Genomic DNA, 224,067 nt, shown 5'->3' on the forward strand with positions numbered 1-224,067 from the left:
TGGATGCTGCACAACCTCTCGGCGCAGAGCATCGGCCCCGACAAGCTCAACCAGCTCCGCCACGCGCAGTTCCTCCGCGACGCGGACGGCCTCTCCGCCCACATGGAGAAGCACCGCGCCATCCTGGAGCCGAAGTTCGACGCGGTCTCCCGCATCTTCGAGAAGCGCCTGGCACCATACGGCGCCGGCGCCTGGACGGCTCCGAAGGGCGGGTACTTCGTCAGCCTGGACGTGCTCGACGGCTGCGCGAAGCGTGCGGTGCAGCTCGCGGCGGAGGCCGGCATCGCCGTGACCCCGGCCGGTGCCACCTTCCCGTACGGCGACGACCCTCGGGATGCGAACATCCGCATCGCGCCGACCTTCCCGCCGCTCGCCGAGCTCGAGACAGCGCTCGACGGCCTGTGCACGGCGATCCTGCTGGCCGAGGCAGAGCTGCTGCTGGCGAACGGCCTCGCCGACGAGGCATGACCAGCTGGAGGGTGCGCGAGAGCGTCGAGGACGACTGGCAGGCATACCGCGCCATCCGCCTCGAAATGCTCGAGGACACGCCCATCGCGTTCCTGGACACGCTGGAGCACGCCAGAGCGCTCCCGGACGAGCACTGGCGCAACCGGGCAGCCAATGCGTCGTCGTCGAGCCGCCTGTTCGCGGCGGTCGACGACGACGGACGCTGGCTCGGCACGATGGGCGGTTTCCAGGCCATCGGAGCGCCGAACCCGCACCTCGTCGGTGTCTACATCACGCCCGGTTTCCGCGGTCGGGCGCACGGTATGGCCGATGCCCTTCTGGATGCGGTGATCGCCTGGTCACGCCCGCGCGGCACCCGACTGCTCCTGCAGGTGCATGAGCACAACCCTGCGGCGATCCGCTTCTACACCCGCCGCGGCTTCGCCCTCACCGGCGCCACAGAGCCGTACCCCCTGAACCCCGCCGCCCGCGAGCTGGAGATGGCTCTCCCCCTCTCCCGCCCCTGACCGTCGAGTCCGACGTCGTTCAGGCGACACGCGGAGGCGGGACGTGAACGACGTCGGGCTCGATCGCTGTGGACGGGGCGGCGTCACGCCTCCCCGAAGCCGGTCTCGACCAGGGCGGCCAGGGCATCCACTGCGGGCACGCCTCCGTCATCGGACGACGCGATCTCGGCTGTGGTCCCCGCGGTCAGTCCGAGCGACATGATGCCGAGGAGGCTCTTGGCGTCCTTGCCGTTGACGGTGACGGACGCGCCGAACGTGTTGGCGAGCTTGACGAACTCGGCGGCAGGCCTGGCGTGAAGACCGTCCTTGTTGCGCAGGACGACCTCACGGACGTACCGGCCGGTCGGCGCCGCTGGTGCCGCGGCTGCCGCCGTGGCGGCGGGAGCGGATGCAGCTGCGTCGGCCCACGCAGTCCGCGCACCCTCCGCAGCTGCGACGACCTCGGCGAGACCGGCGCCGCTCTCCGCGGCCACCGCCGCGGCGACACCGCCTTCCACGAACGGCACGTCGATGACGGCCACCGCCGCCCGCTGCTCGTCCGACAGGAATTCGAGCACGGTCTCGGCCGTCAGAAGCGCTGAGCCGAGGTCGCTGATGACAACGACCCCCGCCCCGCCGTCCGCCTCGCCGACAGCGGCGTTGACCTTGGCGAAGCTCGTCCCGATCCCGTCGTCGTCCGTTCCACCGGCGGCGAGCAGCCGCACGGACGGCGCCATCTGCCCCGCAAGGGCGACAGCACCGTCCGCCAGCTGCACGCTGTGCGACACGAAGACGATCCCGACCCGCCGCTCAGTCATCGGCCGCCGCCTCTGCCGCTGCACGGAGCAAGAGCGCGGTCGACTGCGCACCGGGGTCCCTGTGACCGGCCGACCGTTCGCCCAGGTAGCTCGCGCGCCCCTTGCGGGCCACGAGCGGCTCCGTTGCGACGGCCCCCGCCTCTGCGGCGTCGGCTGCTTCGCGCAGCACGTCGGCCGGCGTCCCGCCGTCCTCCGCTGCGGTCGATGCCGCCGTCACGGCAGGGGTCCAGGCGTCGATCATGGTCTTGTCCCCGACCTCCGCCTTGCCGCGGGAGACGATCCCGTCGCGGGCGGCGGCGAGGACGGCGACCAGCGTGTCCGCGTCGATCTGCGTGGCGTCGCCGATCGGGTCGCCCGCCTTCAGGAACGCTGTCCCGTAGAGCGGGCCCGACGCGCCGCCGACCGTGGAGATGAGGGTCATGGCGATCGACCGGAACGCGGCGTTCGGCGTCGCGTCCTCCGGCAGCTTTCCGAGCGCATCCACCACGGCGCGCATCCCGCGGTCCATGTTCTCGCCGTGGTCGCCGTCGCCGATCTCGCGGTCGAGCGTGTTCAGCTCGTGCTTGTGCTCGGCGATGACGGCAGCGGCGGCCGTCATCCAGGACTTCACCCAGTTCGTGTCGAGCGCCATGAGCGCCTCCTCTCGCACGGTTCTCAGAGTCCCCAGCGGAGTGCGGCGGTGTGCACCGGCGCATCCCAGAGGGCGGTCAGTTCGTCGTCCAGCTTCAGCACCGAGATGGATGCTCCCTGCATCTCGAGGGAGGTCACCAGGCTGCCGACCAGGGAACGGCCGAGGGTGATGCCGCGCTCGTCCAGGATCTGAGCCGCGCGCCGGAACACGATGTACAGCTCGGACAGCGGAGTGCCTCCCATCCCGTTGACGAACAGCAGCACCGAGTCCCCGGATGCGAACGGGAGGTCGTCGAGGATCGCGGCCATCATGCGGTCCACCAGCGCGTCGGCCGGCTGCACCTTGACCCGCTCCCTGCCGGGCTCGCCGTGGATGCCGACACCGAACTCGATCTCGTCGTCCGCCAGGTCGAAGCCGGGCTCCCCCGCGTGCGGGACCGTTCCGGCCGACAACGCGAGGCCGATCGACCTGACGTTGGCGTTGACCCTCTCCGCGATGGCGGTGACCCCGTCGAGGTCGTCTCCACGATCGGCTGCCGCCCCGGCGATCTTCTCGACGAGCACCGTGCCCGCGACGCCGCGACGCCCAGCGGTGTACAGCGAGTCCTGCACAGCCACGTCGTCGTTGGTGACGACCGCCCTGACCGTGATGCCCTCCGCCGCGACCAGATCGGCGGCCGTCTCGAAGTTCAGCACGTCTCCGGTGTAGTTCTTCACGATGTGCAGTACGCCGGCGCCGCCGTCCGCCGCTTTCGTCGCTTCGACGATCGGCATGGGCGTCGGAGAGGTGAACACCTCGCCTGGGACGGCGGCATCGAGCATCCCTTTGCCGACGAAACCGGCGTGCAGGGGTTCGTGACCGCTTCCGCCGCCGCTGATCAGGCCGACCTTGCCCTGCACAGGACCGTCGGTCCTGGACACGAAGCGCGGGTCGTGGGACACCTTCACGATGTCCGAGTGAGCTCGGGCGAATCCGTCGAGGGATTCGTCCACGACGTCGGGTACGCCGTTGATGAGCTTCTTCATCGAAACCCTTTCCACTGCTGTCAGTGCGTCGCCGCTATCCATTCCTCGAGCTTCGCGGCCGCAGCCCCGGAGTCGATCGCTTCGGCGGCGATCGCCATTTGCGAACGGAACCGATCCAGGATGGCTTCCTGAACCCTCGACGGGTCGGACGCGAGCTCGTATGCCACGAGCCCTGCCGCCGCGTTGAGCAACACGATGTCGCGCACGGGGCCTGTTTCGCCCGCGAGCACGGCACGTACGACGCCGGCGTTGTACGCGGCGTCCTTTCCGAGCAGATCGTCCATCTTCGCGCGGGGGACGCCCAGGTCGCGCGGGTCGATGTCGTGCTCGGTGACGAGGCCTCTGGAGACCTCCCAGACGTGGCTGTGGCCGGTGGTCGACAGCTCGTCGAGACCGTCGTCTCCGCGGAAGACCAGCGCGGTCGCGCCGCGGGTCTGGAAGACGCCGACGAACAGGGGCACGCGGTCGAGCGATGCGACGCCGACGGCGGAGGCCTCCGGCCTGGCCGGGTTGCACAGCGGGCCGAGGTAGTTGAACACGGTCGGGACGCCGAGCTGGGCGCGGACGGGGCCCGCGTTCGCGAATCCGGGGTGGAAGGCGCTCGCGAACGCGAAGGTGATCCCGGCCTTCTCCAACACCTCCGCCACCTTCTCGGCGGGAAGCGTGAGGTCGATCCCGAGCGCCGCGAGCACGTCAGATGAGCCGGACGAGGAGCTCGCCGCCCTGTTGCCGTGCTTGATCACGGGCACTCCGGCCGCCGCGGCGACGATGGATGCGGTGGTCGACACGTTAACGGTGCCGAACCTGTCGCCTCCCGTGCCCACGATGTCGAGCGCCATCGGGTTCACAGGGAGCGGAACGGCGTGGTCGAGGATCGCGTCGCGGAAGCCGACGATCTCGTCGACCGTCTCCCCCTTCGCACGCAGCGCGATGAGGAATCCTGCGACCTGCGCCTCCGTTGCTTCGCCGGTCATCACCTGGTCCATCGCCCACGCCGCGTCCGCCACGCTGAGGTCTTCGCCCCCGAGAAGGGTGGTGAGCACGGACGACCAGGACTGCATTTCCGACATGTACCGATCCTACTGAGCGCGCGCCCCGGTGCGGCAACCCGCGTGGAACAGGCGAATTTAGGGCATCCTAACCAGATTTAACCGCGATTCCGGCCTGTCGGATGAGAAAACCACGGCTTCTTTTCAGCCATAATGGTTACCGTGACGAGCACCTCAATATCTCCTACGGCGAGTGCGCCTACGATCAACCGGCCCAATGTCGTGGCCGTCGGCACCATTGTCTGGCTGGGCAGTGAGGTCATGTTCTTCGCGGGCCTGTTCGCGATCTACTTCACCCTCAAGTCCACGTCCCCCGACCTGTGGGCGGCCGAGACGGCGCACTTGAACATCCCGTACTCGCTGACGAACACGATCATCCTGGTCGCCAGTTCGTTCACCTGCCAGTTCGGTGTGTTCGCCGCGGAGCGCCTGCAGCCGCGCGCAACGGGCTGGAGCCCGCTCAAGTGGGGCATGGTCGAGTGGTTCACGGTCTCGTACGCACTCGGCGCCATCTTCGTCTCCGGGCAGATCCTCGAGTACGCAACGCTCGTCTCCGAGGGCATCTCCCTCAGCTCCAACGCATACGGCTCGGCGTTCTACCTGACCACCGGCTTCCACGGCCTCCACGTCACGGGCGGCCTCATCGCGTTCCTCCTCGTCATCGGCCGCGCGTTCGCGGTCAAGACCTTCGGCCACAAGGAGGCGACGAGCGCCATCGTCGTCTCGTACTACTGGCACTTCGTCGACGTCGTGTGGATCGGACTGTTCGCGGTCATCTACATCATCAGATAGAACAACAGGAGCTGACCTACCCACCATGCGTCCGAAAAACCGCACCAAGACGAAGACCGTCCGCAAGGGCGGCCGCCGTCATCCCCTCGCCACCGTCGCGCTGATCGCGATCGGCCTCGGCCTCACCGGAGGCGCGTACGCGGCGTTCAACACGACCACCGCGTCCGCTGAGACCCAGCAGGTCCAGGCCGCGTCGCAAGACACGGTCGACCAGGGCAAGAAGCTGTTCCAGTCGAACTGCGCCACCTGCCACGGCCTCGACGCCCAGGGAACCGTCAACGCACCGAGCCTCATCGGCGTCGGCGCCGCCTCCGTCGACTTCCAGGTCGGCACGGGCCGCATGCCGATGCAGATGCAGGGCCCGCAGGCCCCGGAGAAGCCGGTCCAGTTCACCGACGAGCAGGTCAAGCAGCTCGCAGCGTACGTCGCATCGCTGGCTCCTGGCCCCTCGATCCCCGAGCAGAAGTACCTCGACGGCAAGGGCGACGCCGCCAACGGTGCAGAGCTCTTCCGCATCAACTGCGCGATGTGCCACAACGTCGCTGGCGCCGGTGGCGCACTGACGGAGGGCAAGTACGCTCCCCCGCTCACTGGCGTGAGCGCCCAGCACATCTACGAGGCCATGGTCACGGGCCCGCAGAACATGCCCGTGTTCAACGACCTGAACATCACGCCGCAGGGCAAGGCAGACATCATCACGTACCTCAAGTACATCCAGAACAACCCGTCCCCCGGCGGCTTCGAGCTCGGTTCGCTCGGCCCGGTCGCGGAGGGTCTCTTCCTCTGGATCTTCGGACTCGGCGCCATCGTCGCGCTGACCGTCTGGATCACGGCGAAGTCGAACTAGCCGGTACTCGGGACATGTCACAGCTTAAGAAGGAGAACAATGGCACACGACGATAACAGCGGTCACGAGCTGACCTCTGCCAGTTCGTCAGCCGTCGACGTGCACAGGACGGGCGACCCGGGAACGGCGCTGATCATCCGCGACGAGCTGGAGAACCCCGGCTTCCCGCCGCACCGCCCCCGCGTCACCGACCTCGACCCCAAGAAGGAACGTCGGGCGGAGCGCACCGTATACACGCTCTTCTACCTGTCGATCGTCGGCAGCGTCTGGGCCGTCGCGGCGTACATGGCGTTCCCGATCAACGACAGCGACCCAGGCTCCGTCCGCCTGAACAACCTGTTCATCGGCATCGGCATCGCCCTCGCACTCCTCGCCATCGGCATCGGCGCTGTGCACTGGGGCAAGGCCCTCATGCACGAGAAGGAGGGCGTCGACCTCCGTCACCCCGTCCGCGGGGCCGAGTCGACCACCGAGCGTGCAGCTGAGATCTTCAAGCAGGCAGACGAGGAGTCCGGTTTCAGCCGTCGCGTGCTCGTGCGCAACAGCTTGATCGGCGCCCTCATCGCCTTCCCGCTGCCCGCTGTCGTCCTCTTCCGCGGGCTCGCTCCGCAGAACGAGGACCCGGTGGAGCTGCTCTCGCAGACCATGTGGGCCAAGGGCATCCGCCTCACCCGCGACCCGTCCGGCACGCCGATCAAGGCGTCCGACGTCACACTCGGCAGCGCCTTCCACGTCATCCCGGAAGGGTTGAACGAGAAGGAGAACCGTCTCGAGGAGAAGGCCAAGGCGGCCGTCCTCCTCATGCGCCTCAAGCCCGAAGACCTCCACGTCTCCAAGGGCCGTGAGAACTGGAACTACGACGGAATCGTCGCATACTCCAAAATCTGCACGCACGTCGGATGCCCCGTCGCACTCTACGAGCAGCAGACCCACCACCTTCTGTGCCCGTGCCACCAGTCGCAGTTCGACATCACGCACGAGGCAGAGGTGATCTTCGGCCCGGCCAAGCGTCCGCTTCCGCAGCTGCCGATCACCGTGGACGCCGACGGCTACTTGGTCGCGCGCAGCGACTTCACCGAGCCTGTCGGCCCGAGCTTCTGGGAGCGTCATTGAGCACCACGACCGCCGCACCTGCCGCGGCACAAGCACCGGCCAAGAAGGGTGGGTTCACGGCAGCAGCCGCGAACTACCTGGAAGACCGCACCAGCATCTCGGGCGCCGTCAAGGAGTTCGGCCGGAAGATCTTCCCCGACCACTGGTCCTTCCTCCTCGGTGAGGTCGCCCTCTACTCGTTCATCGTCATCCTGCTGTCCGGAACGTTCCTCACGTTCTTCTTCCAGGCATCGATGGCCGAGGTGGTCTACCACGGCTCGTACGTCCCGCTGAAGGGCGTCGAGATGTCGGCCGCGATGTCGAGCACGCTCAACATCTCGTTCGAGATCCGCGGTGGGCTGCTCATGCGTCAGATCCACCACTGGGCGGCTCTGCTGTTCGTGGCGGCCATCGGCCTGCACATGCTCCGCATCTTCTTCACGGGCGCGTTCCGCAAGCCGCGCGAGCTCAACTGGGTGATCGGCTTCGTGCTCTTCATCCTCGCGATGGCAGAAGGCTTCACCGGCTACTCGCTCCCCGACGACCTGCTGTCCGGCAACGGCCTCCGCATCATCGACGGTCTGATCAAGGGTCTCCCCGTCGTCGGCACCTGGATCTCGTTCCTGCTCTTCGGCGGCGAGTTCCCCGGCACCGCGATCGTCGGACGACTGTATACGCTGCACATCCTGCTGCTCCCGGCACTCGTGCTCGCGTTCATCGCACTGCACCTGATGTTCGTGGTCATCCACAAGCACACCCAGTACGCGGCCCCCGGCCGCACGCAGGGCAACGTGGTCGGCTACCCGGTGCTCCCGGTTTACGCGGCGAAGGCCGGCGGCTTCTTCTTCATCGTGTTCGGTGTCGTCGCGCTCATGGCGTCCTTCTTCACCATCAACCCGATCTGGAACTACGGCCCGTACGACCCGTCGCCGGTGTCCGCCGGTACCCAGCCCGACTGGTACATCGGCTTCGCCGACGGCGCCCTGCGTCTGGTTCCGCCGGGCTGGGAGTTCGTCTGGCTGGACCGCACCTGGTCGTTCAACATCATCGTGCCTGTCGTGATCCTCGGTGTGTTCATCGTCACCGTGCTGATCTACCCCTTCATCGAGGCGTGGATCACCGGAGACAAGCGTGAGCACCACATCCTGGACCGCCCGCGCAACGCGGCTACCCGCACCGCCATCGGCGCGGCCGGTGTCACGTTCTACGCGGTCTTCTGGGCGGCGGCGAGCTCTGACATCATCGCGACGCACTTCAAGCTCACGATGGAGGGCGTCATCCACGCCCTGCAGGCTCTGCTCATCCTCGGCCCGATCATCGCCTACTTCGTCACCAAGCGCGTCTGCATCGCGCTGCAGAAGAAGGACCGCTCGATCGCGCTGCACGGCTATGAGTCCGGCCGTATCGTCAAGCTCCCTGGTGGCGAGTTCATCGAGGTGCACGAGCAGCTCGACGAGTACGAGCGCTGGCGCCTTGTCAGCTTCGAGAGCTACGAGCCGCTGATGATCCGTCCGAACAGCAAGGGCAAGATCACGGTCGGCAACAGGATGCGCGCGAGCATGTCCCGCTGGTTCTTCGAGGACCGCATCGTGCCACCCACCAAGGGCGAGCTCGAGTCGGGCCACGGCCACCACTGAGCCGCACCTGCTCCACCGACGTGAAAGCGCCGGCCGCGATCTTCGCGCCGGCGCTTTCGCGCATCCAGCTGCCGATTCCTTCCCCGTTGAGAGGCGACCCATGAGTCCGTCCGATGCCGACCGGCTGTCCGGTCTGGCGGAGTGGCTGCGCTGCCCCGTCTGCGGAGAGCCCCTGGAGCCCGCTGGACGCCTCAGGCTCGCCTGCGCTCGTGCACATAGCTTCGACGTGAACAAACGCGGCTACGTGACGCTCCTGGCCGCTGGGACGAAGTTCCAGGGGGACAGCGCAGCTATGCTCGACGCCCGCGATGCGGTGCTCGAGAGCGGCGCATACGCGCCCATCGCCGCCGCGGTCGCCCGCGCGGCGACCGGCACGCGCATACTCGACGCCGGAGCCGGCACCGGCTACTACCTGCGCGCTGCCCTGGCCGAGCATCCGGATGCGCACGGTCTGGCCATGGACCTCTCCCCCGCCGCCGTCGGCCGCGCAGCCCGCAGCTCCGACCGCATCCACGGGCTCGTAGCGGACACCTGGCAGCCTCTGCCGGTGCGCACGGCTGCAGCAGACAGCGTCATCGACGTGTTCGCCCCGCGCAACCTGCCGGAGTTCCACCGGGTGCTCCGTCCGGGCGGAACGCTCGTCGTGGTGGTCCCCCGCGCCGACCACCTGGCCGAGCTGCGCGCCACCGGAGCCATGCTCGACGTTCCCGCAGACAAGGCGGATGAGCTGATCACCACCGCAGAGCCGCTGTTCGCCCTCCAGACGCGCGAACACATCACGAAGGCTCTCGCACTCGACCCCGAACTCCTGGCCGCGCTGGTGGGCATGGGGCCGTCCGCACACCACGCACGGTCCACCCCGCCCGACGATGTCCTCACCGCGACCGTCTCCGTGGACGTCCTCCGGTTCACCCGCTAGCAAGCGAGCCTGCTCAGTTCGAGATGCGCACCCGGTAGCGCAGGTGCAGCACTCCGCTGCCCTGAACCACGGCCTCTGGACCGTCCAACAGGTGCTGTACATCGAGCGCGCCGAAGTAGCGCTTGCCCGACCCGAACACGACGGGCACCACGTCCATCCGCACCTCGTCGACCAGCCCGGCCGCGAACACCTGGCCACCCACATCGCCTGCGGCGACCTCGACGATGCGGTCACCGGCGAGCTCCTGCGCCGCGGTCACGGCCGCCTCGACGCCGTCGACGAAGACGAACGGCGCTGCCGGATCCCAGCCCTCCGGCTCCGGCCGGTGCGTCACGACCACCACGTGGTCCACACCGCTCGGAGGCTGTCCGTCCCAGCCGTCCGTGAGGTCGAAGACATGACGGCCCACGATCGTCACCGCGATCGCGTCCCAGTATGGCCGCGTGTAGTCGAATGACGTCTGCGACACCGTCAGAGCGCCGCTCTCGTCCAGGGGGACATCGCCACTGACCAACCAGTCGAACAGCGGTCCCGGCTGGTCGTCCTCGCCCGCGATGAAGCCGTCGACCGACACCGAGCTGTACATCACTACCGTTCCCACGGGATTCTCCTTTGCGTGTGGCTGCCCATCGTAGCGAGCGGCCGTCGCCGGAGGGGAACGCAGAAGCGCCGCACCCCGGAGGGATGCGGCGCTTCGAGCGAGTGCGATCAGCGGGCGAAGTAGCCGCGGTAGTACTCGTAGGTCCAGCCGATGATGCAGACGAGCGCGAACGCCACGCCGATGAAGCAGATCCAGAAGCCGACCGCGAGGCCGAGCATCACCAGACCGGCGCCGAAGGCGAGAGCCACCGGCCACCAGCTCCACGGGCTGAAGTGGCCCAGCTCCGGGTCGCCGTCGTCGATGTTGGCGTCAAGGCGGTCCTCCGGAAGCTCGCCGCCCTGGGAGGCGTGCGAGCGTCCGACGTAGAACGCGATGAAGGCGGCGAGGATCGCGCTCAGCGTGAGCGCGACCGTTCCGACCCACTCGACCTTCAGGTGCATCGGGTCGAGCAGGCTCCACACCGTGTAGACGATCGCCGAGAGGAAGAAGAAGATCGCGAGGATCCAGAAGAGGATGGCATTGGCTCTCATGGGTTACTTCACCTCGTTGTTCGCGACGTCGAGCACGGGGGCGTCCGGGGCGTCCTTGGCTCCGCCGACACCGATCGGGATGCCCGCCTCCGGGTGGTTCAGGTCGAACGCGGGAGACTCCGAACGGATGCGCGGGATCGACGTGAAGTTGTGGCGAGGCGGCGGGCAGCTGGTCGCCCATTCGAGCGAACGGCCGTAGCCCCACGGGTCGTTGACGGTGACCTTCGGGGCATTGCGCGCCGTGAGGTACACGTTCACGAAGAACGGGATCATCGAGATGGCGAGGATGCCTGCACCGATCGACGAGAGCTGGTTCATCCAGGTGAAGCCGTCGGACGGAAGGTAGGTCGCGTACCGACGCGGCATACCGACGACACCCAGCCAGTGCTGCACGAGGAAGGTGGTGTGGAAGCCGATGAACAGCAGCCAGAAGTGCCACTTGCCGAGCCGGTCGTTGAGCATCTTGCCCGTCCACTTCGGCCACCAGAAGTAGAAGCCGGCGAACATCGCGAAGACGACGGTTCCGAAGACGACGTAGTGGAAGTGGGCGACGACGAAGTACGTGTCGGACACGTGGAAGTCGAGCGGGGGCGACGCCAGGATGACACCCGTCAGACCACCGAAAGTGAACGTGATCAGGAAGCCGATCGACCACAGCATCGGCGACTCGAACGTCAGCGAGCCACGCCACATCGTGCCGATCCAGTTGAAGATCTTCACACCGGTCGGCACCGCGATGAGCATCGTCATCAGCGAGAACCACGGCAGCAGCACAGAGCCGGTCACGTACATGTGGTGAGCCCACACGGTGACGGACAGGGCAGCGATCGCGATCGTCGCGTAGATCAGGGTCTTGTAGCCGAAGATCGGCTTGCGGCTGAACACCGGGAAGATCTCCGACACGATGCCGAAGAACGGCAGCGCGATGATGTAGACCTCCGGGTGCCCGAAGAACCAGAACAAGTGCTGCCAGAGCAGGGCTCCGCCGTTGGCGGCGTCGTAGATGTGGGCGTCGAAGACACGGTCGGCCGCGAGGGCGAACATGGCGGCGGCGAGCACCGGGAAGGCCATCAGAACGAGGATCGAGGTGACGAGCGTGTTCCAGGTGAAGATCGGCATGCGGAACATCGTCATGCCAGGAGCGCGCATCGTGATGATCGTGGTGATGAAGTTCACCGCACCGAGGATGGTTCCGAATCCGGACAGACCGAGGCCGACCACCCAGAGATTGCCTCCCACCCCTGGTGAGAACGTCGTACTCGATAGTGGCGCGTACGCGAACCAGCCGAACGACGCTGCACCCTGCGGGGTGAGGAATCCGGCGACCGCGATCAGCGAGCCGAACGAGTAGAACCAGTACGCCAGAGCGTTCAGTCGCGGGAACGCGACGTCAGGCGCACCGATCTGCAGCGGCATGAGCACATTGGCGAAGCCGGCGAACAGCGGCGTCGCGAACATCAGCAGCATGATCGTGCCGTGCATGGTGAAGAGCTGGTTGTACTGCTCCTTGGTCTGCACGACCTCCAGTCCGGGCTCGAACAGCTGAGCACGGATGATGAGCGCCATCACTCCACCGATGAGGAAGTAGATGAACGACGAGATCAGGTACATGTACCCGATCGTCTTGTGGTCGGTCGACGTGATGTAGTTCACGAGGATGTTGCCCTTGCGCTCCACCTGGTTCGCGCCGAGGGCCGGATTGGCTTTCGGTGCGGGCGCCGTGGTCGCCGCTGGGGCCGGTGCTGTCGTCGTCATTCGTGGATGCCCTACTCGTTACCCTTGGGAGCGCCCGTTCCGGGCAGGTTCTGATTACGGTCGTACTCGGAGCCCAGCTGGCCCTCGAAGCCCTTGTCGCGCAGGCTCTGGATGTGGGCGTCGTACACATCCTGCGGAACGATCTTCACGTTGAAGAGCATCGCAGAGTGGTACTCGCCGCAGAGCTCGGCGCACTTTCCGACGAACGTGCCTGTGCGGCCCGTGGTCTCGAAGTACATGTAGTTGGTCTTGCCGGGGATGATGTCCTTCTTGTAGAGCATCGCCGGCACCCAGAAGGAGTGGATCACGTCGCGCGAGTCGAGCTGGATCGTGATCTTCTTACCCTCCGGCAGGTACAGGGTGGGGATCTCGCCCTCCTGCACGGAACCGGGGGTGGCGCTCGCGTCGTCCGGCTGCACCTGGATGCCCGGGTCGTACACGTTGTCCGTCACGTAGTTGAAGTCCCACGCCCACTGCTTCGCGTACACCTGGATCTTGAGGTCCGGCTTCGCGTACGGCTGCTCGATGGCGTTCTGGTCGCGCGCCGTGAAAGCGAAGAAGCCGAGCACGAGGATGAGCGGAACGATCGTGTAGAAGATCTCGATCGGCATGTTGTACCGCATCTGGACCGGCAGGCCGGTCTGTCCCTTGCGGCGGCGGTACACGATGACCGCCCAGACGATGAGACCCCAGACGATCACACCCACGATGAGGAGGACGATCCAGCTCGTCACCCACAGGCCGCTGATGCGCTCCGTGTGGTTGGTGACGGGCTCTTCACCCTCGACGAATCCGGGGAGGAATCCGTTCAGCTGTGCCTGCGTGCATCCCGCGAGAACGACGGCGAGCGTCGCTGCGATCGGGATGGCAGCCCATCGGAGACGGCGATTGTGACGCACCGGTGACCTTTCGAGTGACTCATGGACAGTTCACACGTAACTGTATTTGGCTGTATCCACCCTACTCCGCCGCACGCGCCGATTTGAACAGAAAGGGCCGCCCCGATGGGGCGGCCCTCAACCTTTTCGTGTGCTATAGGAACTCAGTGGAACGAGTCTCCGCAGGCGCAGGAACCGGATGCGTTGGGGTTGTCGATGGTGAAACCCTGCTTCTGAATGGTGTCCTCGAAGTCGATGGACGCGCCATCGAGGTACGGGACGCTCATCTTGTCGACGATGACCTCGACGCCGTCGAAGTCGACCGTGGCGTCTCCGTCGAGCATCCGCTCGTCGAAGTAGAGCTGGTAGATCAGGCCGGAGCATCCACCAGGCTGCACGGCGACGCGCAGGCGCAGGTCGTCGCGGCCTTCCTGCTCGAGCAGGCTCCTGACCTTGCTCGCCGCGGCGTCGGACAGCCCGACGCCGTGCGCCTTCGTCTCTGTCAGCATTGTGTCTGTCATGGGACTCCTTTTACGGGTCTTGTTCGGACTTCTGGAAAATCTGGGACGATTCTACGTCGGAAAACCGGGAAATCACCCCGGGCATTCCGTGACGCCGGTGTCAGCCCTCCGTGCGCGCGTCCAGGCGGGCGAGCAACAGGGCCTCCGCGAGGATCGCCCGCTTGAAGACCCCGAGGTGCAGCGACTCGTTCGGGCTGTGCGCGCGCGAGTCGGGGTCCTCCACACCGGTGACCAGGATCTGCGCCTCCGGGAACTCGCGCACCAGGTCGGCGATGAACGGGATGGAGCCTCCGACGCCGGTCTCGACGGCCTCCTTGCCCCACGCATCCGTCATCGCCCGCTTCGCCTCCGTGGCCGCCCAGCCGTTCGTGTCGACCAGGAACGCCTCGCCTGTGTCGACGTCGTCGATGGCGATGTGCGCCCCGAACGGCGCGTTGGCGCGCAGGTGGCGCTCCAGCGCCGCGTACGCGTCCGCCGCAGGCTGCCCTGGCGCGACGCGCGCGCTGATCCGCACGGCGACGCTCGGCAGCAGCGTGTTGGATGCGTTGGCGACGCTCGGCGCGTCGATGCCGGTGACCGTGACGGTCGGCTGCGACCACATCCTGGACAGGATGGGACCGGTGCCGATGGGCGTCACGCCGTCGAGTAGCGCCGCCTCCTCGCGGAACTGCTCCTCGGTGACGACGGGCGGTTCGGCGGCGTCCGTGCGACCGGTGAAGCCGTCGACGGCGACAGAGCCGTTCTCGTCGTGCAGGGTGGCGAGCAGCTTGACCATGGCGAGCATCGCGTCCGGCGCCGCACCGCCGAACATCCCAGAGTGCGACGCGTGCTCCAGGGTCGACACGGTGAGGCGGAAGGTCACGTTGCCACGCAGCGACACCGTGAGCGCCGGCGTATCGATGTCCACGTTGTCGGAGTCGGCGACCACGATCACGTCCGCTTCGAGCGCGTCCTTGTTCTGCTGCAGGAAGTTGGCGAAGGAACGGGAGCCGAACTCCTCCTCCCCTTCGATGAACACGGCGAGGCCGAGGTCGAAGTCGTCGCCGAGCGCATCCACGATGGCCCGGACGCTGGCGACGTGCGCCATCACCCCTGCCTTGTCGTCCGCGGCTCCGCGGCCGTACATCCGGTCTCCGCGGACGGTCGGCTCGAACGGCGGGGTGTTCCAGTCCTCGTCCTTGCCCTGGGGCTGCACGTCGTGGTGGGCGTAGAGCAGCACGGTCGGACGGCCGTTCTTCGCGGCGCGCGTGGCGAGCACGGCCGGCTGGCCGTCCTCAGCCCCCTCGCCGATCGGAGCGCGCTTGATCTGGACGCTCTCGAACGCGCCGGTGTCCTCCAGGAGCTTCGCGACGGCGGCGGCGCTTGCGGCGACGTTCGCAGGGTCGAACGCCGACCAGGACACCGACGGGATGCGCACGAGCGACGCGAGATCGGCGACGGTCGACGGCATCGCCGCCTCCACGCTGGCGCGCACGGCCTGCTCTGCTGCTGTGGGTTCGGTGGGCGGGGTCTGCTGTCCGTTCGTCATGACGGTAATCTTAAGCGGACCCCACGAACCGAAGGCTTGACGTTGGCAAAACGAGAGAACCCGCAGGCGACCAAGGCGGAGACGCCGGTCACCGAGACCGCAGAAGAGACGGCTGAGCGTCTGAGGCAGGGCAAGGGCGCCCCGACCCCGACCCGCCGTGAGCAGGAGGCCGCCCGCAAGCGCCCCCTGGTGCCGGAGGACCGCAAGGAGGCGGCACGTCAGGCACGCGCCAAGACGTCGGAGGCCCGCGAGAAGGCGCGCCTCGGCATGGCAGCCGGGGACGACCGCTACCTCACGGCCCGCGACCGCGGTCCGCAGCGCCGCTATGTCCGCGACTACGTGGATGCGCGCTTCAGCATCGGCGAGTACCTCATCCCCGTCATGCTGCTGGTGATCGTGCTCTCCTTCCTGCCCGGATACTTCCAGGTGTATGGACTGCTCGCCCTGTGGGCGTTCTTCGCCATCGCCGTCATCGACTGCTTCGTCCTCGGCCTCTTGGTGCGCAAACGCCTGCGCGAGAAGTTCGGCGAGAGCAAGGTCGAGCGCGGCGTCCGCTGGTACGCGGCCATGCGTGCTCTGCAGCTGCGCGTGATGCGCCTGCCGAAGCCGCAGGTCAAGCGCGGCCAGTTCCCCAGCTGACCGTGACGATCGTCGCAGCAGCGGACGGCTCCGCACTGGGCAATCCTGGTCCTGCCGGGTGGGCGTGGTACGTCGACGACACCACCTGGGCAGCCGGCGGGTGGCCGCACGGCACCAACAACCAGGGCGAGCTGATGGCCGTGATCGACCTGCTCGACTCCACGGCTCACCTCGACGACGACCTGCGCATTCTGTGCGACAGCCAGTACGTCATCAACGCCGTCACCAAGTGGATGCCGGGCTGGAAGCGCAAGGGCTGGCGGAAGGCAGACGGCTCCCCCGTGCTCAACCGCGAGCTGCTGGAGCGGCTGGACCGCGCCGTACAGGGCCGCACGTACACCTTCGAGTGGGTCAAGGGCCACGCCGGTCACGAACTCAACGAGGCGGCCGACGTGCGCGCCCGAGCCGTGGCGACGGCGTATCAGAAGGGTGAGCCCATCCCGATCGGACCGGGCTGGCCCGGCCGTGCCCGTGCCGATGAGGCGACGGGCGAGGTGATCGAGGGGACGGCCCCTGCCGCTGCCGGTGTCGGCGCCGCGCAGGAGAGCGTCGAGCTCGACCTGTTCGGCGACCTCGAAGCAGAAGAACTGAGCGCAGCAGAGACCGACGCGGAGGCCGTCGTGCGCCTGGAGCGCGAACTGCTCGACCCAGCGGTGCGCGCGGACGCCTCCAGGGTCGCGGCACTGCTGCACCCCGATTTCGAGGAGATCGGGCGCTCAGGGCGACTCTGGGGACGCGACGCCATCGTGCAGGAGATCGCCGCGGACGACGGTGCTGCCGCCGCCGGTCTGGACGTGCTCGGCACCGAAGCGCTCTCCCCCGGGATCATCCTGCTCACCTCCCGCACTGTGGATGCGCGTGGCAGCTCCCTGCGCAGCTCGCTCTGGCTGCGGGTCGACGGCCGCTGGCGGCTACGCTTCCACCAGGGGACGCCGGAGGCGGAGTAGTCCGCGGTTGATCTGCCTGGCCCACAGCGGGCCGAGGTAGAGGAACGCGGTGTATCCCTGCACCAGGGTGGCCCCCGCATCCAATCGCGCCCGCACATCGGCGGCCGTCTCGACACCGCCGACCGAGATGACGCAGAGGTCGGCCGGGACGTTCGCGCGGATCAATTTCAGCACGGCGAGCGACCTGTCGGCCAGCGGAGCGCCGGACAGGCCGCCGGCTCCCGCCGCCTCGACCACGGCGGAGTCTGTGCGCAGGCCGTCGCGGCTGATGGTCGTATTCGTGGCGATGATGCCGGCGAGACCGAGGTCGACCACGAGCTCGGCGATCTTCGCGACCTGATCGTCGGTGAGGTCGGGCGCGATCTTGACCAGGAGCGGCTTCTCCCCCGCGACCTCTTTCACGGCGCTGAGCAGCGGGGCGAGGAGGTCGAGCTCCTGCAGGCCGCGCAGGCCGGGAGTGTTCGGCGAGCTGACGTTCACGACGAGATAGTCGGCGACCGGCGCGAGGGCGCGGGCGCTGGTGAGGTAGTCGGCCGTCGCGTCCTCGACGGCGACGACGCGGCTCTTGCCGATGTTGACGCCGAGCACAGGGCGGCTCCGCCTGCGCACGACGCCGAGCAGCCGGTTGGCCGCGGCCCCAGCGCCCTGGTTGTTGAACCCCATCCTGTTGATGACCGCGCGGTCGGGGATGAGACGGAACAGGCGCGGCTTGTCGTTGCCCGGCTGCGCTATGGCGGTGATGGTGCCCACCTCGACGTGACCGAAACCGAGTGCGCCGAGACCGAGCACGGCCTCGCCGTTCTTGTCGAACCCGGCCGCGACGCCGAACGGCGAGTCGAACCGCAGGCCGAGGGCCTCGACGGCGAGGGACGCATCCGGGGCGGTGAACCGGCGTACGAGACGGCCGAGCCCCAGCATGGGGAGGGCGCGGATCACCAGGAACGCCAGGTGGTGCGCGCGCTCAGGATCGAGCTTCGACAGGACGAGGGAGAAGAGTGTGCGATACATGCCTGTACGAGGATACCGGGCGCGCGGCGCGGCGGCGTGTCAGGCGGCGATCCCGCCGGAGGTCGAGCGACCGTCAGACGGTGCCAGTCTGCGCATCCACCGGGTCGCCGTGGTGCTCGATGCGGAGCTGCTGGATGGCGTCGTCGAAGTCGTCGAGGGAGTCGAAGCCCTGGTAGACGCTCGCGAATCGCAGATAGGCGACCTCGTCGAGTTCGCGCAGCGGCGGCAGGATGGCGAGGCCGATGTCGTTGGCCTCGATCTGCGATGCGCCGGTGGAGCGGATGGTCTCCTCCACCTTCTGCGCCAGCACGGCGAGGTCCGAGTCCGTCACAGGACGACCCTGGCAGGCCTTGCGGACGCCGAGCACGATCTTCTCGCGGCTGAACGGTTCGGCCACTCCGCTGCGCTTGATGACGCTCAGGCTCGCCGTCTCCGTGGTGGAGAACCGGCGACCGCACTCCGGGCACTGCCGACGGCGACGGATCGACAGCCCGTCGTCGCTCGTGCGGGAGTCGATGACACGGGAATCCGGGTGGCGGCAGAAAGGGCAGAACATGGTGAGACGATTCTACCGTTCGACAGACCCCATCCTGGGGACGTGCGGCGCTCTACGGGAAACGCGCGGTCACGGCCTCGCCGTGCGCCGGCAGATCCTCAGCACTGGAGAGCGCGACGATGCGATCCGCCACCTGCTGCAGCGCAGGACGGTCGTACCGGATGACCTGTTGTGGGCGCAGGAACGAGTACGCGCCGAGTCCGGAAGAGAACCGCGCCTGACCGCCGGTGGGCAGCACGTGGTTGGAGCCGGCGAGGTAGTCGCCGAGGCTCACCGGCGAGTGGGCGCCGAGGAAGATGGCGCCGGCGCTGTCGATGGTGGCGAGGACCGCATCCGGGTCGGCGGTCTGGATCTCCAGGTGCTCGGGACCGTATGCGTTGCTGAACGCGGCGGCCGCGGCCACGTCGTCGACGAGCACGATGGCAGACTGCTGACCGGAGAGCGCGGTCCGAACGCGCTCCGCGTGCTTGGTGGCAGAAGCGATGGACTCCAGCTCCGCCACGACGCGCTCGGCGAAGGCCGGACTGTCGGTGACGAGCAGGGAGGCGGCCGCCTCGTCGTGTTCCGCCTGGCTGACCAGGTCGGCGGCGACGAACCGCGCATCCGCAGTGTCGTCGGCGATCACCAGGATCTCCGTGGTGCCCGCCTCCGCATCGATGCCGGTCTGCCCGCGCACGACACGCTTCGCTGCGGCGACGTAGATGTTGCCTGGGCCGGTGATGACCTGCACAGGCTCGAGCCCGATCTCTTCGACGCCCCAGGCGAGCGCGCCGATCGCACCGGCGCCGCCCATCGCGTACACCTCGTCGATGCCGAGCAGTCCGGCAGCGCCGAGGATGGCGGGGTGCACCGCTCCCCCGAACTCGCGCTGCGGCGGGCTGACGAGAGCGATGGATGCGACGCCTGCGACCTGCGCAGGCACCGCGTTCATGACGACGCTCGACGGGTAGGCGGCCTTGCCGCCAGGAACGTAGAGTCCTGCTCGCTCGACCGGCTGCCAGCGCTGCACGACGGTCGCGCCTGGACCGATGCGGGTCTCCGCCGGCGGAGGCACCTGGGCTGCTGTCGCCTCGCGCACGCGGGCGATGGCCTCCTCGAGTGCCGAGCGGACCTCCGCCGGCAGGTTCTCGACCGCGCGGTCGATGTCCTCCTGCGGCACCCGCACCGAGGCGGGGGCGCCACCGTCGAACCTCTCCGCCTGCGCGGCAAGAGCCGCTGCGCCATGCGTCTTCACATCCTCGATCAGCTCGGACGCCACCGTGAGCGCGACCGACACGTCCACGACGGGACGGGGGACGACGCGCTGGAAGGCGGCGCGGGTAGGCTGGATTCCGCGGAGATCAATGGTCTGCATCATGACCAGACAAGACTATCCGCAACTCGGAATACCCAGGAGCCCGACCGCGCTGATGCATACGTATGAATAGTTCGCCCGCACCCCAGAACCCGCAGAGCTCGGACAACGCCCAGGGCCGGCCACAGCTGCCCGCCGACCGCGTCGAGCCGGACGTGACACCGGACCTGACCGCCTTCCGCCAGTCGTTCCGGCGTCATGCGGCAGGGGTCGCCATCATCACGGCGCTCTCCCCCGACGGCACGCCGGTCGGCTTCACCGCGACCTCGCTCGCCTCGCTGGCCGCCGTGCCCCCGCTGGCGACGTTCAACATCGCCCGCTCCGCGTCGAGCTGGCCGGCCATCTCCGAGACCGACCGCGTGGTCATCCACATGCTCGGCGTTCGCAATCGCGCCGTCGCGGAGAAGCTGGCGGGCGACAACGCGCTGCGCTTCGACGGAGACCACTGGTATCCAGGGCCGCACGGCCTCCCCGTCATCAAGGACGTGACCAGCTGGATGGTCGGCCGCATCGTGGAGCGGGTCTCCGTGCACAACAACGCGGTCGTGGTCGTCCAGATCGAGGACGGCGAGGTCGGCGACGACGACGCCGCACTCTTGTACCACGAGCGCCGCTACCTCACCCCAGGCGACCCCGCCTGACCCACACCATCGAGCCGGGACTCGTGCACGCCTGACCACGGCGTGTCGCGTGCAGAAGTCCCGGCTGGATGATGTGGCTAGACGAGGCAGTTGGGGCCGAGGAGGCCCTTGAGCTCGCCGTAGAGGTCGGCGCTGATCGCGACAGGCTTGGGAACCTCGAAGACGCGGGCGACCTGGCCCTTCACGAGGCGCAGGCGCACCTCGTTGTCTCCTGGATGGCGGGCGAGCACCTCCGCCAGCGTGGTGACTGTGTCCGTGGTCGCGCGCTGGTCCGGCATCGTGATCATCAGCGGGCCGGTGCCGACGCTCTGGCCGAGGTCGGGCGTCATCAGGCTGAACGCGTGCAGGTTCATCCCGTCGTCGCGCAGGCTGACCCTGCCGCGGACGACCACGATCGCATCGCCCTGCAGCATCGGCGAGAACTCCTGGTACGCCTTGCCCATGAACATCACGGTCATCTCGCCGCCGAAGTCCTCGACCTGGATCATCCCGTACTGATTGCCCGACGCCTTCGCCACGCGATGCTGCACGCTGGTGACGAGACCGGCGATCGTGACCGTCTCGCCGTCCTGGATGTTGTCGGAGCCGACAAGGTCGGCGATCGACGTGCTCGCGAGCTTGGCCAGCTGCAGCTCCAGCCCGGCCAGAGGATGGTCGGAGACGTACAGCCCGAGCATGTCACGCTCGAACGCCAGCTTGTCGCGCTTGCCCCACTCCGGCCGGTCCGGGATGTGGTGCTGCGACGCCGTCTGCTCGTCCTCGCCCCAGAGGCTGTCGAAGTCGAATCCGACGTCGCCGTTGGCCTCGTTGCGCTTGATCTTGACCGCAGACTCGACGGCGTCCTCGTGCACCTCGACCAGGGCGCGCCTGGTGTGTCCGAGCGAGTCGAACGCGCCCGCCTTGATGAGGGACTCCACCGTGCGCTTGTTCGCGGCGTGGATCGGCACTTTGGTGAGGAAGTCGTGGAACGAGTCGAACCGGCCTTTGGCCTCGCGCGCCTCTCGCACCCCCTCGACGACGTTCGCTCCGACGTTGCGCACGGCGCCCATCCCGAAGCGGATGTCGGTGCCGACTGCCGCGAAGTAGAGGTTGGACTCGTTGACGTCCGGTGGAAGCACCTTGATGCCCATGCGGCGGCACTCGTTGAGGTAGAGCGCCATCTTGTCTTTGGAGTCGCCGACGCTCGTCAGCAGCGCCGCCATGTACTCGGCCGGATAGTGCGCCTTGAGGTAGGCGGTCCAGTACGAGATGACGCCGTACGCGGCGGAGTGCGCTTTGTTGAACGCGTAGTCGGAGAACGGGAGCAGGATCTCCCAGAGCTTGTTGACCGCCTCCATCGAGAACCCGTTGGCCTGCATGCCGCCTGCGAAGCCCTCGAACTGCTTGTCCAGCTCCGACTTCTTCTTCTTGCCCATCGCGCGGCGCAGGATGTCCGCCTGGCCGAGTGAGAAGCCCGCGACCTTCTGCGCGATCGCCATCACCTGCTCCTGGTAGATGATGAGGCCGTAGCTGGTGGACAGGATCTCCGCCAGCGGCTCGGCCAGCTCGGGGTGGATCGGGGTGATCTCCTGCAGGCCGTTCTTGCGCAGCGCGTAGTTGGTGTGCGAGTTGGCGCCCATCGGGCCGGGCCGGTACAGCGCGATGAGCGCCGAGATGTCCTCGAAGTTGTCCGGCTTCATCAGGCGCAGCAGGGAGCGCATCGGGCCGCCGTCGAGCTGGAACACGCCGAGCGTGTCTCCGCGGGACAGCAGGTCGTACGCGCCGCGGTCGTCGAGCTCGAGGTCTTCGAGGACGAGCTTCTCGCCGCGGTTGGCCTCGATGTTGTCGAGCGCGTCGTTGATGATCGTGAGGTTGCGCAGCCCCAGGAAGTCCATCTTGATCAGGCCGAGCGACTCGCAGGCCGGGTAGTCGAACTGCGTGACGATCTGGCCGTCCTGCTCGCGCTTCATGATCGGGATGATGTCGATCAGCGGGTCGGAGGACATGATGACGCCTGCGGCGTGCACGCCCCACTGGCGCTTCAGGTTCTCCAGGCCGAGCGCGGTGTCGAACACCGTCTTGGCCTCCGGGTCGCTCTCGACGACCGCCCGGATGTCCACCGCCTCTTTGTAGCGCGGGTGGTTCTTGTCGAAGATCCCGGTGAGCGGGATGTCCTTGCCCATCACGGGCGGCGGCATCGCCTTGGTGAGCTTGTCGCCCATCCCGAACGGGAAGCCGAGGACGCGCGAGGAGTCCTTGAGCGCCTGCTTGGCCTTGATCGTGCCGTACGTGACGATCTGCGCCACGCGCTCCTCGCCGTACTTCTCGGTCACGTACTTGATGACTTCGCCACGGCGACGGTCGTCGAAGTCGACGTCGAAGTCGGGCATGGAGACGCGGTCAGGGTTGAGGAAGCGCTCGAAGATGAGGCCGTGGCGAAGGGGGTCGAGGTCGGTGATGCGCATGGCGTACGCGGCCATCGAACCCGCACCGGAGCCGCGGCCGGGGCCGACGCGGATGCCGTTGCGCTTGGACCAGTTGATGAAGTCGGCGACCACGAGGAAGTAGCCGGGGAAGCCCATCTGGGAGATCACGCCGATCTCGTAGTCCGCCTGCTTGCGCACCTCTTCCGTGATGCCGTCCGGGTAGCGCTCGTTCAGGCCCTTCTCGACCTCTTTCACGAACCAGCTCTGCTCCGTCTCCTCCTCAGGGACGGGGAAGCGCGGCATGTAGTTGGCCGAGGTGTCGAACTTCACGTCGCACCGCTCCGCGATGGCGAGCGTGTTGTCGCAGGCCTCCGGGTGGTCGCGGAAGAGCTGCCGCATCTCCTCGGCCGACTTGAGGTAGAACTCGTCGGCGTCGAACTTGAACCGGTTGGGGTCGTCGAGCGTCGAACCGGACTGCACGCAGAGCAGAGCTGCGTGGCTCTTGGCGTCGGCGGCGTGCGTGTAGTGCAGATCGTTGGTGGCGACGAGCGGGATGTCCAGCTCCTTCGCCAGCCGGATGAGGTCGGCCATGATGCGGCGCTCGATGCCGAGCCCGTGGTCCATGATCTCGGCGAAGAAGTTCTCCTTGCCGAAGATGTCGCGGAACTCGGCCGCTGCCTTCTTAGCCTCGTCGTACTGGCCGAGCCTGAGCCTGGTCTGCACCTCGCCGGACGGGCAGCCCGTGGTGGCGATGATGCCCTTCGAGTACCGGTTGAGCAGCTCCCTGTCCATGCGCGGCTTGAAGTAGTAGCCCTCTGTGGAGGCGAGCGACGACATCCGGAAGAGGTTGTGCATCCCCTCGGTGGTGGCGGCGAACATCGTCATGTGCGTGTACGCGCCGGAGCCGGAGACGTCGTCTCCCCCTCCGTCGCCCCAGCGGATCCTGGTGCGGTCGGTGCGGTGCGTGCCAGGCGTGAGGTAGGCCTCGGTGCCGATGATCGGCTTGATGCCGGCATCCGTCGCCGTTCGCCAGAAGTCGAACGCGCCGAACATGTTGCCGTGGTCGGTGACCGCGACGGCCGGCATGCCCTGCTCGACCGCGGCGTCGACCAGGGGTTTGATGCGCGCGGCACCGTCGAGCATCGAGTACTCGCTGTGGACGTGGAGATGTACGAAGGAGTCTGTCGGCACTATTGCTCCGGGTCGAGGTGAGGGCTTAAGACTACGTCGTGCCTACGACGCACGGAGCACGTCGAGAGCGTGTTGCAGATCCTCCGGGTATGTCGTGGTGAAGGTCACCCACTCGCCCGATCCGGGATGCTCGAACGCGAGCTGCACGGCGTGCAGCCACTGCCTGGTGAGGCCGAGCCTGGCCGACAGCGTGGGGTCCGCTCCGTACATCGCGTCTCCCACGCACGGGTGCCGCTGCGCAGCCATGTGCACGCGGATCTGGTGGGTGCGCCCGGTCTCCAGGTGAACCTCGAGCAGGCTGGCGGCCGGGAACGCCTCGATGGTCTCGTAGTGCGTCACGGAGGGCTTGCCGCCTGCGACGACCGCGAACTTCCAGTCGGACTTCGGGTGGCGGCCGATCGGCGCGTCCACCGTGCCGACGAGGGGGTCTGGGTGACCCTGGACGACCGCGTGGTAGATCTTCTCGACCGTGCGGTCGTGGAACGCCCGCTTGAGGTGGGTGTACGCGCGCTCCGATTTCGCGACCACCATCAGGCCGCTGGTGCCTGCGTCGAGCCGGTGGACGATGCCCGCGCGCTCCGCGGCACCGGAGGTGGAGATGCGGAAGCCGGCCGCGGCGAGGGCGCCGAGGACAGTCGGACCCTCCCAGCCGGCTGCGGGATGCGCGGCAACGCCCACCGGCTTGTCGATCACGACGATGTCGTCGTCGTCGTGCACGATCGTCAGCTCCGGCACGGCGATCGGCACGATCTGCACCTCGGTCTTCGGCTGCCAGCTCACCTCGAGCCAGCTTCCCGCCGAGAGCCTGTCGGACTTGCCGACGTCACGCCCGTCGACGGTCACCCCACCCGCCTCGGCGATCTCAGCGGCGAAGCTGCGCGAGAAGCCGAGGAGTTTGGCGAGGCCCGCATCCACCCTGCTGCCTTCGAGGCCGTCAGGGATGGGGAAGCTCCGGGATTCCATGACTAGGTGCTTGGCTTGTCGTGCTGCTCGGCGCGCGCCTGCGCGTCGTCCTGCTGCTCGCCATGCTCGTGCGGCAGGTTGTGCGGGTCTGGCTCAGCCTCGGCGGCGACCGCCTCGGCCTCCGCCTCATCCTCGTCGTCCGTGCGCTTGCCGTCGAGGCCGATGCCGCGGATCGTGAGGATGAGGAACAGCACCATGCTCGACACGATGGCCACATCGGCCAGGTTGAAGATGGCGGGAAGGAGCGGTATCTGCAGGAAGTCGACCACGTGGCCGACGCCGAAGCCCGGCTCCCGGAACAGCCTGTCGGTCAGATTGCCGAGCAGGCCGCCGAGCAGCAGCCCGAAGAGGACGGCCCAGGCAGCAGACCGGATGCGCGGGGCGTACCAGATCACGAAGCCGAGGACGCCGACCCCCACGATCGAGAAGATCCAGGTGGAGCCGCTCCCGATCGAGAACGCGGCGCCCGCGTTCTTGACGAAGTTGAACTGCAGGAGCTGGCCGAGGACCTCGACCCGCTGTCCCTCGTACAGGTTCTGCACCACCAGGACCTTGGCGATCTGGTCGATGAGGTACACGACGAGCGCGACCGCACCGAGGATCACCAAGGCCCGGGTGCTGACCTTGGCGCGGGAGGTACTAGCCTCCAAAGCCGGGGAAGACCGGGGGCTGCTGGCCCTGGTCCTGGCCGTTGGCGGCGTTGTCGCCTGCGCTGGCGGACACCGGGGTGGGGACCGCCCCGGAGTTGACGTTGCCCGTCGCGTCCTGCGTGGAGCGCTGCGCGGCGTAGCTGCCGGTGCCGGAGCCGGAGACCGACGAGCTCTCGAGGTCGCGGAGCTGGCCCTCGATGTAGCCCTTCAGCTTCTCGCGGTACTCGCGCTCGAACGAGCGGAGGCCGTCGATGCGGCTCTCCAGCGACGTGCGCTCCTGGTCGAGGGCGCTGATCTGAGCGCGCTGCTTCGACTCGGCCTCTGCGACGATGCGTGCCGCGGTGGCGTGTCCTTCGGCGATGAGAGCGTCGCGCTTCTCGATGCCCTCTCGCACGTGCTCCTCGTGCAGGCGGCGGGCCAGCTGCAGGAGGTTGTTCGTGCTGTTGGGGTCGGATGCGCTCGCGTCAGGAGCCGTGTACGCGGCCGTGGCTGCGCCGGCTGCCGCTGCCGCGACAGGAGCCGCTGCCTGGGCAGGGGCGGCCTGCGCTGCCTGCTGAGCGGCGGCGAGGCGCTGCTTGAGCTCCTCGTTCTCCTGCTGCAGGCGGGTGACCTCGCCGTTGTCGGCCGCTGGGGCCGCAGCGACGGGGGCGGGGGCTGCGCCGCCCTGGCCTCCACTGCGCTGCAGTTCGGCGATGCGGGAGTCGCTCGCCACGAGGCGCTGCTTGAGCTCCTCGTTCTCCTGGTTCAGACGACGCAGCTCGACGACGACCTCGTCGAGGAAGTCATCGACCTCGTCCTGGTCATAGCCCTCACGGAACTTCGTCGGTTGGAACCGCTTGTTGACTACATCTTCCGGAGTCAGCGCCATGGCAAGCCACCTTAGATCTTGGGGTACGAACAAAAAATGCGTTCAGCCAACGCTAGCAAAGTGCGCTGGGGGTGCGCACTCCGCCCGCACTCATCCGGCGTCGGCTCGTCAACACTACATCCCGAGCCGCGCCTGGCCGCGGATCGACTCTCAGGTAAGACCGAGTGTCACGTACAGGCCGATGATGACGACCAGCATCGTGAGGCTCCAGCCGAAATCGATGGCGATCGGGCCCATCGACAGCGGAGGGATGATCCTGCGGAAGAACTTGATCGGCGGATCGGTCACCACGTACGCGGATTCCGCGAGCACCAGGCCGAAGCCGCGAGGCCGCCATCCCCTGCTGAAGGTGCGGACCAGGTCGAGCACGAAGCGCGCCCAGAGCACGAAGAAATAGATCAGGAGGAGGTAGTACGCCACAGTGGCGACGATGGAGAGGACGAACACGAGTCTCAGTATGGTCGAAAGCGCGCCGCCCAAGCTGGGAACGGCGCGCTCTCGGAGTGTCGGTGATTTCGCCCGTGGCGAAGTGGGGTCAGCCCTGGGCGAAGAAGGACGCGTCGACCTCTGCGTCCTGGCCGCCGTGCTCGCCGGAGACGACGACGTGCGACGGGGAGAGCAGGAAGACCTTCGGCGTGACGCGCTCGATCTTGCCGTACAGCCCCTGCGAGAGGCCGCTGGCGAAGTCGATCAGGCGACGGGCGTCCCCTTCGCTCATCTGTGACAGGTTGATGATCACCGGAATGCCTTCGCGGAAGGACTCGGCGATCGCCTGGGCGTCGCGGTACTGGCGGGGGTGGACCGTGAGGATCTCGTTCATTTCCTGTACCGAAACATTCCGTGCGGTGGACGATTTGCGCAGCGGGGTCACCGGGGCGCGACCGGCCACGGGGGCGACCGGTGCTGGATGGGGGACGGGTGCGACGGGCGCCTGGTGCTGCTGCGGCGCCTGCTGACGCTGCGGCTGCTCCTGAGCCTGCTCGTCGTACTCGAGCTCTTCGTCGGCGAGGCCGAGGTAGACCATCGTCTTCTTCAGCGGGTTGGACATGCGATCCTCCGTGTACCTGTGCGCCGTCGCTTTCCACGCACGACGAACCTTCTCTTCGAGATTAACCGGGCTGCGGTCGATTCCCGGTAATGGCCGTGCCAATGCGAAGGTGTGTCGCTCCCTCGGCGATGGCGTCTGCGTAGTCCTGGGACATGCCGGCGGAGATGCGCGTGGCGTCCGGGGCGATGCGGCGGACGCGCTCGCTCGCGAGCCTGACGCGCTCGAAGGCGCGGCGGGGCTCCTCGCCGATCGGCGCGACCGCCATCACGCCGAGCAGTCGAAGGCCTGGCGTGTCGACGATGTGATCGACGAGCGGTTCGAGGTCGCGGTCGGCGACGCCGCCACGGGCAGGGTCGTCTGTGAGGTTGAGCTGCACGAAGCAGTCGATGTCCCACTCGTCCGAGCGGAGCGCATCCACCAGTGACACGCGGTCGACGGAGTGGATGACGGACGCATACGCGCGCGCCTGCCTCGCCTTCTTGCTCTGGAGCTGCCCGACGAAGTGCCAGCGCAGGTCGAGATCGGAGAGTTCCGCCGCCTTGGCCTGCGCCTCCTGGTGGCGGTTCTCCCCCACGTCGGCGACGCCGAGCGACGCCAGCTCGCGCACGAGCGACGCAGGATGGAACTTGGTGACGACGATGGTCGTCAGCTCCTCCGGCGAACGCCCGGCGGCGCGGGCGGCATCGGCGATGCCGGCCCGCACGGCGCCGAGCCGCTCCGCGAGCGGACTACTTGAGGAAGTCTGGGATGTCGAGGTCGTCATTCTCATCGTCGAAGGCAGGGTCCTTGGGCGCGGCTTCTGACACGGGGCTCTCCCCCGCCGACCAGGCGTCCGTGGATGGCGACGGGATGTCTTCGGCGTCGAGCGCTGCGGTGCTCGCCAGCCCGTCGTCGTCACCGGCCTCGACGAAGGTGGTGCGGCGCGCCTCGGCGAGCTGTGCCTTGACGGCGTTGGGCTCTCCGCCGTCGAACCCGGCAGCGATGACCGTCACGCGCACCTCGTCGCCCAGGGTGTCGTCGATGACGGCGCCGAAGATGATGTTGGCCTCCGGGTGCACGGCCTCCTGGACCAGGCGCGCGGCGTCGTTGATCTCGAAGATGCCGAGGTTCGACCCGCCCTGGATGGACAGCAGCACGCCGTGCGCTCCGTCGATGCTCGCCTCGAGCAGCGGGGACGCGACGGCGAGCTCTGCCGCCTTGATGGCACGGTCCGCTCCGCGGGAGGAGCCGATTCCCATCAGGGCGGACCCTGCACCCTGCATGACCGACTTGACGTCGGCGAAGTCGAGGTTGATGAGGCCGGGGGTGGTGATGAGGTCGGTGATGCCCTGGACACCCGCGAGGAGCACCTGGTCGGCGGTGGAGAACGCCTCCAGCATGCTGATGCCGCGGTCGCTGATCTCCAGCAGCCTGTCGTTCGGCACCACGATGAGGGTGTCGACCTCTTCCTTCAGGCGCTGCACACCTGCTTCCGCCTGCTCGGAGCGGCGCTTGCCCTCGAAGCCGAACGGCTTGGTGACGACACCGATGGTGAGCGCGCCGATCGACTTGGCGATGCGCGCGACGACCGGAGCGCCTCCCGTGCCCGTTCCACCGCCCTCGCCGGCGGTGACGAAGACCATGTCTGCGCCCGCGAGCGCTTCCTCGATCTCCTCCGCGTGGTCCTCCGCTGCGCGGCGACCGACCTCGGGGTCTGCTCCCGCTCCGAGGCCGCGAGTGATCTCACGGCCGACGTCGAGCTTGACGTCGGCGTCGCTCATCAGGAGCGCTTGCGCATCCGTGTTGATGGCGATGAACTCGACGCCGCGAAGCCCGAGTTCGATCATCCGGTTGACGGCGTTGACGCCGCCACCGCCGATGCCGACGACTTTGATCACGGCGAGGTAGTTCTGGTTTGATGTCACGTCCGGCCTCCACTGGGAACCTTCAACCTCAAGTCGAGGCTTAAAGTTATGCTCAGTATGCAATTCTTGATTCGACGTTAGGTGCGCACGGCCTCTGCCGGCGTAGCGCGCGGGGCGTGTCGGAAAAGTCGGCGCCCAACCCGGCCATTCTGCCTCGTCAACCCGTCGTCACGCTGTGTGGCGACGAGACGTCGAAGACGCTGGCGGTGGATGCGCTCTTCAGCAGAGCGGACAGGTCGGCGACCTTCAGCGACGAGTCGTCCGCGCTCCCCCAGACCACCTTCGCCCCGCTGTCGCGGAGCGTGAAGCTCACGTCGTCCGCTGTCGTCGCCGAGATCGTGTCGACGCGGGCGAGCAGGTCGGCCGGCAGGGCGCCGAGCACCTCCGCCGCAGCGGCGAATCCCGACTTGGCGTCCGTCTCCGCCGCTGCACCGGATGCAGTGATCAGCGGGTAGCCGTCCTGCCGCTTGTCGGCCGTCGCGATCGAGACCTTCGCCGCATCCACCAGGGTGAAGCTGGAGCCGCTCTGCAGCACGCCGATCGGCTGGCGTTCCACGATCCGCACCACGATGGTGTTCGGCGGGTGGCTCTCGACGCTGTAGCTCCTGATCAGCGGGAAGGCGGCGAGGTCGCCCCTGATCGCGCCCTGGTCGACCAGGGGAAGCGGCCGGCCGAGCTGATCGGAGAGCGCCTTCTTCACCGCGGCGACGTCGAGGCGGGAGGTGCCGGTGACGTCGATGGTGCGCAGTGCCATCAGCGGGGAGAACGCCGTCAGGGTCACGCCGAGGACCAGCGCGACCACGACGCCGAGCGCGGAGAACCAGGCGATCTTCCTGCGCCGGGAGCGCTTGGTGAAGCGACGCACCTCGCCGCGCTCGACCTTGGCGCGCTCCTTCTTGGCCCTGCGCAGGTCGCGGCTGATCTCCCGGTTGGACGGAAGGTGGTCGTACGGCTCGGCCGGCTTGCGCTCGGCCGTAGCGGACGTGGACGCCGAGGTCGGCGCCGACGCCCCGCCGGAAGCGCTGACGGAACCGTGCGCAGCAGCCGGGGGCGCCGCATCCACCCGGCTCGCCCTGACGATCGGGATGGGCTCCGTCGTCGCCTCCCTGCGGCTCGGCGGTGCGACGGTCGGCTGCTGCTGCTGCTGCGGCGGCTGCTGCGGCTGAGCGCTGCCGGCCGACCGGTCGAAACCCTGGGGACGCTTCACGACGGGACGGCTATCCTCGCGCGCGGCGGAGCGAGTCGAGCAGCTGCGGCACGATGCGGTAGACGTCACCGCAGCCGAGCGTGATCACGAAGTCGCCGTCGCGGGCGATCTCGGCCGTGTGATCGGCGGCGGCCTGCCAGTCGGCGATGAACGCGACGTGCTCCGGATGCGCGAACCGGTCCGCGACCAGTGCTCCGGTCACCCCTGGCTCCGGGTCTTCGCGGGCGCCGTACACGTCGAGCACGACGGTCTCGTCCGCGTATGTCTCCAGCGTCTCGGCGAACTCCTTCGCGAACAGGCGCGTGCGACTGTAGAGGTGGGGCTGGTGAACGGCGATGATCCTGCCGTTGCCGACGACCGTGCGCGCTGCGGAGAGCGCGGCGGCCACCTCGGTCGGGTGGTGCGCGTAGTCGTCGTAGACGCTGACGCCGCCGACCGTGCCGTGCAGTTCGAAGCGGCGCTCCGTTCCACCGAACTCGGCGATGGCGGCCAGGGATGCGGCAGGGTCGAAGCCGAGGCCGGTGAGCACGGCGAAAGCGCCGGCGGCGTTGATCGCATTGTGGCGGCCAGGCACACGGAGCTGGGCTGAGTACTCTGCGCCGTCGTATGACAGCGTGAAGGCCACAGGACCGTCGGTCACGATGGAGTGCACGCGCACCTGCGCGTCCTCCGCCTCTCCGAAGGTCACGATGCGCTTGTCCGGCGCCTCCGCGCGGAGCTTGCCTGTGACGTGCACCGCGCCGGCGTCGTCGGAGGAGACGACGACGAACTCGCTGGCCTCGCGAGCGAAGGTGACGAACGCGTCCTCGAACGCTTCGAGCGAGCCGTAGTGGTCGAGGTGGTCAGGGTCGACGTTGGTGATGAGGGCGACAGCGGTGTCGTAGAGCAGGAACGAGCCGTCCGACTCGTCGGCCTCGACGACGAACAGCTCCCCCGTGCCGGTCTGCGAGCTCTTGCCGAGCGACTCGATGACGCCGCCGTTGACGAAGCTCGGGTCCTCCCCGATTCCGAGGAGGCCGGTGACGACCATCCCTGTCGACGTCGTCTTGCCGTGCGCACCGGCGACGGAGACGAGACGCTTCCTGCTGATCAGCCAGGCGAGCGCCTGCGACCTGTGCAACACGGGAAGGCCCTTCGCCAGCGCGAGCTGGTACTCCGGGTTGTCCTGCCAGAGCGCACCGGTGACGACGAGCGTGTCCGCATCCCCCACGTTCTCGGCGGCGTGGCCGACGGCGATGGTCGCGCCGAGCTCGCGCAGGGCGAGCACGTTGGCGGACTCGCGCACGTCGGAACCGGTCACCGTGTACCCGGCCTCGAGGAACAGGCGGGCGATGCCGCTCATGCCCGAGCCGCCGATGCCCACGAAGTGGAGGGCGCCGAGCTCCTCGGGGAGCGTCATGGTGAGGTCGGGTTTGATCACGAGCACTGCTTTCGGTCGGGACGGAATCGCACCATCAAGTATGACGGTACGCGCTCTGGAGCGAGCTTCGGATGAGCGACACCATGCGGTCGGAACCGTCGCGGACCCCCGCCGTCGCCGCGCGGGCGCCCATCTCGGCCACGGCGCGGCCGTCGCCGTCCGCGAGCAACGGCAGCAGCGTCGCATCCACCCACGGCGGAAGGAACGCAGCGTCGTCGACGAGGATTCCCCCTCCGGCCTGCACGACGCCGGCCGCGTTGAAGCGCTGCTCGCCGTTGCCGACGGGGAACGGCACGTAGACGGCCGGGATGCCGAGGGCGGCGAACTCGGAGACGGTGGCCGCTCCGGCGCGCGCGACGGCGACGTCGGTGATCGCGAAGGCGAGATCCATCCTGTCGCAGTAGTCGAGCAGCCGGTAGTGCTCGATGCCTGGGTCGGCCAGTTCGCCGCGGCCACCCTGGATGTGCAGGATCTGGTACCCGGCGGCGATGATGGCCCGCGCGCGGTCGGCGATGGTCTGGTTGATCCGCCGTGCGCCGAGCGAGCCCCCGGTGACGAGCAGCGTCGGTCGCGCAGCGTCGAGGCCGAACTCGGCGGCGGCGAGCGGCCGGGATGCTGTGCGGTCCAGTTCCTCGATCTCGACGCGCAGGGGCATCCCGACGAAGGTCGCGTGCGGGAGCTTCGTGCCGTCGAAGGCGACGCCCACGTACGGTGTGTACCTGGCGCCCAGCCGGTTCGCGAGGCCGGGCCTGGCGTTGGCTTCGTGCAGCACAAGCGGGACTCCGGCCTTGCGCGCCGCGGAGTACGCTGGCGCGGAGGCGTAGCCGCCGAAACCGACGACGGCGTCGATGCCACGATCCCGGATGAGGGAGGTCACCGTGCGGATCGTGCGCCGGTACTCTCCGGGGAAGCGCAGGGCCGCGGCGTTCGGCCGGCGAGGGAATGGCAGCTTCGGGATGGTCGCCAGCTCGTAGCCGCGGGCGGGGACGAGTCTGGCTTCCAGCCCCTCCGCCGTGCCGAGCACCAGCACATCGGCCGCAGGATCGTCGCGGCGGAGCCGGTCGGCGACGGCGAGCAACGGGTTCACGTGACCGGCGGTTCCCCCGCCGGCCAGAAGGTAGCGGGTCACTCCGCCGAGCCGTTCGCGACGCGCTCGCGGCGCGCTTCACGGCCGGTCTCCCGGGCGAAGGACAGGACGATGCCGATTGCGATCATGGAACTAATCATCGCAGTGCCTCCCGCAGAGATCAGTGGGAGCGGCACGCCGAGCACGGGTATCACGCCGAGCACCACGGCGATGTTGACGAAGGCCTGGCCGATCAGCCACACCATGATCGCCGCCGTCGTGACGCGCGCGAACGAGTCGGTGGATGCGTGGATGATGCGCAGGAAAACGATCGCCAGCAGCACGAACAGGATGAGCACCACCACGGCGCCGATCAGGCCGAGTTCCTCGCCGATGATCGCGAAGATGAAGTCGGTGTCCGCGGCGGGCAGCCAGGACCATTTGGAGTGTGAGTTGCCGAGTCCGACACCGAACACGCCGCCGGAGGCGAGCGCGTAGAAGCCGTTGTCGATCTGCCAGTTCACATCCGGGTTGGCGGCGGACGAACCGCCGAAGAGCGCGGCGATGCGCCCGAGCCTCGACTCGCTGGAGATGGCGACGAGGAAGGCGAGGATGCCGATGGCCAGCGTGCCGACGGCCAGGTGCCGCAGTCGCACCCCCGCGAAGAACAGCGCGCCGAGCAGGATGGCCGCCATGATCATCGTGGTTCCGAGGTCACCGCCGAGCGTCACGAGCAGGATCGCGCCCCCGCCGATCGGCACGATGGGCACGGCGACGTGCTTCCACTGCCAGAGCATGTCCTTCTTGCGGGCGAGCACGACCCCGAGCCAGACGACGAGCGCGACCTTGATCGCCTCCGACGGTTGCAGCGTCTGCGAGCCGACCTTGAGCCAGTTGCGGTTGCCGCCGATCTCCATCCCGAGCGGGGTGAAGAGCACGAGTAGCTGCAGGAAGCACGCGAACGCGAGGAAGAACCAGATGGTCTTCTTCCAGAACCGGGAGGGCAGACGCGAGACGAGGAACATCAGCGGCAGGCCGATCAGCGCGTATGCACCTTGCGACCAGAAGCGGGCGAAGAAGTTGTCGGTGTCATTGTGCGACTCGACCGACGACGACGACAGCACCATCACGAGTCCGAAGACGACCATGAACAGCGTGATGCCGAGCAGCAGGAAGTAGTTCGCGGACTCTGCCTGCACCGCCTTGCCGAGCGAGATCCGCGCGGTCAGACCGGCGAGCTTCGACGAGGTGGCGCCGGATTTCTCCAGGTCAGACCTGTCCAGGGTGCGAGGCGGACTGGTCATCCGCCTCACCTCCAAAGAACTCGTTGACAGCCGCCTGGAAGAGGCGGCCACGCTCTGCGTAGTCGGAGAACTGGTCCATCGACGCCGCTGCAGGAGCGAGGAGCACGGTGTCTCCCGACTGCGCGACGCCACCGGCCAGCCTGACCGCCAACGGCATCACATTCTCAGTCTCGTCGGCGTCCACCTCGTAGACCGGAAGCTCGGGGGCGTGTCGCGCGAATGCGGAGCGCAGCGCCTCCCTGTCGACGCCGATCAGTACGACGGCCCGCAGCCTGCCGATGTGCGTGCGCACCAGCTCGTCGATGTCGACGCCCTTGAGCAGACCGCCGGCGATCCACACGACGGACTCGTATGCGCGCAGCGACGCGGATGCGGCGTGCGGGTTGGTGGCCTTGGAGTCGTCCACCCAGTTCACGCCGGCCTCGATCCGCACCAGCTCGATGCGGTGTGCGTCCAGCCGGAACGCAGCAAGCACATCCCTTATCGCGATGGGCTCGACCCCGTACGACCTGGCGAGCGCGCTGGCGGCGAGGATGTTGGCGACGACGTGCGGTGCGGCCAGACCGGCCTCGCGCAGCTCGTCGAGCGTCGTCAGCTCGATCGCCGTGGTGAACCGGTCTTCGAGGAACGCGCGGTCGCAGAGGATGCCGTCGACGATGCCGAAGTCGCTCGGGCCTGGCACGTCGAGGCCGAAGCCGATGGCGCGGGCGCCGTCGACGACCTCCGCCTCCTCGACCATCTCGCGGGTCGCGCTGTCCGCCTTGTTGTAGACGCATGCGACCTGCGCGTTCTGGTAGACCTTGGCCTTGGCGGCCTTGTACGCGTCGAGCGAGCCGTGCCAGTCGAGGTGGTCGTCCGCGATGTTCAGGCAGGCGGCGGAGTACGGGGAGAGCTCGCCTCCCGCGTTCCTGTTCACCCAGTGCAGCTGGTAGCTCGACAGCTCCACCACGAGCACGTCGAAGCCCTGCGGGTCGCGGATGGCGTCCAGCACGGGGATGCCGATGTTGCCGCACGGCGCTGCACGGTATCCGCCTGCGACGAGCATCGTCGCTGTGAGCTGCACGGTGGTGGTCTTGCCGTTGGTGCCGGTGACGGCGATCCAGTCGGCCGGTGCGCCGACCTTGTCCCTCAGCCGCCAGGCGAGCTCGATGTCTCCCCAGATCTGCGTGCCGCGGCCAGCGGCCCAGTTCAGCAGCGGATGGTCGTGGTGGAAGCCGGGGGATGCGATCACCAGCTCAGGGTCGAACTCGACCAGCCGCGTGGGAGGCGCGCTCAGGTCGGCCTCTTCCAGCAGCTCGGCGCCGATGACCTCGAGCAGCATCGCGCGCTCGTCGTCGGCCTTGGCCGTGACGACGAGCACCTCGGCGCCCAGCTCGGCGAGGGTGTCCGCCACGGAGAACCCGGTGACGCCGAGGCCGTAGACGGCCACGCGCAGGCCACGCCAGTCGGCGTGCCAGCTGGTCAGCGCTGCCAGGCGATCGTCGAGCTCTGTCACGTTGCGAGCCATTCGAGGTAGAAGCTGCCGACGCCGGCGGCGACCAGCAGTCCGCCGATGATCCAGAACCGCACGACGACCGTGACCTCCGCCCAGCCCTTCAATTCGAAGTGGTGGTGGATCGGGCTCATCAGGAAGATGCGTTTGCCTCTGGTGAGTTTGAAGTACGCGCGCTGCACGATCACCGAGCCGGCCTCGATCACGAACAGGCCGCCGATGAGGACGAGCAGCAGCTCGGTGCGGCTGAGGATCGCGAGGGCGGCGACCGCGCCGCCGAGGGCGAGCGAGCCGGTGTCGCCGAGGAAGATCTGCGCAGGCGACGTGTTCCACCAGAGGAAGCCGACGACGGCGCCGACGATGGCCGTCGCCACGATCGCCAGGTCGAACGGGTCGCGCACGTCGTAGCACTTGGCCACGTTCGCCGGGTCGAGCTTGATGTTCGAGCAGGACTGGATGGACTGCCAGAAGCCGATGATGATGTATGCGCCGATGGCGAGGATGGATGCGCCGGAAGCCAGGCCGTCGAGGCCGTCCGTGACGTTCACGCCGTTCGACGTGGCGGCCACGATGAAGTTGATCCAGATCAGGTACAGCCCGTAGCCGACGATCACGCCGATGGCGCCGAACTTGGTGATCGACATGAAGTCGATCGGCAGGTCGCGGATGAGCGAGACGCTCATGGTCGCTGGCGTGTCGCCGTTGCCGTTCGGGAACATGATCGCCAGGAACGCCCAGACCGTCGCGACGACGACCTGCCCGGCCACCTTCGCCCAGCCGGTGAGGCCGAGGCTGCGCTCCCTCCTGGTCTTGAGGAAGTCGTCGATGAAGCCCACGACGCCGAGGCCGACCATGAGGAACAGCACCAGCAGCGCGGAGACGCTGGTCTCGTCACCGGTCAGCAGCAGGGCGACGAAGTAGCCGAAGAGCGTGCCGAGGATGACGACGATCCCGCCCATCGTGGCCGTGCCGCGCTTGGCGTGGTGGCTCTGCGGGCCGTCGTCGCGGATGAACTGTCCCCACTGCAGACGACGGAACAACCGGATGAACACGGGGGTGAGGAACAGGGTGAACGCCATCGACAGCGCACCGGACGTCAGCAGAGCTCTCACGAGAACAATTCTCCCAGTCGATCGCCCAGAAACCGGAGACCGGCGGAGTTGGAGGACTTCACCAGGACGGTGTCCCCCTCGTTCAGGGACTCCTGCAGGTGCGCGAACGCGTCGTCCGGCGTGTCGAAGTACTTCGACTCGCCGTCCCACGACCCCTCGTTGATGGTCGAGATGTGCATCCGTCGTGCCGCAGGGCCGACGACGATGAGCTGGTCGATGTTGAGGCGCACGGCTAGCAGGCCGATGCGGTCGTGCTCCTCGCCGGAGAACTCGCCGAGCTCGCTCATCTCGCCGAGGACGGCGACGGTGCGCCCTCCCGGCTCCGCGATCTGCGCGAGCGTCTTGAGCGCCGCCGCCATCGAGTCTGGGCTGGCGTTGTACGCGTCGTTGATCACGGTGACGCCACGGGCGCCGCCCATGACCTCCATCCGCCAGCGCTCCGCCCTGGTGACGCTCTGCAGGCCGTCGACGATCCGGTCGATGCCGACGTCCAGCGTGTGTGCTGCGGCAGCGGCGGCCAGCGCGTTCATCACGTGGTGCTCGCCGAGCACCCGGAACTGCACGGCGCGGGACTCCCCGTTCGGCAGGTGCAGCACGAACGACGTGCCGCGGGCGCTGGAGACGATGTCCGTCGCCCGCACCTCCGCACGGTCGTCGAGCCCGAACCACAGGATGCGCGCGACGGTCTTGTCCGCCATCGACGCGACCCGCGGGTCGTCCAGGTTGAGGATCGCGACGTCGGAGTCGAGCAGGTCGCTGACCATCTCGGTCTTCGCGGCCAGCGTCGCCTCGATGCCGCCGAACTCGCCGGCGTGGGCGAGGCCGACCTTGAGGACGATGCCGATGTCCGGCCGCGCCATCCGCACGAGGCGCGCGATCTCGCCGATGCCGCTCGCGCCCATCTCGGCCACGAGGAACTCGGTGTCCTCCGTGACTTCGAGCATGGTGACCGGAGCGCCGACCTCGTTGTTGAACGACGCCCGGGGGGCGATGGTCGGCCCGACCTGCTCGAGGATCTCGCGCAGAAGGTTCTTGGTGGTGGTCTTTCCGTTCGAGCCTGTGACGCCGACGATCTTCAGCAGACCGGCAGAGCGCACACGGGCGATGACCTCGGTGGCGAGGTCGCCGAGCGCGACGACGGTGTCCTCGACCACGAGCTGCGGGACGGGACGGGACCAGCCGGACGTGTCGAGGGCGTGGTCGACCACGACGAGGGAGGCACCCGCATCCACTGCCTGCGGCACGAACAGGTGGCCGTCGGTGAACTCGCCGTGCTTGGCGAAGAACAGCGTGCCGTCCACGACCTCACGGGAGTCGGTGGTGGAGAGGCCGTCCACGACCGTCTGCTCTGTCGCTCCCGTGCCGTCGAGCACGAGGGAGCCACGGGTGGCGGATGCGATCTCCGCCAGCGTCAGGCCGATCATCAGAGCCACCCGGCCTCTCGCAGCGCCAGCTTGGCGTCGTCGCGGGCGGAATATGGGATGCGCTCCCCCGCGACTTCCTGGTAGTCCTCGTGCCCTGGGCCGGCGTAGAGCACCACGTCGCCCTCGCCCGCAAGCGAGAGCGCCGTGCGGAACGCCGCCCGCGGGTCGGCCACCTCGTACAGCTCCAGGTCGGGAACGGCGCCGCGCGCTCCGTCGAGGAGCGTGGCACGGATGGCGGCCGGGTCCTCCCAGCGCGGGTGGAAGTCGGTGATGACCACCGCATCCGACCCGCGGGCCGCGATGGCGCCCATGTCGGTGCGCTTGGTGGTGTCGCGGTCGCCGTCGGCGCCGAAGACCATGACGATCTTGCCGTCGCTGACCTTGCGAAGTGCGCTCAGAGTGGAGAGGAACGCGTCTGGGCTGTGGCCGTAGTCGATGAAGACCACAGGGCCGCGGTCGCCGGAGATGCGCTCGGCGCGACCGGGGATGTACGCGTCGATGCCGCCGTCGCGGTCGAGTGCAGCTCCGATGGCGTGCAGGTCGTAACCGGACTCGACGAGCATGATGATCGCGAGCGCGGCGTTGGCGGCCATGTACGAGCCGAGCAGCGGAACGCGCGTCTCGATCCGGCTGCCCTCCGGGCCCTCCAGCACGAACGCGGTGTGCTCCAGCGTCTCGTCGGTGACCGTCATGGTCCACTCCGCTTCCCCGCCGGGAGACGTCGACAGCGTGGTGACCGGGATGCGGGACTGCTCGACCAGGGCGCGGCCCCAGTCGGAGTCGACCGTGATGACGCCGCGGCGGGCGCGGTCGGGCTGGAACAGCTCCAGCTTCGCCGCGAAGTAGTCGTCCATCGCGTCGTAGTCGTCGAGGTGGTCGTGGCTGAGGTTCGTGAAGCCGACGACGTCGAACACGATGCCGTCGACGCGGTGGCGGCTGAGCGCCTGAGCGGAGACCTCGATGGCGACGGCACGGACGGCCTCCTCGCGCATCCTGGCCAGCAGGGCGTGCAGCTCGCTCGCCTCCGGCGTGGTCAGCTTGCTCGTGATCGCGGTGCTGCCGATGCGGCGCTCAGCGGTGGAGCTGAGGCCGGAGACGACGCCGAGCTGCCCGAGGATCGCGTTCAGCAGGTACACGACGCTGGTCTTGCCGTTCGTGCCGGTGACGCCGAAGAGCGTCGCCGCGTTCTCGTCCGTGCGGTAGATCCACGCGGCGACCGCGCCGAGGGCCGCACGCGCATCCTGGGTGACGATGACGGGGAGGCCGCTGTCGGCGGCGAGCTCCGCGCCATCCTCATCGGTCAGGATCGCGACGGCGCCGGCCTCTGCGGCCTTCGCCGCATAGCTCGCACCGTGGGCGTTCCTGCCGGGGACGCCGACGTAGAGGTCGCCGGGCTCGACAGCGGTGGTCGCGAGTGCGACACCGGTGACCTCGACTGCATCGAGATCGCCGCGCCATTCCAGCCCGAACTCCCTGGCCAGCTGTGCGAGCGGTCGGGCGACGGGATGTTCGGGGCGCAGGGACGTAGGCGCCGGTCCTGTCACGGGGCTCACTTTCAGTAGACGATATTCATCAGTAGTAGGGCGGGTAGTCGGCCGGGGTGGACGTAGACGGCTTCACCCGGTAGGTCTTCAGCACCTGGCTCATGATCGTGTGGAACAGCGGAGCGGCGGCTGCCGACGAAGTAATGGTAGTCGGGTATCCGAGGTTGACCGAAACGACGTACTGCGGATCGTCGACAGGGGCGACGCCCATGACCGATACGTAGTACGACGGCAGGTAGCCTCCGTTACCGTCCGGCTGCTGCGCCGTTCCGGTCTTCGCGGCGACCCGGTAGCCGGGGATCTGGAGCTGTTTGGCGAGCTCGCCCTGGGTGACGACGCTCTCCATCATCCCGAGGGTGGTGTTGGCGGCACCGGCGGAGACGACCTGGGTGGCCTTGGGCTTCGGGACGTCGACGACGGTGCCGTCCGACTTCGTGCATCCCTCGACCAGCGACAGCGGGATGCGCGTGCCGCCGTTAGCGAGCGCCTGGTACGCGCTGACCATCTGGATTTGGGTGGCGGAGACGCCCTGGCCGAACATGGTGGCGTACTTGGTCTGGTCGTCCCAGTCGGCGACCGGGTTCAGAATGCCGTCCGACTGGCCGGGGTACGGCAGCCCGGAGGCGTCTCCGATCCCGAACTTCTTGAGGTAGTCGTAGCGCGTCTGGTCGGTGAGCGCCTTGCCGAGGATCGACATCCCGACGTTGGACGAGTTCATGAGCACGCCGGTGAGGGTCAGCCGCTCGGGGTCGTGATAGCCCGAGTCGTGCAGATCCGCGCCCTGACCGGAGACGAAGCGGTACGGTGCGAGCACCTCGCTGGTCGGGCTCGCCTTGCCCTGGTCGATGAGCATCGCGGCGGTGAGCGCCTTGAAGGTCGAGCCGGGCTCGTACGGCGTCGTGAACGGCAGGAGGCCCCAGTACTGCGGGTCCGTGGCGTCGATGTTGTTCGGGTCGAGGGCCGGCCACTGGGCGATCGCCTTGATCTTGCCGGTCTTGGCGTCGGCGACGGTCACGAAGCCGAACTTGGACCCTGTCGCTGCGACCTGCTGTGCGAGGGTCTGCTCACTGAACCACTGCAGATCGCGGTCGATCGTGAGTTTGAGGGTGCCGCCGTCCTTCGCGTCCTTCTGCGTGACCGTGCTGCCGGGGATGGCGACGCCATCCGCTCCGCGCTGGTACGTCTGCGATCCGTTCTCACCGGCGAGGCATGCGTTCTCGCTGTCCTCCAGGCCGCCGAGGCCGCCGGCGGAGACATACCCGAGCAGATTTCCCGCGACGGCACCGTTCGGATACGTGCGCGCCGGCACCTTGGTGAACGTGAGCCACGGGTACGGAAGCTTGTCGAGCTTGGTGAACGCGCCGACGTCGAGCCCCGTCTTCACGAGCGCGTACTGCGACTTCGGGTTGGCTGCGAGGGCGTCCTCGATGATCTTCTGAACCGCTGGGCCGCCCTGACCGGTGATGGCGCCGATCTTGGCTGCAGCCTCGATCATGTTGGCTTTGCCGTCCTTGCCCGCCACCGCATCCTTCGGGGAGACGGCGGCGGTGTACTTGTATACGGTGTCGGCGAGGACGGTGCCGCTGTCGTCGACGATGCTGCCGCGAGCGCCGAGCAGGGTCGTCTCGACCTCCTTGGCGTTGACCGACTTCTTCTGCAGCTCTGCGGCGTTGACCACCTGGATGTCGACCAGCTTCGCGCCCAGAATGCCGACGGTCGCCGCGACAGCGACGACCGTGATGGCGGTCCTGCGCCGCATCATCTTTCTCGTAAGCACGTTCGGAACTCGTCCCCGCGTCAGTGCGTCACCGGGGTCGGCAACGCTCCGTCCAACGGTACGGTCGGCGGTGTCGCCTGCGTGTCCGGCGCGCTCGTGCTGCCGGAATTCTCAGCTTGCGCGCCCGTCGCGGTCGACCCGGCAGCAGCGCCTGTCGTCGCGCCCGCCTTCGAGCCTGCGGTCGATCCCGCTGGCGTACCGGTGAGCGGGGTCGCCGTCGCGTTCGCCGCCGGGGTCTTCGCCGCTGCGAGCGGGACGCCGGCGAGCAGGGAGTTCGGGACCAGGTTGCCCTGTCCACCCGTGACGGTGCCCGCCGCGCCGTTCGCAGGGAGGGGAGCGCCGAGCACCGCGCCGTCCGACAGGCGCAGGTAGACAGGGTTGCTGTTGGTGACCATCCCGAGCGCGTTGGCGTTCGCAGCCAGGTTCTGCGGAGAGGAGAGCCGGTTCAGGTCCTCCGACGCCGCCTGGTACGAGCGCTGCAGCTCGGTCTGCTTGTCCTGCAGCGAGTTGAGCTGGTACGCGCCCTGCGAGACGGCGATGCTCATCAGCAACTGGGCGACGACCACGCCGAACAGCACACCGACGGCGATGATCGCGTAGACGGTGCGCGGGCGCGCCCTGCGCTGCGAGCGAGTGGTGACGACCTCGAGGTGACTGGGGCGCTCCTCGACCTCCGGCCGCGGTGCTGTGCGTCCGATCCACCCGATGGATGGGCGCTTCTCGGCCAGATTGGTGCTCACGAGCCCCTCCTCACGCGTTCGGCCGCACGCAGGCGAACAGGCGTCGCTCGCGGGTTGGCCGCCTTCTCTTCGTCATTCGCCAGCTCGGCACCACGGATCAGCAGCTTCAGCTCCGGCCGGTGTTCCGGCAGTTCCACCGGAAGTCCGGCCGGTGCGCTGGAGGTGGACCGTGTCTGCAGTTCGCGCTTCACGATCCGGTCTTCGAGCGACTGGTACGCCTCGACGACGATGCGTCCGCCGATCGCGAGAGCGTCGATGGCCGCGGGAATGGCCCGCTCCAGCACCGACAGCTCCTGGTTCACCTCGATCCGCAGCGCCTGGAACACGCGCTTGGCCGGGTGTCCCTGTCGCTGCACGGCCACCGGGGTGGCCTTGGTGATCACGTCCACCAACTGCGCGGAGCGAACGAACGGCTCGACCTCGCGGGCGGCGACGATCTTCTGCGCGTAGCGGGCGGCGAGCTTCTCCTCGCCGTACTCGCGGAAGATGCGGCGCAGGTCCGCCTCGCTGTACTCGGCGAGGATCGTGGCGGCGGTCAGCTCGCTGGTGCCGTCCATCCGCATGTCGAGCGGTGCGTCCTTCGAGTACGAGAATCCGCGCTCCACCCTGTCGAGCTGCAGCGACGAGACGCCGAGGTCGAACAGGATGCCGTGCACCTCGTCGATGCCGAGGCCGTCGAGCGCATCCAGGATGCCGTCGTAGACGGTGTGCACCAGGTGCACGCGGTCGCCGAACCTGGCCAGACGCTCCCCCGCGATGGCGAGCGCGTCCGGGTCGCGGTCGAGACCGACCAGGGTGACGTCGGGGAAGCGCTCGAGGATGCCGGCCGAGTGCCCTCCCATGCCGAGGGTCGCGTCGACGAAGACGGCTCCCGGGGTGTCGAGGGCGGGGGCCAGCAGCTCGATGCAGCGCTCGAGGAGTACCGGGGTGTGAATCTGATCGTCGGTCATGATGCGAGAGGACCGGCTCCTGAATCCTGATCCCCATCCATTCGGTACCTGGCGCCGGGGAAGTGCGTCAGGGCGATGAATGGCTGGGAGTCAGGCGTCAGGGGCTAGAAGAGTCCCGGAATCACCTCCTCTGTGGTGTTGGCGAATGTTGCTTCCTGCTCGGCCAGGTAGGTCTCCCATGCCTGTGCGTCCCAGATCTCCGCGCGGCTTCCCGCGCCGATCACGACCAGGTCGCGATCGAGTCCCGCGTACGAGCGGAGGGTCTGCGGCACCGTCACGCGGTGCTGCTTGTCCGGAACCTCCGAGCTCGCTCCGGAGAGGAAGACGCGGAGGTAGTCGCGGGCCTGCTTGCTCGTCACCGGCGCCTGGCGGATCTTCTCGTGCAGCGCTTCGAACTCGCGCTGACTGAAGACGTAGACGCAGTGCTCCTGGCCGCGAGTGAGGACGATTCCGGACGCGAGCTCATCCCGGAATTTGGCCGGCAGGATGATGCGTCCTTTTTCGTCGAGCTTGGGGGCGTACGTACCGAGAAACATCGGTGACTCCCCCCACTCTTCCGGCCAAGGTTGCGGTGTGGCTCCACTTTACTCCACATCCATCCACAATTTCAGCAGTTTCGGGAATATTGCCCCGATAAGGGGCCAGTAGGCCGCAGAAAATCAACGAATTCTTTGGTGGAGGGAAGTGGATGGGTTTGGATCAGCCGGGTGCCAAAAGGGCATGAAAAAAGGGCCGATCCGAAGATCGGCCCGAAGGAGGGGTGGGGGTGGAGCCCGGTGGAGGGAGGCGGTCAGCCCTGCCCGTCCTGACGCTTGTCCCAGCGGTCGTTGAGCTTGTTCATGAAGCCGGCCTGGGCTGCCTTGCCCTGCTTGGCGCCACGAGTGGAGGACGACGGCGTCGCATCCGGGTCTGGCGCGATGCGCTTGCCGGGGGCGATGGCCACGAGGACACCGGCAAACATCACGACGAAGCCGAGGATGCCGACCAGCGGCTGCTGAACGAACACCCCGGTGACGAGGACGGCGATACCGACCACGGCGATGAGGATGCCGAGCACGATGGAGCGGTACGCGGGTCGAGCGCGCGTGCCTCCGACCTTCGCGACGAAATCTGCGTCGTTCTGATAGAGACTGCGCTCCATCTCTTCGAGGAGGCGCTGCTCATGTTCCGAAAGCGGCATCCGTTTCCCCCTCTTTCCCGGGTTCGTGGCGTTGTGAGCCTGATTCTAGTCCCGCCGTGATGGCTAGGCTAGGCGTGTGTCAGAAAGCATTCGGTTCGTCGACCTCATCCAGTCCAGAATCGATGGATTCCTCGATGCACGCGCGTCCATTCTCGTCTCCATAGCGGACGAACTCTCCCCGATAGCGGCGTACTCCCGGGATTTTCTCAGCGGCGGCAAGCGATTCCGCGCACTGTTCTGTTTCTGGGGGTGGCAGGCCGTCCGTTCGGCGGGGAACGAGGACCTCGAGACCATCACCCCTGGCGGTCCGCTCGACGCCGTGGTGTCCGCCGCGAGCGCCCTCGAAGTGTTCCACGCGGCAGCGCTGGTGCACGACGACATCATCGACAACTCGGACACCAGACGTGGTGCTCCGGCGGCGCATCGGCGGTTCGAGTCCCTGCACGCGGAGAACCGCTGGCAGGGCTCTGGCGCGACGTTCGGAACGGGGGCGGCGACCCTGCTCGGCGATCTGCTCCTGATTCTCAGCGACGAGCTGTTCGACGAGGGGCTCACCGAGGTGGTCAGCCCGTCCGCCAGGCGAGCGGCACGCGCGGAGTTCAACCGGATGCGCATCGACGTGATGGCCGGGCAGTACCTCGACATCTTCGAGGAGATCGGCTGGAGCAGCCAGCCGGACGCCGACCAGCTCGAACGCGCGGAGCGGGTGATCGTCTACAAATCGGCCAAGTACAGCATCGAGGCGCCGCTCCTGATCGGCGCGAGCCTGGCGGGGGCCACGCTGGGCCAGCTCGATGCACTGCGCGGCTTCGGACTCCCGCTCGGCATCGCCTACCAGCTGCGCGACGACCTGCTCGGGGTCTTCGGAGACGCCTCCGTCACGGGCAAGCCGAGCGGCGACGACCTCCGAGAGGGCAAGCGCACGGTGCTGATCGCTCTGACCAGGGAGGCGATCCCGAGCGGCGCGCGCTCCACGCTCGACGAACTGCTCGGCGACCCGGCGCTCACCGCGCAGCAGATCGAGACGATGCAGATGACGATCCGCGCCTCAGGAGCCGTCGACAGGGTCGAGAAGCTGATCGCCGCCAACGTGGCGCGAGCGATCGAGGCGCTCGACGCCGCCCCGCTCGGCCCCCAGGCCAAGGCGCAGCTGCGCGAGCTTGCCGTGACGGTCACCCGCAGGAACTACTGAGCCACGGCGCGGAGTCCGCGTCCGAGCCGTGCCGCGGAGGCGGTCAGGCGAGCGCCTGGGCCACCCTGCGAACCTCGGCCTTGCGTCCGGCGCGCAGCGCGTCGATGGGCGCGGTGCCGAGCACCTCGTCCTCCTGGATGAGCCAGTCGACGGCCTCCTCATCGTCGAACCCCGCGTCGCCGAGGACGATCAGCGTGCCGCGGAGCTCGCCGAGCGGCTGGCCGTCTTTGAGGAAGTCGGACGGGACTTTGAGGACGCCGTCGATGCGCTTGGCCGCCAGGTGGCGGTCGTCGATCAGGCGGCGGACCCGGCTGACACCGAGTCCGAGAGAGTCGACGAGGTCGGGGATGGTCAGCCACTCGCGGGCTGGGGCTTGCTCAGTCACCCCTCAAGAGTGCCACGGCCTTGGCCTCGGCGTGAGCGCATCCAATTGTTACGATCATGTAAACTCAAATCACATCAGTCACACTAATTGACTCCTTATTCATTGTGTGTCAGCGTGGAGACTCGCAACACGGCACGAAGGTGGGAGTTCTATGTCGATGATCGACAGTGAGACCAACTCAGCAACGGACACTCCGACGCGCGCGCAGCGCAGGACGACGCGCGGGCTCTTCGGAACCGTGCCGATCGCCATCGCCAGTTCCGTCGCCGTCACCCTCGGACTCGTTACACCCGCCCACGCAGCCGCTCCCAGCGGTGAGACGGAGCGCTCCAAGGAGAAGGCACCGCAGAAGCAGGGCGACACGGGCTCCACCGTGAGCACCATCGGCGGCGCCCAGACCGCGTCCACCGGCGCCACCGCGATCGCTGCCGCCCCGGCGAGCTACCGCGTGCAGAACGGCGACACGGTGTCCGGCATCGCCGGACGCTTCGGCCTGTCCACGGCGAGCGTGCTCGCCCTCAACGGACTCAGCTGGAAGAGCCTCATCTTCCCCGGCCAGGTGCTGGCCCTCGGCGGAGGCACCGTCGCCACACCCGTCACCGCCCCGTCCCCCGTTCCGGCGGCGAGCAAGTACAAGGTGGCCTCCGGCGACACGATCAGCGGCATCGCCGCGCGGTTCGGCGTCGCGACCAGCGCCGTCCTGAGCGCCAACGGGCTCAGCAGCTCCAGCCTGATCTTCCCCGGCCAACTCGTGACCATTCCTGGGATGGCGACGGCCGCTGTGAACACCCCGCACGCCGCCGCACCGGCACCGGCGCCAGCACCGGCTCCCGCCCCCGTTGCGCCGGCCCCCATCCCCGCGCCCGCCACCGGGGCCGTCGTCGCGCTCACAGACGAGATGCGCGCGAACGCCGCCGTCATCGTGCAGGTCGGACGCCAGGAGGGCGTCAGCGACCAGGGCATCGTGATCGCCCTCGCCGCGGCAGCCCAGGAATCCGGGATGCGCAACGTGCGCTACGGCGACCGCGACTCGCTCGGCCTGTTCCAGCAGCGCCAGAGCACCGGATGGGGAACCCCGGCCCAGATCCTCGACCCGCACTTCGCGGCGATGGCGTTCTACGGCGGGAAGAACAATCCGAACCCCGGTCGCACCCGCGGACTGCTCGACATCCCCGGCTGGACCTCGATGAGCGTCACCCAGGCAGCACAGGCCGTGCAGATCTCCGCGTACCCGGACGCGTACGCGAAATGGGAGGCGTCGGCGCGGGCCTGGCTCGCCCAACTCGGGTGATCGGGCCCCGGATGGTCACAACGCGATCACGGCCCGGCCGTTCACGGTGTTTTGCAGGCTTCGCGCAGACCCCTTTCCCTAAACTCGACTCGTGACCACGAGCCAGACCGATCCCATGATCGGCCGTCTTATCGACGGCCGCTATCAGGTGCGCTCGCGGATCGCCAGAGGTGGCATGGCCACCGTGTACCTCGCCACCGATCTGCGCCTCGAGCGCAGGGTCGCGATCAAGATCATGCACGGCCACCTCGCCGACGACAGCACGTTCAAGAGCCGCTTCGTGCAGGAGGCGCGCTCCGCCGCCAGGCTCGCGCATCCGAACGTCGTCAACGTCTTCGACCAGGGCCAGGACTCCGACATGGCGTACCTGGTGATGGAGTATCTGCCCGGCATCACCCTGCGCGATCTGCTCAAGGACTACGGCAAGCTCACCCCGGAGCAGACCATCGACATCATGGAGGCGGTGCTCTCCGGGCTGGCCGCCGCGCACAAGGCCGGGATCGTGCACCGCGACCTCAAGCCGGAGAACGTGCTGCTGGCCGACGACGGCCGCATCAAGATCGGCGACTTCGGTCTTGCACGTGCTGCAAGCGCCAACACGGCGACCGGCCAGGCGCTCCTCGGCACCATCGCATACCTCTCCCCCGAACTCGTCACCCGAGGGGTGGCGGATGCGCGCAGCGACATCTACGCGCTCGGCATCATGATGTTCGAGATGCTCACCGGCGAGCAGCCGTTCAAGGGCGAGCAGCCGATGCAGATCGCGTACCAGCACGCCAACGATTCCGTGCCGTCGCCGAGCAGCAAGAATCCCTCCGTGCCGGCCGAGCTCGACGACCTCGTGCTCTGGGCGACGGCCAAAGACCCCGACCAGCGCCCGAAGGACGCGAGGGAGATGCTCGACCGCCTGGTCGAGGCCGAGAAAGCGATCAGGGGCGAGACCTCCGCCTTCCAGCCGACGATGGTGATGCCTCCGGCCTTCGGCCCCGGCATCGACGACGGCGACACGCAGATCATCAATCCGGCCATCCGGCAGCAGGTCGCCTCCACCACGCCGAGCACCATCGACACCCTCACCGCCACGGCCAAGCGCAGGCGCGGCAAGGGCTGGTGGCTGTTCGCGCTCGTCATCCTGCTCGCCGGCGTCGCCGGTGGCACCGGCTGGTACTTCGGCTCCGGTCCTGGCTCGCTGGTGCAGATCCCGAACGTGGCGAGCAAGACTCCGGATGCGGCAGCCGCCCAGCTGAAGGCGCTCGGCTTCGAGACCAAGCTCGGCCAGGAGTACAGCACCACGATCGGCACCGGACTCGTCTCCAACACGGATCCAGAGCCCGGCGCGTCCGCGAACCGAGGCAGCGTCGTCACCATCAAGGTGTCGCAGGGGCCGAAGCCGGTCGACATCCCGGCGCTCGCGGGGCAGACGCTCGAGAAGGCCACGTCCCTGATCACCGGGGTCGGCGCACAGCTCGGACCGGTCGCCCAGCAGTTCGACGCCAAGATCCCCAAGGACACCGTGATCTCGGCAGCGACGGCCGATGGCACGGACCTCTCCGGCGGCGGCAAGTACTTCGAGGGCGCGAAGGTGAGCCTGGTGGTGTCGGTCGGCGCCATCCCGAGCGTCGCAGGCAAGTCCGTCGCCGACGCGACCGCAACCCTCAAAGACGTCGGTCTGTTCGCCGAGCAAGGTCCGCAGAGCTACAGCGACACGGTGCCGGAGGGCGACGTGATCCAGGCGCAGGCACAGAGCGACGGGCCGGTGAAGCCCAACGACACCCTGCTGCTGGAGACCTCGAAGGGCCCGGAGCCCGTCCCCGTGCCCGACGTCGCGGGCAAGACCTGGATCGACGCCAAGAAGGCCCTCCAGGATGCGGGTTTCCAGCTCGACTACGACAAGACGGCGGACATCCTGCCCGGCGTCGCCATCGTCGCGAGCACCAACCCAGCCGCCGGCACGGACGCTAAAAAAGGCTCGACCGTCAAGGTCACCTTCAAGCCCATCTTCGGCTGACCCCCTCACTCCCCCCGCAAAACAATCGAGTCCGGACTTGTTCATGCGACACGCCGTGTCGTGGTGTGAACAAGTCCGGACTCGATTGTTTGGGAGCCGGGGCCGGGGAGGCGGGCTAGCGGGCGGCGAGCTCCTCGGCGACGAGGAACGCGAGCTCCAGCGACTGCATGTGGTTGAGGCGCGGGTCGCACAGTGACTCGTAGCGGGTCGCCAGCGTCTCCTCGTCGATGTGCTCCGAGCCACCGAGGCACTCGGTGACGTCGTCGCCCGTCAGTTCCACGTGGATGCCGCCCGGGTGCGTTCCCGCGGCGCGGTGCGCCTCGAAGAAGCCCTTGACCTCGTCCACCACGTCGTCGAAGCGGCGTGTCTTGTAGCCGTTCGGCGTCGTGAGGCCGTTCCCGTGCATCGGATCGGTGACCCAGAGCGGCTTCGCGTCCGACGCCTTGATGGCCTCGAGCAGCGGGGGAAGCGCATCCCGGATCTTGCCTGCGCCCATGCGCGTGATGAACGTCAGGCGCCCGGGCTCGCGGTTCGGGTCGAGCTTCTCGATCAGCTCCAGCATCGTCTCCGGCGTGGTCGACGGGCCGAGCTTGACGCCGATCGGGTTGCGCACCCTGGACAGGAAGTCGACGTGCGCCCCATCGAGGTCGCGCGTGCGCTCCCCGATCCAGATGAAGTGCGCCGACGTGTTGTACGGGGTACCCGTGCGCGAGTCGATGCGCGTCATCGGACGCTCGTAGTCCATCAGCAGGCCCTCGTGGCTGGAGTAGAACTCGACGCGCTTGAGCTCGTCGAAGTCTGCTCCCGCCGCCTCCATGAACTTGATCGCGCGGTCGATCTCCTTGGCCAGGCCTTCGTAGCGCTGGTTGGCCGGGTTGGCGGCGAAGCCTCTGTTCCAGCTGTGCACCTGGCGCAGGTCGGCGAATCCACCCTGCGTGAACGCCCGGATCAGGTTCAGCGTGGATGCGGCGGTGTGGTAGCCCTTGACCAGCCTGCGCGGGTCGGCCTGGCGCGACTCCGGCGTGAAATCGTAGCCGTTCACGATGTCGCCGCGGTATGCCGGCAGCGTGACGCCGCCCCGCGTCTCCGTGTCGCTGGAGCGCGGCTTGGCGAACTGCCCGGCCATGCGCCCCATCTTGATGACAGGCATGGATGCGCCGTAGGTGAGCACGACGGCCATCTGCAGCACGGTCTTCACCCTGTTGCGGATCTGGTCGGCGGTCGCCCCGGCGAACGTCTCGGCACAGTCGCCTCCCTGCAGCAGGAACGCCTTGCCGTCAGCGGCGCGGCCCAGACGGTCGCGGAGCTGGTCCACCTCACCGGCGAAGACCAGCGGCGGCAGCGTAGCGATCTCCGCGGAGGCGGCTGCGGCCGCATCCTGATCGGGCCAGGTGGGCTGCTGCTTGATCTCGAGCGTGCGCCAATAGTCCAGGCCCTCGATCACAGACTCGTCAGCCAAAACGACGGGATCGGAGGTGTCTAGCACTGGTCTTCCGCTCAGTTCAGGGCGTGCCACGAAATCGGCACGCCGATGGGTGTTTTCGGCGCACGGGTCGGCGCCGGGTACTTGAGCCTACCGTGAAAGGGACGCGCGCTTTTCCTTCACGCTACTGGCGTAGACGTCCACGTACTCCTGCTCGCTGAGCGCGTGCAGCCGGTACATGATCTCGTCCGTGACGGAGCGGAGGATGAAGCGGTCGCCCTCCATGCCCTCGAAGCGGGAGAAGTCGATCGGCTCGCCGATCACGATCCCGATGCGGCCGATCTTCGGCAGGCGCGTTCCGATCGGCATGATCTTCTCCGTGTCGACCATCGCGACGGGGACGACGGGCACTTCGCCCTCCAGGATCATCCTGGCGACGCCGGTGCGGCCGCGGTACAGCTTGCCGTCCGGGCTGCGTGTCCCCTCCGGGTAGATGCCGAGGATCTCACCGCGAGAGAGAACAGCGAGACCGGTGTTGAGGGAGTCCTCCGACGCCTTGCCGCCCGAGCGGTCGATCGGGATCTGGCCGGTCGCCATCATGAACGACTTGGTCGCCCAGCCTTTGAAGCCTGTGCGGGTGAAATAGTCGCTCTTGGCGAGGAAGGACACGTGCCTGTCGACGACGAGCGGCAGGAAGATCGAATCGATGAACGACAGGTGGTTGCTGGCGAGGATCACGGCGCCGTTCGCCGGGACGTTCTCGAGCCCCACGACCCACGGACGGAAGATCCCCTTCAGCAGGGGGCCCGCGATCAGGTGCTTCATCAGCCAGTAGAACACCGGCTCAGCCTAACGCGCGGTGGCGTGCAACCGCGCGAGGTCGGCGGCGCCGACGACGCCGGCGTCGTTCACCAACTCCGCGATGCGGAACTCCGGCTCCGGGTGGAAGCCGCGGGCAGGCAGGTTCTCCAGGTAGGCGAGCCTGATCGGCTCGAGCAGCAGCTCGCCGGCCTGGGCGACGCCGCCGCCGAACACGAACAACTGGGGGTCGAGCACGGCGCCGAGGCTCGCGCAGGCCTGACCGAGCCAGTCGCCGAGCTGCCGTAGCGCCGCTAGTGCGCCAGGGTCGCCGGCCATGATGAGTTCGCTGATGTCCGTACCGCTCAGAGAGCCATTGCGCGAACGGACGTCGGCGAGCGTCTGCCCGATGCCGCCCGCATCCGCCAGCTCGTTCGCCATGCGCTGCAGCGCGCGACCGGAGCCGTACTGCTCGATGCAGCCGTGGGCGCCGCAGCCGCACGGCAGGCCGCCTGGCACGACGCGCATGTGGCCGACCTCGGCGCCTGCGCCGAAGCCGCCGCGGAACAGGCGGTCGCCGCTGACGATCGCGCCTCCGACGCCCGTGCCGATGGTGAGGATGACCATGTCACTGACCAGGCGGCCAGCGCCGTAGCGGAACTCCGCCCAGCCCGCGGCGTTCGCGTCGTTCTCGATCAGGATCGGCAGGTCGAGGCGCTTCTCGAGCTTCTCCCTGAACGGCTCGTTGCGCCAGTTGATGTTGGGGGCGTAGTAGACCGTCGACTGCGCGGCGTCGATGAATCCGGCGGCGGCGACACCGGCGCCGGCGATCTCCTCGTCTCCGTCGGAGAGCCGCTCGATCATCTCGACGACGGCGTTCTCGATCTCGTGCGGCTGGGCTGCGTCGGTGGGCACCCTGTCCTCGCGGACGATGGTGCCGAGCTCGTCGACCACTGCGCCTGCGATCTTCGTTCCGCCGATGTCGATCCCGATCGCGTGCACAGACACAGCCTTTCCTTGAGTTGCGGGTATGGCGCGGGAGTCGGCGAGCGCCAGAAGACTCACATCCGCACCATCTAGAGTGTAGTTACCCAGTGTGGCTGAAGCCATCTGGCCCGTCTGACGCCCGCCCCGGTACCGAGGGAGTTACCGTGAAACAGTTCGATTCACCCGCCATCGTTCCCGCCGACCCTGAGGCGAACGCGACCGACCTGCTGGTCGACCGCGTCGCCGCCACTCCGGATGCGCCCCTGTTCAGCATCCCGGACGGCGACGCCTGGAAGGACGTGACCGCCGCGGAGTTCCTGCGCCAGGTCGTCGCCCTCTCCAAGGGATTCGTGCAGGCCGGCATCCAGCCGGGCGACAAGATCGGCCTGATGTGCAAGACCCGCTACGAGTGGTCGCTGATCGACTTCGCCGCCTGGTTCGCCGGCGCCGTGCTGGTGCCGATCTACGAGACGTCCTCCCCCGCCCAGGTGCAGTGGAACATGAGCGACTCCGGCGCGATCGCCGTCATCCTGGAGAACGCGGAGATGTTTTCCCGGTTCGACGAGGTGCACCCCGACCTCCCGCTCATCCAGAACGTCTGGCAGCTCCACCTCGGCGACCTCGACAAGCTCGCCGCGTCCGGCACGGGCATCCCGGACGGTGAGATCGAGCGCCGAAGGAACCTGGCGCGCGGCGAGGACATCGGCACGCTGATCTACACCTCCGGCTCCACAGGGAAGCCCAAGGGATGCGTTCTCACGCACGCGAATTTCGTCGAGCTCTCGCGCAACTCGGCGGAGGCGCTGAAAGAGGTCGTGATGCAGCCGGGTGGCGCATCCACTCTGCTGTTCATCACCACAGCCCACGTCTTCGCGCGCTTCATCGCCGTGCTCTGCGTGACGGCGGGCGTGAAGGTGGGCCACCAGGCAGACACCAAGCAGCTCCTGCCGGCGCTCGCCAGCTTCAAGCCGACGTTCCTCCTCGCGGTTCCCCGCGTGTTCGAGAAGGTCTACAACTCGGCGGAGCAGAAGGCAGAGTCCGGCGGCCGAGGCAAGATCTTCCGCAAGGCGGCCGCCGTGGCCGTCGAGCACTCGAAGGCCGTCGAGGCGGGGAGCGTGCCGTTCGGCCTGCGCGTCCGCTTCGCGATCTTCGACCGCCTGGTCTACAGCAAGCTGCGCGCAGCGATGGGCGGACGCGTGAAGTACGCGGTCTCCGGCTCCGCGCCGCTCGGCTCGCACCTGGGGCACTTCTTCCACAGCCTCGGCATCAAGATCCTGGAGGGCTACGGCCTCACCGAGACCACCGCTCCCGCGACCGTGAACCGTCCTGACACGTTCCGGATCGGCACGGTCGGCCCCGCGCTCCCCGGTGTCTCGCTGCGTCTCGCCGACGACAACGAGATCGAGGTCAAGGGCATCAACGTCTTCAAGGAGTACTGGAAGAACCCGGAAGCGACGGAGGCCGCGTTCGACGATGGCTGGTTCCGCACGGGCGATCTCGGCTCCTTCGACGACGACGGCTTCCTGACCATCACCGGGCGCAAGAAGGAGATCATCGTGACCGCGGGCGGCAAGAACGTCTCCCCCGCCGCCCTCGAAGACCCTGTGCGGGCGAACCCGCTGGTGAGCCAGGTGATCGTCGTCGGCGACCAGAAGCCGTTCATCGCAGCGCTCGTCACCCTCGACACCGAGATGCTGCCGACCTGGCTCGCCAACAACGGCGAGGACAAGGACATGACACTCGCGGAGGCGTCGGTCAACCCGGCCGTCTACGCCGAGATCGAGCGCGCCATCGAGACGGCCAACGCCGGGGTGTCGCGGGCGGAGTCCATCCGCAAGTTCGTGATCCTCTCCACCGACCTCACCGAGGCCAGCGGCCACCTGACGCCGAAGCTCAGCATCAAGCGCAACGTGATCCTGACGGACTTCGCCGACGTGATCGAGGGCATCTACAGCGGCGCTCCCGCCACGCAGGGCATCTCACTGGCGCACTAGCGCCCTCGTGACCGTCGCTCAGACCTCGTCCCGCCAGGAGTGCTTCGGCTCGTAGCCGAGCACCTGGCGGGCCTTGGCTATCGACAGCAGGGTGTCGTTGACGCCCAGCTCGCCCTTCAGCGGAACCCCGGGGAACACCTCGGCGACCAGTTCGTCGTTCGGGCGGGACATCACGGTGTCGGCGGCGGCGATGATGAAGCGGTCGAACCCCGTGGTGTCCCACTCGAGGGCGCGCAGGATGGCCTGGGCTCCGTCGCGGCCGTCGATGTAGCCCCAGAGGTTCCACTTGCGTGCCAGCGCGTCCGCGTCGAATCCTGGGAACGCGGCGTAGTCCTCCGGGTTCATCACGTTCGAGAACCGCAGGGCGACGATCTTGAGCGCCGGGTCCCAGCGCACCAGCTCGATCGCGAGCTGCTCTTCGAGGTGCTTGACGAGGGAGTACGTGCTCTCGGGACGGGCAGGGTAGTCCTCATCCACCGGGATGTACGGCGGAGGCACGTCGAACGGCAGGCCGAGCACGGTCTCGCTCGACGCGTAGACGATGTTCCGGATGCCCGCCCTGCGCGCCGCCTGGAACACGTTGTACGTGACCCTGATGTTGTTGTGGAAGGTGGCGACGTCGCTCAGGATGCCTGGGGCAGGGATCGCGGCCAGGTGCACGATCGCGTCGAAGCCGTCGTGCTGGTCATTGACGCCGAGGATGGCGTCGATCGTCTGCCCGTAGTCGGTGAGGTCGACCCGGACGAACCCTGGACCACGCTCCCCCGTCGCATCCAGATTGACGACGGTGTTGCCCGCAGCCCTCAGCTCGCGGACGACGGTGCGCCCGAGTTTTCCTGATCCACCGGTGACCGCGATACGCATGACGCCAGTCTAGGTGCCCGACGACCGGCGGCGAGAGCCAGGAACCGGTCGAGAGCCCCGCGACCTGTCGAGAGTCCTAGAACCAGTCGGACTCGCGGACCTGCTTCATCGCCTCGCGCCTGCTGTCCTTGTCGAGCCGGTCGAGGTAGAGCTTGCCGTCGAGATGGTCGGTCTCGTGCTGCAGCGCCTGCGCCATCACTCCGGTGCCTGACACCTCGATCTCATTGCCGTCGAGGTCGATGCCGCGCACGGTGGCGAACGGGTAGCGAGCGGTCTTGAACCAGAGCCCCGGTACGGACAGACAGCCCTCATCCACCAGCTCCGGCTCGCCGGAGACCTCGACGAGCACCGGGTTGATGATGTAGCCGACCTCGCCGTCGACGTTGTAGCTGAACGCGCGCAGGTTGACGCCGATCTGCGGTGCGGCGACGCCTGCGCGGCCGGGCGGCAGCACGCTGTCCACCAGGTCCTCCACCAGTCCGCGCACGCCGTCGTCGATGTCGCCGATCGGCTCGGACACGGTCTTGAGGACGGGGTCGCCGAACAGGCGGATCTGACGTTCGGTCACAGCTGTCTCCTAGGCACGAGGGAACGGGATGCGCGGCTCAGCCGCGTGAGGTGGGCAGGCCCTCGACCACCAGGGCGGCGAGAGTGCGCGCCGACTGCTTGGTCAGGGGCTTCAGGTCTTTGTACGACACGACGGAGCCTGCGGCGAGCTGCGGGTCGTACGGGATGCGCACGACGTCGCGCACGCGCGACAGGAAGTGCGATTCGATCTCCTCGAGCTTCACCAGGTTGGTGCCCTGGGTGGCCGTGTTGAGGGCGACGACCGCGTTCCGCACCAGGTCGCCATAGCCGTTGGCCTCCAGCCAGGTCAGCGTCTCGGACGCCAGGCGCGCCTCGTCGACGCTTCCGCCGGAGACGATGACGACCGAGTCTGCACGCTGCAGCGTGGCGCGCATGACCGAGTGGACGATGCCGGTGCCGCAGTCGGTGAGCACGATCGAGTAGAACCGCGCGGACAGGTCGGCGACGACGTTGTAGTCGTTCTCGTCGAACGCCTCGGAGAGCAGAGGGTCGGTGTCGGAGGCGAGGATGTCGAGCCGGGTCTCGTCGCGCGAGACGAGGGCCGAGAAGTCGGTGAAGCCGCCGATGGTCGCGGCCTTGTGGACCACATCCCGCACGGTCGCACGGGTCTGCTTCGGCACGCGCTCCGACAGGGTGCCGCGGTCGGGATTCGCGTCGATCGCGATGATGCGGTCCTCGCGGGCATCGGCCAGCGCCATCCCGAGCAGGGTGGTGACGGTGGTCTTTCCCACGCCGCCCTTGCGGGTGAGCACGGGAACGAAGCGCGTTCCGCCCTCGAACTGCTTCTGGATGCGGTGGTCGAGCTCCTTGCGGGCGCGCGCCTTGGCGGAGTCGCCGAGGTTCACCATGCGGAAGGTGACGTTGTAGACGAAGCGCTGCCAGCCGCCCTCCGGACCAGGCCGGGTGTTGCGGTTGACCTCGAGCAGACGATCGGCGGTGAGCATCGCCGCCGGCTCCGGCTGCTGCGAGTGCTCGCCGCGCAGGCGTCCGCGACGGGACTGCGAGAACGGGTCGCCCGCTGGGAGTTCGTGGGCCTCGCGCGCGGCGTCGCCCTGCCCGTCGGCGGCTGGAATCGTACCGGTCGGACCGGTGGCGAGCCGCGAAGCGACGATGGCGACGGACATGGTCGTCGGCTCGGCGGGAGAAGCGACGAACCCGGGATTGACGGGGACCTCGTCGATCGCGACGGCCGCTTCGTCCTCCGGCACCTCGGGTGCAGGGGCGGGCGGCAGGTCGACGGCGATGCTGAGGTTCTCTGGAACCGCGATGGTCAGATCGTCGTCAGGCGACACGAGCGAACCCGGTTCCGGGCGCTCGGGCTTGAGGTTGTCTGGCACGGATCACATCTCTTTCTGTCGCAGCGAGCGACGGACACAGTTTAGCTGGCCGTCGCACGCAGCAAACGAGTCCGAACCTATTCACGCGCCACGCCGGGCGCGGACGTGAATAAGTTCGGACTCGATTATGAGGGGGGGTGGGTCAGGCGGGGGCGACCACGACGAGGAGGTCGCCGGCGTCGACCTGCTGGGTCTTCGGGATGGCGAGCCGCTCGATCGTGCCGGCGATGGGGGCGGTGATGGCCGCCTCCATCTTCATGGCCTCGATGGACGCGACCGACTGGCCGGCCGCCACCGTGTCGCCGACGGCGACCTGCAGCGTGACGACACCGGAGAACGGAGCCGCGACCTGGCCGGGCTTCGCCGTGTCCGCCTTCTCGGCCGCCTTCGCCTCCACGACGATGCCGCGGTCGCGCACGAACACCGGCCGGAGCTGGCCGTTGAGCGTGGTCATGACCGTGCGCATCCCCTTGTCGTCCGCTTCGCCGATGGCTTCGAGGCCGATGTAGAGGCGAACGCCCTTGTCGATCTCGATGACGTGCTCGTTGCCCTGCTTGAGGCCGTAGAGGTAGTCGAGCGAGTCGACGACGGACAGGTCGCCGAACAGCTCACGCATCTGCTCGTAGATACGCGTCGGAGCGGGGAACAGCAGGCGGTTGAGCGTGGAGCGGCGCTCCTGGCTGGAGCCTTCGAGGGCCTTCGCGTCTGCCGGGGAGAGATCCTCGACCCCGATCTTGACGGTCTTGCCCGCGAGCACCTTGGTGCGGAACGGCTCCGGCCAGCCGCCAGGCAGCTCGCCGAGCTCCCCGGCCATGAAGCCGACCACTGAGTCGGGGATGTCGTAGTTCTGCGGGTTCTCTGCGAAGTCGGCCGGGTCGGCGTGCACGGCCGCGAGGTGCAGCGCGAGGTCGCCGACGACCTTCGACGACGGCGTCACCTTGGGGATGCGCCCGAGGATCTGGTTGGCGGCCGCGTACATGTCCTCGACGAGCTCGAAGTCCTCCGCGAGGCCGAGCGCCTTCGCCTGCTGACGCAGGTTGGAGAGCTGGCCGCCGGGGATCTCGTGCTTGTAGACGCGACCTGTCGGGCCCGGCAGGCCGGACTCGAACGGACGGTAGACCTGGCGGACGGCCTCCCAGTACGGCTCGAGCGCGTTCACGGACGCGAGCGAGATGCCCGTGTCGCGTTCGGTGTGCGCGAGCGCGGCGACGAGAGCGGATGCGCTCGGCTGGCTGGTGGTGCCGGACATCGGCGCGCTGGCGACGTCGACCGCGTCCGCTCCCGCGCGGCTGGCCGCGAGCAGGGTGGCGAGCTGGCCGCCTGGCGTGTCGTGCGTGTGCACGTGCACCGGCAGGTCGAAGCGCTCCCGGAAGGCCGAGACGAGCTTCTCAGCCGCGGACGGACGCAGCAGGCCGGCCATGTCCTTGATGGCGAGGATGTGCGCGCCGGACTCCACGATCTGCTCGGCGAGACGCAGGTAGTAGTCGAGCGTGTACAGGTCTTCCGCAGGGTCGAGCAGGTCGCCGGTGTAGCAGACCGCGACCTCGGCCACGGCGGTTCCCGTCGCCAGCACCGACTCGATGGCCGGGCGCATCTGAGACACGTCGTTGAGGGCGTCGAAGATGCGGAAGATGTCGACACCGGTGGCAGCGGCCTCCCGGACGAACGCATCCGTCACCTGGGTGGGATACGGGGTGTACCCGACCGTGTTGCGACCGCGCAGCAGCATCTGGATGTTGACGTTCGGCAGCGCATCGCGGAGTGCGGCCAGGCGCTCCCACGGGTCCTCGCCGAGGAAGCGCAGCGCGACGTCGTATGTCGCTCCACCCCAGGCCTCCACGGAGAGCAGCTCCGGCGTCATTCTGGCGACGTACGGGGCGACCGCGAGCAGGTCGCGGGTGCGGACGCGGGTCGCGAGCAGCGACTGGTGCGCATCCCGGAACGTCGTCTCCGTCACCGCGAGGGCGGTCTGCGCACGCAGCGCCTTCGCGAACCCGGCGGGGCCGAGCTCGAGCAGCTTCTGCCGCGAGCCGGAGGGCGCCGGAGCGGACAGGTCGATCTTCGGCAGCTTGTCGACGGGCGCGTGCGTCTCCGGACGGGCGCCGTTCGGCTGGTTGACCGTGACGTCGGCGAGCCAGTTGAGCACCTTGGTGCCGCGGTCCTTGGACGCGCGGCCCTTGAACAGCTCAGGGCGCTCCTCGATGAACGAGGTGCTGACGTTGCCAGCGATGAAGTCCGGGTCGTCCAGGACGGCCTGCAGGAACGGGATGTTCGTGGAGACGCCGCGGATGCGGAACTCTGCCAGACCGCGGCGTGCGCGGCTCACCGCTGCGGCGAAGTCGCGGCCGCGGCAGGTCATCTTGGCGAGCATCGAGTCGAAGTGCGGGCTGATCTGCGCGCCGGGGTTGATCGTTCCGCCGTCGAGGCGGATGCCGCCGCCGCCCGGCGAGCGGTACGTGGTGATCTTGCCGGTGTCCGGCCGGAAGCCGGCCGTCGGGTCCTCCGTGGTGATGCGGCACTGGAGGGCCGCCCCGCGGATGTGCACGGTCTCCTGGCTGAGGCCGAGGTCGGCGAGCGACTCCCCCGCAGCGATGCGCATCTGCGACTGCACCAGGTCGACGTCGGTGATCTCCTCGGTGACCGTGTGCTCAACCTGGATGCGCGGGTTCATCTCGATGAAGACGTGCTCGCCCGCGCGCTCCCCCGCCGTGTCGAGCAGGAACTCGACGGTTCCCGCGTTCTCGTAGCCGATCGACTTGGCGAACGCGATCGCGTCGGCGTAGAGCGCCTGGCGGGTCTCCTCGTCGAGGTTCGGGGCCGGAGCGATCTCGATGACTTTCTGGTGGCGGCGCTGCACGGAGCAGTCGCGCTCGAACAGGTGCATGGTGGCGCCGTGCGAGTCTGCGAGGATCTGCACCTCGATGTGGCGCGGGCGCAGAACGGCCTGCTCCAAGAACATGGTCGGGTCGCCGAAGGCGCTGTCCGCCTCGCGCATCGCCTCTTCGAGGGCCCCGCGGAGTTCGTCCTTGGTGTTGACGCGGCGCATCCCTCGGCCGCCGCCGCCCGCGACGGCCTTGGCGAAGATCGGGAAGCCGATCTCGTCGGCCTGCGAGATGAGGAGGTCGATGTCCTTCGACGGAGGGGTCGACTTGAGCACGGGCACGCCTGCAGCGATGGCGTGCTCCTTGGCGGTGACCTTGTTGCCCGCCATCTCCAGCACGCGCGACGGCGGGCCGATGAACGTGATGCCGGCCTCGCGGGCGGCCTCTGCCAGCTCCGGGTTCTCGGAGAGGAAGCCGTAGCCGGGGTAGATGGCGTCTGCGCCGCACTCCTTGGCGACGCGGATGATCTCCGCGACGTCGAGGTACGCGCGCACCGGGTGGCCGGGCTCGCCGATCTGGTACGCCTCATCCGCCTTGAGGCGGTGCATGGAATTGCGGTCCTCATACGGGAACACCGCCACGGTTTGAGCGCCGAGCTCGTAAGCGGCCCGGAAGGCCCGGATGGCGATTTCACCGCGATTGGCAACGAGGATCTTACGGAACATGGGGACCTTTCGAGCAGGGGGCGACGCCACACAGCAAACGGTTAGGTTCTCTAAGACTAGTGAAGGTAACGTGGCTTCTTGTGCACGTACTCAGCGTTAGTTCCCTCAAGGGCGGTGTCGGCAAGACCACAGTGACGCTTGGACTGGCCTCCGCGGCGTTCGCCAAGGGGCTCCGAACGCTCGTGGTCGATCTCGACCCGCAATCGGACGTGTCCACGGGCATGGACATTCAGGTGGCAGGCCACCTCAACGTGGCCGACGTGCTCGCCTCGCCGAAGGAGAAGATCGTCCGCGCGGCCATCGCCCCCTCCGGCTGGACAAAGGGCCGCACAGGCAAGATCGACGTGATGATCGGCAGCCCGTCCGCCATCAACTTCGACGGACCGCACCCGAGCATCCGCGACATCTGGAAGCTCGAAGAGGCGCTGGCGAACGTCGAGCACGACTACGAGCTGGTGCTGATCGACTGCGCCCCATCGCTCAACGCTCTGACCCGCACAGCGTGGGCCGCGAGCGACCGCGTTGCCGTCGTCACGGAGCCCGGCCTGTTCTCCGTCGCTGCGGCCGACCGCGCGCTGCGCGCGATCGAGGAGATCCGGCGCGGGCTCTCCCCCCGCCTCCAGCCGCTCGGCATCATCGTGAACCGCGCCCGCGTGCAGTCGCTGGAGCACCAGTTCCGCATCAAGGAGCTGCGCGACATGTTCGGGCCGCTCGTGCTCTCCCCTCAGCTTCCGGAGCGCACATCGCTGCAGCAGGCGCAGGGCGCGGCGAAGCCGCTGCACGTCTGGCCCGGCGAGAGCGCGCAGGAGATGGCGCACAACTTCGACATGCTGCTGGAGCGCGTGCTGCGCACCGCCCGCATCGGCGAGTACGCGGTCGCACCGTAACAGCCGTTCCGCTGCGCCAGCTCAGCAGGAACGTTCGGGCGACGCGCAGCCGAGAACTCCGTTCGGACGGAGAGCGCAGCGGATCTGAGAGCGGCTCAGGAGGCCTTGGTGGCGCGACGAGCGGCGAGCTCGTCCATGGCGTCGGTCTGGGTGTCGAGCTCGACGAGGCTCGACTCGACCTCGCGGAGGACCTTGCCGACGGCGATGCCGAAGACGCCCTGGCCGCGGCTGACGAGGTCGATGACCTCGTCGTTGGAGGTGCAGAGGTAGACGCTCGCGCCGTCGCTCATCAGCGTGGTCTGGGCGAGGTCGTTGACCCCGGACTCGCGGAGCTGGTTGACCGCCGTGCGGATCTGCTGCAGCGAGATGCCGGTGTCGAGAAGGCGCTTGACGAGCTTGAGGACGAGGATGTCGCGGAAGCCGTAGAGGCGCTGCGATCCCGATCCTGCGGCACCGCGGACGGTCGGCTCGACCAGTCCCGTGCGCGCCCAGTAGTCGAGCTGACGGTACGAGATGCCGGCAGCGCGGGCTGCGACAGCACCGCGATAGCCGTTGGCGTCGTCCATCTCTGGGAGGCCGTCGGTGAACAGCAGCCCCAGATCGTACCGGGCCGCGTCGTTGTCACGACTCAGTTCACTCATGGGTTCGCCTCTCGCCCGATCTTGGGATGCGCATGTTCGACAGGCGCATCATCCACGGTACCCATGGTCAGGGTCGCGGGCAACGACATTCGCAGTTTGACTATCGGCGTGTCGAGGCGATCCGTCAGTGCCGTGCGCGCTGTCATGGCTGGATGCGCGAGAGAGCCGACCGGATGATGCTCCCGCGCACCACGTCCAGCTGTCCGGCGATCTCGCGCGCGAGCTCTGCGGTCTGCGCCCTGCTCGACACGTCGTTGCGCCTGGCGATCGGCACCAGGGCCGTCTCGATGAGGCCGAGTTCGCGCTGCGCCGCCGCGCGGAAACCGCGCAGGTGGCGCGGTTCGATGCCGTGCCGCTGGAGTTCGACCAGTGCACGCAGCACCGCCAGCGTCTCCTCGCCGTAGACCTCGGCCGGCGCGATGACGGATGCGCTGATCGCGTCCTGCAGGAGCTCCTGGCTCGCCTGCGCCTCGCGCAGCAGCTCGCCGCGCTTGAACCGGCGGCCGGTGGGCAGCATGGACGGACCGGCCGTGGGAGCCGCGCCAGGCAGTTGCGGGTCGAGACCCGCATCCAGTTCGGCGAGGTAGGCCTTGATGACCTTGAGCGGCAGGTAGTGGTCGCGCTGCATCCCCAGCACGATGCGCAGTCGCTCCACGTCGTCCGGGGAGAACTTGCGGTAGCCGGACGCGGTGCGCGCCGGGGACACCAGCCCGCGTTCCTCGAGGAAGCGCAGCTTCGACGACGAGAGGTCTGGGAACTCCGGCGTGAGGCGCGCGAGCACCTGGCCGATGCTGAGCAGCGCAGGCGAGCCGGCGCGAGCGCTCGCTGCTTGCCGTGCCACTAGCTGTGCGCCACTAGCTCTGGGCCGACGCTGCGAGGTCGAGACGCGAGGCGTAGAACGTGAGCCGGAACTTGCCGATCTGCACTTCGGCGGAGTCGGAGAGCAGGGCGCTCTCGATGCGGACCCCGTCGTAGTACGTGCCGTTCAGCGATCCGAGGTCGCGGACCTCGAACGCCGTTCCGCGGCGGGTGAACTCCGCGTGACGACGCGACACGGTCACGTCGTCGAGAAAGATGTCGGCGTTGGGGTGGCGTCCGGCGCTCGTCACATCGGCGTCGAGCAGGAAGCGCGCACCGGTGTTCGGACCACGGCGGACGATCAGCAGAGCCGACCCGGACGGCAGAGCGGCGATGGCCTCCTGCTCCTCCGGGGAGATCTCCCCATCCATCGGGTACATCTTCGACACGAACTCCTCGCCGAAGCGTGCGGTCGTGTCTTCGTTCCCCGCGGCTGAATTACGCAGGGGGTTGTTCTCGGCGTCGTCCGCCGGCCCATTCGGGTATGTCTCGTCAGGCACGTCAACCTCCTCTTATTCCAGCGTATCGGATCGGTCGGCCCCGTCGTCGGCCGGAAGGCGGATTACCCGAGCCGTTTCTCCGATATACACGAATCCGGCCCACCAGTAGAGGAAGGCTCCCCAGAGCGCGAACGCCCAGCCGAGCGGCAGAGAGAACGGCGCGAGAGCGTCGAATGCCTCGCCGAGCATGAGCAGCGGGAGCGCCCAGAACAGACAGAACGTGGCGACTTTGCCCAGGTGATGCACGGGAAGCGGGCCGTAGCCGTGGTTCGCGAGGATGACGCCGAGCACCGCGAGCATGACGTCCCTGGCCACGATGATCGCCACCAGCCACCACGGGATGACCTCGCGCCAGGCCAGCCCGATCAGGGCGGCGAAGATGTACAGCCGGTCGGCGGCCGGATCGAGCAGCTGTCCGAGTCGCGACACCTGGTTGAGGCGCCTGGCGAGGAAACCGTCGAGGAAGTCCGTGATGCTCGACACGACGAGCACGAGCAGCGCCAGCGCATCCTGACCGACGATCACGAACGCCAGGAACACCGGCACGAGGGCGAGCCGGAAGAAGCTCAGGATGTTCGGGATCGTCAGAACCCGCGAACTCACCTCGCGCGCACCGACACCATCCACGAGGTACGAGTCTAGTGATCCAGCCGCCCGCGCCGGGAAGCTCCGCGGCGCGGGACGAATGCGTGCATAAGATGTGGGCGTGGAGCCTTTCATCGTCAGTCTGTGGGTCCTGGTCGGCGTCTGCGTCGTCACCTGGGTGCTTTCGCTCGTCACGGGCGAGCACTCCTGGGTCGATCGCATCTGGTCGGTGGTGCCCGTCGCGTACGTCTGGATCTACGCGGGCTTCGCCGGGCTGCAGGATGCGCGGCTGAACCTGATGGCGGTCCTCGTCACCCTCTGGGGCATCAGGCTCACCTTCAACTTCGCGCGCAAGGGCGGATACGCGCCGGGCGGAGAGGACTACCGCTGGGCCGTGCTGCGCGGCAGGATGCCCGCCTGGCAGTTCTGGCTGTTCAACCTGTTCTTCATCGTGATCTACCAGAACGTGCTGCTCTTCCTCATCACGCTTCCCGCCTGGACCGCCTACCTGCACCAGACCCCGCTCGGCGTGCTCGACGTCGTCTGCGCCGTCGGCTTCCTCGCGTTCCTCGTCGGCGAGACCGTGGCCGACCAGCAGCAGTGGAACTTCCACCGGTGGAAGAACGCGGAGAAGGCGGCAGGGCGAGAGCCGCAGCCGCGCTTCCTGCAGTCCGGCCTGTTCCGCGTCTCGCGGCACCCCAACTTCTTCTTCGAGCAGGCGCAGTGGTGGGTCGTCTTCCTGTTCGGCTGCGTCGCCGCCGGGTCGATCCTGCAGTGGACGGTCATCGGCCCCCTGCTGCTGACCGGGCTGTTCATCGGCTCGACGGTGTTCACCGAGAGCATCTCGCTGTCGCGCTACCCGGAGTACGCGCAGTACCAGCGGCGCACGTCGCCGATCGTGCCGTGGCCGCCGCGGAGCCGCGGCGAGGAGCCCGTCACGCCGTAGCCGGCTCCTGCCCGCCTGCCTTGCCAGGCTTGGGGAATGCGGCGCGCATGTGGTCGGAGTCGAGATAGTCCGCCACGCCGATCAGGATGAGGCTGAACAGGATCTGCTCCGTCACCATCCAGAGCGGGTACAGCCCGGGGATCGCGGCGATCACGAGGGTGACGACCGGGAAGATCTTCGAGAACAGCCTCAGCCGCGAGTACGCCCAGTAGTAGCCCTTCTGCGCGCGCCAGGCGAAGTAGAACAGCGTCACCGTCATGCCGAGCACCACGACGCTGCGCATCCACACGGCCCACGGGATGCTCTCGCCGCCGACGGCCAGGACCACCGCGATCACGACGGCGGCGACACCCACCACGAACTCGGCGACCAGCAGCCAGGTGATCACCACGAACGCACGGCGGGTCCTCGGATCGCGCAGGTTCTCATCCGGAATCGTGTAGTCGGCGTGCCGCCCTCCCGCGATGCGGTCGAGCGTCCTCAGCAGAGATTCCATGCTTTTACGGTAACCCTGCGCGACGCGCGCCCGCTTCCACATTTCGATGGATCGAGCGCGTACCGTTGGAGGATGTCGTGCATTCGGTTCAACACCCCGGCCCAGCGTCAGGCGATGCGTGAGCAGCGGCCTGCGATGCTCACCGCGGAGGAGGCGGCGGCCCTGCACCCGGCTCCCCCTGTCACCGAGAGCAAGATCCGTCGCCTGCGTCTGCTGGCCACCGACCCGAATCCCAAGATCAGGGAGAGCGTCGCGAGCAGCTACAACACGCCGGAGGACCTCTTCCTCACTCTCGCGAAAGACAAGGACGCCGGTGTGCGCGGGTGCGTCGCCAAGAACGAGGCGACGCCGTGCGACATCCTCCGGATGCTCGCCGACGACCGCTCGGAGGTCGTGCGCGGCTGGGTGGCCGTCAACTACTTCGTGCCCGCGGACGTGATGGACAAGCTCGCAAACGACAAGAGCAAGACCGTCCGCAGCCTCGTGAAGTGGAAGAGCCAGCTGGCCGAAGCGGTCTGATCGTGGCTGAACCTGCGAGCGTCCGCGTCGACTCCTGGGCGTGGGCGGTGCGGCTGTACAAGACCCGCTCCGCCGCATCCACGGCGTGCAAGGCCGGTCACCTGCGGGTGAACGGAGAGAAGGCCAAGCCGGCGACTCCGGTGAAGATCGGCGACGAGGTGCGGGCGCGGGTCGGCGAGACGGAGCGCATCCTGATCGCTAAGCGGCTGATCGTGAAGCGGGTGGGCGCTGCCGTCGCCGCCGAGTGCGTCGACGAACTGACTCCCCCTCCGCCGCCGAAGGCCGAGGCGCCGTCCGCGATCGTGCGCGAGCGCGGGGCTGGGCGTCCGACGAAACGCGACAGGCGCATCCTGGACCAATTGCGGGGGCGCTGATGGCCGTCGCCCGCATCGGCATCTCCGGATGGACGTATGCTCCGTGGCGCGGAGTCTTCTACCCGAAGGGTCTCCCCCACCGCGCGGAGCTCGCATACGCGGCGGAGCGACTGGACTCGATCGAGATCAACGGAAGCTTCTACGCGCTGCAGAAACCGGCGAGCTACCGCCGCTGGGCAGAGGAGACGGACGACGACTTCGTCTTCTCGGTCAAAGGCGGCAGGTACATCACGCACATCCTGCGCTTGAAGAACGCGCGGGAGGCGGTGGCGAACTTCTGCGCATCCGGAGTGCTCGCGCTCGGCCAGAAGCTCGGGCCGATGCTGTGGCAGCTGCCGCCGAACCTGCCGTTCGATCCGGAGGCGGTCGCCGCGTTCCTGGCCACGCTGCCGCGAACGACCACGGCGGCCGCGGCCCTCGGCGCCGAGTCGACCCTGGACGAGGACCGCACCTTCCTCTCGCCAGGCCTCGAGCTCCCGCTTCGGCACGCGGTGGAGGTGCGCAATGCGACCTTCGACGTGCCGGAGTTCACAGCAATGGCACGGGATGCGGCAGTCGCCATCGTCGTTGCGGACACGGCAGGCCGCTACCCCGTCATCCGGGAAACCACAGCGGACTTCCAGTACCTGCGGCTGCACGGCGACGAGGAGTTGTACGCGAGCGGATACACCCCGGAGGCGCTCGACCGCTGGGCGGAGGACATCCGGCGCTGGCTGGACGCCGGTCAGGATGTGTACGCGTACTTCGACAACGACCTGAAGGTGCGTTCGCCGGTGGATGCGATGGCCCTGCGGGAGCGGCTGGGGCTGCCGGCCGAGGCGACCGACGCATGAGCGCGACCACGCCGGATGCCGTCGCACGCCGGCGGGCCGTCCCGTTCCGCTTCGTGGGCGTGACGGCCCTGATCTCGTCGATCATCGCCGCGGCGTGCGGCCCTGGCGTACTCGGCCTCGCGGCCCTCCTCTACGCGCCGATCGCGCGGGCGACCACGATCTCGGCGTGCGAGGGGCCGTCGCTCACCCCTGCACAGGAGCACGTGTCGCAGCTCGTGCTCGACCTCAAAGGGTGGGCCGTCGTCGGCGCGCTGGCATTCGGCGCCCTCGCCGTTCTCGTCGGCTACGTCGCCGTCGTGCTGAACCTCGGGCGCGCACTCGGCGTCGTCGCGTTGGCGATCGTGCTGCTCTCCGCCGTGACCGTGTGGCTGGTGTGGGCGTTCGGCTTCCCGATGGACCCTGCCGTCTGGCACCTGCCCTGCGGCGGGGGCTAGTCCTCCGACGACACGCAGCCCCGCTAGTTCTCCAGCACGGAGACGACGTTGCCCGCCGGGTCGAGGAACCAGGCGATGTTCGGCCCGCGATCGACGTCCTTGCCGCGCAGGACGCCTTTGGCGTCCGTCGGGAGGTTCGGGTCGTCGTAGATGTCGGTCTTGACGCCCTTGGCGTTGAGCTCGTCGACCGCGTCGTCGATGTTCTCGACGACCAGGTTGAGGATGGTGAAAGTCGCCGGGGTGTGGTCGTCCTTCGGGTAGATGAAGACGTGACTCCCGGACGGCAGCGCGAGATCGAGGTTGCCCATCGGGCCGTCGGTCACCTGCAGTCCGAGCGTGTCGGCGTAGAACGCCTTGGCCGCCGGGATGTCGTTGACGCTGAAGCCGCTGAAGATGTCGAGTGCTTTGACCATGTGCCCACTCTGCTCCTCCGGCAGGCTTCGCGTCTACACGAACCGGATGCTCTCCTGCAGCCTGGTGCGCAGTTCGAACGCCCTGTCAACACTCTCCCTGCCAGCGGCGTTGGCGCCGTTGCGGAGGACGAGCGGGAGCAGCGAGCGGCGCACGAGGAGCGACCCGGCCAGCTTCCCGCGCTCGATGCGGTCGTACGGCACGGCGAGCGCGTCGTCGGGGACCACGATGATCAGGCCGGTGAAGCGCACCCCCACCTGGCGCGAGAACGTCTTGGCGTCGCGCAGCAGATCGTGGAAGGGCTGCTCGTCGCGGTCGACGGTCTGGCCGACGACGTCGCCCTTGGAGAGCTTGACCTCTCCTCCCCAGTCGGCCGACCGGATGGCGAAGAGCCCGGCAGGGCCGAGCACCACGTGATCGAGCTTCGCGTCGGAACGGGGATGCACCGAGACGTCGTTCCAGATGGTGAAGCCGATCCCGAGGCCGGTGACGGCGCGCGCCGTCGCCTCCTCTGCGAGCGCGGCGGCGAGGAGCTGGCGGATCTCGCGCGGGGCGGAGCGGACGAGCCCTGGATCGTACGGGTCGTCGAGTTCCGTTCCCCTGCCCATCCACTCGCGCATCAGGTGGAGGTAGCGTTCGCGCGCCTGTCCGCCTGGATGCCCGTAGCTGCGAGCTCGCACCGTCGCGCCCTGCGACTGGGAACGGGTGGCGTGGAAGGTGGCGCTGAACCCGCCTCCGGTGGAGCCCTCCGCGGTGACGTCGGACGGGTATGCGGCCTCGCCGCGATCGTAACGGGCGCGGTCGTCCGGCTCGCCGATGAGCTCCCAGGCTTCCTGGACCGCTTGGAAGCGCGCCGCCGTGCCGCCCGTGTCCGGGTGGGTCTCCCTGAGCAGCCGCCGATACGCGCGGCGGAGGTCGTCGTGGCTGACCGTGGAGGCGACGCCGAGCACCTCGTATGGGGTGGGCGAAGCCGGGCTGTCGCTCATCGCTCGTTCGTCTTTCTCGGCCGTCCTGATGCGGAGGGTGTCCGCGTTGCCTTCCGACGATACCGTTCCTGCGCTGTGAGCTTCCTCCCCACTGGCAGGGAGTGAGATGTTTTCCACAGATTTTCATTGCGGCCGGAAGATGACCGCAATCGTCTTTACGCTGGAATCAACGAACGGACAACGAAGAGAAAAGGCTCAGCTCATGGCCATCACCGACTGGCGCATCGAACTCATCATCATCCCCGTCACCGACGTGGATCGCGCGAAGGCGTTCTACGTGGACCAGGTCGGCTTCATCGCCGACCACGACCAGCGCGTCTCGGAGACGCTGCGCTTCGTGCAGCTCACTCCTCCCGGCTCCGCGTGCTCGATCGCGTTCGGCGAAGGCCTGACGGACATGGAGCCCGGCTCGCAGCGCGGCCTGCAGATCGTGGTGCAGAACGCGGACGACGCGCTCGCTCACCTGCAGGAGAACGGTGTGGCGGCCGAGGGCGTGGCCGACCTGGCCTGGGGCCGCTTCGTGACCTTCTCCGACCCGGACGGCAACGCCTGGTCGCTGCAGGAGCTGCCGAAGCGCGACTGAGCGCATCCGAGCGCGACCGCCCGGCCGGGATGCGCGGACCCTCTTGACAGGGGCCGCGCATCCACTATTGTTACCTCATCGGTTATAGAACCGTTTGGTTATGGATGGGGTGACGTCGATGGATGCGCAGGGCACAGACCAGCTCAGTGCGGTGTTCGCCGCCCTGGCCGATCCCACCCGGCGGGAGATCCTGCTGCGTCTCCAGAACGGCGACGCCTCGGTGAGCGAGCTCGCCGAACCGTTCGCCATGAGCCAGCCGGCGATCTCCAAGCACCTCAAAGTGCTCGAGAGCGCCGGGCTGGTCTCCCGCAGCCGTGTCGCCACGACTCGGCTCAGCCATCTCGAGGCCGAGCCGCTCAGGGAGGCAACCGAGTGGATGCAGCGGTACAAGCGGTTCTGGAACGCGAGCTTCGACCGCCTCGATGCGGCCATCGCCGCCTTCCAGGAGAACGAACGCCGGCACGAACCAGGTTCGGAGACCGGACGCGAGCCAGAAGAGGAAGAAGAGACAGCATGAGTGACAGCAGCCGACCGACAGGGATCGCCGACACCGACGTCTACATCACCAGGGCGTTCGACGCTCCGCGCGCGCTGGTGTGGAAGTTCTTCATGCAGCCCGACCTGCTCGCGTCCTGGTTCGCACCGACAGCGCATTCGGCGCCGGAGGACTCGATCGTGGTCGAGCCGCGGGTCGGCGGGAGATGGGAGCTCGCGATGGTGAGCGACGCCACAGGCGACAGCTTCCCGATGCGCGGCACCATCGTCGAACTGGTCGAGCCGGAACTGCTCGTCCTCGACGTCTCCGCCGTGGCCGAGCTGGGCACGTTCGACAACCTCTTCCTGCGCATCCAGTTCCACGATCACGGAGACCGCACCAGGATCACTCTGCACCAAGGCCCGTTCGACCGGGACGCCCAGCACGACACCGAGATCGGCTGGGGCGAGTCGTTCGTCAAGCTCGACGCGCAGCTTGCGACAGCGAAGGGATAGCAGCATGACCGATGAGACCGCATCCACCGTCGCCCCGGCCGTCGGCGCGGTGAGTTCCGCCGACGGCACGAGCATCGCGTACGAGCGATCCGGCACGGGGCCGGCGCTCGTCCTGGTCGACGGCGCGCTCTGCACCAGGGCGTTCGGGCCGGCGAGGCCGCTCGCCGCGCTGCTCGCCGACCGCTTCACCGTGTATGCATACGACAGGCGCGGCCGCGGGGAAAGCGGCGACCGCCAGCCGTACGCGGTGCAGCACGAGGTCGACGACCTGCGCGCCGTGATCGCCAAGGCGGCGGTGGACACCGGCGGGGAGGTGAACGTGTACGGCAGCTCGTCCGGCGCCGGCGTCGCCCTCGAGGCCGCCGCCGCTGGCATCCCGATGCGCCGGCTCGTCACCTACGAGGCGCCGTACATCGCCGACGGCTGGAAGGACACGAGCGTCGATCACCTCGCCGCCGTGCAGGCGCTGCTCGCCCAGGGCAAGAACGGTGCAGCCGTCGGCTACTTCCTCACGAAGATGGTCGGCGCTCCCGCGTTCATGCCCGCCATGATGCGGCTGATGCCGAAGGTCTGGAAACAACTCACGACTGTCGCCCCAACACTGCCGAACGACATCCGGGTGATGGACGGGTTCCGCCTGCCCACCGAGCGGCTGGCGACCATCGCCGTGCCGACCCTGGTGCTGGTCGGATCGAAGGCCGCCGCCCCGATGCGCGAGGCCCAGGAGGCGCTGGCCGCGACCATCCCCGGGGCGCGATCCGACGTGCTCGCCGGGCAGACCCACCAGGTCTCGGAGAAGGCGGTCGGGCCGGAGATCGCTGCGTTCAGCGCGTGATCGCCGCGTACAGGATGAGCAGCATGGTCACGAGGAAACCACAGGCGTAGTTGATCCAGAGGAACCGCCTCCAGCCGCGGTTGGCGGAGGCGGAGTCCTCGTCGGTCACCCTCCAGAACGGCGCGGCCGCCACGATGTACGGCACAGCGAGCACCGCGGCGAGCGGTCCTGGCCACGCGGTGAACAGCATCGCGACTCCGGCGAGCGCCCAGGCGGCGATCGCGAACCTGGTCGTCGCCCTCGCGCCGAGCGCTGTCGCGATCGAGGCGATGCCACCCTCCCTGTCCGGCACCACATCCTGCACGGCGCCGAAGGCGTGACTGCCGATCCCCCACAGGAAGAAGGCCACGAGCACTGCGGCGAGCTGCGGTGTCAACACCGCCCCGGCGAGCACCAGCCCGTACAGGCCAGGACTCACGAAGTGGGTGCTGGAGGTCACGGAGTCGAGGAACGGGATCTCCTTGAACCGCAGCCCCTTCACCGAGTACGCGAGCACGGCGAACACGCTCACCGCGAGCACGAGCCAGGACAGCGGAGAGCCGACCGCGACGAGGTAGATCAGGAACGGGATGTTCGTGACGGCCGCCGCGATCAGGGTGCGCCGGTGCATCCCGCGGTCGAGCATCGCGCCCTCCGCCCCGCCCTTGCGCGGATTGCGGAGGTCGGACTCGTAGTCGAACACGTCGTTGATGCCGTACATGGCGAGGTTGTACGGGACGAGGAAGTAGATCGTGCCGACGACGAGGGTGAGGTCGACCTGCCGCGTGGTCAGCAGGTACGCGGCGGCGAAGGGGAACGCGGTGTTGATCCAGCTCAGCGGGCGGGAAGCGAGCACGAGCTGGCGGAACGGGGAGGTGGAGCGCGTCATCGTCATTCCCGGCGTCGCCTCCGCAGCAGCAGCCACAGTGCCGGCAGGAGCAGGAGGCCGGCGAGCGGGTATGCGAAGTCCTCGACGGGGACCAGGCCGATCCGTGCTCCGCTGATGTGCGATTCTCCGTAGGTCATCAGGCCGGAGGCGATCATCGCGTTGTCGAACACGGCGGTGAGCACGGCGAGCATGACCCCGGCGATCAGGACGGGGAGCCACCAGCGGCGGACGATGGCTGCGCGGTCCCGCGCACCGACGAGTGCGACGACGAGCACCACGACCGCGACGGCCAGGAACCCGAGGCTGAGGAGCAGGTAGGTCATGCGTCGTCCCGCATCCGCGCGCCGTCGCGGACCCCATCGTCCCGCGCCCTGCCAGCGGCGCGGCGTCCGAGCAGCAGCCAGGCGCCCGTCACCAGCACCATCGTGAGGTAACAGAGGAAGGTGAGGAAGAAGACCTCCTCCAGCGGGAGTTCCGGCGCGATCACGATGCCGGTCATGAACCGGGACCCGCCGCGGGCGAAGACGTGCAGCCCGATGCCGGCGAGGTCCCAGGCGAGGAAGAACGCCACACCGACGACCAGCACGATCGTGGCGCGGCGCGCATCCCGCCAGAAGAACAGGCGGAAGCGGCGGTCGAGCAGCACCATCGAGCCGATGGCGACCAGCACGGTCAGCAGATAGAGGACGCTCACCCGACCGGCTCCTGCCTGGACTCTGCCGCGGTCTCCGCGGCGCGGGGCTCCGGCAGGGGTCCGGTGCTCGTGTCGCCGCGGAGACGCTTGAGGACGAGTTCGGCGCTGATCAGGCACATCGGCAGCCCGATGCCCGGGATGGTCGAGCCCCCGGCGTAGAGGAGGCCGTCAACCTTCGCCGAGGCGTTGCGGCCGCGGAAGAACGCGCTCTGCCGCAGGGTGTGCGCGGGTCCGAGGGCTCCCCCGCGCCAGGCGTTCAGGTCGGTGGCGAAGTCGTCGGGGCCGACCGTTCGCCGCACGACCACGCGCTCAGCGAGGTCGGGGATGCCCGCCCAGGCAGCGACCTGCGCGATCGCGGCGTCCGCGGTGCGCTCCACCACCCTGTCCCCAGCGCCGTCGACACCGCCGGAGCCGATGGACACGTCGGCGGGCACAGGCACGAGGACGAACAGGTTCTCGCAGCCATCGGGCGCGACGCCGGGGTCGGTGGCGCTCGGCTTGCAGACGTAGAGCGACGCCGGGTCGGGGATGGACGGGTCGGCGCCGTAGATGCGCTCGAAGTTGTCGTCCCAGTCGGTGGTGAAGAACAGATTGTGATGGGTCAGCTCGGGGAGTTCGCCGCGCACGCCGAGCATCACGAGCACCGCGCCGGGGCCAGGGTCGCGGCGGTCCCAGTACGGCTCAGGGTATGTGCGAAGCTGCTCCGGCAGCAGGCGCGTCTCCGTGAAGTGCAGGTCGGCGGCCGACACCACGATGTCGGCGGGGACGAAGTGCAGGCCGCCCACCGCATCCCGATACTCGACGCCGGTGACTCTGGCGCGTGCTGCGCCTGGCTCGGTGCGGATGGCGGTGACCCTGGCGCCGGTGCGGAGGTCGGCGCCGTCCGAGCGGGCGATCGCCGCGATGCTGTCGACGATCGTGCCGAAGCCGCCTTGCGGGTAGCGGACGCCGTCCTCCAGGTCGAGGTGACTCATCAGGTGGTACATGCTCGGCGCCCGGCCGGGAGACGTGCCGAGGAACACCGCCGGATAGCCGAGGATCTGCCGCAGCCTGGTGTCGTTCACCGTTCGCGCGGCGAGCCTGCCGAGCGATTCGAGCAGGAGGCGGGCCAGACGGCCGATGCTGGTCACCAGGTCGCGCGCGAACAGCGGCCGGAAGGACGCGAACGTTCCGTAGAGGAAGCGGTCGACCGCCATCCGGTAGGTCTCCCGCGCACTGTCCAGATAGCGGTCCAGTTTCGCGCCGGAGCCAGGCTCGACCGCCTCGAAGAGCGCGCGGTTGGCTGCGTAGTCCGCCCTGACGTCGAGCGGCGCCTCCCCCGACTCGGCGAACACCCGGTAGCCGGGGTCGAGCGTGACGAGGTCGAGCTGCTCCGCCGATGTGGTGCCGAGCAGCCGGAAGAAGTGGTCGAAGACCTCCGGCATCAGGTACCAGGACGGTCCGGTGTCGAACCGGAACCCGTCCGCCGACCAGGTGCCGGCCCGGCCGCCCAGGGTCTCGTGCTGTTCGAGCAGCGTCACCCGGTAGCCGTCGTCGGCCAGCAGGGCCGCGGTCGCCACTCCGGCGATCCCGCCGCCGATCACCACCACGGAGGCCGGCCGCGTCATCGGGAGGACCCCGCCCCCCAGCCGGCGGTCGCACGCACCAGGATCGCCAGCTTCGTGCGGGTCGGCACGCTCACGCGCGTGGACAGCAGCCGCGACGCCGGGGTCGACCGGATGCGGTCCGTCAGTTCCGCGAACAGTGCGTGCGCCGCCACGATGGCGCGGCGGCAATTGTCCGGCAGCTCGGGGATGGCGTCCTGCGCCGCCCCCAGGTCGCGCTCGATGTCCACCACGAGTTCCAGCTTCTGCCGTTCGGTCAGCCTGCCGGGGTCGATGCCTGGGAAATAGCTGCGGCCGAGCTCTGTCCAGTCCACGGCCAGGTCGCGGAGGAAGTTGATCTTCTGGAAGGCGGAGCCGAGCCGTCTGGCACCGCGCTCCAATCGCATCCTGCGCTCTGTGGCGACCTGCTCGTGCGAGAGGAATGCCCGCAGACACATCAGGCCGATCACCTCGGCGGAACCGTAGATGTATGCGCCGAGCTCGTCGGAACTGAAATCCACTGGGCTGAGGTCGCGCCGCATCGACGAGAAGAACGGCGCGGTCAGCGTCGCGTCGATGCCGACGGATCGCGCCGTGCAGGCGAACGAGTGCACCACGACGTTGGCGCTGTATCCCGTGCGCATCGCCCGCTCGGTGTCCGCTTCGAGCGCGTCGAGGAGCGCGCGCTGGTCGTCCACGGCGAGACCGGCCTCTGCGGCCGCCCCGTCGACGATCTCGTCGGCGATCCTGACCAGGGCGTAGATGTCTTCTACCTGCGGCCGCACCTCGGGCGACAGGAGCCTGGTCGCCCTCCCGAACGACGTCGAGTACTCGTGGATGATCGTGGCCGAGCTGGTGTGCGCCGCCCTGGTGTAGAGCGACAGGTCGGTGGGGTTCGCCGGGTGCGCGCTGCCCGGCGTGGTCAGCTCGGCTTCGCGGGTCATGCGATCCTCCCCACACAGGAGCGCGCCACGGCCTGGAGCTCGTCGCTCAGCGCGGCGGGCAGGCCGGGAGCGGCCAGTGCCGCGACCGCGGCGTCGGCGTACTCGGTCACCAGGCCCTCGACGAACGCGCGTGCGCCGCACGCTTCGAGCTCCGCCGCGAGGCGCCGCCCCGCTTCGTGGTCGAGGTCTGAGCGGCCGAAGTGCTGCTGGATGCGCGGCCAGGCCGACGTCGCGCGCGCGTACGCGATCAGTGAGGTCTCTTTGCCCTCCCGGAGATCGCTCACGATGCTCTTGCCCGTCGCGTCCTCTCGCCCGAATACGCCGAGGAGGTCGTCGCCGAGCTGGAAGGCGATGCCGAGCAGCCTTCCGTATTCACCGAGCGCTGCCAGCACGTCTCCGCTCGCTCCGGCCAGGATGGCTCCGGCGGCGAGCGGCCCAGCGAAGGAGTATGCCGCCGTCTTGCGCTCTGTCATGGCGAGGACGTCCGGCAGGCGCGCCTCGTCGAGCCGCACGCTGAACGATACGTCGGAGAGCTCGCCGGCCGCGGTGACGAAGATGCTGTGGTCGAGCAGGTCGAGCAGTGCCGTGCGGGCCGCCGACGGGATGTCGAGGCGCGCGACCAGCGATGCAGCCGCGTGCAGCAGGAGGTCGCCGGCCAGGATGGCCGCCGTCTCTCCCCACAGCGCAGCGCGCTCCGGCTGCACGCCGCGGGAGACCGCATCCCTGGCGAACTCGCCGGACACGTTGGGTCTGCCGCGCCGCACCGTGTCGCCGTCGATCACGTCGTCGTGCAGCAGGAAGGCGGTGTGCAGCAGTTCGAAGGCCACAGCGGTGTCGATCGCGTCCGCGGTCGTCGCGATGCCAGGCCCTGGGCCACCGATGGCGTCGAATGCGCTCAGCACGAAGCCGGGGCGGATGCGCTTGCCTCCGTCGCTCGCGCTCTTCGCGCTCGTCCAGAGTCGCTGGTACTCGCTGCCGTAGCGCGTGGCCTGCTCTGTGCGCTCGGCGAAGAACAAGGCGAGCCTGGCATCGACCTCTGGCAGACCGATACGCGGTGGTGTTCCCTGATGGACCTGGGTCATCTCCGCTCCCCTTTGTCTAGCCAAGTAAGTAAATAACCTAGCACGATTCTTACACCCTGGCCTAGGATGTGGGAATGGGTTCCAAGGAGGACGCGCGCCGCGTATCAGGGTCGCTGCTCGACCCCCGCGTCATAGATCCCCGGCAGGAACTCGTCCGCCACGACGACCTCAGCGACGATGACCTCGCGCAGGTCGTCCAGGTGCTCACGGCCATCAGAGACTGGCGGGAAGCCGAGCAGAGACTGAGCTTCGAGTCGCGCAGCACGATGAAGCTGAACGACACCGACATGAAGGCGCTGCGGTACATCATCGCGTCGGTCAACGCCGGCGTCGCCGTGACGGCGGGAGCCCTCTCCGAGCACCTCCACATCTCCACCGCATCCACCACCAAGCTCTTGGACAGGCTGGAGCGCGCCGGGCACATCGAGCGCAGACCGCATCCGACCGACCGCCGAGCGGTGACCGTCGCCATCACGGAAGAGACGCACCAGCAGGTGCGCCGCCTGATGGGCAAGCAGCACGCGCAGCGCTTCGAGGTCGCCAGGGCGATGTCACCCGCGGAGCGCGAGGTGATCATCCGGTTCCTCACCGAGCTCACCGCGGTGGCGACACCGGTGCAGGTGACGGAGTAGCGGAGCCGTCGTCCGCGGCAGCCGCCGCGACGATCCTGTTGGCCATCCCGTTGAAGATCACGCCGTGGAACGGCAGGATCGCGAACCAGTAGAGCCGGCCGGCCAACCCTTTCGGGAAGAAGATCGCGCGCTGACGATAGTGCGAGCCCTCCCCCTCCTGGTCGACGCGCATCTCGAGCCACGCCCGCCCTGGCACCAGCATCTCCGCCCGCAGTCGCAGCTCCCGGCCCCTGTCGATACGCTCGACCCTCCACCAGTCGAGGGCATCCCCGGTCTGCAGGCGGTCGGCGTCGCGGCGGCCTCTGCGCAGCCCGACCCCTCCGACGATCTTGTCCATCCACCCGCGCAGCGCCCAGGCCAGCGGAAACGAGTACCAGCCGCGTTCGCCGCCGATCCCCTCGACCACCCGCCAGAGCCGGTCGGGGGATGCGCTGCTCTCCCGCTCCCGCACGTCCGTGTACACGGTGTGCCCTGCCCAGTCGGGGTCGCTCGGCAGTGGGTCGCTCGGGGCGTTCCCGATCGACGAGTTGCGCCAGCTCGTCTCCACGTCGCCGTCGCGCACCCTGGCGAGGGCGAGCCGCACGGCAGTGCGGTACCCGGTGAGGCCGCCCTCCGGCGGAGGGATGACCCCGTCGATGTCGTGCTCGCGCACCACGCAGTCGTACTGCAGCGATTCGATGATCGGCACGGCGAGGCTGCGCGGGATGGGCGTGACGAGGTTCACCCACTGCGAGGCGAGCCACGGCGTGAACACCGGCAGCGATGCGATCGGGCGCTGCCGCAGCCCGGCCTCCAGCGCGAACCCGTTCATCATCTGGCCGTAACGCAGGATGTCGGGACCACCGATGTCGTACGCCCGGTTGATCTCGGGCGGCAGATCGGCGGCGGCGACCAGATAGCGGAGCACATCCCGGATCGCGATCGGCTGGATGCGGTTGCGCACCCAGCGCGGAGCCGGCATGTACGGCAGCACCTCGGTCAGGTGACGGATCATCTCGAACGACGCCGAACCGGAGCCGATGACGACCCCGGCCTGCAGCACGACGGTCGGCACGCCGGAATCGAGCAGGATGCGTCCGACCGCGACCCGCGACCGCAGGTGCCGCGACAGCTCCCCCTCCGGATGCAGCGCGCCGAGGTAGACGATGCGGCCGACCCCGGCAGCAGCCGCCTCCTCCGCCACCGCGCGGGCGGCGTCCGCCTCCTCGTCGTCGAAGTCGCCGGAGGCGCGCATCGAGTGCACGAGGTAATACACGACGTCGGCGTCGCGCATGGCGGAGGCCACCGCATCCCGGTCGTGCAGGTCGCCCTCCGCGATCTCGACCTGCGGCGCCCACGGCACGTCGGTGAGTTTCTGCGGCGAGCGCGCCAGCACCCGCACCGTGAAGCCCTCGGCGAGGAGCCGGGGCACCAGGCGTCCGCCGATGTAGCCGGTCGCCCCGGTGACCAGGGCTCGGCGACCGCCCGTTCCCGCTGGTGTCTCGTGGTCGGGTCGCACTGCTGAATCGGTCATGCCGTGACCATACGCTCGGCGCTTCGCGCGCGAAGCCCCTCCTCGTCCTGTAACTTCAAGCCATGGGCAAGCTTGTATACGCGGGGACCACCGAGATCGGCTTCGAGGACAGAGTCCTCGCACACCTGCAGATCGTGGTGGGTCTGAAACTGCGCCGCAAGGAGGGGTTCTTCATGTCCTGGCGCGATGAGCAGGGCGTCGGCGACGGCAGGAGCGCGATCTGGGTCGACCCGTCCATCCCGCTGCTGTTCCGCTACAGCGGCGGACGGCAGCCGTCGATCAACAAGGCCTGGCTGGAAGCCCTCACACTGTCGTCCAACAGCGCGCAGGGCCTCCAGCTCACGGAGGAGATCGGCGCGATCGGCGCCGACGAGGTGAACGCCGACTCCGCTCCTGGCCGCTGATTCTGCAACCGGCGCCGGCCCGCTGATCAGCGCAGGTACTCGAGCAGTTCCGGGGAGCGGAGGCGCTTCAGGCTGCGGGTCTCCAGCTGGCGCACGCGCTCACGGGTGATGCCGTATACCTCGCCGACCTCGTCCAGCGTCATCGGCTTCTGTCCATCGAGGCCGAAGCGCATCCGGACCACCTTCGCGTCGCGCGGCGGCAGGTCCTTGAGGCGCTCCTCCAGGTCGCGGTGGCGGAAGCCGACCTCCACAGCCTCTGCGGGGGTCGGGAAGTCGTCGTCCTCGATCAGGTCGCCGAGCTCCGCTCCCTCGTTCTCGCCGACGGGGACCGCGAGCGAGACCGTCTCCGAGTCGCTCATCTGCAGCTTGTGCACCTCGGCAGGGGTCAGGTTCGACGCCTCAGCCATCTCTTCGAGCGTCGGGGTTCGTCCGAGTTCGCCGCCGAGGTCGCGGCGGATTCGGTCCAGCTTGTCGATCTTCTCGACGGTGTGCACCGGGATGCGGATGAGCCTGGCCGTGTCCGCGATGCCGCGGAGGATCGACTGGCGGATCCACCAGGTGGCGTAGGTGGAGAACTTGTTGCCTGTTCCGTAGTCGAACTTCTCGACGGCGCGGACGAGGCCGAGGTTGCCCTCCTGGATGAGGTCCATCACCGGCAGGCCGCGGCCGGCGTAGCGCTTGGCGATGCTGACGACGAGGCGCAGGTTCGCCTCGATGAAGCGCTCGAACGCGCGCTTGCCGTCGTCGGCCAGCCACTGGAGTTCACGGCGCTCCATGCCGGTGAGGCCCTGACGTTTGCTGAGGCGTTCGCCGGCCAGCACGCCGATCTCGATGCGCTTGGCCAGAGCGACTTCCTCTTCTGCCGTGAGGAGGCGCGTACGCCCGATTGAGTTCAGGTAGTCGCGCACCGGATCGTTGGTCACTTCGAGGACTGTCATGTCTTCTTTCCCATCACTCGTGTTCAATTGGTGCGCTCTGCATCCCTGCTGTGCGCGATCCCGCGGTCGGGCGGGGAATCTGTCCTCAGGCTCTCAGCGCGGCTTGTCCCCCAACAAGGGGTTGACAGCGGGGGTATGAGGACGCTAGGCGCGTCGAACTTCTCCACCGGCATCCTGTTCTGTCAAGCCCCTGCTGGGATCGGGGTCTGCGACGTACCGTGCGCTCCGTGAGTGCGCACACATCGAATTCCCAGGCACCGTCGCTGAAGACGATCGAAACGACCATTCCCGCCAGGATGGACAGACTCCCTTGGTCGAAATTCCACTGGCTCGTTGTCATCGGCCTCGGCACGGTGTGGATCCTCGACGGGCTCGAAGTCACCATCGTCGGTGCGATCGGCAGCAGGCTCACCGAGCCGTCCAGCGGCCTCGGGCTGTCCACCGCCGACGTCGGTCTCGCCGCCGCGATCTACGTGACCGGCGCGTGCGTAGGCTCCCTCGTCTTCGGATATCTCACCGACCGCTTCGGTCGCAAGAAGCTGTTCATCGTCACGCTCGGCCTCTACCTGGTGGCGACCGTCCTCACCGCGTTCTCGTTCGCCCCCTGGATGTTCTTCCTCTTCCGGTTCTTCACCGGAGCTGGCATCGGCGGGGAGTACGCCGCCATCAACTCGGCCATCGACGAGCTGATCCCCGCCCGCCGCCGCGGTCTGGTCGACCTGGCGATCAACGGCTCGTACTGGCTCGGGACCGCCTTCGGCGCCGTGCTCACGGTCTTCCTGCTCAACACGGACATCTTCGCCGCCGACATCGGCTGGCGCATCGCGTTCGGCCTCGGCGCCGTGCTCGGTCTCGTCATCCTGCTCGTCCGGCGCAACGTGCCTGAGTCCCCGCGCTGGATGTTCATCCACGGCAGGGACGAGGCGGCGGAGAAGCTCGTCGGCGAGATCGAGGAGGACGTCGAGAAGGACACGGGGAAGCAGCTCGACGCTGTCCCGGCCGACAAGGCGATCCGCATCAAGCAGCGGCGCTCGACCGGCTTCGGCGAGATCGCCCGCGTCGCCGTGACCCGCTATCCGAAGCGTTTCGTCCTCGGCCTGTCGCTGTTCACCGGCCAGGCGTTCCTCTACAACGCGGTGTTCTTCACGTACTCGCTGGTGCTGACCAAGCTCCTCGGCGTTCCGGACGATCTCGCTCCGTGGGCGCTCGTTCCGATCGCGATCGGCAACTTCCTCGGCCCTGCTCTGCTCGGCCACCTGTTCGACTCGGTCGGACGGCGCTTCATGATCACCCTCTCCTACGTCGGCAGCGGTGTGCTGCTGGTCGGCACAGCGGTGATGTTCGACGCCAAGATCCTGGATGCGTTCTGGCTCACCGCGTGCTGGATGATCGTGTTCTTCTTCGCCTCCGCCGGCGCGAGCAGCGCATACCTGACGGTCTCCGAGATCTTCCCGATGGAGACGCGCGCCATGGCGATCGCGTTCTTCTACGCGATCGGCACCGGCCTGGGCGGCATCATCGGGCCGATCCTGTTCGGAAACCTGATCGAGAGCGGCATCCACGCGGTCGCCATCGGCTATTACATCGGCGCCGGGCTGATGATCGCCGCCGGCCTGGTCGAGCTCTTCCTCGGCGTGGATGCGGAGGGCAAGTCCCTCGAGGAGATCGCGGCACCGCTGTCGAGCGAGGGCCTTTCTGCGGAGGATGCGCCGGCAGGGAAGTGAGGACCGGAGTCGCGACTACCCCAGCAGTTCCAGCAGCGCGGGCTCTGGCGCTCGACCGCCGTGCAGGTCGATGACCTCGCCCTGCCGGTAGCGGTCGAAGATGCGCGGGTCGATGTAGCTGTTGCGGGCGATGGCCGGGGTGTTCCCGAGCGCGTCCGCTGCGGCGGCGACCGCGGCGGTGACCCGTTTCGTGCGCTCGCGCTCCGTGCCTCCCGTGCCAAGGTCGGCGAGCGCCGCTGCCGCGGTGATCGTGCCGTGCAGGGTGCGGAAGTCCTTCGCGGTGAACTCACCACGGGTCTGGCGGCGGATGTACTCGTTGAGCGACGCCGGCCGGATCGTGTGCCAGGTGCCGTCCTTCCAGGACAGCAGCCGGGAGCGCTGCCCGCGCGCCGCGACGATCTCGGACAGCAGGGACGCCACATCCGGATCGGTGACGGTGCTCGTCCACTTCTGCGCGCTCTTCGCAGGGAAGGTCAGGGTGACATCGTCGCCGTCGATGGCCACGTGACGGCAGAGCAGCGTGGTGAGGCCTCTGCTGCCGTTGGCGTGCAGGTATTCCTCGCTGCCGATCCTGAGTGAGCCGAGGTCGATGATCCGGAGTGCTGCTGCCAGGATGCGGTCGCGGCCGAAGCCCTCCTCCCGCAGGTCCATCGTGACGCGCCTGCGGGCCGCCGGCAGCGTCTCGGCCAGCTGCGCCGCCCTCTCGAATTTGAGGCGGTCCTGATGCAGCCGCCACGACTCGTGGTACAGGTACTGCTTGCGTCCGGCCTGGTCGATGCCGACCGCCTGGATGTGCCCTCGGGCGTCCGGCGAGATCCACACGTCCTGCCAGGCCGGAGGGATCACCAGCGACCGGATGCGCTCCAGCTCCCGTTCGTCGACGATCGGGTTGCCTGCCTCATCCTGATAGCTCGGCGCCTTCTTCGTGCTGATCCTGCGGTAGCCGGGTCCGGACGGGTCGCTGCGGCGAAGCCGGGTCACGCCGGCTTCTTCGCCGCGGTCTTCGCCGCGGGCTTCTTGGCGGCCGACTTCGCGGTGCCGGACTTCGCGGTGCCGGACTTCGAAGTGCCGGACTTCGCCGACTTCGCGCCCGACTTCCTCGCTGCGGGCTTCTCGTCGTCTGCGTCCTCCTTCGCACTGCTCCTGCCTCCCGAGCCGCGGCTGCGCTCGACGCTGCGCTGCAGCGCCTCCATCAGGTCGATCACCTCTCCGCCGCCCTTCGCCTTCTCCTCCTGCTCTCCGAAGGTCTCCGCCGTGTCGATGGTGTCGCCCTGTTCGAGTTTCGCGTCGATCAGCTTGCGCAGCTCGTCCTGGTACTCGTCGCTGAACTTCTCCGGCTGGAAGTCGCCGGCGAAGCTCTCCATCAGCGCGGAGGAGAGGTCGAGCTCTCGCTGGGTGATCCGCGGGGTGTCCGCCAGGGACGGGAAGCTCGCCTCCCGCACCTCATCGTTCCAGAGCAGTGTCTGCAGCACGAGCACGTCGCCGCGCACCCGGAGGGCGCCGAGCCTGGTCTTCTGGCGAAGGGCGAAGTTGACGATGGCCGTGCGCTCGGAGTCCTCCAGGGTGCGCCGCAGCAGCGCGTACGCCTTCAACGACTTCGAGTCGGGCTCCAGGTAGTAGCTGCGGTCGAACATCAGCGGGTCGAGCTGGTCGTTCGGCACGAACTCGACCACGTCGATCTCCCTGCTGCGCTCGGCAGGCAGGGAAGCCAGGTCCTCCGGGGTGAGCACCACCGTGCGCTCCCCGTCGTCGTACGCCTTGGCGATGTGCTCGTACGGGATGATCTTGCCGTCGATCTCGCACCGCCGCTGGTACCGGATGCGCCCACCGTCAGCGTCGTGCACCTGGTGCAGCGCCACGTCGTGATCCTCCGTCGCGCTGTATACCTTCACTGGTACGTTGACCAGCCCGAAAGTGATCGCACCCGTCCATATGGCCCTCATGAGCCCATCGTGACCGTGGATGCGCGGATTTTCAACCAGTGATCGAGGTTTACTCGCCGTTTCGGAAGTCGGCGGGGATGCTCGTGCTGTAGCCGATCGCGTCGAATTCGGCCACGCAGGTGTCGCCGAGCGGCGCCTGCGCCATGAAGCCGACGTTCACCTGCCCGGCCCAGTCGAGCCGGAAGACCCGGACGAAGTCCCAGGCGCGGCCGTCCGCGGAGGAATGGAACGCCCATCCCCTGCCGGACCGTGTCACGCGGAGGAACACGTGGTCGTCGGTCACGACGGTGGAGTTGCAGTCGTCGGAGTACTGGTTCGTCACGACGGAGACGACCATCGCCTGTCCATGCGGAGAGAACTCGAAGCAGAGCTTGGCCCAGTGGTCCCTGTCGCCCCAGATCGCGAGCACGCCGGCGTCGAACGTGCTGCGCTCGCCGACCACGCGCACGCGGGCGCTGAGGCTGAAATCCTCGGTGGGCACGAAGCCGAGCGAGGTCGCCGCGTGCTGCTGCTCGCCGCCGAACGCATCGTTGGTCCAGTCGGTTCCCGCCGCTGCGGTCAGGACCAGGCGCCCTGGCGCCGGCTGCTCCGCCGCTCCGGTCCCGTTGCTCCAGGCGAGGGGAGGAAGATTTTCGATCACAATGGTCATCTGTTCAGGCTAGGGGTTCGGCGTACGATCTGGCCATGGCCTCCACGGACACCGAAGTCGTCGAGCTCGACGGCCACCGGCTGAAGCTGACGAACCTGGACAAGGTGCTATACCCGGAAACCGGCACGACCAAGGCCGACGTGATCGGCTACTACAACGCCATCGCAGAGGTCATGCTCCCCCACATCCGGGATCGCATCGCGACGCGCAAACGGTGGGTGCACGGCGTCGGCACGCCGGACGAACCGGGCGAAGTGTTCTTCCAGAAGAACCTCGACGCCTCGTCGACGCCGAGCTGGGTGAAGCGGCGCACGATCAAGCACAAGAGCCACAGCAACGACTACCCGCTGGTCAACGACAGGGCCACCCTGATCTGGCTGGCGCAGATCGCCGCACTGGAGATCCACGTTCCGCAGTGGCGGGTGTCGAGGAACGGGACGCAGAAGAACCCGGACAGACTGGTGCTCGACCTCGACCCCGGCGATGGCGTGACGCTCGCCGACTGCGCGGAGGTCGCCGTGCTCGCCCGCAGAATCCTCATCGACATGGGACTCGACCCGATGCCGGTGACCAGCGGGTCGAAGGGCATCCACCTGTATGCGGCGCTCGACGGCAGTCAGACCAGCGATCAGGTGTCCGCCGTGGCCCACGAGCTCGCCCGCGTGCTGGAGGCAGACCACCCCGACCTGGTCGTGAGCGACATGAAGAAGGCGCTGCGCGTCGGCAAGGTGCTCGTGGACTGGAGTCAGAACAACGGCGCCAAGACCACGATCGCTCCGTACTCGCTGCGCGGTCGGTTCCACCCGATGGTCGCGGCCCCCCGCACCTGGCGCGAACTGGCGCGGAAAGACCTGGCGCAGCTCGACTACACCGAGGTGCTCGCGCGGGTGAAGCGCAGGGGCGACCCGCTCTCCGACCTCTCCGCCGGCCACCTCGACGAAGAGGTGCACGGCGCCGCTGAGGACCGGCTCACCGTCTACCGCAGCAAGCGCGACGCCGCCAAGACGCCGGAGCCCGTGCCGGACAAGCTGGAGCACTCGACCAGCGGACGCACGTTCGTGATCCAGGAGCATCACGCCAGGCGGCTGCACTGGGACTTCCGGCTCGAGCACGACGGCGTCCTGGTGAGCTGGGCGCTGCCGAAGGGTCCTCCGACCGACCCCGGCCAGAACCATCTCGCCGTGCACGTCGAGGACCACCCGCTCGAATACGGGGCGTTCGAGGGCGACATCCCGCACGGCGAGTACGGAGCAGGGCACGTGACGATCTGGGATGCGGGCGACTACGACCTGGAGAAGTGGCGGGACGACGAGGTGATCGTCACCCTGCGCGGCACGAAGGGCGGCGGGCTCGGCGGGGACAGGAGGTTCGCCCTCATCCACACCGGCGGCGAAGGCAAGGCGGAGCAGAACTGGCTGATCCACCTGATGAAGGACGACGCGGCGAAGGGGAAAGCGAAGGCGCAGCCGGAAACGCAGCATAAGTCGCAGCCGAAGGCGGGGGCCGCCGCGAAGGCCACGACCGCATCCACATCGGCAGAACGCGTCGCACCGTCCACGCTGTCCGCAAAGCCCATCTCCCCCATGCTCGCCACGCTCGGCTCGGAGAAGGACGTGCACGACGAGGACGAGTGGGCGTTCGAGATGAAGTGGGACGGCATCCGCGCCATCGCGGAGGTGCGCGGAGACGCGCTGCGGCTGAGCACGCGCAACGGCAACGACGTCACCGTCGCATACCCGGAGCTGGCGACGCTCACCGCTCTCGCAGACGGCCACGAGCTCGTCCTCGACGGCGAGATCGTCGCCCTCGACCCGACAGGACGCCCCGACTTCGGTCTCCTGCAGACCAGGATGGGCCTCACCAGGCCGGGGGACGTGGAGGCGGCGGTCTCGCGCGCGCCCGTGCACTACCTGGTCTTCGACATCCTCGAACTCGACGGCCACGACCAGCGGAAGAACACATACGACGAGCGCCGCGCCACTCTTGAGGACGTGCTCCGGCCGCCGAAGAAGGACCCCGTGCAGGTGCCCCCGGCGTTCGACGGCGACCTGCGCCACGCCGTCGACGCGAGCAGGGACCTGAACCTGGAGGGTGTCATGGCCAAGCAGCGCGACGGCACGTACGCCACAGGGCGGCGCTCGCGCACCTGGATCAAGATCAAGCACCACCGGATGGAGGAGGTCGTGATCGCCGGCTGGACCCCGGGCAACGGCCGCCGCGCCAACGGGGTCGGCGCCCTGCTGCTCGGCATCCCGGACGGCGACGGCCTCCGCTACGTCGGCAAGGTGGGCACCGGGTTCACCGACGCGATGCTCGACGACCTCGCCACCCGGCTCGCCGCGCATCCCAGGAAGACGAGCCCGCTCACCGACATCCCCTCCGCCGACGCCAGGGATGCGCACTGGGTGCGTCCAGAGCTGGTCGGCGAGGTGGAGTTCGCCGAGTGGACGCCGACCAAGCGGTTGCGTCAGCCGTCGTGGCGCGGGCTCCGGCTGGACAAGGCGGTCGCGGACATCAACGTGGAGTGAGCGAGCTCACTTCCCGCGCTGCGCCGGCGAATACACGCGCAGGCCGCCGGGCACCAGGGTGACGTTCAGGCGTTTGGCGCCGTCGTCGTCCGTGCCGCCAGGGGTCTCCGTCGACGCCTCGCCGTCGTGGGCGTATCCGGGGTCGTCGGCGCGCGAGCGGATCGTGAGCCCTGTCCCCGTGAACGCGTCGAGCACCGGAGGCCCCTGCAGGAACGGCAGGCGGGCGGCCAGCGCATCCATGCGGCCGCCGAGCGCGAGAGCGACCGCACCGCGAGTCTTTGGCTTGCCGCCGGCGAAGAGCACGCGCACGTCCAGCACGCCGTCGTCGAGCCTCCTCCGCTCGATCGGCGCCGCCGTGACGGGGTAGTAGCGGCCGACGCCGACGAAGACCGACCAGATCGTGCGGCGGCCACCCTCGATCTCGACCCGGAGCGGGCTGCTGCCGCGCAGGACGCGGACGGCGGCGATCAGGGCGGCGATCGGCTTGCCCAGCCGCTTCTCGTGCTTCTCCCTCTCCTCCACGAAGGACGGATAGATGCCGACAGACACCGTGTTCAGCACCGTGATGGGGTCACCGGTGGCGAAACGCAGGTCGGCGACGTCGACAGCGCGCCCCTCGCCCTTCTGCGCGGCGTCGATGGCGACGTCCACACTGTCGAGCATCGCGGCTTTGGCGAAGTGGTTGAAGGTGCCGCCAGGGAAGACCAGCAGCGGCAGGTCGTGCTTGCGCGCGATGGTGGCCATCGCGCCGACGGAGCCGTCGCCGCCGTGGATGCCGATGACGCGCGGCGGATGCGGGGACGCGAGGGCATCATCCACCAGCTGCGCGAAGTCGTCGCCACTGGACAGCTCGTGCACCACGGCCTTCGGCAGGCGCTTCGCGATCACGGGCCGCGGGTCCGGTCGTCCCAGCCCGCGGCCGGAGCCGGGGTTGACCACGATGAACGCGCCGTCGCCGTCGACGAGCGCCGGCAGCTCGATAGTCTCCGCCGTCGGCGGCGCCTCGTTCAGCAGGGCGGACGGCTTCGGCACGGGCACAGCGGCCTTGAGGGCGAGCGCGACGCCGGCGCCGATGGCCGCTCCGCCCGCCACATCCGAGAACCAGTGCGCCCCGGTGTGCAGTCGCGAGTACGCGACCCCGGCCGCCAACGGCGCAAGCGCCGCTCCGGATGCCGGAGACTCCAGGGCCGCGCCGGTCGCGAACGCGACGGCGCTTGCCGTGTGGCCGGACGGGAACGACGGCGAGGTGGGCGTGCGCTGCAGCCGTCTGCTGATCGGGATGGAGGTGAGCGCCGGCCGCTCCCCTCCGATGAGCCGCTTGCCGATCAGGTTCGCCACCAGGCTCGCGACGCCGAGCGACGCGAGTCCTCGTGCGGCAGCGCGCGGCTTGCCGAGCAGCATGAGCACAGCGGCGGCGGCGAACCAGAGCTTGCCGTGGTTGGCCGTGCTGGACACCAGACGCCAGAATCGGTCGACTCCCTGCCCCGTCCGCCGCGCGTTCACGCGCCTGGCCACCTTCTCGTCCACCTGTCGCATCCGCACTCGCCACATGCCTTCACCATATCCCCGGCCACTCGCGTCCTCTTTCGAGCGGTCACCACAGCCGCGCCGTTTTTCTGACTGGCGGGGGTGCGGCGCTAGGATCGTGGACGTGAGCACACACGTTGAAGAACCCCGCACCGCCGATGTCGACGACGAGCACGGCAGCCTCGTCCGCAGCCTGAGCGCCGTTCTGCCCGGTCCGCTCGGCAAGCTCCTCGCGACCATCGTCGTGCTGGTCTCCGCGGTCTTCTTCGTGATCAGCCTCGTCTTCACCTGGAGCGGCGACCCAGGAGCCTTCCTCCCGCTCTTCCAGGTCTTCGTGGCCGGCACCGTCGTGTCGCTCAACGCGCTGTACGCGAGCAAGACGTTCAGCTACGTCATCACGCTCATCGGCGCCGTGCTCTGGCTCTGGGTGTCCGTCACCCCGTTCGAGCCGTTCTGGCAGACGCTGCTGCAGGGCGTCACGGTCACGATCATGCTCGCCGGCGTCGTCTTCTCCACCGCAGCTGTCGCACTGAGCAAGAAGCCCCGGTTCTGAGCGGCGAGCCGACCGGCTCCCGCACCGAATCGAACGGCGCTGACGCGCGCGACCCACAGGAGCCAGACGATACGACGCTCGCGCGTCGCCGTCACTTCGTCGACCTCACCCCGCTGAGGGAATCTCCCGCGTTCGCCAGGCTCTGGCTGGGCGGCTCGATCGCGGGCATCGGCGGTCAGATGACCGTCGTCGCCGTCGGCCTGCACATCTACGACCTCACGCATTCGACCCTCGCGGTCTCGGCCGTCGCGCTGTTCGCGCTGCTGCCGATGGTGGTATTCGGCCTCTACGGCGGCGTGCTGGCGGATGCGTTCGACCGCCGCCTGGTCGCCCTCGTCACCGCCATCGTGGCGTGGGTGTCGACCGCCGGCATCGCCACCTTCGCCTGGCTGGACATCCAGGTGGTGTGGCCGCTCTACATCCTCACCACCATCAACGCCGTCGCCACCATCGTCATCGGAGGCACCAGGCAGGCCATCACGCCGCGATTGCTCCCCGCCAGGCTGCTGCCCGCGGCGAGCGCGCTCGGCGGCATCGGCTTCGGCGTGCAGGTGACCATCGGCCCCGCTCTCGCCGGACTCCTGGTCGCGAGCGTCGGCATCAGCTGGACGTACACGGTCGACGTGCTGCTGTTCACGGCGGCGTTCCTCGGCATCTTCACGCTGCCGAAGATCGTCCCGGAGGGCGAGCGGCAGCGGGCGGGCTTCGCCGGAGTGCTCGACGGGCTGCGATTCCTCAAGACGGCGCCGAACCTGTCCATGACATTCGTGCTCGACCTGATCGCGATGACCTTCGGCCAGCCGCGCGCCCTGTTCCCCGCCGTCGGCGCCCTGCTGATCGGCGGCGGCCCGGTGACGGTCGGCATCCTCACGGCCGCCGGCGCGGTCGGAACCCTGCTGTCGAGCGTGTTCTCCGGGCGGCTCGGCCACGTGCGCTGGCAGGGGCGGGCAGTGGGGAGGGCGATCGTCGTCTACGGTGCATGCATCCTGGGGTTCGGCATCGTGCTGGCGGTGATCGCGTTCTCCGGCCTCGCCAGCAGCGGTCAGAACTTCGCAGACGCGAACCTGCCCGCCCTCATCATCGCCGCTCTGCTCCTGGCGGGCTCCGGCGCCGCGGACAACATCAGCTCGATCTTCCGCATGACCATCCTGCAGGCGTCCGCCCCCGATGCGATGCGCGGCAGGCTGCAGGGCGTCTTCACCGTCGTCGTCACCGGCGGCCCGCGCCTCGGCGACCTGTACATCGGCCTGCTCGCGCTCACCGGTGCCCTGTGGTTCCCTCCCCTGCTCGGCGGCCTCATCATCATGGTGCTGGTCGCCACGGTGGTGCGCGTGCAGGGCGCGTTCCGGAAGTACGACGCACTGGCGCCGACGCCGTAGCAGTCGGGCTCTCGCTCTGGCCGCGTGGCTAGCCCCGCGTGCGGATGCGGCGGGCGAGCTGCGGGTAGTCGATGACCACGCCGTCCTGATCCACTGTGACGTCGCCGGTGAAGTCCCTGCTCCCGCTGCTGTAGCGGACGACAGCGTGCCCGGCCTCTGGATCGTACGGACCGGAGCTGTACAGCTGCTCGCTGCGGACCACCGCGAGCGACGGCAGCGCCACCCACGCCATCACGAACGCGGTCTCCTGCACGGCGCGCTGGTGGGCGCCGAGCCGCAGGATGGGCATGGTGTTCGTGACGGGGCAAAGTGCGAGATCGCAGTCGTCAGCGCCGTCGAGGGCGCCGGACGCCGCATCCGCGTAAGAGATGCCTGGGTCGGGAAGCTCCTCGTCGTGGAAACGGCGCGTGCCGTTCTGGGCGACGTCGCTCGTCCACCGGCCGCGCGCATCCCGTGCCAGAGCCAGGCGGCGGGTGAAACCACGGCCAAACACGGCGACGTCCAGTCTGCTCGTCACCCAGCCCTGTCCCGTCTCGAGCGACCAGCTCGTGACGTAGTCCGCTGTGCGCGACGTGCCGAGCGCATCCAGCCGGTCGCCCGCGATGGTGATCGTGGCCGCCTCCAGCCGCTCCGGGTCGTCGTCGCCGACCCACTCGACCTGTCTGACCGCTCCGCGCATCCCGACCACCTCCCCTCCAGGATGAACCTTCCGCGCGCTACCCTCAAGGCATGACGGACCCCTTCCTCGCGATCGTCGTCGGCATCGCCGCCCTCACAACCGCGGCAGCGGGCGGTGTCTACCTCGGCTTCTCCACGATGGTGATGCCCGCTCTGCGCGGCGCCGATCCCAGGGACGCCACCGGCACGATGAACCGCATCAATGTGTTCGCGGTGCGCTCGGCGTTCATGGTGGTGTTCCTCGGCTCAGCGCTCGCCTCGGTGGTCGCTGTGTTCGCCGCGTTCCCCGGCCTTCCGTCCACGGAGGCGGTGCTCGCGATCGTCGGCGGCGTGCTCGGCGTCGCGGCATTCCTGGTGACGGCGGCGGTCAACGTGCCGCTCAACAACCGGTTGGCGGCCGACAGGGACGGAGCGGGTTACGCGGCCTTCGAACGACGCTGGAGCCGCGCGAACACGGCTCGCGGCACCCTGTCGCTGCTCGGCGCCGTGTCGTTCATCGGCGCTCTGGTGGCGTGACAGCGGCGCGCGCCGGCTGATCTCCCTGGACGCGCGCCGGCAGCGGCTGCGGTGCCGGCGGCCCGACGTAGCGCGACGACGGCCGCACGATCTTGCCGTCCGCCGCCTGCTCCAGGATGTGGGCGGTCCAGCCGACCACGCGCGCTGCGGCGAACGTCGGCGTGAACATCGACCGAGGGATGCCGCACGCCTCCATCACGATCGCGGCGTAGAACTCGACGTTGGTGTGCAGCTCCCTGCCCGGCTTCAGCTCCGCCAGCAGCTCCTGCACGCGGCGCTCCACCTGCACGGCGAACTCCACGCGCGCCCCGCCGAACCCCTCCGCGATGCCGCGGAGCATCCTGGACCGCGGGTCCTCCGTGCGATACACGGCGTGCCCGAAGCCCATGATGCGGCCTCCACGCAGCACGGTGGCCGTCACCCACTCGTCGATCCGGTCAGGGGTCGCGATCTCGTCGAGCGTGTCCAGCGCTCTGCTCGGGGCGCCGCCGTGCAGTGGCCCGGAGAGCGAGCCGAGTGCGCCCGTCACCGCGGCGGCGAGGTCGGCGCCGGTGGAGGCGATCACCCGCGCCGTGAACGTCGACGCGTTGAAGCCGTGGTCGATCGCCGCGGTCATGTACGCGCTCACCGCGTGCTCGCTGCGCGCATCCGGAGCCTCGCCTGTCACCTGGTAGAGGTAGTTCGCGACGTGCCCGAGGTCGTCCCGGCTGCGCAGCGGGACGCGGCCGGTGGCGAGCGCGTGCAGGCCGGCGAGCAGCACGGGGGTGACGGCGCTGACCCGGATGGCGTCGGCGACCCTCGCGTCCGCGTCCTCGTCGTAGAGCGGGCGGCTGCGGTCGGCGGCGGCGACGGCCGCGAGCGCCATGCGCACCCCGGCGAGCGCATCCGGTGCGTCTGCGGTGAGACGGGCGATGGCGGGGAGCAGCTCCGCGACCTCTTCGGGGATGGCGCGGGCCAGCGCGATCCGCTCCCGGAAGGCGACCAGCTCTGCCGCGTCGGGCAGCGTGCCGAACAGCAGCAGATGCCAGGCCTCCTCGAAGCTCCGCTCGCTCGCCAGCTCGACCGCCGAGTACTGGCGGTAGTGGTAGAAGCCCTCGTGACCGCGCACGTCGCCGAGCGCCGTCTCCGCTGCGACCACGTTGGTGAGGCCGCGTGGCACGTCGATGAGGGTGTCGTTCATCCGGTCGTTCTGCATAGTATGAGCATGAGCATGGATCTTCCGTGCGTCAACGTTGATCACGTCAATGTGGAGGTGGCCGTGCAGCGGGTCGTGCCAGAGGATGCCCCACGGGATGCGGAGGCCAGGGCACTCCCCCGGCTCACCGCCGAGCAGACGGCCGAGCGCCTCGGGGTCAAGGTCGAGACGCTGTACGCCTATGTGGCCCGCGGGAGGCTGGACCGCATCCGCACCCCGGAGGGCTCGAGGTTCGACCCCCTGGAGGTGGAGCGTTTCGCCGGTGACCGGCGCAGGCGACCCACCTCCGGCCCGCACGGGCACTCGGACGGCCGCCCGCTGATGGTGGTCGAGACCTCGTTCGCGCTGATCGAGGACGGCGAGCTGTTCTATCGCGGACGGAACGTCGCCTCGCTGACCGGCGAACCGTTCGAGACCGTGGCCCACTGGGCGCTGACCGGCGACTGGGATGCTGACGCGGCCTTCGCTGCCGGGCCAGGGCTCGACGCCGCGCGGCGGGTGGGCGACGCGCTGCCTGCGGCGGCGACGACGCGCGACAGACAGCAGGTGGCCGTGACGGCCCTGGCGGCCGCTGACCCGCTCCGCTATTCGCTCGACCGCGCCGCCGTGGTGGGAGCGGCGGAGGGGCTGGTGGCGGGGATGGTGGACGCTCTGCCGGTGCGGAGCACCTCGGACACAGCAGCACGGAGTCAGCCACGTCCGCCCGGTCCGCCGCCTTCCCTGGCCGCCCGGCTCTGGGCAGCGCTGACCGACGCAGAGCCCACCGCGCTCTCCGCCCTCAACGCGGCGCTCGTGCTCCTCCTCGACCACGACCTCGCCGTGTCCACGCTCGCGGCGCGCGCTGCCGCATCCGCCCGCGCCAACCCGTACGCGGTGGTCACGGCCGGACTCGGCGCCCTCGACTCGCCCCTGCACGGCAACGCCAGCAGAGCGGCCCACCGGATGCTCGCCCGCGTCGTCGCCGGGGAACCGGCCGAGCGCGTCGTGGCCGACACGGTCGTCGCCGGACGCGGCCCCGTGCCCGGCTTCGGCCACGCGCTATACCCGGACGGCGATCCGCGGGCGCGGGCGCTGCTCGGGATGCTCGGGAGGCTCGGAAGGCTCGGGAGGCTCGGGGAGCCGGCGGCCGCATCCACCGCTGTGCCGTTTCCCACCGCCAGCGCGCCGCACGCCGCCGCCCCACCGACCGCCGCCGCTCTCGACGCTGCGGCCGACGTCGCCACCATCGTCCGCCGCCGCACCGGCCTGCGCCCCAACATCGACCTGGCCCTCGGCGCGCTCTCGCTCGCGGCGGGCATGGCCGACGATGCGGGCGAGGTCGTCTTCGCCACGGCGCGCAGCATCGGCTGGGTCGTGCACGCCATCGACGAGTACGAGCAGCCGCCGCTGCGCCTGCGTCCCGTCGGCCGCTATGTCGGCTGACGCACGCTCACGACAGTGCCGGCGTCAGCGGCGCAACGCCTTCCGCGCCAGCCAGTTGCCGAGGAACTGGGCGGCCTGCACCAGGATCACGATCGTGATCACCGCGATCCAGGTCACCGCCCAGTTGTAGCGCTGATACCCGTACGAGATCGCGAAGTCGCCCAGCCCTCCGCCGCCGATGCTGCCCGCGATGGCCGACAGGTCCACGATCGCCACGAACACGAACGTGTATCCCAGGATCAGCGGCCCGAGGGCCTCCGGGATGAGCAGGGTGGTGATGATCCGCCACGGGCTCGACCCCATCGCGCGGGCCGCCTCGATCACGCCGGGGTCGATCGTGATCAGGTTCTGCTCCACGATGCGGGAGATGCCGAACGTCGCCGCGATCGTCATGGGGAAGATCGCCGCCGGCGTGCCGAGGAACGTGCCGAGCACGAGCTGCGTCAGCGGGGCGACCGCGGTCATGAAGATGATGAACGGGATCGGGCGGATGAAGTTGACCAGCACATTCAGCACCGCCGAGAGCGCGCGGTTCTCCAGCAGCCCGCCCCGCCTCGTCGTGTAGAGCAGCACGCCGAGCGCCAGCCCGAGGATGCCGCCGAGTACCAGGGTCGCCACGACCATCCACAGGGTCTGCCCGATGGACTGCACGAACACCGGCCAGAGCGTGTTCCAGTCGTTCATGCCGCCACCTCCTCGACCTCGGTGACCTGGCGGAGGTCTGCGATCAGCGCATCCACCCCTGCATCGTCGCCGATCAGTTCGAGGGTGAGGCTGCCGAAGGAGCGGCCCTGCAGCGCGGAGATGCCGCCGTAGACGATCTCGAAGCGCACGTTGTGCCTGCCGACCGCATCCGACAGCACCGCGCCGAGGCGGCCGTCGTCGTGGATGCGCGCGGAGACGATGCGCCCGGCGTGCTTGCCGCGCAGGCGCTCCACCTCCGTCTCGTCCGGCGTGTTCTTGAGGACCGTGCCGACGAAGCGCTGCGCGGTGCCGGTCTGCGGCGACGAGAACACCTCGAACACGCTGCCGGTCTCGATGACTCTGCCCGCGTCGAGCACGGCCACGCGGTCAGCGATCGACCGCACGACCTCCATCTCGTGCGTGATGACGACGATGGTGACGCCGAGCTCGTCGTTGACGCGCTTGAGGAGCCGCAGCACATCCGCGGTCGTCTCCGGGTCGAGCGCCGACGTCGACTCGTCGGCGAGCAGGATCGCCGGGTTCGTCGCGAGCGCACGGGCGATGCCGACGCGCTGCTTCTGCCCTCCGGAGAGCTGGTCGGGGTAGACCCAGGCCTTGTCGGTGAGACCGACGAACGCCAGCAGCTCTGCGACGCGCTGCGAGCGCTTGTCCTTCGGCCAGCCGGCCACCTTGAGCGGGTATGCGACGTTGCCGAACACGGTGCGCGAGCGGAACAGGTTGAATTGCTGGAAGATCATCCCGATGCCGGCCCGGACAGCACGCAGCTTCGATTCTGGAAGCTGCGTGATGTCCTGGCCGTCGATCAGGATGCTGCCGGAGGTCGCCCGCTCGAGCGCGTTGATGAGGCGGACGAGCGTGCTCTTCCCAGCCCCCGAGTATCCGATGATGCCGAAGATCTCACCGCGCTCGATCGCGAGGCTGACCCCGTCGACCGCCGTGATGGTCGCGTCGCCGGAGCGGAACGCCTTCGAGACGTCGCGGAACTCGATGATGGGACTCATCCGCGCTACTTCGCCGCCTTGATGGTCGTCTTCAGCTTGTCCAGGATGGAGATCAGGTCGGCCTGCGGACGGTCGACGATCACCGCGGTGTTCTTGGACTCGGCCAGCACCGCGTCGGTGACCGGCTTGGTGTGGTAGAGCTCTGCGACCTTGAGGTAGGTCTTGTTGTCCTTGTCGGCGGCGCGGGCGACGAACGCGTTGATGTACGGCTCGGCGGTGTCGCTCTTCGGGTCGTCCTGGAACAGCGCCGACTTCGGGTCGATTCCCGCGGTGAGGGCGAAGTTGTTGTTGATGATCGCGCCGTCCGCCGAGTCGAGCGCAGGGGCGGTCTGGGCCGCATCCACCGGGATGACGGAGACCTTCGAGTCGGACGCCACGATGTCGGCGGGGGTCGCCAGCGTGTTGCCGCCGTTGGCGAGCTTCAGCAGCCCGGCCTTCTGCAGCACGAGGAGCGCGCGGGCCTGGTTGGTGGCGTCGTTCGGGATGGCGATCTTCGCGCCCTGCGGGATCTCGTCCAGCTTGGTGTACTTCTTCGAGTACAGCGGGAGCGGCACAACCTGCGTGGAGGAGATCGGGACCAGGTTCTGGTTGGCGTTCACGTCGTAGTTCGCGAGGAACTGCAGGTGCTGGAACAGGTTCAGGTCGATCTGCTTGTCCGCGAGGGCAGGGTTGGCCTGGGTGTAGTCGCGGAAGCCGACGACCTGGATGTCGATGCCCTCCTTCGCCGCCGCCTTATTGAGGATGGTCCAGTACGGCGCAGCCTGCTCCGTGGTGCCGATCTTCACAGTGACGCGCTTCTCTGCGCCGTTCGAGGCGGGCGCGGTCACGTTCACGATGATGAGCACGACGGCGACGATGACCGCGATGACCGCGATCCCGATTCCGACGATCCAGCCGGTCTTCGACTTCGGCTTCTCCGGAAGGGACGGGGTGGGCGGGGTGGCCTCGGACATGGCTGTGCCTCTCTTGTGAAGGGGTGGGGGTGTGCCGGCGAACGGTTGGCGGCTATCCGAGCCTGCCTGCTGCGCTCCGGATGCCCAAACCGTGTTCCGAAATGTGACACAGCGGCAACGCGCACGAGTCGTGCGAAAGGTGCGGTGCCCGCCGCGGCGAGCGCACCTTTCGCACGACTCGTGCGTGCGGTCTACGCGTTCTGGGGCTGCAGTGCGGTCTGGATGCGCACCATGTTGCCTGACGGGTCGCGGAACGCGCAGTCGCGGGGTCCCCACGGCTGGTCGATCGGCTCCTGCAGCACCTCGGCTCCCGAGGCGCGGACCCGCTCGAACGCGGCGTCGATGTCGTCGGTGCGGAAGACGATGTTCTGCAGCACGCCTTTGGTGAGGAGTTCGAGGATGGTGTCGCCATCGGCCTGCGAGCGGCCGCCGTACGGGTCGGAGAGCACGATCTCGAGCCCCGGCTGGTCGGCGCTGCCGAGGGTGATCCAGTGGTGCCCGCCGGATTCGACGTCGCGCACGACGTCGAGCCCGAGCGCGTCACGGTAGAAGCTGAGCGACTCCACGGGGTCGCTGACGGTGATCTGGTAGTACTGCAGTGAAACGGTCATGTCACCACTGTATGAATCCGGCCGTGGCAGCACTTCTCCAAAACTGCTCGATCGGCGATGGATGGGCGGACTGCGGTCGGCGGGCAGCGGGCTGCGGTCGGCGGGCGATCGGTCAGGCGGACGTGGACCGCACCGGCCGGGTGCGCTGCTTGGCGACGCACGACGGCATCGCCTCGACCGCCCTGTGTTCGCGCGCCCGGTACTCGGTCGGGCTCATGCCGACGATCTCGCTGAACTTCGAGCTGAACGAGCCGAGCGAGGTACAGCCGACGGTCATGCACGCGTCGGTCACGCTCATCCCGGCGCGGAGCAGCGCCATGGCGCGTTCGATGCGGCGCGTCATCAGGTAGCTGTACGGGGTTTCGCCGTACGCCGCGCGGAACTGGCGGGAGAAGTGCGCAGGCGACATGAGCGCCTTGCTCGCGATCGTCGGCACGTCGAGCGGCCGCGCGTATTCGCGATCGATCAGGTCGCGCGCCCTGCGCAGGTGCGTGAGTGTTTCCAGTTCCTCCGGTGACACGCCACGAGCGTAGCACCGCGCCCTCACGAGACTCAGGCGTCCTGTTCGACCAGGCGGATGAAGGCGCTCAGCTCGGTGAGCCCTGTCGGCGTGTTCGGCAGGTACTCGGTGAGCTCCGGCGAGTGCACCAGGTACGCCGCCCACTTCGCGCGCGACACGGCGACGTTGAGTCGGTTCTTCATCAGCAGGAACGACATGCCGCGCGGAACGTCGGCCGACGACGACGCGGCGAGGCTGACGATGGCGATCGCGGCCTCCTGCCCTTGGAATTTGTCGACCGTCCCGACCCGCACGCGCGGGAGTCCTGACTCGTCGAGGGCAGCACGGACGGCCGCGAGCTGCGCGTTGTACGGCGTGACCACGATCACGTCCTCCTCGCGCAGCGCGTCGCGCGCGCGGCCGTCGCTGGGATCGGTCCACGCACGTCCGAGCACGTCCAGCACGATGGCGACCACCGCGGCCGCCTCCTCCGGCGACTCGGTGGAGTTGCCGACGTGCTCGACAGGGACGGGATGCACCCCGGCCGCCACACCGTCCAGCGCGCGCTTCTCCGCCTCAGGGTGCGCGTGCAGCTTGCCCTCGTACGACAGCGCGGACACCGCATTCGCCAGCGCGGGATGCATCCGCCTGCTCTCGGCGAGGAAGTACCCGAACTCGGGCGGCAGCACATCGTGCCCGTCGCTCACCCAGCCGAGCGCCGACCCGTCGATGGGCTCCGGATGCCGCCCCTGGCTGACCTGCGGGAGCTGCTGGGGGTCGCCGAGCAGCAGCAGATTGCGAGCCGATACCCCCGCTGCGATAGTGGACGCGAGCGAGAACTGACCCGCCTCGTCCACGACGAGCAGATCCAGGCTGTCGCGCGGGATGCGCGCGGCGTTCGCGAAGTCCCACGCGGTTCCGCCGACCACGTACCCGCTCGCCTCGTTGTCGAGGGCGAACAGGAGCTGGCCGTCGTGTTCGAGCGGGGTGAAGGCGTGCGCGGCCTGGTCGCTGTCGGCGCCGGGGACCTTGCCGACGAGCCGCGCATCCAACCCGGCAGCGACGACCCTGTCGAGCAGGTTCTCCACCACGGCGTGCGACTGGGCCACCACGCCGATCCGCCAGCCGTGCCGCTGCACGAGACCGGCGATGACGTGCGCGCCGAGGTAGGACTTACCTGTTCCCGGAGGCCCCTGCACCGCGAGGTATGAGCGATCGAGGTCGAGGAGGCTGGCGACGACGGCGTCGATGCGGCCGCTGCCGTCCACCGGTCCTTCCAGCGCGAGCGAGCCCGACCGCGTGCGCGGAGGCGTGCGGCGCAGGAGGTCGACCATGCCGTCGCGCGGCCAGCCCCCGCCGCGCCGCGCCTCCAGCAGCTCGCTCCCCCACTCGCGGATCGCCTCGGCCAGGCGACGCGCATCCGGCGGCCCGGCAGGGGTGAGGGCACTCGGCAGGTCGTCGTACGGCGGCACGTCTCTCGGCAGGGTCTCGCGCACGACCACGGCGCCGTCGTCCGTCGCCTCGATCACCGCCACCGATCGCGCCGCTCGCGCCCCCGGCTGTGAGCGCGGGGGCCGGAACGGCCCTGGGTACTCGTAGAGCAGGAACGGCCCCGTCCGCTCGCTCACGCGGATCGCGCTTCCCGGCCCCCACCGTCCGCTGAGCAGCAGCTCGCGGCGCTCGACGCGCTGCCCGTCGTCCTGGTACCAGTCGCGCAGCACGCGCACGTCCTCCACGACCAGCACATCCCTGTTGTCCGCCCACTCCTCGACCGGCTGGATGAGCCGGGCGAAGTGCGACTGCCAGAAGCTCTTCTGCTCCCGGCGGTGGAAGTCGATGGCCGCTGCGGCGAGCGCCATCGCCTCCCTGTCCGGGGTGCGATGCGGGTCGAGAGGGTCGCCGGCGAACGCGAGCAGTCCTGCGCGCAGCGGCGACTCCTCCGGGACGATCTCGACATCGTCGACCGGCGCCTGCCCGATCGGCACGCCGTTCTCCTGCGCCCGCGCGATCAGCCAGTCCCGGAGCCGCAGGGTGGAGACGCAGTCGTAGCGGTTGTAGTCGCCGATCGCGTCCAGAATCGGCCGCGCCTCGTCGTCGCGGCCGACCGCGATGAGGTCGCGCGCGTTGGCGTACTGCGTGATCGAGTCCGCACCGTTCGTCACGTCGCTCTCGCGCAGCTCGTCTCCCATGTAGAGCGGTTCGAGCTTCTTGATCGAGTACGACCGCGAGCCGACCCGCACCGCCTTGCGCACCAGCGGATAGAGGTCGACCATCACGCTGTCGCGCAGCAGCGCGTCCACCTCCTCCTCGCCGACCCCGTGGCGGGCGGCGAGCGCCAGCAGGTGCGTCTGCTCGTAGGCGGCGTAGTGATAGATGTGCATGTTCGGGTAGCGTTCGCGCCTGTCGCGCACATACGAGAGGAACGCTTCGAGCGCCACCCGCTCGGCGGCGAAGTCGTGCGCCCAGAACGCGGTGAACTCGGCATTCTTGTCGACGAGGCCGAACAGGTAGTCGAGGTTCCAGCGCTCCCCGGAGCCTTCTGTGTAGAGCGGGTCGCCCTCGAAGTCGAAGAAGATGTCGCCGGAGTCCGGATGCGGAAGCACCGCGAGGACAGGGGCGTTGAAGACTCGGATCGGCGGCGGCGCGCCCTCCACCGCATCCCGTTGCAGCCGCGCCTGCTCGCGCAGCCCGTCGAGCGTCCCGTCCGGCACGCCGTCGATCGGCCCGGTGGACGCGGCGAGCTGGTCGATCGTGAACACACCGGCCTCGAACAGCCTGGCCCGCTGGGTGACCCGCATCCCCGCCACCAGCAGCACGTCCCTGGTCGCCTGGATCTCCGCGTCGCAGGTGTCGCAGCGCCCGCACACGGTGAATCGGGGGTCGCCCCACGCGACGGGTCCCTCTTCTGCGAGGTGCTGCTCGATGATCCAGAGCAGCCTGGCACGGCGCTTGCGGTAGACGGGCTCGATCTCGGACACCCTGTGCTCGCTCACCGAGCCGTCGCCGAGCAGCAGCTCGACCGTGTCCTCCACCTCGACGCCGATGCGCCGGAGCTGACCTGCGTACGCGGCGAGCTGCAGCAGAGCGGTGACGCGTGCGCTGCGGGCGAGCTTGGAATCCTGCACCCGGTAGCGGCCGTCAGGGCGGCGCACGATGAAGTCGGCGAAGCCGACGAACGATCCGTCGAAGAAGGTCGCCTGGAAGACCACCTCCGACGAGCGCGCGAAGGCGTCCGCCGTCGCCGCGACCGCCGCGGCCAGACTGTCGGCGTCGAGCTTCTCCGGCCGCTCGATCTCGGCCACCCCCGCACCGAATCGCTCGCGGTAGCGCTCCAGGATGTGGTGCTCGTGCTCGTCGCCCAGCCGGGACGACCGCACGTACATCGGGTCTTCGATCTCTTCGGTCTTCTCGAGCCGCCCGAGCTTCACATCGAGCGCACGCAGAAACGCGAACTCGCACTTCGACGCCTCTGTCAGGTCACTGGCACTCGTGACGATGACGCCGTCCAGAAGGAACACGTTCGCTCCCTCCGGCGACTCGGACGACCCCAGCGGCCGCCGCTGCCAGCGAGCCTATCCGGAACCACCGACGCCGCCGCGTCAGGCGGTGATCGTCATCCGCTCGATGCCGCCGTGCCCCACCAGGAAGGTGAACGTCGACGGCCCGTTGAACCCTGAGCCTCCGACCAGCGCCGTCACGGCCACGCCGTCCGGCACGGCACTGAACTGCAGGTCGTCGAGCGAGACGGCCGAGCCGATGAACTCGCCGTCGCTCCACCCTCTGATCGCCTCGCGGCCGGTGAACACGCGGCCCCAGTCGTCGACGCTCCCCGTCGGCGCGAAGGTGTCGAGGAAGCGCTCCGTGTCGTGAGCGTTGGCCGCGTCGATCGCCGTGGCGACGACGGGCGGGATGCCATCGCGGCTCTCGTCGGTCATCGCCCCAGTGTGGACCGCATCCGGTGCCGGGCGCCAGTGCCTGAATCCACACCGCGCATGGGACGGAGGCCGCGCACCGTCACGCCTTCTTCGCCGCCGCCTTCGCCGCGCGCTTGAACTCGCGCACCTTCGTCAGCGACTCCGGGCTCACGATGTCCGCCACCGAGCGGAACGACCCCTCCGTGCCGTAGTCGCCCGCCGCCTCACGCCAGCCGGGAGCCGTCAGCCCACGCTGCTTGCCGAGCAGCGCGAGGAAGATCTTCGCCTTCTGCTCTCCGAAGCCTGGCAGCGCCTTGAGCCTGCGCAGGATCTCCTGGCCATCCGGGTCGCCCTGCGTCCAGATCGCCTCGGTGTCGTCGCCCCAGTCGTTCACGATCGCCGCGGCGAGCGCCTGCACCCGCCCGGCCATGGAACCGGGGAACCGGTGGACGGCCGGCGTCTGCTTCATCACCTCGACCAGCTTCTCGGGATCGGTGGATGCGACGGTCGCCGGATCGAGCGAACCGAGCCTGTCCTTCAGCTTGGCCGGGCCGGAGAACGCGGTCTCCATCGGGATCTGCTGGTCGAGCAGCATCCCGAGGATGAGCGCGAAAGCGGACTGGTCGAGGACGGCGTCAGCCTCTGGGTCGCCGGTGATGTTCACAGCCATGTGTTCATGGTGCCATCCGGTCAGGCGACCAGCAACAGCACCCCCGCCACGAGCGAGGCGAGCGCGAGCAGCAGCGCGACCCCGAGCAGCACGCCGTGCACGATGAGGAACGGGGTCGGCTTGCCCGCCGCATCCCGCGCCCTGGTGTCTTTGGCGACTCTGGCGAAGAACCGCGGCCAGGCGAAGACGTTGAAGACGGCGTTGAGGAACAGGACGATGGCGGCGAAGACGGTCATGGTGCCTCCAGCCTAAAGCCGGGCGGCTCAGTCGAGCCTGTGCCGCGGCCGCACCACCTCCGACAGGGACGGCCGGTCCGTCCAGCGCAGTTCGACGATCTGGTTCGCCTGCGACGTGTAGAACACGTGCTGCGTCGACGTCGCGTGGTCGGCGAAGGCCGACGGCGTCGACTCGGCTCCGGGGTCGTCGGCGTTCGTGAGCGGGTTCTCGTGCCAGCCTGTCGGGTCCTTCCACAGCTCGTGGATGCGGTGGTCGCCTCCGGCATACACGACGTGCTGGGTGGCGACCGGCACGGCAGCCGTCGCCTCGAACGCGTACGCGGACACGCTCGTGCCTGCCAGCACACGCTCCGCCCCGCGCGGCGCCGTCAGGTTCTCGACCGACCAGGTCCCGTCGAAGCTGTACTCCCAGACGTCTCCCGAAGTGTCGACCACATCCACGTGGCGCGTGCCGTCCGCGGTGAACCCGTACCCGCGGTATGCGTCGTCGGCGAAGCCGTCCGGCCCGTCGAGCCCAGCGCCGATGTCGACGGGCTCGCCCCAGGTCAGATTCGAGGTGCCTGTGTATTCGTAGATGCGGCCGTCGTCGCCGAGGTAGTCGACGTGCATCGTGCCGCCGGCGGAGAACGCGTACCCGCCGGGCGCCCTCGCGCACAGCGGACCGCCGTGATCCCAGGTGAGGTCTTTGTGCACCCAGGTGGGGTCTCCGTCGTCCTTGGATTTCCGCGTGAGCACGTGGACGTGCCTGTCGATGCCCTGGAACACGACCACCTGCGCCCGCCCTGCCGAATATTCGAACCCCTGCGCGGCCTTCTGTGCCGCCTGCGCTCCCGAGTCGGCGGTGAGGTCGTTGGCGTGCCAGCCGTCGTCCTGGTACAGCTCGCGCAGATGCCCGTCCGCCGTCGTGCCGAGGTAGAGGACGTGCTGCGTACCCTCCAGCACGAACAGGTACGCCTTCGGAGGCGACGACGAGTGCGGGGCGCCGCTCTCGTCCATCAGGTCCTTCTCGTGCCAGACGTCGTCCGACCCGCAGTACAGCTCGTGCAGCATCCCGGTGTTGTCGGAGACGCCCGACCCGCCCAGGTAGATGACGTGCCGGGTTCTGTCGTCGGGGAAGTCGTATGCGGCGGGCGCGAAGACACCCGTCGGGAAGTGGAACGTGTCTGTCAGGTTCCGTACTGTCCAGCCCATGATCTGCTCCGATCGGGAGAATGCGGCGTCAGACGGGGACAGAGTACGCCTGGGACCCTGTCCGTGGAAAGGGCGAGCCTGCCGCTCACTCCTCCACGGACTGTGCCAGCGGTCCGAAACGCTCGCCGAGCAGTTCGAGCATGGCCGCCGCCGCCGCGCTCGGCCGCGTGCGCGACACAGCGCTGAGAACCCAGTCGATGCGCTCCACCAGCGGCACGACCACGGCACCGGCGGCGGGAAGCACGGTGAGCTGCGGCATCACCGCCACCCCGAGCCGCGCGGCGACGAACCGCGGGATCTCCCCCAGATCGGACAGCTCGGTCGACACCCGCCTGGCGACCCCGAGCGTGTCCAGGGCGCGGTCGAGGGTGACCCGGTTGCCGAAGCCCTCACGCGCATCCACCCAGCGGTCTGCGGCGAGGTCGGTCACCGACACGGCGTCGGCGCCGGCCAGTGGATGCGCTTCCGGCAGCACAGCGACGAACGGCGAGATCGCGAGATCCCGGTAGAGCAGGTCGGGCACCCTGCCAGGCAGGCCGAGGAAGGCCACGTCGATCCTGCCGAGCCGCACATCCCGCGCCAGCCCCGTCGATCCGCTCGGCGACGGCCCGAGGCGCAGGTCGACCAGCGGGTGGCGGGCGTGGAACTCGCCCATGATCCCCGGCAGGTCGATAGTGGTGAGGTTGGTGAAGATCCCGACGCGCACCTCGCCGCGGAGACCGCCTGAGCTGTCGGCGAGGAGGCGCATCCGCTCGGTGGCTTCGAGAGTGGTGCGTGCCGCATCCAGCACCTGACGGCCGAGCGAGGTCAGCCGCACCCGGTGCCTGTCGCGCTCGAACAGCGCTCCGCCGAGCTCGCGCTCCAGCGACCTGACACCGGCGGACACGGTGGACTGGGCCGCGAAGACCCGGTCGGCCGCGCGGGTGAAGTTGAGTTCGTCGGCGACGGCGACGAAGTATTCGAGCTGACGGGTATCCACGTGGTTATCGTAGCCACCGATCACGATTATCAGTGATATCCGTTGGACACGATCACCGTGCGAGAGCACGATGTGCGTATGGCACTCACGACCTCCCCCGCCCGCCCAGCCGCATCCTCCCGCTCGTGGCGTCTCCGTCACGGCGCGGGGTTCTGGGTCATCGCCGCCGCCTTCCTCGCGGTGATGGCGTTCTCCACGCTGCCGACCCCGCAATACGCCCTCTATCAGCAGCGCGACGGCTTCCCCACCTGGGTGGTCACGGTCATCTTCGCCGCGTACGCGATCGGCGTGCTCGCGAGCCTGTTCCTCATCGGCCACATCAGCGACTGGGCAGGACGGCGCCGGATGGTCCTGGTGGCTATCGCGCTGGAGATCGTGGCTGCCGTGCTCTTCCTGTTCTGGAACGACGTTCCCGGCCTGCTGGTCGCCCGCGTCATCTCCGGCGTCGGCGTCGGCGCGCTCACCGCGAGCGCGACGGCCCACCTCAGCGAACTGCGCTCGACGGCACGGCCGGAGGAAAGCCCGCGCATCGCCGGAACCGTCTCCACGGTCGTCAACACCGGCGGCCTGGCTCTCGGCCCGCTGATCGCCGGGGCGCTCGCGCAGTTCCTGCCGGCGCCGCTGATCCTCCCGTACGCCGTGTTCCTCGTGGTGCTCGCGGTCGCTGTGGTCGCTGTCGCCCTGGTGCCGGAGACGGTCGAGCGCGCGGAAGAGCGGCCGGCATACCGGCCACAGCGCATCTCCCTCCCCCGGGATGCGCGGAGCACGTTCTCCGCGGCGGCCATCGCCGCGTTCGCCGGGTTCGCGGTGTTCGGACTGTTCACGTCGCTCGCGCCGACGGTGCTGTCCGGCGTGCTGCACGAGTCGTCGCGCCTCCTCGCCGGGGCCGTGCCGTTCTCGGTGTTCGCTGCGTCTGCCGTGTCTCAGATCGTGTTCGCCCGACTCTCCGGCCGTGCGCAGCTCGTGCTCGCCATCCCGCTGGTGGTCGTCGGTCTGGCCGGCCTCGCCGTCGGCGTGCTGTCGGCAGGACTCGCGCTGTTCGTCGCGAGCGGCGTGGTCGCCGGGGCGGGGGTCGGGCTGCTGTTCCGCTCGGCGATCGCGGTCGCCGCATCGCTGGCGGCCCCCGACCGCCGCGGCGAGGTGCTCGCGGCGATCTTCCTCATCGCATACGTCGGCCTCGCGGTGCCCGTGCTCCTGGTCGGCGTTGCGCTGATCGTGTGGCCGGTGGTGCCGGTGCTGGTGGTGTTCGTGGTGGTGGTCGCGGCGCTGTCGCTGGCCGCAGGGTTCCGGATGCTGCGCCGCTGAGCGGTCGGACTCGGGCCCGGACGCGCGTCAGTCCGCGGCGCGGAGCTGCACGCGCAGCGAGTCGACACGCGTCGCGATCACATCGTCGGCGGCCCAGCGCTGCGCGAGTCGGCCGAGCACCGCATCCAGCTCATCCCTGGTGAGGCCCCCGGCGAGGGTCAGCCGCACCACCAGTTCCTCGCCGGCGAGCCTGGCCCCAGGGTCGCCGGCGACCAGTTCGATGTCGTGCACGCCGAGCTCGGAACCGATGGAGGCGGTGAACGCCGCGAACACCTCAGGGTCCCTGTCGCTCGGCAGCCAAGCGCGGCTCTGCGCGATCGCCCACAGCGCAGGGCGCCGCAGCACGAACTCGGTCTCCGAGGTCGGGTCGAGCACGACCAGCTCGGTGTCTTCCGCCGCTGCCGCCAGCGCAACGCGCATCCCGTCCGCCGGCACGGGGCGGGCATCCCGATTCCAGGTCTGCATCGCGGTCACCGACGAGAACACCGGCAGTACGGTGCGCCCGTCCGGTCCGGCGACGGTCACGATCGCGAGCTCCTGGGTCTTGTCGATCAGCAGCCCGTCGTCGGTGGTGTCACTCTCGCCGAGCCGCGCCATCAGCGGGATCAGCAACCGGGATGCTCGCACAGCGTCGACCACGGCCTCCGCGCCTACCTCGCCGGCCCGGAACGCCGCCAGCGCGCCGAGCAGCGCGGGCGGCGCGCTCCCGTCGTCGTCGCCGAAGGCGTTCTCGTCGAACTCGCGCCCTTCCCAGGGCTGACCGGCCGAGTCGGCCAGCCGTGCAGCGTCGGCCGCGAGCTGCGCGGCGAACCCGCTCAGCCGCGCCGCCCCTTTCGCGCTGGGTCCTGTGGATGCGTCGCGCGCGTCACCACTCGGCGTCACGCCGCCGTTCGCGCCTTTCGCGTCGCCCGCACCACTCGCACCACCCGCACCACCACCACGCCCACCGCTCGCACCGCCGCCGCTCTCAGCGTCAGCGCCGCGCATCCGGTCGTCGCCTGGCTCAGTGCCCTGCGACATCCAGCGCCTCTGGCAGCGTGAACGCGCCGGCGTAGAGCGCCTTGCCGACGATCGCGCCTTCCAGGCCGTGCGAAACCAGTTCGCGGAGCGCCGCGATGTCGTCGAGGTTGGAGATGCCGCCGGACGCGACCACGGGTCGCGGCGTGCGGTCCATGACCTCGCGGAGGAGGTCCAGGTTCGGCCCGCGGAGGGTGCCGTCCTTGGTGACGTCCGTGACGACGTAGCGTGCGCATCCGGCGTCTTCGAGGCGGTCGAGGACCTGCCACAGGTCGCCGCCCTCCCTGGTCCAGCCGCGCGCTGCGAGGGTCGTTCCCCGCACGTCGAGACCGACCGCGATCGCCTCGCCGTACTGGCCGATCACGTTGGCCGCCCACTCGGGGTTCTCGAGTGCCGCCGTTCCGAGGTTGATGCGCTTCGCGCCGATCTCGAGCGCCGACTCGAGGGAGGCATCGTCGCGGATGCCGCCGGAGAGTTCCACGTTGACGCCGCGGACCTGCTTGATGACCTTCTTGAGGATCGCGTGGTTGTTCCCGCGCCCGAACGCCGCGTCGAGGTCGACGAGGTGGATCCACTCCGCGCCCTGGCTGGCCCACTCGGCCGCAGCGTCGACAGGGTCGCCGTAGCTCGTCTCCGAGCCGGCTTCCCCCTGGGTCAGGCGGACGGCCTTGCCGTCTGCCACGTCGACCGCCGGCAGCAGGACGAGCCGGGGGGTGTTGTTGAATTCGCTCATGATCTTCCTCGGTTGGGCCCGCGCGGTGGCGGCGGGCTCGGGGTGGGCATGGAGGCTACAGGGTGCCGATCCAGTTGCGGAGGAGCTGGATGCCCGCGCGCCCGGACTTCTCCGGGTGGAACTGGGTCGCGCTGAGCGGCCCGTTCTCGACGGCGGCGATGAAGCGGGTGCCGTGCTCCGCCCAGGTGACGCGCGGCTTCGGGAACGGAGGGACGACGTCCAGGGTCCAGTCCTGCGCCGCGTAGGAGTGCACGAAGTAGAACCGCTCGTCGCGGAGACCGTCGAACAGGGCGGAGCCCTCCGGCGCTTCGACTGTGTTCCAGCCCATGTGCGGAACGACGTCCGCCTTCAGCACGTCGACGGTGCCCGGCCATTCGCCGAGGCCTTCGCTTTCGAGGCCGTGTTCGACGCCGCGCTCGAACAGCACCTGCATCCCGACGCAGATGCCGAGCACCGGCCGTCCCCCGGCGAGGCGCCTGTCGATCACCTCGTCGCCGTGGGATGCGCGCAGCGCGTCGATGACAGCGGCGAACGCGCCGACGCCGGGAACGAGCAACCCGTCCGCCTCTTGAGCACGGCGGCGGTTGCCGGTCAGTTCGACGTTCGCGCCCGCTTCTTCGAGTGCTTTGACCGCGGAGTGGACGTTACCCGTTCCGTAGTCGAAGACGACGACATCGGGTGCGGTCACAGCGCCCCCTTGGTGGATGGAATGCCCGTGATCAGCGGGTCGAGAGCCTTCGCCTGACGGAACGCGCGGGCGAACGCCTTGAACTCGGACTCGGCGATGTGGTGCGGGTCGCGCCCGCCGACGACGGTGATGTGCGTGGTGATGGCCGCGTTGAACGAGATCGCCTCGAAGACGTGACGCACCATCGACCCGGTGAAGTGCCCGCCGATCAGGTGGAACTCGAACCCGGCCGGCTCGCCGGTGTGCACGAGGTACGGACGCCCGGAGATGTCGACGACGGCCTGGACGAGCGCCTCGTCGAGGGGCACCAGGGCATCGCCGTAGCGGGAGATGCCGCGCTTGTCGCCGAGCGCGATCTTGATCGCCTGGCCGAGGACGATGCCGATGTCTTCGACGGTGTGGTGCACGTCGATATCGGTGTCGCCGTCGGCGCGCACGCGCAGGTCGGTGAGCGAGTGCTTCGCGAACGCCGTGAGCAGGTGGTCGTAGAACGGCACGGACGTCTCGATGTCCGTGGCGCCCGTGCCGTCGAGGTCGATGCTCAGCTCGATGCTGGACTCGCTGGTCTCGCGCTGCAGAGTGGCGATGCGATTCGTCATGACTGCGAGTTTACCGGGGCGTCCGGACGCCCGAGCGCCGCCAGAGCGTCGAGGAACGCGCTGGTCTCCGCCTCGGTGCCCGCGGTGACGCGCAGGTGGTGCGGGATGCCGACGTCGCGGATGAGGACGCCGCGGGCGAGCAGCGCCTCGAACGTCGCCTGCGGGTCTGCGACGCCGCCGAACAGCACGAAGTTGCTTCCGCTGCGGTGCGGCTGGTAGCCGAGCCTGGCCAGTTCGGTGACCAGCCGGTCGCGCTGGATGCGGATCTCCCCGACCATCGCGAGCATCTCGCCGGAGTGGGCGAGCGCAGCGGTGGCGGCGGCCTGCGTGAGCGCGGACAGGTGGTACGGCAGCCGCACGAGGCGGAGTGCATCCACGACGGCCGGGTCTGCGGCGAGGTAGCCGACGCGCGCTCCGGCGAACGCGAACGCTTTGCTCATGGTGCGCGAGATCAGCAGGCGAGGACGGCCGGGCAGCAGGCCGAGGGCGGTCTGCTCGCCGTCCGGCAGGAACTCGGCGTACGCCTCGTCGACGATCACGATGCCGCGGGCGGCCTCGTATGCTGCTTCGATGGTCGCGAGAGAGAGCGGCGTGCCCGTCGGGTTGTTCGGCGAGCACAGAATGACGATGTCCGGGTCTTCGCGCCGGATCTGCTCCGCCGCTGTCTCGGCGGACAGTTCGAACTCTCCGTCGCGCTGCGCGGCGATCCAGCTGGTGCCGGTCCCTGACGCGAGCAGCGGATACATGGAATAGGTCGGGCTGAACCCGAGCAGGCTGCGCCCCGGTCCTCCGAACGCCTGCAGGATGTGCTGCAGCACCTCGTTGGATCCGTTGGCCGCCCAGATGTTCTCCGCCGTGAGCCCGTGCCCCAGATACCGTGCGAAGGCCTCCCGCAGCTCGGTGAACTCCCGGTCAGGGTAGCGGTTGACTCCCCCGATCGCCGCCGAGATGCGCGCGACGATGTCCGCCGCCACATCCGCGGGTACCGGATGCGTGTTCTCGTTCACGTTCAGCGCCACCGGAACAACCTTCTGCGGCGCTCCGTACGGGGTCTTCCCCCGCAAGTCATCACGAATCGGCAAATCGGAAAGAGAAGTCACCCATCAATGCTAGTCACGCCGCGCACCGTGTGACGCCGGGTGGCGTGGACGACGGCTGCGGGCGCCTGGGGCCGCTGGCGCTGACGGCGCTCCGTACACACGGAGAACGGAGCCCCATCGCCGCGCATCTCCTTCCGAACGGAGCACCCACGCGCTGGCGCACCGGGCATACAGAAAGGGCGCACCCTCCCAGGCACGCCCTTCCCGAATTCTTCCCCGGAACCTTCCGAAGAACCGGTCCCTCAGGAGCCGGCCCGCATCCCTACCGCGCGTACTGCGTCGGGATAGCCAGCTGCTGCCCGGGCGACACCACGGCGGTGTCGAGCTGGTTCAGCGAGACGATGTCGGCGATCACATCGCGCGGGTCGGCGCTCGGCGCGACCTTCTCCGCGATGCTCCAGAGGGACTGGCCGGACTCGACCGTCACGTAGTGGAACTGCACGTGTGCCTGGTCGCCCGAGGCCGCTGCGCCCCCGCCGTTGAGCGCGAAGACGAGGGCTCCGACGATGAGCGGCACAGAGGCCAGCATGGTGAGGACGACGCGTCCGCGTCGCGTGAGACGAAGGCGCGTGCGCGCGCCCACGGGCGTCGGGAACTGCGACGACGACATCGTGATCGTTGCTGTGCTCATGCTGCTGACCTCCTAAGATTCCGCACCCGGTGCTTGGCCGGCAGGCCGGATGCGAAGCTGTGTTCCGAATATATCTTCGAATGTTCGAAACCACAAGCACGATACAACGACGAAAAACACCAGTGATTTCGAGACACGCTCGAACACATGTTTGTTTTACCCCTGCATCGTGGATACAGTTTCGATTGTCTGGACTTCACTCAACCAGGCACCACCGACATTCGGGCCGGCCGGATGCGCAGACGGGTCACGAAAGGGACGACCGTGGCGAACGACAACCAGGGAGCACGCGAGCGCGGGGGCACGCGCAGACGTAAGAACCTGAGCGAGAAGCAGCTGGCCATCCTCGACGTCATCCAGCGATCGGTGAGCCAGCGCGGCTATCCGCCGAGCATGCGCGAGATCGGCGACGCCGTCGGCCTCTCGTCGCTGTCGAGCGTCACGCACCAGCTCAACCAGCTCGAGCTGAGCGGCTACCTGCGCCGCGACCCGAACCGCCCGCGCGCGCTGGAGATCCTGATCGACCTGCCGTCGAACTCCTCGGAGTCCGTCGACTACGAGAACCAGACCCCCGTCGGCGACGCCGCGATGGTCCCGCTCGTCGGCCGCATCGCCGCCGGCGTGCCGATCACCGCAGAGCAGCAGGTGGAGGAAGTCTTCCCCCTCCCCAGGCAGCTCGTCGGGAACGGTGAGCTCTTCATGCTGAAGGTCGTGGGCGAGTCGATGATCGACGCCGCCATCTGCGACGGCGACTGGGTCGTCGTCCGCACGCAGAAGACCGCGGAGAACGGCGACATCGTCGCGGCCATGCTCGACGACGAAGCCACGGTCAAGGTGTTCCGCCAGCGCGACGGCCACACCTGGCTGCTCCCCCGCAACTCCAACTTCGAGCCCATCCTCGGCGACTACGCCGAAGTCCTCGGCAAGGTCGTCGCGGTCCTCCGCGCCGTCTGACCCACACCATCGAGTCCGGAGTTGTTCACGTGACCCGCCGTGTCCGGCCGTAAACAACTCCGGACTCGATTGTCTGCGGGGCGGGTCAGGCCCAGCCGAGCTCCTGCAGGCGGGCGTCGGTGAGGCCGAAGTAGTGACCGATCTCGTGCACCAGGGTCACCCTGACGCGCGCGCGCAGCGCATCCAGATCGGCCGCGCCGGCCGCGAGGTTGTTGCGGTACAGGGTGATCCGGTCCGGCAGCTCGCCGAATCCGTAGACGCCGCGCCTGGTCAGTGGATGCCCGCTGTACAGCCCGTACAACCGCGGCCTGGCTCCCTGCGGCTGGTCCTCGATCAGGATCGCCACGTTCTCCAGGGGCGCGACCATGTCCGGGGGCAGCGCGTCGAACACCTCGCCGACCATCGCCTCGAATTCGTCAGCACCGATGTCCACCATTCCCCCATCCTCACCCCGATCCCACCCGAACGCGATCGAGCCCAGGGTTTTCGCCGCATCCTGCAGGAATACGGGGAAAGACCCTGGGCTCGCTTGCCGGGGAGTTCGCGTTACGCGGTGACCGGAGCTGCGGCGCGCACGGCCCGCGTCGCCTCGATGATGTTGCGCAGCGACGCCACCGTCTCGTCGTAGCCGCGCGTCTTCAGTCCGCAGTCCGGGTTCACCCAGAGCTGGCGGCCGGGGATCGCCCCGAGCGCCGTCTCGAGCAGCTCGGTCACCTCGGCGACCGACGGCACGCGCGGCGAGTGGATGTCGTACACGCCGGGGCCGATGCCGTGCTCGAACCCGGAGCTCTGGATGTCGTGGACGACCTCCATGCGCGACCTGGCCGCCTCGATGCTGGTGACGTCCGCATCCAGGTTGCGGATCGCGTCGATGACCACGCCGAACTCCGAGTAGCAGAGGTGCGTGTGGATCTGCGTCTCGTCGCGCACTCCGGACGTCGCGAGCCGGAACGACCCGACCGACCAGTCCAGGTACGACGCGTGGTCCGCCTTCTTGAGCGGCAGCAGTTCGCGCAACGCTGGCTCGTCGACCTGCACCACCCGGATGCCTGCCGACTCCAGGTCGGCGATCTCGTCGCGCAGTGCGAGCGCCACCTGACGCGCGGTCTCGCCGAGCGGCTGGTCGTCGCGCACGAACGACCACGCCAGGATCGTCACCGGCCCTGTCAGCATCCCCTTGACCGGCTTCGGCGTGAGGCTCTGCGTGTACGTCGACCACTCGACCGTGATCGGCTTCGGCCGCGACACGTCGCCCCACAGGATGGACGGACGGGTACAGCGGGAGCCGTACGACTGCACCCAGCCGTTCTGGGTCACTGCGAACCCGTCGAGGTTCTCGGCGAAGTACTGCACCATGTCGTTGCGCTCCGGCTCGCCGTGCACGATGACGTCGATGCCGATCTCCTCCTGCAGGTCGACGACGCGCTTGATCTCGTCGCGCATCCTGCTCAGGTACTCGGCCTCTGTGATCAGCCCCTTGGCGAACTGGGCGCGGGAGCGGCGGATGTCGCCGGTCTGCGGGAACGACCCGATCGTGGTGGTCGGCAGGAACGGCAGCCCGAGCGCCGCATCCTGAGCCTCCAGCCGGTCGGCGTACTCTCCGCGCGCGAAGTCGGCCTCGGTCAGCGCCTCCTCGCGTGCCCGCACGGCGGGAACCCGCACGCCGGGCGCAGCCGCACGGTCCGCCAGGGCGGTGGATGCGGCACTCAGCTCATCCTGGATGGCCTCGTGGCCGTCGACCAGCCCGCGCGCCAGCGTCGCGACCTGCCCGACCTTCTGGTCGGCGAACGCCAGCCAGCTCTTCAGCTGGTCGGACAGCTCCGGCTCGTCGTCGACGTCGTGCGGCACGTGCTGCAGCGAGGTGGAGGTCGCCACGGCAACGTCCGGGCTGAGCGAGAGCAGCTCGGTGAGGGTGCCGAAGGCGGCTTCGAGGTCGCCGCGCCAGATGTTGTGGCCGTCGACCACACCGCCGACGACGGTCTTGCCCGCCAGTCCGGATGCGGTCGCGGCGTCGAGCCCGCGCGGAACGGTGCCGCGCACCAGGTCGAGCGAGATCGCCTCCACCGGGGACGCCGCGATCACCGGGAGGGCGTCGTCGAGGCTGCCGTACGGGGCGGCCACGAACAGGGCCGGTCGCGCGGGGACGGCGCCGAGAGTGTCGTACGCCGTCGCGAGGGCGGCGAGCACCGCATCCCGCGGCTCGTCGATGGACTCGCTGACGAGCGCCGGCTCGTCGAGCTGCACCCAGGGAGCGCCGGCCGCCCCGAGGCGCGACAGCAGTTCGGCGTAGACCGGCAGCAGGTCGCCGAGGCGCGACAGCGGGCTGAAGCCGTCCGGCGCCTCGTCGCTCGGCTTGCTGAGCAAGAGGAAGGTGACAGGACCGACGATCACGGGACGCGTGACGAACCCGGCCGCCTTCGCCTCCTCGAACTCGCGCACGATGCGGTCGGACGCGAGCCGGAACGCGGTCTCCGGCCCGATCTCCGGCACCAGGTAGTGATAGTTGGAGTCGAACCACTTGGTCATCTCCAGCGGAGCGTTCTCCCCTTCGCCTCGGGCGATGGTGAAGTAGCCTGCCAGGTCGACGGCGCCGTCCGCGTCCGCGAGGGAGGCGAACCGCGACGGGATCGCGCCGACCGTGACCGCCGCATCCAGCACCTGGTCGTAGTAGCTGAAGCTCTCCGGAATCGAGGCGTCGTCCCGGCCGAGGCCCAGCGCCGCGAGACGGTCGCGCGTGACGGAGCGCAGCTCGGCGGCGGTCGCCTCGAGCTCGTCGGCGGTGATGTTCCCCGCCCAGAAGCTCTCCACGGCCTTCTTCAGCTCGCGCCTGCGCCCGATGCGCGGGTAGCCGATGATCGTTCCCGTCGGGAACGGGATGCTGGGGGTGGTGTCGGTCATGCTGGTTCCCTTTCGGTGGTGCTGGGGTCGGTCGGTCTGGTGCTGGTCGTGGAGGAGGCGTTCGCGTCGAGGAGCCCGATCCTGCTGAGCACCGCGAGCACCGCCTCGTGCTGGTTGAACGTGTACAGGTGGATGCCGGGGGCGCCGCCGTCGAGCAGCCTGCGCGCGAAGCCGGCCGCCCAGGCGATGCCGATCTCGCGCTGGCCTTCCTCGGTCGGCTCGATCTCGAGCTGGATGGCGAGCTCGCTCGGCAGGTCCTCCCCGCTCAATTCGAGCATCCGCTTGAGCCTCGCAGGACTGGTCACGGGCATGATGCCGGGCAGGATCGGGAAGAGGACGCCGGCATCCCGTGCCTTCTGGGCGAAGCTGAGGTAGTCCTCCGGGTGGAAGAACAGCTGGGTGATGCCGAGGTTCGCCCCTGCGGCCTGCTTGGCGAGCAGGGTGTCGATGTCCTGGCTGACGCCGTGCGACGTCGGGTGCCCGTTGGGGAACGCGGCCACCGCGATCTGCACGTGCTCGCGGTGCGACAGCACGGTGCTGGCAGGCAGCCCCGGGACGGCGAGCTCGCCGTACGGGACGCGCTCGGCCTGCACCCGGTGGATGAGCTGCACCAGCTCGGCGGAGCTGTGCAGGTCGCCGAGGCCGGTCTCCCCCGGCGCCAGGCCGGCGGGTGGGTCGCCACGCACGGCCAGGAACCGCCGGATACCCGCATCCAGGAACTCCCGGATGAGCTGCCCGGCCTCCGCGTGCGACGAGCCGACGCAGGTGAGGTGCGCCATCGGGCTGACATCGGTGTTGTCGAGGATGTAGCGCAGTACCTCGAGCGACGACGACCTGGACGACCCGTTGGCGCCGTAGGTGACAGAGATGAACTCCGGATGCGCGGCCGCGAGCTTCTGGATCGTCGCGGGCAGCGCCTCGGCGGCGCGCGCGTTCCGCGGCGGGTACAGCTCGAAGGAGAACCGCGCGTCGGTACAGCTCATGGCGTCCTCTGGTGTCGGTGGCGTGACGCGTCGCCCCGCCCGGGGCCGCGCCCGCCTCGGTCAAGGTGGGGCCCCGCCGGGCGGCCGTGGCCGTTCGGTGAGGGTTTTCGCGGGCGGGTGCCGGGCTCGGCTGTCGCACCACCGAGCGGGTCGCCCGCTGCGGTTGAATGGCAATCTAGCAACGGTTGCTGTGCGACGGAATCCCTGTGTCACCGTGTGACGCCGGAAGACGGAAAAGCGGGCGCGGACGATTCGTCCGTGCCCGCTCTTTCGTACTGTGCGGCGTGTCGTGCCTGTCGTGCGGCGTGCGCTACGCGGTCGGTTCCACCGCGAACGCCTCGAACACCGACAGGTACTCCGGCATCACCCGCGCCCGCACCCTCGTGCCATCCTCGACGTACTCGGTCGAGACGACGCGCCCGCGCTCGTGCAGAGCCGAGATGAGGTCGCCGCGGTCGTATGGGACGACCAGGTCGACCTCCACCGAGTTGTCGGGCAGCAGCCGCGCGATGGCCGCGAGGATCTCGTCGATCCCCTCGCCCGTGCGCGCAGAGGCGAAGATCGCCCCCGGCTCCAGCCCGCGAAGGACCAGCCGGTCGTCCGGCGTGATCAGGTCGGACTTGTTGAAGACCACGATCTCCGGCAGTTCGCGCGCACCGACCTCGCCGATCACATCCCGCACCGTCGCCAGCTGACTGGCGGGGTCTGGATGCGAACCGTCGACCACGTGGACGATCACGTCCGACTCCGCCACCTCTTCGAGCGTGGAGCGGAACGCCTCGACCAGCTGATGCGGCAGGTTGCGCACGAATCCGACGGTGTCGGCCAGCGTGTACAGGCGGCCGTCCGCGGTCACCGACTTGCGGACGGTCGCATCCAGGGTCGCGAACAGCGCGTTCTCGACGAGCACGCCCGCCTTGGTGATGCGGTTGAGCAGACTCGACTTGCCCGCGTTGGTGTACCCGGCGATGGCGACGGACGGCACGGCGTTGCGGTTGCGGTTCGCCCGCTTCGCCTCGCGCGCCGGTTTGAACCCGGCGATCTGCTTGCGCAGTTTGGCCATCCTGGTGTGGATGCGGCGACGGTCCAGCTCGATCTTCGTCTCACCAGGACCACGCGAACCCATACCGGCGCCCGCGCCGCCGACCTGGCCACCTGCCTGCCTGGACATCGACTCGCCCCAGCCGCGCAGACGCGGCAGCAGGTATTCGAGCTGCGCGAGCTCGACCTGCGCCTTGCCCTCCCGGCTCTTGGCGTGCTGGCTGAAGATGTCGAGGATCACGGCCGTGCGGTCGATCACCTTCACCTTCACCACGTCTTCGAGCGCGCGCCGTTGGCTCGGCGCCAGCTCGGTGTCGGCGATCACGGTGTCCGCTCCGAGAGCGGCGACCACCCCTGCGAGCTCCTGCGCCTTGCCCTTGCCGAGGTAGGTGCTCGGGTCGGGGTGCGGTCGTCGCTGGAGCAGACCGTCGAGCACCACGGCGCCAGCGGTCTCCGCCAGCGCGGCGAGCTCGCGGATGGAGTTCTCCGCATCCTGCAGCGAACCCTGCGAGTAGACGCCGATGAGTACGACGTTCTCGAGGCGCAGCTGCCGGTACTCGACCTCCGTGACGTCTTCGAGCTCGGTGGAGAGCCCGGAGACGCGCCGGAGCGCTGCGCGTTCCTCGCGTTCGAACTGCTCGCCATCGTGACCGGCGTCGTCGGTGTGCTCGGTCTGCAGCGCCTGAGCGCCGCCACCGAACAAGGTCATGCCGGCGCGGCTCTCCGCGGCGGCGAGCACGCGGGCAACGACGTCGGCGTCGCGGCTGGTGTCCGTCGGCTGGTCGGCCGTCGGCGTTTCTTCTGTGCTCACATGTTCATTCATCTGAAAATCCTGCATCTGGGTTAACCCTAGTTTGTTAGCGTCCTGTACGGTCCTCTTATGGCCAGCGGAGATCACTACTTTTCCCCGGCGCCCGAGAGCGAACTGAAGCTCCGTCCGTTCACCGTCCGACTCGCCGGACAGACCTACGAGTTGACGACGGCGAACGGAATCTTCAGCCCCGAGCGCGTTGACACGGGTACGCGAGTGCTCCTCGACCATGTCCCCTCAGCACCGCCGGGAGGTCACCTCTTGGACCTCGGATGCGGCTGGGGGCCTGTGGCTCTCACACTTGCTCTCGAATCCCCTCACGCGACCGTCTGGGCCGTCGACGTCAATACCCGAGCGTTGGACGTGGTGCGCAGGAACGCGCAGAAGCTCGGTCTCACCAATGTAAACACATCCACGCCCGATGATGTTCCCGATGATGTATTTTTTACGACGATCTGGTCGAATCCGCCCATCCGGGTGGGAAAGAACGAGCTGCACAATCTGCTGGAGCGCTGGCTGCCGCGTCTCGAACCCGGCTCGGACGCTTGGCTGGTCGTCCAGCGCAACCTCGGCTCCGACTCGCTGCACCGCTGGATGCAGGCCACTTTCCCCGACCTGACCACCACCCGCGCCGCCACCTCCAAGGGCTACCGCGTCCTCCGCGCCCGCCGCGCCCCCTGACGGGGTCGGGTGGGGTCAGGCGAGGTCGATGGTGCCGGTGTATACGAGCTCGGCGGGCCCGGAGAGTGCGACGTGCTCGCCGTCCTCCGTCGCGAACATCCGTACGCCGACCGTGCCGCCCGGCACATCCACTCGCCACTGGTTCGGGGCTCCCTGGCCTGCCCAATAGCGGACCGCGAGGGCCGCGGCGGCTGCGCCGGTGCCGCACGACAGCGTCTCGCCGCTTCCGCGCTCGTGCACGCGCATCCTGATGCGTCCGACGCCGTCGACGATCAGCGGCTCGTGCGGCACGACGAACTCCACGTTCGCCCCGTCGACAGGCTCCGGCTCGATGTGCGGGATGTAGCTGAGGTCGGCGGCTTCGAGCTCCGACTCGTCGGCGACGGCGACCACGACGTGCGGGTTGCCCATGTCGATGCCGAGCCCTGGCCGTGCCACGGGAAGCTCCTTGGCGCGCACCAGCGGTTCGCCGCCGTCGAGCGCCCACCGTCCGAGGTCCACCTGGAACCCGGTGAGGTTGCGCTGCACATCGCGCACGCCGGAGCGGGTGCCGATGGCGAGGGTGTCGCCGTCCGCGAGTTCGGCCAGGCCGGACTCGAGCAGGTAGCGCACGTACACCCGGATGCCGTTGCCGCACATCTCCGCCGGTGACCCGTCCGCGTTGTAGTAGTCCATGAACCACTCGGCGGCGTCGTCCTCCGCCAGCGCCTCAGCGCCCTCCGGCAGGTGCTTCGACCGCACGGCGCGGATGATGCCGTCCGCGCCGATCCCGAAGTGCCTGTCGCAGAGCTCCGCGATCTGCGTCGCACTGAGGTTCACCTGGCCGTCCGGGTCGGAGAACAGCACGAAGTCGTTTCCCGTGCCCTGACCTTTGGTGAAGTGGATGGTTGTCGCCATCCTCACAGCCTACCGAGCGCCGAGGCCGTCAGATTCTCGTCGTCGTAGTCCAGCCAGTGGATGCGCGGGTACCGCTTGAACCAGCTCACCTGCCTCCGCGCATACCGCCTGGTCAGCTGCTGGGTCTGCGCGATGGCCTCTGCGCGGCTGAGCCCTCCGCGCAGTTCGGCGAGGGCCTGCGCGTAGCCGATGGCGCGGCTGGCCGTCACGCCGCGCTCAAGGCCGAGCGGGATGAGCCGCTCGACCTCATCGAGGAGCCCCGCGTCCCACATCCGTTCGACGCGTGCATCCAGGCGGGCGGTCAGCTGGTCGCGCGGGGCGGCGAGACCGATGATGGTGGCCGGCCGCCAGGGGACGGGCTCGTCCGGCAGGGATGCGCTGACCGGCTCGCCTGTGATGGCGACCACCTCGAGCGCCCGCACCAGCCGACGCCCGTTGCTCGGCCCGATGTTCGCCGCGGCGGCCGGGTCGACGTCGAGGAGCCGCCGGTACAGCAGCCCTGGACCGTGCGCGGTGAGCTCCGCTTCGAGTTCGGCGCGGAGGGCCTGGACTGTGCCAGGAAAGCGGAAGTCGTAGATGACGCTCGACACGTACAGCCCCGAGCCGCCGACGAGGATGGGCACGCTGCCGCGATCGAGGATGTCGCTGACCGCGGCACGCGCCTCAGGCTGGTAGCGAGCGACCGTGGCTTCGTCGGTGACGTCGAGCACGTCGAACAAGTGGTGCGGGACGCCACGCCACTCGTGCTGACCGATCTTCGCGGTGCCGATGTCCATCCCGCGGTAGAGCTGCATGGCGTCGGCGTTGACGATCTCCGCGCCTCGCCCGTCCGCGCGCAGCCGCTCGGCGAGGTCGAGCGACAGGTCGGTCTTGCCCGTGCCGGTCGGGCCGACGATGGCCACGACGGGAGTGGTGGAGGCGCCGCGTTCGAGGTCGTGTTCGAGGTCGAGGTCGGTGGCGCCGGCGGGCTGGGCGTGGCCGTCGTCGGCCGGGCGCACGGCGTCGCGTTCGGAAGCGGGCACGACCCCGTCGCCACGCGTAGCGGAGTGACGGTCGCCGTCCGGGGTGGCCTGCGCGGTCAGCGCTGGCCGTCCGTCGGGTCGTAGATCGGCATCGTGCCGACGCCGGGCGAGGTGAGCGGCTCTCCGATGCGCAGGGTCGGCAGGCCGAGCGACACGCGGCCCTTTCCGCCGGACGCGACGCCGTCGCCGTGCGTCGGTACGGCGCAGGACTCAGCCTCCGCCCTATCCCACGCGTCGCCGGCGCGGGTGCGGCGGATCGCGAGCGGCGCCCCGTCTGCCGAGTCGGCGATCAGGTAGAACGGCGCGGCCTGGGTGACCGTCACCGTGACGACGTCTCCTGGGCGCGGCACAGGCGACCCGGCCGGAACCTCGAAGTGGACCAGTCGGCTGTCATGGGCGCGGCCGCTGAGGCGGTGCGTGTCGGCGTCCTTTCGGCCCTCGCCGTTGGCGACGAGGAGTTCGACCTGGCGTCCGACGACCTTCTCGTTCTCTTCGAGCGAGATGCGCTCCTGCAGGGCGATGAGGCGCTCGTACCTGTCCTGCACGACCGCCTTCGGGACCTGCTCGTCCATCGTCGCGGCCGGGGTGCCAGGCCGGATCGAGTACTGGAACGTGAACGCGGAGGCGAAGCGCGCAGCTTCGACGACGCGCATCGTCTCGAGGAAGTCCTCTTCCGTCTCGCCGGGGAAGCCGACGATGATGTCGGTGCTGATCGCCGCATCCGGCAGCTTCGCGCGCACGCGGTCGAGGATGCCGAGGAACTTCTCGGAGCGGTAAGAGCGACGCATCGCCTTCAGGATGCGGTCGGAACCGGACTGCAAAGGCATGTGCAGCTGGGGCATGACCGACTCCGTCTCCGCCATGGCGTCGATCACGTCGTCGGTGAAGGCGGCGGGGTGCGGGCTGGTGAACCGGATGCGCTCGAGCCCGTCGATCTCGCCCGCCGCGCGAAGCAGCTTGGAGAACGCCTGACGGTCGCCGAACTCGACGCCGTACGAGTTGACGTTCTGGCCGAGCAGGGTGACCTCGATGGCGCCGTCGTCGACGAGTGCCTGGATCTCGGCCAGGATGTCGCCTGGTCGGCGGTCCTTCTCCTTACCGCGCAGGGAGGGGACGATGCAGAAGGTGCACGTGTTGTTGCAGCCGACCGAGATGGACACCCACCCGCTGTAGCTGGAGTCGCGCTTGGTGGGCAGCGTCGACGGGAACGTTTCGAGCGCTTCGAGGATCTCGATCTCGGCGGCGTCGTTGTGGCGCGCCCGTTCGAGCAGACTCGGCAGGGAGCCCATGTTGTGGGTGCCGAACACGACGTCGACCCAGGGCGCCTTCTCCAGGATGACGTTCTTGTCCTTCTGGGCGAGGCAGCCGCCGACGGCGATCTGCATCCCGTCGTGGCGCTTCTTGACGGCGGCGAGGTGACCGAGGTTGCCGTACAGCTTGTTGTCCGCGTTCTCACGGACCGCACAGGTGTTGATGACGACGATGTCGGCCTCTTCGCCGTCTGCGGCCACATAGCCCGCCGCTTCCAGCGAGCCGCTGAGGCGTTCCGAGTCGTGCACGTTCATCTGGCAGCCGAACGTGCGGACCTCATAGGTGCGCGCGCGCCCGTCCGGACGCACAGCTGCGTCCGACCGCGTGATGGTGCTGCGCTCTTCGGTGATGCTCATAGTGCGACAAGTTTACGTTCGCCCGGCTGAAGATCCGAACTGCGCCTACTCGAAGCGCACTCCGCTGCGACGGCCCCTGGTGGCGAGGGCCGCATCCATCGCCTGCCGCACGACGGACGAGCTGTATCCCTTGCGCGCGAGGAACCCGTGGAGACGGCGCTTCGCCGTTTCGTCGTCGTAGCTGGACAGCTGGCCGACGCGTTTCATCGCCAGCTCCGTGGCGCGTTCGAGTTCGTCGTCGTCGGCGATCTCCGCGAGTGCTTCCTCGATGAGCTCCGGCGCGATGTGGCGCCTGTTCAGCTCCTGGGCGATCGCCGAGCGTCCGAGACCTTTACGGGTGTGCTGCGTGTAGACGAGCGTGACAGCGAGGGCCGCATCGTCGAGCAGGCCGACACTCTCCAGCCGATCGAGCTCCGCCTGGGCGACGGCCGGCTCGATCTCACGCTTGGCGAGCACCTGCTCCAACTCCCAGCGCGACATGCCGCGCCGCGCGAGCTGGTGGATCGACACGGACGACGCGCGCTTCACCTGCCTCTCGCCGCCGCCGTCCGACCGTTCAAACGTGTCGGCCGCCGCTGCAGAGTCTTTCCGGCCGGCCTCGGCTCCCGACTCTTCGAGGAACGCCTTCGACCACCGTGCCGTGGTTCGCTTGCGCTCCGCGAGAGCGTCGTCGGCGTCGCCGGCATCGCCAGCATCGTCGCCGATGCTCGCTCCGCCGTCCGCCGTGCGAGTGAAGGGGAAGGCGACGACCGGCCGCACGGACGCCGTGTCTGCTCCGCTCGATTCCGCCTCACTCCCCCGCCGCGACGGATGGTCCGCTCCACGAGACCGCGGCAAGAACGTCACAGGAGCGAGCCGCTCCGCAGGATCGGCTCGGTCGACGGCGCCTTGACCGACGATGCCGTCGCCCACCAGACCATCGCCGGCACCGCCGTCACCGGCCTCACGGCCCGCGCCGGACTCCGACTCAGAGGGAAATCGCACGACCACGGGTCACTCCTCGTTCTTCTCGCCTAGACCGAACTGGATCGGCGGCACCTGCTCAGCACCGCCTGCTCAGCACCACCCGTACGTCGCAACCTCTACAGCGGAACCCGCCCAGCGAACGAACGCCGCGCATCGCTGTCACCAGCCGCACCGAGCGAGCAGGACGCTACGCGCCCTTCTTCGCCTGCAGCTTCGCCTCCAGCGATCCGACGTTGTCGGGCGCCTCGGCGACCGCGTTCGGGTCGGCGACGATTCCGAGCTTGATCTTGATCTTGTTCTCGATATCGAGCGCGATGTCGGGGTTGTTGATCAGGAAGTTGCGCGAGTTCTCTTTGCCCTGGCCGAGCTGGTCGCCCTCGTAGGTGTACCAGGCGCCCGACTTCTTGACGATGGCGTGCTCGACGCCGAAGTCGATCAGGCTGCCCTCGCGGGAGATGCCGACGCCGTAGAGGATGTCGAACTCCGCCTGCTTGAACGGCGGAGCCATCTTGTTCTTGACGACCTTGACGCGGGTGCGGTTACCGACGGCTTCCGCTCCGTCCTTCAGCGTCTCGATGCGGCGGATATCGAGTCGAACCGACGCGTAGAACTTGAGCGCCTTGCCACCGGCCGTCGTCTCGGGGCTTCCGAAGAAGACACCGATCTTCTCGCGGAGCTGGTTGATGAAGATCATCGTGGTGTTGGTCTGGTTGAGACCACCGGTGAGCTTGCGAAGCGCCTGCGACATGAGTCGCGCCTGGAGGCCGACGTGGGAGTCGCCCATCTCGCCCTCGATCTCGGCACGGGGCACGAGCGCCGCCACGGAGTCGATGACGATGAGGTCGATCGAACCGCTTCGCACCAGCATGTCAGCGATCTCGAGCGCCTGCTCACCAGTGTCCGGCTGAGACACGAGGAGGGCGTCGATGTCCACGCCGAGCTTGCGGGCGTACTCGGGGTCGAGCGCGTGCTCGGCGTCGATGAAGGCGGCGATGCCGCCGGCGCGCTGCGCATTCGCGATGGCGTGCAGGGTCAGAGTGGTCTTACCCGACGACTCCGGACCATAGATCTCGACGATGCGGCCGCGCGGGAGTCCTCCGATGCCGAGCGCCACATCCAGTGCGATGGAGCCGGTGGGGACGACCTCGACGGGAGCGCGCTCGTCGCTGCCCAGTCGCATGACCGAGCCTTTTCCGAACTGGCGGTCGATCTGCGCAAGCGCGGTCTCGAGCGCCTTTTCGCGGTCTGCGGGTGATGGCATGTGCGGTTCTCCTTCTCGGCTTCGCTAACGAGATCGACTGTACGGGGGACGTCCGACACTCGGCGTTGACCACGCGAAATTGTGGACAACCCGTCTTCGATTGCCGTTGTGGAGAAGTCTAACGACATCCGAACATATCTTCGAGACTTTCGAACGCGGCGTGTCGCGTCAGCGCTTCGGAGCCGGTTTGCCCGCGCCGTACCAGTGCGACTGCGGAACGCCTGTCTCGCGGCAGAGCGCGATCCACACCTCGCGAGGCGCGATGCCCGCCGCCAGCGCCTGCTGCGCCGTGCGGTTGCCGAGCTCGCCGAGCACGAGGTCCGTGGTGAGCGCCTGTCCGTACGTCGAGCCGAACTCGTCGAGGATCGCGCGCTGGAACTCACTCAACTTCATGAAACCACCCTACGGGTCAGCACCGGCACCGGTCGCCGGGGGAAACGAAGAACGCCCCGGTCTCCCGGGGCGTTCTCTGGTGCGTCTGTGTCAGCGTGCGACCAGATCCGCGTCCATCGCCGAGACGAACTCGTCGGGGACGGTGTCGGGGATGATGGGCTCGATCCCCTCCAGCACGGCGAGACGGTCACCGACCTCGCGCATGATGACCGAGATCGGGGTGTCAAGCGCTTCTGCGACCGAGGCGAGAATCTCGGACGAAGCTTCCTTCTGACCTCGCTCCACCTCGCTGAGGTAGCCGAGGGCGACACTCGCCTTGCTGGCCACCTGTCGGAGCGTACGGCCCTTTTGCAGGCGGAAGTCCCTGAGCACGTCGCCGATTTCCTGACGTACAAGAATCATTCGGAGCCTCCTTCTTCTACCCTGCCGACGAATCGGACCTTAAACGGATGCCAACACTAGCGCATCTTATGAGGCTCAACGATATCGGCGACGACTGGGCTTTTCTTGTGAATGCAGCAGGTGTAACGAGACCGTAACAGCAGGTATTCCCGGCCGTCATGCGCGGTCGAGACCGACCTCGGCCGCCAGCTCGGCGAGCACGCGTTCGACCACCTGCCGGCGGATTTCGGCGCGCGTTCCGGAGAGCGCGAGTTCGACGGCCCGCGTGCCTGCCGGTGTCGATATCCCGACGAACACGGTCCCCACCGGCCGGCCGCCCTGCTGGTCCGGTCCGGCGACCCCGGTGGTGGCGAGACCGATGTCTGCTGCCCGCCCGGAGACGGCAAGCGCATCCCGCACCCCGGAGGCCAGCTGCCTGGCGACCTCGGGATGCACGGGGCCTTCGGCGGCGAGCAGGTCCGCATCCACCCCGACGATGGTGTGCTTCAGCTCCGTGGCGTACACGACGACGCCGCCGAGCACGACGGCGGACGCCCCTCCGACGCGCGTCAGCTCGGCGGTGAGTTCACCGCCGGTCAACGATTCTGCCGCGGCGACGGTCAGCCCGCGCTCTGCCAGGAACGGGATGAGGCGCGCGCTGAGGTCGTCAGGAGACGGCACGCTTGGCCCTCCGCCCCTTCCACGCCTGCCAGAGGTAGTCGACACCGGTCACGACCGTGAGAATCACCGCGGCCGTCATCACGATGCCGTTGACCCAGTACACCCAGTCGCCGAACAGGGTCCAGAGCGGGAAGAGGGCGAGGCTGATGGCGACCGACTGCACGATGGTCTTGATCTTGCCGCCGCGCGACGCCGCGATCACGCCCTGCCTGATGACGACGAAGCGGTACACGGTGATGCCGATCTCGCGCACGAGGATCACGATGGTGACCCACCATGGCAGTTCACCCAGGATCGACAGGGCGACGAGCGCTCCCCCGGTGAGCACCTTGTCGGCGATCGGGTCGAGCAGTTTGCCCAGCTCGGTGACGAGGTTGTTGCGCCTGGCGATGGCACCGTCGACGCCGTCCGTCGCGATGGCGATCACGAAGAGCACGGCGGCCGCCCAGCGAAGCCAGCCGTCGTCGCCCGCGTCGGCGAGCAGCATCCACACGAACAGCGGCGCCAGCAGGATGCGCACCACCGTGATGATGTTGGGCACGTTCCAGTTGCTCGCGCGTTGGGGCGTGCCCTTCGCCGAGGCCGGCGGAGGGGTGTCATGCACCGACATGTGGTCTACTCCCTGTCGGTCAGCTGCCAGGCGTCCTCGTCCGAGTCGCCGTCCACCTCAGGATAACCCTCGGTCATCCGCGCGACAGGGTCGCCTCCGTACGGGTCGTCGTCCTCGGCTGCGGCAGCTCCGGCGGCGACGGTGGATGCGCCCCCGGCGCCTGCCGCGCTTGAACCGGCACCGCCACCGGCGGGACCGGCGCCTCCGGCAGGCGAATCCTCGCCGCGCAGCGTCGCGAGCACGGCGGGCAGCTGCTCGACCGTGGCGAGCACATCCCTGGCCTTCGACCCTTCGGACGGGCCGACGATCTCGCGCGACTCGAGCAGGTCCATCAGGCGACCTGCCTTGGCGAACCCGACGCGCAGTTTGCGCTGAAGCATCGATGTCGAACCGAACTGCGTCGACACGACCAGTTCGGCCGCGGCGAGCAGGAGTTCGAGATCGTCGCCGATGTCGGAGTCGATCTGCTTCTTCTCCGCCGCTGCCGCGACGTCCTGACGGTACTCCGGCCGCGCCTGGCGCGTGACGTGCTCGACGACCTTCTGGATCTCCGCCTCGTTCACCCAGGCGCCTTGCACCCTGATCGCCTTGGAGGCGCCCATCGGCAGGAACAGGGCGTCGCCCTGGCCGATGAGCTTGTCGGCACCCGGCTGGTCGAGGATGACGCGGGAGTCGGTGACGCTCGTGACAGCGAAGGCGAGTCGCGACGGAACGTTCGCCTTGATGAGGCCGGTGACCACATCCACGGATGGACGCTGCGTCGCGAGCACGAGGTGGATTCCGGATGCGCGGGCGAGCTGCGTGATGCGGACGATCGAGTCCTCGACGTCGCGCGGGGCGACCATCATCAGGTCGGCGAGCTCGTCCACGACCACCAGGAGGTACGGGTACGGCTTGAGCGTGCGCTCACTGCCGGCGGGGAGCACGATCTCGTTGTTGACGACGGCCTTGTTGAAGTCGTCGATGTGGCGGAAGCCGAAGCTGGCCAGATCGTCGTAGCGCATGTCCATCTCTTTGACCACCCACTGCAGCGCTTCCGCCGCCTTCTTGGGGTTCGTGATGATGGGCGTGATGAGGTGCGGGACGCCGCCGTAGATGGTGAGCTCGACGCGCTTCGGGTCGATCAGCACCATGCGCACGTCGGACGGCTTGGCCCGCATCAGCAGGCTGGTGATCATCGAGTTGACGAAGCTGGACTTTCCCGACCCTGTGGAGCCGGCGACCAGGAGGTGGGGCATCTTGGCCAGGTTGGCGACGACGTAGCCGCCGCCGACGTCCTTGCCGACGCCGATCGTCATCGGATGCGTGCTCTTGGTCGCCGCCCCGGAGCGCAGCACGTCGCCCAGGGAGACGATCTCGCGGTCCGAGTTGGGGATCTCGATGCCGATCGCACTCTTGCCGGGGATCGGCGAGAGGATGCGCACCTCGTTGCTCGCGACGGCGTACGACAGGTTCTTGCTGAGGGCCGTGACGCGCTCGACCTTCACGCCGGGACCGAGCTCGATCTCGTACTGCGTGACGGTCGGCCCTCGCGAGTATCCGGTGACCTTCGCATCCACGCCGAACTGGGTGAGCACCTCGGTGATCGCGGCGACGATATCGTCGTTGGCGCTCGACCTGGTCTTGGCCGGGGTGCCGGCGGACAGCATTCCGGCGGACGGCAGGTGGTAAGGCGCTGCCGGCTCGGAGACGGACGGGATGGCAACTGTCTCGTCGAAGTCGTCCGCGCCGGCTCCGTGGGCGTCCGGGACGAATCCGGGGAGGACGGCGGGCACGGCGGGAGCGGCAGGCACTCCGGGAATCCCCGCGGCCGGCGGGATCTCCCCCGTGAACCGCTTGACGGCATCCTCCGCGAGCGCGAGCTCGCTGAGGACCTCAGTGTTGTAGTGGTCGCTCGCCGGATCGGGCTCCAGCGCCGTGGCGAACTCGCCCTTGCCCTTCTTCGACCTGTCGCCGAACACCTCTGTGATGCTGTCGTCGACGACGGGGGTGTCGAACGCCGGGTCCTCCTCGCGGCCGGACTTGTTCCTGCGCCACCAGGGCAGGTTTGCTTCCGGCTCGGCCTCGTCGTCCACGCCGTCGAGTTCGACCTGCTGGGTTTTCGCCTCCTTGGCGGCCTGCCGTTCCTCCTCGGTGGGGAGCTGCGCACCGAAAAGATAGGCGTAGAGCTCGCGGACCCGGACGCCCACCTTGTTCGGCGGCGTCTTGGTGATGATGAAGATGCTGAGGATGAGCAGCACGATGATCACGGCGGCGGCGCCGTACGGGGTGATCAGGGCGGCGAGCGGCGCGGCGAGCAACCAGCCGAGCACACCGCCGGCCCCTGCGAGCTTCGCCATGCCGTCGCTCGGCTGCGGGTGCGAACTGAACAGGTGGCACAGCCCAGAGATGGTGAGCAGCAGAATGCTCAGGCCGATGCCGATGCGCGTGTTGTCGTGGACGGAGCTCGGGTGCCGGAACAGCCACGCGGCGAACAGGACCATGATGACCGGGAGCGCGAACGCCACACGGCCGAACAGCCCACCGAAGGTCCACGCATCCAGAGTGCGGGCGACATCGTCGTTGATCAGGAACCACTCGACCACGGCGCCGGCGACAGCGAGCAGCACGAGGAAGAACGGGAACCCGTCGCGGCGCTCCTCCTTGGCGAGCTTCTCCGGCCCGAGAGCACGGAAGGCGGCGCCGGTGAGGTGGGCCAGGCCCATCCAGGCGCGGACCAGCGGGTTCGGCCCCGCGTCGGCGGTCGGGTATGCGACCGTCTTCTGGGCCGCGGTCTTCGCCGCCGGCTTGCGCGCGGTCGAGCCGCCGCGGCCGGAGGAGTTCCGCGCGCGCGATGTCGACTTGGTGCTCGTAGCCATAGGGTCCACGGTACTTCGCACCCGTGTCATCGGCCGGTTACCGCGCGCGGATTGTGGAAAATCCGTTACACGGCCGCGCTGTGAAGAAATCGCGAGAACGGGGTCAATGCACCGCCCGCACCATGGTGTCCGAGTCTGCGCCGGACTCGACGGTGATGTACCCCTCGCTGACGTAGAGGCGCTGGGCGAAGTTCGCGCGCTCCACACTCAGGCTGAGCCGGTTGTGCCCGGCGGCGCCCGCCTGCTTGGCGACCGCCTGCAGCAGAGCCCTCCCGACGCCGCGGGCGCGCCACTGGGTGTTCACGCCGAGAGTGAGCTCGGGCACACCGACCGCGACGAACCCGTACCCCGGCGCGTTCGCGGGGAACAGCCTGCCCCAGCACGCACCGACGGGAACGTCGCGGGTATCGACGGCGACGGAGCCGAAGTCGCCAGGGCGCATCCACCCGCTGACGTACCTGGACACCTTCGGGTCTTCCAGCACGGCGACCCGTGGACGCGCACGGACGGGATTCCAGTTGGACGCCTCGACGAGCATGTCCGCGAGGAAGCGCGCGTCATCGCCGGTCGCCGCCCTGATCCGGAATGCTGTCATGCACGAACGCTACCCGGAGACGTGTAACGGCGAGGTTACGAAACCGAGGTCGCGGCGACCGATGCTCAGTACCGGATGGCGTCGATGACCTTGACCCGCACGGCGACGAGCGCGGGAAGCAGCCCGGCGAGCGCTCCGACAGCGGTCGCGGCGACCATACCGATCACGGCGGCCTCGACCGGGAACGGCGGGAAGTCAGACACCATGCCCTGACCGATCAGCTGCTCCAGCCACGGGCTCTTCACGATCAGGATCGACAGCCCCACCCCCGCCGCGCCGGCGACGACCGTCGCGACAACGCTCTCCATCATCACCGCGAAGAACACGCGGCCGGCTGTCGCACCGAAGCTCCGGCGCACCCCGATCTCCCGGATGCGATGACGCACCGTGACCAGGGCGATATTGACCAGTCCGAGCGCACCGAGCAGCAGCACGAGCACCGCGATTCCGCCGACGACCAGCTTGAAGAACGCGAGGGGGTCGTCGCCGGCTGCGAGGTAGTCCTGTCGATTGACGCTCGTGGCCCCTGCTCCGAGCGCCTGATCGAGCTCCGCGCGGATCGTTGCGGTGAGCGGGTCGGCCAGCTCGGGCGGTACCCACGCCTCGAGGTTCGCGGGTGCACCTCCCGAATAGTCGATCGACATCAGCTGGGGCGCGGCGGAGCTGAGGACGAACGCGGTCGGCGCCATGTCGTCGTATCCCGACGTGCGGAGCACACCGACGACGACCGCCGTGACCTCACCATCGCCGCTGGTCACCCGTGCGGTGGGATGCGAGGCGAGCGACGGAGAGCCGAGCTTGCGCCAGAAGTCGCCGTTGACCACGATGGCCGGTGCGAGCCGGTCGGCGTCCTCCTTGGTGAACCACGAGCCATGCGCGACGCGGATGCGGTGCATCGCCGCATACGGCTGATCGACGGCGGTCGTGCTGACCTCGGCGACCCCGCCGCGGAACTGCACGCGCATCCCGCCCTGTCGCACCGACGACGTGTATTCGATCTTGTGGCGCTCGACCACGCCGGCCCACGCTTCCGGGAGTCCGCCCGCCGGCATCGGCGTGCCGTCAGGAGCGTACGACGCCGTCACCGAGAGCAACGCCGGCCTGCCGCCGTAGCGCTCGTTGGACTCGGTCATCCCCTGCTGCGCGATGTTGGCCAGCCCGACCACGGAGCTGAGCGCGCACACCGCGACCGCGACGCCGATGAGCGAGAGGAGAACGCGCACCCGGTGGATGCGCACCTCCTGCCAGGCCTCGACGATCGCACCCCAGACCGACTCGACCGCCCTCATGCCGCGACGTCCTGTGCGGAGCCGAGGGGATGCAGTCTGCCGCCGTCCAGCCGATGGCGTTCGTCCGCGAGGGCGGCGATGGCCGGATCGTGCGTGATGGTGACGAGCGCAGCTCCGTAGTCGGTCGCAACACTGTCGAGCAGGCCCATCACCGAGGTGCCTGTCTCCACGTCCAGCGCGCCGGTCGGCTCGTCGGCGAGGATGAGCCGCGGCTCTCGGACGAGCGCCCTGGCGATGGCGACGCGTTGTTGCTCCCCACCGGACAGCTTCTCCGGCATGGTGTCCATACGGTGCCCGAGCCCGACCTTGTCGAGGATCTCGGCGGCGATCGCCCGCCGCCGCCAGAACCGGCGTCCGCTCGCGTAGAGCAGAGGAGTCATCACGTTCTCCAGAGCCGTGCGCCCGGAGAGCAGATTGAACTGCTGGAAGATGAAGCCGACGTCAGCACCACGCTGCCGGTCGCGGGCTCCGGAGCGGAGCCGAGCGACGGGTCGGCCGTCGAACTCGAAGACCCCGGAGGTCGGGGCGTCGAGCAGGCCGAGGATGTTGAGCAGCGTGGACTTGCCCGAGCCGGATCGTCCGACGATGGAGGCGCGCTCGCCGTGCTCGACCACGAGGTCGACGCCGTCCAGGATGGTCAGCGGGTCCGCATCCGGAATGTCGACGGTCTTGGTCACACCCTCGAGCCGCAGCAGGCTCACGAGCCGACCGACGCGCAGGACATCGAGCCGTCCGGCCCTGTGATGCAGCCGTTCTCATCCGGCATCGGTGCGCCTGGGACGAATTCGAGGATGGTGTCCCCCTCCTTCACCCCTCCACGTACCTCGACGGTCTTGCCGTCGGTGAGCCCGAGGGTCACGGCGACCTCCTTGGGATCGCCGCCCTTCGGGTCCGGCAGGTAGACGATGCCCTTCTCCGCCGTGCCCTTGATCGCCGTGGTCGGCACGGTCAGCACCCCTTCGGCACGACCGCCGGACATGGTGAGGTCGGCGGCCAGACCCGCGAAGACGGTGACCCCGGCTGGGATGGCGCAGCGGACGGTCGTGGTCGACCCGGCGGAAGCTCCCCCGCCCTGCTGATCTCCGCCGGAGGACGGAGCCTGCGGCGCATCCGCCGTGGCCGCCGGCGTCGTGATGCTGAGTCCGGTGCAGGTGAACGGCGCCGGACCGTTCTTGATCGTGACGACGGCCTCCGTCGGCCGGTTGAGGAGGCGGTACTGCTGCGCAGAGGGCAGCGACGCAGACGCAGAGAACGTCGGAGGCGCGATACCGCCCGTCGCCTCGCCCACCGCGACGGACTGGCCGGGGATGACCGGAAGGGCGGAGACGATGCCGCCGATCGGCGCGGTGACCTCGACATAGCTCACGGCGGGTTTCGGCTGCGTGACGACCGGCAGGCCGTCCGGTCCGGTCGTCTCGACCGGGTCGCGCGGCGTCTCCACCTTGATGTCGTAGAGCGTCGCTCCCGCCTCGACCGCGGCGCCGACGGCGACCTGGACCTCGTCGACGACGCCCGCCGCCGTTGCCCGGACGGGCGCAGCGGGGTCGGCGACGATGGAGCCGCTCACGGTCACGTCGTTGACGATCGTTCCGGTCTGCACCGCGACCGTCGGATCGCTGAGCTCAGCGGTCGGCTGGAGCGGATCGGACGTCGACGGACCGTCGCCGAAGAACGCCAGTTTGACGAGCGCCGCCGCCACGACGGCGACCAGAACCAGACGGATGATGGGAAAGACCCATCGTCGCGTTACCCCCACTGTTCCTGCTTTCTGCTGAATCCGGCCCGTCCGCAGCGCGGACGAGGCAAACCGGCCCCCCGGTATGTCCTCGGCTAGTGTGTCATGCCTCGATGACGAGCGGAACGATCATCGGACGACGACGATAGCTCGTGTTCACCCAGCGGCCGACCGTGCGTCGCACGACCTGCGACAGCGCGTGCGAGTCGCGGACGCCGTTGTGGGCGGCCTCGGCGAGCGCGGAGGCGATCTTCGGCTTGACCGCGTCGAACACCGCGTCGTCCTCGGCGAAACCGCGGGCGTGGATTTCCGGCCCGGTGACGATGCGTCCGGTCGCCGCCTCGACGACGACGATGATCGAGATGAAGCCTTCTTCACCGAGGATGCGGCGGTCCTTGAGGTCCGCATCCGTGATCTCGCCGACGCTCGAGCCGTCCACGTAGACGAAGCCGAGGTCGAGCTGACCGACGATGCGCGCGACGCCGTCGCGGAGATCGATGACCGTGCCGTCCTCGGCGAGGATGGTGTTCTGCTCCGGCACACCGGTGTCCATCGCGAGACGCGCGTTGGCGACCAGGTGCCGGTACTCGCCGTGAACGGGCATGACGTTCTTCGGCTTCAGGATGTTGTAGCAGTAGAGCAGTTCGCCCGCCGCTGCGTGGCCGGAGACGTGCACCTTGGCGTTGCCCTTGTGCACGACGTTGGCACCGAGCTTGGTGAGGCCGTCGATCACGCGGTAGACGGCGTTCTCGTTGCCGGGGATGAGGCTGGACGCCAGGATGACCGTGTCTCCCTGCCCGACCTCGATCTGGTGGTCGAGGTTGGCCATGCGCGCGAGCACCGCCATCGGCTCGCCCTGCGATCCCGTGGACATGTAGACGATCTCGTCGTCCGGGAGGTCTGCCGCCTTCTTGTAGTCGATCAGAACGCCGTCCGGCACCTTGAGGTATCCGAGGTCGGCGGCGATGCCCATGTTGCGCACCATCGAGCGGCCGAGGAGCGCGACGCGGCGCCCGTTGGCCGCGGCGGCGTCGAGCACCTGCTGCACGCGGTGGACGTGACTGGAGAAGCTGGCCACGATCACGCGGCGGGGCGCCCGGGCGATGACATTGTCGAGCACGGGGCCGATGGAGCGCTCGAGCGGCGTGAAGCCGGGGACGTCCGCGTTCGTGGAGTCGGCGAGGAACAGGTCGACGCCCTTCTCACCGAGCCTGGCGAACGCGCGCAGGTCGGTGAGGCGGTCGTCCAGCGGGAGCTGGTCCATCTTGAAGTCGCCCGTGTGCAGCACGACCCCGGCCGGGGTGGTGATGGCGACGGCAAGCGCATCCGGGATCGAGTGGTTGACGGCGACGAACTCCAGCGAGAACGGGCCGAGCTGCTCGACCTGCCCCTCCTTGACAGTGAGGCTGTACGGCTGGATGCGGTGCTCTTTGAGCTTCGCCTCGACCAGCGCGAGCGTGAGTCCCGAGCCGATCAGCGGGATGTCCCTGCGCAGCTTCAAGAGATACGGCACGGCGCCGATGTGGTCTTCGTGCCCGTGGGTGAGGACGACGCCGACGATGTCGTCGAGACGGTCGCGGACCGGCTGGAAGTCGGGCAGGATCAGGTCGACCCCCGGCTGGTTCTCTTCGGGGAAGAGCACGCCGCAGTCGACGATGAGGAGCTTGCCCTCGTATTCGAAGACGGTCATGTTGCGGCCGATCTCCCCCAGGCCGCCGGTGGGGATGATCCTGAGGGTGCCCGGTTCGAGCGCGGGCGGGTCGGAGACGAGGTTGGGCATATGCCCTCCTAAACAGATACTGGCGCTGGGCGCCTGTGGTGGTTCGAGCCGTACAGTGGCACGGCCTAGCGAGTTGTTCCGGCGATTCGGGGCAGAGCACCGCCTGCTGCGGCGTTGCGATCCGGCCGGAAGTTGGAGAAGTCGACACCGGGGATGTCTTTGACGAGGTCGAGCTCGTCTTCGATCTGGGCGGCCTCCCACTCCTCCGGACCGACGAGCGGCAGGCGCACGCGCGGACTGGAGATGCGGCCGAGGCCGTGCAGGATGTACTTGGCCGCCACCGTGCCTGGCACGTGCGTCATGACGGCACGGACGAGAGGTTCGAGCTTCTGGTGCGCGGCGGTCGCCGTGGCGAGGTCGCCCGCGTTGACCGCATCCACGATCTGGCGGTACGGCCGAGCGGCGATGTTGGCCGTGACGCCGATGAGCCCCGTGGCGCCGATCGCCAGGTGCGGGAGCACGTTGGCGTCGTCGCCGGAGAAGTAGAGCAGATCGGTCTGGTTGAGCACACGGCTCACCTCGCTGAAGTCGCCCTTCGCGTCTTTGATGGCGCGCACGTTGGGATGCTTGGCGATGCGGAGGATGGTCTCGTACTTGATCGGGACGCCGGTGCGACCGGGGATGTCGTAGAGGATCACCGGAAGATCGGTGGAGTCCGCGATCAGCCGGAAGTGGGTGAGGATGCCCGCCTGCGTCGGCTTGTTGTAATAAGGCGTGACGATCATCACACCGTCCGCCCCGGCCTTCTCGCTCTGCTGGTAGAGCTGGATGGCGTGCGCCGTCTCGTTCGAGCCACCGCCCGTGATGATCTTGGCGCGGCCCGCCGCGACGTCTTTGCCGACCTCGACCAGCCGCAGCTTCTCGTGGTCGGTGAGCGTGGAGGTCTCCCCCGTCGTTCCCGTGACGACGATGCCGTCTGCACCCGCCGTGATCACGTCGTCGATGTGCTTCTCCACGCCGGCCCAGTCGACTTCGCCATCGGCGGTGAACGGGGTGACCAGGGCGACCAGCACCTGACCGAACGGATTGGAGGAGTTCGACATGGCTCAAGGTTATCGGGTCGGTCGCTCCGGGCGCTCTCCCCCTCTGCGGATCTGTGGACAGTTCGCGTTCTGCACAGGCCGGCGCGTCATCTGTCGTCACACACCGCATCCCGTGCCGCAGCGGGCGTAACGTCGGCGACCATGAACGCCTTGGCTGCGGCATCCGTCATCGTCGCGCTCGTCGCGGTCGCGACGGCGGCCGGCATCGTCTGGCGCCGGACGACCGGCCGCGTGCGCTCGGCAGGGCGCTCGCGCGACGCAGAGGTCGTCACGCCGGCCGAGGTCGGCGCCCCGGCGTTCGGCAGCACCGTCACGCTCCTCCAGTTCTCCACCGAGTACTGCGCCCCGTGCCGCTCGACCGCGCGCATCCTCGGTGGCATCGCCGACGAACGACCCGGCGTGGCGCACGTGGATGTGGACCTCACCCACCGGCCCGACCTCGCCAAACGCTTCGGCGTGCTGCAGACCCCCACAACGCTCGTGCTCGACCCGTCCGGCACGATCCGCGCACGCATCGGCGGCGTCGCCCGCGCCGACGAGGTGCGCTCGACCATCGACACCATCGCAGGGAGCGACCATGTCTCAGCCTGATGCCACACCCGCCACCACCGGCACGTCCTCCCGCGCCGGGATCGACCCGCGCTCTCCGCGCTTCGGGGCCGGCATCACCGCCGTCCTGCTGCTGATCGACGTCTTCCTCGGTCTCGTCGGCGCGACGACGGCGGCGTTCTGGCTCCTCCTGGTGATCGCGCTGCTCTTCGCCTGGGGCGCGTTCGCGGGAATCAAGCGCCACCCGTACGGCGCACTGTTCCGCGCGTTGGTGCGTCCGAGGCTCGCCCCTCCGGCCGAACTGGAGGATGCCGCTCCCCCGACCTTCGCCCAGGGCGTCGGGCTCTTCGTGACCGGGCTCGGCCTGCTCCTGCACCTCGTCGGTGTGCCGTATGTGCTCCCGATCGCCGCTGGTCTCGCGTTCGTCGCCGCGTTCCTCAACTCGGTGTTCGGCTACTGCCTCGGCTGCCAGATCTACCTGCTCCTGGTGCGTGCCGGGCTGATCAGGAGGAGCGCGGCGGCAGCCGCCTGAACGAAGAGCCGTGACCGCCTGAGCGCATACCAGGGAATCCGCCGTACGCTCCTCCGCGGTGTCGGACCGCCCTATTAGGCTGGTCGAACCGCCCGCGGAACGTGCGGGGGGAACGACGAGGAGGACCACCATGGCAGTCACGAGCGAATCGACAACGGTCTGGACAGGCGACCTCAAATCCGGCTCGGGCGAGGTCACCCTCGACTCGTCCCACTCCGCGCAGTTCCCCGTCACCTGGGCCGCCCGCTCGCAGGGCTCCCGTGAGGTCACCACGCCGGAGGAGCTGCTCGGAGCCGCGCACTCCGCGTGCTTCTCCATGGCGTTCTCGAACGCGCTCAGCGGCTTCGGCACCACGCCAGAGCGCATCGAGGTCACCGCGCACGTGACCTTCGACCCTGCAGAAGGCATCACCGGCAGCCACCTGGTCGTCCAGGCGACGGTGCCAGGTCTCTCGCAGGAGGACTTCGCCCGCCTCGCGGACGAGGCGAAGAGCGGCTGCCCCGTCTCTCGCGCGCTGGTCGGCATCCCGATCACCATCGAAGCCACCCTGGCCTAGCGCATGAAGGTGCTCATCGCGGGCGCCTCCGGCATGATCGGCACCGAGGTCGCCTCGCAGTTGACGGCGGGCGGCCATGAGGTGCTGAGACTCGTCCGTGGCACGCCGAAAGCCGCGAACGAATACAACTGGGCACCGTCCGCCCGCATCATCGACTTCACGCTGATGGACCGGGTGGATGCTGTCGTCAACCTGTCCGGCGCCTCCCTCAGCCGTCTGCCGTGGACACCGGGGTGGAAGCGCACCATCCTGGCCTCGCGCCTGGAGGCGACGCACACGCTGACCGACGCGATGCGGATGGCTGCGTCTCCGCCCGCCGTGTTCCTGAGCGGATCGGCGGTCGGGTTCTACGGCGACAGGCCCGGGCAGAAGCTCACCGAGACGGCGATCAGGGGAACGGGGTTCCTGCCGGACGTCGTCGAGGCGTGGGAGTCCGCAGCGCACCTGGCCCCGGAGAAGACCCGTGTGGTCACGCTGCGGACGGGCGTGGTCATCGGGCGCGGTGGCGCGATGAAACCGCTTTTACCGGCGGGGAAGCTCGGGCTGCTCGGCCCGATCGCGGGCGGCGGCCAGCACTGGCCGTGGGTGAGCCTGCACGACGAGGCAGCGGCGATCGTGCACCTGCTCGGCTCCACGCTGCGTGGACCGGTGAACGTCGCAGGACCAACCCCCGCGACGGCCGACACGGTGCTCCGCTCGCTCGCGGCGGCCCTGCGCCGACCGTACGGATTCCCGCTGCCGGAGAAGGCGATCACGCTCGCGCTCGGCGACGCGGGGCGCGAACTGCTTCTGGCCAGCCAGAAGGTGGTTCCGCAGAAGCTGCTCGACGACGGCTTCGTGTTCTCCACGCCGACCGTGCGGGATGCGATGGACCGGCTGGTCGCGAGGCGCTAGCTACGCCGCCGCGCGCTGCTGCGTGCGGTACAGGCGGATCGACTCGCGCAGCGCAGAGCGCGCCCGCCTGCGGTCGCCGGAGGCGTCGTACGCGAGGCCCAGCCGGAACCAGGCGCGCCAGCTCTCCGGCTCCGCCTCGACCTCGGCCTTGTAGCGCGGGAACTCCTCGTCGGCCGCGTCACGGAGGGGACGGCCGCTGGCGCGCACGGGGAGGTCTTCGACGGGAAGCCCGCCCTCCGCATCCAGGATCTTCACCAGCTTCTCGGTGCGCGCGCCGAACAGCAGCTCGCGGCCGATCGCCCACGCGGCCACCAGCGGCAGGGCGAGCAGGGCGATCCCCATTGCGATGGCGATGCCTTCGCCCGTCGCGATTAGCATGATCGCGCGCTGGAAGACCAGGACCAGGTAGATGACCAGGATCGCGGCCATCACGATCGCGGCGATACGGTTCCGCACGGCGGCTACGCCGTCTCGCGCACGGTCGGCCGCGGCGGCTCTCCGTCGGGTTCTGCGATGCCGAGGTCGACCAGCTTGTCGAGGCCGACCGTCACCCCCGTTGCCGACGCCGCCGCACGGATCGCGAGGAGGATGCCCGCCTCGTACGACTCGGAGCCGATCGTGTCGTGCCGGATCGTGAGGGTCTCCCCCGCGCCTCCGAAGATCACCTGCTGCTGTGCGACGACCCCGCGCATCCGGAGACTGTGGATGGGGACGCTCGCCACCTGCTGGCCGCGGGCGCGCTGGTCGGTGTGCGGCGCATCCACTGGCCCTCTCTCCGCGCGGGCGGCGCCGATCAGCTCCGCGGTGCGCACAGCCGTGCCGGACGGCGAGTCGACCTTGCCTGCACCGTGGGCCTCGATGATCTCGATGGAGTCGAAGAAGCGCGCGGCGACGGTCGCGAACGCCGTGCCGAGCGCGGAGCCCAGCGAGAAGTTGGGGATGACCACGGCGCCCGTTCCCTCGTGCGCTGCGACGCGACGCTCCAGGTCCAGGATGCGGTCGGCCGACCATCCCGACGTCCCGACGAGGACGTGCAGCCCGTTGTCGACCGCGAACGCGACGATGCCGGGGCTCACTGCCGGCAGGGTCATGTCGACGAGCACGTCTGCGACGAGCATGTCCTCCAGCGGAGAACGCGAGTCGAGGCGAGCGACGAGCTCGAGGTCGTCCGCCTGCTCGATCAGCCGCACGGCGACGCTGCCCAGTTTTCCGGTCGCCCCAGCGACGGCTACGCGAATAGTCACCCGACCAATCTACCCGCCGCGCAGCCGGGAGAACTCCGGGATGCGCGGGGGCGAACTACGCTGGGTCGATGGTGTCTTTTGCTGATGTCGCCGTCACGGACGCGACCGCCCACCGGATGCTGAGCGACTACTTCGCGGAGCGGGCGGCCTCGTTCCCCGCGTCGCAGGGCGCATACCGCACCACCTTCCCCGATCCCAGCCAGTTCGTGGCTCCGGCGGGGGTGTTCCTGCTGGCGTACGACGAGGACGGCGAAGCCGGCTGCGGCGGCATCCGGGAGCTGCGCGTCCCCCTCGCCGACGTCGATCCGGAATTGCCGGTGGTGCGCTACGAGATCAAGCACCTGTGGGTGTCGCCCACGCATCGCGGGCGCGGGCTGGGGCGGGCGATCCTGTCCGAGCTGGAGCATCGGGCGCGCGGCTTCGGAGCGACGGAGGTCGTGCTCGACACCAACGCGAGCTTGGAGGCGGCCGGCGGCCTGTACCGCTCGCACGGCTACGACAACATCCAGCCGTACAACGACAACCCGAACGCGACCGACTGGTTCCGCAAGCTGCTCTGACCGGGCGCGCGGCCGCTAGACCGGCTGCAGCTCTGGCAGGCCGGTGCGCAGCTCGACGGGGAGGTGCCCGAGGTCGTTGTGGACGACGAGCACCGGTGGCTTGGCGGAGCGCACCCGGATGATCGTGAGACCGCAGTTGGCCTGGTTGAGTCCCAGCCAGCGCCACGACGGAGCGTCGAAGACGTGCCGCACGAACCAGCCGATCACGAAGTTGTGCGTGACGAGCAGGTCGTGCCTATCGCCGATGGCCGGGGTGAGGAACTCGCCGACCGCGTCGTCCATCTGCGCGCGTCCCGCCTCGATCTCCGCGTCCGTGACGTTGCCGAAGAACGACTCGAACGCCCTCGGCATGTCCGGCGTCGGCCCGGACGGGATGCAGTCGAACAGCAGGCTCGACGGCTCCGGCGTCAGCGCCGGCATCCGCTCGGCCATGATCGCCGCGGTCTCCGCCGCACGGTTCAGCGGCGAGTGGTACATGCCCGTGAACGGCACCCCGCTCAGCCGTTCCGCGACGAGCTGCGCTTGACGTTTGCCGCGCGGGGAGAGGGGTCCGTCTGGCAGACCGTGTTCTGCATCCTGCTGCTCGCCGTGGCGGACGAGGTAAAGATAGTGGGGCACCGTGATGGCCTTTCAGGTGTGACGGGCGAAGCTGGGTCAGGGGGCGAGTCCGGCGAACATGTCGTCGGTCACGCTCCCCACCGCGGAGACGGAGACCGGTCTGCTCGCCAGATCGGTGGCGAGGCTCTGCACATCGTCGGCGGTGACGAGGTGCAAGCGCCGGAGACTCTCGTCGAGGTCGGAGAACTCCCCCAGGCTGATCTCGGCTCGACCGAGCCTGGACATCCTGGTGTCGGAGTCCTCGAGCGCGAGGGCCGCGCCGCCGGAGAGCTGGCCGACAGCGCGGCGCATCTCGTCCGGGGTGACGCCGCCGTCAGCGAGGCGGTGCAGCTCGCCGAGCATCAGCTCGGCGACCTGCGTGGCCTTGGCGGGAGCGCATCCCGCGTAGAGGCCGAAGATCCCGGCGTCGGAGTACGCGCCGGAGAACGAGTAGACGGCGTATGCCAGGCCGCGCTTCTCGCGCACCTCCTGGAACAGCCTGGACGACATCCCGCCGCCGAGGATCGAGTTCAGCACGCCCATCGTGGTGCGGCGTTCGTCGGTGGCGACGATGCCAGGCACGCCGATCAGCAGGTTGGCCTGCTCCGTCGGCCGCTGGACGGTGACGACCGAGGCCCCGCGCTCGATGGCGACAGCCGTGGATGCGCGCCGCGGCACCGGGGGCGCCTCGACGCTCAGATCCCAGCCGGCCGCAACGAGGGCCCGCTCGACACCGGAGACGAGGAGGTCGTGGTCGACGGCGCCTGCGGCGGTGATGACCAGGTCTTGCGGGCGGTAGTTGGCCCGGTAGTGGGCGAGCACCGCATCCCTGGTCGCCTCGCGGATGGTCTGCGGGCTTCCGCCGATGGGACGACCGAGTGGATGCGCGCCGAGCACGGCCTCGAAGAACCGCTCGTTGGCGACGTCGGCCGGGTCGTCCTCGGCCATCGACAGCTCTTCGAGGATCACGCCGCGCTCGTTCTCGAACTCGACAGCGTCGAGCAGCGACGAGGTGAGCATGTCGGCGATGACCTCGACCGCCATCGGAAGATCGCGGTCCTGCACCTTGGCGTAGTAGCAGGTGTACTCCTTGGCCGTCATCGCGTTGTGCTCTCCGCCGACCGAGTCGAACGAGATGGCGATGTCCAGCGCGGTGCGCGTCGGGGTGCCCTTGAACAGGAGGTGTTCGAGGAAGTGGGTGGAACCGAAGCTGGACGGGACGGCGGGAGTCGCGGGAGCGGCGGGAACGCTTGCGCGCGCCGGGGTGGCAGGCTCGGCGGGGATCGCATCCGCTTCATCGCGGGAGCCGACGGCGACCCAGTAGCCGAGGGTGGCGCTGCGGGCGCCAGGAACCTGTTCGCTCAGGATGCGCACGCCGCTCGGAAGGACGGTCCGCCTGACCAGCGCGTCACCGGATGCGGCGAAAGAGAGGTCGGCCAGACCGAGCGGGAGGTCGACTGCGCTGTTCATCCCTTCCACCCTACGCCAGACCCTATGAAAACCCTGGGTGCGAAATGAGGACAAACAGACTGGTCTGTCTACTGCTATACTGGTCAAACCAACGCATCGGCGGGTCCCTACGCCGACGCGAAACCAAGAGGACGGACCCGACCGTCCCCTGCAGTGAAGGAGTCGTGCCGGATGGTCGTTAGTGCCCGAGCGACCATCCGGCCGCCCGCGCCGTCGAAGGTCAAGATCCTTGCGACGGCCGACGAGCTCTTCTATCAGGAAGGCATCCACACGGTGGGTGTCGACCGGATCATCGCGGGTGCGCGCGTCACGAAGGCGACGTTCTACAAGCACTACCGCTCGAAGGATCTCCTGATCATCGCCTACGTCGAGGGTCGCGACAAGCAGGTGCGCGACTGGTTCGACGACCAGGAACGCCAGGGCAACGACCCCAGGGCGATCGCCAAGGCACTTGTCGACTCGATCAACCTCGAAGCCGTGCGCCCCGGCTTCCACGGCGACCCGTTCATCAACGCAGCCGCCCAGTTCGCCGACGAGACGCACCCGGTGCGCGTCGCGGTGAGCACCCACCGCGACTGGTACGCCCGCCGCATCGAGGAGCTGTTCCGCGACATCGGCCACCCCCGGCCCGGCGACGCCGCCGACGACCTCATCCTGGCGCGCGACGGCGCCCTGGCGGGCGGCTACGTCGGCGACCCGATCGCCGCTGGCGCCGCGCTGCACCGCTCGCTCGACCGCATCCTCGCGGAGGCGTAGGGGCGTAGGGGCGGAGCGGCGGAGCGTCGGGGTCGCGGCGCCCTTTCCGAACGGAGAACGCGGCCGGCACACTCCGCCGGAAACTCCTGCCGAACGGAGAGTGCTCGCCGATCCGGCGGAGACTCCTGCCGGACGGAGGACGCTCGACGGCGCTACTCGGAGACGCGGTCGAGTTCGAGCATGTTTGCTCGGGTAAGGCGGATGCCCGCTGAGACCATCAGCGCATCCACCTGCTCGGGGCGGCTCGCGGACGCGACGGGAGCGACCACGTTGCGCTTGGCCTGCAGCCAAGCGATGGCGACGCTCGCCGGCGTGACCTCCTGCTCGGCTGCGATGCGGTCGAGGGCGGCGAGGACGCGCTGCCCCTTGCGGTTGACGTAGGCCGCGGCACGGATGCTGCGGGCGTCCGCGTTGAGGTCGCCCTTGCTGCGGTACTTGCCGGTGAGGAAGCCGTTCGCGAGCGCGTAGTACGGGATGACAGCGAGACCCTGCGCCGCCGCCACGATACGAAGGGCGCTCTCGAACTCCGTGCGGTGCATCAGGTTGTACTGGGTCTGCACGGCGATGAACTTGGGCAGACCGGTCGACGACAGGATGCGCGCCTCGATGAGCCTGTCCGCGCTGAAGTTGGAGGCGGCGAGGTAGCGGACCTTGCCGGTCTCGATCAGCCACTCGACGGTCGCCAGGCTGTCCTCCAGGGGGACCTCAGGGTCGTCGTCGTGGAAGTAGAGCAGGTCGATGTGGTCGGTCTGCAGTCGCTCCAGCGACGCCTCGACGGCGCGCACGATGCTGACGGAGCCGAGGCCCGGATTCTCGTGATGACGGCCCACCTTGGTGGCGACGACGACCTGGTCGCGGTTGCGGCGCTCGCGCATCCAGTTGCCGATGAGCACCTCACTTCGGCCGCCGACGTAGCTGTCCGCCGTGTCGATGAAGTTGCCGCCGAGGCGGGCGAAACGGTCCAGGATGCGCAGCGAAGTGTCGCCGTCCGCCGTCCAGCCGAAGACGCTCGCGCCCAGCGACAGCGGAAACACCGCGAGGTCGCTCTCGCCGATGCGACGGGGAGCGATGATCGAGAGCGGGCCGGTTCGTTCCAGCTCCGGGTCGAGAGCGGGCATCGCGGCGGTCTCGACACCGATCGACTCGGTGAGGACCTCCTCCGGCGTGCCCGGCTCGATGGCACCGGACTCGATGGCGCCGGACTCGGTCATTCCGGCCGCGACCGCGGCGCGAGCAGCGGAGCGTGCGTCAGCACCGCGCCCGATCGTTGCGGGACGCGCCACGGGCTCCGTGCCGTCCGCGCCACTGGGGTCTACCTGCGCGGCCGCGCGGCGCGCGACCGTATCACGCAGACGGAGAGGTAACAGCTGTGGCATGTGCTCTCCCCCTACTCCCGAGTGATTCGAATCGATTCGAGGACCCCAGTTCCCCGATACTTACTTGCAGCGTAAGGCATACGTCCGACAGGCCACGGCCAATCGCGGTGAACTGTTACACAATGCTTGGTCACAGTTTCATCACGAAGCGCAGAGGCCGATGGTTCACGCCGAAAACGTGCATTCCGACCTCCGACGCGCCCGGGTTGCAGCGGCCTGCGCCCTGCTCGCCGGCCGCGCTCAGCTCGCCGCGCGCGCCAGCACTGACCGCGCGTGCGCGATCACCGGGCCGTCCACCATCCTGCCGCGGTAGCGGAACACTCCCCCGGCGGCGGCTGCGGCGTCCAGCAGCTCGCGCGCATCGTGAACCTGGTCGTCGGTCGGCCGATACGCCGCCCTGATCGTCTCCACCTGTCCGGGGTGGATGCACGCGGTCGCCGCGAACCCGACCGCCGCCGCGTCCTCCGCCTCTTCCGAGAGGCCGGCGAGGTCGTCGATGTCGAGGTGCACCGTGTCCACCGCGGCGATCCCCGCCGCTCCGGCCGCGAGCAGCACCGCCGTGCGAGCGTGCGCTGCCACATCCCGATAGCGTCCGTCCGCGTGGCGGCTCGATGTTCCTCCGAGCGACGCCACCAAGTCCTCCGCGCCCCACATGAGCGCGATCACCTCGCCGGCCGACGCCAGCCGCGGCGCCGCGAGCACACCGGCAGCCGTCTCGCAGAGCGCGATCACCGCCAACCCTCCGAGGTCGCGCAGGTCGGCCACGGACTCCGCCTTCGGCAGCATCACCGTGCTGTACGGCGTCACGGCGAGCGCCGACAGGTCGGCGGCGTGGTCGTCGGTCCCCGCCGGGTTGACGCGGACGATCACCCGATCCGGGTCGAGATCCGAGGCGGCGAGCGCTTCTCTTGCGTCGGCCCGACGGGTGGGGTCGACGGCGTCTTCGAGATCGATGATCACCGCATCCGCCCGTTCGAGCGCCTTGGCGTAGCGTTCAGGGCGATCGGCGGGGCAGAACAGCAGCGCAGGGCCGAACGAGAAGGGCGCGCTCATTCCCCGCCTCCGCCTGCGGAGCCCACGTCGAGGTGCGCATCCATGCACCACATCATCACCTGGCGGGTGGCGGTCGCGACGATCACCCCGTCCTGGTTGCGGCCGGTGTGCGCGAGCGTCACGATGCCCTGGCCCGGCCGCGACGACGACAACCGCTTGGCCACCACCACCGTCTCCGAGTACAGCGTGTCTCCGTGGTGCAGTGGATGCGGGAACGTCACGTCGCTGAACCCCAGGTTCGCCACGATCGTGCCCTGCGTGAGCTGGGCGACCGAGGCGCCGACCAGGGTCGCCAGAGTGAACATCGAGTTGACCAGTCGCTCGCCGAACGGCTGCGTCGCCGACCAGGCTGCGTCGAGGTGCAGGGCCTGCGTGTTCATGGTGAGGGTGGTGAAGAACACGTTGTCGGCCTCTGTCACCGTCCGCCCTGGGCGGTGCAGGTAACGAGTGTCCTCCTCGAACTCCTCGAAGTAGAGGCCGCGCTGCTCGATCTCCCTCATGCTGCGCTCCCGTTCAGCTCCACGGTGAGGGGAGCGCCGGTGGCGGCCAGCACCTCGTCGACGGTGACTCCTGGCGCCGTCTCGCGGAGCACGAGCCGCGCCGGGGCGTCGTTCCCGCCGCCCCGCACCACGTCGATCACGGCCAGGTCGGTGATGATCCTGTCGACGCATCCGGTGCCGGTCAGCGGCAGCGAGCACTCGGCGACGATCTTCGGCCGCCCCTCCCTGTCGACGTGCTCCATCATGACGATGAGACGTTTGGCGCCGAACACGAGGTCCATCGCTCCGCCCATCCCCTTGACCATCTTTCCGGGGATCATCCAGTTGGCGAGGTCGCCGTTCTGCGACACCTCCATCGCGCCGAGCACGGCGACGTCGACGTGGCCGCCGCGCACCATCCCGAACGACAGGGCGGAGTCGAAGAACGCCGCGCCGCTGTTGACGGTGACCGTCTCCTTGCCCGCGTTGATCAGGTCGGGGTCCACCGCCGAATCCTCCGGGTACGGGCCGACGCCGAGCACGCCGTTCTCGGAGTGCAGGATGACCTCCACGTCGTCCGGGATGTAGTTCGGGATGAGAGTGGGCATCCCTATCCCGAGGTTCACGTACTGCCCGTTGCGCAGTTCACGCGCCACCCTGGCGGCCAGTTCGGCGCGGCTGAGACTCATCGGGCGCTCCCATCGTCGAGGCGGACGGTTCGGCGCTCGATGCGCTTCTCGACATTTGGCGCGTGCACGACTCGCTGGACGAAGATGCCGGGGATGTGCACGGTGCCTGGGTCGAGGTCGCCCGGCTCGACCAGCTCCTCCACCTCGGCGATGGTGACTCGGCCGGCCATTGCGGCGAGCGGGTTGAAGTTCATGGCCGCTGCGTGGAAGACGAGGTTGCCGTACCGGTCGCCCTTGGCCGCGTGGACGAGCGCGAAGTCGGGGGTCAGCGAGCGCTCCAGCACGTAGTCGGCGCCGTCGAAGGTGCGCACCTCCTTCGGCTCGGAGGCGACCGCGACCGACCCGTCCGCCGCATACCGGCGCGGCAGGCCGCCCTCGGCGATCTGCGTGCCAACCCCGGCCGGCGTGAAGAACGCCGGGATGCCCGCTCCGCCGGCCCGCAGCTTCTCGGCCAGGGTGCCCTGCGGGGTCAGCTCCACCTCCAGCTCTCCGGAGAGGAACTGCCGGGCGAACTCCTTGTTCTCTCCGACATACGAGCTGATCATCTTGCGGATGCGACCATCGGCCAGCAGGATACCGAGCCCCCAGTCGTCGACGCCGCAGTTGTTGCTGACGACCTCGAGGTCGGTCGTGCCGCGCTCGTGCAGCGCCTGGATGAGCGCGCTCGGGATGCCGCACAGGCCGAACCCGCCGACGGCGAGCGAACTGCCGTCCGCGACGTCCGCGACCGCCTCCGCGGCGCTCGCCACCACCTTGTCGATCACTGTCTTCCCTTCCTGACGATCGAGTCCGGAGTTGTGCACGCATCCACTCGGCGTGTCGTGTGAACAACTCCCGGCTCGATGGCTGCGTTACGCGTTGAAACCGAGGGCGCGCGAGATGACCATGAGCTGGACCTCCGTGGTGCCCTCGCCGATTTCGAGGATCTTGGAGTCGCGGTAGTGACGCGCGACCGGGTTCTCGTTGAGGAAGCCGTACCCGCCGAAGATCTGGGTGGCGTCGCGGGCGTTGTCCATCGCGGCCTCGCTGCAGGTGAGCTTGGCGATCGACGCCTCCATCTTGAACGGCTTGCCGGCCATCAGCTTGAAGCAGGCGTCGTAGTACGCGAGCCGCGCGGTGTGAACGCGGGCCTGCATCCTGGCGATCTTGAACGCGATGTACTGGTTGGCGCCGATCGGGCGGCCGAACACGTTGCGGCTCTTCGCGTACCGGATCGCCTCGTCGAGGCAGCCCTGCGCCGCTCCCGTGCAGAGCGCGGCGAACGCGACGCGCCCCTCGTCCAGCGTCTGCACGAAGTTCGCGTATCCGCGGCCGCGCTCGCCGAGCAGGTTCGCCTCCGGCACGTGCACATCCGTGAGGGTCAGTGGATGCGTGTCCGACGTGTGCCAGCCGACCTTGTCGTACGACGGCTCCTGCACGAACCCGGGCGTTCCCACGGGCACGAGGATCGCGGACAGCTCCTTCTTGAGCGACCCGTCCGCCCGCTCGTGCTCGCCGGTCACCGCGGTGATCGTGACGAGCTTGGTGATCTCGCTGCCGGAGTTGGTGATGAACTGCTTCGAGCCGTTGATGACCCACTCGCCGTCGCGCAGCTCGGCCGTCGTCTTGGTGCCCGCAGCGTCGGAGCCCGCGTCCGCCTCGGTGAGACCGAACCCGGCGAGCGCCTCGCCGCGGGCGAGCATGGGCAGCCATTCCTGCTTCTGCTCCTCTGTGCCGTTGCGGAAGATCGGCATGGCGCCGAGCCCGATGCCGGCCTCCAGAGTCACGCCGATCGACTGGTCGACCCTGCCGAGCTGCTCGACGGCGAGGCACAGCGACAGGTAGTCCTTGCCTTGTCCGCCGTACTCGACGGGGAACGGCAGCCCGAACAGGCCCATCCGTCCCATCTCGGCGATGATGTCGTACGGCAGACTGCGGCGGGTGTCGTAGTCGTACGCCGCAGGGGCGACGACGGTGTCTGCGAAGTCGCGCACCTGGTCGCGCAGTCGGATGTGCTCCGCCGTGAGCTCGAAGCCGGCGACGTCGGTGTCCGCTGCTTCCGTTCGAGTCATCTGCATGGTCATGAGGTTCCCTGTCTCGTGGTGGACCGTCGTGGTGCGACGGTCATGGGGTTGCGGCCGATGGTGTCGGCCCTGTGGATGCGCGCGCATCGCCGGTCGGCGGTGGCGGCGCGGTGGGTGAGTCCTGCAATTCGGGGACGGCGTCCGCCTCCACGCTCGCGACGAGCTGGTCGAGCTTCACGAGGTCGCCTGGCGCAACGCGCACGTGGACGGTCCCGGCGAGCGGCGCCACCAGACGGTGCTCCATCTTCATCGCCTCGACCGTGACCACGGTGTCGCCCGCCTCCACGCGGTCGCCGGTCGCGACAGCCACGGCGACGACCGTCCCCGGCATCGGCGTGCGCAGCTCAGGATCGACCGCCCCTGCCGCCCGTGCCAGCCCGGCGAGGTCGCGTGCGACCCGCTCGGCACGACCGAGCATCCGCAGCTCGCGCGCCGCTCCGCCCCGTGCAAGCCAGGTGGATGCGCCGTCGGCCGCGAAACGGAAGGACGTGACAACACCGTCGAGCGTGAGGAGCACTGTGCCCGGCTCCCCGTGATGGGTCGGGGGCAGCACGCGCAGGCCGGCGTCGCGCGTTACGGCGTCCGCACCACCCGCACCGTCCGCAACGTCCACGCTCACGCGCGCCGTGCCCGCGGCGAGCGCTGATGCGTCGCCCGCCACGCGCACGATCGCCGATCCCAGGTCGTACGCCGCCGCCCTGTGCTCGCCGAGCCGCCAGCCGGTCGGTGCCGCCCACAGCGGGCCTGCCGCATCCCGAGCCGCACGGAGACGGTCGTGGTGCGCGAGCAGCGTCGCGGCGATCAGTTCGCGCTCGTCCGGTTCTGTGGGCGCCTGCTCGGAGAACCGGCGGTCGATCAGGGTGGTGTCGAGCCGTCCGGCGCGCACGTCTTCGTCGGCGAGCAGGTCGCGCAGCCAGCGCACGTTGGTCACGGCGCCGAGGATGGCCGTGTCGGCGAGGGCGCGGTTGAGGCGGGCGAGCGCATCCACCCGGTCGGGGCCCCAGGCGATGACCTTTGCGAGCATCGGATCGTACTCGGTGACGATGGGCACCCCGGCGGCCAGGCCGCTGTCGACCCGCACGCCATCGCCGGACGCCTCGTGCAACGCCAGCACCCGCCCGTCGCTCGGCAGGAAGCCGCGCTCCGGGTTCTCGGCGTAGACACGCGCCTCGATGGCGTGCCCGCTGAGGCGCACGTCCTCCTGGGCGAAGCCGAGCGGCTCGCCCGCGGCGATGCGGAGCTGCCACTCCACCAGGTCGAGCCCGGTCACCAGCTCTGTCACGGGATGCTCGACCTGCAGTCTGGTGTTCATCTCCATGAAGAAGAACTCGTCAGGCGCCGCGTCGGAGACCAGGAACTCGACCGTCCCCGCCCCGACGTAGTCGACGCTCGCGGCGACGGCGCAGGCCGCTTCGCCGATCCGCGCCCGTGTCGCAGCGTCGAGCAGGGGCGACGGCGCCTCCTCGATCACCTTCTGGTGGCGGCGCTGCAGAGAGCACTCGCGCTCCCCCAGGTGCACGACCGCCCCGTGCCGATCGGCCAGCACCTGCACCTCGATGTGCCTGGGCGTGTCCACCAGACGCTCGAGGAACAGGGTGTCGTCGCCGAACGCGCTCGCCGCGACCCGCCTGGCTGCGGCGAGCGCATCCGGCAGTTCCGCTGCGGAGCGCACCGACTGCATCCCCTTGCCCCCTCCACCGGCGGACGGCTTCACAAGCACAGGGAAGCCGATGTCGGCGGCTGCGGCGATCAGGTCGTCGTCACTGAGGCCAGGACGTGCGATGCCGGGAATGGTCGGAACGCCGTGCTCCTCGACCTCCCGTTTCGCCGCGATCTTGTCGCCCATCACGTGCAGTGCGTGAACGCCTGGCCCGACGAAGACGATGCCGGCGTCCTCGCAGGCGGCCGCGAAGTCGGCGTTCTCGGAGAGGAAGCCGTAGCCGGGATGCACTGCCTGCGCTTCTGTGGCGCGTGCGGCGGCCACGATGGCTGCGATATCGAGGTAGCTGTGGGCGGCCGGGGCAGGGCCGATGCGCACGGCGACGTCCGCGAGGGCGACGTGCGGCGCATCCAGGTCGGCGTCGCTGAACACGGCCACCGAGCGGATGCCGAGGCGGCGCAGCGTGCGGATCACCCGGCAGGCGATCTCGCCGCGGTTGGCGACGAGCACGGTGTCGAACGGAGCAGCGGTCGTCTGCGACGATAAGGAGTGGGAGGACATCGCGATCACATCCGGAAGAGGCCGAAGGCCGTGTCGGGGAGGGGGGCGCGGGAGCAGACGTCAAGGGCGAGGCCGAGGATCGTGCGGGTGTCGGCAGGGTCGATGACTCCGTCGTCCCACAGCCGTGCGGTGGAATAGTACGGGCTGCCCTGCTGCTCGTATTGCTCCGCGATCGGGGCCTTGAACTCGGCCTCCGCTTCCGCCGACCACTCCTCGCCCCTGCCTTCGAGCTGCTCGCGCTTGACCGTCGCGAGCACCGAGGACGCCTGAGCGCCTCCCATCACCGAGATGCGCGCGGCCGGCCACATCCAGAGGAATCGCGGCGAGTACGCGCGGCCGCACATCGAGTAGTTGCCCGCGCCGAACGATCCGCCGATCACGACCGTGAGCTTCGGCACCCTGGCGGTGGCGACGGCAGTGACCATCTTGGCGCCGTTCTTCGCGATGCCGCCGGCCTCGTAGTCGCGGCCGACCATGAACCCGGAGATGTTCTGCAGGAACAGCAGCGGGATGCCGCGCTGGTCGCACAGCTCGATGAAGTGCGCGCCCTTCAGCGCGGACTCGCTGAACAGCACGCCGTTGTTCGCGACGATGCCCACCGGATGCCCGTGGATGCGCGCGAAGCCGGTGACCAGCGTCGTGCCGTACTCCTTCTTGAACTCGTGCAGCTCGCTGCCGTCCACCAGCCTGGCGATGACCTCGCGAACGTCGTACGGCGCCTGCACGTCGGTGGGGACGACGCCGTAGAGCTCTGCTGGGTCGGCGACGGGCTCGACGGTGGGATGCACCTCCCACACCGGCTGGGCTGCTTCCGGCAGCGTCGCGACGATGTCGCGCACGATCTGCAGGGCGTGCCTGTCGTCCTCCGCGAGGTGGTCGACGACGCCGGAGGTCTTCGCGTGCAGGTCGCCACCGCCGAGTTCCTCTGCCGTGACCACCTCCCCGATCGCCGCCTTCACCAGCGGAGGACCGCCGAGGAAGATCGTGCCCTGGTTGCGCACGATCACGGTCTCGTCGCTCATCGCCGGCACGTACGCGCCCCCGGCGGTGCAGGAGCCGAGCACCGCGGCGATCTGCGGCACCTTCGCCGCCGACAGCCTGGCCTGGTTGTAGAAGATGCGGCCGAAGTGGTCGCGGTCGGGGAAGACCTCGTCCTGCATCGGCAGATACGCGCCGCCGGAGTCGACCAGGTAGATGCACGGGAGCTTGTTCTCCAGCGCGATCTCCTGCGCCCTGAGGTGCTTCTTGACGGTCATCGGGTAGTAGGTGCCGCCCTTGACCGTTGCGTCGTTGGAGATGACGAGCACGTGGCGTCCGTGCACCAGGCCGATGCCGGCGATCACGCCGGCCGCCGGGGACTCGTCGTCGTACATCCCGGTCGCGGCGAGCGGTGCGATCTCCAGGAACGGGCTGCCGTCGTCGAGGAGGGCGTCGATGCGTTCGCGCGGGAGGAGCTTGCCGCGGGCGATGTGCCGCTGACGGGAGCGCTCCGGCCCTCCGGCGGCTGCGGTGGCGAGGCGCTGGCGGAGCTCGGACACGAGGGCGCGCTGGGCGGCCTCGTTCTGCTCGTACCCGGTGTCCGTCGCGCTGGTGGCGCTGGTCAGCGTTGGCATGTTCGCGTCTCGCTCTTCGTCGTCGTCGACAGTCGGTCTGGTGGACCATTCGGTTAGTGGTCACTAACTCGAATTTAGGTTAGTGTTCATTAACTCAAAAGTCCAGCACCCGGAAGAACGCCATGACCGAACTCGCAGCAAGCACCCAGGACGCTGGGCGACCCACCCAGCGCAGCCAGGCGAAAGCGGACAGGCGCGCCGCCCTGCTCGGCGCTGCGGCGACCCTGTTCTCCGAGCGCGGCTTCAACGGGGTCTCGATCGAAGACCTCGGCTCGGCAGCAGGAGTGAGCGGCCCGGCGGTGTACCGGCACTTCTCCTCCAAGCAGGCCGTGCTCGCCGCGCTCCTGGTCGGCGTCAGCGAGCGCCTGCTCGAGGGCGGCACGCGCGTCGAGGACGCGGCTGACGACCCGGCGAGCGCCCTGCGCGCCCTGATCGTCTTCCACGTCGACTTCGCCGTCTCCGAACCGGACACGATCCGCGTGCAGGACCGCGATCTCGACGCCCTTCCCGGCGACGAGCGCCGGGCGGTCCGCCGACTGCAACGCCAGTACATCGACCTGTGGATGCGCGTGCTCGGCCGCCTGCACCCCTCCCTCTCCCCCGACGAGCTCCGGATGCGCGTGCAAGCGGCGTTCGGACTCATCAACTCCACCCCGCACACGGCGCGCGTCGGCGGGGCGAGTGTGGACGCCGCGACCGTGCGGCCGGTGCTGGAGCGGATGGCCTGGGCGGGGCTCAACGCGCACTGACGATCGTCGCCCCCAGCATCCACAGCGGGACTTGTCCACAGTTCTCGCGCGGGCATTCTGGGCGTCACCGCCATGCGTTACAGTCGCAGGACACCAACCACCGGAAGGACTGGCGTGGGCGACGACACCCCCCGACTACGACGACACCATCGTGTGCTGCGGGTCATCGGCATCGTCGTCGCCGTGCTGCTCGTCCTGGTCGTGATCGCTGGCGGCCTCGGTGTCTGGACCGTGGTGCGGTCATTCCCGCAGACCTCCGGCACGATCGACGTGCCAGGGCTGTCGTCGGCCGTGACGGTGTACAGGGACGACGCGGGGGTTCCGCAGATCGAGGCGTCGACGGCCGACGACCTGTTCCGCGCGCAGGGTTACGTGCACGCGCAGGACCGCTTCTGGGAGATGGACTTCCGACGCCACGTCACGGCAGGGCGGCTCTCGGAGATGTTCGGAGCGAGCCAGGTGCCGACAGACACGTTCATCCGCACCCTCGGCTGGCGCACCGTCGCCGAGCAGGAGGTGAAGCTGCTCGACAAGACGCAGCTGCGCTACTACCAGGACTACGCGGACGGCGTGAACGCCTACCTCGCCAGGCACTCCGGAGCCGAGCTCTCGCTCGAATACGCGGTGCTCGGCCTGCAGAACCCCGGCTACAAACCGGAGAAGTGGACGCCGGCCGACTCGGTGGCCTGGCTCAAGGCGATGGCCTGGGACCTCCGTTCCAACCTCGAGGACGAGATCGACAGAGCGCTGCTCTCCACCACGCTCACCCCGCAGCAGATCGCCGAGCTGCATCCCGCGTATCCGTATTCGACGCACCCCACGATCACGGCGGAGGGCGACGGCGATCCTGCGCGCACGACGCCGGACGCCGCCGCGTCGGGGAGCGCGGATGGGCAGGGCGGGTCGAGTTCCAGCACGCCGTCCGCCGACGCCGCTGCGGCACCTGCCGCCGACACTGCTTCCCCGACTGCTGCCGACGATCCGGCGACGCCCGCCTCGTACGCCCCTGCGCTCGCCCAACTGGCGACGAGCCTGGATGCGCTGCCCACCCTCCTCGGCCCAGCGGGAAGCGACATCGGGTCCAACTCCTGGGTGGTGTCCGGGGCGCACACGGCGAGCGGCAAGCCCCTGCTGGCGAACGATCCGCACTTGGGAGCGGCGATGCCGTCCGTCTGGTATCAGATCGGGCTGCACTGCCGCACGGTCGGGCCTGACTGCCCGTTCGACGTCGCCGGGTTCAGCTTCTCCGGTCTCCCCGGCGTGGTGATCGGGCACAACGACCGCGTCGCGTGGGGGTTCACCAATCTGGGGCCGGACGTCGCGGACCTCTACGAGGAGAAGGTCACCGGCGACACCTACGAGTACGACGGCGCCCAGGTGCCGCTGACGATCAGGAAGGAGACGATCAAGGTCGCCGGTGGCAAAGACGTCCCGCTGACCGTGCGGTCGACCCGCCACGGTCCCATCGTCACCGACCTCACCGACGGGTTCGGGATCATCGCGAAAGACCAGGCGGGCAAGCTCGGCGTGCCGGCGCAGACCTTCCAGCTCTCGCTGCAGTGGTCGGCGCTCACCCCTGGGCCGACAGCCGGGGCGATCTTCGCGTTCGACACCGCCACCGACTGGGCGAGCTTCCGCGCGGCGGCCGCGAGCTTCCAGGTGCCGTCGCAGAACCTCATCTACGCGGACGTCGACGGCAACATCGGCTACCAGGCGCCCGGCAGCGTTCCGATCCGCGCCTCAGGAGACGGGACCATGCCGGTCCCCGGCTGGACCAGCAGGTACGGCTGGGTCGGCACCATCCCGTACGACGAGCTGCCGTCGGTGTACAACCCGCCGAGCGGCGTCATCGTCACCGCCAACAACGCCGCGGTCGGACCGGCCTTCCCGCAGCTCATCACCAAGGACTGGGAGTACGGCTTCCGGGCCAACCAGATTCAGGTGAGGCTCACGAAGCTGATCGCCGACGGCAGGAAGCTCACCGCCGCAGACTACGCGTCGATCCAGGCGGACAAGTACGACGCGAACGCCGCCACCCTCGTGCCGATCATCCGCGAGCTCGGGGCGAGCGCCGATCCTTCCTCCGGCGTCTACCGGGCAGCGCAGCTTCTGGCGGGGTGGAACTACCAGGACGACGCCGACAGCCCGGCCGCCGCGTACTTCAACGTGTTCTGGCGCACGCTGCTGCAGGAGGCGTTCGGCCGCAAGCTCCCCGCCTCAGCGCCGCCGGTGGGAGGCGACAGGTGGTTCGCGGTGGTGCAGAACCTCGTGAAAGACCAGAACTCGTCCTGGTGGGTGGACTCCAAGCTCGGTACAAGCGACAGGGACACGATGTTCGAGGTGGTCGCCGACAAGGCCTGGACAGAGGCGGGACGGCTCATGGGCGGCGACCAGACTACCTGGCGCTGGGACCGCATCCACACCATCGAGCTCACCAACGCGAGCTTCGGCGAGTCGGGGGTCGCCCCGATCGAGTGGCTGTTCAACCGCGGACCGTACCCGGTCGGCGGCAGCTCAAGCGTGGTGGATGCGGTGGGCTGGGACGCTTCCGTCGGCTATCAGGTGGACTGGGTGCCGTCCATGCGGCAAGTGATCGACCTGAGCGACTTCGACAAGAGCACCTGGATCAATCTCACCGGTGCCTCCGGTCACGCGTTCAGTCCGCACTACACGGACCAGACACCGCTCTGGCAGCACAATCAGACGCGTCCGTGGCCATTCTCGCGCACCGCCATCGCCGCAGCGGCCGACCAGACCCTCACCCTCCGCCCCGCGCACTAAGCGAGAGCGGCGGGAGCGACGGTCAGCGGCCGGTGGGCCAGCTGCGCTCGGCGGAACCCGTGTACAGCTGCTGCGGGCGGCCGATCTTCGTGGCTGGGTCGCTGTTCATCTCGCGCCAGTGGGCGATCCAGCCGGGAAGCCTGCCCATCGCGAACAGGACGGTGAACATCCTGGTCGGGAAGCCCATCGCCTTGTAGATGACGCCGGTGTAGAAGTCCACGTTCGGGTAGAGCTTGCGGTCGATGAAGTACTGGTCGGCGAGCGCGACCTCTTCCAGCTCCTTCGCGATGTCGAGCAGCGGGTCGTGGACGCCGAGGGCGGTGAGCACCTCGTCCGCCGACTCCTTGACCAGGCGGGCGCGCGGGTCGAAGTTCTTGTAGACGCGGTGCCCGAAGCCCATCAGCTTCACGCCCTCTTCTTTGTTCTTCACGCGCTCGACGAACTTCTGCACGCTCTCGCCGGAGTCGCGGATGCCCGCGAGCATGTCGAGGACGGCCTCGTTGGCGCCGCCGTGCAGCGGGCCGTACAGCGCGTTGATGCCCGCGGAGACAGACGCGAACAGGTTGGCCTGCGTCGAGCCGACCAGGCGGACCGTCGAGGTGGATGCGTTCTGCTCGTGGTCCTCGTGCAGGATCAGCAGACGCTCCAGCGCCTTCGACAGCACCGGGTTCACCTCGTACGGCTCCGCCATCGTGCCGAAGTTGAGGCGCAGGAAGTTGTCGACGAAGCTCAGCGAGTTGTCCGGGTAGAGGAACGCCTGGCCGAGGCTCTTCTTGTGCGCGTACGCCGCGATCACCGGCAGCTTGGCCAGCAGGCGGATGGTCGAGAGCTCGATCTGCTCAGGGTCGTGCACGCTGAGCGAGTCCTGGTAGAACGTGGACAGCGCCGAGACGGCGCTCGACAGCACGGACATCGGGTGCGCGTCGTGCGGGAGGGCGGAGAAGAAGCGGCGCAGGTCTTCGTGCAGCAGCGTGTGGCGGCGGATGCGCTCGTCGAACTCGGCCAGCTCGCTGGCGCTCGGAAGCTCGCCGTAGATGAGGAGCCAGGCGACCTCGAGGAATGTGGAGTTCTGCGCGACCTGCTCGATCGGATACCCGCGGTAGCGCAGGATGCCGGCGTCGCCGTCGATGTAGGTGATGGCCGACCGTGTGGCCGACGTGTTCACGAAGCCGTAGTCGAGGCTGGTGAGGCCGGTCTGCTTGGTCAGCGTGGAGAAGTCGATGCTCGACGCACCGGAGACGCTGGACAGGATCGGGAACTCGGCCGTGCCACCCGGGTAGCTCAGCGAAGCGGTCGCCGCTTCGGTGCGGGCGGGAACAGCGCTGCCCGCCTGTGCCTTATCGGTGCCGATTCCGCTCACAACGCCTCCAGGGATAATGGTTGGGTTCGCGCGCTGATCGTGGCAGCGCTGCAAAAGTCGTGCGGATACAGCCTAACGAACGGCAGCGACAACTGTCGCATCGTGCAAAAGCGGGCCGATCCTGTTAGAGAGTCTCTCCAACGGCGCGCAGGCGTTCCGCTGCGGCGGCGATCCGCTCGTCCGTCGCGGTCAGCGAAAGCCGCACGTGCTGCGGGGACGAGTCGCCGTAGAACACTCCCGGCCCGGCCAGGATGCCCAGGTCGGCCAGCCGCCCGATGGTCTCCCACGCGTCCCTGCCCTCTGTCGCCCACAGGTACAGCCCCGCCTCGCTGCGGTCGATGCGGAAGCCGGCGCCCTCGAGCGCCGGGCGGAGCAGGTCGCGCCGCGCCCGGTAGCGCTCGCGCTGCACGGACACGTGCTCGTCGTCGCCGAGTGCCGTCACCATCGCGGCCTGCAGTGGAGCAGGCAGCATGAGACCCGCGTGTTTGCGGACGGTCAGCAGACGCCCGACCACGGTCGCGCATCCCGCGATGAACGCGGCGCGGTAGCCCGCCAGGTTGGACTGCTTGCTCAGCGAGTAGACCGCGATCACGTTGCGCCGGGAGTCTCCGATGACGCGCTTGTCGAGCACGCTCGGGATGGGCGTCTCGTCCCAGGGAGCGTCCCAGCCGAGCTCGGCGTAGCACTCGTCGCTCGCGACGTATGCTCCCAGCTCGCGCGCACGCTCCACCGCCGCGCGCAGCTCCTCCACGGACAGCACGCGGCCGTCGGGGTTGCCAGGACTGTTCAGCCAGACCAGCTTGGTGTTCCGCGGCCACTCGGCGGGGTCGTCGCTCGCGAGCGCCTCTGCCCCTGCCATCGCCGCGCCGATCGCGTATGTCGGGTATGCGGCCCGTGGATGCACGACCACGTCGCCCTCCCCCAGGCCGAGCATGAAGGGGAGGAACGCGACGAGCTCCTTGGAGCCGATCGTGGGAAGGACGTTGTCGACCGTCAGGCCGGTGACGCCACGGCGGCGTGCGAACCAGGAGACGATCGCCTCGCGCAGGGCGGGCGTCCCGACCGTCTGCGGGTACGCGTGCGCGTCCGTCGCCTCTGCCAGCGCCCGGCGGATGAGGTCGGGAGTCGCATCCACCGGGGAGCCGATGGACAGGTCGACGATGCCGTCAGCGTGCTCCCTGGCGCGCACCGCGAACGGCGCCATCGCATCCCAGGGGTATTCGGGGAGTTCGGCGAGAGCCATCGGGGCGGGGCCGGAGCTCAGTGGGCCTGCGGAGGCAGGGCTGCGATGACCGGGTGGTCCTTGGCGATGACGCCGACCTTGGCCGCTCCACCAGGGGAGCCGATGTCGTCGAAGAACTCGACGTTTGCCTTGTAGTAGTCGGCCCACTGCTCCGGCAGGTCGTCCTCGTAGTAGATCGCCTCGACGGGGCAGACGGGCTCGCAGGCGCCGCAGTCGACGCACTCGTCCGGGTGGATGTAGAGCGACCGTTCGCCCTCGTAGATGCAATCGACAGGGCACTCGTCGATACAGGCCCGGTCTTTCACGTCGACGCAGGGGAGGGCGATGACGTAGGTCACAGTGCAGTATTTCCCTTCGCGAGTTGTACTCGTCTAGCTTATGCCGTTTCCACGCCGAGTCGTTTGCGCCTCAGGGCGTTTGCGGTTCAGCACGTTGCGGCTCAGGCGGTTTGCGGCCGTCGCGACTTCGACAGGTCCGGCCACGCCATCACGATGGCGGCGATCACGATCGGACCGGCGAGCCAGAGCTGGCCGAGCAGGTCGTTCTGGATCAGCACGGAACCCCCAGCGCTCTTCTGCGAGAACAGCAGTACGGCCAGGATCGCGCCGATAGCGGCCACCAGGGCCGGGATGCGGCTGGTGCCGAGCAGGCGGAGCCCGACGAGCATCGCGGTGTACGCCGTCAGCGACCCGATGAGGCCGAGCGGGATGCTCACTCCCCAGGTCACGGTGGTCGGATGCGCGACCGTGCCGACCGCACCGACGATCGCGCCCACCAGGAAGAGCAGCACGTAGTTGACGATCCGGCTGAGCATTCTCGAATCCTATCTGGACATGCTGGGCACGGTTGTCTAAGGTCGAAGGCGGTAAGGTTAGCCTTACCAACCTCCCCCGCCACTCCTTCCGAAAGTGCTCTGTGTTCGCGAACTATCTGATCGGCCTCCGCGAAGGTCTCGAAGCATCTCTCGTCGTCGGGATTCTGATCGCGTACGTGGTGAAGGTCGGACGCCGCGACGTGCTCTCCAAGCTCTGGGCCGGCATCGGGATCGCGGTCGTCGTGCCGCTCGGCCTCGGCGCTCTGCTCACCTGGGGGCCGTACGGCCTCAGCTTCCAGGCGCAGGAGATCCTCGGCGGCGGCCTCTCGCTCGTCGCCGTCGGCTTCGTCACCTGGATGACGTTCTGGATGGGCAAGACCGCCCGCAGCATGAAGACGACCCTGCAGTCGAAGCTCGACTCCGCGCTGGTCGGCGCCGGCTGGGGCGTCATCATCCTGGCCATGCTGAGCGTCGGGCGCGAAGGTATCGAGACGGCGCTGTTCGTCTGGGCCACGGTCGCCAGCGTCGGTGGCGGGTGGGAGCCGGTCGTCGGCGCGCTGCTCGGTATCCTCACGGCGGTCGTGATCGGCGCGCTCATCTACCGCGGCATGGTCAAGATCAACCTCGGGACCTTCTTCACCTGGACAGGGGCGTTCCTTATCCTGGTGGCCGGCGGCGTGCTCGCATACGGCATCGGCGACCTGCAGGAGGCCGGCGTGCTTCCCGGCGCGGGGGTCCACGCGTACGACATCAGCGGCATCATCCCCTCCTCCAGCTGGTACGGCACCTTCCTGACCGGCATCGTGAACTTCAACCCGTCGCCCACCTGGCTGCAGGTGTTCGGCTGGCTCGCATACGTCGTGATCGTGTCCGCGTTCTACCTGCGGCAGCACCGCGCGTCCGCGAAACCCGCGAAACCCGCGACGACGACACCGGATTCGGTGCAGCAGCACCAGGCGACCGCATCCAGCAGCAGCGCATCCAGCAGCGGCGCATCCAGCAGCAGCGCGTCGAGCAGCATGGCCGCGAGCAGCACCTCCCCTCTCCCCCGCACCACAGCATCCTGAACCGCGCCGCACTGACGCATCCTCCTGCACGAGAAAGCACCCCCATGCCACGATCCCGCACCTTCGGCGTCCTCGCCGGAACCATCGGCGCCGCCACCATCGCGATCGCCCTCACCGGCTGCGTGCCCAACAAGGCGTCTGCCGACGCCGAGGCGATCAGCGTCACGCTGAACGACGAGAAGTGCACCGTCTCCACCGCCACCGCTCCCAGCGGCGCCGTGACGTTCCAGGTCACCAACACCGGAACGGACGTCAACGAGTTCGAGGTGCTCGCGGACGACAAACTGCGCATCGCGGGCGAGAAGGAGAACGTCGGGCCAGGCACCACGGTCAACTACGTCGTCCAGCTCGCCGAGGGCAGCTACTACACCGCCTGCAAGAAGGGCATGGTCGGCAGCCCGACCTCGCTGACGAAGTTCAGCGTCACCAAGGGCAAGGACACCACCACCTCCGCCAGCGAGAGCAAGCAGGTCTCGCAGGCCGTCACCAACTACATCTCATACGTCAAGGACCAGAGCGGCCAGCTCCTCACCGCGACGCAGGCCTTCGCCAAGGCGTACGAGGCAGGGGACGACGCCGCCGCGCGCACCCAGTACCCTGCTGCGCGGGCGTTCTACGAGCGCATCGAGCCGACCGCCGAGCAGTTCGGAGACATCGACCCCGCCATCGACCTGCGCGAGGCCGACCTGGAGGCAGGGCAGAACTGGACGGGCTGGCACCGCATCGAGAAGGATCTCTGGGCTCCCGCCGGCTTCACGCCCTCCGACTCCGCCGGCCGGAAGGTGCTCGGCGACCAGCTCGTCGCCGACACGCAGAAGCTCTACGACCTGGTGTACGCGAAGAACTTCAGCCTCACCATCGACCAGATCTCCAACGGCGCCATCGGCCTGATGGAGGAGGTCTCCCGCAGCAAGATCACCGGCGAGGAGGAGACCTTCTCGCACACGGACCTGTGGGACTTCCAGGCCAACGTCGAAGGCGCGCAGGTCGCGTACGGCATCGTCCGCGACATCGCGGAGGGCAAGGGAGCGAACGGCAAGAAGGTCGTCGCCCAGCTCGACACCGAGTTCGCCGCGATCACCACGCTGCTCGACCAGTACAAGTCGGGCGACGGCTACGTGAGCTACGCCGAGCTGAGCACCTCCCAGGTGAAGGAGCTGTCCGACGAGGTCAACGCCCTCAGCGAGCCGCTTAGCCAGCTCACCTCGATCATCGTCAAGTAGGTCTGCGGGTGACTTCGGAGACCGGCAACGAGAACGCGCCAGCGGCGGGAGAGACCGGCAGCACGTCCGGCCTCTCCCGCCGCGGGCTTCTCGGCCTGGCCGGCGCTGCGGTCGGCGCCGGCGTGGTGGGCGTCGGAGCGGGAATCGCCGTCGACAGGACGGTGCTCGGCGCATCCACCGACTCGTCGGCGACATACCCGTTCTACGGAGAGCACCAGGCCGGGATCACGACGCCGGCGCAGGACAGGCTGCACTTCGCGACCTTCGACGTCGTCGACGGCCTCGACCGCGCCGGCCTCGTCGAACTCCTGCAGGACTGGACCACCGCCGGCGCGCGGATGACTCAGGGGCGACCGGCCGGGAAGTACGGACCGGCGAGCGGCCCCGTGGATGCGCCCCCGGACGACACCGGCGAAGCTCTCGACCTGCCTGCGGGCGGTCTCACTCTCACCTTCGGGTTCGGGCCGACCCTGTTCGAGACGGCGGACGGGCACGACCGGTTCGGGATCGCATCCCGTCGGCCTGCCGCGCTCGTCGACCTGCCGCACTTCCCCGGCGACGCCCTGCAGGACGCGCTCGTCGGAGGCGACCTCTGCGTGCAGGCGTGCAGCGACGACCCTCAGGTGGCGGTGCACGCGATCCGCAACCTGTCCCGGATCGCGTTCGGGCGCGCGACCATCCGCTGGTCGCAGCTCGGTTTCGGACGCACGTCGTCCACCTCGCGCAGCCAGACCACGCCGCGCAACCTGTTCGGGTTCAAGGACGGCACGGCGAACATCAAGTCGGAGGACACAGCGGTGGTCGCCGACCAGGTGTGGGCAGGCTCGGGCGGCGACGACCAGTGGATGCGCGGGGGCTCCTACCTGGTGGCGCGCAAGATCCGCATGGTCATCGAGACCTGGGACAGGCAACAGCTCGGCGAGCAGGAGCGCATCATCGGCCGTGACAAGGGCGAGGGCGCTCCGCTCTCCGGCGGCACCGAGTTCAGCGAACCGAACTTCATCGCACTCTCCCCCACCGGCGGCACCAAGATCGACCCGGACTCGCACGTCAGGCTCGCGCATCCGAAGACCAACAACGGCGCCCAGCTTCTGCGCCGCGGCTACAACTTCGTGGACGGGAACGACGAGCTCGGCCGGCTCAACGCCGGGCTGTTCTTCATCGCGTTCCAGAGCGACCCGCGGAAGCAGTTCATCCCGATCCAGATGCAGCTCGCGAAGAACGACGCCATGAACGAGTACGTCAAGCACGTCGGCTCCGGCATCTTCGCCGTGCCGCCCGGTGCCCGTTCCGGCTCCTACGTCGGCGCCACCCTCTTCGCCTGACCATCGAGCCGGGACTTCTGCACGCCTACACCCGGCGTGTCGCGTGCAGAAGTCCGGGCTCGATTGTTCAGGGGGTGGGGGCAGGGGTGGATGCGGGGGTGCGGGAGACGGAGTAGTTGGCGACCCAGCCGTTGATGCCGGCCGAGGTGACCACGACGAGCACGCCGTATGCGTCGCTCGCGAAGGTGCCTGTGCCACCGCCGTCCGGCGAGGTGGCGCCGAACTCGCCGGTGAAACCGGCGTCCGCGAGCTGCTTCTGGATGTCCTGGTACGCCTTCGCGTCCGGGAGCTTCACCGTGACGTTCCAGACTTCGGCGTCGCCGGAGCCGACGGAGGCGCCGAGCACCACGTCGCCGTCGTAGAGCGGGACAGCGGACGGGAAGTCGGCAGGGACCTTCTTTCCGCCGATGTCGACGTTGCCGCCCGTGGCGTCCTTGACGATGCCCTCGATGCCGCAGCCCGTCAGCGCCGGCGTGACGCCGAGGGCGAGCACGATCGCGAGCGGAACGCCCACGAGCATCCTGGATCGCTTCACGATCGCCCCTTCCTGACGGCCCGCCGTGCGAGCCGTCAGGTCAAGGGTACGTTCGATCAGGCGTTCTGGTCCTGCTTCTTCAGACGCGAGGTGGCGCGGGCACGCGCGTTCGAGTCGAGCTCGACCTTGCGGATGCGGACGGCCTCCGGGGTGACCTCGACGCACTCGTCCTCGCGGGCGAACTCGAGGCACTCCTCGAGCGTCAGCTGGCGCGACGGCGTCATCGACTCGAAGTTGTCCGCGGTCGACTGACGCATGTTGGTCAGCTTCTTCTCCTTGGTGATGTTCACGTCCATGTCGTCTGCACGCGAGTTCTCACCGATGACCATGCCCTCGTAGACCTCCTCCGTGGGGTTCACGAAGAACGTCATGCGCTCCTGCAGAGCGATGATGGCGAACGGGGTGACCACACCGGAGCGGTCGGCCACGATGGAACCGTTGCTGCGGGTGACGATCTGGCCGGCCCAGTCGTCGTAGCCGTGACCGATCGCGTTGGCGATGCCGGTTCCACGCGTGGTCGTGAGGAACTCGGTGCGGAAGCCGATCAGGCCGCGCGACGGGACGATGAACTCCATGCGGACCCAGCCGGTGCCGTGGTTCGCCATGTTCTCCATGCGGCCCTTGCGGGCGGCGAGGAGCTGCGTGATGGCGCCGAGGTACTCCTCCGGCGCGTCGATCGTGAGGTGCTCGAACGGCTCCTGCAGCTTGCCGTCGACGCGCTTGGTGACCACCTGCGGTTTGCCGACGGTGAGCTCGTAGCCCTCGCGGCGCATCTGCTCGACCAGGATGGCGAGCGCGAGCTCTCCACGGCCCTGGACCTCCCACGCGTCAGGACGCCCGATGTCGAGCACGCGGAGCGAGACGTTGCCGACCAGCTCGCGGTCGAGACGGTCCTTGACCATGCGCGCGGTGAGCTTGTGGCCCTTCACCTTGCCGACGAGCGGCGAGGTGTTCGTGCCGATCGTCATCGAGATGGCCGGCTCATCCACGTGGATGGCCGGAAGGGCGCGGATGTCCTCCGGGTCGGCGAGGGTGTCGCCGATCATGATGTCGGCGAAACCGGCGACGGCGACGATGTCGCCAGGGCCGGCGCTCTCGGCCGGGTAGCGGTCGAGGGCCTTCGTGATCATCAGCTCGGTCACGCGCACGTTGTGCACGTCGCCGTCGTGGCGCACCCAGGCGACGGTCTGGCCCTTCTTGAGGGTGCCGTTGAAGATGCGCAGCAGCGCGAGGCGGCCGAGGAACGGCGAGGCGTCGAGGTTGGTGACGTGTGCCTGCAGCGGAGCGCTCGGGTCGTAGGTGGGAGCGGGGATGTGCTCGAGGATGGCCTCGAACAGCGGCTCCAGGTCGTCGTTGTCCGGCAGCTCGCCGTTGGCGGGCTGGTTGCGGCTCGCAGCGCCCGCGCGGCCGGAGGCGTAGACGACGGGGACGTCGAGGATCGCATCCAGGTCGAGGTCCGGCACGTCGTCGGCCATGTCGCTGGCGAGGCCGAGCAGGAGGTCCTGGCTCTCGCTCACGACCTCCTCGATGCGGGCGTCTGCGCGGTCGGTCTTGTTGACGGCGAGGATGACGGGCAGCTTGGCCTCGAGCGCCTTGCGCAGCACGAAGCGGGTCTGCGGAAGCGGACCCTCCGACGCGTCGACGAGCAGCACGACGCCGTCGACCATCGACAGGCCGCGCTCGACCTCTCCACCGAAGTCGGCGTGGCCGGGGGTGTCGATCACGTTGATCGTGATGGGGCCGTTGGTGGCGTGCTTGCCCTTGTACGAGATCGCCGTGTTCTTGGCGAGGATCGTGATGCCCTTCTCGCGCTCGAGCTCGTTGGAGTCCATGGCACGCTCTTCGACGTGTTCGTGGTCGCCGAACGAATTCGTCTGCCGGAGCATGGCGTCGACCAGCGTGGTCTTGCCGTGGTCGACGTGGGCGACGATTGCGACATTGCGCAGATCATCGCGGTGGGCGACGGCGTTCTCGGACATGCGTGCAGACTCGACTCTCGTCAGAAGGATAAGTGGGGAACGGTCCATTCTATCAGGGGAACGACCAAGGGCCCGACGCACTCAGCGCCGGGCCCCTCTGGTGGATGCGGTGATCCGCCCTCGCTACAGTCCCTGCGCCACCGGGGGCTCAGGCTCCTGCAGCTCGACGGCGGGCACGACGGCCTCGTCGGAACCGGCGGCCAGCAGTTCCAGCCGCAGCGTGCGGCGGGCGCGCTGCTGGTCGGGGTCCGGCAGCGGCACCGCGGCGAGGAGGCGTTGCGTGTACGCCTCCTTCGGGTAGCGCAGGATCTCATTGCGCGTTCCGACCTCGACCAGGTTGCCGTGGTGCATCACCGCGATGCGGTCGGCGAGCACGTCGATGACGGCGAGGTCGTGCGTGATGAAGAGGCAGGCGAAGTTCATCTCGCGCTGCAGGTTCTGCATCAGATCGAGGACGCGGGCCTGAACGGAGACGTCGAGCGCGCTGGTCGGCTCGTCGGCGATCAGCACCTGCGGCTTCAGCGACAGTGCGCGGGCGATGCCGACGCGCTGCTTCTGGCCGCCGGAGAGCTCGTGCGGGAAGCGGCTGCGGTACGCGAGCGGCAGCTCGACGCTGTCGAGGAGGCGGTCGACCTCCTTCGCGAGCTCCTGGCCCTTCAGTCCCTTGGCGAGCCGCAGCGGCTCGCCGATCGAGTCGGAGATCTGCAGACGCGGGTTCAGCGACGACGACGGGTCCTGGAACACGATGCCGACGTTGCGGTGCAGCTTGCGGATCTCGTCGCGGTTCGCGTTGCTGATGTCCTGACCGGCGACGACCAGCTTGCCGGAGTGGATGGGCAGCAGCCCGATGGCCGAGCGGCCGAGCGTGGTCTTTCCTGAGCCGGACTCGCCGACCAGGCCGACGACCTCGCCCTCGTGGATCTGCAGGTCGATGTCGCTCGCCGCGCGGAACGCGGGAACGCGGCCGTGCTTCGGGTACTCGATGGCCACGTTCTGGAAGTCGACGACGACCTTGCGCTTGTCCATCTCGGACTTGGTGTGCTCCTCGGCGGCGATGCGCTCGTTCACCCGGATGCGCTCTGCGAACGCGGCGTCCGGGTTCTCCGTGCCTGCGGCGAGGGCCGCCGTGGTGTCGATCTCCTCGTCCTCGCGCTGACCGAGGTGGGGCACCGCCTCCAGCAGGGCGATGGTGTACGGGTGCTGCGGGTTAGCGAAGACCTCGGCGACGGTGCCGGACTCGACGATGTCGCCCTTGCGCATCACGACGATGTTGTCCGCCAGGTCGGCGACGACGCCCATGTCGTGGGTGATCAGCAGGATGGCGCTGTCGAGACGGTCGCGCAGCGAACGCAGCAGCTCCAGGATCTCGGCCTGGACCGTCACGTCGAGCGCGGTGGTCGGCTCGTCGGCGATGAGCAGCTTCGGGTCGCAGGAGATCGACTGCGCGATCATCGCGCGCTGACGCTGGCCGCCGGAGAGCTGGTGGGGGTACGAGTTGAACGCCTTCACCGGGTCGGGCAGCTCGACCATGCCGAGCAGCTCGAGCGCACGCTCCTTCGCCTCGTGCGGCGACATCCCGAAGTGGATGCGCAGGGTCTCCACGATCTGGAAGCCCACCGTGTATACGGGGTTCAGCGCCGTCATCGGCTCCTGGAAGATCACGGAAACCTGGCGTCCGCGCACGCGGCGCATCTGCTGCGGGTTGAGGCCGGTGAGCTCGCGCCCCTCCAGCTTGATGCTCCCCCGCACGCGCGAGTTCTCCGGCAGGAGGTCGAGGATCGCCATCGAGCTCGCACTCTTGCCAGAGCCGGACTCGCCGACGATCGCCAGCACCTCGCCCGCCCTGATCGAGTAGTTGAGCTTCTTGGCAGCCGGGACCCAGACGTTGTCGACGCCGAAGTCCACCGACAGGTCGGTGACCTGGAGAACGGCGGCGTCGCTCACGACGCCCGCCTGACCGTTGGTGTTGTCGGTCATGATGTGCTGTTCCTTTCGCGAGCGCCGGGGATCGCCCGGCGTCTCCGGTCGCCGTCCGAGGGCGCGAGGGGTGAGAGCATGGTCACATGCCTTACGCCTCCGCCGACGAACGCGAGGTGTTCGTCTCCCGGTTCAACCGGGTCGTTGCCGTCCTGATCTGGGCGGCCTGTGCCGCGCTGACCATCGGACTGCTGGTGAGCATCCACGATCAGCGGCTGCTGTACATCGCGCCGTGCGCCTTCTTCGCGCTGCTGGCGTGGGTGACGCTGTGGCGTCCCCTGTTCGTCGTCGCCCGCGACGGCCTGACGGTGGTCAACGTGACGAGCACCGTCCAGATCCCGTGGGAGGCGCTCATCAACGTCGACACGAAGTTCGCGCTGACGCTCTACACGCCCGGCCACAAGTACGCCGTCTGGTCGCTGCCTGCGCCTGGAACGTCCAGGACGCTCAGGGCGACCCGCAGCGAGACCAAGGGACGCGTCGGCAAGCCGAGCGTCGCCGACAGCGTGCGCCGGCCGGGCGATCTGCTGTCCACTCCGTCCGGCGCCGCCGCCGAGGTGGTGCGCCGCCAGTGGACGCAGCTCCGCGACAGCGGAGCGCTCGAGGCGGGGATCGCCGACGAGACGCCCGTGACGGTCCGCTGGCACCTGGTGAGCCTGTCGGCCCTGGTGCTGCTGCTCGCCGGCACGATCGCCGCCCTGCTCCTCGCCTGACCAGAGGGTCACGGCGGCGAGGGGCAGGGCGAGGACGGCGCTGGTCACAGCACGTCCTCCGCGATGGCCGCTCCGGTCTTCGGGGTTCCTGCGTCGCCCTCGCCCGGCTCCGGCTCCTCCTCGCGCATCTTGCGCAGGTTGAACCGGCGGTGGCGCGGGTCGAACGCATCCCGGAGACCGTCGCCGACGAAGTTGACGAGCAGGGCGAGGGTCACGATGAACGCGCCAGGCCACCAGAACAGCCACGGACGGGTCTGGAAGGCCGACTCGTTCGAGCTGATCAGGAGACCGAGCGACGCGTCCGGCGGGCGGATGCCGTAGCCGAGGAAGGACAGCGCCGTCTCGAGCAGGATGGCAGCGGCCATGATCAGCGTCGACGAAACGATCACGACGCCGATGGCGTTCGGCAGGATGTGCTTGAAGATGATCCGCATGTCGGAGGCACCGGCGACGCGCGCCGCCTCGACGAACTCACGCTCTCGGAGTGAGAGGAACTCGCCTCGGACCAGACGTGCGATGCCCATCCAGGAGAAGAAGCCGAGCATCAGGGCGAGGAACGGAGCGCCGAGGCCTCCGGTCCAGTGCCCGACGACCGAGCCGATCACGAGGGCGGGGATGACGATGAACACGTCGGTGATGCGCATCAGGATGGCATCGACGATGCCGCGGAAGTACCCCGCGACCGCGCCGACGAAGACGCCGAGCACACTCGCGATGACGCCGATGATGATCATCACCAGCACGGAGTTCTGGATGCCGCGCATGACGAGGGCGAAGTAGTCCTTGCCGATGCGGTCCTGTCCGAACGGGTGCTCGAGCGTCGGTGACCCCTGCTTGACCTGGTCGTTCAGCTCCTTGTAGTCGTACTTCCACCAGCCGTGGATGTTTCCGATGCCGATCGCGGAGATCGAGAACAGGATGATGACGATGAACAGGATCGCGCTGATGACGGCGACCTTGTTGGACAGGAACCGCTTCCAGATGAGCTTGCCCTGGCTGACCGGTGGTGCGGTCGGCGCCTGCAGCTCGTCGGCGATCATGGGTTCGGTGCTGGACATTATCGGACCCTCACTCTCGGGTCGAGTGCGGCATACGCGAGGTCCGCGAGGAAGTTGAACAGAATGGCCATGGCGGCGATCACGACGAAGTAGGCCATCACCGGGTTGAGGTCACCGCGCTGGAGTCCGGCGTTGAACAGCGAACCCATCCCGGGGATCGCGAACACGCGCTCCGTGATGATCGCGCCACCGAGCAGTGCGCCGACATCGAACGCCACCAGGGTGGTGATCGGGATCAGCATGTTGCGGAAGGCGTGACGGACGACGACGGTGCGCTCGGGCAGACCCTTGGCGCGCGCGGTGCGGATGAAGTCCTGGTTGAGGACTTCGAGCATCCCGGCGCGGGAGTACCTGGTGTACGACGCGAACGAGATCAGCAGCAGCGCGACGGTCGGCAGCGCCAGGTGGGTGAACGTGTCGAGCCCCGTCTCCCAGATGTCACCGGACAGCCCGGGCGTCGACGAACCGACGGTCGCGATCGGGCGGCCGTTGGTGTCCTGGAAGTACTGCGGCCACGCCTGCATGAAGCGGTCGAGCAGCACGAGGGCGCCGGACGCGATGGTGACGATGACGCCGACCCGCATGTTCTGACCGCGGTCGTAGCCTCCGACGAAGTAGCCGATGGCGAGGCTGACCACGATGGCGACGACGATCAGGATGATGATGGTCGCGACCGACGAGATGTCGAACAGCGGCTGCAGCGCGAAGTAGCAGACGATCGTGATCGCGCCGGTGATCGCGGCCGTGAGCAGCGCCCTGCGGTTCTGCAGGCCGGAGATCAGGGCGGTCGTGCCGAGGACGATGGCCGCCACGAGGATGATCATCACCACCGGGCCGAGGCCGGGCTTGAGGAACCAGTCCGTCGCGGACATCAGCAGCAGGATTCCGGCCGTCGCGACGCCGGAGATGAGGAACGTGGTCACACGCCGCCTCATGTCGCCGCCGATCAGCGACTGCCAGATGAGGCCGGCCACCAGTCCTATGAGGCCGGCGACCCACCATTGGATCGTCGGTTTCGCGAGGAAGTTGTTGAAGCCGATCGCGACGAACTCCTTGAGGAGCACGGCCACGAGGAACGCCGGGAGCGAGTACAGGAAGAAGCTGAGGAACGTGACGACGTTGTCGAGTCCGCTGTACTGGCGAAGGGCGGTGACGATACCGATGGTGACACCGAGCAGGATCGCGAGGATGAGCGCGACCGTGACGAGCTGGATGGTCGATGCGAGAGCCTGCGGCAGGATGTCGACGACCTGAGCGTTCGAGATCGTGGAGCCGAGGTCACACGCGTTCGCGAACGGGATGAGGCACTTGGCCGCACCTCCGAGCCACAGAAGCCAACGCAGCGGCGGGGGGACGTCGAGCTGCAGGAGTTGGATCCTGGCGTTGATGAGCTGAGTCTTGTTGGGGGAATTGCTGCTCCGCAGGTCCTGGAGCGGGTCTGCGCTGTACGCGACCAGCATGTACATCAGGAACGATGCGGCGATGATGATGAGCACCGAGACGAGAAGGCGTCTCAGGATGAAACTCGCCATAGGTTGAAAACCTCACTGACAGTGCGCGCCGGCTCGGGGGTGGCGGGCACTCGGCCCGCGTCGACGCGTATCGGAATGGATGAACGGGTCTCGTCCACCGACTACATGATACGGGGCGTCGACGGAACCGCCGACGCCCCGCGGCAGGAGAGTGCCCGGGGTTCACCCGGGCACTCTCACTGTTGGAGCTGGTTACTTCGCGGTGGAGGACTTGACCGACCACTCCCAGAAGTTCCAGAACGGACCGGACTGTCCGCCGTTGTACTTCACGCCTTCCACACGAGCGGTGGCGCCGAAGACACCGGGCAGCTGGAACAGCGGGAGGCCGTATCCGTCTGCGAAGGTCTTCGCGTCGATCTGCTGCTCGATCTTGGTCAGCTCGGACGGGTCAAGCGTCGTCTGCGACTTCACAGCGAGGTCGTTCGCCGCCGAGTAACGGTTGTAGTTACCGCCACCGTTGGTGGTGAACAGCTGCGGGATCTGCGACGTGCCTGCACCAGGGCTGATCCAGCCGAAGAGCGAAGCGTCGTAGTCGCCACCCGGGAGGAGCTTGCTCCAGTCGGGCGATCCAGCGTCGACGACCTTGAAGCCGGCCTTGGAGGCCGAGGCCGAGATGGCCTGGAACTCGTCGACACGGTTCGGGTTGTTCGTGTTGTAGAGGATCCTGACCGTCGGGGTGGCACCGGCGAGCAGCGCCTTGGCGCCGTCGATGTCGACCTTGGCGAACTTGTCAGAACCGTTCATCTTCACGGTGTCCGCGTACTGTTCCTGGTTGGGCAGGAAGATCTGCGAGTCGAGGACCTTGGCCTTCGAGTCGACAGGGGTGACGATCGAGTCGAGGATCTGCTGACGCGGGATCGTCTTCAGGAACGCCTCGCGCACCTTCGGGTCCGCGAACGTCTGCGAGCCGAAGTTGAGGTCGAGGTGGTCGTACGAGGCCTGAGCACCGGTGAGGACCTTGGCGCTGGTGTTCTTCAGCGCGGTGATCGTGTCGGCGGAGGCCTGCGGGTTGATGATGTCGACCTCACCGTTCTGGAGAGCGGTGACCTGTGCGTTCGCGTCAGGGATGATGCGGAAGACGATCTTGTCCACGTTCGGCTTGAGTCCACCGGCGTAGTACTTGTTCTTCACCATCGTGAGCGACTGACCGGGGGTCCAGCCGGAGACCACGAACGGTCCGGAGGAGACCAGGAGGTCCTTGTCGGTCGGGAACGCGGTCACGTCGTAGCCGGTGTTGACGAAGTCAGCAGCCTTCTTGAGCGTGGCGTCCGGAGCGGCAGGGTTGTCCTTGTCGCCCTTCTGCAGGCCCTTGAGCAGCTTCGTCAGGTCGGCGGCCGATGACAGGCCCGCCTTCTTGGCGACGATGTGCGCGGGCTGCGCGATCGGGTTGACGAGCTCCCAGTCGACGTACGGGGTGCCGTACTTCAGGGTGATCGACGTGTTGTTGTCGCCGACCGTCGGGAAGGCGGTCGTGTCGAGACCCGCCGTGGAACCAGCGATCGTGAAGTACTGGGTTCCCTTGGTGACGTTGCCCTGGTCGTCGGTGGTCGACGAGTCGTAGTAACCGGATGCGATCGCCCAGGCGAGCACCATGTCGTCAGCAGTGACGGGCTGGCCATCTGACCACTTGTCGGCCTTGTTCAACGTGTACTTGACCGTCAGCGGGTCGTCCGAGAGCTTCTCGAACTTGCCGAACTTGTCGTCGTGGACGATCTTGTAGTTGTTGTCGATGTACTGGAACCCGGTTCCGTACGAGCCGTCGAGGTAGCCGACCTGGCCGTTGGTGTCCAGGTTGCCCTGCGGCGTCTGCGAGTTGAACGACGTGAAGTCGTTCACGACAGCGACCGACACGGAGCCGCCCTGCGCAGCGGTGGATCCACCGGTGCTGCCGGACGTGGTGCAGGCTGACAGTGCAAGCGCTGCGACGCCGGCGACGGCGACCGCGCTGACCGCGTACCTGACCTTTCTTCCCTTGATGTGCAATGTTCCTCCTGTGCGAAGTGTGCGTCGGCCGCGGACATGCGAGTGCGTCCGGACCGCGCTGGATAAGAATGACCCTAGGTATCGCACGGTTTGAATGCAAAACGGGGCGGCAAAACGTTACACAGTGGTAACTCGGTTAGCGGAAAATTGCACGATGCACACAAGAACGGCGATTTTCGACCGCGTGGTGCAACGAATCGACCGCTTCCGCCCGTTCAGACAGGACAAAGCGCATCCAGGGGCCGTCGTCCAAGACCTGGCAGGATGCCTCTATGAGCCGTGAAACCCCCTGGTCCGCCGAGATTCCGCTCGAACGCGCACAGCGCCCGCGGCTGTGGTGGGAGATCGCGATCGTCCTCGGGCTGTCGCTCGGCGCATCCGCTGTCTACTCGATCGTCGAGATCGTCGCGCGGGCCACGGACACGACGCCGCTGGCTGACCAGACGGCGCAGGTCAACCCGTCGCAGAGCACCAGGGAGTGGCTGGACTTCACCTACCAGTTCCTCGGCAACCTCTTCCCGCTGTTCGCCGTCGCGCTGGTGATCTTCCTGCTCTGGCAGCGGGAGCGCAGCGGATTCCGACGGATCGGGTTCGATCTGACCAGGCCGCTTCCCGACCTCGGTGGCGGGATGCTCCTGTTCCTCGCGATCGGCATCCCCGGCATCCTGTTCTACGCCCTCGGCCGGGTGGTCGGGGTGACCGTGCAGGTGCAGGCGTCTCCGCTGGACACGCACTGGTGGACCGTTCCCATCCTGGTGTTCGCCGCGCTGCGCGCCGGCCTGCAGGAAGAGGTCATCATCGTCGGCTACCTGTTCACCCGGCTGCGGCAGCTCGGCTGGGGGAAGTGGACCATCATCGTCTCCGCCGCCCTGCTGCGCGGGAGCTACCACCTCTACCAGGGCTTCGGGCCGTTCGTCGGCAACGCGATCATGGGCGTCGTCTTCGGCTGGTGCTATACCCGCTGGGGCCGCGTGATGCCGCTCGTCGTCGCCCACGTCGTCATCGACATCGTCTCGTTCGTCGGCTACCCGCTCGCCGTCGCCCTCTGGCCGCACATCTTCGCTTAACCAGCAATCGAGTCCGAACTTATTCACGCGACACGCCGGGTGAGGGCGTGAATAAGTTCGGACTCGATGGTTTGGGCGACTAGGCGAAGGCCTCGGGAGGCGGGCAGGCGCAGAAGAGGTTGCGGTCGCCGTATGCCTGGTCGATGCGGCGGACGGGTGGCCAGTACTTGGAACGGACCAGGCCAGGAACCGGGTAGACGGCCTGCTCGCGGGAGTACGCGTGCGTCCACTCGCCGGAGATGACGGACTCCGCGGTGTGCGGGGCGCCGCGCAGCGGGTTGTCGTCGGCCGGCCAGTCCCCCGCGGCGACGGCGTCCGCCTCGGCGCGGATGGCGATCATCGCGGCGACGAACCTGTCGAGCTCGCCGAGGTCTTCGCTCTCCGTCGGCTCGACCATCAGCGTGCCCGCGACGGGGAAGCTCATCGTCGGGGCGTGGAAGCCGTAGTCGATGAGGCGCTTGGCCACGTCGTCGACGGTCACGCCGGTCTGCTCGGTCAGCGGCCGCAGGTCCAGGATGCACTCGTGCGCCACGAGGCCGTTGTCGCCCGCGTAGAGCACCGGGAAGGAGTCGCGGAGCTTGACGGCGACGTAGTTGGCCGCGAGGACGGCAGCACCCGTCGCATCCCGGAGGCCGGAGGCGCCCATCATCCGGACGTACGCCCAGCTGATCGGCAGGATGCTCGGACTCCCGTACGGCGCGCTCGACACCGGACCGCCCGCGTGCTCGACGCGCTCCCCTGCCGAACCGCTCGCCGACGACAGCGGGTGCGTCGCATCCTGAGCGAGCGGGTGGCCTGGCAGGAACGGCGCGAGGTGCGCCTTCGCCGCGACGGGGCCGACGCCCGGTCCGCCGCCGCCGTGCGGGATGCAGAACGTCTTGTGCAGGTTGAGGTGGCTGACGTCTCCGCCGAAGTCGCCGAAGCGGGCGTAGCCGAGGAGGGCGTTCAGGTTGGCGCCGTCGACGTAGACCTGGCCGCCCGCGTCGTGTACCGCCTGGGTGATCGCGACGACCTCGTGCTCGTACACGCCGTGCGTGGACGGGTACGTGATCATGAGCGCGGCGAGGGTGTCCGCGTGCTCGGCGATCTTCGCGCGGAGGTCGTCGAGGTCGACGTTGCCGAGCTCATCGCAGGCGACGACCACCACGGACATCCCGGCGAGGACCGCCGACGCCGCGTTGGTGCCGTGGGCGCTCTGCGGGATGAGGCAGACCGTGCGCGCGAGGTCGCCGCGCGAGCGGTGGTATCCGCGGATCGCGAGCAGTCCGGCGAGCTCGCCCTGGCTTCCTGCGTTCGGCTGCAGCGAGACGGAGTCGTAGCCCGTCACGTCGGCGAGCCAGGTCTCGAGCTGGTCGATGAGCGCGAGGGAGCCGCGAACGTCGTCAGCGGGCGCGTACGGGTGCAGCCCGGCGAACTCCGGCCAGGTGACGGCCTCCATCTCGGTGGCGGCGTTGAGCTTCATCGTGCATGAGCCGAGCGGGATCATGCCGCGGTCGAGCGCGTAGTCCTTGTCGGCGAGGTACTTGAGGTACCGCATCATGGCCGTCTCGGAGTGATGCGTGTTGAAGACGGGGTGGGTCAGGTAGGCGCTGGACCGGAGCAGGGTGTGGTCGAACGATGGGACGCCGTCGATCATCCTGACGTCGGAGCCGTCCGTGCCTGCTTCGTCTGCGGCGGCGTCCGCGCCGAACACGGAGAGCAGGTCCGCGAACAGCGTCGACCCCTCAGCGAGGTCGGCCGCGACCTCCTCGTCGAAGCTCAGGGAGACAGTGGATGCGTCTGCCGCGTGCAGCAGGATGCCGCGCTCGTGGGCGGCGGCGACCGTCGCGGCTGCGTCGGCGACCCGCACCTGGATGGTGTCGAAGAACGACTCGGAGATTACGTCGACGCCGCGCTCGCGGAGCACGGTCGCGGTGGTCGCCGCGGTGAGGTGCACCCGCCGGCCGATCGCCTTGAGCCCGCGCGGGCCGTGGTAGACCGCGTACATCGCGGCCATGACGGCGAGCAGCACCTGGGCGGTGCAGATGTTCGAGGTGGCCTTCTCGCGGCGGATGTGCTGCTCGCGGGTCTGCAGCGTGAGCCGGTACGCCGGCTTGCCCACCGCATCCTGGGACACGCCGACGAGGCGGCCGGGAAGCTGGCGCTCCAGGCCGGAGCGCACGGCCATGAAGCCGGCGTGCGGGCCGCCGAAGCCCATCGGCACACCGAGGCGCTGGCTGGTGCCGACAGCGACGTCTGCGCCGAGCTCGCCTGGCGAGCGGAGCTGGGTGAGCGCGAGCAGGTCGGCCGCGGCCACGACCACCGCTCCCCCTGCCTTGGCCGAGGCGATGACATCAGCCGGGTTCCAGACCCGGCCGGATGCGCCAGGGTACTGCACGAACAGCCCGAACGCGTCGGCCAGCTCGGCGGAGTCGGCCGGGGTGGCTGCCAGGTCGAGCACGACGAGCTCGATGCCGACCGCATCCGCCCGGTTGCGCAGCAGCGCGAGCGTCTGCGGGAAGGTGTCCGCGTCGACGACGAACCTCGCCGACTTCACCTTGGATGCGCGGCGGGCCAGCAGCATCCCCTCGACGACGGCTGTTCCCTCGTCCAGCATCGACGCGTTTGCGGTGTCGAGGCCGGTGAGGTCGGCGACCATCGTCTGGAAGTTGATCAGCGCTTCCAGGCGTCCCTGCGAGATCTCCGGCTGGTACGGCGTGTACGCCGTGTACCAGCTCGGGTTCTCCAGCACGTTGCGCTTGATCACGGCCGGCGTGATGGTGCCGTAGTACCCGAGGCCGATCAGCGACCGGTTGACGGTGTTCTGCGCCGCCAGGGCGCGCAGCTCGCGGAGCGCCGCGCGCTCGCTGGCCGCCGCGGGAAGCACGGACTCGTAGCCCGGGTCGACGCGGATCGTGTCCGGCACGGCGGCGGTGACCAGGTCGGCGACCGTCTCGTAGCCGATGGAGGACAGCATGGAGCGCTGCGCGTCGTCACCGGTGCCGATGTGACGCGTCTGGAAGAGTTCAGTCATGGAAGTGCTGATGCCTCACTCGCCCGTGAGGGCGGCGTATTCGTCGTAGCTGAGAAGAGTGGGGAGAGCGGTGAAGGCGATCTTGACGAGCCAGCCGTCACCGAACGGGTCGCTGTTGACGAGCTCCGGCGCATCCACGACGGCGTCGTTGATCTCGGTGACCGTGCCGTCGACAGGGGCGAACAGCTCGCCGACCGACTTGGTCGACTCGATCTCGCCGACGACCTTGCCCTCGGCCAGCTCGCTGCCGACCTCCGGCAGCTCGACGAACACCACGTCGCCCAGCTTCTCGGCCGCGTACGCGGTGATGCCGACCGTCGCGACGTCGCCGTCCACGAGGATCCACTCGTGCTCTGCGGTGTATTTGAGGTCCTGTTCTGCGGCCATGGCTAGCGCTTCTTTCTGCTGTAGAAGGGGAGGGCGGTGACGGTGTATCCGAGACGGTTGCCGCGGATGTCGACGTGCAGTTCTGTGCCTGGGCGGGCGTAGCGAGGGGCGACATACGCCATCGCGATCGGCACGCCGATGGTCGGGGAGAGTGCGCCGGAGGTGACCACACCGACGGATGCGTCTCCGCCGTCCGTCTCGCTCGTCGCGTACACCGGGTATCCGGCGCGGGCGGCGCGCTTGCCGTGGCCCATCAGGCCGACGAGCACGGGAGCCTCTGCGTCCGGGCCGTCCTCGCTGGCGGCACGCCCGACGAAGTCGGTGTCCTTCGCGAGGTTGACGACGCGGCCGAGTCCGGCCTGCGCAGGGTAGGTGTCGAGGCCGAGCTCGTGGCCGTACAGCGGCATCCCCGCTTCGAGGCGGAGGGTGTCGCGGCTGGCGAGCCCGGCCGGGACGAGGCCCTGCTCTGCTCCCGCCTCCAGCAGCGCGTCCCAGAGCTGGGGGGCGTTGTCCGGCGCGAGGTACAGCTCGAAGCCGTCCTCGCCCGTGTACCCGGTGCGCGCGATCAGCACGGGATGCGCTTCGTACAGCGCCGGGATGGACCAGTAGTACTTGAGGCCGTCGAGGCGGGCGGCCACGTCGTCGCCGTCGTACGAGCCGCCTTCGATGGCGAAGCCGGGAGTCGCGCTCAGGATGGACAGCGCGGCGGGACCCTGCACCGCGATCAGCGCGATGTCGTCGCTCTCGTCGAACACCTCGGCGTCGAACGGCGCCGTGCGCGCCCGCAGCTCCTCGACCACCTGGTAGCGGTTGGCCGCGTTGGCGACCACCATGTAGCGGTCCTCACCGGTGCGGTAGACGACCAGGTCGTCCACGATGCCGCCGGAGCGCGACAGCAGCAGGCTGTACTTGGCCTGGTCGATGCCGATGGCGGACAGCTTGCCGGCGAGCGCGTAGTCGAGCGCTGCTCCTGCCTCCGGGCCGAGGACGACGATCTCCGCCATGTGCGAGAGGTCGAAGAGTCCTGCGGCATCCCGGACAGCGTGGTGCTCCGCCAGGTCGCTGGAGTAGCGGACGGGCATCTGCCAGCCGGCGAAGTCCGTGAAGGATGCCCCGGCCGCCTGGTGGGCGTCGTGCAGCGGGGAGAGGCGGTCCGATTCGTGCGAGGTCATTGAGTTCTCCGATTCGCCGGCCGTCGCCGGGAGTTGGGCACAGACCGCGATGCGGCTGTGTGAGAACTCCCCCTCTGTCATCCGGCCTGAGAGTTTCACCGCGCTGACGCGCGGCTTTCACCGTGGGCGAGGACGGCGATCGTGTCGTCGTCCTGCTTTTCAGAGTGGCCAGTCCGATGCGGTACGCGTACCTGAGAGATTGTCGGGGAGGATTGCTCCTTCGGTGCCGGCTGTGCGCTCTCGCGCTCCCGGCTCTCCCGCATCGACCTCGATTGGCCCAGTATTCAGTTTCTGTGCTGCGCGCCCAGCATATCCGACGCGCCGCGCCTGCGCTGGATCGCCCCGGGTCAGGTGTCACGTCTGTATGCACAGGCGCCGAAGACACCGCACGCGGGCGTCTCGCGGGGGTTGTCAGGGGTTGTCAGGGCTTCTCCAACGCCCTCAACGACAGCGACAGCGTGGCCTGCTCGAGGTCGGCAGGCGACGGAGACGGGGTTGGAGACGGTGAGCGCGGATTCCGCAGCGACTTCTCACGCGCCCACGTGTCGATGGAGGGATCGGTAGAGCACTCCGACGAAACATCGATGGAGACGATCGTGCTGGTGACGCCAAGTCCGTAGAACACGCCGTCCGACCGCACGGCACGGATCGAGACATCCATTTTGCCGGAGGGCGAGGTCCAATCGACGGTGCGCGTCACCGTGAACCCTTCGCTCTCCCAATACGCGGTGAGCTTGTCCGCAATCGGATGCGGGTCCTCCTCGAACGCAGCATGCGTCACATTGTTGCTCACCTGGTGAGCCGTCTTTGACCCGACCGTCCCACACGGTGGCAGACTCACGTCTTCCGCGGCCGGATCCCACGGCCTCTGATCCTGGATCGGCCCGCGGAACCAGCCGTCCGTGACACCGGTCGCAGCGATCGCAGCGTCGGTGAGATTCGCCCACTGCGTCAACAACTCCGTGATCGTCTTCTGCGGCGCACCCGGAGTCTGCGGAACAGGATCACTCAAAACAGGAACAGACACACACCCTCCCAAAGCCGACACCACCACGGCTGCTGCGGCACACGCCCCCGCCAGTCGACCCATGACGGTCGCAACACTCTGTGACCCATGCCAGGTCGGGCCTGGCACGGTCCGTCGTAGCCGAGTCACATCCACGAGAACCACTCATCGGCGCCCGCTGCGGGGGCATCCGCCCCGGCAGCAGGCGACGGAGACGGCGTTGGAGACGGTGAGCGCGGATTCCGCAGCGACTTCTCACGCGCCCACGTGTCGATGGAGGGATCGGTAGAGCACTCCGACGAAACATCGATGGCCACTTGAGTGCTTGTAGCGGTGAGTCCGTAATACACCCCGTCCGATCGCACAGCACGGATCGAGACATCCATTTTGCCGGAGGGCGAGGTCCAATCGACGGTGCGCGTCACCGTGAACCCTTCGCTCTCCCAATACGCGGTGAGCTTGTCCGCAATCGGATGCGGGTCCTCCTCGAACGCAGCATGCATCACGTCGGCGTCGACCTGGTGAGCGGTCTTCGCCCCGACCGTCCCACACGGCGACAGGGCGACTTCCTCTGCGGCCGGATCCCAGGGCTTGCCGTCCAGGATCGCGCCACGGAACCAGCCCTCCGTGACACCGGTCGCAGCGATCGCAGCGTCGGTGAGATTCGCCCACTGCGTCAACAACTCCGTGATCGTCTTCTGCGGCGCACCCGGAGTCTGCGGAACAGGATCACTCAAAACAGGAACAGACACACACCCTCCCAAAACCGACATCACCACTGCTGCGGCAGCAGCCACGGCACACATCTTCTCGAAGCAAGCAACGAACTCTGCCGGCCTCCAACTCATCGGGTGGACCTCAAGCCACCGGCTACGTTGTCGGGCAGACCGATCGTTGTATAGCTCGCGTTCCGCAAGGCCTCCGTTCCCTTGTCGAAGTAGCCGGAGCCTTCCGGTGCGATCCCGTTGAGGGCGTTCGGCCCGTCCGTGTTCTCACCCAAGACGCCGTGGCCCTTGGTCTGCTTCAACACTTCACCGCTCGGCAGAACCGTCCCCTCGGACGAGAACGACTGCGCACCACTCATCGACTTCGGCATGGTCAACCCCGTCACCGGCATTGCGAAAAGCGTCCCCGGATTGGCAAGCGCCTCGGGGTTCGGTTCCGCACGCCCGCCCACCGCCGAACCGAACGGCGCGAGGAAGTCCAACTGAGCCGATGTGGTGTAGATCGCGGGCTGTTCGCCCGCCTGCTTCACCCGGAGATCCGACAAGGACGTGACCACCTGCGTGTCGATCCCCGCCGATCCCAGCATCGTGAACGAATCCACCGCGTGTGTGACCCGTGTCAACGCATCCGCGGCCATCGTCGTCCCGTACGAATGAGCCACCACCGACACACACGGGAACGACGCGGACGCAGACGCCGAACGGGTGGCGTGCGTCCCGTCCAGTTCGTTCGCGAACCGCCACGACCCGTCCTGCGCCGACGCCGGAGTGCTCACACTCACCAGATCCGGAGTGTCATACCCCAACCACCCCACCACAGCATGTGAACGAGCACCATCAAGATGCCTCTGTTCGCGGTTCAGGTTTCTCGCGGCGCGCGACCAGCCTTCGGTCGCATCCGCCGCGTCGGAGTTCATCCCGGGAGCCGCCCACGTCACCGTGTCCGCTGTGTCCAGGTCGCCGTACCCGACCGCGACCATCGGCACCGTCGCGTCCAGGTTGAGGGACACCAACGATGCTGACGGGTCGGCAAGGATCTTCTCAAGAGCGACCAGCACCTTCCGCTGCTCCGGAGTCAGGCTGATCGCGCGCAGCAGCGCCACTTCGTAGACGGCGCGATTGCAACGGTCGCGAACCCCGTACGGCAGCCCGGCCAGGTTGCCCAAGACGCCAGGCGCCGCCGTCTCGAACGCGTCCTTCGCCTCGTCCCCGAGGCTCGACCACCATTTCGCGACCTGGCCCGCGGACGGTGGATGCTCCCAGAACTGCTGGACGAGCTTCGGATTGGACGCCTCGAGCGCTGCCAACTCCTCGGGAGTCAAACGCTGCAACGTGGCCATCAGGGACGCGTTCACGCTCGCAGAGACGGAAATGTGCGAGAGCTTGCCGACGACCGACGCGAATGCCTGCAGCTCCGGCTGCTGAACAGGCGCCAACGCTCCATGCAACGCAGCGTCCAGAGCGTCAGCGAAGGTCTTCTCTGCCTCGCTGTACTCCCGCCTCGCCCGCTCGGCTCTCCGCTTGGCGTCATCCAGCCGCTCCTGCGCGTCTTCTACCGTGAAGCGCGCGCTCGCCAGCTTGTCGCTCGCGTCCTGCTCCCGCAGCCGGGCAGACGTCACCTCCCCATGCCCAGGAGCAGAGGACCCCGGCGCAGGCTTCTCGCGCGAGTTGTACGCCTTCTCCAGCGCCCGCAACGCCGCCGACAACGCAGCCTGCTCGGCGCCCAGCGCCGCCACCGACGCCTCGGCCGCTTCCAGATCTGCCAGCGCCTCCTCAGCGTCGCGCAACGCACGATCCGCGTCACCCTGCGCGAACATCATCGACGACGACCATCTGGTCGCCGCCTCGACGCCCTCGGTGTGCCGTGCAGCCGCCTGCGCCGCTGCAGCCTCCAGTGCGCGCAACCGAGCAGAGAACACGTCAGCGGCCAGCCCCGACCACGACGACGCCCCGAGGTTCGTGTCCAGCACCTGTCTCGCCACCACCGACTGACGCTCGAGCCTGCCCGACCAGGTGCGCAAGTGAACGACCAGGGCCTCCACCATGTCCTGATCACCCGGCGCCGGATCCGTGTCGAACCCGACCGGCGACCAGTCCGCCCATCTAGAACCCATGAAAGCCGCCCCGATCGCTCCGGAACGCGTGGGCATCCGCCGCATCCCGACGAAGATACGTATCCGCCGCCAGGTCAAGAGCGCCGCCGAGCCCTGCGACCAGCTCATCGATCGTCGACTGACCGCGGACCCAGTAGCCCTCGAACCTGCTCACAGCGCCCAAAGCGACCGATGCGCCGAACCCGTCGGACTCATCCGCCGACGGACGAGATCCGGTGACGGCGCCCTTCAGCGCTTTCGCGCCCGCCCTCAACTGATCCGCATCGACACCGACCGATCTGACCATCTGCCCTCCAAACATTTTCACACATTACTGCAGAGGAAGCATAGCGACAAATATGTGACATGGCTTGCGTCCATCCCAGAGGGTCGAACGTGGGGTTTGTGGTTCTGGTCGAGATGACACTAAGATGAGTGCACCTTAGGGTCACGGTGACTTTTAGTGAGGGAGGGGCCGCATGGCAGCGAACAGTGAGCGCGTCAGCGCGGTGCTCGCCGTGTCCACGGTGATCTTCTCGCTCCGCAACGACGACCAGACCGGCGACATCGCGAGCGTGTGGCTTCCGCTCGTCCGCCGCGTTCGCCAGCCGTTCGAGGGATGCTGGGCGCTGCCGGGCGGGCCGCTGCACGGCGAGGAGGATCTCGCCTTCGCCGCCGCCCGCACCCTCAACGACACCACCGGACTCACCCCGCGCTACCTGGAGCAGCTCTACGCGTTCGGCGACGCCTCCCGCTCGACGGGCGCTGAGCGCGTCGTCTCGATCGTCTACTGGGCGCTGGTCCGCAGCGAGGAGGCCGCGCTCGCGAGCGTCGGCGAGAACGTGCGCTGGTTCCCAGCGGACGACCTGCCGAGCCTCGCCTTCGACCACAAGCTCATCGTCGAGTACGCCCTCTGGCGGCTGCGCACGAAGATGGAGTACTCGCGCATCGCGCACGCCTTCCTCGGCGAGACGTTCACCCTCGCCCAGCTCCGCGAGGTGCACGAGGCCGTGCTCGGCCGGCCGCTCGACCCCGCCAACTTCCGGCGCACCATCGAGGGCTCCGGCGCCGTGGTCGCCACCGACCAGTACCTCACCGGCACCAGGCACCGGCCGCCGCGCCTCTACCGGTACAACGACTCCATCGACCTGGCCGACGCCGGCCCGCTCCCCCGCCAGCAGCATCCGTTCGCACCCCCAGCAGCCACATCCCCAGCACCAACATCCCCCGCAGCTTCGTCCCCCGCATCGACACCAGCAGCAGCACCCGTTCGAGAGTAGAGAAGAATGAGCACCATCGCCTCGGTCGACACCACCATCCAGCTCATCGCCACCGGCGAGCTGAACGGCGAGACCTGCACCCCCGACCTCGTCGACGCCCCGTGGACGTTCGACTCCCTGGCGCCCTCGTACGGCCCAGGCGCGTCGATGGCCGATCCCATCCCGGTGGATGCTCCCCGCCAGGGCGAGCTGCCCGACGAGTACCGCACCGCCTCCGCGGAGGAACTGCACGACCGCATCATGGCCGCGAAGGCCACCCTCGGCGACCGGGTGGTGACCCTCGGCCACTTCTACCAGCGCGACGAGGTGGTGCAGTACGCGGACTTCGTCGGCGACTCGTTCCAGCTCGCCAACGCTGCCAAGGCCAAGCCGGAGGCGGAGGCGATCGTCTTCTGCGGCGTGCACTTCATGGCGGAGACCGCCGACATCATCTCCCGGCCGGAGCAGGCGGTCATCCTGCCGAACCTCGCCGCCGGGTGCTCGATGGCCGACATGGCCGACATCGACTCGGTGACCGAGTGCTGGGAGCAGCTCGAGGAGCTGTACGGCACCGAGCCGGATGCGGACGGCCGCGTTCCCGTCATCCCTGTCACCTATATGAACTCCTCTGCGGCGCTCAAGGGCTTCTGCGGTGAGCACGGCGGCATCGTCTGCACCTCGTCCAACGCAGAGACCGTGCTGAAGTGGGCGTTCGAGCGCGGCCAGCGCGTCCTGTTCTTCCCCGACCAGCACCTCGGCCGCAACACGGCGAAGGCGATGGGCGTGCCCGTCGAGCAGATGCCGCTGTGGAACCCGCGCAAGCCGCTCGGCGGCAGCGACGAGGACACCCTGCAGGATGCACGGGTCATCCTCTGGCACGGCTTCTGCTCCGTGCACAAGCGCTTCACGGTCGGTCAGATCGAGCACGCCCGCGCCGAGTTCCCCGGCGTGCGCGTGATCGTGCACCCGGAGTGCCCGATGGCCGTCGTCGACGCCGCGGACGAGTACGGCTCGACCGACTACATCGTCAAGGCCATCGCGGCCGCCCCCGCAGGGTCGACGTTCGCGATCGGCACCGAGATCAACCTGGTGCAGCGGCTGGCGGCGCAGTTCCCGCAGCACACCATCTTCTGCCTCGACTCGGTGGTCTGCCCGTGCTCGACCATGTACCGCATCCACCCCGGCTACCTGGCCTGGGTGCTGGAGGGGCTGGTGCGCGGCGAGGTGCTGAACCGCATCCAGGTCGGACCTGAGGTGGCGGAGCCCGCGCGGGTCGCGCTGGAGCGCATGCTCGCCGCGCGGCCGGACACCACGATGGCGGCCTGATCATGTCGCGGATCGTGGTGGTCGGCAGCGGCATCGCCGGGCTCGTCGCCGCCGTGGAGGCGAGCAGGACGCACAGCGTCACGCTCGTGACGAAGGCCGAGCTCGCCGAGAGCAACACGGCGTACGCGCAGGGCGGGATCGCCGCGGCCTACTTCCCTGACGACAGCGTCGCGTCGCACGTGGACGACACGCTGCGCGCCGGGGCGGGCCTCAACGTGCGGGATGCGGTGGTCGCCCTCTGTGCGGAGGGCCCAGACCGCATCCGCGACCTCCTCGCGTTCGGAGTCGCGTTCGACCGCTCCGGCGGCGACCTGGCTCGCGGGCTGGAGGCGGCGCACTCGAACGCGCGCGTGCTGCACGCCGGCGGGGATGCGACCGGCGCCGAGATCGAGCGTGCGCTGGTGCGCGCTGTTCGCGCCTCCGGCGCGCGCATCGTGGAGCAGGCGTTCCTCTGCGACCTCGTCGTGGCGGACGGAGCCGTCACCGGCGTCGAACTGCTCCTGGCCGACGGGACGGCCGACGTGCTCGACGCCGACGCGGTGATCCTCGCCAGCGGCGGCGCAGGCCAGCTCTACGCGCACACCACCAATCCGGCGGTGACCACCGGGGACGGGGTCGCAGCCGCCTGGCGGGCCGGCGCGGCCGTCGCCGACCTGGAGTTCTACCAGTTCCACCCCACCGCGCTCGCGATCCCCGGCTCGTTCCTGGTGTCGGAGGCCGTGCGCGGCGAGGGCGCCGTGCTGCGCAACGCGCGCGGCGAGCGCTTCATGCTCGACGTGCATCCCGATGCGGAGCTCGCCCCGCGCGACGTGGTCGCCCGCGGCATCGCCGTGGAGATGGCAGCGCAGGGCGGCCGTCCCGTCGTGCTCGACGCGACCGCGCTCGGCGCGGAGTTCCTGGCCAGGCGCTTCCCCACCATCGACGCCGCCTGCCGCGCAGCCGGGATGGACTGGTCCCGCGAGCCGGTTCCCGTCACGCCGGCCGCCCACTACTGGATGGGCGGCGTCGCCACCGACACCAGCGGACGCACAACGCTCCCCGGCCTGTACGCGGTCGGAGAGGTGGCATGCACCGGAGCGCACGGGGCGAACAGGCTCGCATCGAACTCGCTGCTGGAGGGACTGGTGTTCGCGCACAGGGCCGTGGCGGCGATCGACGAGAGCGGGGCGTGGCCGAATGCGGTCGCTTGGCCGGAGGCACCGGCGTGGCTGGACGGCGCGCTCGTCGCCGCCACCCCCGGCGAGCACGTGGATGCGGTCCCCGTCGACCGGGCGCAGCTCCAGACGCTGCTCTGGGACACGGCAGGCGTGCACCGCGACCGGGAACGGCTCGAAGCCGCGGCCGGCGTGCTCGCCGGGTGGCGCGCATCCACGGCAGGCGGACGCACGCGCCGTGAGCGCGAGGACGCCAACCTGCTCGGCCTGGCCAGGCTCGTCGTCTCGTCCGCGCTCGGCCGCGAGGAGTCGCGCGGCGCGCATTTCCGCTCCGATTTCCCCTCCACGGCCGCCGAGGCGCGGCACACTGCGCGCACTGCAGACGCGGCCGACGCAGCCCTGTTGATCGACACCGAGGTGACCGTTTCATGCTGACCGACCAGATCATCCAGACCGTCGTGCGAGCGGCGCTCGTCGAGGACGCGCCGTGGGGCGACGTCACCTCGTCGCTGCTCATTCCGGAGACGGCATCCGCAACGGCTCGGCTGGCGGCGAGGGAGCCTGGCACGTTCTCCGGCGGCGCCGTGTTCGCCGCGGCCATGACCATCACCGACCCGAGCATCGTCGTGGACCTCGCCGTCGCGGACGGCGAAGCGTTCCAGGCCGGCGACACCCTCGCGACCGTGTCCGGGCCGGCACGTTCCGTGCTGCAGGCCGAGCGGGTCGCGCTCAACTTCGTGCAGCGGATGAGCGGCATCGCGACGCTCACGGCGTCGTACGTCGCCGAGGTCGCCCACACGAAAGCGCGGATCGTGGACACCAGGAAGACCACGCCGGGGCTGCGCGCCTTCGAGCGTCACGCCGTGCGCTCCGGCGGCGGGCACAACCACCGGTTCTCGCTGTCAGACGCCGTGATGGCGAAGGACAACCACCTCGCCGTGCTCACCGGGCAGTCAGGGCTGTCGGTGACGGATGCGCTGCTCGCCGTGCGCGCGCAGCTCTCGCACACGACGCATCTGGAGGTCGAGGTGGACAGGATCGACCAGATCGAGCCGGTCCTCGCCGCGGGGATCGACACGATCATGCTCGACAACTTCACGGTCGAGCAGCTCCGCGATGGCGTCGCGCTCGTGGCGGGGAGGGCACTGGTGGATGCGAGCGGCAACGTGAACCTGTCGACGGTGCGCGCCGTCGCGGAGACCGGCGTCGACGTCATCTCGGTCGGCGCGCTCACGCACAGCGTCCGCGCGCTCGATCTCGGGCTCGACGTGGTGGTCGCGACGCCATGATCTACCTCGACGCGGCGGCCACCTCGGCGGTGCGTCGCGAGGTGCTCGAGGCGATGTGGCCGTACCTGACCGGCGACTTCGGCAACCCGTCCAGCCACCACGGTGTCGGCGAGTCCGCTGCTCGGGCGCTGGCCGACGCGCGCGCGACGGTGGCGTCGTGGCTCGGCTGCCGCGCATCCGAAGTCGTGTTCACCTCCGGCGGCACGGAGGCGGACAACCTCGCGGTCAAGGGCATCGCCATCGCCTCCCCGCGCGGCCGTCACATCGTCACGACGCCGATCGAGCACGAGGCCGTGCTCGCCTCTGCGGACTACCTGGCGCGGCAGCACGGCTTCACCGTGGACGTCGCGCCTGTCGGCAGGGACGGACTGGTGGACGTCGACGCGTTCGCCGCGCTGCTGCGTCCGGACACGACGCTCGCGAGCGTGATGCTCGCCAACAACGAGGTCGGCACCGTGCAGCCGATCGCCGAACTGGCCGCCATGACGCGCGAGCTGCGCATCCCGTTCCACACCGACGCCGTGCAGGCGGCCGGCTGGCTGCCGCTCGACGTTGGAAGCCTCGGCGTGGATGCGCTCAGTATTTCCGGCCACAAGCTCGGCGCTCCGAAGGGCATCGGCGCGCTGTACGTGCGCGGGCGCATCCCCGTCGAGCCCGTGCTGCACGGCGGAGGGCAGGAACGCGGCCGCCGTTCTGGGACGGAGAACGTCGCCGGTGCTGTGGGGCTCGCCGCTGCCGTCTGGCTGGCGACCGAGCATCAGGCGGCCAACGCTCTGGCCGCGACGACAGCGCGGGATGCGTTCGTCGCCGCCGTGCTCGCCGAGGTTCCGGATGCGCGCCTCACCGGGCATCCGTCGTCCCGCCTTCCCGGCACAGCGTCGTTCGTGTTCCCCGGCAGCAACGGGGAGACCATCCTGCTCGAGCTGGAGCGCCGCGGCGTGGTCTCGTCGAGCGGGTCGGCGTGCGCGGCGGGAAGCGAGGACGCGTCGCACGTGCTGCTCGCCCTCGGCTACGACGAGGACGTGGCGCGCACAGCCGTGCGGTTCTCCTGGGGACCAGAGGTGGATGCGGCGACGCTCGCCTCCGTCGCCCCTGCGGTCCGCGACGCAGTGCGGGAAGTGGCCGGGCTTCGGCGCTGAGCCGGGCTGCGGCGCTGAGCCAGGCTGCGGCGCTGGGCCAGGCGTCCGCGGATGCGCACGCATGGATTACGCGCAGAGTGAACGCGGCGAACGTTAACGCTGCCGAAACCCGGCATGTCAGTGCTCTTCACTACGCTCGAATCCGTGACCGAGAACACCCCTCCTGCGCCCGAGGCGCTCGCCGACCCCGCCTTCGACGACCACGCGGCCGCCGAACGCGCCGCCGACAGCCGGGTGGGCGAAGCCGCACCGGTCGGAACCGTCGCTGCCCCCGATCACACCAAGCGCAACAACCGGGTGATCTGGCTGCTGCTGTCGGCCACCTTCGTCGTCATCCTCAACGAGACGATCATGTCGGTCGCCATCCCCAAGCTGATGGACGACCTCAGGGTCGACGCGCTCGCCGCCCAGTGGCTGTCCACGGCGTTCATGCTCACGATGGCGGTGGTCATCCCGATCACCGGGTTCCTGCTGCAGCGGTTCAGCACGCGCAGCATCTTCATCGCCGCGATGAGCCTGTTCTCGCTCGGAACGCTGTCCGCCGCGATCGCCCCCGGGTTCGGTCTGCTCGTCGTCGCCCGCGTGATCCAGGCGTCCGGCACCGCGATCATGATCCCCCTGCTGATGACGACGCTGATGACCCTGGTGCCGCCCGCGAAGCGCGGCCGCACGATGGGCAACGTCTCCATCGTCATCTCCGTCGCGCCCGCCATCGGCCCGACCATCTCCGGCTTCATCCTCAACTACCTCGACTGGCGCTGGATCTTCCTGATCGTGCTGCCGATCGCCGTGGTCATGCTGCTCATCGGCATCAGGTTCGTCGAGAACGTGACCGAGCCGCAGAAGGTCAAGATCGACGTGCTCTCGGTGATCCTCTCCGCGTTCGGTTTCGGCGGGCTGCTCTACGGCCTCACCCAGACCGCTGAGTCCGGCCCTGGCTCGTCCCCTGTGGTGATGTGGGTGTCGATCGTGGTCGGCGTCGTGGCTCTCGCCGCGTTCATCCTGCGTCAGCTGCTGCTGCAGCGACAGGACAGGGCGCTGCTCGACCTGCGCACCTTCCGGTCTCCCATCTTCACGGTGTCGATCGTGCTCATGGCGATCAGCACGGCGGCGATGTTCGGTGTGATCATCGTGCTCCCGCTCTACCTGCAGCACGTCCTGCACCTCGACACGCTCGCGACCGGGCTGCTGCTCCTGCCCGGCGGGCTGGTGATGGGGCTGATCGCGCCGTTCGTCGGACGCATCTACGACAGGTTCGGCCCGCGCGTGCTGGTGGTGCCCGGCGCGATCCTGGTCAGCCTGGTGCTGTGGGGGTTCACGCTCATCACCGAGCACACGTCGCAGTATCTGGTTCTCGCCGGACACGTCACGTTGAGCATCGGCCTGGCGCTGATGTTCACACCGCTGTTCACCGCCGGCCTCGGCGCCGTGCCGCCGAACCTGTACTCGCACGGCAGCGCGATCGTCGGCACGGTGCAGCAGGTTGCAGGAGCAGCGGGAACGGCGCTGCTCGTCGCGATCATGTCGGTTCACACGGCCACGCTGGTCGGTTCCGGCGTCAGCATCGACGCGGCGACCGCCGGCGGCATCAGGGCGGCGTTCCTGGCGGCGGCGATCATCTCGCTGTTCGGGGTGGTCGGTGCCTTCTTCATCCGCAAACCGGCCGATGTGATCGCGCCGGAAGGACACTTCGCGCACTGACATCGCGCGGGGGCGTCGCGGCAACCGGTCGGGAGGTCAGCATGGCACGTGGGGTCGAAGCGGACACGGTCGAGGAATACCTCGACAGGATCGGGGAGCCGTTCTCGGCAGCGCTGCGCACGGTCCGCGACCGCATCGTGGAACTCCTGCCGGAGGCCGAGCAGGTCATCAGCTACCGGGTGCCGGTGTTCCGCTATCACGGCAGGGGGCTGATCGGCCTCTCGGCCACGGCGAAGGAGTGCAGTCTGCTGCTGATGAGTCCCCCTGCCGCCGCCGCGCTGGATGGCGCGCTCGGCGAGGGCTCGTTCAGCGGCGCGACCCTGCACTTCCCGCCGGATGCGCCGCTCGGCGTCGACACGCTGCGCACGATCATCGCGTACCGCGTCGCAGAGGCGGCGCGCTAGACGGGGCGGGCCTCGGCGACCACGATCAGCTCGGTGGTGCTGTCGGTGACAGGGCCACGCGTCCAGTCGCCGTAGACGGAGCGCACCCCGAATCCAGCGCCGACGAGGGATGCACGCAGCTCCTCCTCCGTGCGGAAGCGCAGCGCGCCTTCGTCTGTGAGGTGTTCGCCGTCCGGCAGTACGTAGTGGCCGATGAGGCCGACCACCCCTGCGGACTCCCCCGCGACCTCGTTCCAGGCGATCACCTGCCCGGCGTCGGTCTCGATGACCTCGCGGCCGTCGTCCCAGCCCAGCCATGCCCGAGCGCGCGGGTCGCGGCTCTCGAACACGAGGAGTCCGCCTGGCTTCAGCGCACGGCGGGCCGCGGTGAGCGCATCCAGCCAGGCGTCGTCCGTGACGAACACCTGGGCGACGTGGCCCGTCATGATCGCCAGGTCGGCGTCGGCAGCGGGCAGGGCGCTCGCGTCGGCCGTCAGCCACTCGACCAGATCGCCGCCATCGCGGGCGCGGGCGATCTGGAGCATGGCGTCCGCCGGGTCGACCCCGAGCATCCGGTGGCCTCTGCGCGCCAGCTCGACGGTCAGCAGCCCCGTGCCGCATCCGATGTCCACGATGCGGGAGCCAGGATGCTCGTCGCCGAATGCCAGGTAGAACTCGGTGTCGGCCGCGTAGGGATTCATCCGGTCGTAGAAGGCGGCGAGACGGGGGTCACGGTAGCTGGCATCCTCGGTCACGGCTCAACGCTAGCGGGGACGCCGGCGCGGTGCGACCATGGGGAGGGGTCCTGCGACTCAGCGGAAAGCGAAGAAGGAGGACGATATGTCCATCATCTCGACGACAGCACCGGAGGACGCGGAGGGCGACGTCGCCGCGATCTACGCCAAAGACGAGCGCGACCTCGGCTACGTCGCTTCGCACACCCGAGCGATGGCCGTGAACCCTGAGGCGTACCTGGCCTGGGAGCAGCTCGTTCGAGCCCTCGTCTCCCAGCTCGGAATGCGCCGCTACGAGCTGGTCACGCTCGCCGCCGCCCAGGGCACCCACTCCGAGCACTGCCGGCTCGCGCACGGCCGCAAGACGCTTCCCCTGATCGAGGAGGACCAGCTGGAACGCGTGGCCCGCGACTACCACGACGCAGACCTGAGCGAGGCGGAGGTGGCGATGATGGAGTACGCGGAGCGCATCGGCCGCGACGCGTACGCGATGACGGATGCGGACAGCCTGCGGCTGCGCGAGCTGGGCTTCACCGACAGGGAGATCGTCGACATCACTCTCGCGGCCGCCGCCCGCAACTACTTCAGCAGGGCGATCCAGGCCCTCGCCGTCGACGTGGATGTGCCGCCAGGACTCAGCGACCGGCTGCGCGGCGCGCTGCTCGCTCCCCTCTGAGGCGCGCTGTTCGCTAGTGTCGGAGGCATGGAGCTGTCTGCTGAGAACCCTGTCGTCCGCGTCGTCGTCCAGGACGTGACGCTGCCGGAGCCGCGGCCGTTCGGTCGCATCCAGAGCCGTCGCATCACGATCGCGCCCGGCGCGGAGTCCGGGCTGCACGTCCACAACGGCCCCGTCATCGGGAGCATCGAGACCGGGACGGCGATCTACCAGATCGAGGGCGGCGAGGAGCGCGTGCTCATTGCGGGCGACCTGTTCTACGAGCCGGAGGGCGGCAGGATCGCGCGCTTCGACGCAGGCCCCCAGGGCGTGACCTTCCTCGGGCACTTCCCGGTCGGCGCCGACGAGGAGCCGTCGATCGAGTTCCCCTGAGTGCAACGACGGTTTTCGCACCGTTCCCGGCGGTTAGCCGGACGAAATGGATGGAAACTCGTCGGAATCGGTACGGAATCGGTCGTTCTGTGTCGGTGGGGACAGGCAGAATGTTCCAAACACCAGGCAGAGAGGCGCGTGACACCGTGGGCAGCACCGTATTCGAACGAAGCCGCCCGGACGCGTCCGTCGTGCGGCACGCTCTGGCGGACACGCGGCAGGCGGTGTTCTGGACCGAGGACGCGCCCGGAGAGGCGTACCCGACACTGACCGGGGACATCGGCTGCGATCTCGCGGTGGTCGGCGGCGGATACTCCGGCCTCTGGACGGCGCTCATCGCCAAGCAGGAGAACCCGGCAGCGAGGGTGGTCCTGCTCGAAGCGCGTCGCATCGGCTGGGCGGCGTCCGGGCGCAACGGCGGATTCTGCGAGGCCAGCCTCACCCACGGCGAGGACAACGGGCGCAGCCGGTTCCCCCAGGAGTTCGACCAGCTCCAGCGGCTCGGGATGCAGAACCTGGACGAGATCGAGTCCACGATCCTGCAGCTCGGGCTCGACGCCGACTTCGAACGCAACGGCGCCATCGACATCGCCACCGAACCGCACCAGGTGGAGTGGCTGCGCGAGGCTGTCGACGGCGACGACGCGGTGTTCCTCGACGCAGACGCCGTGCGCGCCGAAGTGCACTCCCCGACGTACCTCGGCGGCCTGCTCCGCACGCGCGACTCCTCGCTCGTGCACCCGGCCAAGCTCGCCAGGGCGCTCGCCAGCGCCTGCGCCGACGCCGGCGTCGAGATCTTCGAGAACAGTCCGGTGCAGAGCATCGGAGACGGCACCGTGCTCGAGACGCCCCGCGGCGTCGTCCGCGCGGAGCGCACAGCGCTCGCGACCAACGTGTTCCCGAGCCTGCTCAAGCGCAACAGGCTGGCGACCGTTCCGGTGTACGACTACGTGCTGATGACGGAGCCGCTGACGGACGCGCAGCTCGCATTCATCGGCTGGTCGGGCAGACAGGGCCTCGGCGACTCGGCCAACCAGTTCCACTACTACCGGCTCTCAGCGGACAACCGCATCCTGTTCGGCGGCTACGACGCGATCTACCACTACGGCGGGCGCGTGCGCGAGGAGTACGAGAACCGGCCGGAGACCTTCGAGCGGCTGGCCAGCCACTTCTTCACGACCTTCCCGCAACTGGAGGGCGTGCGGTTCAGCAACAAGTGGGCGGGCGCGATCGACACCTGCAGCCGGTTCTGCGCGTTCTTCGGTTCCGCCAGGGGAGGCCGCGTCGCCTACGCGACGGGATACACCGGGCTCGGCGTCGCGGCCACCCACTTCGGCGCGAAGGTGATGCTCGACCTGCTCGCAGGGCGCAGCACGGAGCGCACAGAGCTGGCGATGGTCAAGAGCAGGCCGCTCCCGTTCCCTCCGGAGCCCGCCGCATCCATCGGCATCAACCTGACCCGCGTATCGCTCGACCGCGCCGACCACAACGACGGCAAGCGCAATCTGTTCCTGAAGACCCTGGATGCGGTCGGTCTGGGCTTCGATAGCTGACCGCGCTTCCGAGCTCGCTCCCCCTTCCCCCCGCTCCCACCACGGCCCCCGACAGTACCGAGGAGAACATCAATGACGATCAGCCCACCCGAGACCGACGGCTCCGTGCAGTTGCGCGGCGTCACCAAACTGTTCGGCTCGCAGACGGCGGTCGATCACATCGACCTCGACGTGCACAGCGGCGAGTTCATCTCCCTCCTCGGGCCGTCCGGCTGCGGCAAGACGACGCTGCTGCGGATGATCGCCGGGTTCGAGCATCCGGATGCCGGCGACATCCTGGTCGGCGGGGCGAGTGTCCTGAACACGCCGCCGTTCAAGCGCCCCGTCAACACCGTGTTCCAGTCGTACGCGCTGTTCCCGCACATGACCGTGGCAGAGAACGTCGCATACGGCCTGCGGCAGAAGCGGGTGCCGCGCGCCGAGATCGCCGGCCGGGTGCGGGATGCGCTCGACATGGCACGGATGGGCGGGTTCGCAGACCGCAGCCCGCAGAAGCTCTCAGGCGGGCAGCAGCAGCGTGTCGCCCTGGCCCGCGCGCTCGTCAACCGGCCGCGCGTTCTCCTGCTCGACGAGCCGATGTCAGCCCTCGACCGCAAGCTGCGCGAGGAGATGCAGATCGAACTGAAGCTGCTGCAGCGCCAGCTCGGCATCACGTTCGTGTTCGTCACTCACGACCAGCAGGAGGCGCTCTCGATGAGCGACCGCATCGTGGTGATGCAGGGCGGCGCCGTGCAGCAGGTCGGATCGACGGAGTCGGTGTACCTGTCTCCCTCGAACGCCTTCGTGGCCGGGTTCATCGGCAAGCAGAACTTCCTCGACGCGACCGTGCAGCAGGACGGCGTGCTGCTCGCCGCAGACGGGCCGGTCGGCTCTGCGGCCGGACGACAGGATGCGCACGCAGGCGATCGCGTGCGGGTCGCCGTGCGCGCGGAGGCGGTCACCGTCGTCGCCGAACGTCCGGCGACGAACGCCGTGCGCGGCACGCTGGCCGGGATCTCGTTTCTCGGCGATGTGATCCAGTACGTGGTCGTCACGGCGGCGGGCGTCGAGCTCCTCTCGCGGCAGGCCCCCGGCCAGGCAGCCCACCTCAGCACCGGGCAGGACGTGTGGTGCGGCTGGGAGGAGACAGAGGTTCACGTGTTCCCTGCCGACGACGCGGGCACGTCTCCTTCCGCCTCCGGCACCGGCGCAGAGGCCGCCTGATGGCGGGTCTCGGAGACCGGCGAGCGGCCGACGTCGTCGCCCTCATCCCGAAGGCGGGTTCCGCACGGATCACCAGGCGCGCCCTGCTCAGCGGCTTCGCCGTGACGGCGGCCGGACTGGCGCTCAGCGCGTGCAGCAAGCAGACCGCGTTCGGCGCATCCATCGCTCCGGACGGAAAGCTGGAGAGCCAGCTCAACGTCTACAGCTGGGGCGACTACGACGACCCGGCCAACATCTCCGCGTTCCAGAAGAAGACCGGCGTGACCGTGCAGCTCGACAGCTACGGCTCCAACGAAGAGATGATCGCCAAACTCGGCGCCACCCGCGGCACGAGTGGATACGACATCGTCGTCCCGACAGGCAACTACGTGCCGATGATGGCCGCGAACGGTCTGCTGCAAAAGCTCGACCACTCCCGCCTGCGCAACTTCGGCAACCTCGACCCGCACTACACCGACCAGTCCTGGGACCGCGGCAACGTCTATACGGTCTGCAAGGACTGGGGAACCACCGGGTTCGCGTACGACACGAACGTCATCACGCGCCCGATGAGCTCGTGGGCCGACTTCCTCGACGCCGCCCAGAAGGAGGCGAGCAAGAACGTCGCCGTGCTCGAAGACCCGTGGGAGGTGACCAGCATGTACTTCGCCGCCAACGGCATCGACCCGAACACGACGAGGAAGGCCGACCTGGATGCGGCTGAGCAGTACCTGGTGAACACCCTCGCCCCGCACCTCAAGGCGTTCAACTCGACCGCGGTCACCAGCGGCATCCCAGAGGGCACCTTCGCGCTCATCCAGGCGTTCAACGGCGACGCAAGGCAGGGACTGCTCGCGACGGACACGGTCCCGAAGAACTGGAAGTTCGTCTATCCGACGCCCACCGCCAACCTCTGGATGGACACCTGGGCCATCGCGACGGGGGCTCAGCATCCGGATGCGGCGTACGCGTTCATCGACGCGATCCTGGAGCCGGACGCCTCCTACCGCGAGGTCGACTACATCGGGTACTCGACCGGCGTGAAGGGCCTCAAGGAGCGGGCGAAGAAGGAGGGGTTCGACCTTCCCGAGCTGGTGTTCCCCTCCGACGAGGTGATCGCGCGGCTCACCCCGGCCGAGCTCAACGACGCGGCCGAACGGCTGGTGTCGATTGTGAACCGCATGATGGCGAAGGCAGGCTCGTGATGACGACGACAGCGACCGCATCCTCCATCGGCGGCGAGCACCTCGATGGCGAAGACGTCGACGGCCGACGCGCTGCCCCTGGGAGCGCGCCCCGACAGCGCCGCCCGCTCCGCTCCCGGATCTCAGGCACGACCGTGGCCGGCTTCCCGACCTGGGCGTTCGTGCTGTTCTTCTTCATCGTGCCGCTGGCGCTCGTGCTCTGGTACAGCTTCGGCTACAAGCCCGACCTGTTCTCCGCGCACGCCAACGACAAGCTGTCCTTCGACCGCTACGCGGAGGCTCTGGACGCGACCTTCCTCGGCACGTTCCTGAACACCCTGCGGATCGGGCTGCTCGGCACGGCGATCTGCCTGGTGATCGCTGTGCCGTTCGCATACTGGCTGGCGGTGAAGCTGCGGCCGCAGTACCGCGCGCTCGCCCTGGCGCTCGTGCTCGTGCCGTTCTGGACCAACTTCCTGGTGCGCACGCTCGGCTGGCAGATCGTGCTCTCGCCGCAGGGCTTCCTCTCCGACGCGTTGCAGGGGCTCGGGATCATCCACGGCAACCTCGACGTGCTCTACACCCAGGCGGCGGTGCAGCTCGGCGTCGTCTACAACTACCTGCCGCTGATGATCCTGCCGCTCTACGTCGCCATGGACCGCGCCGGCCAGCCGTTGCGCGAGGCGAGCGCGGACCTCGGAGCCAACCGGGTGCGCACGTTCCTGCAGGTGACGCTTCCGCTCGCTGCTCCCGGGATCGCATCCGGATGCCTGCTGGTGTTCATCCCGCTGATGGGCGACTACGTCACGGCGTCCGTGCTCGGCGGCGCGCAGGGCAACATGGTCGGCCAACTCGTGGCCAGCCAGTTCAACACCGCGCAGAACTGGGCGCTCGGCTCGGCGATGGCCGTGCTGCTGATGCTGTTCATCGCCGCGGCCGTTGTCGTCGTCGGCGGCGCGACCCTGATCATCCGGTTCCTGGTCCGCCGCTCGCGACGGGTCGACCTCACGAAGGGAGCGGCGGCATGACGACGCAGACGGCGACAGAGGCGATGGCCGCGGTCCGCACCAGGGAGTCCGGCGACCGGCCGCGGAAGCGGCGGCGGCGCGACGGGGTGCACATCGGGCTGACGGTGTGGGGCATCCTGGTGTTCGCGTTCCTGTTCCTGCCCATCCTGGTGATGCTGGTGTACTCGTTCAACACCGGGCGGCTGCTGGCCACCTGGCAGGGCTTCGGGCTCGACGCGTACGTGAACGCGTGGGCGAACCCGGTGATCCGGTCGTCGGTGGTCACGTCGCTGGAGGCCGCGCTCGGCGCTGCGGTCCTCTCGACGATCCTCGGCACGCTCGGCGGGCTGGCGCTCGCGCGGTCCAAGGCGCGCACGTCGTGGGTGCTCTGGGCGACCCTGCTGCTGACGATCACCCTGTTCACGCCGGAGATCGTGGATGCGGTCTCGATGCTCCCCTGGTTCGTCAGTCTTGGCACGGACTTCGGCATCGGCGTGTTCAGCAACGGCCTGGTGCGCCTCGTCGTCGCCCACGCCGTGCTGTCCGTCGCTGTCGTGACGTTCATCGTGCGCGCCAGGATGCAGGGCATGGACGAAGCCCTCGAGGAGGCCGCCGCCGACCTGTACGCGCCACCGCTGAAGCGCTTCTGGCAGATCACGCTGCCCGTGGCGAGCCCGGCGATCTGGGCCGGCGCGCTGATGTCGTTCACCCTCAGCCTGGACAACACGATCGTCTCCAGCTTCGTCCAGGTCCCCGGCTCGACCCCGTGGCCCGTCTACATCTTCAGCTCCCTCCGCGTCGGCCTCCGGCCGGAGATCGCTGCGGTGTCCGCCGTGATGTTCGTGCTCACCCTGATCGCCCTCGCGGTCGTGGCGTTCGTGCTGCGCCGCAGTGGCGCATCCACGGAAGAGATGGCGAAGACCTTGGCGAGCGCGTGATGGGCGACGCGACGGCGGGTCTCACCGCCACGGGACGGGTGGATGCGCTCGCCACGCCGCTCGCGCACGAGCCGGTCCCCGAGGCGCAGCGGATCGCCGGCTCGCCGACGACCGGGCTGGTCTCGCTCGGCACGTTCGGCGACGTGGAGGTGGGCGTCTGGGAGATGACCCCCGGCACGTCGACCGACGTGGAGGACGACGAGCTGTTCGTGGTGATCGCCGGACGCGCGACCATCGCGTTCCCGGCGACCGGCGACGTGCTCGCGGTCGGGCCGGGCGACGTGGTGCGCCTGACCGCCGGTGACGCGACGGTGTGGACGGTGACGGAGACGCTGCGGAAGGTGTGGCTGGCCTAGGCCGGAGCGCCGTCAGCCGTTGTCGACCAGATCGCACCCCAGCGCCAGCTCCGCGTATGAGAGAACGTTCCGCCTGCTCTGCGCCCGGTCGAGGTCGACGCCGATCAGCGGATACAGGTCGTACGCATCCTCCAGCGCGACGAGGTTGCGGGCTATGACCGCTGCATCAGAGGCGAGTCGGAAGGTGCCGAGGCCGGCGCCGATTTCGATGGTGGTGCGGTAGAGCATCACCTGACGCTCGACGATCGAGCGGTGCAACGGCTTGAACTGCGGCTGCTCGCGCAGCAGAGGGATGCACTCGTACACGATGCGCAGGTCGTCGCTGATCACGTCGGGCACACCGGCCTCGACGAGGGCGACGATGCGGTCTCTGGGATCGTCGTGGCGCTCTGCGATGGTGCGGCGGCGCTCGTAGAACTCCTCGACCACGCCCTCGACCGCCGCGAACATCAGCTCGTCGAACGACGGGAAGTAGTAGAGCACCGCCCCGGCGCTCACCTCGGCCTCCGCCGCCACTGCGCGCACGTTCGTCGCTGCGATGCCCCGCTCGCGGGCCACCTTGCGGGTGGCGGTGACGAGCTCTTCGCGTCGCTTCGCCTGTCGTGTGGTCGTCGTCACCGTTCTCCTGTCACCAGCTGCGCATCCACGCCGGCTGCTGCATCCTCGTCCGCCGTCGCGATGTTCGTCAGCGCAGCGTAGCGCGCCGGGGAACGTCTGCGCATGACCAGCCCCACCACGATCCCCGCCACGAACAGGATCGGGGTCGGCAGCAGCAGGATCCAGTTGACCGCGCCCTCCATCCCTGTCACCACATCGAAGTTGAACACGATGAGGAGGAGGCCGGTGATCAGCCCGAGCGCGCCGAGCGCCGGAGCGATGAGCGCCCGGAAGACGCTGTGACCCCTGCGGTCGCGGGAGAAGAAGCCGACGACGGACACCGCGGCGACCGCCTGAGCGAACACCAGCCCTGCGACACCGGTGGCGTACGTCCAGATCGCGAGCTGCAGGAACGGGTCTGCCCCCGTCAGGATGCACACCACCACGGCGATCAGGCAGATGACCGACAGCAGCAGGCTCGCGCGATACGGCGACCGCGTCACCGGGTGCGTGCGGCCGAGCGACCTCGGCAGCAGTCCCTCGCGCCCCAGCGAGAACAGGTAGCGGGAGCAGGCGTTGTGGAACGCGAGGAGACACGCGAAGAAGCTGGTGACGATGAGGACGCGCATCGCGATGGTCGCCCACTCCCCCAGATAGCTCCCGGATGCGCTGAACACCATGTCCTGGAAGTCGTCTCCTCGCGCCATCGCGAGCACGCCCTGCGCCCCGAACGCAACCGTGAGGATCCAGAAGGTGAACGCGTAGAAGATCCCGAGGAAGGCGACGGCGATGTACGTGGCTGCCGGCACCGTCCGCTTCGGGTCTTTGGCCTCCTCCGCGTAGATGGCTGTGCCCTCGAAGCCCAGATACGCGCCGAAGCCGACGACGAAGAGGCTGCCAGCTCCCGCGGCGAAGAAGACGTTCGCCGGGTCGAACGAGGCGAACGAGATGGGCTCAGGGCCGCCCTGGATGAGCACGGCGACGGCGAGCACCAGCAGGATCGCGACCTCGAGGGTCAGCAGCACACCGAGCACCTTCGCGCCGACGTCGATGTGGCGGTAGCCGAGCAGCCCGACGATCACCAGCGCGACGAGCGAGTAGACGCCCCACGGCAGGTCGATGCCGAACAGGTCGTTGAAGGTCGACTGACCGAAGAAGCCGATGAAGCCGTAGAAGCAGACGCAGAGGAAGCCGTAGGCGAACACGGTCACGAACGCGATGCCGATCCCTGCCGGTTTACCGAGGCCGCGGGCGGCATAGATGTAGAACGCCCCGGTGTTGCGGACGTGCTTGGACATCGCGGTGAAACCCATCGAGAACAGGATCAGGATGAGCCCGCAGGTCAGCATCGCGCCCGGCGCTCCGATGCCGCCCATCCGCAGCGTGGTCGGCCCCGCGCTCACCACCACCGTCAGGGGTGCTGCGGCCGAGATCACGAAGAAGACGATGCCCCACACCCCTAGACGACCGGAAGCGAGGGCGCCGCGGTTCTCGGTCGACGGCGCCGATCGGCCTCCCTGCGCACCGGACCGGGCCGGCGCGGCCGGGCGGTCGCTCTGCTGATGCTGTGACATGGTGCTCCTCTGGTCGATGCGTCGTTGCACGGCGGGATGCGAGATGCTGTTGAACACGGATTAAACGCACACTGCGCATCCGTTGTCAATGAATCAAAGGTCTGTCGACCATTTTTCTGAACACGTGTTCAATTCAGTGTATGCTGTCCGCCATGACAGCCCCAGCCGGAACGCCCAGAGCCCGCGACCTCGGCGTGCCCTTCGACGGCACCCAGGGACCCGCGAACGCGATCACTGACGTCCCCGGCGTCGAGGTCGGCTACGTCACACTCTCCGACGGCCCCGTGCAGACCGGCGTCACCGCGATCCTGCCGCGTGGGCGCGACGGTGTCGGCACAGCCTGCGCCGCCGCGACCTTCTCGCTCAATGGCAACGGCGAGCTCACCGGACGCAGCTGGATCGACGAGTCCGGCTCCCTCGCCCTGCCCGTTCTGATCACCAACTCGCACGCGGTCGGAACAATCCATCGCGGCGTCGTCGACTGGGTCGCTCTGGAGCATCCTGCCGTCGCGGCCCAGTGGATGCTCCCCGTCGTCGGCGAGACCTGGGACGGCTACCTCAACGACATCAACGGCGCACATGTCCGCCAGGAGCACGCGGCGGAGGCGATCATGCTGGCACACGGCGGCCCGATCGCGGAGGGCTCGGTCGGCGGTGGCACCGGCATGAACTGCTACGCGTTCAAGGGCGGCTCCGGCACCGCATCCCGGGTCGTGGCGCACGGCGGGAGCAGCTACACGGTCGGCGTGTTCCTGCAAGCCAACTTCGGCAAGCGTTCCGAATTGCGGCTCGCCGGGGTGCCGCTCGGCCGCCGCTCCGCCGCGCCGAACCCGATGGAGGAGTCGGACTGGTTCTCCCGGGACGGCGTGCAGCAGGCATCGGTGGCCGGCGCTGGTTCCGTCATCGCGGTCGTCGCGACGGACGCTCCGCTGCTCCCCGGCCAGCTCGCAGCCATCGCCAGGCGCGTTCCGCTCGGTCTCGCCCGCACGGGCACGACCGGGAGTCACTTCTCCGGAGACATCTTCCTCGCGTTCTCGACGGCGAACGCCGGGGCGTTCGGCTCCAGGATGCCCGCCGGACCGGCGACGGACGCCGACCGCGACACCATCGCCGCTCTGCCGTGGGGCCACATCGACGCGTTCTTCGAAGCGACGGTGGAGGCCGTCGAGGAGGCGGTCGCCAACGCGCTCGTGGCAGCACGGGATGCGGTCGGCCGCGCCGGCCACGCCAGCTATGCCCTCCCCCACGCCGAACTCCGCGCCGCCTTCTCCCCCACCGCCTGATCGATCGAGTCAGGACTTGTGCACGCGCTCCCCCGGCGTGTCGCGTGCATAAGTCCCGCCTCGATTGCTTCGGCGGCGCGGGAGGGGCCGGGGGCGGGCGGTCAGGCGCGGGCGGAGCGGGCGAGGAGTGCCGCGTGCAGGGCGGAGAGGGTCTCGCCGTCGTCGAGGTCCATCGCGAGCAGGTCCTCGATGAGCGCGATGCGCTGGTAGAAGACCGAGCGGGAGAGGTGGCTCGCCGCAGCCGCCTTCGTGCGGTTGCCAGGGTGCGCCGCGTACGCGCGCAGCACGTCGAGCAGGTCTCCGCCGTTGGCGATGTCGTAATCGATCAGCGGCCGCAGCATCAGCTCGCTGTGCTCCTGCATCCGCGGATCGGCGCCGAGCGTGGTGACCAGGCGCAGGAGCGGGCGGTGCTCGGCGCGCAGGATCGTCGTGCCCCTGGAGCGCTTGCCATCCGCGCGGGCGATGAGCTGCCCTGCCTCGGCGATCGACGCCAGCAGACCGGGGATGCCGGGGGCCTGCGACCCGAGCGCGACGGTCACCGCCGCGGCTCCGAGACCCCCGGCACCCGGCGCGCCGGAAGCAGCAGCAGCACCGCCTGCTCCCGCCGCACCGCCCACGGCGCCGCCTGCGCCACCGGCACCGGCACCGGCCGCGCGCGCGACCGCCTGCGCCACCGCGGTCAGCGCCGCATCCGTCACCGGCCGCTCCGGGCGCGACGACACCGCGAGCACGAGCATCCCGGCGGCGCGCCCCGGATGCTGCGCCACGAGCACGTCGAGGCCCTGATCGCGGGCCTCGCGCGTCGCTGCGTCAGCGAGCGCCGCACTGTCGGCACCGGACGGGCGCGCCCCGATCACCGCGCCGCTCAGCACGCGGCCGGCCACGGGCAGGCCGGACGCCTCGAAACGGGCGACCAGTCCGCTCTCGCTCGCGAACCGACGCCCGAGGAGCGCGCCGAGGAGTCTGTCGTGGCTCTGCCTGGTCCACTCGTCCGCATCCCGGTCTGCCAGTCTGCTGAGCGCGAGGGCGACCGCCGCCTGCTCGAGGACGTTCGACCGGCCGGCGGGATGCGGGAGCCCGGAGAGCGCGATGAGGTGCCCCCAGCGCATCCCGCGCGCCTCGACAGGGGTGATCAGCCAGCGCTCGTCCCCCGTGCCGCGGTGCGCCTGCCGGGAGCGCTGCTCCCAGTCGACGATGGCGACCTCCGCTGCGTCGATGCCGGAGGCGGCGATGACCCGGTGGTTGAGGTCTTCGAGCACCACCGGCGCTGCGAGCGCCCGCGCGGCCTGCGCAACGATGAAGTCGGCAGGACTTCCGCGCAGGCTGAGCTCCGTGAACAGGGCGTGGATCTCGTCCCTGGCGCGCAGCGCGACCATCTGGTCCGCAATGATGCGCGAGTGCACCGCCTCGGTGATCGCGATGAAGCGCACCTCCCTGTGCAGGACAACGAACGGCATCCCGGAGGCGCGGAACCCTGCGACCAGGGATGCGGGCGGCTCCGGCATCCTGTCGCTCAGTTCGAGCACGAGACCAGCGATGCCTCCGGCCGCCAGCCCATCGGCCAGAGCGAGCAGGCCGGCGTCGTCCGTCGGCCAGCCGGCGCCGGTGGAGAGCAGCAGCTCGCCTCCGCTGACGAGCCGCGCGCTCTCCGCCGTCTCCGAGACGTGCACCCAGCGCACCGGGCGGTCGAGCTCGTCCTCCCCCGACAGCACCTCCGGGAGGGCGCGGGCGACCTCGTCGAAGCGCAGGACGTCCCTGATGGTCGGCAGCACAGCGGACGAGCCACCCTCCGGACGATCTGTATCGCCCGCCGTCAAGCCCCGACGATCTGGCATCGCTCGCCCGCCTCCTTCTCTGTAACCATTGGGATGCAAGCCTACTGTTTTCATCCGGGCAGTTCGTCCGGCACGCATCGAAGGAGAATGCCCGTGGCCCTCATCCGTCACCTGATCGACGGCACGGAGACCGGCGAGCCCGTCCGCACCGGTCCCGTCTTCAACCCGGCGACCGGGGCGCAGCAGCACGAGGTCGTGCTCGCGAGCGTCTTCGACGTCGAAGCCGCCATCGCCGCCGCGCGCGCAGCCCTGCCCGGCTGGCGCGCGACAAGCCTGACCAAGCGCGCCGACGTGCTGTTCAAGCTGCGTCACCTCCTCACCGAGCGCTCCGCGGAGCTCGCCGCCATCGTCACCAGCGAGCACGGCAAGGTGCTCTCCGACGCCGCAGGCGAGATCGGCCGCGGACTGGAGAACGTCGAGTTCGCCTCCGGCCTCATCAACCAGCTCAAGGGCGAGTACAGCGAACAGGTGTCCACCGGCATCGACGTGCACAGCGTCAAGCAGCCCGTCGGCGTCGTCGGCTGCATCACCCCGTTCAACTTCCCGGTGATGGTGCCGCTCTGGATGGTCGCGAGCGCCATCGCCTGCGGCAACACGGTCGTGCTCAAGCCGAGCGAGAAGGACCCGAGCGCGTCCGTCTTCCTGGCGAAACTGTTCCTCGAGGCCGGTCTCCCCGCCGGCGTCCTCAATGTGGTGCACGGAGACAAGGTCGCCGTCGACACCATCCTCGACAGCCCCCAGGTGGATGCGGTCAGCTTCGTCGGCTCCACCCCGATCGCCCGCTCGATCTACCAGCGGGCGAGCGCCAACGGCAAGCGCGTGCAGGCTCTCGGCGGCGCGAAGAACCACATGGTCGTCCTGGAGGACGCCGACATCGAGGCCGCGGCGGACGCCGCCGTGTCCGCCGCATACGGATCGGCGGGCGAGCGCTGCATGGCGGTGAGCGTGCTCGTGGCCGTCGGCGACGTCGGCGACCGGCTGGTCCCGGCGATCGAGCGCCGCCTCGGCGCGCTCGTGATCGGCGACGGCACGGACGCGGCGAGCGAGATGGGCCCACTGATCACGCGGGAGCACCGCGACAAGGTCGCCTCCTACGTCACGGGAGCCGCCGCAGAGGGCGCGACCGTGGTGGTCGACGGCACCGCCAAGCAGTTCGACGCGGACGGCTTCTTCATCGGTGTGAGCCTGATCGACGACGTCGGAACGGAGATGGCCGTCTACACCGACGAGATCTTCGGCCCTGTGCTCTCCGTGGTCAGGGTCGACACCTTCGAGGACGCCGTGGACCTCGTCAACAGCAACGTCTACGGCAACGGCGTCGCCCTGTTCACCCGCGACGGCGGCGCCGCCCGCCAGTTCGAGTTCGACATCGAGGTGGGCATGGTGGGCATCAACGTCCCCATCCCCGTGCCGATCGGCGCGTACTCGTTCGGCGGCTGGAAGAACTCGCTGTTCGGCGACTCGCACATCTACGGACCGGAGTCGTTCCACTTCTACACGCGCAGCAAGGTCGTCACCACGCGCTGGCCTGACCCGGTGCACTCGAAGATCGAGCTCGCCTTCCCCGGCAACTCCTGAGCAGGACAGGACGGACACCATGACCGACACCATCGCATCCACCACCGCTGCTCGCACCGGATACCAGGACAGGCGCGGCGTCACGCACGCCTTCGGCGACAGCGACGCGGAGACCCAGGTGCGCGCCGACGACCGCAGCCACGTTTTCCACTCCTGGAGCGCACAGGCGCAGATCGACCCGCTGCCCATCGCGGCCGGCGAAGGCTCGACGTTCTGGGACTACAAGGGCAACGCGTACCTCGACTTCAGCTCGCAGCTGGTGAACCTCAACCTCGGCCACCAGCACCCCGACCTGGTGCGCGCCATCCAGGAGCAGGCTGGACGCCTCGCGACCATCCAGCCGTCAATGGCGAACGATGTGCGCGGCGAGCTCGCCAGGCGGATCGCCCGCGTCGCCCCCGGCACCCTGAACCGGGTGTTCTTCACCAACGGGGGTGCGGATGCGAACGAGTACGCCGTGCGCATGGCCAGGCGCGTCACCGGCCGCCGCAAGGTGCTGTCGATGTACCGCTCGTACCACGGCGGCACCGGCGCGGCCATCTCCCTGACCGGCGACCCCCGGCGCTGGGCCAACGAGCCGAGCGACCCGTCCGTCGCCCACTTCTTCGGCCCGTACCTGTACCGCTCCGCCTTCCACGCGAGCACGCAGGAGGAGGAGACCCAGCGCGCGCTCGAGCACCTGGAGAGCGTGATCGTGCTGGAGGGCGCTGCCACGATCGCCGCGATCGTCCTCGAGACCATCGTCGGGACCAACGGCGTGCTCGTGCCGCCTCCCGGGTACCTGGCCGGGGTGCGTGCGCTCTGCGACCGCTACGGCATCGTCTACATCGCCGACGAGGTCATGGTCGGCTTCGGCCGCGTCGGCGAGTGGTTCGCCGTGGATGCGTTCGGTGTCGTCCCCGACCTGATCACCTTCGCCAAGGGGGTCAACTCCGGCTATGTTCCGCTCGGCGGCGTGGTGATCTCGGACAGGATCGCGGAGTTCTTCGACGATGTGTCGTTCCAGGGCGGACTCACGTATTCCGGGCATCCACTGGCCTGCGCGGCGGGGGTCGCGACGTTCGAGGTGTTCGAGCGCGACGGCATCCTGGAGCGCGTGCGCGACCTCGGAGAGCGGGTGGTCGAGCCGACGATCACCGGGTGGCTGGACACGCATCCATCGCTCGGCGAGGTGCGCGGCCGCGGACTGTTCTGGGCGCTCGAGCTCGTGCGCGACCGCGAGACCCGCGAGCCGCTCGTGCCGTTCAACGCCGCCGGCGCCGACGCCGCCCCGATGGCCGAGGTGGCTGCCGTGTGCAAGGCGGCCGGAGTGTGGCCGTTCACGCACTTCAACCGGATGCACATCGCGCCGCCGCTGGTGATCGAGGAGGACGAGCTGCGCCGCGGTCTCGCCGCGATCGACGCAGCGCTCAGCGTGGCCGACCGCCACACGCGCTGACCGGGAGCCCGCGCCCATCCGCAGCGCGGATCTCTCCACAGCGTGAATCCATCCACAGCGGGCTCCGGCAGGACGCCGGGGCCCCGTTGTGCGGTTAGGGTTGGGCCATGACCGAACCCGGAGACGGCCGCGTCGCCGTGTACATCGACTTCGACAACATCGTGATCTCGAGGTACGACCAAGTCCACGGCCGCGGCCAGTTCATGCGCGACAGACAGAAGGCGGCAGGCAAGACCGACCCGACCTTCACGGCGAAGCTCGCTGAGGCGACCGTGGACATCGGGGCCGTGATCGACTTCGCATCGTCGTTCGGCACGCTCGTGCTCACGCGTGCATACGCCGACTGGTCGGCCGCGGTCAACGCCGACTACCGCGGGCAGCTCGTCGGCCGCGCCGTCGACCTCGTGCAGCTCTTCCCCGCCGCCGCGTACGCCAAGAACGGCGCGGACATCCGGCTGGCCGTGGATGCGGTCGAAGACCTGTTCCGGCTGCCAGACCTCACCCACGTGGTGATCGTGGCGGGAGACTCCGACTACATCGCGCTCGCCCAGCGCTGCAAGCGGCTCGGACGCTACGTGATCGGGATCGGCGTCGCTGGGTCGACGAGCAAGTCGCTCGCAGCGGCGTGCGACGACTTCGTGACATACGACGACCTGCCCGGCGTTGCGCGCGCGGAGGACGACGACGCCGAAGAGGTCGCTGCGCCGATCGTGGCCCGCTCCCGCGCCGCTGCCAGGGGCACTGCCGCACGGGACACCGCCGCCGCCGAGCCGACCGCCGATGCTGCCGCCGAGCCGACCGCTGACGCTGCCGCACCAGCGGAGGCCGCCACCGAGACAGCCGCCGAGCCCGTTGCAGCGCCGAAGCGGCGCCGCTCGACCAAGGCAGCGGCAGCACAGGAACCCGTCGTGGAAGAACCGGCGGAGGAGCCAGGCGAAGACCCGCAAGTCGTCGCCACCCGCCTCCTCGCCCGCGCCATGCAGCTCGGGCACGAGAAAGACGACGCCGAGTGGCTGCACAGCTCAACGGTGAAGGGCCAGATGAAGCGCATGGACCCGTCGTTCAGCGAGAAGTCGCTCGGCTACCGGTCGTTCAGCGACTTCATCAAGTCGCGCAGCACGCTGGTCGAACTCGACGACAGCTCGACAGCGCAGATGCTGCGCCTCGCGCCGACCAGGGCGGCGCGACGTGCTCAGCATTCGGGCCGCGTGTCCTGAGCCGGTACACAGGTCGGGGGAATTGGATAGACGCATGGCACGACGATGGGTTGCGACACGCTGGGGTGGACTGGACGGTTGGGAGTTTCAGGAGGTCGACCTCCCGGAGCCAGGACCGGGCGAGGTGACCATCCACGTCACCGCCGCCGGGGTGAACCCGGCCGACTACAAGCACGTCTCCGCCCCGCGCGCCGGCGTCGAGCTGCCGGCGCCGATCGGCTACGAGGTGGCCGGGGTGCTGTCCGCGATCGGCCCTGATACCGAGATCGCCTCCGGAGGCGGAGCCGTCGGGGACGCGGTCGTCGCCTTCCGCATCTCCGGCGGATACGCGACGGAGGTGGTCGTGCCCGCCAAGGACGTGTTCGCGAAGCCGGCACGACTGGAGGACGCTGCGGCGGCGAACCTGCTGCTGGCCGGATCGACGGCGTCGCAGGCGCTGCACGTCGTCGGCGCGCGCGCAGGCGAGACGATCCTCGTGCACGGCGCATCCGGTGCTGTCGGGGTCAGCGTGCTGCAGCAGGCAGCCGAACTCGACGTGCACGTGATCGGGACGGCGAGCGAGGCGCGGTTCGCCGAGGTGCGCCGCTTCGGCGGGACGCCCATCGCCTACGGGCCAGGACTCCTGGACAGGGCTCGGGAGGCCGGCCACGGTCACATCCGGGCGGCCATCGACACCGTCGGCACGGACGAGGCCGTCGACGTGTCGCTCGAACTTGTCGCCGACCGCAGCCGCATCGTCACGATCGCCGCTGCGGGCCGCGCGACCCAGGACGGCTTCCAGGCGATCGGCGGCGGCCAGCCGGAGAGCGCTGCGTATCGTGACAGCGTCAGAGCCGATCTGCTGGCTCTCGCGGGCAGCGGGCGGCTGCAGGTGCCCGTCGCGCGCACGTACCCGCTCGCGGACGCGATCGAGGCGCTCACCTTCCTGCAGGAGGGGCATCCGGGCGGGAAGATCGCGTTGCTGCCGTGATCCGGTGACGCCTGGCCCCAAGCGCGCGCGTTCGACCCCGCCGGGGTCGTCGCAGCCCCGCGGCGTGCATCCCGTGGCTGTCAGCTCACCTGCAACTGCTGGGTCGACGGAGCAGGGCAGAGCAGGAACGTGTGACCGTGGTCCTGCTCCCGTCCGTGTTCGTCGATCCTTCTGCCGCACAGCGGGCAGACGCTCGCCTCAGCCGTCCTCGGGCTCTCGGGATCGTACGGGCCGATCGGGGGTGGTCCGAGGATCGGGAGGAGCCGGGCATCCAGCCACTCCGCCGCTCGTCCGGCGCGATCGCCGTGGCGGTTCTCCACTCGTATCATGGGCTGATCGTACGTCCGGAACAGTGGACGCCGGCCGTGAGTTCCCGAGACGCCTGCGGCGACCGAGGCGGCGCGTTCAGGCGGGCTTGTTCGCCTTACCGTCGAGCCACAGCGTCTCAGACTCGTCGCCGTGCGTGCCGTCGTCTCCGACGAACTTCGTGCTGATCCTCGGGCCCTTCGTGATCACGTGGACCAGCGCCATCCCGTGGCCGCGGCCCAGGTCGAAGTCGGTCTTCAGCCAGTCCAGGATGGGGCCGGCCTTCGTTCCTTCGCCGAACCCGCGCTCCTTCGCGAGCTCGATGAACTCGCGCGGCGTCTTGCCGGTCTTCTCCTCGATGTTGTCGAGATATGCCTGGAACGACATGTGCCGTTGTCCCCCCTCGTCGCGGACGCTTTCCGCAGAGTCTAGCGGGGGTCCCGCAGATGCGCCTCCGCCTGCTCCTCCGGCATGATCACCATGCCGCCTGTGCGCTGACTCGACTGGAGGAGCGCCTCCATCCACTGCTCGTTCAGCGTGGGCGGACGGCTGCCGGCGAACACGAACGCCATCGGCAGTTCGCGACTGATCCACAGGCTGATCCTGCCGCCGCCCTGCTCAGGCGGGATCTCCCAGTTGAGCAGGAAACTCTCGTGCCTGCGGAGCTTGGTGACGATGGCGATCTTGACGTGCGAGAGCACCCTGTCGTCGAAGTCGTACTCTTCTCCGTACCCGTAGATCAGCTTTCCCATCGGGTCACTCCGCCCGCTCAGCGCGCTTCGTCCGCGACGCCCGGTACGTGCCCTCCGGCACCTCCTCGCGGATCTCGGCCCTGAGCTCGTCCTCGAGCAGCAGTCCGGAGTTGCTGTTCGCGCGCTCGGTCAGCATGGTCAGCCATTCCCGGTTCAGCTCGGGGAGTCTCGCGTGCGTGAAGACGAACTGGATGCTGATCGACGGGTCGAGCCAGATCGACCGCAGCGTGCCCTCCGTGGCGCCGGATCTGTCGATCCAGAGCAGCAGGAACCCTTCCCTGCGGCGGAGCTTCGTCGCGATCACGGCCTGCAGGTGAGCGAGCACGCGATCGTCGAAGGTGAAGCCGTCCGTCCCGTCGTAGATCAGCGTTCCCATTCAGTTCCTCTCCGGGGTCCACTTTCGCCTGCACCGGTCGCCGCGTCAAGTCGGATTCCGGTTTCGGCACCGTGCGCGTTTCCTGCGCACGGCGGGGCGTATCCGGTCGTATGCTCCGCGGCATGGACGCTCTCACGCGAACCATCAAAGCGGCCCTCCTGTACGAGGACGGGGTGACGCTCGACAGCGTCGTCATCGTCCCCCTGATCGGCGGATGCCCACCGGGCGAGATCCGCGTCGCGACGACGTTCGGAGGCGCGCTCGCCTACGACGTCTACGAGCTGGACGACGACGAGGAGTTCTCGTCGATGCCCGCCTATCCGTACAAGGCCACCGTGCCGGTCACCACTGCCGACCTCGACGACTAGCGTCCGGCCGCGCGCTGCAGCAGCGCCCGTACATCGTCGTCGAACGGCGCAACGGGTCCATCCACCGGGATGCCTGGGGCGACGGCGACGATCGGCAGCGCGCTCACCACGGACGGCGCGACACCCCAGGATGCGCGCCAGCCGCCGATCTGCTCGGCGGACGCCGCGTAGACGATCCGGCCGAGCCCCACCCAGGCGTGCGCAGCCGAGCACATCGGGCAGTGCTCCCCCGATGTGTACACGACCGCGCTCGCGCGGGCGTCGAGGTCGAGGTTCCTGGCGGCCCAGCGCGCCAGCTCGAACTCGGGGTGCATCGTGTCGTCCCCGCTGCCGACGCGGTTGCGGTCCTCGGCGAGGACCGTTCCGTCGGCCGCGACCAGCACGGACCCGAACGGCTCGTCGCCCGCATCCAGTGCCTGGGCCGCGAGCTGCACGGCACGGGCGATGTGGCGGGTGTCGTCGTCGCTGATGGTCATGCCGCCACCATAGACCCCGTCTCGGTCGTCGTAGGCTGGACGCCGTGACCGATGCCAAGCGCCCGGGCGCCGCCGTCGCAGCGCTCAGCGTCGGGACGCTGCTCAACCCGCTGAACTCGTCGATGATCGCGGTCGCCCTGGTCTCGTTGCAGCACAGCTTCCGCGTGGACATCGCCACGGTCACCTGGGTCATCACCTCGTTCTACCTCGCCTCGGCGGCCGGGCAGCCGCTGATGGGGCGCTTCGCCGACCGGTTCGGCCCGCGCAGGCTGTTCCTGTTCGGGATGCTCGTGGTCGTGGTCGCCTGCGCCCTCACGCCGTTCGCGTCCTCCTTCTTCGCGGTGTGCGCCGGGCGGGTGGCTCTCGCCGTCGGCACGGCGACGGCCTTCCCGTCCGCCATCGCGATGCTGCGCTCGATCACGGCGGGGTCGGCAGCGGCAGGCTCCCGCACGGCGACGCCCAGGCTGCTTGGGCGCATCCAGATCGCCAACACGTCCGGGGCGGCGATCGGGCCCGTGCTCGGCGGGGTGCTGGTGACCTTCCTCGGCTGGCAGGCCATCTTCTGGGTGAACGTGCCGATCGCCATTCTCGCCTTCGCCGGGGTCTGGCTGTTCGCCCCGCGCGATCCGGAGCGGGTGCGGGCACCGCTGCGGCAGGTTGTCGCCGAGTCGGACATCCCCGGCATCGTGGCGTTCGTGACGGCGCTGGCGACGATGCTCGTCTTCCTGCTCGACCTGCGGCCGCAGCCGCTGTGGTGGCTGCTCCCGGTGAGCATCGCCGCCGCCGCGCTGTTCGTCTGGCGCGAGCTGCGCACCGCGCACCCGTTCCTCGACCTGCGGCTGCTCGCGGCGAACCGGCGCCTGCTGATGGTGTATCTGTGCTTCGCGATCTTCAACATCGTCTACTACTCGGCGTTCTTCGGGCTGCCGCAGTTCCTGCAGGAGCACGGAGGGTACTCGGCGGGGATCACCGGCCTGCTGATGTTCCCGCTCGCGGCGGTGACCATCGTGGCGACGCCGTTCGCCGCGCGGGCGATCGAGCGCGTCGGGGTGCGCGCCACGCTGCTCTGGGGCGCGTCGGCGCTGATCGTCGGCGCTGGGCTGCTGGCTGTCGGCGCCGCGACGACGGCCCCGGTGGTCGTGCTGGTGCTCACGGCCGTGCTCGGCGTGCCGTACTGCGTGGTCAGCATCGCGATGAACCAGGCGCTGTACGCGGCGGCCCGCCCCCAGGACGCCGGTGTCGCGGCGGGGATCTTCCAGACCGCGCGCTACGTCGGCGCGATCGTGGCGACCACGATGCTCGGCCTGCTGTTCACCGGCGGGACCACCGCATCCACCTGGCTGGCGGCGGTGAGCGTTGCGACGGCCCTCGCGGTGGTGCACCTGGCGCTGCTCGTCTTCGTGCGGCCGCGCCGAACGAAGGAGCTTCCGGGCGACACGCCGCCCGCGACTCCGTAGCGACGGATTCCGCGCCTCCCGGCCGCACGATCACCGTCGGGACGGAGTTCTCGGAGTTCTCGGAGTTCTCGGAGTCGACAGAGTCGCAGGCTGCGGGGGTCAGAGCTCGATGTCGGCAGCGAAGATCAGGCGCTGCTCCCAGACCCGGCCGTCCGGGTAGACGCGCTGGTCCTCCGGGGCCGGCGGATCGCCGGGGAACCGCTCCCACTCCTCCACGTGCACCCGCCAGGCGGGATTGTGACCTGGCCGGGTCAGCGGCACCACCTCGCCGGCGTCGAGCTCGCCGACCCAGGCGCCCTCGAACGCGTTCGCTCCCGTGCCGCGCAGCACCAGCTCCTCCGTCGCCACGGTGCGCCAGCCGAGGTCGCCGCCGATCGCAGGGTCGACGGTCTGGATGCTCGCCACCAGCAGCCGGTTCTCATCCACCGGCCGCGCGAACGCGCCCTCCAGCCCGAACCGGGGCGCCGTGGTGTCGCGGGTGAGACCGCGCGTGCCGCTGACCACCACCCTCACATGCGTGTCGTCGGTGCGGCTGACGCTCGCGATGCGCTCCGGCGTGAGCTGCACGAAGTCGCAGCGCACCGGAGACGACAGGTGCTCCCCCGCCACACTGTCCGGCTGATAGCGGGCGACGGCGAGCCGCACGAACGGCCAGAACGCAGTGCCCGGGTCGATCGCGATGTCCACATACCAGAGCTTCCGCTCCGCGCTGTACTGCGGCCGGTAGCCGACCGCGAGCACGTTCCTGTCCGCGACCCCTGCGGGGAGCGGGAGCGAGACAGCCGGGGTCACCGGCCGGCCTGGGCGGGGCTCGTCGTCGATGCCGGAGGAGTGCAGCAGGTCGTCGAGCTGCACCGTCTGCAGCGGCCGGGCGGCGACGGGGGCGCTCACCCAGAGCGGGTCGCCTCCCCACTGGCTCACGTACGGGAAACCGGTCCCAGGGTCGTCCGGCGGCTCGCCGAACACGTCGTTGCCGTTCGCCGCGAGCAGCACAGCGAGCAGTTCGCCGTCCCCGCTCGAATACCAGGGACGCTGCAGGTAGATGCGCACCCCGGCCTGCCTGGTGACCCTGCGCGCCATCGGCTGCTCCGGTTCCACACCCTCGTTCCAGCGGAACAGCGGCAGCACAGAGTGGATGACCGGCGCGGCGGGGCGCGCGCTCGACGGCACGGACACCTCCACCGTCTCCCCGATCACGCTCGCTCCGTCGTCGAGCGGGTTCGCGGGGTCGCCGCGCAGGAGCTCGGGGGCGAAGTACTCGCGGAAGCGGGTCGCCGCGCGGAAGAAGTACGACACCGTGCGGTGCTTGGTGTCGGCGAAGCGGTGCGTCGACTCGTGGGTGCGCAGCGGCCCGTAGCCCGGCAGTGTGATCAGCCCGTCGTGCCCGGCGAGCACGGCGATGTCCTCCTCGGGGAGGATCGGCGTGGTGAACGCGATGGCATCCGTGTGGGCCGTGGACGGCGCATCCTGGGTGATGTCGTCGACCGGCTCGTCCCACGACGCCTGCGCCGTGATGCTGTCCGTGCTCTGCCCGTCGACGTCGACGCCGCCGAACAGGAACGACGCGGTGTCCCCCGGCAGCCGCAGCGCGTGCAGCACGGTCGGCCGCGGCGCCTCCAGCGGCCGGGGAACGGCGTGCACGAAGGTCAGGTCCTCGAACGGCGTCAGCCCCCACAGCCACCCGTCGACTGCGGCCTCGCGCACCTCGGGCGTCTGCTGCAGCACCGTGGCGAAGCTGCGCCAGATCCCCAGCCAGTCGAGCCGGGCGCGCACCAGGCTGCTCGCCAGGCGCGCGCGCTGCACATCGCCGGGAGGCAGCACGAACCGGATGCTCCTGCCCGCCACCGCGGCGTCCAGCACGTCCCCGCCCTCCAGCGCCAGCAGGAACGGCTTCCTGTCCGGCCACTCGCCCTGGTATGCGGCCGTGAAGCCCTCTGTGCCGAACGGGAACCTGATGGTGCGGCCCGCCCCTGCCTCGGGGAAGACGAAGCTGACGCCGTCCGCGATCGGGTCAGGCAGATACGGCAGCTCCAGCTCGTCGACGTCGTGCACCACATACTGCCCTGGCGCCGGCGCGTCGCCCGGCCGGAGCCGCAGCGCTTCGACGGCGGGGTCGGGGTCCGGCAGCTCGCCCGACCGGAGCGGGAGCATCCTGAGCCCGTTGGCCGGGGACGGCACCGGCTGGCTGCCGTCCGGTTCGAGGGTCTGGCTGAGCAGCGCCATGCCCGGCTGCGGGATGCGCGCCCCCACGTTCGCGAGGTCGGCCACGTCGATGTCGAAGAAGCTGCCGTTCTCGCGCAGGATCGCTGCGAGCGCCGCGCGTTGCGACGCGGCCTGGTCGGAGCCGATGGCCGTGTCGAACTCGCCGTGCTCCTCTGCCTGGATCTGGCTGGTCTTCGGCGCGGTGAGGTGGCGTCCGGTGTCGGCGGCGTAGCCGAGCGACGCGGGGACGCCTGCGGCGTACGCGGCGGGGTCGGTGACCGTGATCGCGAGCGTGTCCGGGTCTTGCGTCACCCCGGAGCGGACAACGAGCACGCGCAGCGACTCCCCCTCCGTGTAGCGGCGCCGAGGCACGAGCGCCGGCGACGGGATGGGGTCCCAGCGCAGGAAGGGAACCAGCGGCGTGACCTTCTTCATCGCGGCGAGCACCGCCCCGGCGACCACCGCGGGATCGAGCGCCCCACCCGCGCGCTGGAACTCCGGCTGGCCGCGGAGCTGTGCTGCCGCGACGGCCGCGAGCCTCGCCGGATCGCGCGTGGACGTCGGCTGGGCGAACGGGATTGCGGGGTCGACGACGGCGGCGGCGAACGCCGCGTCCACCAGGCTGCGGCGGTCGGCGACCGCCGCGCTCGTGGCGATCGCGACGCGCGCGACCCCCGTCCCCTGCGCCCTGGCCCTCACCCGGCCGAGCAGACCGTCGATCACCGCGGCCGGCGGCGCTGCGGAAAAGACAGAGCGCAGCGTGCCGGCGGCATCCACCGCGTCCGCCCCGACCGCTGCACCCGCCGCGTCGGCCTGCCCACGGGTCGCCGGCGTCTCTGCGGCGACCCGTGCGGCGTCCTCCACAGCGATCCGCGCTTCGTGAAGCGCCGCCGTCCCGTCGCGCAGGCCGGAGAGCACCGGCCCGATCGTTGCCCCCGGTGCGTCGAACAGCGGCGGCGGCGCGGTCTGCAGGCCGGCCGCGATCGCCTCCGGCGGCGGTCCCGGGGGCAGCGGCTGCGGGTTCAGCTCGTCGGCGCGGGTGTTCCCAGCGAGGTCGACCTGCCAGGCGCGGAACGCGTACGAGCGCCCGAATCGCAGCCGCGGCAGCGTCCCAGGCGCCACCCGGTTGACGAACCGCAGGGGATGCGTCGGGTCCGGAACGTCGTCCGGCACGTCCTCGACCACTTCCACCGTCTGCTCGCGCCCGTCGACCACCTGCTGCTCGTTGCGCACGCGCTTGCCCGGTCGAGGGGCGGACAGGCTCCAGCCCTCCCAGCCGAACACGGCCTCGTGCACATTGACCGGGTTGGCGGGGTCTCCCGGCGTCTGGTTGGCAGCGGTCCCCTGGATGAAGCCCTGTTCCGCCAGGCCGGTGAAGACCGGCGTGTACGTGCCGTCGTCGTGCCGCGCGGCCACGTCGGCGATCCGCGCGTGCAGCGACGACCAGGTGCGCACGGTGTCGTCCCAGACCTCCACGCGCATCCCCCTGGTCACCTGCTCGGTGAACAGGTCGGGCACAGAGGTGGTCTCGAGCGCCGCCTGGTGGGCGAGCTGGTCCTTCGCGCTCTGTGCCTCCTCTGCGCGGGAGACGGTGAGGCCGCTCGCGCGCATCGCGGGCGTCGCCGCGTTGACGGGGTCGTCGTTGTCCTGCACGTGCAGCAGCCTCGGCAGAGTCCAGACGAATCGCTCCGTCTTCAGCGCCGTGCCGTCCGCATCCAGGTCGAGCACCGAGAACAGGCTGTCGTCGCCGAGGGCGAGCGAACCGTCCACCCAGTCCCCTGTCTGCGCGACCGTCACGAACGTCCCGTCGCCGAGCGCACGCACGAACACGTGCGTCGGGCGGCAGGCTGTCGTCTTCCCGTTCACAGCCACCACGGCGGTGAGCCAGCGCGACGTCAGCAGCCTGGACGGGTCGCTCACCTTCAGGTCGACGACCAGCCCCGTCTTCCGCAGCAGCGCTGCGTGGTCGCCGATCGTGCCGACCCGCTCGTGGAACTCCGGCCCCTGGCGCGGCAGGCCTGTCGGCTGCGTGTCCGGCACCTCCTGGTACGGCTGCTCCGACTCCGGTCGCTCGTAGTACCGCCTGGCGCGATGCAGCTCGCCGAGCGCGCGCAGGAACCAGTCCTCGTTCGCGGCGATCTTCCGCGAGACCTCCTGCGGCTCCGCATCCGTCTCGACGATCTCGTCGAGGAAGGCTGTCAGCCGCGCTTCGTCGAATTCGAGGTTGCGACGGTCGGGGGTGTCGTGCCTCGGCCAGCGCTGCGCCATGCCGAGCGCCTGCTCGGCAAGGGGATGCGCGGACGGTGCAGGCGGGCTCGTCGGGTCGGACAGCACGGTCGCAAGGTGCACCAGCTTGCCGATGTCGTGCACGGAGCGGGCGGAGAAACCACGCCACCTGTTCTGGTCGAGCCGGGGAACCGGGTTGCCGGACACCGGGGTGTCTGGAGGGAAGATCGTGTCCCAGACCGTCGCGTCCGGTGCCAGTTCCGCGGCGGTCGCCACCGTGGATGCGAGCGCTCCGTTGTCGTCGGCGAGCTCGATCGTCGCGCCGTCGAGCACGAGCGCTGCCCAGTGCGGGAACAGCGCGAATGTGTCGAGCCTGGCGGACGCCGCATCCGGTACCAGCTTCGGGCTGATGAAGACCGATACGTGCGCGTCGGCGTCCTGCCTCGTGGACCGCGGCAGCACGGTCGTCATGAACGTCTCGGTGCTCATGCCGGCACCCCTTCCGTTCCGAATGCTTCGCAATAGTCGGCCCACGCAGGCGAGGCGCCGTCCGGCTCGCACATCACCTCACGGAAGCTCGGGTCGCCGTTGGACCCGGCGAACTGGCGTTCGGCGCTGATCTGCACGGACGCGGAGAAGAACAGCACCTTCACCTGCACGGTGATGGTCGCCCTGCCGATCATCTTCCCGGTGTCGAACTGGTAGACGAGCTCCATGTAGAGCTCGATCGAGGCGGAGATGAGTCCGAGCACATCCACCTCGCCGCGCAGCCGGAAGTACCCGGTGAGCGAACCCTTGTCGGCTTCGAGCCGGATGTAGATGCCGATCATCGCCGAGATCGAACCGGAGGCGACCCCCAGGTCGACCGCGAGGCACGCGCCGGCTTCGAGTCCGATCTCCAGGATCTCCAGCTTCTTCGGCCCGATGCGCATCCCGAACCAGCCGCCGCCGCCGAGGAAGACGACGGCGAGGGTGAACGGCCGCTCCCTGGTGCAGAAGTTGAATCCGACCGTGACGGACTTGCCGAGGAACGGCACCTGCACGTCCGCGCCGAGCGACATGTTCGACAGGTTGAACACGCCGATGGCGACGTTCGGCAGCGCGAGGGTGAAACCCGCGCTCAGCCCGGACGGGGAGACGTCCAGGAAGGGCGGGTCGGAGAACCCGTCGAACGGGATCAGCTCCTTGATGACCTCCACGAACGAGAGCAGGCCGACGAACTTCAGGTCGCCGAGCACCACATCCACGTCGGTCTTGCCGTTGGAGCCGGCCTTGAACGACATGTGCTCGAACGGCACCCGGATGAGCGGCGCTCCAGGCAGCAGGTTGAGCTGGAAGTCGCGCAGCTCGGCCAGCACGTCGACGGTCATGTCCCCCGTCGCGCTCGCGCGGCCGTCGATGGCGATGACCAGGCTGTCCTTCTTCAGGCTCAGGATGGGGTCTGCTCCGGCGGGCCACGACTTCATCTCCGGCGTCCACTCGAACCGGAACCGCACCTGCGGGGTGTCCGAGGCGAGGCCGCGGAGGAAGTCGATGGCCTTGAGCGCCGCGTCCACATCGGCGACGACCGGGTCGATGGCCTTCTTCAGCGAGGTGAGCTGGTTGCGGGCGAAGGTGGGGAGGCCGTCGATGGCGAGCACGCCGTCGAGCGCGGTGCCGACCTGGCCGATCGTGCCCTGGAGCTGCGCGGTGCTGACGGTGGGCGGCGATGCGACGGCTCCGGCGAGCTGACCGGGGAAATCGGTGACGATGGCGACGATCGCGTCCTTCGCCGCAAGCACCTGGTCGCGGATGGCTGTGGCCTTGGCGACGGCGTCGTTCGACCGGTCTGCTGCCTTGTCGACGGCGAGCTGCGCATCCCGCACCGCCTGCTCGGCCGCATCCCGCAGCCGCTGCACGTCGTCGATGAAGCCCTCGATGAGCTGCACGGCCTGCGAGACGACCTTCGGGAGCTTGAGCGGTTCGCCGGTGATGGCTTCGATCACATCCACCAGGTCGACGAGGCCGAACAGTTTCGGCAGAGCGCCCTTGAGGTAGGCGACGGGGTCGAAGTCCTGGTGGATGGCGTTGTCGATGTCGCCGACGGGGCCGGAGAGCGCCGAGACGCCACGGATCGGCAGGTTCGGCGCGATGAACCCGCCGCCCTTGTCCGTTCCGCTGGTCGAGCCTGAGCCGCCGAACGACAGCGACGGCAGCGGGATGCCGTGGGCGGTGAGGTCGGGGAAGTCGGCGGCCGCGATGGTGCCGTCATCGGCCAGCACGTTCGCCCACACCTGGCCGGCGTTGCCTGCATCCAGCCCGGTGGAGAGGAACTGCTTGGCGTACGCGACCGGCAGGCTCGGCGTCGCTGACAGGTGCTGCACGGCAGGGAGCACGACGTCGGCCGAGCTCATCGTCGGGGTGGACGAGCCGACCACCGGGGTGCCGAGGAGCCGGATGGTCTGCGTCTCCGCCTGCGCATCCCCGGCGCCGGTGGCAGGGCGAGGCGCGAACGCGACCCGTTGACCGTGCGCCGGGACCTCGCGGTCGGGGTCGTCGTCGTACTTCGCGTGGATGACGGTGGCGAAGTCGGGCGGCTGCACCGACTCGCTCACCCACAGCATCGGGAAGCTCAGCCGGATCGGCTGCGCGTCACGGTCGACGGTGTTGACCACCCAGAGGAATCGCTTGCCCGCGATGGTCGGCCAGAACGACGAGTTCTCCGAGGCGCCGGGATCGTCGATCACCGGTGTCACAAACGGCTGCAGCTCGATGGAGGCGAACGGGAAGTCGCGCTGACCGTCATAGCTGCGCGAGCGCTCCAGCAGCACGATGAACTTCCGCTGGTAGAGCCCGGCGTACGATCCGCCCGTCGCGGCCTTCATCTTGCGCTCTGTCACCTTGATGAGCGCGGCCTTGTGACCGAGCGGGAACAGGTATCCCGGGTATGCGACGCGCACGTACTGGTCGCGGCCGAACGGCGCCTGGTGATCCCAGGCGAGCACGGAGGCGAGCCCGGCCAGCGAGTACGGCAGGGTCGGCCACGCCCCGTGCAGGTCGAGCGTCGCGCCGAGCCCGGACAGCCACAGCGCTTTCGCACCGACCGGGATCGGGTCGATGCGGCTGCGTCTGTTCTTGGCCAGCCACGACTCCGACGTCTGCCGCACCAGCCGATGCCGGTCCGCCGCGTTCAGCGACGCGCGGAACGGGGAGTCTCCGCCGACCGGAGGAACCGTGAATGCGCCGCCTGCCTGGTCGACGGCCGCGGACTGCCAGTCTGCGGCGGTGACGCTGTCGCGGTCGCGGGTCCAGATCGCGCGGATCACCCGGTGGTCGGCGTCGCGCTCGTCCGGCGCGGCCGGATCGTCGGAGGCGACCCCGAGCCTGGAGTGCCACAGCTCCACGAATCCTGGCGCTGTCGCGCTCGGCACGGGCGCGACCGCGTGCGCCCAGCGGCCGTCCGCTGTCGGCGAGATCATCAGCCGGAACGGTGCTTCGATGGCGGTCTGCCCAGAGTCTGGCTTGTCGCTGAGGATCGGGCGCGTGCGAGGGAGGTTGCCGACTCCGCCGATGGGGCCGCGACCGATGGGGCCGATCGGGATGGCGCCTGCCAGGCTCTCGTCGAGTCCGCCGAGCTTCACGCCGTCCGATACGACGGGCCGCACGGCCGCGATGGATGCGCGCACCTGACCGAGCACCTTCGCCGTCGACACGAGGTTGTCCAGGGTGACCGGCCCCGCGACCGTGCGCTGCTGGGCTGCGGTCGCGGCGTGCAGGACGACACCGCTGCCGGTGAGCGTGGCGATGATGCCCTTTCCGACGACCACGCGCTGGTGGAACCCGCCTGCTCCTGCGTTCCCCTGGTTCGCTGCTGCCGGGTTGTCGCCGGGGTTCCACGGTGCGGGCGCTGTGCCGGAGGGCGCGGCCAGGGGATGCAGCACGGGCGTCAGCCTGGTGATCGCCGCCAGGATCCCGGCGGAGGTGAACGGGATGCTCTCCCCCTGCGGCACGGAGAACACGAGCCGCGACCCGCGCGCCGGCCGGTGCCCGACGATCGGATGCACGGTGGCGCCGGCCGGGGAGGGCGTCGCCGTGTCCGGAATGGGCTTCCCCGTCACAGGGTCGACGATGAGCGCCGGCGGGCCGGTCGGCGCCTCGTACAGCGCCTCCTCGTGCAGGTGCTGGAACGCGAAGTCGACGGTCATGGTCGGCGCGGCGGCTTCGCCCGCGGCTGGTGCGGCGGCCGGCGCGTCAGGCGTCACGGTGGGGTTCGCGCTGTCGGTGAGCGTGCATCCCGTGAAGGTGACGGTGAGGGCGACCAGGTCGTCCGGCCGGATGATGTCGGCGACGATCGTTGCGCGCGCATCCGGGTCGTGCCGTGGGAGCCCAGGGTGCACGCCGCCGAAGGGTGGGGCGCCCGGGAAGCGCGGGATGCCGGGACCTGGGCTGGGGTCAGGGCCGCCGAAGGCGATGCCGGGGTGGCCGACGCGCCGCCAGGACGCCGCGAAGCGGAGACCAGTGGTGGCCGGGGGCGTCTCGGGTGCGGCTTTCGCCGACGCCCGCCGGCCGCGCGCGGCGCCGGCGTTCGCGGTCTCCTGGTCCTGGGCGGCCGATGCCGCTCTCCTGGACCCGGCCGCGGATTCCGGTGCGGCCCCTGCGCCGCCCGTCGCGCGTTGTCTGTCCTGTCGTTTTCTGTTGTTCTGCCCTGCAGCCATGGGCTTACCGTTCTCATCGAATGACTTCGAGAGCAGGGTGCCGGTTCCAGCGCTGTGGTCTGGATTCATGCCGCTGACGGGGAGATTATGCTCCGACTTCGGCTGGTGCGCCAGACTTCTGTGTGTCCGGCGTCGGACCCTGCTGTTGTGTGTCGCCGGCCAGCTGCGTGCCTGGACCGACCCCTCGACGACCGGCAGAAGGTCGTGACGCGGCCCATTGTGCTCTCTCCCACACACGACACGCCAGTTAAACGTGAGAGAAACTCTAAAAAAGGTGGACGGTATGGTCTGCCGCTGGCCGTCCCTCCCCGCGCGTCCAGCGCGAGCGGTAGCGTCGGTCCCATGTCCGCCACGCCTCACCCCCAAGCTTCCGAACCCGGCGCACCCGAACCCGGCGCACCCGAGCCAGGCGTCGCCGCACCCGCCGCCTCCGTCCTCCTCACCGTGGAGACGACGCTCGGCCCCGGCCGCCTCACCGTGGACGCCGCCACCGACCAGCGCGTGGTGCTCTGCCTCGGTCATGGAGCAGGTGGAGGCATCGGCGCGCCCGACCTGGCCGCTCTCGCAGCCGGTCTCCCTCGCCACGGCATCACCGTCATCCGCTACGAGCAGCCCTGGCGCGTCGCAGGCAAACGTGTCGCGTCGCGGCCCGCCGCCCTCGACACCGCCTGGCTCGAGACGGCCTCCCCCGTCGCCCGAATCGCCGACGGCCTGCCCCTGCTGGTGGGCGGCCGCAGCGCCGGCGCCCGCGTGGCGTGCCGCACGGCCGCATCCACGGGGGCCGCCGGCGTGGTGTGTCTGGCGTTCCCCCTGCATCCACCCGGCCGGACGGAGAAGAGCAGGCTGGACGAACTGCTGACGCCGGAGGTTCCCGTGCTCGTGCTGCAGGGCGACCGCGACACGTTCGGGACCGCGGCGACGGTGTCCGCCGAGGTCGCGGCGGCGTCGCGCCCGGGTCTTCGGGTGATCGCGGTTCCAGGAGCCGACCACGGGATGAAGGTGCTCGCGTCGTCGCCGTTCGGCGCTGCCGCCGTGCGGGAGCTGCTGGTGTCGTCGGTCGCGGCGTTCGTGACCGAGACCGTGTGACTCAGGAGGCGAACCGCCCGGGTGCCCACCGGCTCACGTCGATCCGGCTGCGTCCGTCAATCGCCAGCTCGGCCAGGATGCGGCCGACCACCGGAGCCATCTTGAAGCCGCGCCCGCAGAACGCCGCAGCGACGAGGATGCGGTCGCTCGCGCCGAGCCGCCCGATCAGGGGCTGACCATCCGGCGTGTACGCATCAAGATGGGTGCCCGTGCGGACCACCGACGGCACCAGGCCGGGAATCAGCTCGCCGACCAGCCGCTCGATCAGGTCGATCTCCGGCTGCGGGACGATCGCACGGTCGAGCTCGTCCGGGTCGGACAGCCGAGAGCGCGGTCCGGCGAAGCCGACGCGGGCCGTGCCAGACCAGAGGCTCGGCAGTCCGTACAGCGTGACGCCGTCCACCTCGCGGGTGAACGTCGGATAGTTTTCTGGAGAGAACGACGCGTCGTCCCTGGTCGGGAACCAGGTGAGCAGCAGCCGGCCGACGTCACCGCCCGGCACAGCATCCTGCGGGAG

General features: G+C 68.9%; 211 protein-coding genes and 1 riboswitch (2 of these 212 only partly in view). Of the genes, 71 read left to right on the forward strand and 140 right to left on the reverse strand.

The features are described from left to right. Positions 1-468 carry the final stretch of an aminotransferase class I/II-fold pyridoxal phosphate-dependent enzyme gene (locus tag ACIRCZ_RS05465; protein ID WP_402850466.1) on the forward strand. Its footprint begins 834 nt before the window's first position, so only the last 468 of its 1,302 coding nucleotides appear in the window; its start codon lies beyond the left edge, outside the window; its stop codon occupies positions 466-468. Then, the gene (locus ACIRCZ_RS05470; protein ID WP_402850469.1) at positions 465-974 is read left to right on the forward strand and encodes a GNAT family N-acetyltransferase; all 510 of its coding nucleotides are present in this window, start codon (positions 465-467) and stop codon (positions 972-974) included. The genes ACIRCZ_RS05465 and ACIRCZ_RS05470 overlap by 4 nt, the downstream gene beginning before the upstream one ends. A gap of 83 nt (positions 975-1,057) precedes the next feature. Here ACIRCZ_RS05470 and dhaM read toward each other — a convergent pair whose 3' ends face one another. The 4 genes from dhaM to trpD are packed head-to-tail and all read right to left on the reverse strand — an operon-like array spanning position 1,058 to position 4,497. Beyond that, positions 1,058-1,771 carry a dihydroxyacetone kinase phosphoryl donor subunit DhaM gene (dhaM, locus tag ACIRCZ_RS05475; RefSeq protein WP_402850472.1) on the reverse strand — a complete coding sequence of 238 codons (714 nt, stop codon included), beginning with the start codon at positions 1,769-1,771 and terminating at the stop codon, positions 1,058-1,060. Continuing rightward, on the reverse strand, positions 1,764-2,402 hold the full coding sequence (dhaL, locus tag ACIRCZ_RS05480; RefSeq protein WP_055896122.1) for a dihydroxyacetone kinase subunit DhaL: 639 nt from the start codon (positions 2,400-2,402) through the stop codon (positions 1,764-1,766). Before dhaL ends, dhaM begins: the two co-directional genes overlap by 8 nt. A gap of 23 nt (positions 2,403-2,425) precedes the next feature. Next, positions 2,426-3,427 carry a dihydroxyacetone kinase subunit DhaK gene (dhaK, locus tag ACIRCZ_RS05485; RefSeq protein ID WP_055896119.1) on the reverse strand — a complete coding sequence of 334 codons (1,002 nt, stop codon included), beginning with the start codon at positions 3,425-3,427 and terminating at the stop codon, positions 2,426-2,428. Between the two features lie 20 nt (positions 3,428-3,447). Continuing rightward, the gene (gene trpD / locus ACIRCZ_RS05490; RefSeq protein ID WP_402850476.1) at positions 3,448-4,497 is read right to left on the reverse strand and encodes an anthranilate phosphoribosyltransferase; all 1,050 of its coding nucleotides are present in this window, start codon (positions 4,495-4,497) and stop codon (positions 3,448-3,450) included. A 132-nt stretch (positions 4,498-4,629) separates the two neighbouring features. On the opposite strand from trpD, the gene ACIRCZ_RS05495 reads away from it, so the two are divergent. The 5 genes from ACIRCZ_RS05495 to ACIRCZ_RS05515 all read left to right on the forward strand — a co-directional run bounded on the left by ACIRCZ_RS05495 (position 4,630) and on the right by ACIRCZ_RS05515 (position 9,763). After that, positions 4,630-5,268 carry a heme-copper oxidase subunit III gene (locus tag ACIRCZ_RS05495; RefSeq protein ID WP_402850479.1) on the forward strand — a complete coding sequence of 213 codons (639 nt, stop codon included), beginning with the start codon at positions 4,630-4,632 and terminating at the stop codon, positions 5,266-5,268. Between the two features lie 25 nt (positions 5,269-5,293). Then, a complete protein-coding gene (locus ACIRCZ_RS05500) occupies positions 5,294-6,115 on the forward strand; it encodes a cytochrome c (protein ID WP_055896110.1) in 822 nt (273 codons plus the stop codon). Between the two features lie 39 nt (positions 6,116-6,154). Continuing rightward, positions 6,155-7,228, forward strand: a complete 1,074-nt coding sequence (locus ACIRCZ_RS05505; protein WP_402850483.1) for a Rieske 2Fe-2S domain-containing protein — start codon at positions 6,155-6,157, stop codon at positions 7,226-7,228. Beyond that, positions 7,225-8,844, forward strand: coding sequence for a ubiquinol-cytochrome c reductase cytochrome b subunit (locus ACIRCZ_RS05510; protein WP_055896098.1), 1,620 nt, complete (start codon positions 7,225-7,227; stop codon positions 8,842-8,844). The genes ACIRCZ_RS05505 and ACIRCZ_RS05510 overlap by 4 nt, the downstream gene beginning before the upstream one ends. A 100-nt stretch (positions 8,845-8,944) precedes the next feature. Next, on the forward strand, positions 8,945-9,763 hold the full coding sequence (locus tag ACIRCZ_RS05515; protein ID WP_402850487.1) for a putative RNA methyltransferase: 819 nt from the start codon (positions 8,945-8,947) through the stop codon (positions 9,761-9,763). Between the two features lie 13 nt (positions 9,764-9,776). Here ACIRCZ_RS05515 and ACIRCZ_RS05520 read toward each other — a convergent pair whose 3' ends face one another. The 6 genes from ACIRCZ_RS05520 to ACIRCZ_RS05545 form a co-directional block, all read right to left on the reverse strand. Then, entirely contained in the window at positions 9,777-10,364 is a 588-nt protein-coding gene (locus ACIRCZ_RS05520) for a dihydrofolate reductase family protein (RefSeq protein WP_402850490.1), read from the reverse strand. A 107-nt stretch (positions 10,365-10,471) separates the two neighbouring features. Then, positions 10,472-10,894, reverse strand: coding sequence for a cytochrome c oxidase subunit 4 (locus ACIRCZ_RS05525; protein ID WP_055896090.1), 423 nt, complete (start codon positions 10,892-10,894; stop codon positions 10,472-10,474). Positions 10,895-10,897: 3 nt separating this feature from the next. Continuing rightward, positions 10,898-12,649, reverse strand: coding sequence for a cytochrome c oxidase subunit I (gene ctaD / locus ACIRCZ_RS05530; RefSeq protein ID WP_055896086.1), 1,752 nt, complete (start codon positions 12,647-12,649; stop codon positions 10,898-10,900). An 11-nt stretch (positions 12,650-12,660) separates the two neighbouring features. Beyond that, positions 12,661-13,548 (reverse strand): cytochrome c oxidase subunit II, encoded by an 888-nt coding sequence (coxB, locus tag ACIRCZ_RS05535; RefSeq protein WP_402850494.1) that lies wholly within the window; start codon positions 13,546-13,548, stop codon positions 12,661-12,663. 143 nt (positions 13,549-13,691) lie between these two features. Beyond that, complete coding sequence (erpA, locus tag ACIRCZ_RS05540; protein ID WP_055896079.1) at positions 13,692-14,048, reverse strand: iron-sulfur cluster insertion protein ErpA; 357 nt, start codon at positions 14,046-14,048, stop codon at positions 13,692-13,694. Positions 14,049-14,148: 100 nt separating this feature from the next. Further along, the gene (locus ACIRCZ_RS05545; protein WP_402850498.1) at positions 14,149-15,576 is read right to left on the reverse strand and encodes a dipeptidase; all 1,428 of its coding nucleotides are present in this window, start codon (positions 15,574-15,576) and stop codon (positions 14,149-14,151) included. Positions 15,577-15,618: 42 nt separating this feature from the next. On the opposite strand from ACIRCZ_RS05545, the gene ACIRCZ_RS05550 reads away from it, so the two are divergent. Both ACIRCZ_RS05550 and ACIRCZ_RS05555 read left to right on the forward strand, forming a co-directional pair. Further along, a complete protein-coding gene (locus ACIRCZ_RS05550) occupies positions 15,619-16,215 on the forward strand; it encodes a DUF3043 domain-containing protein (protein ID WP_055896069.1) in 597 nt (198 codons plus the stop codon). Between the two features lie 2 nt (positions 16,216-16,217). Further along, positions 16,218-17,162 (forward strand): RNase H family protein, encoded by a 945-nt coding sequence (locus tag ACIRCZ_RS05555; protein WP_402850502.1) that lies wholly within the window; start codon positions 16,218-16,220, stop codon positions 17,160-17,162. Here the strand turns inward: ACIRCZ_RS05555 and ACIRCZ_RS05560 are convergent. The 3 genes from ACIRCZ_RS05560 to hisD all read right to left on the reverse strand — a co-directional run bounded on the left by ACIRCZ_RS05560 (position 17,127) and on the right by hisD (position 20,083). Further along, complete coding sequence (locus ACIRCZ_RS05560; RefSeq protein ID WP_402850505.1) at positions 17,127-18,170, reverse strand: quinone-dependent dihydroorotate dehydrogenase; 1,044 nt, start codon at positions 18,168-18,170, stop codon at positions 17,127-17,129. The two genes, ACIRCZ_RS05555 and ACIRCZ_RS05560, sit on opposite strands and share 36 nt — an antisense overlap. 73 nt (positions 18,171-18,243) lie before the next feature. Next, positions 18,244-18,726, reverse strand: a complete 483-nt coding sequence (gene nrdR / locus ACIRCZ_RS05565; RefSeq protein ID WP_055896056.1) for a transcriptional regulator NrdR — start codon at positions 18,724-18,726, stop codon at positions 18,244-18,246. Between the two features lie 52 nt (positions 18,727-18,778). Beyond that, complete coding sequence (hisD, locus tag ACIRCZ_RS05570) at positions 18,779-20,083, reverse strand: histidinol dehydrogenase (protein ID WP_402850509.1); 1,305 nt, start codon at positions 20,081-20,083, stop codon at positions 18,779-18,781. Between the two features lie 62 nt (positions 20,084-20,145). On the opposite strand from hisD, the gene ACIRCZ_RS05575 reads away from it, so the two are divergent. Beyond that, positions 20,146-20,721 carry a flavin reductase family protein gene (locus ACIRCZ_RS05575; protein WP_082581460.1) on the forward strand — a complete coding sequence of 192 codons (576 nt, stop codon included), beginning with the start codon at positions 20,146-20,148 and terminating at the stop codon, positions 20,719-20,721. 77 nt (positions 20,722-20,798) lie between these two features. Here the strand turns inward: ACIRCZ_RS05575 and dnaE are convergent, their stop codons facing one another. From dnaE to ACIRCZ_RS05680, 21 genes are all read right to left on the reverse strand, one after another. Further along, a complete protein-coding gene (gene dnaE, locus ACIRCZ_RS05580) occupies positions 20,799-24,269 on the reverse strand; it encodes a DNA polymerase III subunit alpha (RefSeq protein ID WP_402850513.1) in 3,471 nt (1,156 codons plus the stop codon). Between the two features lie 90 nt (positions 24,270-24,359). Then, positions 24,360-25,280, reverse strand: a complete 921-nt coding sequence (locus tag ACIRCZ_RS05585) for an RluA family pseudouridine synthase (protein ID WP_055896047.1) — start codon at positions 25,278-25,280, stop codon at positions 24,360-24,362. A gap of 2 nt (positions 25,281-25,282) precedes the next feature. Further along, the gene (gene lspA / locus ACIRCZ_RS05590; RefSeq protein ID WP_235500518.1) at positions 25,283-25,885 is read right to left on the reverse strand and encodes a signal peptidase II; all 603 of its coding nucleotides are present in this window, start codon (positions 25,883-25,885) and stop codon (positions 25,283-25,285) included. A 34-nt stretch (positions 25,886-25,919) separates the two neighbouring features. Next, the gene (locus ACIRCZ_RS05595) at positions 25,920-26,798 is read right to left on the reverse strand and encodes a DivIVA domain-containing protein (protein WP_055896042.1); all 879 of its coding nucleotides are present in this window, start codon (positions 26,796-26,798) and stop codon (positions 25,920-25,922) included. Between the two features lie 150 nt (positions 26,799-26,948). After that, on the reverse strand, positions 26,949-27,245 hold the full coding sequence (locus ACIRCZ_RS05600; protein WP_055896039.1) for a YggT family protein: 297 nt from the start codon (positions 27,243-27,245) through the stop codon (positions 26,949-26,951). A gap of 88 nt (positions 27,246-27,333) precedes the next feature. After that, on the reverse strand, positions 27,334-27,846 hold the full coding sequence (locus ACIRCZ_RS05605) for a cell division protein SepF (RefSeq protein ID WP_055896036.1): 513 nt from the start codon (positions 27,844-27,846) through the stop codon (positions 27,334-27,336). Positions 27,847-27,907: 61 nt separating this feature from the next. Beyond that, entirely contained in the window at positions 27,908-28,609 is a 702-nt protein-coding gene (locus ACIRCZ_RS05610) for a YggS family pyridoxal phosphate-dependent enzyme (protein ID WP_402850520.1), read from the reverse strand. After that, on the reverse strand, positions 28,575-29,750 hold the full coding sequence (gene ftsZ, locus ACIRCZ_RS05615) for a cell division protein FtsZ (RefSeq protein WP_055896029.1): 1,176 nt from the start codon (positions 29,748-29,750) through the stop codon (positions 28,575-28,577). Before ftsZ ends, ACIRCZ_RS05610 begins: the two co-directional genes overlap by 35 nt. Positions 29,751-29,907: 157 nt before the next feature. Further along, positions 29,908-30,957, reverse strand: coding sequence for an FtsQ-type POTRA domain-containing protein (locus ACIRCZ_RS05620; protein WP_402850528.1), 1,050 nt, complete (start codon positions 30,955-30,957; stop codon positions 29,908-29,910). Between the two features lie 10 nt (positions 30,958-30,967). Continuing rightward, complete coding sequence (gene murC, locus ACIRCZ_RS05625; RefSeq protein ID WP_055896615.1) at positions 30,968-32,377, reverse strand: UDP-N-acetylmuramate--L-alanine ligase; 1,410 nt, start codon at positions 32,375-32,377, stop codon at positions 30,968-30,970. Positions 32,378-32,411: 34 nt separating this feature from the next. Then, complete coding sequence (locus ACIRCZ_RS05630) at positions 32,412-33,506, reverse strand: UDP-N-acetylglucosamine--N-acetylmuramyl-(pentapeptide) pyrophosphoryl-undecaprenol N-acetylglucosamine transferase (protein ID WP_402850530.1); 1,095 nt, start codon at positions 33,504-33,506, stop codon at positions 32,412-32,414. Continuing rightward, positions 33,503-34,747, reverse strand: a complete 1,245-nt coding sequence (gene ftsW / locus ACIRCZ_RS05635) for a putative lipid II flippase FtsW (protein ID WP_402850532.1) — start codon at positions 34,745-34,747, stop codon at positions 33,503-33,505. Before ftsW ends, ACIRCZ_RS05630 begins: the two co-directional genes overlap by 4 nt. After that, a complete protein-coding gene (gene murD / locus ACIRCZ_RS05640; protein WP_402850534.1) occupies positions 34,713-36,242 on the reverse strand; it encodes a UDP-N-acetylmuramoyl-L-alanine--D-glutamate ligase in 1,530 nt (509 codons plus the stop codon). The genes ftsW and murD overlap by 35 nt, the downstream gene beginning before the upstream one ends. Beyond that, positions 36,239-37,351 carry a phospho-N-acetylmuramoyl-pentapeptide-transferase gene (gene mraY / locus ACIRCZ_RS05645; protein ID WP_055896011.1) on the reverse strand — a complete coding sequence of 371 codons (1,113 nt, stop codon included), beginning with the start codon at positions 37,349-37,351 and terminating at the stop codon, positions 36,239-36,241. The genes murD and mraY overlap by 4 nt, the downstream gene beginning before the upstream one ends. Beyond that, positions 37,348-38,775 (reverse strand): UDP-N-acetylmuramoyl-tripeptide--D-alanyl-D-alanine ligase, encoded by a 1,428-nt coding sequence (murF, locus tag ACIRCZ_RS05650; protein ID WP_402850537.1) that lies wholly within the window; start codon positions 38,773-38,775, stop codon positions 37,348-37,350. Before murF ends, mraY begins: the two co-directional genes overlap by 4 nt. After that, a complete protein-coding gene (locus tag ACIRCZ_RS05655; RefSeq protein WP_055896007.1) occupies positions 38,775-40,319 on the reverse strand; it encodes a Mur ligase family protein in 1,545 nt (514 codons plus the stop codon). The genes murF and ACIRCZ_RS05655 overlap by 1 nt, the downstream gene beginning before the upstream one ends. Before the next feature lie 28 nt (positions 40,320-40,347). Then, complete coding sequence (locus ACIRCZ_RS05660; RefSeq protein WP_402850539.1) at positions 40,348-42,081, reverse strand: peptidoglycan D,D-transpeptidase FtsI family protein; 1,734 nt, start codon at positions 42,079-42,081, stop codon at positions 40,348-40,350. 35 nt (positions 42,082-42,116) lie between these two features. Continuing rightward, positions 42,117-42,836 carry a hypothetical protein gene (locus ACIRCZ_RS05665; RefSeq protein ID WP_402850542.1) on the reverse strand — a complete coding sequence of 240 codons (720 nt, stop codon included), beginning with the start codon at positions 42,834-42,836 and terminating at the stop codon, positions 42,117-42,119. Further along, positions 42,833-43,786 (reverse strand): 16S rRNA (cytosine(1402)-N(4))-methyltransferase RsmH, encoded by a 954-nt coding sequence (gene rsmH, locus ACIRCZ_RS05670; protein ID WP_402850545.1) that lies wholly within the window; start codon positions 43,784-43,786, stop codon positions 42,833-42,835. Before rsmH ends, ACIRCZ_RS05665 begins: the two co-directional genes overlap by 4 nt. Before the next feature lie 104 nt (positions 43,787-43,890). Then, positions 43,891-44,322, reverse strand: coding sequence for a division/cell wall cluster transcriptional repressor MraZ (gene mraZ, locus ACIRCZ_RS05675; RefSeq protein WP_055895993.1), 432 nt, complete (start codon positions 44,320-44,322; stop codon positions 43,891-43,893). A gap of 254 nt (positions 44,323-44,576) precedes the next feature. After that, entirely contained in the window at positions 44,577-44,966 is a 390-nt protein-coding gene (locus ACIRCZ_RS05680) for a DUF3040 domain-containing protein (protein ID WP_055895988.1), read from the reverse strand. A 76-nt stretch (positions 44,967-45,042) separates the two neighbouring features. Between ACIRCZ_RS05680 and ACIRCZ_RS05685 the strand changes: the two genes are divergently transcribed. Then, complete coding sequence (locus tag ACIRCZ_RS05685; protein ID WP_402850549.1) at positions 45,043-46,158, forward strand: polyprenyl synthetase family protein; 1,116 nt, start codon at positions 45,043-45,045, stop codon at positions 46,156-46,158. Between the two features lie 43 nt (positions 46,159-46,201). Here ACIRCZ_RS05685 and ACIRCZ_RS05690 read toward each other — a convergent pair whose 3' ends face one another. Then, positions 46,202-46,543: an Rv2175c family DNA-binding protein gene (locus ACIRCZ_RS05690; protein WP_055895981.1), complete on the reverse strand. Its 342-nt coding sequence runs from the start codon at positions 46,541-46,543 to the stop codon at positions 46,202-46,204. Between the two features lie 157 nt (positions 46,544-46,700). On the opposite strand from ACIRCZ_RS05690, the gene ACIRCZ_RS05695 reads away from it, so the two are divergent. Then, entirely contained in the window at positions 46,701-47,834 is a 1,134-nt protein-coding gene (locus ACIRCZ_RS05695) for a LysM peptidoglycan-binding domain-containing protein (protein ID WP_402851664.1), read from the forward strand. A gap of 91 nt (positions 47,835-47,925) precedes the next feature. Then, positions 47,926-49,842: a Stk1 family PASTA domain-containing Ser/Thr kinase gene (gene pknB / locus ACIRCZ_RS05700; protein WP_055895978.1), complete on the forward strand. Its 1,917-nt coding sequence runs from the start codon at positions 47,926-47,928 to the stop codon at positions 49,840-49,842. Positions 49,843-49,957: 115 nt separating this feature from the next. Here the strand turns inward: pknB and ACIRCZ_RS05705 are convergent, their stop codons facing one another. From ACIRCZ_RS05705 to ACIRCZ_RS05715, 3 genes are all read right to left on the reverse strand, one after another. Further along, positions 49,958-51,286: a class II 3-deoxy-7-phosphoheptulonate synthase gene (locus tag ACIRCZ_RS05705; RefSeq protein ID WP_157480411.1), complete on the reverse strand. Its 1,329-nt coding sequence runs from the start codon at positions 51,284-51,286 to the stop codon at positions 49,958-49,960. 129 nt (positions 51,287-51,415) lie between these two features. Continuing rightward, complete coding sequence (locus ACIRCZ_RS05710; RefSeq protein ID WP_055895970.1) at positions 51,416-52,105, reverse strand: 1-acyl-sn-glycerol-3-phosphate acyltransferase; 690 nt, start codon at positions 52,103-52,105, stop codon at positions 51,416-51,418. 9 nt (positions 52,106-52,114) lie between these two features. Further along, positions 52,115-53,065 carry an ROK family glucokinase gene (locus tag ACIRCZ_RS05715; protein WP_055896607.1) on the reverse strand — a complete coding sequence of 317 codons (951 nt, stop codon included), beginning with the start codon at positions 53,063-53,065 and terminating at the stop codon, positions 52,115-52,117. A 149-nt stretch (positions 53,066-53,214) separates the two neighbouring features. Between ACIRCZ_RS05715 and ACIRCZ_RS05720 the strand changes: the two genes are divergently transcribed. Next, on the forward strand, positions 53,215-55,044 hold the full coding sequence (locus ACIRCZ_RS05720; protein ID WP_055895966.1) for a long-chain fatty acid--CoA ligase: 1,830 nt from the start codon (positions 53,215-53,217) through the stop codon (positions 55,042-55,044). An 18-nt stretch (positions 55,045-55,062) separates the two neighbouring features. Here the strand turns inward: ACIRCZ_RS05720 and ACIRCZ_RS05725 are convergent, their stop codons facing one another. The 4 genes from ACIRCZ_RS05725 to ACIRCZ_RS05740 all read right to left on the reverse strand — a co-directional run bounded on the left by ACIRCZ_RS05725 (position 55,063) and on the right by ACIRCZ_RS05740 (position 61,380). Further along, a complete protein-coding gene (locus ACIRCZ_RS05725) occupies positions 55,063-55,908 on the reverse strand; it encodes an NAD(P)-dependent oxidoreductase (protein WP_055895962.1) in 846 nt (281 codons plus the stop codon). Positions 55,909-55,984: 76 nt separating this feature from the next. Further along, a complete protein-coding gene (def, locus tag ACIRCZ_RS05730) occupies positions 55,985-56,476 on the reverse strand; it encodes a peptide deformylase (RefSeq protein ID WP_402850555.1) in 492 nt (163 codons plus the stop codon). Positions 56,477-56,513: 37 nt separating this feature from the next. Further along, the gene (locus tag ACIRCZ_RS05735) at positions 56,514-57,833 is read right to left on the reverse strand and encodes a MinD/ParA family protein (RefSeq protein WP_055895956.1); all 1,320 of its coding nucleotides are present in this window, start codon (positions 57,831-57,833) and stop codon (positions 56,514-56,516) included. Positions 57,834-57,975: 142 nt separating this feature from the next. Continuing rightward, complete coding sequence (locus tag ACIRCZ_RS05740) at positions 57,976-61,380, reverse strand: pyruvate carboxylase (RefSeq protein WP_402850560.1); 3,405 nt, start codon at positions 61,378-61,380, stop codon at positions 57,976-57,978. Positions 61,381-61,460: 80 nt separating this feature from the next. Between ACIRCZ_RS05740 and ACIRCZ_RS05745 the strand changes: the two genes are divergently transcribed. Continuing rightward, complete coding sequence (locus tag ACIRCZ_RS05745) at positions 61,461-62,267, forward strand: ParA family protein (protein ID WP_055895949.1); 807 nt, start codon at positions 61,461-61,463, stop codon at positions 62,265-62,267. A 95-nt stretch (positions 62,268-62,362) separates the two neighbouring features. On the opposite strand, the gene ACIRCZ_RS05750 is transcribed toward ACIRCZ_RS05745, so the two are convergent. The 4 genes from ACIRCZ_RS05750 to ACIRCZ_RS05765 form a co-directional block, all read right to left on the reverse strand. After that, positions 62,363-62,908: a MerR family transcriptional regulator gene (locus ACIRCZ_RS05750; protein ID WP_055895947.1), complete on the reverse strand. Its 546-nt coding sequence runs from the start codon at positions 62,906-62,908 to the stop codon at positions 62,363-62,365. 142 nt (positions 62,909-63,050) lie between these two features. Beyond that, complete coding sequence (locus ACIRCZ_RS05755; protein ID WP_402850564.1) at positions 63,051-63,749, reverse strand: MerR family transcriptional regulator; 699 nt, start codon at positions 63,747-63,749, stop codon at positions 63,051-63,053. Positions 63,750-63,762: 13 nt separating this feature from the next. Next, a complete protein-coding gene (locus ACIRCZ_RS05760; protein WP_321164258.1) occupies positions 63,763-64,266 on the reverse strand; it encodes an FHA domain-containing protein in 504 nt (167 codons plus the stop codon). Between the two features lie 12 nt (positions 64,267-64,278). Further along, positions 64,279-64,893 carry a CDP-alcohol phosphatidyltransferase family protein gene (locus ACIRCZ_RS05765; RefSeq protein ID WP_055895938.1) on the reverse strand — a complete coding sequence of 205 codons (615 nt, stop codon included), beginning with the start codon at positions 64,891-64,893 and terminating at the stop codon, positions 64,279-64,281. A gap of 73 nt (positions 64,894-64,966) precedes the next feature. Here ACIRCZ_RS05765 and ACIRCZ_RS05770 point away from each other — a divergent pair, with 73 nt between their 5' ends. Next, entirely contained in the window at positions 64,967-65,797 is an 831-nt protein-coding gene (locus ACIRCZ_RS05770) for a DUF1295 domain-containing protein (RefSeq protein ID WP_402850569.1), read from the forward strand. Here the strand turns inward: ACIRCZ_RS05770 and ACIRCZ_RS05775 are convergent. Then, positions 65,787-66,293, reverse strand: coding sequence for a hypothetical protein (locus ACIRCZ_RS05775; RefSeq protein ID WP_055895934.1), 507 nt, complete (start codon positions 66,291-66,293; stop codon positions 65,787-65,789). The genes ACIRCZ_RS05770 and ACIRCZ_RS05775 overlap by 11 nt on opposite strands. A gap of 72 nt (positions 66,294-66,365) precedes the next feature. Here ACIRCZ_RS05775 and ACIRCZ_RS05780 point away from each other — a divergent pair, with 72 nt between their 5' ends. Genes ACIRCZ_RS05780 through ACIRCZ_RS05795 form a run of 4 tightly spaced genes read left to right on the forward strand, consistent with a single transcriptional unit; the run spans position 66,366 to position 68,453 of the window. Continuing rightward, a complete protein-coding gene (locus tag ACIRCZ_RS05780; protein ID WP_055895929.1) occupies positions 66,366-66,812 on the forward strand; it encodes a hypothetical protein in 447 nt (148 codons plus the stop codon). A gap of 2 nt (positions 66,813-66,814) precedes the next feature. Then, positions 66,815-67,186 carry an RNA-binding S4 domain-containing protein gene (locus ACIRCZ_RS05785; protein WP_200949648.1) on the forward strand — a complete coding sequence of 124 codons (372 nt, stop codon included), beginning with the start codon at positions 66,815-66,817 and terminating at the stop codon, positions 67,184-67,186. Next, a complete protein-coding gene (locus tag ACIRCZ_RS05790) occupies positions 67,186-68,019 on the forward strand; it encodes a DUF72 domain-containing protein (RefSeq protein ID WP_055895922.1) in 834 nt (277 codons plus the stop codon). Before ACIRCZ_RS05785 ends, ACIRCZ_RS05790 begins: the two co-directional genes overlap by 1 nt. Further along, the gene (locus tag ACIRCZ_RS05795) at positions 68,016-68,453 is read left to right on the forward strand and encodes a hypothetical protein (RefSeq protein ID WP_055895918.1); all 438 of its coding nucleotides are present in this window, start codon (positions 68,016-68,018) and stop codon (positions 68,451-68,453) included. Before ACIRCZ_RS05790 ends, ACIRCZ_RS05795 begins: the two co-directional genes overlap by 4 nt. Before the next feature lie 23 nt (positions 68,454-68,476). Here the strand turns inward: ACIRCZ_RS05795 and ACIRCZ_RS05800 are convergent, their stop codons facing one another. Both ACIRCZ_RS05800 and ACIRCZ_RS05805 read right to left on the reverse strand, forming a co-directional pair. Next, positions 68,477-68,866: a VOC family protein gene (locus ACIRCZ_RS05800; protein WP_055895915.1), complete on the reverse strand. Its 390-nt coding sequence runs from the start codon at positions 68,864-68,866 to the stop codon at positions 68,477-68,479. A gap of 33 nt (positions 68,867-68,899) precedes the next feature. After that, positions 68,900-69,850 carry a nuclease-related domain-containing protein gene (locus ACIRCZ_RS05805; RefSeq protein ID WP_055895911.1) on the reverse strand — a complete coding sequence of 317 codons (951 nt, stop codon included), beginning with the start codon at positions 69,848-69,850 and terminating at the stop codon, positions 68,900-68,902. 202 nt (positions 69,851-70,052) lie between these two features. Between ACIRCZ_RS05805 and ACIRCZ_RS05810 the strand changes: the two genes are divergently transcribed. The 4 genes from ACIRCZ_RS05810 to ACIRCZ_RS05825 all read left to right on the forward strand — a co-directional run bounded on the left by ACIRCZ_RS05810 (position 70,053) and on the right by ACIRCZ_RS05825 (position 72,258). Beyond that, positions 70,053-70,433, forward strand: coding sequence for a glyoxalase superfamily protein (locus tag ACIRCZ_RS05810; RefSeq protein ID WP_055895908.1), 381 nt, complete (start codon positions 70,053-70,055; stop codon positions 70,431-70,433). Positions 70,434-70,533: 100 nt separating this feature from the next. Continuing rightward, complete coding sequence (locus tag ACIRCZ_RS05815) at positions 70,534-70,950, forward strand: helix-turn-helix transcriptional regulator (protein ID WP_235500498.1); 417 nt, start codon at positions 70,534-70,536, stop codon at positions 70,948-70,950. Next, entirely contained in the window at positions 70,947-71,423 is a 477-nt protein-coding gene (locus ACIRCZ_RS05820; RefSeq protein ID WP_055895902.1) for an SRPBCC domain-containing protein, read from the forward strand. Before ACIRCZ_RS05815 ends, ACIRCZ_RS05820 begins: the two co-directional genes overlap by 4 nt. Before the next feature lie 4 nt (positions 71,424-71,427). Next, the gene (locus ACIRCZ_RS05825) at positions 71,428-72,258 is read left to right on the forward strand and encodes an alpha/beta fold hydrolase (protein WP_402850579.1); all 831 of its coding nucleotides are present in this window, start codon (positions 71,428-71,430) and stop codon (positions 72,256-72,258) included. Here the strand turns inward: ACIRCZ_RS05825 and ACIRCZ_RS05830 are convergent. Genes ACIRCZ_RS05830 through ACIRCZ_RS05855 form a run of 6 tightly spaced genes read right to left on the reverse strand, consistent with a single transcriptional unit; the run spans position 72,248 to position 77,429 of the window. Next, positions 72,248-73,132, reverse strand: a complete 885-nt coding sequence (locus ACIRCZ_RS05830; RefSeq protein ID WP_402850582.1) for a prenyltransferase — start codon at positions 73,130-73,132, stop codon at positions 72,248-72,250. The genes ACIRCZ_RS05825 and ACIRCZ_RS05830 overlap by 11 nt on opposite strands. Then, positions 73,129-73,449, reverse strand: coding sequence for a lycopene cyclase domain-containing protein (locus ACIRCZ_RS05835; protein WP_055895893.1), 321 nt, complete (start codon positions 73,447-73,449; stop codon positions 73,129-73,131). Before ACIRCZ_RS05835 ends, ACIRCZ_RS05830 begins: the two co-directional genes overlap by 4 nt. Then, positions 73,446-73,820 carry a lycopene cyclase domain-containing protein gene (locus tag ACIRCZ_RS05840; RefSeq protein ID WP_402850585.1) on the reverse strand — a complete coding sequence of 125 codons (375 nt, stop codon included), beginning with the start codon at positions 73,818-73,820 and terminating at the stop codon, positions 73,446-73,448. Before ACIRCZ_RS05840 ends, ACIRCZ_RS05835 begins: the two co-directional genes overlap by 4 nt. Beyond that, positions 73,817-75,427 carry a phytoene desaturase family protein gene (gene crtI, locus ACIRCZ_RS05845; protein ID WP_402850588.1) on the reverse strand — a complete coding sequence of 537 codons (1,611 nt, stop codon included), beginning with the start codon at positions 75,425-75,427 and terminating at the stop codon, positions 73,817-73,819. Before crtI ends, ACIRCZ_RS05840 begins: the two co-directional genes overlap by 4 nt. Next, positions 75,424-76,347: a phytoene/squalene synthase family protein gene (locus ACIRCZ_RS05850; RefSeq protein WP_402850591.1), complete on the reverse strand. Its 924-nt coding sequence runs from the start codon at positions 76,345-76,347 to the stop codon at positions 75,424-75,426. Before ACIRCZ_RS05850 ends, crtI begins: the two co-directional genes overlap by 4 nt. Beyond that, a complete protein-coding gene (locus ACIRCZ_RS05855; protein ID WP_055895881.1) occupies positions 76,344-77,429 on the reverse strand; it encodes a polyprenyl synthetase family protein in 1,086 nt (361 codons plus the stop codon). The genes ACIRCZ_RS05850 and ACIRCZ_RS05855 overlap by 4 nt, the downstream gene beginning before the upstream one ends. A 74-nt stretch (positions 77,430-77,503) precedes the next feature. Between ACIRCZ_RS05855 and ACIRCZ_RS05860 the strand changes: the two genes are divergently transcribed. Next, positions 77,504-78,061 (forward strand): MarR family winged helix-turn-helix transcriptional regulator, encoded by a 558-nt coding sequence (locus ACIRCZ_RS05860; RefSeq protein WP_402850594.1) that lies wholly within the window; start codon positions 77,504-77,506, stop codon positions 78,059-78,061. On the opposite strand, the gene ACIRCZ_RS05865 is transcribed toward ACIRCZ_RS05860, so the two are convergent. Next, positions 78,024-79,574: an SDR family oxidoreductase gene (locus ACIRCZ_RS05865; protein ID WP_402850597.1), complete on the reverse strand. Its 1,551-nt coding sequence runs from the start codon at positions 79,572-79,574 to the stop codon at positions 78,024-78,026. The two genes, ACIRCZ_RS05860 and ACIRCZ_RS05865, sit on opposite strands and share 38 nt — an antisense overlap. A 62-nt stretch (positions 79,575-79,636) precedes the next feature. Here ACIRCZ_RS05865 and ACIRCZ_RS05870 point away from each other — a divergent pair, with 62 nt between their 5' ends. After that, positions 79,637-79,978 carry a hypothetical protein gene (locus ACIRCZ_RS05870; RefSeq protein WP_055895873.1) on the forward strand — a complete coding sequence of 114 codons (342 nt, stop codon included), beginning with the start codon at positions 79,637-79,639 and terminating at the stop codon, positions 79,976-79,978. 26 nt (positions 79,979-80,004) lie between these two features. Here ACIRCZ_RS05870 and ACIRCZ_RS05875 read toward each other — a convergent pair whose 3' ends face one another. Continuing rightward, positions 80,005-80,916, reverse strand: a complete 912-nt coding sequence (locus tag ACIRCZ_RS05875; protein ID WP_055895871.1) for a sigma-70 family RNA polymerase sigma factor — start codon at positions 80,914-80,916, stop codon at positions 80,005-80,007. Positions 80,917-81,212: 296 nt separating this feature from the next. Here ACIRCZ_RS05875 and ACIRCZ_RS05880 point away from each other — a divergent pair, with 296 nt between their 5' ends. After that, positions 81,213-82,640, forward strand: a complete 1,428-nt coding sequence (locus tag ACIRCZ_RS05880; RefSeq protein WP_055895868.1) for an MFS transporter — start codon at positions 81,213-81,215, stop codon at positions 82,638-82,640. Positions 82,641-82,655: 15 nt separating this feature from the next. On the opposite strand, the gene ACIRCZ_RS05885 is transcribed toward ACIRCZ_RS05880, so the two are convergent. From ACIRCZ_RS05885 to ACIRCZ_RS05895, 3 genes are read right to left on the reverse strand one after another with little or no spacing between them, the layout of a single operon-like run. Then, positions 82,656-83,621, reverse strand: coding sequence for a DNA topoisomerase IB (locus ACIRCZ_RS05885; RefSeq protein WP_055895865.1), 966 nt, complete (start codon positions 83,619-83,621; stop codon positions 82,656-82,658). Further along, on the reverse strand, positions 83,618-84,583 hold the full coding sequence (locus ACIRCZ_RS05890) for a Ku protein (protein ID WP_402850602.1): 966 nt from the start codon (positions 84,581-84,583) through the stop codon (positions 83,618-83,620). Before ACIRCZ_RS05890 ends, ACIRCZ_RS05885 begins: the two co-directional genes overlap by 4 nt. A 49-nt stretch (positions 84,584-84,632) precedes the next feature. Continuing rightward, the gene (locus ACIRCZ_RS05895; RefSeq protein WP_402850604.1) at positions 84,633-85,232 is read right to left on the reverse strand and encodes a DUF1349 domain-containing protein; all 600 of its coding nucleotides are present in this window, start codon (positions 85,230-85,232) and stop codon (positions 84,633-84,635) included. A gap of 35 nt (positions 85,233-85,267) precedes the next feature. On the opposite strand from ACIRCZ_RS05895, the gene ACIRCZ_RS05900 reads away from it, so the two are divergent. Then, positions 85,268-87,760 carry an ATP-dependent DNA ligase gene (locus ACIRCZ_RS05900; protein WP_402850607.1) on the forward strand — a complete coding sequence of 831 codons (2,493 nt, stop codon included), beginning with the start codon at positions 85,268-85,270 and terminating at the stop codon, positions 87,758-87,760. Positions 87,761-87,766: 6 nt separating this feature from the next. Here the strand turns inward: ACIRCZ_RS05900 and ACIRCZ_RS05905 are convergent, their stop codons facing one another. After that, positions 87,767-89,311, reverse strand: a complete 1,545-nt coding sequence (locus ACIRCZ_RS05905; protein WP_235500497.1) for a bifunctional phosphatase PAP2/diacylglycerol kinase family protein — start codon at positions 89,309-89,311, stop codon at positions 87,767-87,769. A 100-nt stretch (positions 89,312-89,411) separates the two neighbouring features. On the opposite strand from ACIRCZ_RS05905, the gene ACIRCZ_RS05910 reads away from it, so the two are divergent. Beyond that, positions 89,412-89,840, forward strand: coding sequence for a hypothetical protein (locus ACIRCZ_RS05910; protein WP_055896593.1), 429 nt, complete (start codon positions 89,412-89,414; stop codon positions 89,838-89,840). A gap of 113 nt (positions 89,841-89,953) precedes the next feature. Continuing rightward, positions 89,954-91,219, forward strand: a complete 1,266-nt coding sequence (locus tag ACIRCZ_RS05915; protein ID WP_402851669.1) for an MFS transporter — start codon at positions 89,954-89,956, stop codon at positions 91,217-91,219. A gap of 28 nt (positions 91,220-91,247) precedes the next feature. On the opposite strand, the gene ACIRCZ_RS05920 is transcribed toward ACIRCZ_RS05915, so the two are convergent. Next, positions 91,248-91,898, reverse strand: coding sequence for a putative glycolipid-binding domain-containing protein (locus ACIRCZ_RS05920; RefSeq protein ID WP_055896590.1), 651 nt, complete (start codon positions 91,896-91,898; stop codon positions 91,248-91,250). A 50-nt stretch (positions 91,899-91,948) separates the two neighbouring features. On the opposite strand from ACIRCZ_RS05920, the gene ACIRCZ_RS05925 reads away from it, so the two are divergent. Beyond that, positions 91,949-92,413: a DUF1772 domain-containing protein gene (locus tag ACIRCZ_RS05925; protein ID WP_402850612.1), complete on the forward strand. Its 465-nt coding sequence runs from the start codon at positions 91,949-91,951 to the stop codon at positions 92,411-92,413. On the opposite strand, the gene ACIRCZ_RS05930 is transcribed toward ACIRCZ_RS05925, so the two are convergent. Further along, positions 92,391-93,593 (reverse strand): citrate/2-methylcitrate synthase, encoded by a 1,203-nt coding sequence (locus ACIRCZ_RS05930; RefSeq protein ID WP_402850615.1) that lies wholly within the window; start codon positions 93,591-93,593, stop codon positions 92,391-92,393. The two genes, ACIRCZ_RS05925 and ACIRCZ_RS05930, sit on opposite strands and share 23 nt — an antisense overlap. 24 nt (positions 93,594-93,617) lie before the next feature. On the opposite strand from ACIRCZ_RS05930, the gene ACIRCZ_RS05935 reads away from it, so the two are divergent. After that, positions 93,618-95,030: a citrate synthase gene (locus ACIRCZ_RS05935; protein ID WP_402850618.1), complete on the forward strand. Its 1,413-nt coding sequence runs from the start codon at positions 93,618-93,620 to the stop codon at positions 95,028-95,030. A 24-nt stretch (positions 95,031-95,054) separates the two neighbouring features. Here the strand turns inward: ACIRCZ_RS05935 and ACIRCZ_RS05940 are convergent, their stop codons facing one another. From ACIRCZ_RS05940 to ACIRCZ_RS05990, 11 genes are all read right to left on the reverse strand, one after another. Continuing rightward, positions 95,055-95,714 (reverse strand): methionine ABC transporter permease, encoded by a 660-nt coding sequence (locus ACIRCZ_RS05940; protein ID WP_402850621.1) that lies wholly within the window; start codon positions 95,712-95,714, stop codon positions 95,055-95,057. Further along, positions 95,711-96,736 carry a methionine ABC transporter ATP-binding protein gene (locus ACIRCZ_RS05945; RefSeq protein ID WP_055895841.1) on the reverse strand — a complete coding sequence of 342 codons (1,026 nt, stop codon included), beginning with the start codon at positions 96,734-96,736 and terminating at the stop codon, positions 95,711-95,713. Before ACIRCZ_RS05945 ends, ACIRCZ_RS05940 begins: the two co-directional genes overlap by 4 nt. A gap of 5 nt (positions 96,737-96,741) precedes the next feature. Continuing rightward, positions 96,742-97,689 (reverse strand): MetQ/NlpA family ABC transporter substrate-binding protein, encoded by a 948-nt coding sequence (locus ACIRCZ_RS05950; RefSeq protein ID WP_402850625.1) that lies wholly within the window; start codon positions 97,687-97,689, stop codon positions 96,742-96,744. A 191-nt stretch (positions 97,690-97,880) separates the two neighbouring features. Continuing rightward, the gene (locus ACIRCZ_RS05955) at positions 97,881-98,300 is read right to left on the reverse strand and encodes a VOC family protein (RefSeq protein ID WP_055895836.1); all 420 of its coding nucleotides are present in this window, start codon (positions 98,298-98,300) and stop codon (positions 97,881-97,883) included. A gap of 112 nt (positions 98,301-98,412) precedes the next feature. Continuing rightward, positions 98,413-98,820, reverse strand: coding sequence for a helix-turn-helix transcriptional regulator (locus ACIRCZ_RS05960; RefSeq protein ID WP_402850628.1), 408 nt, complete (start codon positions 98,818-98,820; stop codon positions 98,413-98,415). A gap of 32 nt (positions 98,821-98,852) precedes the next feature. Continuing rightward, complete coding sequence (locus tag ACIRCZ_RS05965) at positions 98,853-102,317, reverse strand: TM0106 family RecB-like putative nuclease (protein WP_402850631.1); 3,465 nt, start codon at positions 102,315-102,317, stop codon at positions 98,853-98,855. 81 nt (positions 102,318-102,398) lie between these two features. After that, complete coding sequence (locus ACIRCZ_RS05970) at positions 102,399-102,734, reverse strand: hypothetical protein (RefSeq protein ID WP_055895830.1); 336 nt, start codon at positions 102,732-102,734, stop codon at positions 102,399-102,401. A 79-nt stretch (positions 102,735-102,813) separates the two neighbouring features. Then, positions 102,814-103,383 (reverse strand): HhH-GPD-type base excision DNA repair protein, encoded by a 570-nt coding sequence (locus tag ACIRCZ_RS05975; protein ID WP_402850634.1) that lies wholly within the window; start codon positions 103,381-103,383, stop codon positions 102,814-102,816. A gap of 20 nt (positions 103,384-103,403) precedes the next feature. After that, positions 103,404-103,619: an SCO4848 family membrane protein gene (locus tag ACIRCZ_RS05980; RefSeq protein WP_055895826.1), complete on the reverse strand. Its 216-nt coding sequence runs from the start codon at positions 103,617-103,619 to the stop codon at positions 103,404-103,406. A 27-nt stretch (positions 103,620-103,646) separates the two neighbouring features. Then, positions 103,647-104,810 (reverse strand): hypothetical protein, encoded by a 1,164-nt coding sequence (locus tag ACIRCZ_RS05985; protein WP_402850638.1) that lies wholly within the window; start codon positions 104,808-104,810, stop codon positions 103,647-103,649. Positions 104,811-104,895: 85 nt separating this feature from the next. Then, positions 104,896-105,789 carry a LysR family transcriptional regulator gene (locus ACIRCZ_RS05990; RefSeq protein WP_402850641.1) on the reverse strand — a complete coding sequence of 298 codons (894 nt, stop codon included), beginning with the start codon at positions 105,787-105,789 and terminating at the stop codon, positions 104,896-104,898. A 78-nt stretch (positions 105,790-105,867) separates the two neighbouring features. Here ACIRCZ_RS05990 and ACIRCZ_RS05995 point away from each other — a divergent pair, with 78 nt between their 5' ends. After that, a complete protein-coding gene (locus tag ACIRCZ_RS05995; RefSeq protein WP_402850644.1) occupies positions 105,868-107,094 on the forward strand; it encodes an MFS transporter in 1,227 nt (408 codons plus the stop codon). Between the two features lie 27 nt (positions 107,095-107,121). On the opposite strand, the gene ACIRCZ_RS06000 is transcribed toward ACIRCZ_RS05995, so the two are convergent. From ACIRCZ_RS06000 to ACIRCZ_RS06025, 6 genes are all read right to left on the reverse strand, one after another. After that, entirely contained in the window at positions 107,122-108,081 is a 960-nt protein-coding gene (locus ACIRCZ_RS06000) for an SseB family protein (protein WP_402851672.1), read from the reverse strand. 16 nt (positions 108,082-108,097) lie between these two features. Continuing rightward, positions 108,098-108,844 (reverse strand): bifunctional 1-(5-phosphoribosyl)-5-((5-phosphoribosylamino)methylideneamino)imidazole-4-carboxamide isomerase/phosphoribosylanthranilate isomerase PriA, encoded by a 747-nt coding sequence (priA, locus tag ACIRCZ_RS06005; RefSeq protein WP_055895816.1) that lies wholly within the window; start codon positions 108,842-108,844, stop codon positions 108,098-108,100. Between the two features lie 55 nt (positions 108,845-108,899). After that, positions 108,900-109,532, reverse strand: a complete 633-nt coding sequence (gene hisH, locus ACIRCZ_RS06010) for an imidazole glycerol phosphate synthase subunit HisH (protein WP_402850648.1) — start codon at positions 109,530-109,532, stop codon at positions 108,900-108,902. Beyond that, complete coding sequence (gene hisB, locus ACIRCZ_RS06015; protein ID WP_402850651.1) at positions 109,529-110,131, reverse strand: imidazoleglycerol-phosphate dehydratase HisB; 603 nt, start codon at positions 110,129-110,131, stop codon at positions 109,529-109,531. Before hisB ends, hisH begins: the two co-directional genes overlap by 4 nt. Then, the gene (locus ACIRCZ_RS06020; protein WP_402850654.1) at positions 110,128-111,231 is read right to left on the reverse strand and encodes a histidinol-phosphate transaminase; all 1,104 of its coding nucleotides are present in this window, start codon (positions 111,229-111,231) and stop codon (positions 110,128-110,130) included. Before ACIRCZ_RS06020 ends, hisB begins: the two co-directional genes overlap by 4 nt. Before the next feature lie 262 nt (positions 111,232-111,493). Beyond that, positions 111,494-111,862 carry a LysM peptidoglycan-binding domain-containing protein gene (locus ACIRCZ_RS06025; RefSeq protein ID WP_055895810.1) on the reverse strand — a complete coding sequence of 123 codons (369 nt, stop codon included), beginning with the start codon at positions 111,860-111,862 and terminating at the stop codon, positions 111,494-111,496. Positions 111,863-112,096: 234 nt separating this feature from the next. Between ACIRCZ_RS06025 and lexA the strand changes: the two genes are divergently transcribed. Beyond that, positions 112,097-112,816: a transcriptional repressor LexA gene (gene lexA / locus ACIRCZ_RS06030; protein WP_082581450.1), complete on the forward strand. Its 720-nt coding sequence runs from the start codon at positions 112,097-112,099 to the stop codon at positions 112,814-112,816. A gap of 85 nt (positions 112,817-112,901) precedes the next feature. Here the strand turns inward: lexA and ACIRCZ_RS06035 are convergent, their stop codons facing one another. The 4 genes from ACIRCZ_RS06035 to hflX all read right to left on the reverse strand — a co-directional run bounded on the left by ACIRCZ_RS06035 (position 112,902) and on the right by hflX (position 118,561). Then, a complete protein-coding gene (locus ACIRCZ_RS06035; RefSeq protein ID WP_055895805.1) occupies positions 112,902-113,252 on the reverse strand; it encodes a metallopeptidase family protein in 351 nt (116 codons plus the stop codon). A 110-nt stretch (positions 113,253-113,362) separates the two neighbouring features. Next, entirely contained in the window at positions 113,363-115,714 is a 2,352-nt protein-coding gene (gene metE, locus ACIRCZ_RS06040) for a 5-methyltetrahydropteroyltriglutamate--homocysteine S-methyltransferase (RefSeq protein ID WP_402850659.1), read from the reverse strand. After that, on the reverse strand, positions 115,711-116,697 hold the full coding sequence (locus tag ACIRCZ_RS06045) for a methylenetetrahydrofolate reductase (RefSeq protein ID WP_402850662.1): 987 nt from the start codon (positions 116,695-116,697) through the stop codon (positions 115,711-115,713). Before ACIRCZ_RS06045 ends, metE begins: the two co-directional genes overlap by 4 nt. 310 nt (positions 116,698-117,007) lie before the next feature. Beyond that, a complete protein-coding gene (gene hflX / locus ACIRCZ_RS06050) occupies positions 117,008-118,561 on the reverse strand; it encodes a GTPase HflX (RefSeq protein ID WP_402850665.1) in 1,554 nt (517 codons plus the stop codon). A 57-nt stretch (positions 118,562-118,618) separates the two neighbouring features. On the opposite strand from hflX, the gene ACIRCZ_RS06055 reads away from it, so the two are divergent. After that, positions 118,619-119,230, forward strand: a complete 612-nt coding sequence (locus ACIRCZ_RS06055; RefSeq protein WP_200949646.1) for a class I SAM-dependent methyltransferase — start codon at positions 118,619-118,621, stop codon at positions 119,228-119,230. Between the two features lie 15 nt (positions 119,231-119,245). On the opposite strand, the gene dapF is transcribed toward ACIRCZ_RS06055, so the two are convergent. The 16 genes from dapF to dapA all read right to left on the reverse strand — a co-directional run bounded on the left by dapF (position 119,246) and on the right by dapA (position 136,408). Next, the gene (gene dapF / locus ACIRCZ_RS06060; RefSeq protein WP_055895799.1) at positions 119,246-120,127 is read right to left on the reverse strand and encodes a diaminopimelate epimerase; all 882 of its coding nucleotides are present in this window, start codon (positions 120,125-120,127) and stop codon (positions 119,246-119,248) included. 2 nt (positions 120,128-120,129) lie between these two features. Then, on the reverse strand, positions 120,130-121,029 hold the full coding sequence (gene miaA / locus ACIRCZ_RS06065; protein ID WP_402851675.1) for a tRNA (adenosine(37)-N6)-dimethylallyltransferase MiaA: 900 nt from the start codon (positions 121,027-121,029) through the stop codon (positions 120,130-120,132). 176 nt (positions 121,030-121,205) lie between these two features. Then, the gene (gene miaB, locus ACIRCZ_RS06070) at positions 121,206-122,816 is read right to left on the reverse strand and encodes a tRNA (N6-isopentenyl adenosine(37)-C2)-methylthiotransferase MiaB (protein WP_402850670.1); all 1,611 of its coding nucleotides are present in this window, start codon (positions 122,814-122,816) and stop codon (positions 121,206-121,208) included. Between the two features lie 45 nt (positions 122,817-122,861). After that, a complete protein-coding gene (locus ACIRCZ_RS06075; protein ID WP_402850673.1) occupies positions 122,862-123,800 on the reverse strand; it encodes a regulatory protein RecX in 939 nt (312 codons plus the stop codon). A 169-nt stretch (positions 123,801-123,969) separates the two neighbouring features. Beyond that, positions 123,970-125,043, reverse strand: coding sequence for a recombinase RecA (recA, locus tag ACIRCZ_RS06080; RefSeq protein ID WP_055895789.1), 1,074 nt, complete (start codon positions 125,041-125,043; stop codon positions 123,970-123,972). 168 nt (positions 125,044-125,211) lie between these two features. Next, positions 125,212-125,436 (reverse strand): DUF3046 domain-containing protein, encoded by a 225-nt coding sequence (locus ACIRCZ_RS06085; RefSeq protein ID WP_055895787.1) that lies wholly within the window; start codon positions 125,434-125,436, stop codon positions 125,212-125,214. A 90-nt stretch (positions 125,437-125,526) separates the two neighbouring features. Continuing rightward, positions 125,527-125,838, reverse strand: a complete 312-nt coding sequence (locus ACIRCZ_RS06090; RefSeq protein WP_055895785.1) for a helix-turn-helix domain-containing protein — start codon at positions 125,836-125,838, stop codon at positions 125,527-125,529. 156 nt (positions 125,839-125,994) lie between these two features. Continuing rightward, positions 125,995-126,498, reverse strand: coding sequence for a CinA family protein (locus ACIRCZ_RS06095; protein WP_055895784.1), 504 nt, complete (start codon positions 126,496-126,498; stop codon positions 125,995-125,997). Further along, a complete protein-coding gene (gene pgsA, locus ACIRCZ_RS06100; protein ID WP_402850680.1) occupies positions 126,485-127,108 on the reverse strand; it encodes a CDP-diacylglycerol--glycerol-3-phosphate 3-phosphatidyltransferase in 624 nt (207 codons plus the stop codon). The genes ACIRCZ_RS06095 and pgsA overlap by 14 nt, the downstream gene beginning before the upstream one ends. 5 nt (positions 127,109-127,113) lie before the next feature. Further along, entirely contained in the window at positions 127,114-129,966 is a 2,853-nt protein-coding gene (locus ACIRCZ_RS06105; RefSeq protein ID WP_402850683.1) for a DNA translocase FtsK 4TM domain-containing protein, read from the reverse strand. Between the two features lie 103 nt (positions 129,967-130,069). Beyond that, on the reverse strand, positions 130,070-130,561 hold the full coding sequence (locus tag ACIRCZ_RS06110) for a GNAT family N-acetyltransferase (protein WP_055895779.1): 492 nt from the start codon (positions 130,559-130,561) through the stop codon (positions 130,070-130,072). A 65-nt stretch (positions 130,562-130,626) separates the two neighbouring features. Beyond that, on the reverse strand, positions 130,627-131,850 hold the full coding sequence (locus tag ACIRCZ_RS06115) for an ABC transporter permease (RefSeq protein ID WP_055895776.1): 1,224 nt from the start codon (positions 131,848-131,850) through the stop codon (positions 130,627-130,629). Continuing rightward, positions 131,847-132,551, reverse strand: a complete 705-nt coding sequence (locus ACIRCZ_RS06120) for an ABC transporter ATP-binding protein (RefSeq protein ID WP_055895774.1) — start codon at positions 132,549-132,551, stop codon at positions 131,847-131,849. Before ACIRCZ_RS06120 ends, ACIRCZ_RS06115 begins: the two co-directional genes overlap by 4 nt. Further along, positions 132,548-133,606 (reverse strand): hypothetical protein, encoded by a 1,059-nt coding sequence (locus ACIRCZ_RS06125; RefSeq protein ID WP_162255979.1) that lies wholly within the window; start codon positions 133,604-133,606, stop codon positions 132,548-132,550. The genes ACIRCZ_RS06120 and ACIRCZ_RS06125 overlap by 4 nt, the downstream gene beginning before the upstream one ends. 82 nt (positions 133,607-133,688) lie before the next feature. Then, positions 133,689-135,365 (reverse strand): ribonuclease J, encoded by a 1,677-nt coding sequence (locus ACIRCZ_RS06130; RefSeq protein WP_402850690.1) that lies wholly within the window; start codon positions 135,363-135,365, stop codon positions 133,689-133,691. 65 nt (positions 135,366-135,430) lie between these two features. After that, complete coding sequence (gene dapA / locus ACIRCZ_RS06135; protein ID WP_055895766.1) at positions 135,431-136,408, reverse strand: 4-hydroxy-tetrahydrodipicolinate synthase; 978 nt, start codon at positions 136,406-136,408, stop codon at positions 135,431-135,433. Positions 136,409-136,549: 141 nt separating this feature from the next. Here dapA and ACIRCZ_RS06140 point away from each other — a divergent pair, with 141 nt between their 5' ends. The 4 genes from ACIRCZ_RS06140 (at position 136,550) to ACIRCZ_RS06155 (ending at position 138,939) form a co-directional block, all read left to right on the forward strand. Continuing rightward, the gene (locus ACIRCZ_RS06140) at positions 136,550-136,999 is read left to right on the forward strand and encodes a thioredoxin family protein (RefSeq protein ID WP_055895764.1); all 450 of its coding nucleotides are present in this window, start codon (positions 136,550-136,552) and stop codon (positions 136,997-136,999) included. Continuing rightward, a complete protein-coding gene (locus ACIRCZ_RS06145; RefSeq protein ID WP_402850695.1) occupies positions 136,986-137,489 on the forward strand; it encodes a DUF4395 domain-containing protein in 504 nt (167 codons plus the stop codon). The genes ACIRCZ_RS06140 and ACIRCZ_RS06145 overlap by 14 nt, the downstream gene beginning before the upstream one ends. Before the next feature lie 130 nt (positions 137,490-137,619). Further along, positions 137,620-138,045: an OsmC family peroxiredoxin gene (locus tag ACIRCZ_RS06150; RefSeq protein WP_402850698.1), complete on the forward strand. Its 426-nt coding sequence runs from the start codon at positions 137,620-137,622 to the stop codon at positions 138,043-138,045. Between the two features lie 3 nt (positions 138,046-138,048). Beyond that, a complete protein-coding gene (locus ACIRCZ_RS06155) occupies positions 138,049-138,939 on the forward strand; it encodes a TIGR01777 family oxidoreductase (protein ID WP_402850701.1) in 891 nt (296 codons plus the stop codon). On the opposite strand, the gene ACIRCZ_RS06160 is transcribed toward ACIRCZ_RS06155, so the two are convergent. Further along, positions 138,940-139,395: a hypothetical protein gene (locus ACIRCZ_RS06160; protein WP_402850704.1), complete on the reverse strand. Its 456-nt coding sequence runs from the start codon at positions 139,393-139,395 to the stop codon at positions 138,940-138,942. Between the two features lie 5 nt (positions 139,396-139,400). Next, positions 139,401-140,183: a 4-hydroxy-tetrahydrodipicolinate reductase gene (dapB, locus tag ACIRCZ_RS06165; protein ID WP_402850707.1), complete on the reverse strand. Its 783-nt coding sequence runs from the start codon at positions 140,181-140,183 to the stop codon at positions 139,401-139,403. Positions 140,184-140,251: 68 nt separating this feature from the next. On the opposite strand from dapB, the gene ACIRCZ_RS06170 reads away from it, so the two are divergent. Then, positions 140,252-140,743: a GNAT family N-acetyltransferase gene (locus ACIRCZ_RS06170; RefSeq protein WP_055895753.1), complete on the forward strand. Its 492-nt coding sequence runs from the start codon at positions 140,252-140,254 to the stop codon at positions 140,741-140,743. 15 nt (positions 140,744-140,758) lie between these two features. Here the strand turns inward: ACIRCZ_RS06170 and ACIRCZ_RS06175 are convergent, their stop codons facing one another. Both ACIRCZ_RS06175 and ACIRCZ_RS06180 read right to left on the reverse strand, forming a co-directional pair. After that, positions 140,759-141,361: a histidine phosphatase family protein gene (locus ACIRCZ_RS06175; RefSeq protein WP_055895751.1), complete on the reverse strand. Its 603-nt coding sequence runs from the start codon at positions 141,359-141,361 to the stop codon at positions 140,759-140,761. Positions 141,362-141,397: 36 nt separating this feature from the next. Next, on the reverse strand, positions 141,398-142,810 hold the full coding sequence (locus tag ACIRCZ_RS06180; RefSeq protein ID WP_402850712.1) for a M16 family metallopeptidase: 1,413 nt from the start codon (positions 142,808-142,810) through the stop codon (positions 141,398-141,400). 171 nt (positions 142,811-142,981) lie between these two features. On the opposite strand from ACIRCZ_RS06180, the gene ACIRCZ_RS06185 reads away from it, so the two are divergent. After that, positions 142,982-143,566 carry a TetR/AcrR family transcriptional regulator gene (locus tag ACIRCZ_RS06185; protein ID WP_055895745.1) on the forward strand — a complete coding sequence of 195 codons (585 nt, stop codon included), beginning with the start codon at positions 142,982-142,984 and terminating at the stop codon, positions 143,564-143,566. 152 nt (positions 143,567-143,718) lie between these two features. On the opposite strand, the gene ACIRCZ_RS06190 is transcribed toward ACIRCZ_RS06185, so the two are convergent. The 8 genes from ACIRCZ_RS06190 to ACIRCZ_RS06225 form a co-directional block, all read right to left on the reverse strand. Beyond that, the gene (locus ACIRCZ_RS06190; RefSeq protein ID WP_235500494.1) at positions 143,719-144,849 is read right to left on the reverse strand and encodes an aldo/keto reductase; all 1,131 of its coding nucleotides are present in this window, start codon (positions 144,847-144,849) and stop codon (positions 143,719-143,721) included. A 333-nt stretch (positions 144,850-145,182) separates the two neighbouring features. Beyond that, positions 145,183-145,995, reverse strand: a complete 813-nt coding sequence (locus tag ACIRCZ_RS06195) for an HpcH/HpaI aldolase/citrate lyase family protein (protein ID WP_402850716.1) — start codon at positions 145,993-145,995, stop codon at positions 145,183-145,185. After that, positions 145,992-146,495 carry a MaoC family dehydratase gene (locus ACIRCZ_RS06200; RefSeq protein ID WP_402850719.1) on the reverse strand — a complete coding sequence of 168 codons (504 nt, stop codon included), beginning with the start codon at positions 146,493-146,495 and terminating at the stop codon, positions 145,992-145,994. The genes ACIRCZ_RS06195 and ACIRCZ_RS06200 overlap by 4 nt, the downstream gene beginning before the upstream one ends. Continuing rightward, positions 146,492-147,163 (reverse strand): CoA transferase subunit B, encoded by a 672-nt coding sequence (locus ACIRCZ_RS06205; RefSeq protein ID WP_402850722.1) that lies wholly within the window; start codon positions 147,161-147,163, stop codon positions 146,492-146,494. Before ACIRCZ_RS06205 ends, ACIRCZ_RS06200 begins: the two co-directional genes overlap by 4 nt. Next, entirely contained in the window at positions 147,160-147,927 is a 768-nt protein-coding gene (locus tag ACIRCZ_RS06210; RefSeq protein WP_402850725.1) for a CoA transferase subunit A, read from the reverse strand. The genes ACIRCZ_RS06205 and ACIRCZ_RS06210 overlap by 4 nt, the downstream gene beginning before the upstream one ends. 87 nt (positions 147,928-148,014) lie before the next feature. Then, a complete protein-coding gene (locus tag ACIRCZ_RS06215) occupies positions 148,015-149,226 on the reverse strand; it encodes an acyl-CoA dehydrogenase family protein (RefSeq protein ID WP_055895735.1) in 1,212 nt (403 codons plus the stop codon). Between the two features lie 40 nt (positions 149,227-149,266). Continuing rightward, entirely contained in the window at positions 149,267-151,447 is a 2,181-nt protein-coding gene (locus ACIRCZ_RS06220) for a biotin carboxylase N-terminal domain-containing protein (protein WP_402850728.1), read from the reverse strand. A 5-nt stretch (positions 151,448-151,452) separates the two neighbouring features. Beyond that, positions 151,453-153,060, reverse strand: coding sequence for a carboxyl transferase domain-containing protein (locus ACIRCZ_RS06225; RefSeq protein ID WP_402850731.1), 1,608 nt, complete (start codon positions 153,058-153,060; stop codon positions 151,453-151,455). A 122-nt stretch (positions 153,061-153,182) separates the two neighbouring features. Here ACIRCZ_RS06225 and ACIRCZ_RS06230 point away from each other — a divergent pair, with 122 nt between their 5' ends. After that, a complete protein-coding gene (locus tag ACIRCZ_RS06230) occupies positions 153,183-153,809 on the forward strand; it encodes a TetR/AcrR family transcriptional regulator (protein WP_055895730.1) in 627 nt (208 codons plus the stop codon). Positions 153,810-153,923: 114 nt separating this feature from the next. Next, on the forward strand, positions 153,924-156,590 hold the full coding sequence (locus ACIRCZ_RS06235; RefSeq protein ID WP_402850734.1) for a penicillin acylase family protein: 2,667 nt from the start codon (positions 153,924-153,926) through the stop codon (positions 156,588-156,590). 22 nt (positions 156,591-156,612) lie between these two features. Here the strand turns inward: ACIRCZ_RS06235 and ACIRCZ_RS06240 are convergent, their stop codons facing one another. From ACIRCZ_RS06240 to ACIRCZ_RS06255, 4 genes are all read right to left on the reverse strand, one after another. Then, positions 156,613-157,875, reverse strand: a complete 1,263-nt coding sequence (locus tag ACIRCZ_RS06240) for a citrate synthase (RefSeq protein ID WP_055896560.1) — start codon at positions 157,873-157,875, stop codon at positions 156,613-156,615. A gap of 199 nt (positions 157,876-158,074) precedes the next feature. Then, positions 158,075-159,193, reverse strand: coding sequence for a succinyldiaminopimelate transaminase (gene dapC, locus ACIRCZ_RS06245; protein WP_402850737.1), 1,119 nt, complete (start codon positions 159,191-159,193; stop codon positions 158,075-158,077). A 17-nt stretch (positions 159,194-159,210) separates the two neighbouring features. Further along, positions 159,211-159,531: a ferredoxin gene (gene fdxA / locus ACIRCZ_RS06250; protein ID WP_055895722.1), complete on the reverse strand. Its 321-nt coding sequence runs from the start codon at positions 159,529-159,531 to the stop codon at positions 159,211-159,213. 101 nt (positions 159,532-159,632) lie between these two features. After that, positions 159,633-160,007 (reverse strand): DUF6113 family protein, encoded by a 375-nt coding sequence (locus ACIRCZ_RS06255; protein ID WP_402850741.1) that lies wholly within the window; start codon positions 160,005-160,007, stop codon positions 159,633-159,635. Between the two features lie 101 nt (positions 160,008-160,108). On the opposite strand from ACIRCZ_RS06255, the gene efeU reads away from it, so the two are divergent. Genes efeU through efeB form a run of 3 tightly spaced genes read left to right on the forward strand, consistent with a single transcriptional unit; the run spans position 160,109 to position 163,622 of the window. Further along, positions 160,109-161,074: an iron uptake transporter permease EfeU gene (efeU, locus tag ACIRCZ_RS06260; protein ID WP_402850744.1), complete on the forward strand. Its 966-nt coding sequence runs from the start codon at positions 160,109-160,111 to the stop codon at positions 161,072-161,074. 44 nt (positions 161,075-161,118) lie between these two features. Next, on the forward strand, positions 161,119-162,297 hold the full coding sequence (efeO, locus tag ACIRCZ_RS06265) for an iron uptake system protein EfeO (RefSeq protein ID WP_402850747.1): 1,179 nt from the start codon (positions 161,119-161,121) through the stop codon (positions 162,295-162,297). A gap of 8 nt (positions 162,298-162,305) precedes the next feature. After that, entirely contained in the window at positions 162,306-163,622 is a 1,317-nt protein-coding gene (gene efeB, locus ACIRCZ_RS06270) for an iron uptake transporter deferrochelatase/peroxidase subunit (RefSeq protein ID WP_402850750.1), read from the forward strand. A gap of 67 nt (positions 163,623-163,689) precedes the next feature. Here efeB and ACIRCZ_RS06275 read toward each other — a convergent pair whose 3' ends face one another. The 3 genes from ACIRCZ_RS06275 to ACIRCZ_RS06285 all read right to left on the reverse strand — a co-directional run bounded on the left by ACIRCZ_RS06275 (position 163,690) and on the right by ACIRCZ_RS06285 (position 168,113). Further along, positions 163,690-164,157 (reverse strand): hypothetical protein, encoded by a 468-nt coding sequence (locus tag ACIRCZ_RS06275; protein WP_402850753.1) that lies wholly within the window; start codon positions 164,155-164,157, stop codon positions 163,690-163,692. Between the two features lie 56 nt (positions 164,158-164,213). Next, positions 164,214-166,136 (reverse strand): translational GTPase TypA, encoded by a 1,923-nt coding sequence (gene typA, locus ACIRCZ_RS06280; RefSeq protein WP_055895712.1) that lies wholly within the window; start codon positions 166,134-166,136, stop codon positions 164,214-164,216. A 123-nt stretch (positions 166,137-166,259) separates the two neighbouring features. Next, complete coding sequence (locus ACIRCZ_RS06285; protein ID WP_055895710.1) at positions 166,260-168,113, reverse strand: ABC transporter ATP-binding protein; 1,854 nt, start codon at positions 168,111-168,113, stop codon at positions 166,260-166,262. Positions 168,114-168,199: 86 nt separating this feature from the next. Here ACIRCZ_RS06285 and ACIRCZ_RS06290 point away from each other — a divergent pair, with 86 nt between their 5' ends. Then, a complete protein-coding gene (locus ACIRCZ_RS06290) occupies positions 168,200-168,826 on the forward strand; it encodes a PH domain-containing protein (RefSeq protein ID WP_402850757.1) in 627 nt (208 codons plus the stop codon). Positions 168,827-168,870: 44 nt separating this feature from the next. Here ACIRCZ_RS06290 and ACIRCZ_RS06295 read toward each other — a convergent pair whose 3' ends face one another. The 3 genes from ACIRCZ_RS06295 to ACIRCZ_RS06305 form a co-directional block, all read right to left on the reverse strand. After that, positions 168,871-169,884 carry an ABC transporter permease gene (locus tag ACIRCZ_RS06295; RefSeq protein WP_402850760.1) on the reverse strand — a complete coding sequence of 338 codons (1,014 nt, stop codon included), beginning with the start codon at positions 169,882-169,884 and terminating at the stop codon, positions 168,871-168,873. Further along, positions 169,884-171,416, reverse strand: coding sequence for an ABC transporter permease (locus ACIRCZ_RS06300; RefSeq protein WP_055895704.1), 1,533 nt, complete (start codon positions 171,414-171,416; stop codon positions 169,884-169,886). The genes ACIRCZ_RS06295 and ACIRCZ_RS06300 overlap by 1 nt, the downstream gene beginning before the upstream one ends. Positions 171,417-171,608: 192 nt before the next feature. Then, on the reverse strand, positions 171,609-173,399 hold the full coding sequence (locus tag ACIRCZ_RS06305; protein ID WP_055895701.1) for an ABC transporter family substrate-binding protein: 1,791 nt from the start codon (positions 173,397-173,399) through the stop codon (positions 171,609-171,611). A gap of 272 nt (positions 173,400-173,671) precedes the next feature. Here ACIRCZ_RS06305 and ACIRCZ_RS06310 point away from each other — a divergent pair, with 272 nt between their 5' ends. Continuing rightward, positions 173,672-174,466 (forward strand): CPBP family intramembrane glutamic endopeptidase, encoded by a 795-nt coding sequence (locus ACIRCZ_RS06310; RefSeq protein ID WP_402850764.1) that lies wholly within the window; start codon positions 173,672-173,674, stop codon positions 174,464-174,466. A gap of 79 nt (positions 174,467-174,545) precedes the next feature. Here ACIRCZ_RS06310 and gcvP read toward each other — a convergent pair whose 3' ends face one another. From gcvP to ACIRCZ_RS06340, 6 genes are all read right to left on the reverse strand, one after another. Next, positions 174,546-177,479, reverse strand: a complete 2,934-nt coding sequence (gene gcvP / locus ACIRCZ_RS06315) for an aminomethyl-transferring glycine dehydrogenase (RefSeq protein ID WP_402850766.1) — start codon at positions 177,477-177,479, stop codon at positions 174,546-174,548. Between the two features lie 15 nt (positions 177,480-177,494). Beyond that, a complete protein-coding gene (gene gcvH, locus ACIRCZ_RS06320; protein WP_402850769.1) occupies positions 177,495-177,866 on the reverse strand; it encodes a glycine cleavage system protein GcvH in 372 nt (123 codons plus the stop codon). 2 nt (positions 177,867-177,868) lie between these two features. Continuing rightward, positions 177,869-179,038: a glycine cleavage system aminomethyltransferase GcvT gene (gcvT, locus tag ACIRCZ_RS06325; protein ID WP_402850772.1), complete on the reverse strand. Its 1,170-nt coding sequence runs from the start codon at positions 179,036-179,038 to the stop codon at positions 177,869-177,871. A 169-nt stretch (positions 179,039-179,207) separates the two neighbouring features. Beyond that, a riboswitch (glycine riboswitch) is annotated at positions 179,208-179,308 on the reverse strand. A 151-nt stretch (positions 179,309-179,459) separates the two neighbouring features. Beyond that, complete coding sequence (locus ACIRCZ_RS06330; protein ID WP_402850775.1) at positions 179,460-180,065, reverse strand: hypothetical protein; 606 nt, start codon at positions 180,063-180,065, stop codon at positions 179,460-179,462. Positions 180,066-180,190: 125 nt separating this feature from the next. Further along, positions 180,191-180,841 (reverse strand): hypothetical protein, encoded by a 651-nt coding sequence (locus tag ACIRCZ_RS06335; protein ID WP_402850778.1) that lies wholly within the window; start codon positions 180,839-180,841, stop codon positions 180,191-180,193. A 47-nt stretch (positions 180,842-180,888) separates the two neighbouring features. After that, positions 180,889-182,991, reverse strand: coding sequence for an alpha/beta hydrolase (locus ACIRCZ_RS06340; protein ID WP_402850781.1), 2,103 nt, complete (start codon positions 182,989-182,991; stop codon positions 180,889-180,891). Positions 182,992-183,341: 350 nt separating this feature from the next. Here ACIRCZ_RS06340 and ACIRCZ_RS06345 point away from each other — a divergent pair, with 350 nt between their 5' ends. The 7 genes from ACIRCZ_RS06345 to ACIRCZ_RS06375 all read left to right on the forward strand — a co-directional run bounded on the left by ACIRCZ_RS06345 (position 183,342) and on the right by ACIRCZ_RS06375 (position 191,134). Next, the gene (locus ACIRCZ_RS06345; protein WP_402850784.1) at positions 183,342-184,142 is read left to right on the forward strand and encodes an NrtR DNA-binding winged helix domain-containing protein; all 801 of its coding nucleotides are present in this window, start codon (positions 183,342-183,344) and stop codon (positions 184,140-184,142) included. 6 nt (positions 184,143-184,148) lie between these two features. After that, entirely contained in the window at positions 184,149-185,447 is a 1,299-nt protein-coding gene (gene nadA, locus ACIRCZ_RS06350; RefSeq protein ID WP_402850787.1) for a quinolinate synthase NadA, read from the forward strand. A gap of 2 nt (positions 185,448-185,449) precedes the next feature. Beyond that, positions 185,450-187,036: an L-aspartate oxidase gene (nadB, locus tag ACIRCZ_RS06355; RefSeq protein WP_402850790.1), complete on the forward strand. Its 1,587-nt coding sequence runs from the start codon at positions 185,450-185,452 to the stop codon at positions 187,034-187,036. After that, the gene (gene nadC, locus ACIRCZ_RS06360) at positions 187,030-187,890 is read left to right on the forward strand and encodes a carboxylating nicotinate-nucleotide diphosphorylase (protein ID WP_402850793.1); all 861 of its coding nucleotides are present in this window, start codon (positions 187,030-187,032) and stop codon (positions 187,888-187,890) included. Before nadB ends, nadC begins: the two co-directional genes overlap by 7 nt. Further along, positions 187,887-189,029, forward strand: a complete 1,143-nt coding sequence (locus ACIRCZ_RS06365; RefSeq protein WP_402850796.1) for a cysteine desulfurase family protein — start codon at positions 187,887-187,889, stop codon at positions 189,027-189,029. The genes nadC and ACIRCZ_RS06365 overlap by 4 nt, the downstream gene beginning before the upstream one ends. Positions 189,030-189,263: 234 nt before the next feature. Further along, complete coding sequence (locus ACIRCZ_RS06370) at positions 189,264-190,730, forward strand: MDR family MFS transporter (RefSeq protein WP_402851679.1); 1,467 nt, start codon at positions 189,264-189,266, stop codon at positions 190,728-190,730. A gap of 41 nt (positions 190,731-190,771) precedes the next feature. Next, positions 190,772-191,134, forward strand: a complete 363-nt coding sequence (locus ACIRCZ_RS06375) for an iron chaperone (protein ID WP_402850799.1) — start codon at positions 190,772-190,774, stop codon at positions 191,132-191,134. Here the strand turns inward: ACIRCZ_RS06375 and ACIRCZ_RS06380 are convergent. Beyond that, entirely contained in the window at positions 191,131-191,868 is a 738-nt protein-coding gene (locus tag ACIRCZ_RS06380; RefSeq protein WP_402850802.1) for a class I SAM-dependent methyltransferase, read from the reverse strand. The genes ACIRCZ_RS06375 and ACIRCZ_RS06380 overlap by 4 nt on opposite strands. Before the next feature lie 85 nt (positions 191,869-191,953). Between ACIRCZ_RS06380 and ACIRCZ_RS06385 the strand changes: the two genes are divergently transcribed. The 8 genes from ACIRCZ_RS06385 (at position 191,954) to ACIRCZ_RS06420 (ending at position 199,115) form a co-directional block, all read left to right on the forward strand. After that, a complete protein-coding gene (locus ACIRCZ_RS06385) occupies positions 191,954-192,523 on the forward strand; it encodes a carboxymuconolactone decarboxylase family protein (RefSeq protein WP_402850805.1) in 570 nt (189 codons plus the stop codon). 27 nt (positions 192,524-192,550) lie between these two features. After that, on the forward strand, positions 192,551-192,895 hold the full coding sequence (locus ACIRCZ_RS06390) for a cupin domain-containing protein (RefSeq protein ID WP_402850808.1): 345 nt from the start codon (positions 192,551-192,553) through the stop codon (positions 192,893-192,895). Positions 192,896-193,041: 146 nt separating this feature from the next. Beyond that, positions 193,042-194,448 (forward strand): NAD(P)/FAD-dependent oxidoreductase, encoded by a 1,407-nt coding sequence (locus tag ACIRCZ_RS06395; protein ID WP_402850811.1) that lies wholly within the window; start codon positions 193,042-193,044, stop codon positions 194,446-194,448. Positions 194,449-194,520: 72 nt separating this feature from the next. Beyond that, a complete protein-coding gene (locus ACIRCZ_RS06400) occupies positions 194,521-195,651 on the forward strand; it encodes an ABC transporter ATP-binding protein (RefSeq protein WP_402850814.1) in 1,131 nt (376 codons plus the stop codon). Then, complete coding sequence (locus ACIRCZ_RS06405; RefSeq protein ID WP_402850817.1) at positions 195,651-196,835, forward strand: spermidine/putrescine ABC transporter substrate-binding protein; 1,185 nt, start codon at positions 195,651-195,653, stop codon at positions 196,833-196,835. Before ACIRCZ_RS06400 ends, ACIRCZ_RS06405 begins: the two co-directional genes overlap by 1 nt. Further along, positions 196,835-197,842 (forward strand): ABC transporter permease, encoded by a 1,008-nt coding sequence (locus ACIRCZ_RS06410; protein WP_082581442.1) that lies wholly within the window; start codon positions 196,835-196,837, stop codon positions 197,840-197,842. The genes ACIRCZ_RS06405 and ACIRCZ_RS06410 overlap by 1 nt, the downstream gene beginning before the upstream one ends. Continuing rightward, a complete protein-coding gene (locus ACIRCZ_RS06415) occupies positions 197,839-198,759 on the forward strand; it encodes an ABC transporter permease (RefSeq protein WP_235500489.1) in 921 nt (306 codons plus the stop codon). The genes ACIRCZ_RS06410 and ACIRCZ_RS06415 overlap by 4 nt, the downstream gene beginning before the upstream one ends. Next, on the forward strand, positions 198,759-199,115 hold the full coding sequence (locus tag ACIRCZ_RS06420) for a cupin domain-containing protein (RefSeq protein WP_055895667.1): 357 nt from the start codon (positions 198,759-198,761) through the stop codon (positions 199,113-199,115). The genes ACIRCZ_RS06415 and ACIRCZ_RS06420 overlap by 1 nt, the downstream gene beginning before the upstream one ends. A 12-nt stretch (positions 199,116-199,127) precedes the next feature. Here the strand turns inward: ACIRCZ_RS06420 and ACIRCZ_RS06425 are convergent, their stop codons facing one another. Together ACIRCZ_RS06425 and ACIRCZ_RS06430 are read right to left on the reverse strand one after the other, a co-directional pair. Continuing rightward, the gene (locus ACIRCZ_RS06425; protein ID WP_402850823.1) at positions 199,128-199,733 is read right to left on the reverse strand and encodes a TetR family transcriptional regulator; all 606 of its coding nucleotides are present in this window, start codon (positions 199,731-199,733) and stop codon (positions 199,128-199,130) included. Then, on the reverse strand, positions 199,730-201,286 hold the full coding sequence (locus ACIRCZ_RS06430) for an APC family permease (protein WP_402850826.1): 1,557 nt from the start codon (positions 201,284-201,286) through the stop codon (positions 199,730-199,732). The genes ACIRCZ_RS06425 and ACIRCZ_RS06430 overlap by 4 nt, the downstream gene beginning before the upstream one ends. A 152-nt stretch (positions 201,287-201,438) precedes the next feature. Here ACIRCZ_RS06430 and ACIRCZ_RS06435 point away from each other — a divergent pair, with 152 nt between their 5' ends. Then, entirely contained in the window at positions 201,439-202,569 is a 1,131-nt protein-coding gene (locus tag ACIRCZ_RS06435; RefSeq protein ID WP_082581483.1) for a P1 family peptidase, read from the forward strand. Between the two features lie 101 nt (positions 202,570-202,670). Here the strand turns inward: ACIRCZ_RS06435 and ACIRCZ_RS06440 are convergent, their stop codons facing one another. After that, positions 202,671-204,404 carry a PucR family transcriptional regulator gene (locus tag ACIRCZ_RS06440; RefSeq protein WP_402850830.1) on the reverse strand — a complete coding sequence of 578 codons (1,734 nt, stop codon included), beginning with the start codon at positions 204,402-204,404 and terminating at the stop codon, positions 202,671-202,673. Between the two features lie 93 nt (positions 204,405-204,497). On the opposite strand from ACIRCZ_RS06440, the gene ACIRCZ_RS06445 reads away from it, so the two are divergent. The 4 genes from ACIRCZ_RS06445 (at position 204,498) to ACIRCZ_RS06460 (ending at position 209,607) form a co-directional block, all read left to right on the forward strand. Then, positions 204,498-205,982: a CoA-acylating methylmalonate-semialdehyde dehydrogenase gene (locus ACIRCZ_RS06445; protein ID WP_402850833.1), complete on the forward strand. Its 1,485-nt coding sequence runs from the start codon at positions 204,498-204,500 to the stop codon at positions 205,980-205,982. A gap of 19 nt (positions 205,983-206,001) precedes the next feature. After that, the gene (locus tag ACIRCZ_RS06450; protein ID WP_055895661.1) at positions 206,002-207,420 is read left to right on the forward strand and encodes an aspartate aminotransferase family protein; all 1,419 of its coding nucleotides are present in this window, start codon (positions 206,002-206,004) and stop codon (positions 207,418-207,420) included. A gap of 107 nt (positions 207,421-207,527) precedes the next feature. Continuing rightward, positions 207,528-208,637: an NYN domain-containing protein gene (locus ACIRCZ_RS06455; protein WP_402850837.1), complete on the forward strand. Its 1,110-nt coding sequence runs from the start codon at positions 207,528-207,530 to the stop codon at positions 208,635-208,637. A 34-nt stretch (positions 208,638-208,671) separates the two neighbouring features. Beyond that, positions 208,672-209,607 (forward strand): NADP-dependent oxidoreductase, encoded by a 936-nt coding sequence (locus tag ACIRCZ_RS06460; RefSeq protein WP_402850840.1) that lies wholly within the window; start codon positions 208,672-208,674, stop codon positions 209,605-209,607. 80 nt (positions 209,608-209,687) lie between these two features. Here ACIRCZ_RS06460 and ACIRCZ_RS06465 read toward each other — a convergent pair whose 3' ends face one another. The 4 genes from ACIRCZ_RS06465 to ACIRCZ_RS06480 all read right to left on the reverse strand — a co-directional run bounded on the left by ACIRCZ_RS06465 (position 209,688) and on the right by ACIRCZ_RS06480 (position 211,041). Further along, on the reverse strand, positions 209,688-209,936 hold the full coding sequence (locus ACIRCZ_RS06465; protein WP_157480377.1) for a hypothetical protein: 249 nt from the start codon (positions 209,934-209,936) through the stop codon (positions 209,688-209,690). Between the two features lie 76 nt (positions 209,937-210,012). Beyond that, positions 210,013-210,300, reverse strand: a complete 288-nt coding sequence (locus ACIRCZ_RS06470; RefSeq protein ID WP_402850843.1) for a DUF4287 domain-containing protein — start codon at positions 210,298-210,300, stop codon at positions 210,013-210,015. A 41-nt stretch (positions 210,301-210,341) separates the two neighbouring features. Then, complete coding sequence (locus tag ACIRCZ_RS06475) at positions 210,342-210,665, reverse strand: hypothetical protein (RefSeq protein WP_055895657.1); 324 nt, start codon at positions 210,663-210,665, stop codon at positions 210,342-210,344. A gap of 4 nt (positions 210,666-210,669) precedes the next feature. Then, positions 210,670-211,041 (reverse strand): hypothetical protein, encoded by a 372-nt coding sequence (locus ACIRCZ_RS06480; protein WP_055895655.1) that lies wholly within the window; start codon positions 211,039-211,041, stop codon positions 210,670-210,672. 122 nt (positions 211,042-211,163) lie between these two features. Here ACIRCZ_RS06480 and ACIRCZ_RS06485 point away from each other — a divergent pair, with 122 nt between their 5' ends. Further along, positions 211,164-211,409 carry a hypothetical protein gene (locus ACIRCZ_RS06485; protein WP_055896531.1) on the forward strand — a complete coding sequence of 82 codons (246 nt, stop codon included), beginning with the start codon at positions 211,164-211,166 and terminating at the stop codon, positions 211,407-211,409. Here the strand turns inward: ACIRCZ_RS06485 and ACIRCZ_RS06490 are convergent. Continuing rightward, positions 211,406-211,885, reverse strand: coding sequence for a nucleoside deaminase (locus ACIRCZ_RS06490; protein ID WP_402850848.1), 480 nt, complete (start codon positions 211,883-211,885; stop codon positions 211,406-211,408). The two genes, ACIRCZ_RS06485 and ACIRCZ_RS06490, sit on opposite strands and share 4 nt — an antisense overlap. A 44-nt stretch (positions 211,886-211,929) precedes the next feature. Between ACIRCZ_RS06490 and ACIRCZ_RS06495 the strand changes: the two genes are divergently transcribed. After that, positions 211,930-213,342: an MFS transporter gene (locus ACIRCZ_RS06495; RefSeq protein ID WP_402850851.1), complete on the forward strand. Its 1,413-nt coding sequence runs from the start codon at positions 211,930-211,932 to the stop codon at positions 213,340-213,342. A 99-nt stretch (positions 213,343-213,441) separates the two neighbouring features. Here the strand turns inward: ACIRCZ_RS06495 and ACIRCZ_RS06500 are convergent, their stop codons facing one another. After that, positions 213,442-218,259, reverse strand: a complete 4,818-nt coding sequence (locus ACIRCZ_RS06500; protein ID WP_402850854.1) for a hypothetical protein — start codon at positions 218,257-218,259, stop codon at positions 213,442-213,444. Beyond that, positions 218,256-222,464, reverse strand: coding sequence for a hypothetical protein (locus ACIRCZ_RS06505; RefSeq protein WP_402850856.1), 4,209 nt, complete (start codon positions 222,462-222,464; stop codon positions 218,256-218,258). Before ACIRCZ_RS06505 ends, ACIRCZ_RS06500 begins: the two co-directional genes overlap by 4 nt. 342 nt (positions 222,465-222,806) lie before the next feature. On the opposite strand from ACIRCZ_RS06505, the gene ACIRCZ_RS06510 reads away from it, so the two are divergent. Then, positions 222,807-223,550, forward strand: coding sequence for an alpha/beta family hydrolase (locus tag ACIRCZ_RS06510; protein WP_402850859.1), 744 nt, complete (start codon positions 222,807-222,809; stop codon positions 223,548-223,550). Position 223,551: 1 nt separating this feature from the next. On the opposite strand, the gene ACIRCZ_RS06515 is transcribed toward ACIRCZ_RS06510, so the two are convergent. Then, positions 223,552-224,067: the 3' portion of an FAD-dependent oxidoreductase gene (locus ACIRCZ_RS06515; RefSeq protein WP_402850862.1), read on the reverse strand. Its footprint extends 621 nt past the window's final position; 516 of the gene's 1,137 nt are visible here — the last part of the coding sequence; the start codon falls outside the window, past its right edge — the gene reads right to left on this strand; its stop codon occupies positions 223,552-223,554.

It is taken from the genome of Leifsonia sp. NPDC102414, assembly GCF_044765685.1.
Taxonomy (GTDB): Bacteria; Actinomycetota; Actinomycetes; order Actinomycetales; family Microbacteriaceae; genus Leifsonia.

What these genes read in the sequence shown, in the direction of transcription:
- ACIRCZ_RS05920 (WP_055896590.1), bottom strand. Translation starts at nt 91,898, where the DNA reads ATGCGCGGAGCGGTCAGACAGGTCGAGTGGGTCGGCGACGACGACCCG.
- ftsW (WP_402850532.1), bottom strand. Translation starts at nt 34,747, where the DNA reads ATGACCAGTCCGCCTCGCACCCTGGACAGGTCTGACCTGGAGAAATCC.
- ACIRCZ_RS05825 (WP_402850579.1), top strand. Translation starts at nt 71,428, where the DNA reads ATGACCGATGAGACCGCATCCACCGTCGCCCCGGCCGTCGGCGCGGTG.
- ACIRCZ_RS06475 (WP_055895657.1), bottom strand. Translation starts at nt 210,665, where the DNA reads ATGGGAAAGCTGATCTACGGGTACGGAGAAGAGTACGACTTCGACGAC.
- ACIRCZ_RS05855 (WP_055895881.1), bottom strand. Translation starts at nt 77,429, where the DNA reads ATGACCCAGGTCCATCAGGGAACACCACCGCGTATCGGTCTGCCAGAG.
- dhaK (WP_055896119.1), bottom strand. Translation starts at nt 3,427, where the DNA reads ATGAAGAAGCTCATCAACGGCGTACCCGACGTCGTGGACGAATCCCTC.
- ACIRCZ_RS06025 (WP_055895810.1), bottom strand. Translation starts at nt 111,862, where the DNA reads ATGAGCACAGCAACGATCACGATGTCGTCGTCGCAGTTCCCGACGCCC.
- ACIRCZ_RS06185 (WP_055895745.1), top strand. Translation starts at nt 142,982, where the DNA reads ATGGTCGTTAGTGCCCGAGCGACCATCCGGCCGCCCGCGCCGTCGAAG.
- ACIRCZ_RS05950 (WP_402850625.1), bottom strand. Translation starts at nt 97,689, where the DNA reads ATGTCCGAGGCCACCCCGCCCACCCCGTCCCTTCCGGAGAAGCCGAAG.
- ACIRCZ_RS05940 (WP_402850621.1), bottom strand. Translation starts at nt 95,714, where the DNA reads ATGAACGACTGGAACACGCTCTGGCCGGTGTTCGTGCAGTCCATCGGG.
- ACIRCZ_RS06150 (WP_402850698.1), top strand. Translation starts at nt 137,620, where the DNA reads ATGGCAGTCACGAGCGAATCGACAACGGTCTGGACAGGCGACCTCAAA.
- ACIRCZ_RS06140 (WP_055895764.1), top strand. Translation starts at nt 136,550, where the DNA reads ATGAACGCCTTGGCTGCGGCATCCGTCATCGTCGCGCTCGTCGCGGTC.
- ACIRCZ_RS06045 (WP_402850662.1), bottom strand. Translation starts at nt 116,697, where the DNA reads ATGAGCTGTACCGACGCGCGGTTCTCCTTCGAGCTGTACCCGCCGCGG.
- trpD (WP_402850476.1), bottom strand. Translation starts at nt 4,497, where the DNA reads ATGTCGGAAATGCAGTCCTGGTCGTCCGTGCTCACCACCCTTCTCGGG.
- ACIRCZ_RS05695 (WP_402851664.1), top strand. Translation starts at nt 46,701, where the DNA reads ATGATCGACAGTGAGACCAACTCAGCAACGGACACTCCGACGCGCGCG.
- ACIRCZ_RS06340 (WP_402850781.1), bottom strand. Translation starts at nt 182,991, where the DNA reads ATGAGCTGGTCGCAGGGCTCGGCGGCGCTCTTGACCTGGCGGCGGATA.
- ACIRCZ_RS06195 (WP_402850716.1), bottom strand. Translation starts at nt 145,995, where the DNA reads ATGAGCGCGCCCTTCTCGTTCGGCCCTGCGCTGCTGTTCTGCCCCGCC.
- ACIRCZ_RS06455 (WP_402850837.1), top strand. Translation starts at nt 207,528, where the DNA reads ATGACCGAACCCGGAGACGGCCGCGTCGCCGTGTACATCGACTTCGAC.
- ACIRCZ_RS06085 (WP_055895787.1), bottom strand. Translation starts at nt 125,436, where the DNA reads ATGAAGTTGAGTGAGTTCCAGCGCGCGATCCTCGACGAGTTCGGCTCG.
- ACIRCZ_RS06200 (WP_402850719.1), bottom strand. Translation starts at nt 146,495, where the DNA reads ATGAGGGAGATCGAGCAGCGCGGCCTCTACTTCGAGGAGTTCGAGGAG.
- ACIRCZ_RS06090 (WP_055895785.1), bottom strand. Translation starts at nt 125,838, where the DNA reads ATGATTCTTGTACGTCAGGAAATCGGCGACGTGCTCAGGGACTTCCGC.
- ACIRCZ_RS06105 (WP_402850683.1), bottom strand. Translation starts at nt 129,966, where the DNA reads ATGGCTACGAGCACCAAGTCGACATCGCGCGCGCGGAACTCCTCCGGC.
- ACIRCZ_RS05680 (WP_055895988.1), bottom strand. Translation starts at nt 44,966, where the DNA reads ATGCCGCTTTCGGAACATGAGCAGCGCCTCCTCGAAGAGATGGAGCGC.
- dapF (WP_055895799.1), bottom strand. Translation starts at nt 120,127, where the DNA reads ATGGCGACAACCATCCACTTCACCAAAGGTCAGGGCACGGGAAACGAC.
- nadC (WP_402850793.1), top strand. Translation starts at nt 187,030, where the DNA reads ATGCTGACCGACCAGATCATCCAGACCGTCGTGCGAGCGGCGCTCGTC.
- ACIRCZ_RS06205 (WP_402850722.1), bottom strand. Translation starts at nt 147,163, where the DNA reads ATGAGTCTCAGCCGCGCCGAACTGGCCGCCAGGGTGGCGCGTGAACTG.
- lexA (WP_082581450.1), top strand. Translation starts at nt 112,097, where the DNA reads ATGCGCAGACGGGTCACGAAAGGGACGACCGTGGCGAACGACAACCAG.
- ACIRCZ_RS05865 (WP_402850597.1), bottom strand. Translation starts at nt 79,574, where the DNA reads ATGACCGATTCAGCAGTGCGACCCGACCACGAGACACCAGCGGGAACG.
- hflX (WP_402850665.1), bottom strand. Translation starts at nt 118,561, where the DNA reads ATGAATGAACATGTGAGCACAGAAGAAACGCCGACGGCCGACCAGCCG.
- ACIRCZ_RS06435 (WP_082581483.1), top strand. Translation starts at nt 201,439, where the DNA reads ATGACAGCCCCAGCCGGAACGCCCAGAGCCCGCGACCTCGGCGTGCCC.
- ACIRCZ_RS05560 (WP_402850505.1), bottom strand. Translation starts at nt 18,170, where the DNA reads ATGTATCGCACACTCTTCTCCCTCGTCCTGTCGAAGCTCGATCCTGAG.
- ACIRCZ_RS05595 (WP_055896042.1), bottom strand. Translation starts at nt 26,798, where the DNA reads ATGGCGCTGACTCCGGAAGATGTAGTCAACAAGCGGTTCCAACCGACG.
- ACIRCZ_RS05575 (WP_082581460.1), top strand. Translation starts at nt 20,146, where the DNA reads ATGAATAGTTCGCCCGCACCCCAGAACCCGCAGAGCTCGGACAACGCC.
- ACIRCZ_RS06410 (WP_082581442.1), top strand. Translation starts at nt 196,835, where the DNA reads ATGACGACGACAGCGACCGCATCCTCCATCGGCGGCGAGCACCTCGAT.
- ACIRCZ_RS05790 (WP_055895922.1), top strand. Translation starts at nt 67,186, where the DNA reads ATGGCCGTCGCCCGCATCGGCATCTCCGGATGGACGTATGCTCCGTGG.
- ACIRCZ_RS05925 (WP_402850612.1), top strand. Translation starts at nt 91,949, where the DNA reads ATGACGGACCCCTTCCTCGCGATCGTCGTCGGCATCGCCGCCCTCACA.
- ACIRCZ_RS06365 (WP_402850796.1), top strand. Translation starts at nt 187,887, where the DNA reads ATGATCTACCTCGACGCGGCGGCCACCTCGGCGGTGCGTCGCGAGGTG.
- ACIRCZ_RS06510 (WP_402850859.1), top strand. Translation starts at nt 222,807, where the DNA reads ATGTCCGCCACGCCTCACCCCCAAGCTTCCGAACCCGGCGCACCCGAA.
- ACIRCZ_RS05585 (WP_055896047.1), bottom strand. Translation starts at nt 25,280, where the DNA reads ATGGAATCCCGGAGCTTCCCCATCCCTGACGGCCTCGAAGGCAGCAGG.
- ACIRCZ_RS06440 (WP_402850830.1), bottom strand. Translation starts at nt 204,404, where the DNA reads ATGCCAGATCGTCGGGGCTTGACGGCGGGCGATACAGATCGTCCGGAG.
- ACIRCZ_RS05815 (WP_235500498.1), top strand. Translation starts at nt 70,534, where the DNA reads ATGGATGGGGTGACGTCGATGGATGCGCAGGGCACAGACCAGCTCAGT.
- ACIRCZ_RS05880 (WP_055895868.1), top strand. Translation starts at nt 81,213, where the DNA reads ATGGACAGACTCCCTTGGTCGAAATTCCACTGGCTCGTTGTCATCGGC.
- dhaL (WP_055896122.1), bottom strand. Translation starts at nt 2,402, where the DNA reads ATGGCGCTCGACACGAACTGGGTGAAGTCCTGGATGACGGCCGCCGCT.
- ACIRCZ_RS05850 (WP_402850591.1), bottom strand. Translation starts at nt 76,347, where the DNA reads ATGACCCGCGAAGCCGAGCTGACCACGCCGGGCAGCGCGCACCCGGCG.
- ACIRCZ_RS06470 (WP_402850843.1), bottom strand. Translation starts at nt 210,300, where the DNA reads ATGTCGTTCCAGGCATATCTCGACAACATCGAGGAGAAGACCGGCAAG.
- ACIRCZ_RS06490 (WP_402850848.1), bottom strand. Translation starts at nt 211,885, where the DNA reads ATGACCATCAGCGACGACGACACCCGCCACATCGCCCGTGCCGTGCAG.
- ACIRCZ_RS05750 (WP_055895947.1), bottom strand. Translation starts at nt 62,908, where the DNA reads ATGAGTGAACTGAGTCGTGACAACGACGCGGCCCGGTACGATCTGGGG.
- ACIRCZ_RS05795 (WP_055895918.1), top strand. Translation starts at nt 68,016, where the DNA reads ATGAGCGCGACCACGCCGGATGCCGTCGCACGCCGGCGGGCCGTCCCG.
- ACIRCZ_RS05975 (WP_402850634.1), bottom strand. Translation starts at nt 103,383, where the DNA reads ATGGCTGTGAACATCACCGGCGACCCAGAGGCTGACGCCGTCCTCGAC.
- nrdR (WP_055896056.1), bottom strand. Translation starts at nt 18,726, where the DNA reads ATGTTCTGCCCTTTCTGCCGCCACCCGGATTCCCGTGTCATCGACTCC.
- erpA (WP_055896079.1), bottom strand. Translation starts at nt 14,048, where the DNA reads ATGACAGACACAATGCTGACAGAGACGAAGGCGCACGGCGTCGGGCTG.
- ACIRCZ_RS05780 (WP_055895929.1), top strand. Translation starts at nt 66,366, where the DNA reads ATGTCGTGCATTCGGTTCAACACCCCGGCCCAGCGTCAGGCGATGCGT.
- ACIRCZ_RS06500 (WP_402850854.1), bottom strand. Translation starts at nt 218,259, where the DNA reads ATGAGCACCGAGACGTTCATGACGACCGTGCTGCCGCGGTCCACGAGG.
- ACIRCZ_RS06480 (WP_055895655.1), bottom strand. Translation starts at nt 211,041, where the DNA reads ATGGGAACGCTGATCTACGACGGGACGGACGGCTTCACCTTCGACGAT.
- ACIRCZ_RS06420 (WP_055895667.1), top strand. Translation starts at nt 198,759, where the DNA reads ATGGGCGACGCGACGGCGGGTCTCACCGCCACGGGACGGGTGGATGCG.
- ACIRCZ_RS06255 (WP_402850741.1), bottom strand. Translation starts at nt 160,007, where the DNA reads ATGCTCAGCCGGATCGTCAACTACGTGCTGCTCTTCCTGGTGGGCGCG.
- ACIRCZ_RS06290 (WP_402850757.1), top strand. Translation starts at nt 168,200, where the DNA reads ATGCCTTACGCCTCCGCCGACGAACGCGAGGTGTTCGTCTCCCGGTTC.
- ACIRCZ_RS06035 (WP_055895805.1), bottom strand. Translation starts at nt 113,252, where the DNA reads ATGGTGGACATCGGTGCTGACGAATTCGAGGCGATGGTCGGCGAGGTG.
- ACIRCZ_RS05525 (WP_055896090.1), bottom strand. Translation starts at nt 10,894, where the DNA reads ATGAGAGCCAATGCCATCCTCTTCTGGATCCTCGCGATCTTCTTCTTC.
- nadB (WP_402850790.1), top strand. Translation starts at nt 185,450, where the DNA reads ATGTCGCGGATCGTGGTGGTCGGCAGCGGCATCGCCGGGCTCGTCGCC.
- ACIRCZ_RS06170 (WP_055895753.1), top strand. Translation starts at nt 140,252, where the DNA reads ATGGTGTCTTTTGCTGATGTCGCCGTCACGGACGCGACCGCCCACCGG.
- typA (WP_055895712.1), bottom strand. Translation starts at nt 166,136, where the DNA reads ATGTCCGAGAACGCCGTCGCCCACCGCGATGATCTGCGCAATGTCGCA.
- efeO (WP_402850747.1), top strand. Translation starts at nt 161,119, where the DNA reads ATGCCACGATCCCGCACCTTCGGCGTCCTCGCCGGAACCATCGGCGCC.
- ACIRCZ_RS06055 (WP_200949646.1), top strand. Translation starts at nt 118,619, where the DNA reads ATGGCCAGCGGAGATCACTACTTTTCCCCGGCGCCCGAGAGCGAACTG.
- dhaM (WP_402850472.1), bottom strand. Translation starts at nt 1,771, where the DNA reads ATGACTGAGCGGCGGGTCGGGATCGTCTTCGTGTCGCACAGCGTGCAG.
- ACIRCZ_RS05515 (WP_402850487.1), top strand. Translation starts at nt 8,945, where the DNA reads ATGAGTCCGTCCGATGCCGACCGGCTGTCCGGTCTGGCGGAGTGGCTG.
- ACIRCZ_RS05930 (WP_402850615.1), bottom strand. Translation starts at nt 93,593, where the DNA reads ATGAACGACACCCTCATCGACGTGCCACGCGGCCTCACCAACGTGGTC.
- ACIRCZ_RS05945 (WP_055895841.1), bottom strand. Translation starts at nt 96,736, where the DNA reads ATGAGTCCCATCATCGAGTTCCGCGACGTCTCGAAGGCGTTCCGCTCC.
- ACIRCZ_RS05890 (WP_402850602.1), bottom strand. Translation starts at nt 84,583, where the DNA reads ATGAGGGCCATATGGACGGGTGCGATCACTTTCGGGCTGGTCAACGTA.
- ACIRCZ_RS06405 (WP_402850817.1), top strand. Translation starts at nt 195,651, where the DNA reads ATGGCGGGTCTCGGAGACCGGCGAGCGGCCGACGTCGTCGCCCTCATC.
- ACIRCZ_RS06155 (WP_402850701.1), top strand. Translation starts at nt 138,049, where the DNA reads ATGAAGGTGCTCATCGCGGGCGCCTCCGGCATGATCGGCACCGAGGTC.
- ACIRCZ_RS05495 (WP_402850479.1), top strand. Translation starts at nt 4,630, where the DNA reads ATGGTTACCGTGACGAGCACCTCAATATCTCCTACGGCGAGTGCGCCT.
- dapA (WP_055895766.1), bottom strand. Translation starts at nt 136,408, where the DNA reads ATGTCGAACTCCTCCAATCCGTTCGGTCAGGTGCTGGTCGCCCTGGTC.
- ACIRCZ_RS05970 (WP_055895830.1), bottom strand. Translation starts at nt 102,734, where the DNA reads ATGACCGACGAGAGCCGCGATGGCATCCCGCCCGTCGTCGCCACGGCG.
- ACIRCZ_RS05860 (WP_402850594.1), top strand. Translation starts at nt 77,504, where the DNA reads ATGGGTTCCAAGGAGGACGCGCGCCGCGTATCAGGGTCGCTGCTCGAC.
- ACIRCZ_RS06000 (WP_402851672.1), bottom strand. Translation starts at nt 108,081, where the DNA reads ATGCGCGGCGCTGACGCTGAGAGCGGCGGCGGTGCGAGCGGTGGGCGT.
- pgsA (WP_402850680.1), bottom strand. Translation starts at nt 127,108, where the DNA reads ATGTCGGTGCATGACACCCCTCCGCCGGCCTCGGCGAAGGGCACGCCC.
- ACIRCZ_RS06215 (WP_055895735.1), bottom strand. Translation starts at nt 149,226, where the DNA reads ATGACCATGCAGATGACTCGAACGGAAGCAGCGGACACCGACGTCGCC.
- ACIRCZ_RS05775 (WP_055895934.1), bottom strand. Translation starts at nt 66,293, where the DNA reads ATGGAATCTCTGCTGAGGACGCTCGACCGCATCGCGGGAGGGCGGCAC.
- ACIRCZ_RS05935 (WP_402850618.1), top strand. Translation starts at nt 93,618, where the DNA reads ATGAGCATGGATCTTCCGTGCGTCAACGTTGATCACGTCAATGTGGAG.
- ACIRCZ_RS06400 (WP_402850814.1), top strand. Translation starts at nt 194,521, where the DNA reads ATGACGATCAGCCCACCCGAGACCGACGGCTCCGTGCAGTTGCGCGGC.
- ACIRCZ_RS05820 (WP_055895902.1), top strand. Translation starts at nt 70,947, where the DNA reads ATGAGTGACAGCAGCCGACCGACAGGGATCGCCGACACCGACGTCTAC.
- ACIRCZ_RS06390 (WP_402850808.1), top strand. Translation starts at nt 192,551, where the DNA reads ATGGAGCTGTCTGCTGAGAACCCTGTCGTCCGCGTCGTCGTCCAGGAC.
- ACIRCZ_RS05545 (WP_402850498.1), bottom strand. Translation starts at nt 15,576, where the DNA reads ATGACGAACGGACAGCAGACCCCGCCCACCGAACCCACAGCAGCAGAG.
- hisD (WP_402850509.1), bottom strand. Translation starts at nt 20,083, where the DNA reads ATGATGCAGACCATTGATCTCCGCGGAATCCAGCCTACCCGCGCCGCC.
- murF (WP_402850537.1), bottom strand. Translation starts at nt 38,775, where the DNA reads ATGATCGGCCTGACGCTGGCGGAGATCGCATCCGCCACCCGTGGCTCC.
- nadA (WP_402850787.1), top strand. Translation starts at nt 184,149, where the DNA reads ATGAGCACCATCGCCTCGGTCGACACCACCATCCAGCTCATCGCCACC.
- ACIRCZ_RS05870 (WP_055895873.1), top strand. Translation starts at nt 79,637, where the DNA reads ATGGGCAAGCTTGTATACGCGGGGACCACCGAGATCGGCTTCGAGGAC.
- ACIRCZ_RS05875 (WP_055895871.1), bottom strand. Translation starts at nt 80,916, where the DNA reads ATGACAGTCCTCGAAGTGACCAACGATCCGGTGCGCGACTACCTGAAC.
- ACIRCZ_RS06375 (WP_402850799.1), top strand. Translation starts at nt 190,772, where the DNA reads ATGGCACGTGGGGTCGAAGCGGACACGGTCGAGGAATACCTCGACAGG.
- ACIRCZ_RS05500 (WP_055896110.1), top strand. Translation starts at nt 5,294, where the DNA reads ATGCGTCCGAAAAACCGCACCAAGACGAAGACCGTCCGCAAGGGCGGC.
- miaB (WP_402850670.1), bottom strand. Translation starts at nt 122,816, where the DNA reads ATGAGCATCACCGAAGAGCGCAGCACCATCACGCGGTCGGACGCAGCT.
- ACIRCZ_RS06465 (WP_157480377.1), bottom strand. Translation starts at nt 209,936, where the DNA reads ATGATACGAGTGGAGAACCGCCACGGCGATCGCGCCGGACGAGCGGCG.
- ACIRCZ_RS06145 (WP_402850695.1), top strand. Translation starts at nt 136,986, where the DNA reads ATGTCTCAGCCTGATGCCACACCCGCCACCACCGGCACGTCCTCCCGC.
- gcvP (WP_402850766.1), bottom strand. Translation starts at nt 177,479, where the DNA reads ATGACTGAACTCTTCCAGACGCGTCACATCGGCACCGGTGACGACGCG.
- ACIRCZ_RS06230 (WP_055895730.1), top strand. Translation starts at nt 153,183, where the DNA reads ATGACCGAACTCGCAGCAAGCACCCAGGACGCTGGGCGACCCACCCAG.
- ACIRCZ_RS05605 (WP_055896036.1), bottom strand. Translation starts at nt 27,846, where the DNA reads ATGTCCAACCCGCTGAAGAAGACGATGGTCTACCTCGGCCTCGCCGAC.
- ACIRCZ_RS05895 (WP_402850604.1), bottom strand. Translation starts at nt 85,232, where the DNA reads ATGACCATTGTGATCGAAAATCTTCCTCCCCTCGCCTGGAGCAACGGG.
- gcvH (WP_402850769.1), bottom strand. Translation starts at nt 177,866, where the DNA reads ATGGCCGCAGAACAGGACCTCAAATACACCGCAGAGCACGAGTGGATC.
- hisB (WP_402850651.1), bottom strand. Translation starts at nt 110,131, where the DNA reads ATGACGAATCGCATCGCCACTCTGCAGCGCGAGACCAGCGAGTCCAGC.
- crtI (WP_402850588.1), bottom strand. Translation starts at nt 75,427, where the DNA reads ATGACGCGGCCGGCCTCCGTGGTGGTGATCGGCGGCGGGATCGCCGGA.
- recA (WP_055895789.1), bottom strand. Translation starts at nt 125,043, where the DNA reads ATGCCATCACCCGCAGACCGCGAAAAGGCGCTCGAGACCGCGCTTGCG.
- ACIRCZ_RS05830 (WP_402850582.1), bottom strand. Translation starts at nt 73,132, where the DNA reads ATGACGATGACGCGCTCCACCTCCCCGTTCCGCCAGCTCGTGCTCGCT.
- ctaD (WP_055896086.1), bottom strand. Translation starts at nt 12,649, where the DNA reads ATGACGACGACAGCACCGGCCCCAGCGGCGACCACGGCGCCCGCACCG.
- gcvT (WP_402850772.1), bottom strand. Translation starts at nt 179,038, where the DNA reads ATGACCTCGCACGAATCGGACCGCCTCTCCCCGCTGCACGACGCCCAC.
- ACIRCZ_RS05955 (WP_055895836.1), bottom strand. Translation starts at nt 98,300, where the DNA reads ATGACCGTTTCACTGCAGTACTACCAGATCACCGTCAGCGACCCCGTG.
- ACIRCZ_RS06220 (WP_402850728.1), bottom strand. Translation starts at nt 151,447, where the DNA reads ATGTCCTCCCACTCCTTATCGTCGCAGACGACCGCTGCTCCGTTCGAC.
- ACIRCZ_RS06430 (WP_402850826.1), bottom strand. Translation starts at nt 201,286, where the DNA reads ATGTCACAGCATCAGCAGAGCGACCGCCCGGCCGCGCCGGCCCGGTCC.
- dapC (WP_402850737.1), bottom strand. Translation starts at nt 159,193, where the DNA reads ATGGCTCTCGCCGAACTCCCCGAATACCCCTGGGATGCGATGGCGCCG.
- ACIRCZ_RS06415 (WP_235500489.1), top strand. Translation starts at nt 197,839, where the DNA reads ATGACGACGCAGACGGCGACAGAGGCGATGGCCGCGGTCCGCACCAGG.
- ACIRCZ_RS05810 (WP_055895908.1), top strand. Translation starts at nt 70,053, where the DNA reads ATGGCCATCACCGACTGGCGCATCGAACTCATCATCATCCCCGTCACC.
- ACIRCZ_RS06505 (WP_402850856.1), bottom strand. Translation starts at nt 222,464, where the DNA reads ATGGCTGCAGGGCAGAACAACAGAAAACGACAGGACAGACAACGCGCG.
- ACIRCZ_RS05470 (WP_402850469.1), top strand. Translation starts at nt 465, where the DNA reads ATGACCAGCTGGAGGGTGCGCGAGAGCGTCGAGGACGACTGGCAGGCA.
- ACIRCZ_RS06460 (WP_402850840.1), top strand. Translation starts at nt 208,672, where the DNA reads ATGGCACGACGATGGGTTGCGACACGCTGGGGTGGACTGGACGGTTGG.
- ACIRCZ_RS05905 (WP_235500497.1), bottom strand. Translation starts at nt 89,311, where the DNA reads ATGTGGCGAGTGCGGATGCGACAGGTGGACGAGAAGGTGGCCAGGCGC.
- ACIRCZ_RS06180 (WP_402850712.1), bottom strand. Translation starts at nt 142,810, where the DNA reads ATGAACAGCGCAGTCGACCTCCCGCTCGGTCTGGCCGACCTCTCTTTC.
- ACIRCZ_RS05800 (WP_055895915.1), bottom strand. Translation starts at nt 68,866, where the DNA reads ATGGTCAAAGCACTCGACATCTTCAGCGGCTTCAGCGTCAACGACATC.
- ACIRCZ_RS05805 (WP_055895911.1), bottom strand. Translation starts at nt 69,850, where the DNA reads ATGAGCGACAGCCCGGCTTCGCCCACCCCATACGAGGTGCTCGGCGTC.
- ACIRCZ_RS06300 (WP_055895704.1), bottom strand. Translation starts at nt 171,416, where the DNA reads ATGGCGAGTTTCATCCTGAGACGCCTTCTCGTCTCGGTGCTCATCATC.
- dnaE (WP_402850513.1), bottom strand. Translation starts at nt 24,269, where the DNA reads ATGCTCGACGGTGCCGCGCGCATCAAACCCCTGGTCGACGCCGCGGTC.
- ACIRCZ_RS06130 (WP_402850690.1), bottom strand. Translation starts at nt 135,365, where the DNA reads ATGCCCAACCTCGTCTCCGACCCGCCCGCGCTCGAACCGGGCACCCTC.
- ACIRCZ_RS05660 (WP_402850539.1), bottom strand. Translation starts at nt 42,081, where the DNA reads ATGATGCGGCGCAGGACCGCCATCACGGTCGTCGCTGTCGCGGCGACC.
- ACIRCZ_RS05980 (WP_055895826.1), bottom strand. Translation starts at nt 103,619, where the DNA reads ATGACCGTCTTCGCCGCCATCGTCCTGTTCCTCAACGCCGTCTTCAAC.
- priA (WP_055895816.1), bottom strand. Translation starts at nt 108,844, where the DNA reads ATGAGCGAATTCAACAACACCCCCCGGCTCGTCCTGCTGCCGGCGGTC.
- ACIRCZ_RS06345 (WP_402850784.1), top strand. Translation starts at nt 183,342, where the DNA reads ATGGCAGCGAACAGTGAGCGCGTCAGCGCGGTGCTCGCCGTGTCCACG.
- ACIRCZ_RS05835 (WP_055895893.1), bottom strand. Translation starts at nt 73,449, where the DNA reads ATGACCTACCTGCTCCTCAGCCTCGGGTTCCTGGCCGTCGCGGTCGTG.
- rsmH (WP_402850545.1), bottom strand. Translation starts at nt 43,786, where the DNA reads ATGACCGACGATCAGATTCACACCCCGGTACTCCTCGAGCGCTGCATC.
- ACIRCZ_RS05505 (WP_402850483.1), top strand. Translation starts at nt 6,155, where the DNA reads ATGGCACACGACGATAACAGCGGTCACGAGCTGACCTCTGCCAGTTCG.
- ACIRCZ_RS06285 (WP_055895710.1), bottom strand. Translation starts at nt 168,113, where the DNA reads ATGACCGACAACACCAACGGTCAGGCGGGCGTCGTGAGCGACGCCGCC.
- ACIRCZ_RS06485 (WP_055896531.1), top strand. Translation starts at nt 211,164, where the DNA reads ATGGACGCTCTCACGCGAACCATCAAAGCGGCCCTCCTGTACGAGGAC.
- ACIRCZ_RS06225 (WP_402850731.1), bottom strand. Translation starts at nt 153,060, where the DNA reads ATGCCAACGCTGACCAGCGCCACCAGCGCGACGGACACCGGGTACGAG.
- ACIRCZ_RS05985 (WP_402850638.1), bottom strand. Translation starts at nt 104,810, where the DNA reads ATGGGCTGGACAGTACGGAACCTGACAGACACGTTCCACTTCCCGACG.
- mraZ (WP_055895993.1), bottom strand. Translation starts at nt 44,322, where the DNA reads ATGTTTCTCGGTACGTACGCCCCCAAGCTCGACGAAAAAGGACGCATC.
- ACIRCZ_RS06115 (WP_055895776.1), bottom strand. Translation starts at nt 131,850, where the DNA reads ATGAGGGCGGTCGAGTCGGTCTGGGGTGCGATCGTCGAGGCCTGGCAG.
- ACIRCZ_RS05900 (WP_402850607.1), top strand. Translation starts at nt 85,268, where the DNA reads ATGGCCTCCACGGACACCGAAGTCGTCGAGCTCGACGGCCACCGGCTG.
- ACIRCZ_RS05725 (WP_055895962.1), bottom strand. Translation starts at nt 55,908, where the DNA reads ATGCGTATCGCGGTCACCGGTGGATCAGGAAAACTCGGGCGCACCGTC.
- ACIRCZ_RS05740 (WP_402850560.1), bottom strand. Translation starts at nt 61,380, where the DNA reads ATGTTCCGTAAGATCCTCGTTGCCAATCGCGGTGAAATCGCCATCCGG.
- metE (WP_402850659.1), bottom strand. Translation starts at nt 115,714, where the DNA reads ATGACCGACACCACCCCCAGCATCCCGTTCCCGACGGGAACGATCATC.
- ACIRCZ_RS06295 (WP_402850760.1), bottom strand. Translation starts at nt 169,884, where the DNA reads ATGTCCAGCACCGAACCCATGATCGCCGACGAGCTGCAGGCGCCGACC.
- ACIRCZ_RS05610 (WP_402850520.1), bottom strand. Translation starts at nt 28,609, where the DNA reads ATGACGACCTCGACATCCCAGACTTCCTCAAGTAGTCCGCTCGCGGAG.
- ACIRCZ_RS06110 (WP_055895779.1), bottom strand. Translation starts at nt 130,561, where the DNA reads ATGACAGCATTCCGGATCAGGGCGGCGACCGGCGATGACGCGCGCTTC.
- ACIRCZ_RS06385 (WP_402850805.1), top strand. Translation starts at nt 191,954, where the DNA reads ATGTCCATCATCTCGACGACAGCACCGGAGGACGCGGAGGGCGACGTC.
- ACIRCZ_RS06310 (WP_402850764.1), top strand. Translation starts at nt 173,672, where the DNA reads ATGAGCCGTGAAACCCCCTGGTCCGCCGAGATTCCGCTCGAACGCGCA.
- ACIRCZ_RS06450 (WP_055895661.1), top strand. Translation starts at nt 206,002, where the DNA reads ATGACCGACACCATCGCATCCACCACCGCTGCTCGCACCGGATACCAG.
- ACIRCZ_RS05995 (WP_402850644.1), top strand. Translation starts at nt 105,868, where the DNA reads ATGGCACTCACGACCTCCCCCGCCCGCCCAGCCGCATCCTCCCGCTCG.